Source organism: Shimia sp. R9_2, from assembly GCF_017743735.1.
In the GTDB taxonomy this organism is placed as follows: Bacteria; Pseudomonadota; Alphaproteobacteria; order Rhodobacterales; family Rhodobacteraceae; genus Shimia.
Window position 1 is genome coordinate 57,672 of record NZ_JAGHRO010000006.1, and the last position, 205,086, is coordinate 262,757.

A 205,086-nucleotide genomic window follows, 5' to 3' on the forward strand; every position below is an offset into this window, starting at 1 on the left:
AGGTGCGCACATCCGGATGGATCGTGTCTGGCAACGCGACCGCCAGCGGCAGTTCGGATTCAAACAGCCAGACATATGTGATCGCTCCGGCCAGTAGGTAAGTGGTCGCCGTGCCATGGGGCGCATCGTCGGAATAGAGCGCCTCAGACGGCATGCCTTCCAAAACGCCCCCATCCAGCAATTGTGCCATCACGCTGGCCACGGGGATCAGGTCAATCCGCACCTCAGGCCGCGCCGCGCGCAGCTGATCCACATAGTCTTCAAACCACGCATGATAGTCCCCGGTGTTGAACCGCTGATATTTGCGCAGCTGGCGCGCATTTGGCGGGAAGCGGCGCACCTGATTGCCCATATAGGCCCAGCCCTCATAAATCGCGTAGCGCACCGGCGCTGCATCGCCGAGCCGTTCCTGCAAATTGTCGATCACGTCCAGCGTCGCGGTGACCGGGGAGTAATTGTCCGGATTGTCGCCCTCATAAGGCTGCTCTGGTGTGCGATATTGAATGAAGTTTGCAGGCGTGATCAGCACACTGTCCCAGCCCACATCGGCAAAGTTGCGATAGGCGCGCGTCCAGCCGCGTTGCACCTCTTCAAATCGCCAATTGGCAGAGGGCCGGCCGCTTTGGGCAAAATCGCGCAAAAAGCCCCATTGGCCATCCAGTCGCAGGTCGGTTCCTGCGGCTTTGGCAAACACCGCCATCCAATGCGGCGCGGTGGTTTCATCGCTGTCGGTCAGGTGGTGCACCAGACTGTTGCCATAGACATAAACCGCCTGCGCGATCTTGCCGCCTGCCGTGTCCGCAGTCTGTGAGCTCGTCTGCGCAGCGGCAAACTGCACCGCGCTAAATGTGGCCAACACAGCAAGGCCGCGTCTGATCCACTGTGTCGTCTTGGTCATGCTCTCTCCCTGAGCGGCGTATTCTACAGCCCGGATGGTCATCCGTGGGGCCACTATGCTGTGATTCCCAAGGCGCATCAAAGCCGATCAGGCTTAACAGAGCGTGGCTTTGCGTCACCTTTCAAAAACTGGAACGCTTTTCTGGCCTTGCTCATTTTGATGGCATAGAGGCAGTGTGAGGCATGACAATGAGGAACAGCACCATGATCGGCACAGCGTTACCCCAAGACAGAGGGTTTGATGTCGGCCGCTTGGAGGTGCTCTCCGGCTGGATGGATCAGCTCGTTGCCGACCGCAAATATGCCGGTTGCGCCCTGCTGATCGCCAAAGAGGGCGATGTGGTGTTTGATCATGCCACCGGCCTGCGCAGCCTGTCGCATAACCTGCCGTTTGAGCGCGACACCGTTGCCCGCATCTATTCCATGACCAAACCGATCACCACGGTAGCGCTGATGATGCTGGTGGAGCGCGGCCTTGTTCATCTGGACGCCCCGGTTTCTGAGTTCATCCCCGGCTTTGCCGACAGCCATGCCCTGATCCCCGGCGCGACCTCGCTGGATCAGGTGGAACCCTGCGCCAGCCCGACCCTGCACCAGCTTGCCGTCCACACCAGCGGTCTGACCTATCCGTTCAATCCGGGTCTTGTTGCAGAAGCCATGGATGCCGAAGATCTGCTCTTCAAACCCACCCAAGGCAAACTCGAAGACGTTGTGAACAAAGTCGCCGCCCTGCCGCTGGCCTTCGCGCCGGGGCAGCGTTGGGAATATTCCGTGGGCATCGACATTCTGGGCCGCGTGATCGAGGTGGTCTCCGGCAAATCGCTGGAGCGGTTTTTCCGCGATGAAATCCTGGATCCGCTAGGCATGACCGAAACCGGCTTTTCAGTTGTGCCGGGAACGGAGTCGCGCTTCGCCGATCTTTACACCCCGCTTGAGGGGGACGCGATGGCGCTCAACGCGGCAAAGGTCGGTGCCAACACGCTGCGCGAAGTGGACAACGCAGAGCGGTCTCCTTTCCTGAAAGCGGAAACCTTCTCCGGTGGCGGCGGTCTTGTGGGCACCATGGACGACTACCTGCGCTTTGTTGAAATGCTCCGCTGCGGTGGCGCGCTGGGCGACACGCGCTTGCTCGCGCCACGCACCGTTCCCTTCATGATGGACAACCATCTCCCCGATGAGATCGCCGCCATGGGACCGCAGAGTTTTGCCGAGCAGCCGATGGAAGGCATGGGCTTTGGTCTTGGCGGTGCGGTGGTGCTTGATCCTGCCCGCGCCCGCTGTCCCGGCAGCTTTGGCGATTTCAGCTGGGGTGGGATGGCCTCAACCTTCTTCTGGATCGACCCGATGGAGTCGCTGTCGGTGGTCTTCTTCACCCAGCTCTCCCCGTCCAGCAGTTACCCAACCCGCGCGCAGCTCAAGGCACTGGTGCAGGCGGCGCTCACCTGAGCCTGTCCTAAGTGTTAACGCGGATGGTGACACTGAGATGCACACCTCCGCGATACAGCCGCAATACCGACGCGATACAGACGTCCGTGAAAATTGGTTAATTCTGCGCTGGGCGCAGCAGGCGGCCAAGCACTGTCATCACCAAAAACAGCGCGGCGGCGACGCAAACCACAGACGGTCCGGCAGGCGTATCCATCTGATAAGACAGTCCCAATCCGCCCACCGCAGCCGCCGCGCCGATGCCCGCAGCCCCAAAGGCCATGACTTCTGGCGAGCGTGCCACCGCACGTGCCCCTGCCGCCGGAATGATCAGCATCGCCACAATCAGCAAGGCCCCAACCACCTTGATCGCCACCGCCACCACAATGGCCAACGCAAATGTCATAAGCTGTTGTTCACGCTGCGGATTTAGCCCGCTGGCATAGGCAAGGTCCCGGTTCAATGTGGCCGTCAGTAGCGCCTGCCAGCGCCAGGCCATCAGCCCGACAACCAGCGCCGCGCCGCCCCAGATCACGATCAGATCGGTTTTGCTCACCGCCAGAATATCGCCAAACAGGTAGGACATCAGGTCCAGCCTTACCCCTTGTAGAAAAGACACCGCCACAAGACCGAACGCCAATGCCGAATGCGCCAACACCCCAAGCAGCGTGTCGACGCCAAAGCCTTTTTCCGAGAGGTTGGACACCGTCAGCGCCATGGCCAGCGCAATCGCCATCGCGCCTGCAAAGATCGAGACCCCGAGCGCCAAAGACAGCGCCACCCCAAGGATCGCCGCATGGGCCGTCGCATCGCCAAAATAGGCCATCCGCCGCCAGACCACAAAGCAGCCCAAAGGGGCTGCCGCAAGCGCCACACCAACGCCGGCAAAAATCGCGCGAATGAGAAAATCGTCAAACATATCAGTGAGATCCGTGATCGTGGTGGGCGTGATCACCGTCATGACTGTGGTCATGGTCATGGTCGTGATGATGGTGGTGATCATGCTCATGCCGGTAAAGCGCCAGCGCCCCATGGGTACCGGTGCCAAACAGCGCCCGATATTCCGGGGCAGAGGCGACAATTTCCGGCGTGCCATGGCAGCACACATGCCCATTGAGGCAGACCACACGGTCTGAGGCGCTCATCACCACATGCAGCTCGTGGCTGACCATCAACACAGCGGCTCCAGTGCTGCGCCGCACCTGCTCAATCTGGGTGTAAAGATCTGCAGAGCCGGGCTGATCAAGGCCCGTTGTCGGCTCATCCAAGATCAGCAGGTCGGGCTTATCCATCAAAGCCCGCGCCAGCAGAACGCGCTGGAATTGCCCGCCCGAAAGCCCCGCCATGGGCCGGTTTTGCAGGCCTTCCGCGCCAACCTGCGCCAATGCTTCCTCCACCTGCGCCTTGCTGCGTTTGGTGGGAAGCGACAGAAAACGGGCGGCGGTCAAAGGCATGGTGGCATCAATCGCCAACCGCTGCGGCACATAACCGATGCGCATGCCCGCCGCACGCAGAATGGTGCCCTGATCGGGTTTGAGCGCCCCAATAATGCAGCGCAGCAAAGTGGATTTGCCACTGCCATTAGGGCCAACAATGGTGACAATCTCACCTTTGTCGATGGCCAGATCCACGTTGCTCAGCGCCTGATGCGACCCGCGTTTCACCGACATTTTGCTGACGGTGACAAGTCTCATGCGGGTGTCTCCGCTGCGGGCGCGCAATCCGGGCAGAGCCCCTCCGCCTCGACCACCGTGCTTTCCACCACAAAGCCCATCGCCTTGGCCGCTGCGCCCAAGGTGGATTTCAACGACGCGGCGGTTTCGCCAACCGTGTTGCAGCCGCGGCAAATCAGGAAGATGGGTGTGTGGGTGTCACCGGGATGGGCACAGGCCACATAGGCATTGAGCTTCTGAACCTTATGCACAAACCCGTTGAGGACCAAAAAATCCAAAGCGCGATAGACGACCGGGGGCTGCGACGCATAGCCTTCCTCAGACAGAATGCCCAAAATATCATAGGCTCCCATCGCGCGGTGTTCCTGCAGCAGGATCTCCAGAACCCGCCGACGCCCCTTTGTCAGGCGCAGCCCTTTGGCCGCGCAGGTTTCTTCTGCGGCACGCAGCCCGCTGCCCACACAGGCGGCGTGGTCATGGCTTTGAAATCCCACGGTTTGCATGGAGCCTCCTGACGGTCCTCAAGATTTGATGCTTGATATAATATAACATTTCAACTAGAGCCAGCCCCTGTAGCAACAAAAGGAGCGCTGACGTGCGATTCATTCCTATGGTCTTTGCGGCGACCGTTCTGGCCGCGCCGGTGCGGGCGGAAGCGCCACGCGTTGTGACGGACATCCTACCAGTCCAGGCGCTGGTCGCCAAGGTCATGCAAGGTGTTGGCGAACCTCAGCAATTGCTGCCCGCCAACCAATCGCCACACAGCTATGCCCTGCGTCCGTCCGAGGCACGCGCGCTTCAAAACGCCGATCTCGTGGTCTGGATCGGCGCGGAGCTGTCTCCTGCATTGGACGAGGCCATCGACAGCCTTGTGAATGACGGAGAGGCGTTCTCCCTGCTGCACCTGAACGGCACAAGAGAGCTTGCCTATCGCGAAGATGAAACCTTCCTTGAGATTGCTCTGGGTGAGGGGGATGATCATCACGACGATCATGACCACGATGCGCATCATGACAACGATCATGAGGGTCGCGACGACCATGCACATGACGAAAAGCATGAAGACCATGATGATCACGGTCACGACGATCACGACCATGACGATCATGCGGATGATCACGGCCATGATGAGGGCCATGAAGAGCATGACGCGCATGATCACGACAAACATGCCGACCACGAAGGTCATGACGACCATGATGACCATGCGGATGAGGCCCATGCTGGCCATGAGGGGGAGCACCATCATGACCACGATGGCGTTGATCCACACGCCTGGCTTGACCCGCAAAATGCCAAGTTCTGGATGGGCGCGATTGCCGAAAAACTCGCCACCCTTGATCCGGCAAACGCTGTGACCTACCGGGCCAATGCCGCCGCCGGTCAGGCAGAGCTAGAGGCGCTGACAGCAGAGCTCGCCGCAGAGCTCGCCCCTCTGAAAGGGCACGGCTTTGTGGTGTTCCACGACGCTTACCAGTATTTTGAAACCCGCTTTGATCTGTCGGCCTCCGGAGCGATCCTCTCTGCAGACGGTGCAGCCCCAAGTGCCGCACGTCTGGATGCGGTGCGTGATGTCCTTCACAAAGAAGGCGTCACCTGCGTTTTCACCGAGCCACAGTTCAACCCCAAAGTTGTGAAGGCGATCAGCTCTGGTCTGGATCTGCACTCCGAAGAGCTGGACCCGCTTGGCGTCAATCTGGACAACCCGGATTATCTCGCCCTGATCCGCAACATGGCGGAACAGTTTGAGCACTGCCTTGAGGGTCACGATCACTAAGAGGGCGGCTTGCCCACTTTAGATCCAACGCAATTCCGCGGGGCGTATTTCAAAGGAAATATGATGCGCCCCGCCGAGCAGCCCCTCAACCGTATGGTTGGCCAAGGCGCGCCAGTAGGGCTGTAGGGTCACCGCATCTTCCTGCAAGATCCGTTCCCCCCGTTCCACAAGCGCCCGCCGTTTGTTCAGATCAAGCGTGCCAAGCGCCTCATCCAGAATGGCGTCAAATTCCGGATTGGCATAGCCGAACTCATTCCACGCCTCGCCGCTGCGATAGGCCAGCGCCCAGATCTGAACGCCGAGCGGGCGGTGGTTCCAATCCGTTGCACTGAATGGGAACTTGTCCCAGTTGTCCCAATAAATGCTGCCCGGAACAATGGTGGTTTTGGCCTGAAATCCCGCATCGCGCAGCTGCGCCACCACCGCATCCGTTGTGTTTTTGCGCCAGAGATCGTCGATGGTGTGCACTTCCATCTCAAATCCCTCCATGCCTGCCTCCTGCAGCAGCGCAAGTGCGCCGCGCGGATCATGGGGCGGCAGGCCGATGTCGGTATATTCCGGATGCGCAGGGCCGATATGGTGGTTCTCCGCGGTGCGGCCGTGACCGCCGTTGCCAAGCTCCAGCAGCACCTCATTGTCCACGGCCATCGCAATGGCCCGCCGCACACGCAGGTCGGCATAGGGCATCTGCCCGTCCACCTCGGCCAGCTGATTGGGGCGCACCACCACCGTCGACATGGAGATCACATCGTTTTTGACCCAACCTTCGGTGGCACCGATCAGATCGGCATATTCGCCGTCCACGGAATAGGTCATGTCAATTTCACCGGCCTTTGCCGCACGCGCCCACACCGCCGGATCGGTGCCAAAATCAATAAACTCGATGCGGTCCATCCAGGCGCCGTTGCCGTCGTTCCACCAACTGTGATCCTCATTGCGCATCAGCACACCGCGCGCGCCGACCTGCAAATCCACCGGCAGGTAAGGTCCTGTGCCTACGGGATTTTCCAGCATAGTGGCCGGATCAAAGCTCTCATGCACAATCGCGGCGGGATAATCCGCCATACCGGGTATCAGCGAAATATCCGCCTTGGGCAGGTTCAGACGCACCGTGTGGTCATCAACCACCTCAATCGCACCGTCAAGCGCGCGGTTGGTGGCCGGATCAATCAGCGTGGCAAACCGCCCCGCCATGGAGTTCCCCGCCAGATCCCGCGCGCACCAGCCTGTGATGTTGCGCGCCACATCTTGCGAGGTAAAGGCATCGCCATTGTTCCAGCGTACCCCTTGGCGCACATTCAGCGTATAGGTTTTGGCATCCTCGGAAATTTCCCAGCTCTCCAGCAGCGCGGGCTTAAACGTGCCATCGTTTTCATAGGTGACGAGATATTCCAGCCATCCGCGCGTGAAATTGGCAATCTGCGGCCAGTCAAACAGGCGCGGATCTTTGAGCGCCCGCACTTCTTGCTGAATGCGCACCACGCCCCCCGACGAGGACGCCGCCGTCTGTGCTGCCGCTGGCTTTGCGCTTCCGAGCAGCGCATAGGCGGTCGCGGAACTTGCCCCAAAAGCGCTGGCCAGCGTCAGAAATTCGCGTCGCGACATCTGGTCCGATCCAACATGGGCCACCTGATCAATCAGGCTTTGCGGCAATGGCGCTCCGGTGCGGTTTTGAAAGGACATCGGTGTCCTCCAGTTTGGCTGGGGTTGCGAAATTTCTGAATGCCACAATGTTTGGCTTCTATGAAAGAAATGTCAAAGGCCGGAAATCCCGACCGGTTTTCAAGATCATAGGGCAGTTGTGCCACACAGCAATTCACATTCCTTGGTGCCAACGCAGAGGTGTTCCTCGGAAGACTCAACCGATGAGGATTTCATGTGAAAGCCTGTCCCGTCAGGATCACTGTGCTATGCAAAGGCCATGACCACGGCACAAGACACGTCTTCATTGCGCATTCTCAGCGTCACTTCCGTGCGCAACGAAGCGCCGTACTTGCTGGAATGGATCGCGCACCACAAGGCTGCAGGCGTCACCGATTTCCTCATTTTTTCAAATGATTGCGACGATGGCACCGATGCATTGCTTCAGGCTTTGGACGCCGCAGGGATCATCACCCATGTGGACCACAAACCAACGTCAGGCAAAAGCATCCAGTGGCAGGCTTTAAGGCAGGCGTGGAAACACCCCCTGCGCAAAGCTGCGGACTGGATTTTGGTCACCGACGTGGATGAATTCATCAATATCCACGTGCCGGGGCATCGCATTTCCGATCTGCTCGCCAAGCTTGATGAGGCGACCGATGCGGTGCTGCTGCCCTGGCGCCTTTTTGGCAACAACAACAAAGTCGCGATCGAAGACAGTCCTGTGACCGCACAATTCACCCGTGCGATCCCGGCAGACGCGCAATATCCGGTGGCGGCCAGCCTGTTCAAAACCCTTTTCCGGGCCAAAGGGCCGTTCAATCAATTGGGCGTGCACCGCCCCAAGCAGAAAGACCCGGAAAAAGCGGGCCTGCCGAATATCCGCGATGGCTCCGGCAACCCCGTGCATCCTTTTCTGGCCGAGAATGCGTCGCGGCTGTCGCTCTATGGTCTTGGCGTGGCGCGCGATCTTGTGGAGCTTAATCACTATGCGGTGCGCTCCGCCGCCGCATTTGTGGTGAAGAACGAGCGCGGGCTACCCAATCGCGCCTCCAAGAAAGTCGATCTGAGCTATTGGGTGGAGCGGAACTTCAACACCGAAGAGAACACCTCCATCGCTCAAATGCGCCCGGCAACAGAGAGTGTTTTGGCGCAGCTTCTGGAGATTGACGGGGTCGCCGCGCTCCATGCCGCCGGTGTGGCGTGGCATCAGCAACGCTTCCTCACCCTTGTGACCCAGCCCGCCGGACAAGAGCTGATGTCCCAAATCCTCACGGCCGGTGGCAGTCAGGTGCCGCCACGACAATTGCAGCAGCAGTTGGTAAGATGGTATCAACAGGCAACAGATAAAATATCCTGACGCCATTGCGTGATCGGGAAGAAGAGAGAGCAGGGGCAAACCCATGGGGAAGGCCGCATTCCAACTGTGCGAGGTGACAACCGCTGATCTGGCCGGGGCGGCGCTTTTGTCTTGTGTGGCCGCTGAAAACAGCGACGGCACTGAAGCGCTGGCGTTTTTCAAAACCGGCGTCGATGCCGGTGCATTTTCGGCTGGGGCTGACACCGAGATTCTGGAACGGCGCAGCATCGGCGATGGCGCCATCCTGCGCTTGCGTTTCGCGGGCTCTGCGCCCCGGTTGGGGATCAAGGAGGCCCAGTCAGATGTTTCCGTTGCACAGCCTGACTCGGACGTGTTTGAGGGCCTGAATGCAGCCCTCGCGGTGCGCAACGGCGAAACTGCTTCCGCAACGCTCGCTTGGCTGCGCTATCATGCGGCGCATCACAATCTTCAGGGCGCGGTGATTGTGGATCGTGCGCAACCGGGTAAGGACACGGATTATCTGAGCGCGCTTGAGGCAGGTCTGCCGGATATCAAAGGGCTGAAGCAGGTCTTGGTTGTGCGGTTTGATGTGCCTCTGGGCCACGCCGATTTGCCGCCGGAGGCACACCCTTTCAACGCGCCAGACGCGCCGGGCAAAGACCGTATGGAAATCCCTGAGGCCTCTCCTTGGGATGCGCCCTTGGGCGAGGTGCAAATCTTTGAGCTGATCCGCCACCGCTGGCTGAACCGCGCCCGCGCCGTTGCGCTGCTGGATATTTCTGATCTGGTCAGTCAGACCAAAGGGGCAGGCACCAAGGGCCGCACCCTCTTTGATATGGCGGTCAAATCCGAAAGCGGTGCCATCACGCTTGTGGGGCAGCATTGCTACCCTTGGCGCGTGCGCAACGGGCAAGAGGCCAGCCACGGGGATCACATCTGCGTTCAGTTTGATGCCACCAAGATGCGCCGCCGCTGGGTGGTTGCCCCCAAGAAAGCGCCCCCCGATGTGGTCTGGCGGCTGATCCGCGTGGTGGGCGCGCGCACCAAGCCTGACGAATGGGTGAAGTTTTATCGCTGCATGGCGCTGCGCCATCCGGCCAAAAACGTCGGGCAAATCGTGCCCAAGACCTCGCTGATCGAAGAAGACGAGCTGCTGAAAATCGCGCGCAAGAAACTTGATCACAAGCCGCTCCGCATGCCGGAAATTCCAGCGCCCAAGGTGGATCCGGCGGACAATGACGTGGCCATCATCACCTGCATGAAAAACGAAGGCCCGTTCATTCTGGAATGGCTCGCCTATCACCGCGCCATCGGTGTGAAGAGCTTTCTGGTCTACACCAATGACTGCAATGACGGCACCGACAGCTTTTTGGATCTGCTGCAGGAAAAAGGCTTTGTGCAGCATCGCGACAACCCGTTCAAAGGCACCAACCTGAAGCCCCAGCACGCGGCCCTTCAGGCTGGCGAAAGTGAGCCAGTGATCCAGAATGCGGATTGGGTCATCTCGATGGATGTGGACGAATTCATCAACATCAAAACCGGAGACGGCACGCTGCCCGCGCTCTTTGAGGCGGTGGGAGATGCCAATCTGATCTCCTGCACATGGCGCCTCTTTGGCAACTCTGATGTGCATGGATACACCGACACGCCGCTGATGGCGCAGTTCACTCGCTGCGCGCGCGAGCAAACGCGCAAGCCGCATCAGGCCTGGGGCTTCAAGACGCTTTACCGCAACATCGGGCTCTTCAAAAAGCTCGGCGTTCACCGTCCCAAAGGCCTCAATCCCCAGCTTTGGTCTCACATCCACTGGGTGAATGGCTCGGGTCAGCCCCTGCCCAAAGACATGTATCGCAACGCATGGCGCTCAACTGCCACCACGGTGGGCTATGATCTGGTGCAGCTCAATCATTATGCCGTGCGCTCGGCAGAAAGCTTTCTGGTGAAGCGTGACCGGGGCCGCGTGAACCACGTCGATCGCGATCAGGGCATGGCCTATTGGTTCCGCATGAACAACAACACGGAAGAAGACACCTCCATCCAGCGCATGATCCCGGCCATGCAGGTAGAGATGGATCGGCTCCTGTCTGATCCGGAAATCGCAGAGGCCCATGCCTTCTCTGTGGATCGCCACCGCGCCAAGATCGACGCGCTGCGCCAGACCTCCAACTACGCCAAGTTCTACGAGGATCTCACCAGCGCCAGACAGGAGCGCCTTGCCAGATTGCATCCGCATTTTGGGGCCAATGTCTTTCTTGCCGGGCCGGAGGTGATCCCCGATTGGGTTGTGGAGCGTGATTTACCAGATGATTTCTTCTTTACAGTAGAGAAGCAAGACACAGCCCATTAATGGGAGCTGTAACGGATTTTCGGAGACAGGACCGGTGTTTCGGCCTAGACTGTTTCCAAATTAAGAACAAAGGGTTGGGGCAAAATGGCAAAGCTACCTGAGATCGCATCGCTGTGGATCGGCGGACGCCTGTCGTGGCTGGAACAACTGTGTCTCAAATCCTTTGCCGACGCGGGGCATCACATAACGCTTTACAGCTATGAGGAAATCCCCAATGTGCCCGAAGGGGTGCACACCGCCGACGCAGGCGAGATCTTTCCCGGCGAGCCGATGTATCGCCACGTGCGCACCGGCAGCCCGGCCATTCACGCCGACATCTGGCGGCTGAACCTGCTCAAAAAGACCGACAAGATCTGGGTGGATGCCGATATCTATTGCTACCGGCCCTTCAACTACACCCGTCAATCGATCTTTGGCTGGGAGAAAGAAGGCCTCTTGTGCAACGCGGTTCTGGGCCTGCCTAAGAGTTCCAGAGCGCTCAACGCCATGTTGGATTTCTTTGAGGATGAATATGCCATCGGCCCTTGGCTGAAGCCGTGGCAGCAACGCGAATTGCAGGCCGAAAAGGATGCCGGACGCCCGGTGCATATGACCGCGCAAAACTGGGGGTTCACCGGCCCTGCGGCGGTCACTTATTTCCTCAATCAGTCCGGGGAAATCAAATACGCTGAGCCGGAAGCGGCGTTTTATCCGGTGTCTTTCAAAGACCGGAACAAGATGATCCAAAGCCGGTTTGACATCAAAAAAGACTGGCTGACCGAAGACACCCGTGGCGTGCATTTCTGGGCGCGCCGGATGAAGCCCCGTCTGGAGGAAAAGGAAGACAACCGCCCCCGGCGCGGCTCTTTCATGCACGGTTTGCTCAAAAAGCACGACATTGATCCCGATGCGGCCTTAATCCTGCCAAAGAAGAAAGCCCCTGATGCCTCAGGCTCGGCGAGCAGCCCATCAGAAACCTCGGCATCTCTTCCGCAAGCAGAGCCAACCGCCAATGTGAGCCCCGTTCTGGAAAAGCCCAAAGCCGCCGCCCTTCCGGAGGCGCTAGATATCTCCAAAGTCGAGGCAAAACCTGCCGCACCAAGCCGGTCTGATTGGAAACGCAACCTGCAAGAAGTCGGTGCTGAGCAGGGCTTCTTTGAAGAATTGGGGGAGGAACACTCCGCGCTCTATATCGAGCAGGGCAAGACGTTGATTGTCACCTTCGAAAATCTGGATCACGTGTATGAGGATAGCGCGGAGCGGATGCCCTGGGGGCATAACTTTGTCACCTCGCGCGGCTGGTCGATGCTTGGCCTGATGGCGCACGGCTGGACATGGTACCGCGATGAGGCGGTTTTTGATTTCTTTGACCGTCTGCGCGACGAAGGCTTTTTTGAGCAGTTCGACAAGGTCGTGTTTTACGGCGCCTCAATGGGGGCCTATGCGGCAGCGGCCTTTTCCTCTGCAGCCCCTGGTGCCACTGTCATCTGCATCTCCCCGCAGGCCACGCTGGATCGTGAAACCGCAAGCTGGGAAACACGCTACCGCCGCGCATGGCACCGCGACTTTGGCGGGCGCTATGGCTATGCTCCCGATCTGATTTCAGAGGCCAAAGAGGTGAACCTCTTTTATGATCCACGCATGCCTGCCGATGCGATGCACGCAGCGCTCTTTCGAGGGGGCAACGTGCGCAAATATCGCTGCCGCTTCATGGGGCACCGGATTGCGTCGTTGTGGATCCTGATGGGGCTTCTGAAGCCGGTGATCGAGAAGTGTGTGGCGGGCGAAATGAATGCCAGCACGTTCTACGGGCTCATGCGGCAGCGCCGTGAAGTGCCGCGTTATCAGAAAGAGATGTTGCAGACGCTCAACAAAGATGGCCGTCCATGGATGATCGCCAGCTATTGCGCGGCGGTTCTGGCGCGGCGGCGTGGGCCACATTTCCGCAAAGCTCTGCGCGCGGCGCGCGCAAAGCTCTAATCTGATTTAAGTTGAACGGCTTGCAGCTTAGGCGTCGCGCAATGTGTCGCCAAAGCTGATCGTCGGGGCGAGGGTCACAGTTGTGTCCTTGTCTTTGCCCTCGGTGCGCGCGGCAATGATTTCAGCCGCCTTGATGCCGATTTCACGGCGGCAGGCATCCATGGTCGCCAACTGGCGCGGCAGACCTTGCAGCAGTTCCACACCGTTAAAGCCCGCAAGCCCGATCTGGCCGGGCACATCAATGCCCTTCTCCAGCAGGTAAAGCAGCCCGCCCGCGCCGATCATATCATTGCTGTAGTAGATGAAATCCACATCCGGGCTGCGCTCCAGCACCGCCTGCGTCATCTCGCGGCCCTTCGCGAGTGCTGAGCCGCCAGAGTAAAACTCGCGATCAACCACCTCGACGCCGGATTTGGCGAGCACTTCGGTAAAGCCCTCAAAGCGTTTGCGCGCCCGGTGGTCCAGCGGCATCTTGGTGCCAAGGAAGGCAATCTTCTTGTAGCCGGCCTTCAGAATCGCCGCCGCCATCTCGCGCCCGGCGCGGCGGTGCGAAATGCCCACCATAGCGTCCACAGGTTCGCCGTCGGTGTCCATGATTTCCACCACCGGAATGCCGCTCGCGTTCAGCATCGCGCGGGAGGCTTCGGTGTGCTCAAGCCCGGCAATGATCACGCCGGAAGGCCGCCAGGACAGCATCTCATAAAGGACTTTCTCTTCCTTTTCAGGAAGATAGTCGGTCACGCCCACAACGGGCTGCAGCTCGGTGTCTTCCAGCACCTGACTGATCCCGCTCAATACTTCCGGAAACACCATGTTGGACAAAGACGGGATGATCACCGCTACAAGGTTCACGCGCTGACTGGCCAACGCCCCGGCAATTTTGTTGGGAACGTAGCCGAGCTCTTTGGCTGCGGAGAGCACCTTTTCTCTTGTCGCCGGAGAAACATCACCACGGTTTCGAAGCACGCGGCTGACTGTCATTTCAGACACCCCCGAGGCTTCAGACACATCACGAAGGGTCAAAGAGCGATTTTGTTGAGTCACAGACAGTCATCCCCATAAGGTCATGGGAATGTTACCGCGATCATAAGCGCAGGTTCAAGCGTCTGCGGCTGTGAGACGTCGCGCAATTTAGCAATCCGCGAGCTTATCGGCGGAGACTGCGAAGCAGGAGACCGGCTCTTTCACGTTGCGCAGGGTGATATCGCCCAAGGGTTTGCGGTCCAGATCATGGCGCGCCACCTCATCGGACACAACAATCCGATGGCCAACTTTTTTCCCAAAATCCCCAAGCCGCGCAGCCACATTGGCGGGGCGGCCAATTACCGTGAAATCCAGACGCTCGCGCGATCCGACATTGCCATAGGTGACCCGTCCATAGGAGATGCCGATGGAGCAGTCACAACAGCGCGGCGGATCTTCATCCCGCAGCGCTTCGAGTTGCTGCACAATCTCACGTGCGGCCTGCAAGGCTTCTGCCCCGGCATCCGCGCCGTCCTCCGTGTCAGGGAAAACGGCCAGCACAGCGTCGCCGATGAACTTCAGGACTTCGCCGCCATGGGCCTCGACGATGGCCGATGTGGTCTCAAAGAAGGTGTTGAGCAGATCAATATAAGCGGCGCGGCCAAGCTCTTCTTCCATGCGGGTGGAATCGCGCAGGTCACAGAACATGATCGCCGCATCAATATCGTCCCCATCCCCGCGCCGGATTTCGCCTCCCAGCACGCGCGCGCCTGTGCGCGCACCAACATAGGTTTCCAGCAGCGATTGCGCGTTTTCTTTCTGCGTGAAGACTTCAAAGAACCGGCTGATCACACTTGAGACCTCAAAGATCAGCCCGAGGTTTGCCGTGGTGAACCCTTTGGGGTGATCACTGGTCAGGGTCAGCACGTTGATTTGCCCGTTGGAGAAGATCAGCGGCATTGCCACATAATCCGTCGCCCCCTCGGCCCGCAGCTCATCCATGATGGGGAATTTCATATCAAGGCCCGGCACGTCCAGCTTCTGGCGCACTCCGCCCAGCCCTTGAGAGACATGGTAGAGGGGGCTGTTTGTGTAGGCAGGGTGTTCATGCAGATCGTAGGATGGCGTGTAGGTGACGATTTCATCCGCATCCCGCGTCCAGATATAGTGACGCCCCGCGATCATCGGATGCAGCGACCAGATCATCGCGGACATCCGTTTGACGGCAATGCCGCTCTCTTCCATCTTCCGGCCCAAGGCACCGATGAAATCTTGCGGCGTTGTTTCAAACGCGGCGCCGCGCATCAGCCAATCCACCAGAGGGCCCGTGATATTGCCATCCGCAACCGGTTCCAGCTCGGCACCGCCAAAATCCACCTCAACACCCGCATTCGGCATAAAGCCGATGTGGCCGTTGATGGCACGGCTTTCGGGCATGGCGTCATCATAGGACCACACCCCATTGGGGATGGTTTCCCCATCCATCAGAATGTCGCGATAGCGCGCGGTGCCTTTGAAGGGGCAGAAGGTTTTCAGCTCGTTTTGGTCTGACAGCGCCACAAGGATGTCATCGCGCGGTATGTAAATCTGCGGCTCAAGGCGCGTCTCATACATGACCTTGGCGCGCGCGCTTTGCGCCAGCAAGACACCGCCGCGCAGCACTTTTACAGTTGCATCTATCGGTTTGATGTCGAGGCCGTAACCGGCGTTTGCCCCAAATCGTGAGCCTTCCATAGCAAGATCTCTCCCTGCCGCGCGTCGTCCGTCCCAATGTGGTGTGTGAACAAAGGGTAAACAAGTCCCCAGCGGCCGGTTTCAACAACTTTTGTACATCAAACAGGCTCATCGGCTGCGGCCGCAGGGCGCGGGCAGGGGGCTAGAAGGAGGGCTAGAGCACCTCGATCACATCCTTGTCGATCGACAGAACATAACCTTTGCGCGCGATGTTTTTCACCAAAAGCTGGCTCACCATCTGATTGCCCAAAGAATCCCGCAGCCGCTTGATCCGCGTCGCCCCTGCCGCCTCATCGCAATCCGCCGACGGTTTGCCAGAGATCACGCTTTCCAGCGCGATGCCTGAAAGCACCTCGTCATCCATCCGTGCCTCCGCCAGTACCGAAAGCGTTTCCATCGCCGCATCGGTCAGCTTGAAGCCCATCTCGTTGAGGTAAACGGTCTTTTCTTCGCGACTGACGATCAGTGAGGTGACCTGAATGCCGGCTCGCTCGATCTGCGCCATGCGCCGGTTCAGCATCATCAGCGCCACAAGGCACACAAGTGCTGCGATCATCATCGCGGTGGCAAACACCAGCAACACCAGGATCACCAGGCGATAGCTTGAAAGCGTGTCAGCAAAGGCCGTGCCCGATTGCGCAAGGATTTCCAGAAGCTTGATTTCCGCCTGCCCGGTGAGCGCGTCATTCTCCATGAACAACTGCTCCACCCGCGCGTTAAACGCGTTGGCATCCGGCAAGGTCAGAAGCAGGACAGCGGCGCAAATCAACAGGATCGAGACAACCGCCCCAACCCCGAAAATCACAACCCGCCCGCCGCTGCGCCGCGTTTCAATAACGGAGGTAGAATTGTCCTGCACTGTCTTTTTTCCCGGAGAGTTTTGAGGCGTCAAACACGGAAAGGACGTTTAGCAGCGTCCACCCGTCCTGCCCAATGCGCGCGGCAACTTCCCGCTTGGCAGAGGCTTTGTCACAGCTGCCCTGCAGCGCAACGACACCATAGTGCAGCCGCAACGGGCCGTCCTTTTTGGCTTTGTAATCGGCATAGCAATCCGCCGCGCTTGCCAGATTGGGCAGGGCGAGGGAGGCCGCAAGAGCTGCCGCACAAATCGGGTATCTGATCCTGTTTTTCATGGCGCAACACTGCTCCCTGGGCGTTTGATATTCAATAACCAATCCGCTTTTGTGATCGGATATAGGATAACATCACCCTGATATTGTACGATTTTCACATCCTGACGGAAACAGAAGATGTCTTCCGGTCAACGCACCGGTCTCATCGAACAAAAACCGCAGAGGATGTTGTTATGACTTCAAAAACTTTCATTGCCGCCGTGCTGAGTGCCGCGCTCGTGATCACCGGCCTGTCTGCTCCCCGCGCGCATGCCTTGGATGAAGACGCGATTGGTGCATTGCTGTTTGGCGGCTTGGCTCTGGCGGTCATCGGGGCGGCGGTGGCCGACCACAAGGACGATAAGAAAGAGAAGCCACGCTACACCTATCAGCCGAGCAAACCTGAACAGCCCAAGAAGCCGAAGAAAGCCAAAAAAGCCAAGCACAAGCATAAGTCCTGGCTGCCAAGTCATTGCTCCAAACGGTTTGAAACCCACCGCGGCAAAGTCATTCAGGCCTACGGTCAGCGGTGCCTGTTCCGCGCGGAATACCCTGCCTATCGGTTGCCCGAGAAATGCTATTTCCAGGCGCGTGGCAAGCACCGTACGATCTCCGGCTATCGCACGAATTGCCTTGATCGCAACGGCTACCAAGTGGTGTGGCGTTAATCGGTCCCATCGAGCAGGGAATGGCCGAGATAGGGCGGCCACTGGCTGGACGGCGCGAGGGGCTGTCCAGCCTTTTTTGTTGCGAAATGGGCGCGAAGATGATTGTCACAGTGGCCATGACAACACCTGATTTTTTGCTGGAAGAGGCCGCTCTCAAGGGCGGTGCAACACGTGTGGCAGGCGTGGATGAAGTGGGGCGAGGCCCATTGGCCGGGCCGGTGACGGCGGCGGCTGTGGTGCTTGATCCAAACAACATCCCCGAGGGACTGAACGACTCCAAGAAACTCACCGCCAAACGGCGCGATGCTCTGACTGAAGAGATCTTGAAAGTGGCCGATGTCTGTATCGCCCACGCCTCGGTCGAGGAGATCGACGAACACAACATCTTGCGTGCCAGTCATATCGCCATGGAGCGGGCTGTGGCCGGATTGGCCGTGGCTCCGGATCATCTGTTGATCGACGGCAACATGATCCCGCGCGGATTGACGCTGAAATCGGAGGCAATTGTCAAAGGCGACGCCAAATCTCTGTCCATCGCAGCGGCTTCTATTGTTGCCAAAACAGTGCGTGATCACATCATGATGGATTTGGCGCAACAGTTTCCGGGCTATGGGTGGGAAACCAACGCCGGATACCCGTCCAAAAGCCACAAAGCGGCTTTGCTGGAGCTGGGGATAACCCCACACCATAGACGTTCATTCAAACCTATCCACAACATGTTGTATCAAGCTAAAAACTAACGTCTTGATTCAAAAAAGAAATTGACGCCGAATCTCGTTTGACTCAAACTTATCCACATCAACGAGCGCACTAAAAAAACCGCGCCGTAATGAGGCAGAGAATGAAAACGATGACAAAAGCGAAGGGCGCATCCGCGCTCCCGATCAATAGTATATTGTCTGGTGACTGTATCGAGGTGATGAACAGTCTGCCGGAAAACTCTATCGACCTGATTTTTGCTGACCCGCCCTATAACCTTCAGTTGAAGGGCGATTTGCACCGTCCCGACAATTCCAAAGTCGACGCTGTCGATGATGAATGGGATCAGTTTTCCAGTTTCGCAGCGTATGACAAATTCACCCGCGAATGGCTGAAAGCGGCGCGTCGCCTGCTGAAGCCAAACGGCGCAATCTGGGTGATTGGCAGCTACCACAATGTGTTCCGCATGGGTGCTGAGCTGCAAAACCAGGGCTTCTGGATTTTGAACGATGTGGTTTGGCGCAAATCCAACCCGATGCCGAACTTCCGCGGCAAGCGTTTCACCAACGCCCATGAGACCATGATCTGGGCCTCCAAATCCGAAGGCGCCAAATACACCTTCAACTACGAGGCACTCAAGGCGCTCAACGAAGGTGTGCAGATGCGCTCTGACTGGGTGCTTCCGATCTGCACCGGCCATGAGCGTCTGAAAGACGAAAATGGCGACAAGGCGCATCCAACCCAGAAACCGGAGAGCCTGCTGCACCGCGTTCTGATTGGCGCGACCAACCCGGGTGACGTTGTGCTCGATCCGTTCTTCGGCACTGGCACCACCGGTGCTGTGGCCAAGATGTTGGGGCGCGAATTCATCGGCATCGAGCGTGAGGCGGCTTACCGCAAGGTGGCGCAGAAACGCATCGCCAATGTGCGCAAGTTTGACCGCGAGGCACTTCAGGTGACCACCTCCAAGCGCGCAGAGCCACGTGTTCCATTTGGCCAACTGGTCGAGCGCGGCATGCTGCGTCCGGGCGAAGAGCTTTATTCGCTCAATGGCCGCTACAAAGCCAAGGTCCGCGCGGATGGCACCCTGATTGGTGGCGACATCAAAGGCTCCATCCACCAGGTTGGCGCACATCTTGAAGGCGCGCCCAGCTGCAACGGCTGGACCTACTGGTCTTACAAGCGCGAAGGCAAAAAAGTGCCGATCGATCTTCTGCGTCAACAGATCCGCGCAGAGATGGCCACACGCCCGAACTAAGGGCAACACATTCAGAAGACAGGAAAAAACCGGTAGAATACCGCCGGTGCCTGTTGCCGAACTGACTGAACAGGCACCAAGACTTCCCCGCCGGAAACGGCGGGGTTTTTTGATCTTTAAAGCGTTTCGACATTAAACTGCGACACAAGTAGCGCCTATGACGTCGATACGTTCCTCGCGTTTCGGCTTTTTGTCAGATCTCAACACAAAATCGAAACGCTTTGGGGTGTGTAAGCATCTCGCCAATACCTATCTAAGAGGACGAGACGGAGGGCTCTGAAGATGACAGAGGGCGTAAGATCAGACCCCGGCGACGACATCGCACATGCAAGCGGTGGCGAGGCTGACCGCGAAGACCGCTACACCGAGGCTGTGCTGGAGCATCACAAACGCGAAGGTCTCGCGCTTGCGGTGAAGGCGCGCTGGTGGGCGATGGGTGTCGTGGCCGTCTTCCTGCTGTTTGTCGCCCCGTGGCCAGAAGTTCTCTATTACCACTTCATATTGATGGTGCTCTGCGCCAATGGCTGGCTCATCCAGCGTGTGGGCCGTGTCGGTCAATCGCGCACAGAGCTGTTGCTGATCTTTTTTGATCTCTTGATCATGACCATTGGCATCGTTGGTCCCAACCCGTTGGGAGAGCATGACTGGCCCTCTGCCATGCGCTTTCAATATGACAACTTCCAGTATTTCTATCTGATCCTTGCAGCGGGCACGCTGGCCTATTCCTGGCGCACGGTGATTGCGATTGGCACATGGACCGCGATGATCTGGTGCGCGGCGCTAGCGCTGTCATTCTTGTTCACCGAGCCGATGGAAGCGCTTAGCGAAGCGGTGATCACTGCGCTGCCAAATCATCCCGAGCTTGGACGGATGCTGGACCCGAACAGCTTCCACCTTGATCTGCGGCTTCAGGAAGCCTTTGTCTTCATTCTTGTGGCGCTCACGCTTGGCCTGACAGTGCGCCGGTTCAACACTTTGCTGCGCTCCAACGCGGCTCTGGAGCGCGAGCGCACCAATCTGTCACGCTATTTCTCGCCCAATGTGGTCGAGGAGCTGAGCCAGAATGACGAGCCGCTCAAACAGATCCGATCCCATGATATCGCCGTGCTGTTTGTCGATATCGTCGGCTTCACCGAGTTTGCCGCCGCGCGCAAACCTGAGGAAGTCATTGAGACCCTGCGCGAATTTCACGGCCTTATGGAAGGCGCTGTTTTTGCCCATGAAGGCACGCTCGACAAGTATCTGGGCGACGGGTTGATGGCGACCTTTGGCACCCCAAGCCCTTCTGAGCGGGATGCGCAAAACGCGCTGCGTTGCGCGCGCCAGATGATGCGCGATGTGGATGATTGGAACAACGCCCGCATCAGCAAGGGGCTCCCGCCGCTGCGTGTCGGGTTTGGCGCGCACTACGGGCCAGCGGTTCTGGCCGACATCGGCGCCAACCGTCTGGAGTTTGCCGTGGTGGGCAACACCGTCAACGTCGCCTCTCGCCTTGAGAGCATGACCCGCGGGCTCAACGCCCGCCTTGTGATCAGCGATGGGATGCGCGCCGAAGTGCTGCGCGAGGGCGGGGATGAGTGTCTGGACGGGCTGCAGAAATTCACTGATCAGGACATTCGCGGTGTTGCGGAAAAGCTCACCGTCTGGGCCTACGAGCGGCCGCGCGATCACGGCATCACAAGCTAACGGGGCATCGGGTTCTTGGCCTTGTTATAGGGCTGCCAATTGGTGATCTCGGGATAATACATCTCCCGCCATCTGCGCACGCGCGGGTTCATAACCTGCTTCCACACTGGCGGGATCATCGCCGCAACCGTCATGATAGGATAGCCAAAGGGCAGCTGCGGCGCCTCCGCATCGCTGTAGTTCTGCAGGAGCGGAAACCGCCTGTCCGGCTTGTAGTGGTGGTCGGAATGACGCTGCAAATTGATCAGCAGCCAGTTTGAGGCCTTATGGGCCGCATTCCAGCTGTGATGCGGGCGTACATGCTCATATTTGCCCTCTCCCAGATGTTTGCGGGTCAGCCCGTAGTGCTCCACATAGTTCACCAGCTCCAACTGCCAGATCGCGATATAGGCCTGCCAGATGAACAGCAAAACACCCAGCCAGCCGCCCACGATCCCGGCCAAGACCAACATCGCCCCCTGCATCGCCCAATAGCGGAAGAAAGGATTGGAGAGGTCGGTCCAAGGTAGATTTTTGCGCGCCAGCATCTCTTTTTCTGCGCGGAAGGCGGATTTCAGGCAGCCAATCAAAACACGTGGGAAGAAGCGGTGAAACCCTTCATTATAGCGCGCTGTGACCGGATCACGCGGCGTGCCGACATAGCGGTGATGCACCAGCAGGTGCTCGCTGCGGAAATGAGAATAGAGCACCATGGCGAGCAGAAAATCCCCCAGCCAGCGCTCATATTTGGGCTTCTGATGCATCAGCTCATGGCTGTAGTTGATCCCCACAGTGCCGGTCAGCACTCCCACGCCGAAAAACAGACCGATCAACGCGCCCGTGCTCAAATGGTCCGCGCGGGTGGCATACCAGATCATCCCAAAGATCGTGGCAAACTGCAGCCATGGCCAGATCATGGTCACCAGCCGATACCACTTCAGATCCGCCTCAGCGGTGTCGAGATCAGCGTTTTGCAGGTTGAGGCCTGTGACGGCGTCAAGCGCGGCAAACAGATACCAGGTGGTGATTGGCACAAGCAGCACCCACCAGCCGCCCAAACCCGCAGTGATCCACACCAGCGGGATCAGCAGCAGCGAACACCAAAACGGTAAGGCACTGGAGAAACGGGCCAATTGTGCGGAGGGGATCATGGCGCAAACCTCTTTCATCGTCGCAAAGACTATGCGGGCAAGCGCGTCTTATCGCAATGCGCTCAAGCGCCGCGATAGAGATCAAACGCCTTGCGCATCGCCGTTGGCAGATCCCCCGGGTCAAATTCCTCAGCGTCCACAAAATGCCCGGTGACCGGCTTGCGATCCATCGGCACCAGCGCGCTGCAGACCGTCAGGCGCAGATGGAAATGGGTAAACGTGTGCCGCGCTTCGGCGTTGAGCGTTTTCCATTCCGCTTTGATCGGGGCTTCATGGGCCGGGGCCGCCGTCTCCTGCCACTCAGATCCGGGCCAACCGAGCATCCCGCCCAGCAACCCGCTGTCGGGTCGGCGCTCGAGCAGGAAAGCCCCGTCCACCCGGCGCGCGATATAGACCACGCCATGGCGTATGGGTTTGGGCTTCTTCGGTGTTTTCTTTGGCAGCTCTGCCGCAGTACCCGCCTTTTGTGCTTGACAGGGGGCGCGCCACGGGCAGATGCCACAGGCGGGGTTGCGCGGGCTGCAAATTGTCGCGCCCAGATCCATCACCGCCTGCGCATAGTCGCCGGGGCGCTCCTGTGGTGTTAGACGCTCGGCCAGTTCCGTCAGCTCCGGTTTGGCGGCGGGCAGCGGGGTGTGCACATCAAACAGCCTGGCCATCACCCGCTCCACATTGCCGTCGACCACTGTGGCAGGTTGATCAAAGGCGATCGAGGCCACAGCCCCTGCGGTGTAAGGCCCGACACCGGGTAATTTCAAAAGCGCCTCGACCGTATCGGGGAACGCGCCACCCAATTCAGAGCTCACAAAGCGTGCGCATTTCAGCAGGTTGCGCGCGCGTGCGTAGTAGCCAAGCCCCGCCCATTCCGCCATGACGTCTTCATCCGCCGCCGCAGCCAGATCGTTGACCGTCGGCCAGCGCGCGGTAAACCGCTCAAAATAGTCCTTCACGGCGGCAACGGTTGTCTGTTGCAGCATAATTTCGGACATCCAGACACGATAGGGATCAGGTTTTATGCCCGTTTTGCGCTCTGCCGGGCCAATCCGCCACGGCATCTTGCGCGCATTGTGGTCATACCAAGCCAGGAGGTCGGAGCTTTGGGGCAAATCACGCAAGTTTTATCCTCGCCTAGAGTCGGTTTCGCTGGCACAGCTGGGTCGGGCCACTAAAATAGCTCTCGACCAGAGGATGCAAGATCAACATGCGCCGTACCACGACCAAAGGGTTCAAACGCACCTCCTCGCTCCTGCGGGATCGCATTCGCAAAGCCAGCGAAAGCAAGGGGTTTTCGGAGACCCGCGTGCTCACCCATTGGGCAGAGATCGTGGGGCAGGATATCGCGCGCATTTGTCGGCCCGTGGATGTGAAATACGGCCGCAAAGGCTTTGGCGCGACGCTCACGGTGCTCACCACCGGAGCCAATGCGCCCATGCTGGAAATGCAGAAAGAGACTTTGCGCAACCGCGTGAATGCCGCCTACGGCTACAACGCCATTGCCCATCTGCGCATCACCCAGACCGCCCCCACTGGCTTTGCCGAAGGTCAGGTGCAATTCTCGACCCCGCCCAAAAAAGAGGCGGCCAAACCCGATCCCGCCACCCAGCAAGAGGCCGCTCAGGTCGCAGCCCCGGTGCAGAACAATGAACTGCGGCAAGCGCTTGAACAGCTTGCCGGCAACGTGCTTATGAAAAATAAAAATGCTAAGAAAGGTTTCTAAATGAACCGTTTTGTTCCCCTTATCGCCGCTGCAGCCATGGCTGTTGCAGGCGGGGCCTACTGGATGACTGCGGGCCAGCCGACGACCACCGCCGTCTCCACCATTCTGCCTGCGGTGTCCAACATCCAGACGGTCTCCTCTGAAAATGCGGAGTCCTCTGAGATCGTGGAAATGGCGATTGGTGCCGAAGACGCCCCGATCACCATCATCGAATATGCATCCTTCACCTGCCCGCACTGTGCGAGCTTCCATGAGAACGTCTTCAAAGACCTCAAAGTGGACTACATCGACACCGGCAAGGTGAAGTTCATCTTCCGCGATGTCTACTTTGACCGCTACGGTCTCTGGGCATCCATGGTGGCACGCTGCGGTGGTCAGGAGCGTTTCTTCGGTATGACCGACATCCTGATGGAAACCCAGCGCGAATGGACAAGCTCCGGTGATCCGGTGGCCATCGCGGATGCGCTGCGCAAAACCGGTCGCCTTGCAGGGCTGGAAGACGACACGCTTCAGGCCTGCCTGCAGGACGAAGACAAAGCCAAGGCGCTTGTGGCTTGGTTCCAGGAAAATGCAGCGGCGGACAATGTTCAGGCAACGCCAACGCTCATCATTGATGGCGAACAGCATTCCAACATGAACTACGCAGACCTGCGCGAGATTCTGGACGGCAAGCTGGGCGAATAAGCCTTCTTGCTCAAGCCTGAGCGTTCTAGGATCGCTCAGGCACGCCAATCCGGGCCAAGAGTTTTTCAATCGGTTGCCAATCCGAAATGGCCAGTCGCACGGGCAATGTCAGCACCTGCGCCCGCATCTCCATTGGCAAACGCACCGCATCCTTTTCCGTCGTGACCAACTGCGCCCCAAGCGCGCGGGCCTCTGATGTGAGGCGGGTCAACAGCGACGGTGGCAGCGCCTGATGATCATCCAGCGCTTCCGTGCGCACCAGAGTCGCGCCAAGCCCTCGCAGAGTGTCAAAAAACTTCTCCGGATGCCCAATTCCGGCAAAGGCCAGAAACGGGGTTTCCCGCCAGTCCATGCCGGTCGGCAACGGCTCCAAAGCGCCTGTCAGGTGGGGGAGGGAGACCGCTTGTCCCCAGCGCGCTGCAAACTGTGCCTGCGCCTGCTCGGAGCCGATCGACAGCAGCACATCGGCCCGCGCCAGACCTGTCGCGATGGGTTCACGCAAGGGGCCTGCGGGAATACAGCGCCCGTTGCCAAAGCCGCGCGCCGCATCCACCACGATGATGCTGGCGTCTTTTTGCACTGTCGGGTTCTGAAAACCGTCATCCAGCAGGATCACATCAGCCCCCGCCGCCTCTGCAGCAGCCACGCCTTTGGCGCGATCCTTGGCCACCCAGGTTGGGGCAAAGGCCGCCAGCAAGAGCGGCTCATCGCCGGTCTGCGCAGCGCGGTGGGCGCGTTCATCAACCTGCACAGGCCCTTCCAGCGCGCCGCCGTATCCACGCGAGACCACATGCGGTGTGTTCCCGCGTGCCTGCAGATATTGCACCAAGGCGATGGCGGTGGGGGTCTTGCCCGTACCCCCGGCGTTGAGGTTGCCGACACAGATCACCGGCACATTGGCTTTATGGCCGTCAGAGCTTTGCCGGATGCGCTTTCGCGTCGCAGAGGCGTAAAGCGCGCCCAGAGGTGCGAGCAGATGCGCCTGCCAGCCGGGTTTGTCCGGAGCGTTGGACCAGAACTTTGGCTCTTTCATCAAACGGCCTCTTGCTGATCCAAAAGCGCATGTGCGTGCTCAATCACCATATCGGAAACCGCGGCACTGTCAGAAACAACCTGCCAGCCCGCATGGGCCATCGCCGCCGCCTGATCGGGCGCGGCCAGAAACATCAGCGCGGCGGTCAGGCTTTCAGCGTCTTTCACGATACGCGCCGCGCCCACGTTGGCCAGCCGTGTGTAGCTGTTCAGATAGCGCCGAACCGACGGTCCATAGAGGATTGCACTGCCCAGTGCCGCGGGTTCAAGCGGATCACGCCCGCCAGCTCCGGCAACCAGCGAAGAGCCCACCAGGCTGACTGGGGCAAGCCGGTACCAAAGGCCCAGCTCATCAGGCGTTTGAGCAAACAGCACCTGCGTATCTTCGCCGGGAAAATCCCCGGCCTCCCAATCGGCAACTCGCCACCCGTCTTCCTGAATGGTCCGGTGCATATCAGGGGCATCTTCTGCGTTGTCGGGGACAACCACCAGCAATGTGCGAAACGACAGCCGCAGCATCTGGCGATAGGCGTTGAGCACCAGCGGCAGCTCTTTGGGCTGCAGTCGCGCGGCCAGCCAGACCGGGCGGCCGGAAAGCGATGCGCGCAGCTCCTCCAGATCACTGTCCTGAACCGGCAAGGCCTGCGCCTCTTCCATCAGCTCACCACTCAGCGTGATCTCTGCCGTTTCTGGCAGCAGTTTCTTAAACCGGCTCCGCGCGTCTTTGCCTTGCGCGAAGATCTTGGTGAACCGCATCAGGGTCGCGCGGGTCGGCTCCGGCCCCCAGCGGCGTTTCTGGTCAATCTTGGTGCGGTTGGCCTCCAGCAGCACCGAAGGGATATTCCGCTCAAACACCGCATCAATCAGCGCGGGGCGCAGCTCCGGCCCCAGCCAAAGGCACAGATCAGGCTGCCAATGGGTCAGAAAAGCTTTGATATCGTTGGGGTTCTCTGAGGGGCAGCTTTGCCAGATCGCCTCGTCCGGCAACCCTTGGGGCGGCTTGCTCTGAGGTGTCGTGATCAGAAACGCGCTCGCCCCACGCTGCCGGGTCAGGCGCTGACCAAGCTTTGCGAGGGTCCGCACCCGTTTTGGATCCGCACAGTGCAGCCAAACCAGCTCACCCGCCGGTCGTGGCGTGGTGATGGCAGCCAGCTGTGGCGGTTGGCGGCGCGCAAACGCAAGATATGTCGTCAGACCAAGCGAGCGCGGCATGCCAGTTTTATCCGAGTTCTTCCGTGGAGGAGGCTTCGGCACCTTCATCACGCAGGCGGTGCAAATGGGCGATGAAATACCGCATATGCGCATTGTCTACGGTGCGCTGTGCTTCGGCTTTCCACGCGTCATAGGCGCTTTCATAGTTCGGAAAGATGCCCACAACGTGAATGTCGTCCACGTCTTTGAATGCGGTTTTTGTGGGGTCGATCAGCTCGCCGCCAAAGACGAGGTGCAGTCGTTGTGCCATGGGCCACTCCTTTGTGGTGCGGATTTGCGCGCAACCTAAGCCGCTTACGTCGCGGTCTCAAGAGGGCAGGTTATAGAGAAATAGGCGGAATTTTTCCCGTTTCCCAAAGGTTTTTGCGGTTTTGCCTATTGCGGCGCATGGGTTGGGGCCAGAGCCGCACAAATCTTGGGCTGCAGGGTGGCATTGCCCGCCACAACGCCGGCAAGCCGGGGATCGGGATTGTTGAACATCAGGGGATTTCCGTGCCGGTCAGAGCTCGCCGCACCGGCTTCACGCAAGATCAGATCGCCAGCGGCAATGTCCCATTCCCATGTCGGGCGCAGGGTCAGCATGGCGTCAAACCGGCCCTGTGCCACCAGCGCCATGCGATAGGCCAGCGAGGGGCGATAGCCGCGATTGAATTCCGGAGGCGCGTCTCTCCACAGCGCCGCCTCCATCGCGGGCCGGGCCGCCAGAACCTTGGCTCCGGCGAGCTCTCCGGTGGTGGCCGCTTGGATCGGTTCGCCGTTCAGTGTCGCACCTTGGCCCTTTTCCGCGACATAAAGCCGGTCCCGCCGCGGCAGATAGACCACCGCTGCGGTCACTTCGCCCTGTTCCGCAATCGCAAGCGAATGCGCCCAGGTGTTGGACCCTTCAATAAAGCTGCGCGTGCCATCAATCGGGTCGATGATAAAAACCCGCGCGTCCTGCACCCGGTTGCCTTCATCAAGTGACTCTTCGCTCAACCAGCCATAGTCGGGCCGCGCCCCGCGCAGCTCCCGCTCCAGCATGTCGTTCACCGCCAGATCGGCCTCGGTCACAGGGCCAGCGCCCTCCGGCTTATGCCAGGTCTTTGCGTTTTGCCCGTCATAGCGCTTGGCAATCTCACCTGCCTCCAGCGCCGCGTCGATCAGGAGCTGAAGATCAGGCGCCGGCAAGGGTCATCCCTTCCACCAGCAAGGAGGGCACCACACGCGACAGGTAGCCGCGCGCATCATTGGAAGGCACGATATGGCGCAGCATGTCATGCAGGTTCCCGGCGATGGTGCATTCATTCACCGCATAGGTGATCTCGCCGTTCTCAATCCAGAACCCAGCCGCCCCGCGTGAATAATCCCCGGTTGTCGGGTTGATGGTGGAGCCAATCAGCGATGTCACCAGCAGGCCGCGCCCCATGTCTTTGATCAGCGCCTCACGCGACTGCGCGCCTTGGGTCAGCGCCACATTCCAGCTGCTCGGGGAGGGCGGGCTTGAAACTCCGCGTGCGGCATTGCCGGTTGAGGCCATGCCCAGCTTGCGCGCATTGGCCAAATCAAGCGTCCAGCCGGTCAGCACGCCTTTGTCAACAATCGCACGTTTGGCGGTGGGCAGCCCTTCCGCATCAAACGGGCGCGAGCCAGAAACACGTGGGCGCAGCGGATCTTCGATCAGGGAAAGCGTTTCGGGCAGAACCTGCTGGCCTTGCTTTTCGCGCAGCCAGCTTGAGCCACGCGCCACCATGGCCCCGTTTGCTGCCGCCAGCAGATGCCCGACCAACGACGAGGAAATGCGCTCATCAAACAGCACGGGAAAAGCCCCGGTTTCAGGTTTGCGCGCGTTCAGGCGGGCGATGGCGCGCTGTCCGGCTTCGGTGCCGATTTCTGAAGCGGAACGCAGATCGCTCTGAAAGATGCGCGAATCTCCGTCGTAGTCACGCTCCATGGCCTCGCCGGTCCCGGCAATCGCAGTGGTGTAAACCGCGCGGCTGCTGCGGTCATATCCGCCGGAAAACCCGTTGCTCGCCGCCAAATGCACGGTTGTGTGGCTATATCCGCCAGTGGAGGATTGCACCTGCGTCACGCCTTCGACCGCCATAGCCGCCGCTTCGGCTGCCAATGCATCTGCCTGCAGCGCATCAGGCGCGGGCTCGGCAGTGGGGTCACACAGCTCAAGTGCAGCAATATCAGGGTCGCGTACAAGCTGGTCCGCCGCTGCCAAGCCCACATAGGGATCCTCAGGCGCTTCTTTGGCCATGGCCACGGCCCGTTCTGCCATGGTTGCGATGCTTTCAGGGCGCGTGTCGGAAATGGACACATTGGCCTGACGCTGCCCGATCAGCACACGCAGCCCGAGGTCCACCCCCTCAGAGCGCTCCGCCTGCTCAAGCTTGCCTTCGCGCACCTCGATGGACACCGACGTTCCAGAGACCACCATCGCATCCGCCGCTTCCGAACCGGCTTTCTGCGCGGCCTCCAGCATCATTCCTGCAAGCGTTTCCGGTGTCTGCGACATATCCTGTGCCCCTTTTTGAGTTTGTTATCAGGTAGTCGCCCTGACGCAGCGACGCAAGCGCGTTGGCTTGGCTCAGTTGCGCCGCAAAACCTGGAACGCGGCAGAGGCCAGCCATCCTGCGGCAATCGCAATAGCCAATGACATGATCCCGTAAATCAAGGGTTGATTGCGCGACAAATCATAAAGCCAACGTTCCAGCCCCACCTTGTTCACGTTGATCACCGTCTCAAACTGAGACACCACTTTGCCATCCCTCGTCAGGAAAATGCGCGTGGGATAGTCGCCCTCCGTCAGGTTGGCGGGCATCTGGATTGAGGTGCGAAACAGGGTCTGCTGCTCGATTTCCACGGTGTTTTCGCGCAGCTGATACAGGCCTTCATCGGTACGGATACGGATCACCGCTTCGCTGAAGCTTTGGGCGTCTTCTACTTCCATCGGCGCACCGACAGAGCGGATTGCACGCGGGATCGACACTTTGTGGCGCTGGTCTTCGACGTTTGAAATCGCTTCCGTGAACGGCGCTGAGGTGGCCACCGCATAAAAGCTTGGGGCGGCGTCAATCTCCACCGCATCGGTGTTCACCCAGATGCCAAACTTGCGCTCCTTGCGCCGCACGGTGAGTGGGCTGGATGGGCCGGACACGGCAATCACCACGTCCAGCGGCTCTTCCGGGATGGGGGCCTCGCGTTTCACCGCGCCAAACAGCAGGATCTCAGAGCCGTCAAAATTTGTGGTGATCGCCACCTGATCCTGGCTCAGGCCAAGCACCACTTCCTCAGCGCTCAACGTGCTGGCGGCAAGGGCAAAACAGAAAGAGAGTATCCGCAGCATCAGTGACCCTCCACCGCGCCAAGCGAAAAGAGCTCGCTGGGTTGCAGCAGCAGGTCCAGCGCCAGTTTGGCACAGACCATAATCACCAGAAGCGCCAGCAGAATGCGCAGCTGCTCTGCCTTCAGGTAGGTGCCAAGCCGCGTGCCAATCTGCGCGCCGATCACACCGCCCACCAGCAACAGAACCGCCAGCGCGATGTCCACGGTGAAGTTGGTGGTGGCGTGCAAAAGCGTGGTGAAGCCGGTGACAAAGATGATCTGAAACAGCGAGGTGCCCACAACCACTTTGGTCGGCATCCCCAGCAGATAGATCATCGCGGGCACCATGATGAACCCGCCGCCAACGCCCATGATGGCTGACAGGATGCCCACCAGCACGCCCACCATCATCGGCGGGATCACAGAGATGTAGAGACCGGACACACGAAAGCGCATCTTCAGCGGCAGACCATGCACCCAATTGTGTTTCTTGCGTTTGGGTGGTCCCGCGTTCTTGCGTGATTTGCGGATCGCATTGAGGCTCTCGATAAACATCAGAGAGCCGATCACGCCCAGAAAGACCACATAGCAAAGCCGCACCAGCAAATCGACCTGGCCCTGCGACTTCAGATAGTTGAACACCACCACCCCAAGCGCGGCCCCTATGAGACCCCCGGACAGCAGCACCGTGCCCATTTTGAGGTCCACGGTTTTTCGCTTCAGATGTGCCAGCACACCACTGAACGAGGAGGCCACAATCTGGTTCGCTTCCGTCGCAACCGCGACGGCCGGCGGGATGCCGATGAAAAACAAAAGCGGCGTCATCAGAAATCCGCCGCCAACCCCGAACATCCCCGAAAGAATGCCCACCATGCCGCCCAGTCCAAGCAGCAGGAATGCGTTGACGGAAACTTCGGCGATGGGGAGGTAAATCTGCATAATTTTTGATAGCGCTACAGGGCTCTCAAAAGCAACCTGCCAGCGTCGATAAAACGCTGGCAGGACAGATCATTGACCGAAAACTGGACTTATCGTCCGGTTGCGGATTTAGCGCTCTTTGACGTAGGGCTCGCCGCTGGCACGTGGCGGGATCGCCTTGCCGACAAAACCTGCGAGTATCACCACGGTCAGGATATAGGGCAGCGCACCCAACAGTTGCACCTGAACCTTGATGCCGGACACATTCTCGATGATGTCCGGACGCAGCTCCAGGGCCTGGAAAAGACCAAAGAGCAGACAGGCCCAAAGCGCATAGACCGGACGCCATTTGGCAAAGATCAGCGCCGCGAGCGCGATAAAGCCACGACCGGCGGTCATATCTTTCACAAAGCCCGCCTGCAGGGCGGAGGAGAGATAGGCTCCGGCCACACCGCACAGCACACCGCAGATCAGCACAGCCGCATAGCGCAGCCAGACCACGGACACACCTGCCGTATCCACCGCGGCCGGGTTTTCACCAACCGCGCGCAGGCGCAGGCCAAAGCGGGTGCGGAAGAGCAGCCACCAGGTGAAAGGCACAGTCAGCAGCGCCAGATAAACGAGGATCGAGTGGCCGGAGATCAGTTCGGAGTAGAACTGCTGCAGCGGACCTGCCTCGGCGATCAGCTGGCTCAGCGGGCGGCCTGCGGCCTCGGCATCAGTTGGGCCAATGGCAAACGGCAGCTCAATCGGGTTAAACCGTGCCGCGCCTTCCAGCGGCGGCGTGCGGCCCCCTTGGCGGAACCAGCTTTGCGCCGCCAAAACGGTCATGCCAGCCGCAAGGAAGTTGATCGCCACACCGGAAATCAGCTGGTTGCCACGGAAGGTGACGGATGCCAGCCCGTGGATCACCGCGAGAATGATCGACGCGCCAATCCCGGCCAGCAGGCCCACCCAGGCATTGCCGGAGTAGTAGGCGAATGCGGCGGCAAAGAACGCCGCTGCCAGCATTTTGCCCTCAAGCCCGATGTCGACCACGCCGGAGCGTTCCGAGTATAGGCCCGCGAGACAGGCCAGCAGCAGAGGTGTTGCCAGACGCACAGATGTGTCCAGCACCTGAAGCAGTGTCAGAAAGTCCATCAGGCGTTCCTCCGGCGCAGCGCGATAAAGAGTTTCTCAAGCGGGTGACGCACCATATTGTCCAGCGCACCGGTGAACAGGATCACCAGAGCTTGGATCACCACGATCAATTCACGTGGGATGCTGGTCCAGAGCGCCAGTTCCGCGCCGCCCTGATAGAGGAACCCAAACAGGATGGCTGCGAGGAACACGCCAAACGGATGGTTGCGTCCCATCAGCGCCACCGCGATGCCGATAAAGCCCGCGCCTTCGGTGCTGTTGAGGATCAGACGTTCGCTTTCCCCCATTGTGGTGTTCACGGACATCATCCCGGCCAGCGCACCGGAGATCAGCATGGCGATCACGGTGATGCGCACTGGGCTGATGCCGGCGTATTTGGCGGCCGTTTCCGATTGGCCAAAGGCGCGGATTTCGTAGCCAAGCCGGGTGCGCCAGATCAGCGCCCAGACCACAACACAGGCGATCAGCGCAAGGAAGAAGGTCACGTTTGCAGGGGCCCCGCGGAACATGGGTGTCTCTGCGGTGGAGAACATATCCTGGAAAGACGGTAGATGGGTTGCATCCGGGAACTTGGCCGAGGCCGGGTCCATCGCGCCCACAGGCCGCAGCATTTCCACCAGCACATAGTTCAACAGCGCCGCAGCGATGAAGTTGAACATGATGGTGGTGATCACGATGTGACTGCCACGCTTGGCCTGCAGATAGGCCGGGATCAGCGCCCATAGCGCGCCAAACAGCGCCGCACCCACAGAGGCACCGAGGATCGACAAAGACCAATGGGGCCAGGGGATATAGAGGCACACCAGCGCCACGCCGAGGCCCCCCAGCATCGCCTGGCCTTCGCCGCCGATGTTGAAAAGGCGCGCATGGAACGCGACCGAGACCGCAAGGCCTGTGAAGATGAAGTTGGTGGCGTAATAGAGCGTGTAGCCCCAGCCAGCCGAGCGCATCAGCGCCCCGTCGATCATCAGTTTCAACGCTTCAATCGGGTTTTCGCCAATGGCCAAAATCACCAATGCGGAGAAAAAAGCCGCCAATAGCAGCGAGATAAGGGGGATCAGGACGATGTCAGCCCATTTAGGCATCTTATCCATCGGCGTGGACCTCCTGTTCAGTGGTGTCATTGCCGCCGTTGCCTGCAACTGCGGAGGTGTCGGTGATTCCGGCCATCAACAGGCCCAGCTCTTTTTCGTTGGTCAGCGCCGGATCGCGCTCGCCCATGATGTGGCCGTCAAACATGACCGCAATCCTGTCAGAGAGGGACATGATCTCATCAAGTTCCACAGACACCAGCAGGATCGCTTTGCCTTGATCGCGTAGGTTCACGATCTGCTGGTGGATGAACTCGATTGCGCCGATGTCCACGCCGCGGGTTGGCTGACCAATCAGCAGAAGGTCCGGATTGCGCTCGATTTCGCGCGCCAGCACAATTTTCTGCTGGTTGCCGCCAGAGAAGTTCTTGGCCGCCAGTTTCGGATCGGGCGGGCGCACATCAAAGCGCTCCATCTTGGCTTCGGCATCCTCATAGATGGCTTTGTTGTCCATCAGAACGCCGTTCTGGATTTCCGGTTCTAGGTGATAGCCAAACACGGTGTTTTCCCAGGCGGAGAACTCCATGATCAGGCCTTCACGCTGCCGGTCTTCCGGCACGTGGCTCACCCCGGTCGCGCGGCGCGCTTGTCCGTCAGCACCATGTCCGCTCAGCGGGATCGGCTCACCATTGACCAGAATGGTGCCGGTGCCTTCAGCATAGCCGCCAAGCACTTCCAGCAGCTCGGATTGGCCGTTTCCGGCCACCCCTGCAATCCCGACAATCTCACCGGCGCGCACATTGAGGTCGATGCCTTTGACACGCTCAACGCCCGCGTCATCCACAACGCGCAAGCCCTGCACATCCAGAATGGTGACGCCCGGCTCCGCTGGTTTTTTGTCAACGCGCAGAAGCACTTTGCGTCCCACCATCAGCTCGGCGAGCTCTTCAGGTGAGGTCTCTTTGGTCTTCACCGTTGCGGTCATCTGACCACGCCGCATCACCGAAACCGTGTCGGTGTATTCCATGATCTCACGCAGTTTGTGTGTGATCAGGATGATGGTTTTGCCCTCTTCGCGCAGCCGGTCCAGAATGCGGAACAGCTGATCCGCTTCGGCTGGGGTCAACACGCCGGTCGGCTCATCCAGAATCAGGATTTCCGCCTTGCGATACAGCGCCTTGAGGATTTCCACGCGCTGCTGATGGCCCACAGAGAGGTTTTCAATCACCGCATCCGGATCCACGTTCAGGCCGTATTCATCCGCCAGATGCTTCAGCTCGCGACGCGCATTACCCAGAGAGGTGTTGAGCATCGCGCCGTCTTCGGCCCCCAGAATGATGTTCTCAAGAACCGTGAAGTTCTCCACCAGCTTGAAGTGCTGGAACACCATCCCGATGCCTGCGCTGATGGCGGCTTGGCTGTCCGGAATCGGGGTCTTTTGTCCCTTGATAAAGATCTCTCCGGCATCCGCTTTGTAAAAGCCGTACAGGATCGACATCAGCGTGGATTTCCCTGCGCCGTTTTCGCCGATGATGCCGTGAATGGTGCCAGGCTGCACCGAGATCGAGATATCCTTGTTGGCCTGAACAGGGCCAAAGGCTTTGGATATGCCTTTTAGTTCAATGGCAGGCGCCGTCATTCAGGCTCTCCCAGTCCTGCGAAGCCGACCATGCGCGTTGCGCGCCCGTCGGCGTCAAGTTCCACGAAATATTGGCCAAGCTGCTCTTTGCCGTCGGCCATACGAAAGGCAACGGTCACCCTGTGGTGGCCTTTGGTCTCGCTGGTTCTGACCACCTGCGCAGTCGCGCCGGGGGCATATTGCGTGAACATGCCGATATAGCTGCTCAGCGCGTCCAGATCGGAAATCGTCTCTGGGGCATTGGGATCGCAATAGGAGAAGTTTTCAGCCATGATGTCGGCAAGTGTGGCGCTGCGTGTGTCAGCGTCTGCCTCGGCCCAGGTGGCGAAGAAAGCGGTCACGTAGTCTGGCATGAACTTGTCCCCCTTTTACGTTTTAGGGGCCGCACCGCCATGGCACGGCCCCCTTAAAGAGCTCCGGGATGGATCCCGGGCGCCTGTTATTCCACTGGGCAGCTGTTGTCACTCATGTAATCGTGCACAGCCAGCTCACCGGAAGCAATTTTACCGCTTGCTGCATCTACTGCGGCAGCCATGTCCGCAGAAACCAGCTCAGCGTTGTATTCGTCCATCGCATAGCTAACGCCGCCGTTGGCCACGCCCATCACGTTGAAGCCGGTTTCCAGCGCGTCACCCGCTTTCATGGCTTCGTAAACCGCGTTGTCCACGCGCTTCATCATGGAGGTCAGGACTTTGCCTGGGTGCAGGTGGTTCTGGTTGCTGTCCACACCGATGGAGAGGATGCCCTCATCCGCTGCGGTCTGCAGAACGCCAACACCGGTGCCGCCTGCCGCTGCATAAACAACGTCCGCACCCTGGCTGATCTGCGCTTTGGTCAGCTCGGAGCCTTTTACCGGGTCATTCCATGCGGCAGGTGTTGTGCCGGTCATGTTCTGGATCACGGTTGCGTCCGGGTTCACCGCTTTCACGCCCTGAACGTAGCCACAGGCGAATTTACGGATCAGCGGGATGTCCATGCCACCGATGAAGCCCACGGTGCCGGATTTGGACGCCTGAGCCGCCATCATGCCGACGAGGTAGGAGCCTTCGTGCTCATTGAACACAACGGAGCGCACGTTTGGCGCGTCAACCACCATGTCGATGATGGCAAATTTGGTGTCAGGATAGTCGCCCGCCACTTCGCCCAGCACGTTGCCAAAAGCAAAGCCGGCCATCACGATTGGGTTGGCACCCGCTTCTGCAAAGCGGCGCAGAGCCTGCTCACGCTGTGCTTCAGACTGCAGTTCGATCTCGCGGAAGCTGCCGCCGGTTTCTTCTGCCCAGCGGGTTGCGCCGCCAAAGGCCGCTTCGTTGAAGGATTTGTCGAACTTGCCGCCGAGGTCAAAGATCAGCGCCGGTTCTGCCACGGCTGCACCCGCAGAAAGGGCCGCAGCTGCCGCAGCGCCAAGAAATTTGTGCATCAGGCTCATTTAAGTCTCCCAGTGTTGAGCGGGGCGGTCGTTTCGTCGCGAGTGCCGTCCCGTCTATTGTTCATGTCCCGCCGGACCATCATGTAACTAAGGCGATTGATACCGAAGCGGTCAACTTTAATTTGACCATTTGGCCAAAAAGGTGACATTCGAATCAGGCCCCCGATCAGTTTAGCGCCTTTTTTAGGAGGCATGCAGCGATTTGCTGCCCGTCTGTGCGTGTGTAGTAGCCGGGCCGCGTGCCATATATTTCGTAGCCGCAGCGCTCATAGAGCGCAAGCGCAGCTGCGTTGTCCTCCGCCACTTCCAGAAAGCTTGTGACCGCCCCGCGTGCGCTGGCTTCCGCCTCGTATTTTTCCAATAATAACAAGCCGAAACCACGCCGCCGGGCGTCAGGATGCACAGCCACTGTCAGGAGTTCGCATTCGTCTGCCACTGCACGGCCCAAAGCGAACCCAGCGTCAACCGAGACAAAAAACACCAGTCGTGACTGAAGCAGCCCGCTTATTTCTTTGGCATCCCAGGCGCGGCTGTCTGTGAAAGCGGCGCTGTGGATCGCGGCCATGGTCTCAGGCGTCATGGCGGATCACTGATCCAAAATGACCGGAGCAGGGTCCTTGGGTGGCGCCGCATCAGCGGGCTTGATGTAGAGTGGTGCCGGGGCAGGGGGGCTGCTTTGATAGCGTTTTGCTGTCAAACGCGCGATTTGCACGACAAGACTAACGGGTACTGGATTTGCGAGCGGGGCATCTTCCATGATATCGAGGAGCTCGTCCTGCGTCGCCAGATAGGGAGGTTTTCCTTTTGGAGCGAGGTATCCTTGGCCGCGAGGTCCGGGCACAACAGGTACGGCCACGCGGTCTAACCCGGCTTCAATCGCGTCAAAGCTGTTCACCCCCACCGCCGGAATACCCAGCCCCAGCGCGAGGCCGCGCGCGGCGGAGACAGATATGCGGATGCCGGTAAAATTGCCGGGGCCAACACCCACACCAATCGCATCCAGATTTTGCCAGCTTTTTCGGGCCTCTTTCAAAACCTCTTCCAGCATCGGCATCAGGCGCTCCGCCTGCCCGCGCTTCATCTCTTCGACTTTAAAGCCGATGATGTGCTCACCAGACAGCAAAGCGGCCGCGACATGCGCGGCCGATGTGTCAAAACTCAGGACCAGTGGGGCCGTCATGGGGAGAAATTACACCGCGACCGGACGCACTTCGGTCACTTCAGGAATGTAGTGACGCAGCAGGTTCTCGATGCCCATTTTCAGGGTCAGCGTAGAGGAGGGGCAGCCAGCGCAAGCGCCCTGCATGTGCAGATACACAACACCGCGGTCAAAGCCGTGGAAGGTGATGTCGCCGCCATCCTGAGCCACTGCCGGACGCACACGTGTGTCCAGAAGCTCTTTGATCTGGCCAACAATCTCGCCATCTTCGCCAGTGTGCTCTGCGTGACCGGAAGGGGCGGTCGCCTCACCTGCCATCACAGGCTGGCCAGACTGATAGTGCTCCATGATCGCGCCAAGGATCGACGGTTTGATGTGATCCCATTCAATGCCGTCCGCTTTGGTCACGGTCACAAAGTCATTGCCGAAGAACACGCCCGCCACGCCGTTTACCGCAAAGATGCGGGTCGCCAGAGGGGAGGCTGCCGCGCCATCCGCAGTCGGGAAATCGGCGGTGCCCATTTCCAACACAGTCTGCCCGGGCAGAAACTTCAGCGTTGCAGGGTTCGGGGTGGATTCCGTTTGAATGAACATTGGCAGACCTTTCCTATCAAGATTTGATATGCGCCTGCGGTTGTGATTAGTCAAGGTTTAGATTCATTCTAAACTGAGATGGGAGAGCGCTGCGTAAGTGATGGCAACGCTCTCCGAGCTTTATGGCGTCGGGCAGCCCAAAACGCGCAGCTGCGCGCGTGTTTCCGCGCTCAACACCGCATCGGGTTTCACGATGGTCCCGTCCACACCGCAAATGCGCACCTTGTCTTGGGTCATCACATCGCCGCGTTGCTCTGTGTAAGAGGACAGCCCACTGCCTGCGACAGTGTAGTGCCCGGTGACAGAGACCACCGAGAAATAGCCCTCCGCGAGCACCAGCGCTTTAGGGGCGTCAAACACGCCAAGACGCATATCGCGCACCTCAAGCCCGTCGCGCTGCGCCGTGCCATAGACCCGCAGGATCTGCCCCTCTGTGGCATGTTCCGGGCGCGGCCCGTTCATAGTCACGGCACCCAGTTTCCATGATGGGGTGTCCTCAGGGGCGGAGGCATAGCTACCCTGCACGCTGGCCTGCGCCTGCGGGGGCACCACCTCAATGGCGGTGGCGATCACTGTTTCGCGGTTCCAAAAACCACTCACGGCAATCCAATCGCCCACGGCCACCTCAGGCGCGCGCGCATCTTTCAGGATGCGTGCGCCCATCACCACAAGCGCATCTGGATGCACCTCGCTCACAGGGCCGACAATCGGATGCACCTGCGTGATCGCATCCGCGGCCCAATGATCGCCATCCCTCTGCACGGCCACGGCCACGGTCTGCCCGGGGCGCAACGCGCTGGCCGGTTTGGGGCCAGCCGCAGAGCTCACCTGCATATCGGGCGCAAAGGTGATGCGCTGCGTGTTCACGATGATGCTGCCCAGTTTGACAATTTCGCCGACAATACCCGTGCCGGTGAGACCGCCTTCACGCGCCTCCTTTTCTTCGCCAGCAGAGGTGGGCAGGGCGCTGCTGGCTATCACAAACGCGCATAATGCGCTCAGTTTCAGAAAACCGCTCATGTTTTGGTGTCTTCCTCGGAATTCTTCTCGGGGGTGGCCACGCCTTCTGGCGTGGAAGTATCGGTCGGATGTATCGGCGCAATGAAAGCACCGGTGACAAAACGGCCGTTTGCCAACTGCCCGGACGCATCGTCTTCGCTTTGCAAACGGTGCGCCATGGCGTTGAGCGTCTCAAGATAGCTTTGTGCCATCTTGCGCGCCTCTGCTTCCAGCGCGGCAACCGAGCTGGCAGAGAGGTGAGAGTAGCGCAGCACCTGATCAAACTGGCGCGGCGCACCGGGCGGGGAAAGCACGTTTTCCGTGGCAATCCGCAAATGATCCCCCACCGTCGCCTCAAAGGCATCAATCGCCGCATCACCGGATTGCGCCACAAAGGTCGCTGACAGCAATTCTAGCTGCCCATCCGGATGGCGTTTGATCAGATCCTGTCGTTCAAGCTCTGACAGGACGGTGGCCGCCGCAAGGTCGACCTTGCTGGCTTTGATCAGCTCGTCAAACCCGGGTGCATCGGGTTGGCCCTTGCGCGGCAGCAGGCGCGGCTGGCCTGCCGCATCGCAAAAAGGCGGCTCCTGAGACCAGGTTGTCAGCACCAAAGCGATTCCCCGTGTGGGAATCTTTTTCGTCTGCCCGCTCTCAATTTCAGCACGCAGCCGCTTAACATCTTTGCGGTGCACGCCGGTGCGCAAACTCACCTGACTGTCGGTGGCGCTCTCATCTGACAGCCCTTCTGTCACCAAAGCACGTTTCAGGGCTTCGGTGGCTGTTTGCACGTCCAAATTGTTTTTGATCAGCAGTTTAGACAGGGGTTTCAGCAAGGCTGAGAGCGCGCGTTCCATCCTGTCTGTCGTGGTGCTTCGTGTCGTATTTCCCATTCCAAGTCCCAAAAATCCCCGCAAACATATGCGCTTTTTTCCCCTGAGAAGAAAGGAAATTCACGAAAATGTGAGTTGTCGTGGGAAAAATTCCCATAAACATTTACGTGAGCATAGCGGAAGGACAGCAGAATGCACAACTTGGCCCAGAATTTTGAAAACGGGTTCTCCCTCTCTTTGACAAAAGACGGCGCGCCCCTCGCAGAAGAGACCCCAAACATCCCCGGCGATTGGTTCACCCGTTTCGGCTTTGGCCCGCAGGTCGCGCCGCGTTTTGCCTCTGTGCTGGCAGGCTTTGCGCATTACGCCGCGCTACAACCGGAGGCGGTTGCGCTGGAATGCGAAGGCGAGACCATGACCTATGGCGCGCTGGATGAGGCGTCTGACCGTCTGGCTCAAAAGCTGCGCGATCTCGGCATTGGCCATCAGGATGCGGTGGGCCTCTATCTGAAACGCTCCATTCCGATGGTTGTGGGCATTCTGGCCATCATGAAGCTTGGCGCGATCTATGTGCCCCAGCACCTTGGCGTCGCCACCGAGAGCGCGCTGCGCCATATCTCCACCGTCACGAATGCCAAGGTTGTCCTGACACTGGAGGCCCGGCAGGGCGAAGTCCCTCTGGAGGAGGGCCAGCACCTTCTGGCGATCGAGGAGGTGATGCGGGATGCCTCTTTGCCGCGCCTGAGCGAGATGGCGGATCTGCAAGGCGATGACATCTGTATGGTGCTCTTCACCTCTGGCACCACAGGGGTGCCCAATGGGGTGCAGGTCACCCACCAGAACCTCGCCAACATCCTTCTGACTGCGCCGGGTGATCTCGGCATGCGCCCCGGTCTGCGCGTCGGGCAAATCCTCTCCATCGCCTTTGACATGGCGGCTTGGGAAATTCTCGGCTGTCTTTCAAACGGCGCAACACTGGTGATCCGGGGCTGCGATATTCAGGCCACCGCAGAAACCGTGGACATTCTGATCGCCACCCCGTCTATCCTTGGCTCCCTTGACGCCACCGCCTGCCAGCAGGTCAAAGCCGCCGCCGTGGCGGGCGAACCCTGCCCGCGTCCCTTGGCAGACAAATGGGGCAGCTTTTGTGATTTCTACAACTCCTGCGGCCCAACCGAGACCACCATCATCAACACGGCCATGCGTCACCACCCTGAAAAGGCCGATCTGACCATCGGCAAGCCGACCCCCAACAACACGGTCTATATCCTTGATGAGGCGCTGAACCCGCTGCCATTTGGCGCGACCGGGGAAATGTGGGCCGGAGGAGATTGCGTCACGGCGGGTTACCTCGCCAATCCGGAGCTCAATGCACAGCGCTATCGCCTTGATCCGTTCCGCCCCGGCCATCTGATGTTCCGCACCCGCGATCTGGGCGCCTGGACCGAAACCGGAGAGCTGCTGCACTTCGGCCGTGTCGATGATCTGGTGAAAATCCGCGGCTTCCGCGTGGAACTCGATGGCGTCTCCCGCGCTTTGGAAGAGACCCCCTGCTGCGAACAGGCAGTGACCCTCAAATTTGATGACCGCACGCTGGTCTCCTTTGTCAGCCCCGCAGATGTCTGTCCAAAAGAGGCGCGCGCGCGGGTGGAAAACAAACTGCCTTACTACTGTGTGCCCAAAGTGGTGCTGCCCATGGCGGATCTGCCCAAAACTCCGCGCGGCAAACTCGACAAACGTCTGCTGTTGCAGCGTGCCGAAGAGGCGATCCGCCTCAGCGGTCAGGAGGCAGCGGAATGACCACGCAGACCACCAACATCAAGCCGACCCGCCGCTTCAACTTCCGAAACATCACGCGGCACCCCTCTCTGATCGAATACCGACGGCTGGCCGCCGTGGTCGCCATCGTGAACCTCTGGGTCTTTGTGCAGGGCATCACGGGCGGCGTTTGGCAGAGCGCATCAGGGTTTCACACCGCCGCGATTGCGCAGGTGGCGCTTCTGAACTTCACGCTGGCGATCCTGATCCGGCAACAGCGCGTGGTGAACCTGCTGTTCTGGCTCGCCACACGTATTCCCACCAGCTGGCCGCTCTGGATCCGCTGGGGCGCGGGCAAAGTCTTCCACTTTGGCGGGCTGCATTCCGGCGGCGCGGTCGCCGGTTCGATCTGGTTTGCCTTCCTGCTCTTTGCTCTTTTGTCAAACGCGCTGAACGGCACCGGCGGGGCCTCGCTGCAGACGCTGTGGCTGACCGGCATCATGGTGGGTCTCATGACCCTGATGATCCTCTCCGCAATTGGCCCCATCCGTCAGAAGTTCCACAACCGCTTTGAGCACATCCACCGCTTCGCGGGCTGGTCGCTGCTGGTACTGTTCTGGCTCCACAATGCCTCCATGCTGCGCGATGCGGGGCAGCCGATGACCGAAAGCCTCGCCTTCTGGCTACTCTGCGTGCTGACGCTGTCGATTGTCTCGCCGTGGCTGACTCTCAAGAAGGTGCCAATCGAGGTGGAAAAGCCCTCCAACCACGCGGTTGTGGTGCGCTTTAACTATGGTGACACCCCCTTTGCTGGCTCCTCCAACGCGCTCAGCCTCAGCCCGCTGCGCGAATGGCACTCCTTTGCCAACATCCCCACCCCCGGGGAGGCAGGCTACCGTCTGGTGATCAGCCGGGCAGGGGACTGGACCGGGCGCTTCATCGACACGCCCCCCAGCCACGTCTGGGTCAAAGGCATCACCACCTCGGGCGTGGCCCGCATCGAGGTGCTCTTCAAAAAGGTGGTCTATGTCGGCACCGGAAGCGGCATTGGCCCGATCCTGCCGCATCTTTTGGCCCATGAGGTGCCCAACAAGCTGATCTGGTCCACCCGGTCGCCACGCAAGACCTATGGGGATGCGCTGGTGGATGAGATCGAAAGCAACACCCATGATCCGCTGATCTGGGACACCGATGCCCGCGGCAAACCCAACCTTTCCGCCCTTGCGCTTGAGGCGGTGCGCCAGAGTGGGGCCGAGGCGGTGATTGTGATCTCCAACCAAAAGCTCACCCAACAGGTGATCTACGACATGGAACGCGAAGGCATCCCCGCTTTCGGTGCAATTTGGGACAGTTGATATGCGTGATGATGTCCAAGGTTATGAAACCATTCTGACAGAGAAGGTGGGGCGTGTTCTGACGATCACGCTCAACCGGCCCAAGGCGCTGAATGCGCTCAACTCTCGGGTTCTGGAGGAGGTGCTGGATTGCGCCTCCATCCATGACACCGACCCCGACATCGGCTGTATGGTGTTCACCGGCAACGCCCGCGCCTTTGCGGCGGGGGCCGATATCGCTGAACTCAATGTTCAGGACTATGGCTCCATGTATGAAACCGCCTTTTTTGCGGGCTGGGATCGCTTTGCATCCCTGCGCACGCCCAAGGTGGCGGCGGTCTCAGGCTATGCGCTGGGCGGCGGCTGTGAGCTGGCCATGATGTGTGATGTGATCCTCGCCTCAGAAACCGCGCGCTTTGGTCAGCCGGAGGTCAAGATCGGCTGCATCCCCGGCATCGGCGGCACACAGCGGCTTACCAAACTTGTGGGCCGTGCCTGCGCGATGGATATGATCCTCACCGGCCGCATGATTGACGCACCCGAGGCACAGGCCATCGGTCTGGTCAGCCGCGTGGTGCCTGAAGAGGCGCTGCACAGCACCGCTCAGGAGGTGGCTGCGACCATCGCAAGCTATCCCAAAGACATCGTCATGATGGCGCGCGCCTGTGTGAATGAGGCCGAAGAAGTGGGTCTCAACGCAGGCCTGCGCTTTGAGCGGCAGATGTATCACGCCCTCTACGGCCTTCCGGCACAGCGCGAGGGCATGACCGCGTTCCTTGAAAAACGTCCGCCCAAGTTCAGGTAGAAGGCGCTCAGACCCCTTTCCTGCAGGGGTAGAACGCACAAGGAGAGCAGCAATTCCCAAGGACAATCAGGCGCATTTGTGGTACATACTAAGAGGCGATTTGCCGTTTGAGGCACTTTGCGTTTTACCAGCTGCGTGCAGTCAGATTTTGGCATGCAGCCCTTGGGAAGAGCCGTGACCAAGGAGTTTCTACCAAACGCAGAGTGCTCTGAAACGCTTTTAGTGATTTTGATGTGCGTGAGGAGTGCCGTTTGGAAGGCCTCGTTAGTTCTTGTTCACAATGCGATACAGAGAACCCGGTTGGCGCCAATTTTTGCCAACACTGCGGGAACTCGCTGCGACTGGCGTGTTCAAACTGCGGCCACCAGACCACGCCGGGTGCGAAATTCTGCACCAATTGCGGCACTGCGCTGGGGGACGAGGCGCGCGAAGATCTGCTGAGCGCCACACCCGCACCTCAGGATGCGATCTTTAAGGTGCCCACAACCCCGCCACCTGAGGATGTGGCAGAGCGGCGGTTGCTCACGGTCTTGTTCAGCGACCTTGTTGGCTCCACCGCCTTGTCGGCCCAGCTCGATCCCGAAGACTACCGCGATCTGATCACCCGCTACCGCACGCTTGTGGAAACCGTGGTCGACAAATTTGGTGGCAAGGTTGCCAATTTTGCCGGGGATGGCGTTGTGGCGGTTTTTGGCTATCCGGTGGCCAAAGAGGGTAGCCACTATGCCGCCGCCGTCTGCGCGCTGGAAATCAACGACCGTGCCGCAGAGATCGCCAGCGCGCTGAGTGACAGCTCCGTCAGCACACAGGTGCGTCTCGGATTGCACACCGGCCCCGTGGTGGTCGGCGCCGCCAACAGCGCCTCTCTGGATGAGAAAATGTGGCTCTTCGGGGATACGCCAAATGTCGCCGCGCGGGTGCAATCCGCCGCCAAGGTTGGACAGGTGGTGGTGACGGAGGTGACACGCAGATTGATCGGCGACCGGCTGGAGTATGCCTCGCTTGGCAGCCCGGAACTCGCCGGTGTCGAAGCCCCGCTGGAGCTCTTTTCTGTGTCGATCAGCCACGGCGTCTTTCAGACCCCACGCAGGGAAGTCTTGCAAAGCGACACCCCGATCATTGGGCGCGGGGCAGAGATCGCTCTGGTGAAGTCGCGCTGGGATGACGCGCTGGAAGGTGACGGGCAGGTGCTGCTGCTCACCGGAGACGCAGGCGTTGGCAAAACCAAAATCGCCTTTGCGCTCAATCAGGATATCAGCAACGGCACCTTCAGCAGCCTCACCTTCTTTGGCTCGCCCATGCACCAAAGCAGCGCGTTTTTCCCCGTCAAAAACGCTCTGGCCTCCGTGATGAACCTCACCCCCGGCGCCGAGGCGTCTGAGAACCGGGCGCAGGCCATCGCCTTCATGCAAAAGCTCGGCCTTGATGTCACCATCAGCGGCGCGCCGGTTCTGCGTCTCATGGGCTTTGATGAGGAAACCGGCAGCTCGGCCCCGATGGCTCCAGAGCGTGAAAAAGCCGCCCTTGTCAGCGCGCTCTTGCAAATCTGCTGCGCGATGGAGGCGGAGCACCCGCTGCTCCTGCTTCTGGATGACGTGCATTGGATGGATGCCTCGACGCTGGATTTTGTCGATCAATGGATCGCCCGGCTTGCGGAGCGGCGTTGTCTGATCCTGATGACCGCACGCGGCGAATTTGACTCTCCCTGGCGCAACCAGCCCCATGTCACCACGCTGGAGCTCAACCGCCTTGGCCGCGCCGACACCTTCAAACTGGTGGAAAGCATCGCAGGCATGCGCCCGCCCTCCGCCATCCTCAACCAGCTTGCGGAGCGCACCGACGGTGTGCCGCTCTTTGTTGAGGAGCTGACCAAAATGGCGATGGAGACCGGCCTCTTTGAGGATCACTCCCAAAGCACCGCCGAGCTGTCCCTCGCGATCCCGGAATCCCTGCAGGACTCGCTGATGTCACGTCTGGATCGGCTCTCCGCCAGCCGCGAGGTGGTGCAGGTCGCCGCCGCAATCGGGCGCGTCTTTGGGCATGACATCCTGCGAGAGGTGCTCGACTGGGACGAGCTGGAAACCCGCGATGCACTGGATCAGCTCTTGGAGGCCGAACTGATCGTGCCCGCTGGCCTGCCGGGTGATGTGCAGTCGTACAAATTCCGCCACGCGCTGGTGCAGGATGCGGCCTATCAATCCATGCTGCGCGCCACAGCGGCCAAATGGCATGGTCGGATTGCCCGCGTGCTCGACACAGGTGACCCCAGAGAGCCGGGGGCAGAGCCGGAAATCCTTGGCTATCACTACCAAAAGGCAGGCAATTTTGCCAAAGCCGAAGGCTTTATGCTCTCCGCCGCACGGCGCGCCACCTTGCAGTCCGCCAATGTCGAGGCAATCTCTCATCTGCAGAACTCTCTGGAATGCCTGCGCGAGCTGCCACCGTCCCAAGAACGCGATCACCGCGAGATCGATCTGCAAATCCTGCTCGCCGTGCCTCTGGCCTTTGTGCGCGGCTATGCCCATGAAACCGTGATCACCGCCTATGCCCGCGCGCAGGAACTCTGCCGCCAATACGGTGAAATGGAGCGCCTCTTCAAAGTCATCTACGGCCAGTTCCGCTCCATGATGCTGGGGGGCGAATACGCCACCTCACAAAACAACGCAGACCGGTTGGTCTCTCTGGCCCGCGACCTTGGCAGCCCCATGACGCTGGCTGCGACCGAGCGCTCTATGGGCGCGTTGCAGACCTATCTGGGCCACCCGCACAAAGCCATTTCCTTTCTCGATGCCGGCATCGCCGTGGATCTGACATTGGAGGACCGCAAACGCGGGCTGGATTTTGATGTGGTCGATCTGTCTGTGGCGCTCAATGGCTACCTCGGCCTGTCGCGCTGGCTCGCAGGGGATGTGATCGGCGCCCGTGAGGCCAGCGAGCGCTGCCTTGTGCACGCCGAAGAAACCGCGCATCCCTTCAGCGTGTCTTTTGCCAATGCCTTTGCCGGATGGCTTGGGCAATTCAGCGGCGATGAGGCTCGCGTGGCCGAAACCTCCGCCCGCCTGATCACCCTGTCGGAAGAGTATTCCTTCCAGTTCTGGCGCGGCTGGGCGCGGGTGATGAACGGCTGGGCGCAACGCCACGACCCGCAGGTCAACGCATTGGCCGAAATCCGGCTTGGCTTGGATGAATGGCGCGAGACCGGTTGCCGCCTTGGCCTGAGCTATTTCCTCTATCTTTACGCCGACGTGGCGCTCTTGCGCGAGGAGTTCGATCTCGCCGAAGATCTTTTGGCGGAGGCCAATGATTTTGTCACCATAAGCGGGGAGAAGTTCTGGGTTGTCGGTCTCGCCGGGTTGCAGGGGCGGGTGGCGCTGGCCAAAGGTAACCGCACCGCCGCGATCACCCATCTGGAGCGGGCCATCGCGCTGGCGTTTGAGATGGGCCACCACGGGGCCTTGCCCTCAGCCGTGGCCGACCTCGCCGCCATCCCCTCGGCGGCAGACAGGCTGCGCGACGCAAGCGACAACATGAAAACCAAGCTTGGCAAGGCCAAGGCCAAAGACCCGGCCCTGACCCAGGCATGGAAAGCCTTGGCCAAACTGGCCACCTGAAACACGGACAAGACGGAGAGAAGAGCAAGCACATCGTCAGCCGTCAGAAAGGCGGCGCATAGGGAGGGACCAATGACAGACGACAGCCAGACTGAAAAACCGTGCAAACAGATCAATATCGCGGGCGTGATGCCCAAGCTGCCCAAAGAGTTTGACACCTTCCCCTTCTTCTACGCCTCCCTGCAATGCCAATGGATGTACTGGTACACCGATCCGAAAGTGGCCGAAGCTTTTGTGAAAGGCACTGGTCTTTGTGTCGCCAGATTTCCCGATGGAAAGGGCAACGAAAAAGCTGTCATTCTTCTGAATTTCCAACGCTACACCGCGCATTACGACAACTCGCTTGGCTTTGTGAATGAGGTGGAGTTCAACCTTCTCGCCTATCCGCAAAACCGTGTTCCTGGCGTGCCGCAAGTCTCGCTCTGGGAGTATCTGCACGGCCGCGATCAAACCAAAACCATTGGTCACTTGCGCGTGCATGTGGCCGCAGACAACGCGATGGCGGTGAAGGCCGGGCGGGAGGCCTTTGGCGAGCCGAAGTTTCTGGGCCACTTCAATTACAAAGTGCCTGCGCTCAATGCCAAGATGAAGGGAGAGCCGCCCCGGCAAAGCAAGAAATGGTGGATACAGCTGGTCAATCCCGACGACCCGGAAACCATCGTCTACGATCTGAGTGCCGATTTCGGTCTGCTGACCGGCGATCAATGGGCGATCACCAATTGCACGCCGATCCCCGAATTTGCCACCGGCTTGGGGCGCACGGTCTGGACCCGCTGGACCATCTCCGGCCTGTTTGAAACCGCCTTGCTGACCGATGAAGCAGGGCAGGAGATTGCCAAGACCTTCGAGCTCAAGCTGGGGGACAATGACTTTCCCATGGCGCGGGACATGCACACACTTTTCACCGATATGACGCCCGTCGCTATTCAGGTCTTTGAAAGCCCGCCCGCCTGTTTTGAGCCGCGTGGCTTTTACGTCGACGCCATTGACGGAGACCGCCATGACACAGTCTGATCCCGCCTTTGACGCCTTCCTCACCATCAGCTCTGTGCTGACCGGCTATTCCCCCGCCGAATTGCAAGGCACCGGCTGCGCCCCCGAATATTGGCATCAATTTCAGCAGGTCTTGTCAGAGGAGGTCCGCGAAAGCTTTCTCGCGGGCGCTGCCAAACTCGGGTGCAATGACCCGGATGCCGTCGTGCGTGACCACTTCCTTTCAGACAAATGCCACGGCCCCATCGCCCGCGCCCTGATCCAGCTTTGGTATCTCGGCCAATGGGCGCCGCTGCCTCAGGACTGGACCGATGCCTACGGCGCATCCCGCTTTGACACCGCGCGCATCCTCTCCAGCCGCGCCTATAAGGAAGGCCTCGTCTGGGATGCCATCGGCGCACACCCCATGGGCGCCAAACAACAGGGTTTTGGCGCTTGGGCGATGAAGCCTCCTGCGGGGAGGGCCGGATCATGAGCACAGATGTGTTTGAAGAAGACCGGTTTTATGATGTGGTCATTGTTGGTGCGGGCATTGCAGGTGGGATCGTCGCCAAAGAACTCGCCGCAGCTGGCCAGACCGTCCTTATTCTGGAGGCGGGCGCAGACCACGGCGAAACGTGGCAGACCTACCGCAGCTATCTTGACCAATATTACATGTCGATGGCCAAGACCCCCAACTCGCCTTATCCCAATCTGCCCACATTGCCCTCGCCCTCGGTTCTCGACATCACCGCCGTGCGCGGCACCCAGCCCGACACCAACGGCTATTTTGTGCAGAAAGGCCCGCTGCCCTTTGGCAGCAACTACCTGCGCGCCTATGGCGGCACCATGCTGCATTGGCTCGGCACCAGCCTGCGGATGATGCCTGCCGATTTTGAGATGCAGACCCGCTTTGGCAAAGGGGTGGACTGGCCGATCTCCTACCAGGATCTGCGCCCCTACTATGAGCGTGCTGAATGGGAGATTGGTGTTTCCGCCGATGTGAAAGAGCAAACGCCACAGGCGCTGGGCATAAATCCAACCCAGCCGGAGGACAACGAAGGCTATTTCGCCAAAGACTATGAATACCCGATGCATCCGATCCCCTCGTCTTACGTGGATGGGTTCTTTGCCAAGGCCGATGATATGCCGATCAACATCGGTCATGATGACGGCCCGGTACATCTGAAGGTTTCCAACACGCCGCAAGGGCGCAATTCGACCCCGCGCAGGCCCAAAGAAAAAGATGGAACTTTTCCTGTGGGCAATGAAGCGCGCGCGCCTTTTGTGCCGCGCGGCGCAACCGGCGCCTTTGCCTTCATGGGGCAGCGCTGTGAGGGCAATTCCAGCTGCATTCCGATCTGCCCGATTCAGGCCAAATACAACGCCATGAAGACGCTAGGCGATGCGATCCATTTGGGCAAAGACCGTCTGCGCAAGCTCACGCAGGCCGTGGTTTCCAAAGTCGAAGTGGGAGAGGACGGCAAAGTCTGTGGCATCATCTACAAGAAATACCCGTTCCCCGGTGTGGCACAGTTTGATCTGCGCCGTGTCCGCGCCCGCCAATATGTGCTGGCCGGTGGCGCGGTGGAGAATGTCACCTTGGCGCTGGCCTCAAACCTCTGCCGCAGCAGCGGCGAGCTGGGCCGCAACCTGATGGATCATCCTTACATGATGTGCTGGGGCGCGGCGCCGGAGCCTGTCGGTGCTTTCCGTGGCCCCGGCTCGACCTCTTCTTACGCCAACTTCCGGGATGGCAACTTCCGGGGCCGCAAAGGCGCGTTCCGTCTTGAAATCGGCAACTGGGGGTGGAACTTCGCGGCGGGTTCTCCAAATGCGGATGTGGCGCGGCTTGTGGAGCAGGACAACCTCTATGGCACCGCCCTGCGTGGCAAACTTTACCATGATGTGCAGCGGCAGGTCCGCCTTGGCGTCTTGGTCGAGCAGCTCCCCCGCGCCTCAAACCGCGTGACAATTGATCCGGCCTACCGCACCCCCATGGGCGATTTCCGACCGGTGATCGCCTATGATCTGGATGATTACTCCCGCGCCGGTCTCGCCGCCGCACGCGATGTCTGCAAACAGATCTTCCAGCGCCTCGGCGTGAAAGACCACACCGCCTATGATCCCAATTCTGCAGGCTATTTCACCTACAATGGCAAGGGTTACACCTTCTGGGGCGCAGGCCACCTTGTCGGCACCCACCGCATGGGCACGTCGCGCGACACCTCTGTCACCAACAGTGTGTCCCAGACGTGGGATCACGAGAACCTCTGGATGGTTGGCTGCGGCTCCATGCCCACCATTGCCACCTCCAATCCCACGCTGACCCTCGCCGCTCTGGCCTTCCGCGCAGCCGATGCGCTCAAAGCGGCGCTAAATCAGGAGGCCGTGGCATGACACAGGATCTCTCCGCCGCCCGCCACGAGCTCTGCACCCTTCTGCAACAGGCACTGATGCTGGAGCTCTCCACCATCCCGCCCTATGCCACGGCGCTCTATTCGATCCTGCAGGAGGGGCAATACAACCGCTCCGACCCGGAGCTGGTGAATGCCGAGCCGATTGAGGTCATCCGGCAGGTCATGGTGGAGGAAATGCTGCATATGGTGCTGGTCGCCAACGTGCTGAACGGCATCGGCGGCACGCCGCAGATGACCAATCCGGACCTCTTGCCAACCTACCCGCATGCGCTGCTCGGCGGGCGCGGCCCAACGGTGCATCTGCGCCGCTTCACGCCGGATCAGATCAAAACCTTCCGCCAGATCGAAACCGCACCCGAAAGCCCCTATCCGGGGGAGCACGGCGATTATCACACCATCGGGGGCTTCTACATTTTCATCAAAACGCGCCTCAAAGACATCTGTGACACCTTCGGCGCTGAGGCGATCTTCATCGGTGCCGAAGACCGCCAGATCAGCAACGATGACTACTACGGGGCAGGGGGGCATGTGATAGAAATCATCGGCTCTCCGGAAAAGCGCTACGCCGCCGCGATCGAGGCCATTGATGAAATCATTGAGGAAGGCGAGGGCGCCTGTCTCGGCCATCGCGCCGGTGACAATGACCCTATCCCCGGCCCAGCAGACCACGAAGACGTCGCGCATTACTTCAAGTTCAACGAAATCCTGCACAGCCGCTACTATCACCCCAACGATCCCGTCGACGGCCCGCCCACGGGCAAAGACCTGATCGTGGATTGGCGCGCGGTGTCTCCCATGCGCGATGACCCTGCGCAGGATCACATTGCGGGCCAGAAAGACATCGAAGCCATGTCGCATGCCTTCAATGTCACATGGTCCAAGCTGCTCAGAGGGCTGGAGCGCGCCTTTAACGGCGAGCGTGCGGCGCTGCGCCAATTGGTGCCGGTGATGTATGACCTCAAATCCGACGCCACCAAGCTGATGCGCACCCCGCTGCCGGACGGCTCCGGCGAAACGGTGGGGCCAACGTGGACCTATCTGCCAGATTGCGGCGCGTAGAGGCGCAGGCGCGCCATCCTCAGGCCGCTGTCACAAACCCTTGCGGATCGGTACGTCCTTGCGACGGCCCATAGCCTTCCAGCACCGCCCGATGGTTCTTCTGTAGGCGGCGGACCAGCTGTTGCTGCCGCGGGTTTTCGGGGATCACATAGGCGCTTTTGACGTCAAACGCGGCATCGCGGGTTTCCGGAAAGATTGCCTTGATCTCCGCAACCGCCTCACGGGACAGCGCGCATTCGGTCATCTTGCCAAACAGCAGGCTCTCGCTCGGACAGCCCTCGGCAAATATCACCTCATGCTGATCAAACAGCAGATGCACATAGTCCACCTCTGAGGTCGGGTGATGCAGGGAAATGCCGGGCAGACCGCACAGCCGGATGGCCGCCACAAGCGCTGTCTTCTGTCCGAACATGCGCTGACAGATCGGCGAATGCACGGCCATGCGGTGCTGACGGGAGACAAAGAGGTCACGCTCCGGCAGACCCTGACCCAGCGCACCAGCGGCGATTCTCACCGGATGCAGCTTCTCGTCCCGCGCCAGCTCTTCGGCTGTAAGCTGTCGGCGGCCAACCCAGCGCACGGGTTTGAGGCCGGTCTCAGTGCGCACCACATCCCCGATCTCGATGTCGCGGGCGGCCTTGGTGCCATTGGCCGTGGCAATCCGCGTGCCGCCTGCAAAACAGACCATCAGCGAAATATTGTCGACAATCGCGCCAAGGCTGTCGTTGGGGCCACGCTCGGTAAAGCGCAGCGTATAGGTGCCGCCTTTGGGGAAGGAAACCGGCAGTGAGAATTCCAACAGCTCATTGGCTGTCGGGCGCACTTCCATGGAGGCAATGACTTTGTCGTCTGCATCCAGAATTTCGACGTTGAAGCCTTCTTTGCCCGCGTTGCGATTCGAGGCGTTCCGCAGGGCAGAATCAAAGGTCAGCTCTGTGTCGGTGCCGTGAGACACCTCAAAACTCTGCTCAAGAACAGTGGTCAGCCCACGCCGACCATCCAGCTCGGACACCGCGTTTTGCGAGCCATTGTGCAGATACGCCGTCTCTCTGTGGTTTGCTTCAATATCACTGCCGCTCCATCCGGATGCACCCGCATCGAATGTGCCGTTAATGATTAAATTCTTTGGAGCCATGAAAATTACCCATCACCATAAGGAACCTACTAACACACGAAGTATTTGATTCAAGTTTGAACCAATTTAATTGGTTAACGCGTTCAAACGTGAAGTCTTAAATTTATTGGGTTGTGGCTGTCATTTTACGCCCCAAAGGTTAACAGAATCTGCCGGGGCGGTTTTGGCTGCCTGCGGGGCCTTGCGCAGGGGGCTGACCGCAAGAGATCAGCGGGCAACAAAAAAGGCCGCCCGAAACTCGGACGGCCTCTTAATTTTCTTAAGGCGGGGTCTATTACAGACCGGTGGACACGTCGATCGTGTTGCCTTCTTCCAGGGTCACGTAAGCCTTTTTCACGTCTTTACGCTTGCCGAGCTGGCCGCGGAAACGCTTGACTTTACCCTTGGTGATGGTGGTGTTGACCGCTTTGACCTTCACACCAAAGAGCGCTTCAACAGCTTCTTTGATCTGTGGTTTGTTGCTGTCGATCGCCACTTCGAAAACCACTGCGCCGTTCTCGGACGCCATGGTGGATTTCTCGGTGATGACCGGCTTGCGGATCACATCGTAGTGTTCTGCCTTCGCGCTCATTTCAGACGAGCCTCCAGTGCTTCGATCCCCGCTTTGGTGATCACCAGAGTGTCACGCTTGAGGATGTCATAGACGTTCGCGCCCATGGTCGGCAGGATGTCCAGACCGTCGATGTTGCGCGATGCTTTCAGGAAGCCTTCGTTCACGGATGCGCCGTCGATGACCAGAGCACGTTTCCAGCCCAGGTTTTTCACCTGCTTGGCCAGAGCTGCGGTCTTGCCTTCAGCTGCTGCATCTTCGATCACAACCAGCTCGCCTGCTTTCGCTTTGGCGGACAGGGCGTGCTTCAGGCCCAGCTTGCGGAACTTCTTAGGCAGATCGTGGCCGTGGCTGCGAACAACCGGACCTTTGTAGATACCACCACCACGGAAGATCGGCGCGTTGCGGTCACCATGGCGTGCGCCACCGGTGCCTTTTTGGCGATAGATCTTCTTTGTGGAGTAGGAAGTTTCCGAACGAGTCTTCACCTTGTGGGTGCCGGCCTGCGCGTTGTTGCGCTGCCAACGGACCACACGGTGCAGGATGTCCGCGCGTGGTTCCTGACCGAAGAGATCTTCGGACAGTTCAACTGAACCAGCTTTGGAGCCGTCGAGTTTGATCACGTCAAGTTTCATGCTTCACCACCTTCCGCAGGCGCTTCTGCTGCTTCGGTTGCTGCTGCCTTGATTGCCGCCGGGAATGGCAGACCTTCAGGCGCTTTCTTCTTCACGGCGTCCTTAACGGAAACCCAGCCACCTTTGGAGCCAGGCACAGCGCCTTTGATGAAGAGCAGACCACGCTCGGCGTCGGTTTTCACGACTTCGAGGTTTTGGGTGGTTACGCGAACCGCACCCATGTGACCGGCCATCTTCTTGCCTTTGAACACGCGGCCCGGGTCTTGACACTGACCGGTGGAACCGTGCGAACGGTGGCTGATCGAAACACCGTGTGTTGCGCGCAGACCGCCGAAGTTGTGGCGTTTCATGGCACCGGCAAAACCTTTACCGATCGAAGTGCCCGCAACGTCCACTTTCTGACCTTCAACGAAGTGCTCTGCGGAGATTTCCGCGCCCACTTCAATCAGGCCTTCAGCTGGAACGCGGAACTCAACCAGCTTGCGCTTTGGTTCCACTTTCGCTGCTGCGAAGTGGCCACGCATGGCTTGGGAGGTGCGTTTGGCCTTGGCGGAGCCAGCGCCGAGCTGAACGGCGGTGTAGCCGTCTTTCTCTTCGGTGCGCTGTGCAACAACCTGCAGGCCGTCGAGGTGGAGAACGGTCACAGGGATCTGCTTACCGTCTTCCATGAACAAGCGGGTCATGCCCACTTTCTTTGCGATAATACCGGAACGCATCAGATGTTCTCCTTAAACAGAGATCTGCACGTCCACGCCGGCCGCCAGGTCGAGCTTCATCAGCGCGTCTACGGTCTGCGGGGTCGGATCAACGATGTCGAGAAGACGCTTGTGCGTACGGATCTCGAACTGATCGCGGGATTTCTTGTCTACGTGAGGACCACGCAGAACGGTGAACTTCTCAATCTTGTTGGGAAGCGGGATCGGGCCACGAACCTGCGCGCCGGTGCGCTTTGCAGTGTTCACGATTTCCTGTGTGCTGGCATCCAGGACACGGTAATCAAAAGCCTTCAGCCGAATGCGAATGTTTTGACTTTGCATTTCGTCAGCCTTTTTTAGGCGTTGGAGTTGAGAGGAGGACCTGCGACCACCGCAAACCCTCATCGAACTCAAAAAGCGGGAATCACCCCGCCTTCCTATTCCCATAGGGAACCAGCGCCCTTTACAGCCGATTTGCCAAGCGGGCAAGGGGTATTTGCGTGAGCGCGCAATTGTAAGACAGGCACGACGCCTCTGTGCGTGTCTTACGTAATCGCCTCAAGCTCTTCTTTGGTCAGATCGCCGGGCACCACGGTGATCGGGATCGGCAGGCTGCCGGAGTTGCGCGACATCTGCGAAACCAGAGGGCCGGGGCCCTTGCGGTCGTTGCCTGCGCCAAGGACCAAAACGCCGATTTCAGGGTCTTCGCGGATTTCAGACAGGATCTCCGTCACCGCTTCGCCTTCACGGATCTTCAGCTCCGGATCGACGTTCTGGCGGTCCCGCATCCATTTCGCAAACACCTCATAATGCACCTCGATCCGCTCCCGCGCTTCTTCGCGCATCAGATCGCTCACACCAATCCAGTGATTGAACTCTTCCGGCGGAATGACCGACAGGATTTTCACACCGCCACCGGTGCTTGCCGCCCGCATCGCGGCAAAACGCATCGCATTGAGACATTCCCGGCTGTCATCCAGCACCACGAGGAACTTGCGCATCACATTTCTCCCTTTCGGAGATCATGCCGCTTAGGGTGGGGCGGCGCAACATCTGTTTGCGCCGAAATCCCCAACGTCTTAGGCCGGTTAGCGCCGATCACGCCGCGCTTGAGGCGGCCCAGTCCCAGTAAAGCTCGCGCACACGCCGTGTGATTGGTCCGGTCTGATACTGGCGGTCATCAAAGGCGCTTACAGGCGTCACTTTGTTCATATTGCCGGACATGAAGACCTCATCGGCCTCTTCAAAGTCCTGATAGCCAAGCACCGTTTCATGCACGGTCACACCATCTGCGCGCAGGTTTTCAATGTGACGCGCACGGGTGATGCCTGCGAGGAAGGTGCCGTTTGGCACCGGCGTGAACACTTCACCGTCGCGGACCATAAAGATATTGGCGGTCGCGGTTTCCGCCACATTGCCCATCGCGTCACAGGTCAGCGTGTTGGAAAAGCCCTTGGTGCGGGCCTCACGCAGCATGCGCGCGTTGTTTGGATAGAGACAGCCTGCCTTGGCATTGACCACCGCGCTTTCCAGCACAGGGCGGCGGAACCGGGTTTTGGTCAGGGTGGCGGCGGCCTCCGGTGCGGCCATCGGGATTTCCTCAAGGCAGAGGGCAAAGCCGGTCGTCTCTGCGCTTGGCACAATGGCTGTCGCATCGCCATCAATGCCCCAGTACATCGGGCGGATGTAAACCGCGGCGCCGGGCGCATAGGCTTTCAAGCCTTCTTTCGCGATCTCCACCATTTCCTCTGCGCTGACCGTTGGTGTCAGCAACAACGCTTCAGCGGAGCGGTTGGTGCGCGCGCAGTGTTTGTCCAGATCCGGGGTCAGGCCATTCACCATCCGCGCGCCGTCAAAAACAGAGGATCCCAGCCACGCGCCATGATCTGCGGCGCGCATAATCGGCGCGTCGCCGTCATGCCAGCTGCCGTTGAAATAGGTGCGAATGTTGCTGCCGGTTGCCATGGTATAACCCCTCTCAAGCTTGCTCGGACACTATGCCGCGCTTTACTCAACGTCCAGCCCGACAATGGCAAAAAAGCTGACCCATTCCTTTCGATGGTGCCCCCCCCAAAAAAAAGAAAAGCCCCACCGGGGTCGGTAGGGCTTTTCAGTGGTCTCGGGACCGCGCTTAGCGCAAGCGCTGACCATTGGCCATCACGTGGCCTTTCTCGTTGACCTCGATTTTGGAGGTCAGAGTGTCTTCACCTGCTCCCGGTTTGGTGAAGGTGCCCATCATGAAGCGTGCTGCCAGAGCCTGATCTTCAGGCAGTAACCCCATGCTAACCAATGTGTCCATCAGCCCGTTTACGCCTTTGATGGTCAGGTCTACCGCGCCTTCCGGACGTGGCAGCCCGTCAAAGGTTTCCAGATCGCTGTTGTCAAAGACAAAGTCGCCTGCGCCTTCCACACTCGCACCGGCCAGAGTCAGGCGCAGCTCGTTCAGGCTAAGGGTGTTCAGCTCGCCGGGCACCTCAGTGGTGTTCTCATCCAGCGTGAACAGATCGGTCAGAATGGTGCCCTTGCCGGCGATGTCCACAATCAGCGTTGCCGGATCACGCGGCAGCGCTTGGGTCGGGTCAAACATGCTCCACAGCAGCTCGGAGACCGAGAAGTCCTTGAGCGCAAGCTTCAGGCCAAAATCCTGCGCCTCATCAGAGGCGGACAGCGGCACATCAAACCCATAGGAAAATTCGCCAAAGGTAACATCCACCGGGATCGGCAGCTCGCCGCCTGCACCGCTGAAGTTCGTGTCGGTGGCGCTGCCTTCGTAAGAGACATGCTTGCTGTTCATATCGAGGGTGAGATCACCTTTGCCGCTGCTCAGCGCGAATTTGCCCGGCGCACGCCCGTCGTTATAGGTCAGATCGGCGGTCATGCCGTCATAGGTGTAGCCGCCGGTGATGCTGAACGTGTCGGTGAACAGGGCTGCCGCATCATCATCAAAATCAACATCCGGCAGTGTGCTTTCCGCCTGTGCTTTCAGGCCGCTCAGCGTCACAACCGCATCCAGCGCCTCATCGCCTTCCGGCTCGCGCGCCATCACATTCAATGTGAAGCTCTCGATCTCAGACGTGCCACGGTTGGTGGTGTCCTCCCCAAGGATCAGCTCTGACATGCCGGTCACACCCGCCAGCACCATGCCGATGTCGATCCCTTCGACCGCCTCATCGTCTACCACCAGCTCGGTGACGTCGATTGTCGCTTCGCTGGCTCCATAGGTGTAGGTCAGCGCCTCAGGCTTGCCGGAAACAACGGTGCTCAGATCGCCATTCAGCGTCAGCGTGATCGCAAAGGACTCCTCCGTGGTGTCAGAGCTTACCGACACCGCCTTGTTCTCCGGCAGCACAACCGACACGGTGCCATCACCGTTTTCCATCAGCGCCATATCGCCAAAGTCGACAACCGCCTCGGCCTCCTCTTCCGGGAAGGCCATCAGGATCTTCATGTCCGAAATCGACAAGGTGTTCCCGTCTTCGGCTTCGCTGGCCTCAATCGAATAGCCGGAGGCGGCCATATAGTCTTGCCAATGTTGCCAGACGTCGCGCGCGCTGACATCCGCCACTGCAGACTGGGCAAAAAGGACCGTCGCCAAAGCTGTGGTCGAAAAGACGCCAGAGGCTGAAATATGCATAACTTAGTCTACCTTTTCAAAGCATTTGGCCTAACCTCTGATGAAGATTAAGGAGGGTCAAGGCCCAAGCGCCTCCAAATCAATTTTCCGAGTGCCATAGGGCTGGACGGATCCGCACCAGCCCCTTACCAGTTGACCAAAGCGACACTAAAAGGAATGTTTTTATGAGTGATTTTTCCGGAAAAACTGTTGCGATCACCGGAGCGAGCCGTGGTATTGGCGCGTCTGCTGCGCGGCTTTTTGCCGAGGCGGGCGCAAATGTTGTGCTCCTGGCACGCAGCACCGGCGACATTGAGGCCATTGCGGCCGAGATTGGCGAGAAAGCCCGCGCCATCCAGTGTGACGTGGCGGATTATGCCGAGGTTGAGGCGGCCTTGAAATCCACAGTCGAAACCTTCGGCAGCCTGGACGTTCTGATCAACAACGCCGGTGTCGTGGAACCGATCTCTCATCTGGCGTCCTCAGATCCAGAGGACTGGGGCAAGGTCATCGATATCAATCTCAAAGGTGTCTACCACGGCATGCGCGCAGCTATGCCGATCATGGAGGCCGCTGGCGGCGGCACCATCCTGACCATTTCCTCCGGCGCGGCGCACGGCCCGGTTGAGGCTTGGAGCCATTATTGTGCCTCTAAGGCGGCGGTGAATATGCTGACCCGCTGTGTGGACAAAGAAGCGCGCCACAACGGCATCCGCGCCATTGGCCTCAGCCCCGGTACCGTGGCCACCCAGATGCAGCGCGAGATCAAGGCCAGCGGCATCAACCCGGTCAGCAAGCTGGACTGGTCTGACCACATCCCGCCAGAGTGGCCCGCGCGCTGCCTGATGTGGATGTGCGGGGCCGAGGCCGACGAATGGCTCGGCGATGAGATCTCCCTGCGCGCCGAAGACATCCGCCGCAAAGTTGGACTGATATGATTGAACTGACCAAAGAAGACTCCGGGCTGTGGATTGTCACCATCAACCGCCCGGACAAGGCCAATTCCCTGACCGAGGCGATGCTGACCGAGCTGGCGGAGATCGCCGAAGCCGCGCAAGAGGCGCGCGTGCTGATCCTGACCGGCGAAGGCCGCGTCTTCTCCGCCGGGGCTGATCTGGAGGAGGCCCGCGCCGGCCTCGCCACCAGCCCTGTGTGGGAACGTCTCTCCAGCGCCATTGCCGCGTTGCCGGGGCTGACCATCGCCGCCCTGAACGGCACGCTTGCGGGCGGGGCCAATGGCATGGCGCTGGCCTGCGACCTGCGTCTTGCTGTGCCCGCTGCCAAATTCTTCTACCCGGTGATGAAGCTGGGCTTTCTGCCGCAACCTTCTGATCCGGCTCGTCTGGCGGCGCTGGTGGGTCCGGCACGCGCCAAGCTCATCCTGATGGGCGGCGCCAAAATCACCGCGCCTGAGGCTTATCAGTTTGGTCTGGTCGATCAGCTGGTGGAAGACGGCGATGTGGTGGCTGCAGCGCGCATTCTGGCAACAGACACGCTGGCCGCCGATCCAAAGATCGCCGCAGGCATCAAGGCGTTGTGCGTCTGACACGTTTGAAGCGGGCAGGAGGGGCATCCGCTCTTGCCCGCGTAGCCAAGCCTTCCCGCAAAAGGGCCGCCGCATAGCCCCTTACCGCTTGCGCCGCCCGCCCGGGGTTTTGGAATGAAACGTCGGCGGGCGCTTTTCCACCCAGCGAATGAACTTTGCGAGCCGTGGATGCGCCTGCAGCGCGGCGATGGTGTGAAAGCTCTGCGCCAGCTCGGTTTCTGACAGGGTGGCGTGGATTTCATTGTGGCAAATCTGATGCAACAGCACCGTCTCCCCGCCCTTGCCACCACGCAATCTGGGGATCAGATGGTGCTTGCTCTGGCGCGCTTCAGGAGGGATCGGGCGGCCACACAGCGGACAGATCAGCATCCCGCCACTATCCGATGCGCCTTCTGCCATAATTTTCCCCCTCCGATCCGACGCGGTTTTTGATTGAGTTGCGTGCAACAGGCAGGCAAGAGGATAAGCCATGGAAATCACACAGCAAGCAGGCATCTCATGAACCAAGCGGAGATTCTGGACACAGCATTGCAAGAGGCCACGCGCCTTTGGGGCATCGCAGAAGGCTGGCTTCTCAGCCCCGCCGCCTGGTCGCAATTTGCGCTTCTGCTCATCGCCTATCTGGTCGCGCTTTACACCAGCCGCAAACTGCACGCGCTGCTGGGCCGCCTTCTGACCCCGCCTGAAGGGCAGGACAGCTATATCGCCCGCGCGCGCCGCTTTGTGGCGCTGTTTCTGCCGCTCCTGCTGCCTCTGCTCGCCTATGTCTTCACCGGTCTGGGGGAAAGCGTCACCCGCTCGCTCTTTGGCTCCGGCGCGGTGATCGCCTTTGGCAAACGGGTGTTTCTCTTCCTAGCCGTGCGCATTCTTGTGCGCGAGGTGATCTCTGATCCTGTGATGCAGGTGCTGGGCCGCTACATCCTTGTGCCTGTGGCCGCGCTCTATGCGCTAGGGCTGCTGGACCCTGCGATGGCCTATCTGGACGCCACGGTGGTGCCGCTGGGCAACCTGTCGTTCTCCGTGCTCTTTGCGATCCGCTTTGTGGTGGTCGCAGGCGCGATCTTCTGGCTCGGGCGCTGGTCCAACGACCAGTCCAGCCAGTTCATCAAGAAACAGGAAGAGATGCGCCCCGCCATGCGCGAGCTGATCGCCAAAACGATCGAGATCGCCATCTTCGGCGTCGCCTTCCTTCTGGTGATGAACATCATGGGCATCTCGCTCACCTCTCTGGCGGTGCTGACCGGTGTGATTGGTGTCGGCCTTGGCTTTGGCCTGCAAAAGATTGCCTCAAACTTCATCTCCGGCGTGATCCTGCTGCTTGAGGGGCAGGCCACCGTGGGCGACTATGTGGAGCTGGACGGCGGCGAGGCAGGCACCATCATCAAGATGACCGCCCGCGCCACCATTCTGGAAACCTACGATGGCCGCTGGATCGTGGTGCCCAACGAGGATTTCATCACCACCCGCGTGGTCAACTACTCAGACAGCGGTTCCGCCAACCGCTATGAGGCGCCGTTTTCCGTCAGCTACGACACTGACATCAACAAGGTCCCCGCCATCATCGAGGCCGCCGTGGCCAAACACCCCGGCGTGCTCACCACCCCGTTTCCGCCCGATTGCGAGCTGCGCGGCTTTGGCGACAGTGGCGTGGATTTTGCCGTCGAATTCTGGGTCGAAGGCATTGATGACGGCAAAAACAAATTCATGTCCGATGTGCTCTTTCTGATCTGGAATGCGCTGAAGGCCGAAGGCATCACCATTCCGTACCCGCACCGCGTGGTGGAGCTTAAAACACCCCTGCCGGAACAGACCGCATGAGCGACGCGCTGATCATCGGAGCAGGCCCTGCCGGGTTGATGGCCGCAGATATGCTCTCTGCCCAAGGCCACAGCGTGCTGGTTGCGGAGGCCAAACCCTCTGTGGCGCGCAAATTCCTGATGGCGGGGAAATCCGGTCTCAACCTCACCAAAGACGAGCCTTTCGCGCCTTTCCTTGCCAATTATGCAGAGGCCGCGCAGCCTCTCCTGCCGATGTTGAAGGCCTTTGGCCCGCAACAGGCCATTTCATGGGCAGAAGATCTGGGGCAGGAGATGTTCACCGGCTCCTCCGGCCGTGTCTTTCCCAAAGTTATGAAAGCCTCCCCCCTGCTGCGCGCTTGGCTGCACCGGCTCGCATCACAAGGGGTGGAGATCCGCACCCGCTGGCGCTGGACCGGTGGAGCCTTTGCCTTTGACACTCCGGATGGGCCGCAGAGCCTGTCGCCCAAAGTCTGCGTTCTGGCCTGCGGTGGCGCAAGCTGGGCGCGGCTTGGCTCTGACGGCGCTTGGGCTGATTGGCTGGACCTGCCTCTGGCCCCGTTTCAGCCCGCCAATATGGGGTTTGTGGTGCCGTGGTCTGCGCATATGAGCCGCCATTTTGGCACCCCGGTCAAAAACGTGATCCTGCGCGCCGGGGATCAGGCGCTGCGCGCGGAATTTGTGATTTCTGAACGCGGTCTGGAAGGCGGTGGCATCTATGCGCTCTCCCGCCCCATGCGCGACGGGGCACAGCTCACGCTGGATCTGCTGCCGGACATGTCCCTTGAGGACATCCGCACACGGCTCGCCAAACCCCGCGGCAAAGCCAGCCGGGCCAATCACCTGCGCAAGACCCTGAAACTCAGCCCCGAAAAGCAGGCGCTGCTGATGGAGTTTGGCCAGCCCCTGCCCGAGGACCTCGCCCCCCTGATCAAGGCGCTGCCGATCACCCATGCCGGCCCGCGCCCGATGGATGAAGCCATCAGCACCGCTGGCGGCCTGCGTTTTCAGGATCTTACTGCCGATCTGATGCTCAAAACCCGCTCGGGGGTCTTTGCGGCTGGTGAAATGCTGGATTGGGAGGCCCCCACAGGAGGCTATCTGCTGACTGCCTGCCTCGCCACAGGCCGCTGGGCAGGCCTCGCCGCGGCCGAATGGCTCGCTGCCTCCTAAGCGCTTCTCATTCGTCAAGTATCCCGGGGTGAATTGGCCCGTCAGGGCCAAGAGGGGCTGGCCCCTCAGCCTTTCTTTGGCAACAACCGCTGAAACGCCGCACGGGCGCGGGTGTGTTTGATGTAGGGCACCAGCTCCGCATTGTCGGTGCTGAACCCTTCAAATTTCGCCCAGGTCGCGCAATGGGTCAGGATGATGTCGGGGATCGTGATTTCCGCGCCCATCAGATAAGCCCCTTTGCGGCGCGCCATCACATTGTTGATGCCGCGGTTGTACTCCCAGATCAGCGTCTCTTTGATCTCAGGCACCCTGCGCGCCTTTGGCAGGATGAAGTTATGGCGGCTCGCGGTCCACAATCCCGCCTCCACCTCATCCAGAATTTGTTGGGTGAGACTGTCCTGATGCGCCCGCGCCACCGTGCCCTTGGGCGCGGTCAGCGCCCCGTGTTTGTCCGCCAGATAGGTCAGGATGGCGGTGCTGTCGGTGATCTTTTCCGCCCCTTCAATCAGGATCGGAATTTTCCCGCTCGGATTGTGGGATTTCACCAGCTCGGTCTGGGGCTGCTCCGGATGGAGCTTATAAGGCTGGCCCAGCTCCTCCAGCATCCACAGCACGCGAATGGCGCGGCTCGTCGGGCTCCCGATTACTTCATACATGGCTGCTCTCCCTCTCCACGCCAGAAGGCTGCCCGCCTCAGGGCAGGCAATCAAGCGCTGTGGCGGCAAACTGACGTGTGGTCGCGAAGGTTACCGCCGCGCCAGCATCGCAAGACGCAGGAACAGCCGCTCAACCAATGCCATCTCAGGGGCGCGGTGCCCGGCGGAGCGCAGCTGCAGGTCGGTGTCCGTCAGCCCGGTCAGAGCCTGCTCGAGCTTTGCCGCCCCCCAGCCTGAGGCCTGACGGGTCATCCGGTCACGGCGCGGGCCAAAGATCGGCGGGCGCATCTTGGCAATGCCTGCCGAGGCACCACCGGGGTCAGCGGCTGCGCTGTAAAGCGCGCGAAAATGGCGGGTCGCGGAGATGATCAACAAAACCGGGTTCACCCCCTGCGCCTCCAGCTTGCGCAACACCGGCCCCAGCTCCTGCGCGCGCCCTTCCGCCACGATGTTGAGAACATCATCCAGCGCCGCCTCAGTCGAAACCGGCGCGCAGGCCATCACATCTTCTGAGGTGACAGGGGTGTCATCTTTGAATTTGTAGAGCGCGAGCTTCTCGCAGGTCTGGCGGAAATCGCCCGGATCCAGCTCTTTGGCGAGGTTGGCCAGATCGGTCATCGCCTCCCCCTGAATGTCACGCAATCCGGCCGCCTTTAGATCAGCTTCAATCTCTTCGCGGCTGGGCGGATCATTATAGATCCCCACCGCATAGGCATTGTTGTGCCCCTCAAAGGCCTTGCGGATTTTGGAGCTCGCCTTGAGCTGCCCCGCGGTGATCACAATCTGCGCATCACCCGGCGCCCAGTCTTCCAACGCGGACAGGATGGCAGGGGCGGTGGCATCGGTGGCATCCTCCACAAAGGCCACGCGCGGGCCGGGAAAGAAGCTCACCTCTTTGATGGCATCATTCAGCCGCGCCTTGTCTTTGCGCAGCTCCGCGCCGGGAATGCGTGTCAGGCGCATTTCTTCTTCGCCCTGCGGGCCAATCAGCGCGGCAATCAGCTCCTGGCGCTTCAACGCCACGCGCATCGCATCAGGCCCGAAAATCAGCACACCGGTGCGATCCGGCTCCGGCTTGCCAAAATACCGGTTGGCCTCGCGCGCGCTCATTTTCATGTGGCTGCAGCCGCCTCAAACGCCTGAAGTTCCGCCACAATCCGGTCCGCCAGAATAACGCTCAGGCGCTCATAGGCATCCTGACGCGCCGCCAGTTCTGAAACGGTGCTGCCGCTGGCGGAATAGCTCACAAAAGAGGAGACCTTGCCTGAGGTGCGCACCTCTTTGCTGTCGATCCCGCGCAGGGCATAGGTGGCGGATCCGATCACATCAAAGCGGTCGGTTTCCTGCGCCACGGTACGCCCCACCGCGCGTTCTGACAGATCAAGCGCCAGCGACAGGCCGTATTCGGCATTCACACTGGGCTGACCCAGCCGGTCTTCCAGCTCTCGCACCAGAAGAAAGCTCTCATTGGCGTTGGGCTCATCCACCAACACATTGTTGAGCAGGTTCTGCCCGCCACCCCCCGGCCCATAGACCGGCGTGAAGCCACAGCCGCCCAAGGGGATGCCAAGGGCGGCGGCTGACAGGAGAAAAGAGCGGCGGTTAAACGACGACATTCACGATCCGACCGGGGACAACGATCAATTTCTTGGGCTGGGCCCCATCCAGCGCACGTGTCACAGCTTCATGGGCCAGCGCCAGTTTTTCAACCTCTTCTTTTGCGAGGTCTTTGGCCACGGTGATTTCGCCACGGCGTTTGCCGTTGATCTGGATCGGCAGGGTCACATTTGCCTCAACCAGCATCGCTTCATCGGCCACAGGCCAGGCCGCATCCACAACCATGCCTTCGCCGCCCAGCATCTGCCAGATGTCTTCAGACAGGTGCGGTGTCATCGGTGACATCAGCTGTGCCAGTGCCTTGGTGGCTTCACGTTTCGCGTCGCCCCCCGCTTTGGATTTCGCCAGCGTGTTGGTGAAGGCATAGAGTTTTGCGATGGAGGCGTTAAAGCCAAAGCTTTCCACACCCAATGTCACATCACGGATCGCCTTGTGCATCTCGCGCAGCAGGGTCTCATCGTCTTTGCCCGCGCCCGCAGGCATCTCTGCCACTTCGCTCGCAATACGGTGTACACGGCTCAGGTGCTTATAAGCCGCTTCCGCGCCAGACGCCGTCCATTCCACATCGCGCTCAGGCGGGCTGTCTGACAGCACAAACCAGCGGGCTGTATCGGCCCCAAAGGACGTGATGATGTCCACCGGATCCACCACGTTGTTTTTGGATTTGGACATCTTGGCAGAGGGGGTCACCTCCACCGCCTCACCGGTCTCTTTCACAAAGGTGCCGCCGTCGCGCTCTTCCACTTCCGCAGGGTAGTGGTAAATCGTGCGGCCATTGTCATCGGTGCGCTCGGCGTTCTTATAGATCGCGTGGGTCACCATGCCTTGGGTGAAGAGCGCATCAAACGGCTCTTTGGCGCTTTCGGGCAGGTGGCCACAGATGTGCATCGCCCGCGCAAAGAAGCGCGAATAAAGCAGGTGCAAAATCGCGTGCTCAATGCCGCCGATATACTGATCGACGTTCATCCAATAAGCCGCGTCCTCCATAGAAGTCGGCGTGTCCGCCTGTGGCGCGGTGAAGCGCGCAAAATACCAGGAGCTGTCCACAAAGGTGTCCATGGTGTCTGTTTCACGCTGCGCAGGCGCGCCACAATTCGGGCAGCTGCAGTTGCGCCAGCTTGGGTGACGGTCGAGCGGATTGCCGGGTACGGAGAAATCAATCGCCTTGCCGTCCTCATCATAAGGCAGGGCAATCGGCAGGTTCTCTTTCTTCTCAGGCACCACGCCACAGCTTTCGCAATGCACAACCGGGATCGGGCAGCCCCAATAGCGCTGACGGGACAGGCCCCAGTCGCGCAGGCGGAAGTTGGTCACACCTTTGCCCCAACCTGCGCTCTCGGCAAAGTCGATGGTGGTGTCGATGGCCTCTTGGCCGGTGGCCTCCTCCAGACCGGCAAAATGGTTCACCCATTTCACCTTTTCCTCTTTGCCGGGGACAAAAGCGGTGTTTTCCACCGGCACCTCGTTGCCAAGCGCAAAGAATGTGTCCGTGACCGGCAGGTCATACTTGCGGCAGAAATCAAGGTCGCGCTGGTCATGCGCCGGGCAGGCGAAAATCGCGCCGGTGCCGTAATCCATCAGGATGAAGTTCGCGATCCAGACTGGCAGCTCCCAATCCGGGTTCAGCGGGTGCTTCACGCGAATGCCGGTGTCATAGCCCAGCTTCTCTGCGGTTTCGATCGCCTCTTCCGTGGTCCCGCCCTTGCGGCACTCCGCCACAAATGCCGCAACCTCAGGGTTGGCGGCTTCAAGCTCTTTGGCAATCGGGTGATCCGGGGAAATGCCCACAAAAGACGCGCCCATCAGCGTGTCGGGGCGGGTGGTGTAAACGGTGATCGCCTCGCCGCCATCCACACGCTCAAAGCCAAATTCCAGCCCGCGCGACTTGCCGATCCAGTTTTCCTGCATCAGGCGCACTTTCGCAGGCCAGTTTTCCAGCCCGTCCAGCGCGGTCAGCAGCTCATCGGAATAGTCCGAAATCTTGAAGAACCACTGGGTCAGCTCGCGCCGTTCCACCAGCGCACCAGAGCGCCAGCCACGGCCGTTTTCCACCTGTTCATTGGCCAGAACGGTCATGTCGACCGGGTCCCAGTTCACCACCGCGTTCTTGCGGTAGACGAGGCCTTTTTCGAGGAAATCCAGGAACAGCGCCTGTTGCTGGCCGTAGTAATCCTCATCACAGGTTGCAAACATTCGCGACCAGTCCAGCGACAGGCCCAGCGGCTTCATCTGCTCCACCATCGTGTCGATGTTGGAATAGGTCCAGTCCTTGGGGTGACCGCCACTCGCCATCGCCGCGTTTTCCGCAGGCATACCAAAGGCGTCAAAGCCCATCGGATGCAGCACATTGTGCCCGGTGGAAATTTTGTAGCGCGCGATCACGTCACCCATGGTGTAGTTGCGCACATGCCCCATATGCAGCTTGCCCGACGGGTAGGGGAACATCTCAAGCACGTAATACTTGGGCTTGCTTTCATCCCGAACGGCTTTGAAAGTCTCGGTCTTGGCCCAGGCTTCCTGCCAGCGGGCTTCAATCTCGGCGGGGCTGTAGCGCGACATAGGGTGTCACCTTTTTGATTCTGGTCTCTGCCACCAAACACGTGGCGCGGGTTTTGGAAGGTGATAGGCCGCTCTGCGCCCTTGGTCCAGCAAGAAGCGGCGCATTTTAGGCGTCTGCTTGGCTTCTCAGCGCCGATTTCTACGTTATACAGTTCAAAACAGAAAATTTTGACAGGTACATTCGTTTGAAGATCCTTTTCATTCACCAGAATTTCCCTGGGCAGTTTAAGCATCTTGCACCAGAGCTGGCCGCGCGTGGCCATGACGTGCGCTGCATCACCCTACGTGTCACGGAGCCGGGAAATTGGAAGGGTGTTCAGATCTACCCTTACGGGATCAAGCGCAAACCCTCTCAGGGCTTGCATCCGTGGCTGGTGGATTTTGAAACCAAGGTGCTGCGGGCAGAGGCCTGTTTTGCTGCGGCGCGCAATCTACGTGATCAGGAAGGCTACGTGCCTGATGTGATTGTGGCGCACCCCGGCTGGGGCGAGCCGATGTTTCTGCGCGATCTCTGGCCAACCGCGCGCATCGGTCTCTATAGCGAGCTCTATTATTCGCTCAATGATCAGGATACCGACTTTGATCCGGAGTTTCCCAAGGCCAATGCAGACACGGATTCCATCCGCCTGCGCCTGAAGAACCTCAACAATATGATACATCGGCAATCTGTCGACCTCTGCATCAGCCCGACCCGCTTTCAGGCCTCGACCTTCCCGGAGGAGTACCAAGGGATCATCAGCGTGATCCACGATGGCATCGACACCGAGGTCGTGCGGCCCAATCCAGATGCGCAGCTCACCCTTCCGGACGGCAGCGTATTGTCCCGCGAGGAAGAGGTGATCACTTTTGTGAACCGCAATCTGGAGCCGTACCGCGGCTACCACGTCTTTATGCGCGCGCTGCCGGAGCTGCTGAAGCGCCGCCCCAACGCACGGGTCGTGATCGTTGGCGGGGATGAGGTGAGCTACGGCTCAGCTCCGCCGAAAGGTCAGACATGGAAGCAGATCTACATCGATGAAGTGCGTGGCCAAATCCCGACCCCCAATTGGGAGCGCGTGCATTTCCTTGGCAAAGTACCCTATGATCAGTTTCTTTCGATGCTGCAGATCAGCCGGGCACATGTCTATCTGACCTACCCCTTCGTGCTCAGCTGGTCGCTGCTGGAAGCCATGGCCATCGGCGCACCGATTGTGGCAAGTGACACCGCCCCTGTGGCCGAAGTCATCACCCATGGCGAAACCGGCCGGCTTTTCCCATTCTTTGAGAAGGAACAGATGGTGGATGAAATCTGCACCGTGCTTGAGGACCCCGAGATGCGCGCGCAGATGGGGAAGGCGTCCAGAGAGTTTGCCGTCACGCATTATGATCTGCAGACGCAATGCTTGCCCGAGCAACTGGCCTGGATCGACAAGCTGCACGCTATGGCCCCCGGGGCTTTGCGCAGCTAAGATCCGGGTTGTGCGCTGAGCGGTTACCAAGACCGGCGTGTCGCAAACAAAAAAGCCGCGGCGAAAGCTGCGGCTCTTGTTTTTCAGATCTCGCCTCGGGGTCAGATCTTCTTATCTTCAATCCGCAGCTGGCGCGCCCGTGTCAGAATCGCGTCTTCCACCGCACGCGCCGTGCTTTCAGGCACCGCACGACCGCCATTGGATTGCAGCGCCACATTCAGCGAACGCGCATCAAGCGCCGCATCGCGCACAAACACAGTGGCCCGGTAAGAGCGCCCACCACCCGGAGGCGTGCCATATCCGGTTGAAATCACACCGCTGAAGGGGTCAACCGTCTGCACCGGCAGGAAATCCAGAACCTCAAGCGATGCCGCCCAAATATACTTGTTCACGCGCACCGTCTGATCCGCATTGTCTGGTCCAAAGGCATCCCAGAGCGTATCTTCTTCCGCTGTAGTATCTGCGGGACGCACTTCTCCCAACAGGCCGGATCCATTATTGCGGTTTCCGCAAGCGGTCAGGGTGGTGGCCGCCACAAGAGCAACCAAAAGCACGGGACGACGTAGAAGTTCCATAAAACTGCCTCAAGACGTGGTTTGTAACCGTCCTAGCCAAGCTGTGCCTGTTGAGCAAGGCTCTTGGGGGTAAAGTGCCTGTTATGGTCTAGTATCTTGGTACGTTCCTGTGAAACTTGCCTTTGCGTAAGGGGCTTTTCAGCGGTGAGAAATAACGATGCGATATAGGAAGTATCGAGCGTTGTGGCAGGACTGTGGCATGTCTGCACCATGTCGGCTTACAATCTCTTAAAGCTTTGCGCTGTGCTTGCCAAAATACCCCCAAAAGAGCGAGAGACTACCACATACCCAATTACGGATTCTCCGGGTTGGGCGCATGAATTGGAAATCCGAGGGAAAAATCATGAAAAAGATTCTCTTCGCTTCTACTGCTCTGGTTGCAACCGCATCCGTTGCAGCAGCAGACGTAACTTTCGGCGGTGCAGGCCGCTTCGGTCTGGTTTACGACGAAGGTCTGGCAGACGAAACCATCCTGGATCACCGTATCCGTGTGAACATCACCGGTCTGACCGAAACCGATGGTGGCGTTAAGTTCGAAGGCCGTATCCGTCTTCAAGCACAAGAAGATGACGGCTTCGGCTCTAACGGTACTGGCCCTGGCGGCGTTGGCTTCGCAGTGTCCACCGGCGGCATCCGCGTTGACGTTGGTTCCGTATCCGACGTATTCGACTCCGGCGACGTCCTGAACTGGTCCGGCTTCGAAATCGGTTACACCGCGATCTCCGGTCAGACTTCCAACTTCTCCGGCTTCGACCGTAACGGTTTCGCAGGCTCCGGCGACGACGACAACCAGACCATCAAACTGCGTTACACCGCAGGTGACTTCACCGGTTCTGCTTCCTACTCCATGGAAACTGGTTCCAACGGTGCAGGCGCAGGTGACGCATACTGGCAGATCGGTGGCGGCTACAACTTCGGCGCACACAACGTTGGCGTAATGTTCGGCGACAGCGACGCAGACAACCAGCAGTGGGCAATCGGTGTTGACGGTTCCTTCGGCGACTTCGGTTACTCCGTACTGGTTGCTGACAACGACAACATGGACGACGTAGCATTCGGTGCTTCCGGTTCCTACACCATCTCCGCCGCAACTTCCGTGAACGCGCACATCTCCACCGGTGGTAACGACGCAAACGACACCGCATACGGTGTTGGCGTTTCCCACTCCCTGGGTGGCGGCGTTTCCCTGGGCGCAGGTGTTGCATCCAACGCTTCCGGCAACACCGTTGGCGACCTGGGTGTGGTCTTCAACTTCTAATAGTTGATAGACACCAAGTCTTTGGGGCGGGCTCGCAAGAGCCTGCCCCTTTCTTTTTGTGCCAAAGCATGATTTGTCGCGCCCCAATACCATTGATAGAGGCCGCCCATGTCGCTGACCGAAATTACTCAACGCATCGCCAAAGCTGAAACCTCCGCATGGCGGGCTTCTGGCGCCACCCAGCTGATCGCCGTGAGCAAACGCCAGCCGGACGAGCGCGTCGCCGAGGTGTTGGCCCAGGGCCACCGCCTTTTTGGAGAAAATCAGGTGCAGGAAGCGGCCGGCAAATGGCCCGCGTTTCGCGAGACCTACCCGGATGCCAAAGTGCATCTGCTTGGGCCTCTGCAAACCAACAAAGCGCGACAGGCGATGGGGCTTTTTGATGCCATCCACTCGCTCGACCGTCCCAAGCTGGCCAACACGCTGGCGCGGCTGACGCAGGAGGAGGGGCGCTGTTCTGATCTGTTTATTCAGGTCAACACCGGCGAAGAGCCTCAGAAATCCGGCATTCTGCCTGCCGACACGGACGCCTTCGTTGCCGAATGCCGCGCGTTGGACTTGCCCATCGTTGGTCTGATGTGCATCCCTCCGGTGGATGAAGAGCCCGCGCTGCATTTCGCGCTGCTCGCCAAATTGGCCAAGCGCAATGATCTGGCGGGCCTGTCCATGGGGATGAGCGGCGATTATGAGCGCGCGGTGGCGCTTGGGGCGACCCATGTGCGCGTGGGATCTGCCATCTTTGGCGCGCGGACCACATGAGGCACGACCGTCCGATGAGGTGGGATGCCTCCGGCGGGGATATTTCAGGAATGAGAATGCGTGTGCTTAGGGCACAATCACCCGCGTGCCAGGGAAAACCCGCGCGGCGATCCAGTGCAGATCGGCGCGGCTAAAGGCGATGCAGCCCTCTGTGGCATAGCCGGGGCGGCGCCATTGATGCAGGAAAATGGCTGAACCGCGCCCCGAAACGGCCTCTTGCCAGTTCCAGTCGGTGATCAGGATCAGATCATACAGCGGATCTGCGCGGCGCATTACCTCGTGGCTGGCGGCAAATGGCCCGCGCACCTGCTGGTTGTAGTCTGCGTGATCCGGTGCATCACACCACAGATCGTCTTTGCCAATCGGGAGCGCCCATGGGCGCGGTTCCGCAAGGCGATCCGCGCGATAGAGCATGCCGGCGATTTTGTGCACCCCGCGGGGCGTGGCCCCGTCACCCTCGCGCTTGGTGTCGCTGAGGCCGCCCTTGCCGATGCTGCAGGGGAAATACCGGCCTTTGAAACGCACCCCGCGCGGGGTCAGCACCAGATCATTTGGGGTCATAACATATGGCCGGATTTATGGGCTTTGGTGGCGAGATAGGCTTGGTTGTGGGCGTTTTGGCCCACTTTCAGCGCGACACGCTCGGCCACGGAAACACCGGCCTTTTCCATCATGTCGATCTTGCGCGGGTTGTTGGTCAGCAGGCGCACCTGGGCAAATCCCATCTCCTGCAGGATTTTTGCGCCAATGCGGAAATCGCGCTCATCATCCTCAAAGCCCAGGCGGTGGTTGGCCTCAACCGTGTCAAACCCCTGATCCTGAAGCGAATAGGCGCGCATCTTATTGGCGAGCCCGATGCCGCGCCCCTCTTGATTGAGGTAAAGCAGGACGCCTTCGCCCTCGATGCCCATCTGATCCAGCGCCGCGTGCAGCTGCGGGCCGCAGTCACATTTCAGGCTGCCCAGCACATCACCGGTGAAGCAGGCCGAATGCAGGCGGGCGAGCACAGGCTTGTCGCGGGCAGGGCGTCCGATCTCGATTGCGTAATGTTCTGCGCCACCATCTTCGGGGCGGAAAATATGCAGCCGCCCAGCCTCTGCCGCCGCCATGGGCAGGCGCGCATGCACCACCGGATGCAGCGGGCTAGTCGCTGCGAGATGTGGCGCAGCAAGGGGTGCCGGTATCACCGTGAGGCCATGATCGAGCGCGAATTGCGCCGCATCGGGCAAAGACACCGTGAGAGCTGCGGGCAGAAGCTGCGCGGATTTCACCAGTTTCACCGCGGCACGGTGCAGGTCGGCATCCCCGTCACGCGCTGTGGCCAGCGGCCCTTTCATCGGGCTTTTGAGGTCATCCTCAGGGGCGGCAATGCTCTGAACCCATTTCAGCCCTGCATCCTTTGGCAGCGAAATCCGCGCCACATCGCCGTCATAGGCCCGCGCCTTGAGGGTTTCGGCGCGCCGCGCGGTGATCACCAGATGCGGCTCTTCGGAAAGCCCGCGCACATCGTCAAGACGGGCATCGGTCAGGGTTTCTGCCGCCAGCACCAGCAAAGGCACAGCGCCTCCGGTCAAAACAATCGGTACCCCCATGCGCAGATCTGCACGCGCGCGGGCCAGTCGTTCGATGATGTCAGGTGCAAAACTCATGAGATTCTCAATTGGTTGGGCCACACATGTAGCGTCCCTTGCAGCAATATGAAACATTTGCCGCTGCTGAAACACGAGGGCGTGAGAGTTTTGCAGCAAATCTTGTTGTAAATGAATTGGTACCTCAAATCGTCTACCAAGCAATTCAAACGAGGAGGCGGCACATGGCGCAATTGAAAAAAATCCTGCTGGTAGACGATGATGACGATCTGCGCGAGGCGCTGTCTGAGCAGTTGGTGATGACCGAAGACTTTGACGTGTTTGAAGCGGCCAACGGCGCAGATGCCATGAGCCGTGTCAAAGAAGGCCTGTATGACATCATCATTCTGGATGTAGGCCTGCCGGACACCGACGGCCGCGAGCTCTGCCGCCTGATGCGCAAGCAGGGCGTGAAAAGCCCAATCCTGATGCTGACCGGTCATGACAGCGACGCAGACACCATTCTGGGCCTTGATTCGGGCGCAAATGACTATGTGACCAAGCCGTTTAAGTTCCCGGTGCTGCTTGCGCGGATTCGTGCGCAGCTGCGCCAGCATGAGCAATCTGAAGACGCGGTCTTCCAGCTTGGGCCATATACGTTCAAGCCGTCCATGAAGCTCTTGACCACCGAGGATGATCGCAAGATCCGACTGACCGAGAAAGAGACAAACATCCTGAAGTTCCTCTACCGGGCAACCGAAGGTGTTGTGGCACGCGACGTGCTGCTCCACGAGGTCTGGGGGTATAACGCGGGGGTCACCACCCACACGCTGGAAACCCACATTTACCGTCTGCGTCAGAAGATCGAGCCCGATCCCTCCAACGCACGGCTGCTGATCACCGAAAGCGGCGGTTACCGGCTGGTGGCATAAAACCGCCGATGGATTGCCGTGGGACTTTGCACAACCACGGCAGCCCCTAAATATGTTACAATGGTTCGGTGACAAATTTGAAACGCGCACCATTTGCAAAGACCAAACAGTTCCCGCCCATGTCCGGGTTATGACATGAACCTCCCTGTTGGACTGGCCCGGGCTCCGGCTCGGGCCTTTTTTTGTGTCTAGGGTCTGGACGCCTCTCTCTTGGCGCAGCTTTCGGATTGGCAGCACCCGCCCGCCCGCGTAGGGTCGCGTCAAACATCTGAGGGAGAGCTCCATGTCATTCACGCTTGCCACCTGGAACATCAACTCCGTGCGTCTGCGCGAGCCGATTGTGCAAAAGCTGATGCAGGAAGAAGCCCCCGACGTGCTCTGCCTTCAGGAATGCAAAAGCCCCGTGGACAAGATTCCGATGGAAGGCTTTGCCGCCCTTGGCTACACCCACATGGTCGCGCGCGGTCAGAAGGGCTACAACGGCGTGGCGATCTTCTCCAAGATCCCAATGGAGGAGGCGGGCAGTGAGGATTTTGCCGATCTCGGCCATGCCCGCCACATTGCCGGGCGATTGGAAAACGGCGTGACCGTCCACAATTTCTACGTACCCGCGGGCGGCGATGTGCCGGATCGGGAGCAAAACGAGAAATTTGGCCAGAAGCTCGACTACCTTGCCGACATGCGGGACTACTTCAAACGCGAAGATATGAGCAAATCCATCATGGTGGGCGATCTCAACATTGCGCCGCGCGAAGATGACGTCTGGGATCACAAGAAACTTCTGAAAGTGGTGAGCCACACCCCGATTGAGGTCGAAAAGCTTGCCGAAACCCAGGAGGCGGGCGGCTGGGTGGACATCACCCGGCAGGACATCCCTGAGGGCAAGCTCTACAGCTGGTGGTCCTATCGCGCGCGCGATTGGGACGCGGCGGATAAGGGCCGTAGGCTTGATCACATCTGGGCCACGCCAGATATTTCCAACGCCGCGCATTCAAGCCGCGTGCTGCGCGCGGCCCGTGGCTGGGAAAAGCCGTCAGACCACGCGCCGATCTTTGCCACCTTCGACCTATAGCCGTTTGCGTTTGACTTGAATCGCTTGTTCGCTGCCTCTCCCTTTCGGTCGAACGCGAAAAGCGATCCCTTTGCCTCACGTTAAACGCAAGCGGCATTATAAAACACCCGCGACTTTGCCCGCTTTTGCTGCGCGCCAAAACCAACTCCTCCCTTGGTTTCTGCGCCGCATCTCGCCATATAGGGGGCAAGGTCCAGACGGAGACAAAAGATGATGGATATTCTTGGCGGAGGCGCACAGACCGCGCCCGCAAATGGTGATCTGATCAAAGACGTATCTGAAGCCACTTTTATGGCCGATGTTGTGGATGCATCCATGACCGTGCCGGTGATCGTGGATTTCTGGGCGCCTTGGTGCGGACCCTGCAAAACCCTCGGCCCGGCGCTTGAGGCGGCTGTGACCGCAGCGGGCGGCGCGGTGAAAATGGCCAAGGTCAATGTGGATGAAAACCAGATGATTGCAGGCCAGATGCGCGTGCAATCCATCCCAACCGTCTATGCCTTCTGGCAAGGCCAGCCGGTTGACGGTTTTCAGGGCGCGCTGCCGCCCAGCGAGATCGACGCCTTTGTGGCGCGCGTGGTGGAGGCCGGTGGCGGCGCCATGCCGGATGGCGGCTTGGCCGATGCGCTGGCCGCAGCGGAAGAGATGCTGGGCGAGGGCGATGCCACCTCTGCGGCAGAAACCTTTGCCGCCATTGCCGAGCAAGACCCTGAAAACGCAGCCGCATTTGCGGGCATGGCGCGCGCCTATCTGGCGCTTGGCCAGACCGATCAGGCTGAGGCTGTGATCAACGGCGCGCCGGAGGCCATCTCTGATGCCGCTGAAATCGAAGCGGTGCGCGCCCAGATCGAACTGGCCCGTCAGGCAGAAAACGCTGGCCCCGTGGCAGAGCTGCGTGCGGCTGTGGAGGCGGATCCCGACAACCATCAGGCGCGCCTCGATCTGGCGCAGGCGCTGCATGCCGCCGATCAGGTTGAAGAGGCTGTGACCGAGCTGCTGGAGCTGTTCCGTCGGGATCGCGAATGGAACGACGGCGCAGCCAAGGCCCAGCTCTTCACCATCTTTGAGGCGCTTCCAGCCAATGACCCTGTGGTGCTCAATGGGCGTCGTAAACTGAGCTCGCTGATCTTTGCATGATCGCGCTTTGCGGATCAGGCGTTCCAGAGTAGGCTTCTGCCATGTTCAAAGCCGCTGACCTTCCGGAAACGCTGGCGGTGTTTCCTTTGCCCGGGGCGCTGATGTTGCCCCGCGCGCGCCTTCCGCTGCACATCTTTGAACCGCGCTATCTGGCGATGCTGGATGACGCGCTCAAAACCTCAGAGCGCCTGATCGGGATGATCCAGCCCAACGAGGTGCCGGGGCGGGACGGCTCCGGCCTGCACACCATCGGCTGCGCCGGGCGCATCACTCAGTTTTCAGAGACCGACGACAATCGCTATCTGATCACCCTCTCGGGCGTGTCACGCTTTCGGGTGCTGCAGGAGGTCGAAGGGTTTGCGCCTTACCGCCGCTGTCAGGTGCTATGGGACGGTTTTGAGCGCGATCTGGGCGGCACGGAAAATGATCCGGGCTTTCAGCGCCCGGCCTTCATGGATCTGCTCAAGCGGTATTTTGACCAACGCGAGCTGTCGACCGACTGGGACACGCTCAAAGATGCGGATGACGAGTTGCTGATCAACTCGCTTTCGATGCTTCTGGAGTTTGGCGCAGAGGACAAACAGGCGCTGCTGGAGGCGCCTTCGCTGACCACGCGCCGCGAAACCCTTGTGACACTTTTGGAATTTGCACTGCGCAGCGGTGACGGAGAGGACTTGATACAATGATGGATGCGCAAACCGAGCCGCAGCTTGACCCGAAATTTGACCGCCGGATGCTGGAAGCGCTGGTCTGCCCGCAGACCGGGCGGACTTTGGAATATGACGCTGAACAGCAGGAGCTGATCTCCCGCGCGGCTGGTCTCGCCTTCCCGATCCGCGCAGGCATCCCTGTGATGTTGATCGACGAAGCCCGCGTGATCGAGTGAACTCAAAGTTAAGCCATTGAAAGAAGGCTGAGGGGGCCAGCCCCCTCGCGCTTTGCGCTCACCCCCGGGATATTTGACGAATGAGAAGCGCTGGCGCGTCTACTGCATCAGCTTGGGCAATTCACCATTGAGGCCCGCGGCCTCGCGCATGAAGGTGCGGCGCAGGCCCGGCATTGCCCCCACAAGCCCCATGCCCACATCCCGCGCGGCGCGCAGCAGTGGGTTGTCGTTGGAAAAGAGCTTGTTGGTCAGATCAGTTGCGGCCACCAGCGTTGCGGTGTCAAAGCGGCGCCATTCCTGATAGCGCCCCAACACCAGCAGCGAGGCGATGTCTTCGCCGCGCTGCTGCGCCTCGGTCAAGATTTGTGCCAGCGCGGCCACATCGCGCAGACCGGCGTTGAGGCCCTGTCCGGCAATCGGGTGCATGCCATGGGCCGCATCCCCCACCAGCGCCACGCGCTCTGCGATGAAGCTGTTGGCCACCGACAGGCTCAGCGGATAGGTGAAGCGGTTGCCTGCCAATTCGATCTCTCCAAGGAAATCGCCAAAGCGCGGGCGCAGTACCGCCATGTAATCTTCGTCAGACAGCGCATGGATGGCGGCGGCAGCCTCGTCGGTTTCCGACCAGACAATGGAGCTCATATTGTTTGGCAGGGGCAGGATCGCCAGCGGGCCGGGGGGCATGAAGAACTGATGCGCCACGCCATTGTGGGGCTTTTCATGTTTGATCGCGCAGACCAGCGCGGTCTGCCCATAGCCCCAGCCGGTGCGTTTGATACGCGCGCGTTTGCCAACACCGGTCTGCCGCCCGTCACAGCCCACCAGCAGCCTAGCGCGTCGCGTCGTGTCATCACTCAGCGTGACCGTCACGCCGCTGACATCAACCGCTTGATCGGTAACCTCTGTGCCGGAAATCAGCGTGATCTTCGGCTCGGCTTCCATCGCCGTCAGGAAAGCGCGGTAAAGGAAGCGGTCCTCTAGCATGAACCCCATCGGGCCTTCTTCGATCTCGCGGTGGTCAAAATGCATGAAGAACGGTGCCGGCCCTTCGCCTGCGCGCCCGTCTGAGACCTTGATGTCGCGCATCGGCTCGGCCTGATCCGCCACCTGTTCCCAGACACCAATCGCGCTCAGCAGCCGCTTGGAGGCCAGCGCCAGCGCATAGCCGCGCCCGTCAAAGTTGCCTGCCGCCCGTGCGGGGGCAGGGCGCGCATCCACAACGGTCACATCAAAGCCCGCCTGCGCGAGCGCCAGCGCCAGGGCAGGGCCGTTCAGCCCGCCACCAGCGATCAGAATATCGGTGTCAAAACTCATGACGCCAATATGGGTGTCGGTTCGGGATTGTCCATGCGCGATTGCGCCGCTACCGTCGCGCTGATCAGAGGTTTGGAGAGCAAAATGTTGGAATGGCTGAAAATGGGCGTTGCGGATCTGGGGCGCGGGATCGAGGCCGGGGCAATAGATCCGGTGGCGCTGACCGAAACCTATCTGACCGCCATTGAAGGCCATACTCTGCGCGACCGCATCTATTCTGCGATCACCCGCGAGCGCGCGCTGGCAGAAGCCGCTGCCGCAGCCGAACGCGCCCGTCTGGGGCTGCGCCTGTCACCGCTCGATGGTGTGCCGATCAGCTGGAAAGACCTGTTTGACGGCGCCGGTGTGGTGACGGAAGCCGGGTCTGCCCTGCTCAAGGGCCGTGTGCCGCAGGAAGACGCTGAAGTGCTCGCCAATGCCACCGTCATGGGGCTGATCTGTCTTGGCAAAACCCATATGAGCGAGCTGGCGTTTTCAGGTCTTGGCCTCAACCCGATCACCGCCACACCGCCCTGCGTGAACGATCACGATGCGGTGCCCGGCGGCTCCTCGTCCGGGGCGGCCACCAGCGTGGCGTTTGACCTTGCGCCTGCGGGCATCGGCTCTGACACCGGCGGCTCGGTGCGCATCCCGGCGGCGTGGAATGATCTTGTTGGTCTGAAAACCACGCCGGGGCGGATTTCGTGCAAAGGCGTGGTGCCGCTGTGCCGCAGCTTTGACACCATCGGCCCGCTCACCCGCACAGTAGAGGACGCCGCGCTGCTCTTTGCCATGCTGGATGGCAGCGCGCCGGTCGATCTGCGCGGTGCATCGCTTGCTGGCAAAAGGTTCGCTGTGCTGGAAACCATCGCGCTTGAGGGCGTGCGCGAGGCCCCTATGGCGGGTTTTGAGCGCGCCATCCACCGCATCGAAGTCGCTGGCGCGTCGCTGGAGTTCATTCAGGCGCCGGAGATTGCCGAGGCCATGTCCCTCACCGCGCCGCTTTACACTGCGGAGGCTTATGGCGAGTGGAAGGACACCATCGAGGCGGCACCGGACAAGATGTTTGACCAGATCCTGGAGCGCTTCCGCGCCGGGGCCACCATCACCGGGCCGGATTACGTCGCCGCTTGGCAGCGCCTGCATGAATTGCGCGCCATCTGGGAGGCGCGCATTGCCAGCTATGACGCTGTTGTGCTGCCCACCGCCCCGATCCTGCCGCCCAATGTGGAACGCCTGATGACCGATCAGGAGTATTACATCACCGAAAACCTGCTCGCCCTGCGCAACACCCGCATCGGCAACCTCATGGGCAGCGCGGGCATCACCCTGCCCACGGATGTGCCCTCTTGTGGTGTGATGCTCTTGGTCAAAGGCGGCGATGAGGCGCGCCTGTTGCGCTTGGCCGCCGCCGTGGAGCCGCTTTTTCATTCAGACTACGCCTCGCGTCACCTGACAAAGCCCGCTAAAAGCGGCGCATGAAAAAATTTGAAATCTTTGTGGTGACCGCGCCGGGGCTGGAAAAGCCTCTGGCGGCGGAAATGGCGGATCTGGGCTTCAAAAAGCCCAAAATGATGCCCGGCGGCGTGCGTTTTCGCGGCAACTGGCAGGATGTCTGGCGCGCCAACCTCAGCCTGCGCGGCGCGGTGCGCGTGCTGGCGCGGATCGACAATTTTCAGGCCATGCACCTCAATCAGCTGGAGCGGCTGATCGCGGATATGCCATGGCGGCAATATCTGCGTACCGATGTGCCGTTGAAGGTGGATGTCGCCACGCAGAAATCCAAAATCTACCACGCTGGCGCCGCCAAAGAGCGCATCGAGCGGGGCTTGGCCACCGCCGTCGGCGCGCCCATTTCGGCTGAGGCCGACGTGGTGGTGAAGGCGCGGATCGACAACAATATGGTCACCCTCTCGCTCGACACCACGGGCGAAAGCCTGCACAAGCGCGGCCATAAATCCGCCGTCGCCAAGGCCCCCATGCGTGAAAACATGGCCGCCATGTTCCTGCGCCAGCTTGGCTTTGATGGCAGCCAGCCGGTCTATGACCCGATGTGCGGCTCCGGCACTTCTGTGATCGAAGCGGCCGAGATCGCCGCCGGGCTTCTGCCGGGGCGCTCCCGCAGCTTTGCCTTTCAGCAGCTCGCCAATTTTGACATCGAGGCGTTCCAAGCGCTGCGCAATGCCGAGGCAACTGCGCCCAAAGCACGCTTCTTTGGCTCCGACAAAGACGCCGGTGCGATCCGCATGGCAGGCGAAAACGCCAGCCGCGCAGAGGTGGCCGACTGGGCCAGCTTTGCCCAGAAAAGCGCAGGCGAGATCACGCCGCCAGATGGCCCGCCCGGTATCGTCGTGGTGAACCCGCCTTACGGCGCACGCATCGGCGACAAAAAGAGGCTGTTTGCGCTTTATGCAAGCTTCGGCAAAGCGCTCTCGCAGCATTTCTCCGGCTGGACCGTGGGCATTGTCACCACCGACACAGGGCTCGCCCGCGCCACCGGTCTGCCGCTGGAAACACCTTTTGCCACCGTGGCGCATGGCGGGTTGAAGGTGCAGCTCTACACTTGTGAGGTGCCTTAGGCGGCGTCTGCATTTAGACATGTCACCGGCGCGAGACGGATTTGGCTTCTGACAAGGCGTTCACACTGTAGCGATCTGGTTGATCGGAAGGTGTGAACAACGCATGCAGGGACCAAATCCGCCGCGTCGCAAAGCGATTTTGCCAAAAACTGCCCTTGCTGCGTTGTTTTCGCTTGAAAGGGAGCCACCCTTCCTGCGCGAAAGCGCCTTGCAAGCCCAGATTTTGGTCTGAAACCGGTGGCATGTATAAATGCAGACGCCGCCTAGGACAGGAGCCGCAAAGCGATGAGCCATCCACCTCTGCATCTCTGGGGCATCCATGCGCCGCTTGAAGAGCTCACGGGTGGCCATCGCAATACGGTCTGGCGCACGTGCGGCCTGTCCAACGATCTGGTGTTCAAATCCACCCAACGGTCAGAGGCGGCCATGGTCTGGCTTTCAGAGGTGCAGGCCATCGCCCGCAGCGCAGGACTGAATGTGCCGCACATGCGTCGCAGCCTGTCCGGCGCGTGGATCGCTGAGGGCTGGATATGTGAGGAGCTTGTCGAGGGGGCGGCGATACCGCCTGCCGTAGCCTCTGACCTCTCCGCCCCGCTCAACCGGTTTCACGAAATGAGCCGCGCAGTGTCTCAACGGCCCGGGTTTTGCGCCACCTTCGACCTGCTGACCCGCGCGGCGGGTGGTGACGTCGATCTCTCGCAGATGCCCGCCGATCTTGTAGCCCTGTGCCGGGCCGCTTGGAGTGCCGTGCAAACCGCGCCGCTCTGTGTGGTGCATGGCGACCTTGCGCCGGGCAATCTGCTGCGTGATCCGCTGGGGCATCTCTGGCTGATTGACTGGGATGAATGCCGCCGCGACCTGCCGCTTTTTGATCGGGTGATGCTTGAGCCGTTGGGGCCGGAGGCGCGTCGTGCCCATCTCGCATGGGAGGTGGCCTGCGGCTGGCAGCGGGAGCCGGAACACGCCCGTCAACTTGCTCGAGACCTGCGCGGATTTTGAGCTGTGAAATTCACGCAACGCGCGCTGGGGTAACCTTTTTTCGGACCGAAATTTCGCACCTACGCGATACAGCCGCAATACAGACGCGATACCGACGTTGTTTTTTATGGTTAACGCGGCTTTTGGCGCGCGCAACAAATGTGAAGATCGCGTGAAAAAGTGCTTTGAAATTTCACCAAACTGAGGCACCGTGAAATTCGAGGGAAAAATTTCACGACTGGATTCGCGCTATATGCTGCACGATGTGCCCCAAAACCCCCAGACGCTTGGCGCCGATCTGCGTGCGCTGCGCAAGGCGCGCGGCCTGACATTGACGGATATGGCAGAAGCGCTGGAACGGTCTGTGGGGTGGCTCAGTCAGGTCGAGCGCGACAAGTCCGAACCGACCATTTCCGATCTCCGTCAAATCGCACAAGTCCTTGAAGTTCCTATGTCTATGCTGTTCGGTCAGTCCTCTGCGCTGGCCCATGAACAGGGCTATATCGTCCGCGCAGGCGCCCGCCGTCCGATGGGTGGCAGCGAGGAAGGGCTGATCGAAGAGCTGCTTTCGCCGGATCTCACGGATGATTTTGAGATGGTGCATTCCACCTTCGCGCCCCGCTCCGAGATGCAAGTGCCCGCCACCCGACCGACGCAGGAAGTGGGCTATGTGGTTGAAGGCAAACTGAATTTACGGATCGGCACACAGGAATTTTCGGTCGGCCCGGGCGACAGCTTCCGCATCCGCGGCGAAGAATACCACTGGTCCAACCCGCACGACGACCCCTGTGTCGCGATCTGGGTGATCGCCCCGCCGGTCTATTGATGTTCTGACACACCAATCTGAGAAACGCTTTAAAAACAAGGGGGAAGGCCATGCTTGAGACATTCGCAAATATGGAAAGCGTCACGCTCTGGGCCTTCATGGCGGCCTCGTTGGTGATGTATCTGACCCCCGGCGCGGACATGATGTTCACCATCGCCTCTGGCATTGCGGGCGGACCCAAAGCCGGGTTTGCCGCCACCGTGGGCGTGACGCTGGGCTTGCTGATGCACATCACTCTGGCCGCCGCTGGCCTTGCCGTTGTGATCGCCGCATCCCCCACGGCCCTGCTGGTGATCCGTTATGCAGGAGCAGCTTATCTTGTTGTTTTAGCTTGGCAATCCTGGCGTGCCTTGCCACCTTCAGAGGAAGCTGACGGCCGCGCAAACGTCTCGCGCGCGCTGCGTCGCGGGTTCCTGACCAATATGATGAACCCCAAGATCATCCTCTTCATCCTCGCCTTCTTGCCCCAGTTCACCACACCTGAGGCCGGCCCCATTTGGCACCAGATCGCCATCTTGGGCCTCATGTTTTCCGCTGGTGGCTTTGTCGTGGTCTCCATGATCGGCCTCTCCGCAGGCTTGGTCGGAGCCAAGCTCAAGAAGGCCACCGGGGTTCTAAACAAATGCGCATCCATCATTTTTGGCGGCCTCGCTGCCAAACTGGTTTTTGACTAAGGGAGACCAACATGTCCGATTTTCCAACCAAGGCCCGCGTGGTCATCATCGGCGGTGGGGTCGTTGGCACCTCAAGCCTGTATCACCTTGCCAAGAAGGGCTGGACCGACTGTGTTCTGCTGGAAAAGAACGAGCTGACCGCCGGATCCACCTGGCACGCGGCCGGGAATGTGCCTACGTTTTCAAACTCTTGGGCCATCATGAACATGCAGCGCTACTCCACCGAGCTTTACGCCCGCTTGGGTGAAGAGGTGGATTACCCGATGAACTATCACCAGTCTGGCTCGATCCGACTGGCGCACACCAAAGAGCGTGTGCAAGAGTTTGAACGGGCCATGTCCATGGCGCGGTATCAGGGTATCCCAATGGAGATGTGGACCCCGGAGGAGGCCAAGGAGCGCTATCCTTTCCTTGAGACCCACGATCTCATGGGTGTGCTCTATGACCCCACCGATGGCGACATTGATCCGGCCCAGCTGACTCAGGCTTTGGCCAAAGGTGCGCGGGACATGGGCCAGAAAATCATCCGCTTCTGCCCAGCGACCGGCGTGACCCAGCGGGAAGACAAAAGCTGGATTGTGCACACCGACAAAGGCGACATCGCCTGTGATTATGTCGTGAATGCAGCGGGTTACTATGCCCAGCGCGTGGGCGAATGGTTCAAACCATATGGCGGTCGTTCCGTGCCGATGATGGTGATGAGCCACCAGTACCTGCTGACCGAAGAAATCCCCGAGGTGGAAGAATGGTCCAAAGCCAACGGTGGTGTGAAGCTGCCGCTGCTGCGCGACGTGGATATCTCTTACTACCTGCGTCAGGAGAAACACGGCTACAACCTCGGCCCTTACGAGCCCAACTGTAAGGCCCATTGGGACACAGACGCCGACCCGATGCCGGATGATTTCTCCTTCCAGCTCTGGTCTGACGATCTGGACCGGATCGAGGACATCGTGACCGACGCCATGGAGCGTGTACCGCTGATGGCAACCTCTGGCATCAGCCGCGTGATCAACGGCCCAATCCCCTACGCGCCGGACGGGCTGCCTCTGATCGGGCCCATGCCGGGCGTGGAAAATGCCTTTGAAAACTGTGTGTTCACCTTCGGCATCGCCCAGGGCGGCGGTGCTGGTAAGGTGCTCGCAGAGTGGATCGTGGATGGCCACACCGAGTGGGATATGTGGGCCGTCGATCCCCGCCGCTACACCGATTACACCGATCATGATTACTGCGTGAAGAAAGGCATGGAAGTCTACGGCAACGAATACGCCATGCATTTCCCGCATCACGAATGGCCCGCCGCGCGCGACAAGAAGCTCTCCCCCGTCCATGACCGGGTGGTTGCACAAGGCGGTGTTATGGGGGCCTACAACGGCTGGGAGCGCGCCAACTGGTTCGCCAAAGACGGCGATGACACCTCGCTTGAAGCCACCCACACCTGGGGACGCTCCGGCCCATGGGAGCAGCGCATCAAAGAAGAGTGCGAAGCGGTGCGCGATCACTGCGGTGTGCTTGATTTGCCAGGCTTTTCCCGCTTCATGGTCAAAGGTGAGGGGGCGGCCGAGGCCCTGCGCGGGTTTGTAACCGGTGGCCTTCCAAAGGTAGGCCGGATGAACCTTGTCTATGTCTCAGATGATCGGGGCCGCATCCTGACAGAGATGTCCTGCATCCGCTTGGGCGAGGATGAATTTGTGATGATCACGGCAGCGACCGCACAGTGGCATGACCGCGATCTGCTGACAAAGGTTATGCCAGCAGGTGTGACGGTTGAGGATGTCACCACCACCCGCGACACGCTGATTGTCACAGGGCCAAAGTCGCGAGAGATCCTGTCGGGCCTGACAGAGGCGGATCTGGAGAGCGGTTGGCTCACCCACCAGAGTGCGACCGTCGCAGGGCAACCTGCGCATCTGATCCGGGTGTCCTTTGCGGGCGAACTCGGTTGGGAAGTGCATGCGCTGAATGAGCATATGTCAGCTATCTACGACGCCATCATCGCCGCTGGTGCGTCGCCGTTCGGCATGTATGCGCTAAATTCCTTGCGCCTTGAGAAAGGCTACCGTGCGTGGAAAGGCGATCTCTCCACAGATTACTCTCTGCTCGAAGGGGGCCTTGGCCGTTTTGTGAAGCTTGACAAGCCACAGGCGTTCCCGGGCAAAGCCGCGATCCAGAACGAGCTGCAACAGGGTGTGAAAAAATCCTTTGTCACCTTAGTTGTAGAGGCCGGTGATGCTGACGCGCCTTACATGTCTTGTATCTGGCAGGGCGATCAGATTGTCGGGGAAACCACATCTGGCGGCTGGGGGCATCGGGTGAATGCTTCCATCGCGCTGGGCATGGTGCAGGCGGATCTGGCGAAACCCGGCACGGAGCTTGAGGTTGAGATCTACGGTGAGAAATACCGCGCCGTGGTGCAAGAGGATCAGCCGCTCTGGGATCCGGCCAACGAACGCCTGCGGGCATGACGCAGGTCATCTTGAAAGATGGTGGATCGGGTCAGGAGCTCCTGGCCCGGTCATCCATGCCGGCCCATCCGCTTTGGTCCACCAAGGTGATGATGGAAGAGCCGGAGATCGTGCAGTCGGTGCATGTGGATTTTATCCGGGCTGGTGCGCGTCTGATCACGCTCAACACCTATTCCGCCACTCCTGAGCGGCTCGCGCGGGAGGGAGTTGGCGATATGTTTGAAACCCTCCAGCAGCGTGCGCTTGATCTCGCCAATGCTGCACGGGATGAAGTTGAAGCGGACGGCGTCAAACTGGCCGCCTGCCTGCCGCCGCTGCACGGGTCATATCGCCCGGATATGTCACTCGGTCACGCTGATTTGCTGCCTGCCTATCAGGAGATAGTCGCAACGCAGGAAGCGGCTTGTGACGTCATCCTCTGCGAAACCTTGTCCAGCATTGCCGAGGCAACCGCTGCAGCTCAGGCTGGTGTCGAAACAGGCAAGCCAACATGGGTGTTTGTCACGCTCAAAGACGACAACAGCAAGACCTTGCGTTCCGGCGAGACGCTTGAGGCCGCGTTGGACGCGCTCAAGGACATCAAAGTCGCTGGCATTGGCCTGAATTGCTCCAAACCAGAAGTTGTGTCCGGTGGGCTTCCGGCCGTGTTGGAGACAGGTCGCACAACCGGTGCCTACGCCAATGCCTTCACGGGCATCGACCCGCTTGAAATCGGAGGCACCGTTGACGGGCTGCGCGCCCGCGATGATGTGACGCCCGCACGCTACGCGGACTTTGCCATGCAATGGGTCGCGGATGGCGCTCGCTTTGTTGGCGGCTGCTGCGAGGTTGGCCCTGGTCATATCGCTGAACTGGCAAACCGTTTGAAAGAGGCAGGTTATGACTTGGTCGGCGCCTGACTTCATCTTGCTGAAAATACGCCGGGTGTCCGAGGGCAGCGCCCTTGGCCGGCCTTGGGCCTAAGCCTGTGAAATACCTGAAAGGACATCGTAATGGCTGATCTTCCAAACAAAGCACGCGTTGTGATTATTGGCGGCGGTGTGGTGGGCTGTTCTGTGGCGTACCACCTGACCAAATTGGGCTGGAAAGATGTTGTGCTTTTGGAGCGCAAGCAGCTGACTTCGGGCACCACGTGGCATGCCGCAGGCCTGATCGCGCAGTTGCGCGCCACGGCAAATATGACCAAGCTCGCGAAATATTCCCAAGAGCTCTACGGCAACCTTGAAGCCGAAACGGGTGTGGCCACAGGCTTTAAGCGATGCGGCTCGATCACGGTGGCTTTGACCGAAGAGCGCAAGGAAGAGATCTACCGCCAAGCGGCCATGGCACGTGCCTTTGGGGTTGAGGTCGAAGAGATCTCCCCGGCTGAGGTGAAGGCGCGTTATGAGCATCTCAACATCGAGGATGTGAAAGCTGGCGTCTGGTTGCCGCTGGACGGTCAGGGAGACCCGGCCAATATTGCGTTGGCTTTGGCCAAAGGTGCGCGGCAGGGCGGTGCCATCGTCAAGGAGCGTATCAAAGTCACCAATATCGCCAAATCCGGTCGCAAGGTGACGGGCGTAGATTGGGTCTCTGATGACGGCAACGCCCAAGGCCACATTGCCTGCGATATGATTGTGAACTGCGCGGGTATGTGGGGCCATGAAGTGGGCCGCATGGCGGGCGTGAACGTGCCGCTGCACGCCTGTGAGCACTTCTATATCGTGACCGAAGGCATTCAGGGCCTCACACAGATGCCGGTGCTGCGCGTTCCCGATGAATGCGCCTACTACAAGGAAGACGCAGGAAAAATCTTGCTCGGCGCCTTTGAACCCAACGCCAAACCTTGGGGCATGAACGGCATTCCCGACAGCTTTGAGTTTGACCAGCTGCCGGAAGACTTTGACCACTTTGAGCCGATCCTGGAAGCGGCTTGTAACCGTCTTCCCATGCTGGCTGAGGCGGGTATTCACACCTTCTTCAACGGGCCGGAAAGCTTCACGCCTGATGATGCTTATCACCTTGGGCTGGCACCTGAGATGGACAATGTCTGGGTGGCTGCTGGCTTCAACTCGATTGGCATTCAGTCTGCAGGCGGCGCGGGCATGGCGCTGGCGCAATGGATGAATGATGGCGACAGGCCTTTTGATCTGGGGGATGTGGACATCAGCCGTATGCAGCCGTTTCAGGGCAACAAAACCTATCTGTTTGAGCGTTCCAAAGAGACGTTGGGGCTGCTTTATGCGGATCACTTCCCCTATCGCCAAAAGGCCACCGCGCGCGGCGTGAGGCGCACACCGTTCCATCATCACCTCAAAGAGCAAGGTGCGGTTTTTGGAGAGCTTGCAGGCTGGGAGCGGGCCAATTGGTTTGCGAATGAAGGCCAAGAGCGCGAATACCAGTATACTTGGAGACGCCAGAATTGGTTTGAGAACTCCGCCGCCGAGCACAAAGCGGTGCGCGAAAATGTCGGCATGTATGACATGTCGTCTTTTGGCAAAATCCGTGTGGAAGGGCCGGATGCCGAAGCCTTCATGAACTATGTGGGCGGCGGCGATTATTCGGTGCCAAATGGCAAGATCGTCTACACACAATTCCTCAACCGCAGTGGCGGGATTGAGGCGGATGTGACCGTGACACGGCTGACAGAAACCGCCTACCTAGTGGTCACCCCTGCTGCGACACGGCTTGCGGATCAGACATGGATGCAGCGCCACAAAGGCAATTTCAACGTGGTGATCACAGATGTCACCGCCGGTGAGGGTGTGCTGGCCATCATGGGGCCAAACGCGCGCAAACTGCTTGAGAAAGTGTCTCCGGCGGATTTCTCCAATGCGACCAACCCGTTTGGTACCGCGCAGGAGATAGAGCTGGGCATGGGCCTCGCGCGCGCGCATCGTGTGACCTATGTGGGGGAGCTTGGCTGGGAGATCTACGTGTCCTCAGATATGGCAGGGCATGCCTTTGAAACACTCTGGGACGCGGGTCAGGATATGGGGTTGAAGCTTTGCGGCATGCACATGATGGACAGCTGCCGGATCGAAAAGGGCTTCCGCCACTTTGGACATGACATCACCTGCGAAGATCACGTGGTGGACGCGGGTCTTGGGTTTGCCGTGAAGACGGACAAAGCAGATTTCATCGGCAAAGAGGCGGTGATCGCACGCAAAGAGAGCGGCCCCAAAAACCGGCTTTTGCAGTTCAAGCTCACGGAGGCCGAGCCTCTGCTGTTTCACAATGAGCCGATCCTGCGTGATGGCGAATATGTCGGGTACCTGAGCTCCGGGAACTACGGCCACACACTAGGCGCTGCCGTGGGGCTGGGCTATGTGCCGTGCGAAGGAGAAAAAGCCGCGGATGTATTGGCGTCGACTTACGAAATCGATGTGATGGGCACCAGAATCCGCGCCGAGGCCTCTTTGAAGCCCATGTATGATCCCAAGTCCGAGCGGGTCAAAGTCTGAGAGCGGCGGGGTCATCATCAAGATTGGTGATGGCCTCCCTCACAAAATCGGGCGTTTCCTTCCGAAGGGCCGGGCGGTATCAAGGCACGTCGCGGCTGAAGGAGACACCCATGGCGGCAACCAGCAACACACCCGAGAATGTGGATACGCCCAGAGGCTTTGCCTTTGCGATGGCGGCTTATCTGCTTTGGGGGTTCCTCCCGCTCTACATGAAGCTTCTCGCGCATATGCCGGCGCTTGAGGTTGTGGCGCATCGGGTCATTTGGTCTGTGCCGATTGCCGGGGCTGTTTTGATCATTCTGCGGCGCACAAGCGATTTGATCGCGGCGTTGCGCAATCCCCGCACGCTGGCCATGGGCTGCATCACAGCGGCGCTGATCACGATGAATTGGGGGATCTACGTATGGTCGATTGCCAACGACCGCGCGCTTGATGCGGCGCTGGGCTATTACATCAATCCGCTGTTCAGCATTGCCCTCGCAGCCTGTCTGCTGGGGGAGCGGCTCTCGCGTCTGCAATGGATTGCCGTGGCCCTGGCCGCTGGCGCTGTGGCCGTGCTTTGGGCAGATGCGGGCAAATTGCCCTGGCCAGCATTGGCTCTCACCGTGTCTTGGGGTTTCTACGCTTTCTTCAAGAAGTCGCTGCCGATTGGGCCCAACCAAGGGTTTTTGCTGGAAATTTTGATCCTGTCCGTGCCTGCAACGGGATATCTGGCGTGGCTGATATCAAGCGGGCAGGGGCATTTTATGCAGAACGCATACGATACCTGGCTGTTGCTGGGATGTGGCGTGGTCACGGCGGTGCCGCTGCTGTTTTATGCCAATGGTGCCAAGCTCATGCGGCTGTCGACCATTGGCATCATGCAGTACATTGCCCCGACAATGATCTTCCTCGTTGCGGTGTTTGTGTTTGATGAGCCCTTTGGGCAGGCAAGGATGATTGCATTCCCGATGATCTGGCTGGCACTGGTGGTCTATTCGATCCCGATGCTGAGAGATCTGCTGGGCAAGCGCGGCTGAGGATCAGCCAAGTCGCGCGCGAATGTGGTCTGCAAACAGCGATGCCCAGAGCGTGTAGGCCTCTTCGGAGGGATGATATCCGTCAGACGCCTGATAGCGGGTTTCAAAGGGCAGATCGATGGGCAGGTGGCTGAGTATCGGGTGTGTGGCCGCCAAACCTGCCAGTGCGTCGTCAAGGCGCGTGGCCTGTGCCCCCAGCACCCACCGCAAGGGTTGAGGTACCTGCGGGTAGGCGCCCATTGGCGGCAAGCCGGATGCCACGATGCACCGCGCACCAAACTTCGTGGACAGTAGATCCGCGAGCTCTGTCTGCCGCTTCACCCATTTGCGTCGGCTGCTGCCGCGGGTGACGTCGTTCACACCGAGGGCGGTGATCGCTAGATCAAAAGAGGCCGCTGGCAGGGCGCTTAGGCGTTTCAGCATACCCGTGGTGGTGATGCTGCTTTCACCAATCAGTTTCCAAGTCACCTGATGATCCTGCGCAAGGTTTTGCACCAATCGCCCGGACAGGGCTTTTTCCTGTGAGGTGGCGCCCACGCCAGCGGCGGAGCTGTCTCCGACGATCAGTAGTCTGAGCGACTTGTCGGAGCCGCTTTGCCCTTCGCGCGCGCCCGGCGGTTCACTCAGCGTGTTGGCCCGCTGTCGCACGCCCAGCCCCTGCGCCACCAAAACCGGGGTCAAAGGAATACGGGCAAGTTGATCAGCAGCGGGCAACATGAGTTAGCTTAAAGCCTCTTTGAATTTTAGGAAACGCGGGTCTGTCATGACACGCTTGTTCATCGCATCGCGCAGGGCACCAATGGTCTTATATGGGCGCATCACCACTTCGAAATGCTTAATGCCGCCCCGATCATCAAGGGTGATCAGATCAACACCCACACAGTCAAACTCACCCACTTTGCACTGAAACTCGAGCGCCCAGTCCTTGCCGTCTCCCATCACGCGGCGATAGCGAAAATCGGTGAAGACATTCCCCACATGCCCAAGCACCGCTGCCACCGGGTCCCGTCCGGTCCATGTGGCCCAGTAAGTGGGCGGTTGAAATGTTACATCTTCAGCCAGCAGCGATCTGATGTCGTCTTCGTTGCCCTTGGCGACAACTTCTTGCATGCGTGTGATTGTGGGGTGCATCTGTGGTCCTCCCTTACTCTCCCACGCGTAGCCTGCGCATCTATAGGGGCAACTCAAGCCTGACGTCGGGTTGCCCAACGTGCCGCAAAGCCCTATGTCCGGCTCCATGACTGAAATCACCCCCTATGATCCGCCCCAAGATCCACTGGTGATCTTGCATGAAGACAGCGACATTGTTGTGGTCGACAAGCCCTCCGGCCTGCTGTCGGTGCCAGGGCGGGGTGAGCATCTTTCTGATTGTCTGATCAGTCGCGTACAGGCGGCTTTTCCAACCGCTTTGTTGGTGCACCGATTGGATCGGGACACATCAGGTGTGATGGTGTTTGCCCTGGCCCCACACGCACAGCGAAACCTGTCGATGCAGTTTGAAAAGCGCAAAACCAAGAAGACTTATGTTGCGCGGGTCTGGGGAAAGATGGCGGAGAAGTCTGGCACGGTGGACCTGCCGCTGATTGTGGATTGGCCCAATCGGCCGCGCCAGATGGTGGATCATGAGAACGGCAAGCCGGCGATCACCGATTGGCGGGCGCTTAAGGTCAGTGATGGTGAGACGCGCGTGCGCCTGAGCCCCAAAACCGGCCGCAGCCACCAGCTGCGGGTGCATATGCTGGCGCTGGGACATGTGATTTTGGGAGATCCGCTTTATGCGGAAGAGGAGGCCTTGGCGTTCCCCCGCCTTATGCTGCACTCAGAGGAGCTGCGGATCAGCCATCCCGAGAGCGGGAAGGGCATGGCGTTTCGTGCCAAGGCGCCCTTCTAGAATTTAAGCGGCATTCTTGAACGCGGCTCCGAGAATGGCGGTGAGCTGATCGGCGTCTTCTTGGGTGAAAGCGTCGGGCTGGTTGCTGTCGATGTCAAACACGCCAAGCAGATCGCCATTGCCGTTCCAGACCGGCAAAACCAGCTCTGAGCGGGTGCTGCTGGCGCAAGCGATGTGGCCGGGGAAGGCATCTACGTCAGGGACGAGCTGTGTTTCACCGGTGCGCGCAGCTGCACCACAGACGCCGCGCGAGAAAGGGATCACCAGACAGCCGTGACCACCTTGATAGGGCCCGATTTTGAGCAATTCTGGCGCGACAACGCGGTAGAAGCCCGTCCAGTCAAAGCGGTCATCGGCGTGGTGCACTTCGCAAGTCACCGTGGCCATGAGAGCGACGGCGTCGGTTTCGCCTTCGGTGAGGGAGGCGATTGTGGCTGCAAGGGTGCTGTAGTCCAGAGACATGAGCGTACTCCAAAAAGAAACCGCGCCTCAGCGATGGGCCAAGGCGCGGTTGTGATGTGAGTTTAGATGCCAGCGTCGACGATGGCTTTGGCCAGAACCGGCACAGAATTCTTGTTCAGGCCTGCGATGTTCATGCGGCTGTCGCCAACCATATAGATGGCGTTGTCGACACGCAGTTTCTCGACCATCTCTGGCGTGGTGCCCAACTGACTGAACATGCCCCGGTGCTGCGCAAGGAAGCCAAAGCGATCCGAGCCGGACAGGCGCTGAAGTTCGCTGGCGAGCTGTTCACGCAGCGCGAGCATGCCGAGGCGGGTTTCTTCCAGTTCTGCCATCCAGTCTGCTTTGAGCTCCGCATCAGTCAGAATCGTGGTCACCACCCGTGCGCCATGGTCTGGCGGGAAGGAGAAGTTCTGGCGGTTGAGGTGGTTGAGATTGCCCTGGGCGATGGCGGTGTTCTCCGCTTTTTCGCTCATGGCGATCAGTAGACCCGTACGCTCGCGATAGATGCCAAAGTTCTTGGAACAGGAAGCCGCGATCAGCAGTTCTGGAACTGACTGGGCCACCAGGCGCGTTGCGGCGGCGTCTTCTTCCAGACCGTCGCCAAAGCCCTGATAGGCGATGTCGATCATCGGCGTACAGCCTTTGTCGGTGATCAGGTCGATCACGGTCTGCCACTGCGTCAGGTTCAGGTTGGCGCCGGTCGGATTGTGACAGCAGCCGTGCAGCAGAACCACGTCGTCGCGGGTCACGCCGGCAAGATCTTCCATCATGCCGTCAAAGTTCACGCCACGGGTCTCCGCGTCAAAATAGCGGTATTTCACCATTTCGATGCCAAGGTGGTTCAGAATGCTGACGTGGTTCGGCCAGGTTGGATCAGACACAAAGACACGGGCTTTTGGATTTGCTGTCTTGATCAGCTCAAAAGCCTGACGAATGGCACCGGTACCGCCCGGGGTGGCCACGGCAGCCAGACGGTCGCGTGCTACGGTGCCAGACAGCAGCATGTCGATCATGGCGTCCGCATAGGCCGGATCCCCCGCCAAGCCGGTATACGCCTTGGTGATCTGCTCCTCGACAATCTTCTGCTCCGCCGCTTTCACAGCACGCATGACCGGGGTCACACCTTCGGCGTTTTTGTAAACGCCAACACCCAAGTCCACCTTGGTGGCGCGAGGATCTTCGCGATACATGGCCATGAGGCCGAGGATCTTATCTTTGGGCTGCTCTTTCAGGTTGGTGAGCATCAGGCTTCTCCGGTTGCTACGGGCACAGTGGGGAACGCCCCCCATTCGGCCCATGATCCATCATAAAGGGAGTGATCGGTCTTTCCGAACCGTTCCATCGCAAGGCACAAAACAGCCGCAGTCACGCCGGAACCGCAAGTGGTGATGGTCGGTTTGCTCAGATCAACGCCTGCTCCTTCAAAGACGGCGCGCAGTTCCTCTGCGCTTTTCATCGTGCCATCTGAATTCAGCGTGTCTGTGAACGGTACGTTTTTGGAGCCGGGGATATGGCCTGAACGCAGACCTTCGCGGGGCTCGGGCGCGTCACCGCGGAAACGTGCTGCGGCGCGGGCATCAATGATTTCGTGATCCCCAAGTTTGGCCGCATGAGAAACCTGCGTCACGTCGCGCACCATGTGGTTCTGACGGCGCACGGTCATGTGGCGGTCGCGGATAATCGGCGGCAGATCCTCAACGGGGCGGCCTTCGGCGATCCATTTGGGAAGCCCACCGTCCAGCACTGCGATGTTGTTTTGGCCCATCAGTTTGAAGAGCCACCAAACCCGCGCTGCAGAAAACAGGCCAGCACTGTCATAGACCACCATCTGGTGGCCGTCTCCGACGCCCATCGCGCGCAGTCGTGACATGAATTTTTCGACCGGCGGCACCATGTGAGGGAGGTTGCTGCGCCCGTCTGAGATATCGTCGATATCAAAATAGCGCGCACCAGGGATGTGGCGCTCCAGATATTCAGCGCCCGCCGTGTTATCCATGCCAACGGGTGACATAGAGCCATCCAGAATGCGGAGGTCTGGGTCTTTCAGGTGGGCGGCCAGCCATTCAGTGGACACCAATGTCTTGGGATCGTCGCTCATCTTATCCCTTTCCAGTAACACTAGAAACACTGCCTACATCCCGCACCCGCAAGAGGCAAGTGGCGGGGTAGCGTAGGGCTATTCTGGCGTCCAAAAGTCGGGCGCAAATCTAATTTCGATGAGTGAACCACTTTTGGTTGAATGTCGTAATCTTCCTCGGTTCTATTTAGGAGCTGCATTTAAAGATGAGGGAGCAAATTGTGATGGCGGGAAAGGTCCTGATAATTGGCAGCGGTCCCAACGCACCGTTGGCCGCCGATTGGCCAAGGGAACAGTTTGACCACATCGTTGTCATTAACAACGCATGGCGCGTGCGCCCCGATTGGACACATGTGATCTTTCCTGAGGACTTTCCCAAAGATCGACACCCGTCTGAGATCAGCAACGCGCAGAGCGTGGTGCGGTATACGGAATATGTGCCGCAGAACAATGCATTTGGCGGCGTTTTGTTTGCGGGCGGCACTATGGCCTTTACGGCTGGGTATTGGGCGCTGGGAGCGCTGAAGCCTGACGTCATGGCGTTTATCGGATGTGATATGGTCTATCCCAAGCAGGGCAATACGCATTTTTATGGGACAGGTGCGGCGGACCCGCTGCGCGAAGATGTGTCGCTTCAGAACCTTGAAGGTAAGTCTGCGCGCCTCGCGCTGCTTGCGGCGCAGGAGGGCTGTGCCTGTGTGAATTTGTCTATTGAGGACAGTCGCATGGTATTTCCGCGCGCTGAGCTGAGCGACCTGCGGGACATCCAGCCCGAAGTTGTCGCAACACATGCAGAAGTTGCCGAGTTACGCCGTGCGGAAGCCGCGCTGGGCTATGAGGCACCAAGTGGACGCTATTGGGAGATTCTTGATCAGATTGATCCCAAAAAACTCGCCGAAATTGACGCAGAATGGCTTGCGCTGTTTAGGCAGGTTTAGTCGCCGTGACGCAGTAGGCGCTGCTTTTGGCGGCCCCAGTCGCGCTTGGCTTCCGTCGCACGTTTGTCGTGGTTTTTCTTACCTTTGGCGATGCCGATCTTCATTTTCACAAAGCCTTTGTGATTGAAGTACATCACCATGGGAACCAACGTCATGCCTTTGCGCTGGGTCGCACTCCACAGGTCAGAAAGCTGTTTCTTGCTGACCAGAAGCTTACGTTTGCGCCGCTCGAGGTGCGGGAACATCGCGCGCTCATATGGCGCGATATAGGAGTTCACCAACCACAGTTCGCCATCTTCCACAGCAGCATAGCTTTCTGCAATATTGCCGGACTTCTCGCGCAAAGACTTCACTTCTGATCCCGACAAAACAATGCCAACTTCGATGTCATCATCGATGGCATAGTCATACCGCGCCCGCCGGTTCTCGGCGATCACCTTATAATTCGGATCAGAGTTCTTTTGCTTCTTGGCCATAACCCGCGTGGCATAGCGCGCTCCTAAGGCAGTGTCCATCCTGAGCGTGCTTTAGGGTTTGTGTTGTGGTGGCGCGAAGGCCACAAGCTCAAATGTCCCCGGCATTTTAGTGGACGCAGACTCAGGCTTTGGATAGTTTGGGCACAAACGGGGCGCTATGATCCCGAACTTGAGGCAGTTGAATATGATTTTCCCCGAGCGGTTTTCGAACCTACCGGCTTATGCATTCCCGCGTCTGCGTGCGCTATTGGATCACCTGGAACCAGGTGGCCCAGTTGTCCATATGACCATTGGTGAGCCAAAGCATGCATTCCCTGACTGGGTGACAGACGAAATTGTTGCGCATTCCGCGACCTTTAATCGCTACCCTCCAAACGAGGGTGCGCCCGAACTGCTTGAGGCCATCGCAGGGTGGGTGGAGCGCCGGTATGGCGTCCCGGTAGATGCCGACACCGAAGTTATGGCGCTTAACGGTACACGTGAAGGGCTTTACAACGCCGCCATGGCGCTGTGCCCGGAAACCAAGAATGGCGAACAGCCGCTCATTCTGACTCCCAATCCGTTTTATCAGGTCTATGCGGTGGCGGCGATCTCCGTGGGTGCGGAAGCACTGTTTGTCCCCGCGACCGAAGCCAGCGGCCATCTGCCGGACTTTTCTGGCCTTTCTGAAGCGCAGCTCCGACGCACAGCAGTTGCCTATGTCTGCTCTCCTGCGAACCCGCAGGGTGCAGTGGCGGATCGCGCCTATTGGGAACAGCTGATCGGCTTGGCCGAAAAATATGATTTCAAGATTTTCGCGGATGAGTGCTACTCGGAAATCTACCGTGGCGAAGCACCTACCGGCGCCATTCAGGTGGCACGCGATATGGGGGCAGATCCTGAACGCTTGCTGATTTTCCATTCTCTGAGCAAGCGCAGCAACCTCGCTGGCCTGCGCTCCGGATTTGTTTGCGGCGGCCCGGAGAGCATTCGCCGGATCAAGCAATTGCGGTCCTACTCAGGTGCGCCTTTGCCGCTTCCTCTGCAAATGGCTGCAGTCAAGGTTTGGCAGGATGAAGAGCATGTGATTGAAAATCGCCGGCTCTACGCGGAAAAGTTTGAGCTCGCCGATGAGATATTTTCGGGCATTGAAGGATATCAGAGCCCCAACGCAGGGTTCTTTCTCTGGCTGCCCGTTGAAGACGGTGAGGCTGCAACGGTCAAACTTTGGACTGAAACCGGCGTGCGCGTGTTGCCGGGGGCCTATCTGAGCCGCGATGCAGACGGAGAAAACCCTGGAAAAGGGTTTATCAGGGCTGCACTGGTGGCTCCAAAAACCGAGGTGGCAGAGGCGCTGGTGAAGCTGCGCGACTGTCTCTACGGGCAAGAATAATAAAGAGGTGGAGTATGGCGTATCAAGCGAGAGGACGTGGGCCTTTGTTGGATAGCAACACACAGGCGGCAGTCGAAAAACGTGGTAAAGAGCTGATTGGTATCGTGCTGTTGGGCCTGGCGATTATGTCGGCCGCCATGATCCTGTCCTACTCCCCATCCGATCCCAGCTGGCTGTCCGTCACCGATGCACCGGTGCAGAATATGCTGGGGCGATTTGGGGCTTCGATCGCTGCACCACTGTTTATTATTGTCGGCTGGGGCAGTCTTGGTCTCGCTTTGATTTTTGGCGCGTGGGGGTTCCGCTTTGCCTTTCACGTTGGCGAAGAGCGTGTGCAGAGCCGTATTATCTTCGCGCCGATTATGCTGGCATTGGGTGCAATTTATGCCTCGACCCTGACGCCCGGGGCGGACTGGATTCACGCATTTGGACTTGGCGGCCTGTTTGGCGACACGGTCATGGGCGCCCTGCTGACCATTTTGCCGATCGGAGCCCAGTCGGGTGTGAAATTCATGTCGCTTCTGACCGGGATTGCCTTTGTGGCTGTCACGGGCTTCGTGCTTGGTTTCACCAAACTGGAACTCAGCCGTTTGGCGCAAGGGCTCGTTGTTGGCTTGGTGCTGGCTTATGACGCCTTGATGCGGTTGTTGGGGCGTGGAGCAACTGGCGCGGTGCAGGCTGCGAAGGCTGCACAAGAGCGTCGGAATGAGCGCCGTGAGCTTGCCGCACAGAGCGATCACATGGCTGCCGAGGCTGGATGGCAAGACGCTGTTCTTGAGGATGCCGACGAATTCCAAGACGCGGTGGTTGAGGCAAAACCAAAGCCTCGACTGCGCATTCCAGGGTTGATCAAGCGCGCAGAGCCGACGCCCGAGGATTTGCCTGAGCAGGAACTCGTCGAAAATCTCTTTGCCGAAGATTTTGGCGAGCGTCCGGAAGAGGCCCGTATCAGCGCCAAAATTGCCGATGTGATGCGTTCGCGCGCACGGCGCGGCGTTCCTGTGGCGCCACCGGAGTTGCACAAAGACAAACCGCTGACCAAGGGACGTGGCCGAGGCCCGGATCCGCTGTTGTTGGGCGACAATGAGCCGACATTGACCGCTGTGCCTGAGCCTGAGGTGGTTGCTGCACCCCTGGCCGGTCTGCGGGCAGAACCGCCGCTTTCCATGCATCAGTCTGCCCCTTACCCCCCAGAGCTAAGCGTTGCCGCACCTGAGCCACAGCTGGAAGAGGGCACCGTTGCGGGATTTGAGATTGTGTCTGACGCCCCAGCACCCACCCCAGCGCCGGTCGCACCAATCGCCCCAATTCCGGTTGCCGAACCGAAGAAAGTTGTGCAGCCGCGCCAGAACAAGGTGGTTCAACCCTCAACTCGGGCGCAGGCAGAAGCACAGCCTTCCTTGGCCTTTGAAGAGGAAAGCTCACATTACGAATTGCCGCCGCTTGGCCTTTTGGAGAATCCGCTCGACATCAAGCGCCATCATTTGAGTGATGAGGCGTTAGAAGAAAACGCGCGTATGCTGGAAACCGTTTTGGATGACTACGGTGTCAAAGGCGAGATCGTGAGCGTGCGCCCCGGGCCTGTTGTCACCATGTATGAACTTGAGCCGGCACCGGGTCTGAAGGCGAGCCGTGTGATTGGTCTGGCAGATGACATCGCGCGCTCGATGTCTGCGCTGTCTGCGCGTGTGTCGACTGTGCCGGGTCGCAGCGTGATTGGCATCGAATTGCCAAATGAAAACCGGGAAAAGGTGGTGCTGCGCGAGATCCTCGCTGCGCGTGACTTTGGCGACAGCAATATGAAGCTGCCGCTTGCGCTCGGCAAAGACATCGGCGGCGATCCCATTGTCGCCAATCTCGCGAAGATGCCTCACCTGCTGATTGCGGGGACTACTGGTTCGGGTAAGTCGGTTGCGATCAACACCATGATCTTGTCCCTGCTTTATCGCCTGACTCCGGAAGATTGTCGTTTGATCATGATCGACCCGAAGATGCTGGAACTGTCGGTGTATGACGGCATTCCGCATCTGCTGTCGCCTGTTGTGACCGACCCGAAGAAAGCCGTAGTGGCATTGAAGTGGGTCGTGGGCGAGATGGAAGATCGCTACCGCAAGATGTCCAAAATGGGTGTGCGCAACATTGATGGCTACAACAGCCGTGTGAATGATGCGCTCTCCAAGGGCGAGACGTTCAGTCGAACGGTGCAAACCGGGTTTGATGATGAGACCGGCGAACCCGTGTTTGAGACCGAAGAAATCGTACCGGAAAAGATGCCCTACATCGTGGTCATCGTCGACGAGATGGCGGACCTTATGATGGTGGCGGGCAAGGAGATCGAAGCCTGCATTCAACGTCTGGCACAGATGGCGCGTGCCTCGGGTATTCACCTGATCATGGCCACGCAGCGCCCATCGGTGGACGTGATCACCGGTACGATCAAGGCGAACTTCCCGACGCGGATTTCTTTCCAGGTGACGTCAAAAGTGGACAGCCGCACGATCCTCGGTGAGATGGGGGCTGAACAGCTCCTTGGCATGGGGGACATGCTCTACATGGCTGGTGGTGCGAAGATCACCCGCTGCCATGGGCCTTTCGTGAGCGACGAAGAGGTCGAAGAGATTGTGAACCATCTCAAGAGCTTTGGTCCGCCGGATTACATCGGTGGCGTTGTCGAGGGGCCGGAAGATGGCAAGGCTGACGATATCGATGCTGTGCTCGGGCTGAACACCGGTGGCAACACCAATGGCGAAGATGCGCTCTATGATTCTGCCGTTGCGATCGTCATTCAGGACCGCAAGTGCTCCACTTCCTATATCCAGCGTAAGCTGGCGATTGGCTATAACAAGGCCGCACGCCTTGTGGAACAGATGGAAGATGAAGGCCTTGTCAGCCCGGCCAATCATGTTGGCAAGCGTGAGATTCTGGTGCCGGAGCAGTGATTTTCCGCTGAGCGCACGAGAAAGTGTGCTCAGCCTCTGCGCAACCCGATAGGGCGCGCCTATATTGGGTTTATGAAAATGGTTAGATTGACACTTGCAGCCCTTCTCGCTGTGACCACCGCGGCACCTGCGTTTGCCGAAAAGCTCTCCCTGAATGCGTTGAGCACCTATCTGAACGGCTTGAAAACGGCTGAGGCCGCATTTGTTCAGACATCTGATGATGGTTCTGTCCAAACCGGACGTCTGTTCATTCAGCGGCCGGGCAAAATGCGTTTCGAATACGCGCCGCCGCAGAAGGCACTCGTTTTAGCGAGCAACAATGCCGTTGCGATTTTTGATGACCGCGCCAATGGTGCGCCTGAGACCTATCCGCTTCGCCGCACGCCGCTGTCATTGATCTTGGCGAGAAACGTCGATCTGGGGGCTGCCAATATGGTGGTCGGGCACAGCTTTGACGGCACGCATACTGTGGTGACAGCCCAAGACCCTAAGAGCCCGGAAAGTGGCCAGATTCAGCTCAAGTTTTCTGATTCGCCTGTCGCTCTACAAGAATGGGTGATTCTGGATGCCTATGGCTCGCAAACAACGGTACGGCTGGATGATGTCACAACCGATATGAGTTTTCCGCGCAGCTTGTTTGACATCGACACCGAGAGACGCAATCGAGGTCAATAAGTAGCGTGCCAATCAGGCAATGATGTCAGGCGTAAGCCGGTCTTCGATCCGTGCGATGATGTCCTTCAGGCGCAGTTTCTGCTTCTTGAAGCGCTGAATGGTCAGCTGGTCGCCAGTGCCACGGTCGACAAGTGCGTTGATCGCATCATCAAGATCGCGGTGTTCCTGTTTGAAAACTTCCAATTCGACTCGCAAAACATCGTCTGTCTTCATGGACAAATCGGTCGTGGCATTCATTTGGCTGTCCTCAATCTTGGCGAGAGTCATAGAATACTCTCTTTGTGCGCTGCTGAAAAGCGCAGCAACCACGCGGAATTTATGACAGTTGAGATAGTTGGTGACTTGCGGGATGCCAGAGCCTCCCCCATATTTGATAGGCAGTCGGTTGCCAGAAAGGGATCGGCGCGCAGACGGTCGCTTTGAAAAGGACGTGTCAATGACCAAACTTACTTTGGGGTCCTATCCCCATCTTCTGGGCTTTGAGCAGCTCGAGCGCCTCTTGGAGAGGACGGCAAAATCTGGTGGCGAAGGTTATCCTCCGTTCAATATTGAGCAGACCTCGGATTACTCCTATCGCATCACACTCGCGGTTGCAGGCTTCCGGGAACAGGATCTGAGCATCACCGTTGAGGACCGTCAGCTCGTAGTGCGCGGGCGGCAGGCAGAAGACAGCGGAGAGCGTGTTTTTCTGCATCGGGGTATCGCAGCGCGGCAGTTCCAGCGCAGCTTTGTACTCGCGGATGGCGTGGAGGTAGGTGAAGCCATTATGGAGAACGGTTTACTGCATGTAGACCTGACCCAGGCGCGTCCTGAGACGATTGTTCAAACCATCCAGATCAAGAAAGGATAAGATTATGCAGGCAGAATTTGACACCCAGTCACTGGATGATCGCGTTGTCTATGTTCGGGAGGTTTTGGTCGCGGAGTTGCCCGAAGAGGTTCAGGAGCAAGCTGAAGGCGCGGAAACGCTCTTTGCTGTGCACACCACCGACGGCGAACGGCTCGCGCTTGTGAAAGAGCGCAATCTCGCGTTTATCTTGGCGCGCCAGCACAATTACTCACCGGTAACCGTGCACTGACACAAACCATTCGCCATGAAATCGGCGCGCCTTCGGGCGCGCTTTTGTTTTATGGCAACTCGTAAGCTGTGGTCTGCTCGGCCCAGCCACCGACATTGTCCCTGGCGCGCAGGTAGACAGTGGTTGTTCCCTCAGGAATGGCCACAGAGCTGAGACTGCGGGTAAAGGGTTGCTCATTCACATGGGGATGGAGCAATTCACGGGTCCCTAAAATAGAGCCGTCAGAAAGCTCTACGCGCCAGCCATCTGCATAATCGTCCCAGCCGGTGTCAGGATGTAGAATTGTGACATCAAAGCGCCAGCCGTTGGTGCTCGAGTTTGCTTTGATATCGGTGATCTGCGGTGAATCTGCGAATGCGCCGCTCGCCAAAATAAAGCTTAAAAGTAAAATCAAGTGTCTCATGGGGACAAAGTACCATGAGCGCTCTGAACTGTCTTGCAAGTGAAAAGCCCGGGCGGCTGCCCGGGCTTCACGATTTCGTTTGTAGCGGCTTTGCTTAGCCTTTGGAGAAGTCCGGATAGGCTTCCATGCCCAGTTCAGACATGTCCAGACCGTTGATCTCGTCTTCTTCAGAGACCCGGATGCCCATCACGGCTTTCAGGATGACCCAGAGGATCAGGGAAGCTACGAAGGTGAACACACCGTAGGCAACGATACCGGTCAGCTGTGCGCCGATGGTTGCGGAGCCGGAGAAGGCCACTGCGATGGTGCCCCAGATGCCTGCAAAGAGGTGAACTGGGATCGCACCAACAACATCGTCTATCTTCAGTTTGTCCAGCAGCGGAACAGTGATCACCACGATCACGCCACCCACTGCGCCGATCACCAGTGAGCCTGCGAGCGAAGGTGCGAGAGGTTCTGCGGTGATGGAGACGAGGCCTGCCAGTGCGCCGTTCAGGATCATGGTAAGGTCTGGTTTCTTATAGAGGATCTGTGTCAGGATCAGTGCGGCAACTGCGCCAGCTGCTGCGGCCATGTTGGTGTTGGCAAAGATGCGCGATACGTCGGTGACATCACCCACAGTGCCCATTGCCAGCTGAGAGCCGCCGTTGAAGCCGAACCAGCCGAGCCACAGGATGAATGTGCCCAGAGTGGCCAGTGCAAGGTTGGAGCCCGGCATAGGAACGGTGCGGCCGTCTTTGTATTTGCCGATACGTGGGCCAAGTACGATGGCGCCGGCGAGAGCAGCCCAGCCGCCTACGGAGTGCACAATGGTGGAGCCTGCGAAGTCGGAGAAGCCGAGTTCAGACAACCAGCCGCCGCCCCACTGCCAGGAGCCGGAGATCGGATACAGGATGCCGGTCAGGACGACAACGAATGCGAGGAACGGCCACAGTTTGATACGTTCTGCCAGCGCACCGGAAACGATGGATGCGGTTGCAGCAACGAACATCAGCTGGAAGAAGAAGTCAGAGCCAACGGAAGCGTAGTCCAGTGCTGCGTCAGCGGCGTCGAGGCCAACTGGTTCCAGAGACGTTGGAACAAAGTTGAACGCGAAGTAGCCGTTGAAGTCACCAGGGTACATCAGGTTGAAGCCAACCAGCCAGTACATGATGGCGGCGATCGAAAAGAGCGCCATGTTTTTGGTCAACTGCATGGTCACGTTCTTGGAGCGAACGAGGCCCGCTTCCAGCATCGCAAAACCGGCTGCCATCCAGAAAACAAGGAAACCACCCACCAAGAACAGCAGAGTGGTCATGATGTATGGGCCAATTTCGTCAAAGCCCGGAGCCGCAGCGGCTTCCTGAGCAAAGCTCAGAGTCGGAAGCGCTGTCAGCGCACCGGTCAGAGCAATTTTCGTCAGAGTTTTCATGCGTGTATTCCTTCCTTGCGACGCCTTAGATGGCGTCTGCATCCGTTTCGCCGGTGCGCACGCGGATTGCTTGCTGCACGTCCAATACAAAGATTTTGCCGTCGCCAATTTTGCCGGTCTGGGCGGTCTTGGTGATGGTCTCGACAACTTGGTCTGCCATGTTGGCTGCAACCACGAGCTCGAGTTTGACTTTCGGCACAAAGTTCACAGCGTATTCAGCGCCGCGATAAATTTCAGTGTGTCCGGATTGGGAGCCGAAGCCCTTGATTTCAGTGACCATCATGCCGCGCACGCCGATGTCGGTCAGCGCCTCGCGGACCTCCTCCAGCTTGAACGGTTTGATCGTTGCGATAATCAGTTTCACCTTGTTCCCCTTTTGGCGATGCGGGGGGCGCCCCGCGAATTTTGCGTCTGCAGAAAACCGCAGCAGAGCGCCGAAAACGAAGGCTGAAGCCGCGTCAATTGGCTAATTTCGAAGGCACATGCTCAAAAAAGATGCTAAAAATAGCTGATGCACAAAAAATGAGCTTAATGATAACTGAATCCGACTGTACTTCGGCCTTACAAGTAGTCAGCAACGGGGTAAAATAGGCGAAAAGCGAACTGAGCAGCTGGGTATCCATGAGTGATTCAAGACGAAAAAAGCCTCCGTTGGTGGCAGAGAAGCGCTACGGTCGCACAGCGCCAAAGTCTGCTCGCAAGTCTGCGAAACCCAAAGCAAAGCCAGCAGCGACAAAAAAGAAACGCGCCACGGCTCGCAAGCCGGCGCGCAAGCAGAATCCGATTGTCGCGTTTTTCCGCCGGATCTTTGGATGGGTGCTGCGCCTTGTCTGGTCGCTGGTTTGGCGCACAAGCTTTGTAATTGCTCTGATCGTCTCATTTGCCGTGGGCTATGTGTACCTGACCCTGCCCGATGTTGATGAGCTGCTGGATGGACGTGCGCGAGGGTCTGTCACGCTTCTCGACCGTGACGACAGAGTCTTTGCGTGGCGTGGAGACCAATTTGGTGGTGTCGTGACCGCCGATACGGTTTCCAAGCACCTCAAAAACGCGGTGGTGGCGACAGAGGACAAAAGATTCTACCGCCATTTCGGGATCAGCCCGCGTGGTGTGGCGAGTGCCGTTCGGATCAACCTTCGCGAAGGACGTGGCCCGCTCTCAGGTCACGGTGGCTCCACACTCACTCAACAGACAGCAAAGCTTCTGTGCCTCGGTGTGGCCTACGATCCCGATGACTGGGAGAGCGAAGCAGCCTATGTGCGGGATTGTCGGCGAGGATCGCTGGGGCGGAAAGCCAAAGAAGCAATCTATGCTATGGCGATGGAGGTCAAATATACCAAAGATGAAATCCTGTCGGTCTACCTGAACCGCGCCTATATGGGCGGCGGTGCCTACGGTGCTGAGGCTGCAGCGCAGCGCTATTTCGGAAAGCCCGCTGCGAATTTGACGCCGGCAGAGGGGGCCATGCTTGCGGGTCTGCTGACTGCGCCGTCCTCTTTGGCGCCTACAGCCAATCTGCAGCGCTCTCAAGATCGCGCGGCGACTGTCCTGCGGCTTATGAACGAGCAGGATTATCTGTCGGAAAAAGATACGGCCTTTTATCAAGCGAACCCGGCGACATTGTCAGAGGCTGCCCAGGCGAATGCGGGTGGGTATTTCGCGGATTGGGTCATGGCGTCCGGGCCTGAATTCTTTACTCGTAACACCACGGAAGATGTGATCCTAAAAACCACGTTGGATCCGGATATTCAGGCTGCTGCTGAAAAAGGGCTCCGCTGGGTTTTTGAGAACAAGGTTCGCGAAGGCTCAAAAGCGCAAGCCGCCATTGTTGTTATGTCGGCTGATGGGGCGGTACGAGCTATGGTAGGTGGTCGCGAGACTCAGGTGTCAGGTGCCTTTAACCGTGCGACGCAAGCGAAGCGTCAAACTGGCAGTGCCTTCAAGCCATTTGTCTATGCCACCGCATTGGAGCGCGGCGCTCATTATGACGACAAGGTTCTGGATGAGCCTTATTGCCAGAATATCCCCGGATCAGGTCAGTGGTGTCCAAAGAACTACACCGGCAAATATTATGGAGATGTCTCACTGACCTTTGCTCTGCAGAACTCGTTGAACATTCCGGCGGTGAAAGTGTCAGAGCAGGCTGGGCGCGAAAATGTGCGTACCGTGGCAAGTATGTTTGGCATCGAAAGCGATCTGGCGGCGGGTCCCGCGCTCGCGCTCGGGGCGTCTGAAAGCAGCTTGCTAGAAATGACCGGGGCGTATGCCGGTATCCTCAATGGTGGCTCGTCTGTTACGCCTTACGGGCTGGTCGAGCTGCGGCTGCTTGGGGATGAAAGTTCTTTGATGGGCTCAGGTGGCGGCATTGGCGAGCGTGTGATCTCGGATGCTGCGGCGCGCGAACTTATCTGGATGATGGAGAAGGTGGTGAGCGAGGGCACGGGCGCGCGGGCGCAAATGCCAGGCTGGCAGGTGGCAGGTAAAACCGGCACCACGCAAGCCGCACGGGATGCGTGGTTCATTGGCTTTACCAACGAGTACGTTGCTGGGGTGTGGATGGGCTATGATGACAACACACCTTTGACTGGTGTGACAGGTGGTGGCTTACCAGCTGAAATCTGGCGCGAAGCCATGGTTCGCATTCACGAGGGCGTTGAGCCCAAACCTCTGCCTGCCTTTGCGCCCAAGCCGCAGCCCAAAAAGGTTTGGACACCCGACCGACCTAAGCGTTCCGGCATCGAAGATGTGGTGAATGGCATCCTGAGAGACATTTTCGGCGGCAATTGATATTGCCGCCGTCAAAGTTGCCTACATGTTAGGAAGCTGGGGTCAGCCAGCTTTGTTCAGATCGCGAATAAGGCCGTCGATGTTGCCATTGTTGCGGTCCAGCAATGCACCGATTTCCGACTTTTCCGACAGACGCAGGCTGATGCCTTCGATGATCATGTCAAAGAAGCGGTTTTGGCCTGATTTGTCAGACACCAGGAAGTTCACCTCAAAAGGCGCCTGACCGCGCAGGGTGACCTGGGTTTTCACTTCATAAAAGCTTTTCACCGGGCGACCGCTGACAACATCCACCTTGCCGCCGACAAACTCATTGAAGCGTTTGCCGTACTTGCGGGCGATATATCCTTGGAATGCCTTGGTGTAGGATTTCAGCTGGCTCTTGCTCGCGCTGCGCGCATCAGGGCCAAGTGCAGAGCGCGCCAGGATGTTCACATCCGCATACTTCACAAAGATCCGCTCGAAATCTTTGATCATCGCGTTCACGGGCTTACCCGAGGAAATCACCTTGTTGATGTCCGCGACGGCCTTCTCGATGAGTGCAGTCGCTTGTGCTTCGTTGGTTGCCAGAGCAGGCCCGGCTACGGCGCCTGCCACGAGGGACGCGCCAACAAAGGACATAAACGAACGGCGGGACAGCTTAGAAATCGGCATACGGATCCTCATAGGGGTCGAATTCTGGATCGACATAAGTGCTTGCATCACCGTTTCCAAGTTCGAAGCGGCGGTTCTGCAGGTAAAGAATACGTGCTTGGGCGTAACTGTCGGCACTCTCGTAGAGAATGGAATCGATGGTCTCGTCGTAGTCATAACGGTTGCCCATCACATTCACGACATAGGCGCCTGCACCGATGTAGCGTGTGGGCTCGCGTGTCACCACAAAGAAGGGATCCAAGATGATGTCGACAAGCAGGCCGTAGGCGTCGCGGGTTGTTGAAGGACCAAAGAATGGAAGCTCGGTATAGGCGCCTTCGCCTTTGCCCCAGACATGAAGCGTTTCGCCGAAGTCGGTGTCGTGCCGTTCCATACCGCCGGCGCTGGCGACATCGATAAACCCGAACAGACCAAACAATGTGTTCACGGTAAAGCGCGCAAGGTTGGTGGTTGCTTCGCCCACATTGCCTTGCAGGGAGTTGTTGATGAAGTCGTTTGGCAACGACAGGTGATCTGCGAAATTCGAGAAGCCTCTGCGCGCAACTGGCGGCACGATCGTGCCGTAGCCGGTAGCCGCAGGTGAAAGCAGGACTTTGTCTACCGATTTGTTGAAGCCGTGGATACGGCGGTTCGCAGCCTCATTTGGATCGTTGATCCCAGAAGGCGACTGGCTTGAGGTGCTTGCGCAGGCGCTGACGGTCAAGGCCAACAGGAGGCAAAGCAGATTGCGCTGTTTATTAAGCAAGAATTGTGGCAGGAGGGTCACGTCGTATTCTCTTCTACTCACCAACTATGGCACGTTCACATTTAGATATAGTCTACCTAAGCAGCATAAAGACGAATTGAAACCGCTGTTTTGGTTTCGGCCATATTGGTCGCTTAGATTGATTCTTTAGCGTTCCATATAGCAAACGAAGATGGACTGCGACCCAAGACTAAGTGACAAGAGTAAAGTTGATGGCATCACCTGCTGCAAAACAAGGCGAAGAAGAACTCAGAAGTGTCCGAAAGCGCAGCCGTGCTCTTTATTGGGCAGTTGGCTTATTCAGCTTCTTTGTGAACCTGCTGATGCTCACCGGCCCCCTGTATATGTTGCAGGTCTATGACCGGGTGCTGGGGAGCGGATCTGAAGAGACTTTGATTGCACTGTCGCTGTTGGTCGCATTTCTCTTCACACTGATGGGCGTGCTTGATTTTGTACGGGGGCGCGTGATGGCGCGCGTGGGCGCGCGGTTCCAAGAAGATTTGGATCAACGCGTTTTTGATGCCGCAATCCGCCGGTCGACAATCGAAAAGTCTCGTGAATCGCAAACCGCTTTGTCGGATCTGGAGTCCATTCAACGCCTTCTTACGTCGCCGGTGCTGACGGCCGTTTTCGATATTCCTTGGACGCCTGTGTTTCTGATTGGGATCACGCTTTTCCATCCCTGGCTTGGTATGCTGGCCGTTGTTGGTGGTGGCATCCTGATTATTGCGGCGGTGCTTAATCAGCTTGCCTCACGCAGACCTCTGCAGCGGGTGAATATGTCAACGCATGTGGCCAATCAGATGTCATCGCAGCTGCAAGCTGAGGCGGAGATGGTCAGTGCGCTGGGGATGCGCGAAGCCGCGTTTCGCCGTTGGCGCAAAGCGCGCAGCGAGTCGTTGCAAGCCACAGTTGCTGCTGCTGATGTCGGCGGCCTGTTTTCTACCAGTACCAAAACGTTCCGCCTTTTCCTGCAGTCTGCGATGCTCGGCCTTGGGGCCTATCTTGCGCTGAAGGGCCTTGTCACGCCGGGGGCCATGATCGCAGGGTCAATTCTCTTGGGGCGCGCACTGGCGCCAATTGAAATGGCCGTGAACCAATGGGCGGTTGTGCAGCGTGCCCGCAACGGTTGGCAAAACCTGTCTGTACTCCTCGGCGAAGTGCCGCCGGAAGCGCCTCGCACAAAGCTGCCTGTGCCTGCGGCGCGCCTCCGTCTACAGCAGGTGACTGTGGTGCCTCCGGGTGAGAGCCAGGCGTCCTTGCGTATGATCACATTTGACGTGGCTCCGGGGGAGGCCGTCGGGGTTATCGGGTCTTCTGGCGCGGGGAAGTCGACTTTGGCGAAAGCGATCACTGGGGTTTGGAAGACTGCCGGTGGTAAAGTGCGGCTGGATGGCGCGACGCTTGATCAATATGATCCAACGGACCTTGGGCGCTATATCGGTTATCTGCCGCAGCGGGTCGAGCTCTTTGACGGCACAATTGCCGACAACATCGCACGTCTCGCAGAAACGCCTGATCCGGAGAAGGTTGTAGAGGCCGCACAAAAAGCCGATGCGCATGAAATGATCCTGAAACTGCCGGAAGGTTACGACACGCAAGTGGCCTCTCATGGAGGTCGTCTTTCGGGCGGGCAAATTCAGCGGATCGGGCTTGCGCGCGCGATGTATGACAATCCGGTGCTCCTTGTTTTGGATGAGCCGAACTCCAATTTGGACAATGAAGGATCCAACGCGCTCAATACCGCGATTCGGAACATGAAAGCTTCAGGCAAGGCGGTCTTGATCATGGCGCACCGTCCTGCGGCTATTCAGGAATGCAACAAACTCTTGGTGTTGGAGCAAGGCGCACGACGGGCGTTTGGACCTCGTGATGAGGTGCTCAAAGAAGTTCTGCAGAACTACTCTGAGGTCAAAGGTGCAACCACTCCAGGAGGGGTACAATGAATACGAACAACCGTTGGACGGCACGTGCGCCCCTCATTTACGGCGGCATTGCACTTCTGATTTTGGTTGGCGGGTTTGGTGCCTGGGCTGTCGGGTCACAAATTGCGGGGGCGATTGTGGCCTCAGGCCGCGTTGAGGTGGATCGCAACCGGCAGGTGGTTCAGCACATCGACGGTGGTGTAATTACTGAAATCGGGGTCGACGAAGGTGATCAGGTGGAGCAAGGGCAATTGCTGCTTAGGCTTGATGAAGCGGATCTCATGTCTGAGCTGATTGTGACTGAGGGTGAGCTCTGGGAGATCATGGCGCGCCGAGGGCGATTGGAAGCGGAACGCGATGACGCCGAAGTTGTGGTGTTTGACGGGGAGCTGATCAAAGCAGGTTCTACAAACCCCGATGTGTCCGGGTTTATGGACGGCCAAGTGCGCTTGTTCATGGCGCGTTCGGAATCTTTGGATCGCAATACGGAACAGCTCGGAAAACGCATCGCGCAAATTCAGAGCCAAATCGAAGGCATCGACGCCCAAAGAAATGCGCTAAGCCAGCAGCTAGATCTGATCAGGGCTGAATTGGCGGACCAGCAACAGCTTTTGGAAAAAGGGTTGGCGCAGGCCACACGTGTTCTGGCGCTGCAGCGGGAAGAGGCGTCCCTCGCCGGGCAAGTCGGGGAACTGCTGGCGCAGCGCGCGCAGGCCGATGGTCGTATCACGGAAATTGAAATTGAACTGCTCAAACTGCAGACAACACGTCGGGAAGAAGCGATCGCGACGTTGCGCGATTTGAGATACCGGGAGCTTGAATTGGCCGAGCGTCGGCGTCAGCTGAGCCAGAAACTCGACCGTCTCGCCATCCGGGCACCGGTGTCCGGCGTGGTCTACGGGCTCAACGTGTTCACGCTCCAATCGGTGATCAGACCCGCAGACCCCTTGATGTTTATCGTGCCGCAGGATCGTCCGCTGGTGGCGGCTGTGCAGGTTCCCACCATTCACGTCGATCAGGTTTATCCGGGGCAAGAGGTTGCGTTGCGGTTCTCCGCGTTTGATCAGCGTACGACGCCAGAGCTTGAGGGCAATGTGGTGCGCATTTCACCGGATGCGTTTGAAGACGACCAAACGGGTGAGTCCTACTACGAGGCCGAGATTGAGCTGTCGGAAGGCGAAGTGGAAAAACTGCCGTCTGATGTGACGCTGATACCGGGCATGCCCGTAGATGCGTTCTTGCGCACAACCGATCGTACACCGCTTGCGTATCTGACGAAGCCGCTCACAGACTATTTCGTGAAAGCCTTCCGCGAAAGCTGACCGGAAAGCTGCTTTCCAAATCAGATTGTTGGGTCTAGCGTCGCGGCACCTTGGCTTTTGGGAGCAAATAAAATGAGCAAGATCGAAGCGAAACTGAGCGAGCTTGGTGTCAATTTGCCGGATGTGGCCGCACCGGCAGCAAACTATGTGCCTTATGTGGTCGTTGGGGACATGGTCTATGTTTCCGGCCAGATTTCCATGAATGAAGATGGGCTCATTCTGGGCAAAGTTGGTGCGGATTTGGATACGCAAGCTGGTGCAGATGCCGCCAAGACTTGTGCAATCAGTCTGCTGGCAGCGCTGAAAGCGGCTTGTGGTGGCGATATCGACCGGCTGGTGCGTGTTGTGAAGCTGGTGGGTTTTGTCAACTCTACACCTGATTTCACAGATCAGCCAAAGGTCATCAACGGAGCCTCCGATTTCCTTGTTGAAGCGCTGGGCGACAAAGGCCGCCATGCCCGTTCCGCGGTGTCCGCTGGTGCGCTTCCGCTGGGCGTTGCGGTGGAAATCGAAGCGATTTTCCAGATCGCGTAAACGGTTTGCTTTTTAAAGGCGCGGTGCATGGCAAATGCACTGCGCCTTTTTCTTGGTAGGCATTTCGGCGAGCACCACCAAAAAGTGACGTCCGGATGTCCCCTTATTGCGTATTGTGATCAAAGCTGGAACGGAGCGTTGCTCCGCACTAAGTGCTGAGTAGCCTTGGGCATTCGGAGAACGGGCATGGACGGCAAGCAAATTGAGATCGAAGTCCACAATACGCTGCGCGACATTCCCGCTGCCGAGTGGGACGCTTGTGCGGATGCTGACCGGCTGGCAGGTCAGAGGTGTGCCAATCCATTTGTTTCGCATCGGTTTTTATCAGCTCTTGAGGAAAGCGGCTCTGTGGGAGCCGGCACAGGTTGGTACCCGCGCTACCTGACTGTCCGCAGTTATGAGGGATTGGCCGCCGCAGCCCCGATGTATGTCAAAGAGCATTCACAGGGCGAGTATGTCTTTGATCACAATTGGGCGCATGCATATGAGCAGGCTGGCGGGCGCTACTATCCCAAGCTGCAGTCAGCGGTGCCGTTTACGCCGGTCACTGGCCCCCGGTTTCTAGGACGTAAAGACTGGCGGGGACGTGCTCAAGCGGCGCTCACGCAGGCCATGGTCCAGATCGCGGATGATCACGACCTCAGCAGCGCGCATATCACGTTTTGCACGCCTGAAGAGGCCGAGATCGGCAAACAGTTGGGCCTGTCCTATCGGACAGGTCAGCAGTTTCATTGGTTGAATGACGGCTATGAAAATTTCGATGATTTCCTTGCCAGGCTGTCATCGCGCAAGCGCAAGAACATCAAGAAAGAGCGTTCCAAGGCCCAGAAATTTGGCGGTGAAATTGTCGCCCTAACTGGTGCCGAAATCCAGCCAGAGCATTGGGATGCAATGTGGCGCTTTTATCAGGACACAGGCGCCCGCAAGTGGGGCTCGCCCTATCTGACCCGCACTTTCTTTGACATCATTCACGAAACCATGCGGGAGGATGTGCTTCTCGTGTTTGCCATGCGCGGGGGTCAAGCGGTCGCAGGGGCCATGAACTTCATCGGCCGCGACGCGCTTTTCGGCCGCTACTGGGGCTGCATTGAGGACCACCCCTGCCTGCATTTTGAGTTGTGTTATTATCAGGCGATGGACTGGGCCATTTCAAACGGCCTGTCTTCGGTTGAGGCGGGCGCGCAGGGGGAGCACAAACTGGCAAGAGGTTACTTGCCGGTCACAACTCACTCGCTGCATTGGATAAGAGATGCGGGATTTCGGGAGGCCGTTGACAAATTCCTGGAGGCTGAACGTCGGGCCGTCTCTCAAGACGTTGAAGTGCTTACGGCTTGGGGGCCGTTTAAGAAGACATCGGAGGAGGACCATCAATGACAGAGCGACTAAGCGAAGCTGCGAGAGACGCTGTATTAGAGCCGCTTCTCGAGAACGGCTGGACCCTGGATACGGAGCGGGATGCGCTCGAGAAATCATTCAAGTTCGACAATTTTGTCGAGGCATTTGGCTGGATGACACGCGCCGCAATTTGGGCGGAGAAATGGAACCACCACCCCGAGTGGTTCAACGTTTACAGCCGTGTGGAAGTGGTGCTCACGACCCACGATGTCGGTGGGATTTCGGCATTGGATGCCAAGCTCGCACGGAAGATGGATTCGCTCTAAAGTGTGGCGGCCCGATCTGAATTCCGGAAGGGCCGCCAGAACTGGTTGGCTTAGAGGGCCGACAGCATGGTTTCGCCAGCGCTGACCTCGCAAACACCTGGCGACTCTTCAACGTTCAGCACTTTCACCACGCCATCTTCCAGCAGTGCGGCGTAACGCTTTGAGCGGTTCACAAAGCCGATCTCTGGCACAGAGAACTCCAGCCCCATGGCTACGGTCAAAGCGCCGCTGGGATCGGCCAGCAATGTCACGCCTGCTTCGGCGGCCTGAGTGTTCTTGTCCCACGCGTCCATTACGAACGGGTCGTTCACCGACAAGCAGATCACTTCCTCAACGCCCTTTTCTTTGAACGCGTCCATGTTGCGCATGAAGCTTGGCAGATGAGCTGAAGAACAGGTGCCCGTAAAGGCGCCGGGCAGACCAAACAGAATAACTTTGCGCCCTTTGGTCAGGCTCTCAACGCTGACGGGTTCCGGGCCTTCTGCCCCAACCTTCATCAGTGTGCCCTCTGGGATGTTATCACCTACAGAAATTGTCATTGATTATACTCTTCGTTGCGTTTCCCTGAAATGCGGATATAGGCTCCGATGCGATTGACGCAATGGCCGCGAGGGGAGTGTAACGTGACGCACGTTGTTGTGATAGGCGCTGGTCAGGCCGGTGCGGCCTGTGTGGCGAAACTGCGCGCACTTGGTTTTGATGGGCAAATCACGCTTGTAGGGGCGGAAAATGTGCTTCCGTATCAGCGGCCTCCGCTTTCCAAAAAATATTTGCTCGGTGAAATGACGCTGGAGCGTTTGTTCCTGAGGCCTGAGAGCTTTTATGAAGAGCAGAACATCAATCTGCGTCTTGGTACCCGTGTAACGGCAATCGATACAGTTGCGCGAAAGGTTGTCACTGAGGCGGAAGAGCTGACCTACGACCATCTTGTCCTTGCGACGGGCGCTACGCCCAATAGATTGCCCGCCTCCATTGGTGGCGATCTCGGCGGTGTCTACGTCGTGCGGGATCTGGCAGATGTCGATGCGATGGCGCCGGAATTTGTCGAAGATCGCCGTGTTTTGATCGTTGGTGGTGGCTATATCGGCTTGGAGGCTGCAGCGGTGGCGGCGTCCAAGGGATTGAAAGTGACACTTGTTGAGATGTCAGAGCGCATTCTGCAACGTGTGGCAGCACCGGAAACGTCAGATTACTTCCGCGATCTGCATGCAGCTCATGGTGTTGAGGTTCTGGAAAACGTTGGCCTTAAAGGCTTGCAGGGCGAGGGGCGCGTCGTATCTGCTGAGCTGACGGATGGCACCCAGCTTGCGGTGGATTTTGTCATTGTCGGTGTCGGCGTGAAGCCCAACACTGCATTGGCGGAAGGCGCAGGTATCGCGCTCGATAACGGCATCAAGACAGACGCGCTGGGGCGCACGGATGTTGAGGCTGTGTGGTCAGCAGGGGATTGCGCCTCTTTCCCCTACAAAGCGGCGCAAATCCGCCTTGAGAGCGTTCCAAACGCCATTGATCAAGCTGAGGTGGTTGCGGAAAACATTATGGGCGCCGAGAAGCCTTATGTTGCGAAGCCTTGGTTCTGGTCAGATCAATACGATGTCAAACTTCAGATTGCGGGCCTGAATTCGGGCTACGACCGCGTCGTGACACGTGACAACGGCGATGGAGCTAAGTCCTTCTGGTACTATAAGGGTGAGACGCTTCTTGCCGTTGATGCGATGAATTCAGCACGCGACTATATGGTCGGCAAACGCCTGATCGAGGGCGGTAAGTCACCAAGTGCTGAGGTTGTTGCGGACATGACGATCGAGATCAAGGATTTGATGCGCCTGTGAGGATCATTGCCGGAACATGGCGCGGAACAGCGCTGGCTGCTGTGGGCAAAGGGGATGCGGGCAAGCACCTGCGCCCAACGACTGATCGCGTGCGTGAAAGTCTCTTCAACGTGCTTATGGGCGGCAAGTTTGGCGATCCTATAACTGGTGCACGTGTGCTGGATCTCTTTGCCGGTACAGGCGCGCTTGGCCTTGAGGCGATGTCTCGCGGGGCTGAGCATGTGACTTTTGTAGACGATGGGCGCGTCTCCGGGCAACTCATCAAAAGCAACATCCAAAGGCTCAACGCCAAGGCTAGCACGCGATTGTTGAAAATGGACGCGACCAGACTGCGCGCCAATGATGCTGATCCTTGTGATTTGGTGTTTCTGGACCCGCCATACGGAAAGTCGATTGGGCAAAGGGCGCTTGTTGAGGCGGTCAAACACGGTTGGCTGGCCGAAGATGCGCTCATTGTTTGGGAAGAGAATGCACCTCAGCTGGCGCCTGAGGGGTTCGAGATGATCGATGCCCGAAAGTACGGCGACACACATGTGACGATGCTGCGTCGGGCCGGTGGCTAAAGGCGCGGTAGCCGCCTTGGGTAGCAGGCGCTGGCGCAGTGTGCCAAACCCCAATAAATCTTGGCGCTGCTATAGACAGCCTTTCCGATCCCTGTTACATCGCGCCAGTCGTGTGGCCTCAGATTCGTTCTGGGGCTGCACCGTTTTTGAACCGGGGACCTTCGGGGCCCTATAAACTTGGCCACCTTCGGGGGGCTTTAACATAGCCGGACCAAAGACAAGAACCTAAGGTCTGGCGCGCTATACGGAAGACAGAAAGCATGGCACTCAAGTCGTACAAGCCGACGACGCCGGGCCAGCGTGGGCTGGTGCTGATCGACCGTTCGGAGCTTTGGAAAGGACGTCCTGTCAAAGCCCTCACTGAGGGTCTGACAAAATCGGGCGGCCGGAACAACACCGGACGGATCACCTCGCGTCGTCGTGGTGGTGGGGCGAAACGCCTTTACCGGATCGTTGACTTCAAACGGAACAAATTTGATGTAGCGGCAACCGTTGAGCGGATCGAATACGACCCGAACCGGACCGCATTCATCGCATTGGTCAAATATGACGACGGCGAGCAGGCATATATCCTCGCGCCTCAGCGTCTGGCAGTTGGCGATCAAGTGATCGCGTCTGCAAAGGCCGACATCAAGCCGGGCAACGCAATGCCGTTCTCGGGCATGCCGATCGGTACGATCGTTCACAACATCGAACTGAAACCAGGCAAAGGCGGCCAGATCGCCCGTGCAGCTGGTACCTACGCTCAGTTTGTTGGTCGTGACGGTGGTTACGCTCAGATCCGCCTGTCCTCTGGCGAACTGCGCCTCGTACGTCAGGAATGCATGGCCACCGTTGGTGCCGTGTCTAACCCTGACAACTCCAACCAGAACTTCGGTAAAGCCGGCCGTATGCGCCACAAAGGCAAGCGTCCGAGCGTTCGTGGTGTGGTCATGAACCCGATCGATCACCCTCACGGTGGTGGTGAAGGTCGTACCTCCGGTGGTCGTCACCCAGTGACACCATGGGGTAAGCCGACCAAGGGTGCGCGTACCCGCAACAAAAACAAAGCGTCGCAAAAGCTTATCATCCGCTCGCGTCACGCCAAGAAGAAGGGGCGTTAATAGATGTCTCGCTCTGTATGGAAAGGCCCTTTTGTGGATGCTTACGTGCTTAAGAAAGCCGAAGCAGTTCGCGAATCCGGTCGTAATGAAGTGATCAAGATTTGGTCCCGTCGTTCCACCATCCTGCCCCAGTTCGTGGGTCTGACTTTTGGTGTGTACAACGGTAAAAAGCACGTTCCTGTGCTGGTAACCGAAGACATGATCGGTCAGAAATTCGGTGAATATTCGCCTACCCGTACCTACTACGGGCACGCGGCCGACAAAAAAGCGAAACGGAAGTAAGTCATGGGCAAGGCAAAGAACCCCCGCCGCGTGGCTGAAAACGAAGCAATGGCGAAAACTCGCATGCTTCGCACCAGCCCGCAGAAACTGAACCTGGTGGCCGGCATGATCCGCGGCAAGAAAGTTGAGAAGGCTCTGACCGACCTGACTTTCTCCAACAAGCGTATCGCGCAGGACGTGAAGAAATGCCTTCAGTCCGCGATTGCCAACGCCGAAAACAACCACAACCTGGACGTCGACAGCCTGATCGTTGCCGAAGCCTATGTGGGCAAGAACCTGACCATGAAACGCGGTCGTCCGCGCGCCCGTGGTCGTTTCGGCAAGATCATCAAGCCGTTCTCTGAGCTCACCATCAAGGTGCGTCAAGTTGAGGAGCAAGCCTAATGGGTAACAAAGTCAATCCGATTGGCATGCGCCTTCAGGTGAACCGCACCTGGGACAGCCGCTGGTATGCTGACACCAAGGACTACGGTGATCTTCTTCTGGAAGACCTCAAGATCCGTGAGTTCATCAAGAAAGAGTGCAAGCAAGCTGGTGTTGCACGTGTGATCATCGAGCGTCCGCACAAGAAGTGCCGCGTGACCGTTCACACCGCACGTCCTGGCGTGATCATCGGTAAAAAAGGCGCAGACATCGAGACTCTTCGCAAGAAGATCGCGACGATGACTGACTCCGAGCTGCACCTCAACATCGTTGAAGTGCGTAAGCCGGAACTCGACGCTCAGCTGGTTGGCGAGTCCATCGCTCAGCAGCTGGAACGCCGTGTGTCTTTCCGTCGCGCGATGAAGCGTGCCGTTCAGAACGCAATGCGCATGGGCGCCCTGGGTATCCGGGTGAACGTCGCAGGTCGTCTGGGTGGTGCCGAAATCGCACGTACCGAATGGTACCGCGAAGGCCGTGTGCCTCTGCACACCCTGCGTGCTGACATCGATTACGCACATGTGGAAGCGACCACCGCTTACGGGATCATTGGTATCAAAACCTGGATCTTCAAAGGCGAGATCATGGAGCATGATCCACAGGCGCGTGACCGCCGTGCACAAGAAGTCCAGGATGGCCCTGCACCACGTGGTGCCGGTGGTCGTCGCTAAGGGAGACTGATCAATGCTTCAACCAAAGCGTACTAAATTCCGCAAGATGCACAAAGGCCGCATCAAAGGCGAAGCCAAGGGTGGCTCCACCCTGAACTTCGGCTCTTTCGGCCTGAAGGCAACCACACCGGAACGCGTGACCGCTCGCCAGATCGAGGCAGCACGTCGTGCAATGACCCGTCACATGAAACGTCAGGGCCGTGTTTGGATCCGTATCTTCCCAGACACCCCAGTGACCTCGAAGCCTACCGAAGTCCGTATGGGTAAAGGTAAAGGTTCCGTGGACTATTGGGCCTGCAAAGTGAAGCCGGGCCGCGTTATGTTCGAAATCGACGGTGTTGACGAAGACATCGCACGTGAGGCTCTGCGCCTTGCCGCGATGAAACTTCCTGTCAAAACCCGCGTCGTCGTTCGCGAAGACTGGTAAGAGGTTGGTGAGCGACGCTCACCATCTTCAGAGAATTGACCCCTCGCTGGAAACAGCGGGGGGTTTCTTTTTGAGGCATGAAAGATTTTGCGCGAGGTCTAACCGCAAAGTGGCTCGCAGTTTGTCTTAGAAAAACCGGCTCTGCATGTATTCATTCAGCTGTGCAAAGCGCCTTAAAGACAGGGCATCTTCTAGCGGAGCCGCCAATGGTGCGCTTCAAGCAAAAAGCCCCACATGAACTGCGGGGCTTTCTGATTTGTTCTGTCATTTATGGATCAGGCAGCGGCCCATTCTTCATCAAGCGCGTCTTCATCGCTCTCTTCAGTGGCTTGATCCTTGAGCTTAAAGCCGGAGATGGCCCGTACAAGGCTTTCAGCTTCCCCGAGCAGCACCTGCCCAGAGGCCGCTGTTTCCTCAAGCATTGCGGCGCTCTTCTGGCTGTCGTGGTCGAGGCTTTCCACCGCTGCGTTGACTTCCGCGAGGCCGGAGGATTGATCGGCGGCGTTTTCCGCGATCTCATTCACTTTGCCGACCACCTGTTCCACTGCCTGAAGGATTTCGCCGAGAGAGTCTCCGGTTTCATCCATCAACTCAACCCCGTTCACCACCTCAGCCTGCGAGCTGGAGATCAGTGTGTTGATCTCATGTGCCGCATCAGACGAGCGTTGTGCCAAAGCGCGCACTTCAGAGGCCACAACCGCAAAGCCACGTCCTGCGTCGCCTGCGCGGGCGGCTTCGACGCCGGCATTCAACGCCAGCAGGTTGGTCTGGAAGGCCACATCTTCAATCAGCCCGGAGATCTGCGAAATCGCATCAGAGCTTTCTTTGATACGCTGGATGGCCGCCACCGTTTGGTCGGCAACGGTACGCGTGGCTTCTGCCTTCTCTTGTGCGTTATTGACGTGTGTCCGTGCTTCTTGTGCGCTTTGTGCTGTGCTGTTCACAGTTTGTGCAACGGTTTGAAGTGAAGAGGATGTCTCCTCCAAGGAGGCCGCAGAAATTTCTCCTCGGCGCGAGGCATCATCCACCGAGGATGAGATTTCTTTCGATGTGCGATTGAGAACATTGGACGAAGAGGAAAGCTGGCGCACCATCCCGTCAAGACTGCCGACCAGATGATCCAGCGTATCAGAGATGTCTTTGAAAATACCCTTCTGTCCGGACGGCATATTTTGAGAAAGATCCCCTGTTCCCAGGATTTCGAGGGCTTCCTTTACGTCGCCGAGGCCTCTTTCGGTCACTTCACCAATTGCGTTCACCCCGCGTCCTAATTCCGCAAAGGCGCCGTCGGAATTACCGATGTCTATCCGACGGGAAAAATCGCCTTCGCCACAAGCATCAATGACTTTCGATATTTCCCGCGTAAGATGGATGCGTGTTTCTTCGGAATTCCGGAATACTGCCACAGCCTCTGAAATATCAGCCATCTCGCGAATGCGGGATTTCGGAAGGTCGCTAGAGAAGTCTTCCGCCATAACTTCTTTCAGGACAATATCAATTTTTCGAAGCGGCCGGGAGATGCCGCGTGCAAGCAGGATCGCCAGAATGGCAAAGAGCCCGCCGCCTATAATGGCAGCCCAACGGGAGCTCATTTGCGCCTGCTGGCTGAGGATTTCGCTTTCGTGCAGGATATTGTTGGCCGCGCCTTGAACCTCATTCAGCAGTTGATCCATGAGCGGTTCGGCATTTGCAAAATGGGCAGATGCATCGCTGCGTTGGCCGAGCTCAGTCAGAGTTTCCTGTACCAGGGCGGTGAATGAGGCCTGATACGCATCTAGATGGGGCAGGATGCCTTCTCGCTGTGCCGCGCTGTCATAAAAGAAGACAGGGAAGCCACGGAACTCTTCTATGCGTTTGGACACTTCGCCCAGCCAATGTGCGCTTGGGTCGAGGAGAAAGTCCTTCTCATGTTGGCGCATGGTCAGCACTTTGACCCGAAGAACCGGAATCGCTACGCCTTCGAGGCTTGTCTCCATGGCGGCCACGGCTTCGCTCAGTTCGCCTTTGAGACCGTCAGATTGCGTGAGGCCGAGGCGCTGATTGCTGGCCGCAATTTCTTGGAAACTCTCCTCATAGAGAGAGATATGCTCTTTCAACTGGGAAAGCGGTTCGGAAGCACTTTGGAGCTCTGGCAGTTCTGTCACAAGTGTCTCCAACTCCTCTATAAAACCGTTGAGGTCAGTCATCACCGCAGCGTGGCGATCGACATATTTTCTATCCAGTCGCAGAAGGAAATCCTTTTCCGCGCGCCGCGCCATAAGGAATTCGATCTTGATATTCTCAGCGGCAATCATTGCCTCTTCGATATTATGCACCCGATGCTGCATGTCATCGCGCATCTTATGGGAATAGAGCGAGATCCCCGCAAGACCTCCCATTACGGTGAGTGCCATAACGATGATTGTTAGGATCGCGAAATTGACTGTAACCTTGGATTTCATGCTCTCTTCCCCTCACTAGCAAATTGCTAATGGCCAATGTGACTAAAGAGGTAGCAACCACGGGTTAATTTAACGTAGCAGCGAATATGGTGGCGAATTGGCATTCTAATTGCCATTTTAAATCTAATGTTTTCAGAGCGGTAATTCCTTGTTTCACTCAGTGTCTCGCCATTGGTCGCGACGACCGCTAGGAAAGACTCATGTCTACAATCGAATCTCTTTTTGTGACGCGGCTCTATCGGGCGCGTCTGTCTGAACAAGGCCCTGCCGTGGATACCGCAGAGCTTGAAGCCTCTTGTTTCTCGATCGCTGAAGACGATGAAGCGGGGCAGGAATGGTGCGAGAACAATGCCTATCCGGGCTACACCTCTTATGCATCGCTCACCGATTTGCCTTGGCGGTTCCCAATCTTTGCGGATGTGGTCAAAGCACTGGACCTGCATGTGGCAGCTTTCGCAAAAGATCTGGAATTCAACCTCGATGGGCGTGCGCTGAAGCTGGAGGATATCTGGATCAACATTCTTCCAGAGGGCGGGATGCATGCGTCTCATATTCACCCGCACTCGGTGATCAGTGGCACCACTTATGTCTCCATGCCCGAAGGTGCGAGCGCGTTGAAACTGGAAGATCCACGGTCCGGGCGGATGATGGCAGCACCGGTGCGCCATAAGGATGCGCGGCGGGATTTGCAGCCGTTTGTCTATGTAAAACCAGAGGTTGGCGATGTCCTCCTGTGGGAAAGCTGGTTGCGCCATGAAGTGCCGATGAACATGTCGGAAGAAGAGCGTGTCAGCGTGAGCTTCAACTACGTTTGGGAGTAGTTGAAGGCGTAAAATCTACGTCTGTATCACGTCGGTATTGCAGCTGTATCGCGACTGTATCGCGGAGGTGCCTTTGTCGGTCTCCGCGATTTGCTTTTTGAGGCGCAATTCTAGGTGGACTCTAATTGCGGAATGGCAACAGGTCGTCTTGAGGTTCACTTATGGCGCCGCGTTAACTTGTTCGCCTGCGACGACCCCAATAGTTAAATTTTTACTCAAGCGGCTTGGGGCTTGAACCAGCCTTTGGGGTCATGGGGAATTAAGCTGGCAAGACGGACATGAACAAAAATATACAAATGGCGGTGGTTGTTCTTGCAACCGCGGCAGGGGCACCTTTGTACGCAGAGATCGCCACATTCGGCGAATTGGGCGCTGGCGTGGAGCTCTTTGACCAAGGCGGGAGTGCTCTCAATCAGTCGTCTTTTCCGGATGAGCCGGAAGACTTCCGTGCTGGTTTTCTGAATGGCCGATTTGGAGCCAGGTTGGACAACGGTTTGACGTTTGGGGTCGATGGGGGCTACCGCAATACGTCGCTTGAGGATTTTGTGACGCCCGGACAAGAAACCAATGAGGGCGTGGACACTGCCGCACAACTGACCGCGCAGTTTGGGCTATTGTCTGAAGGTCACTATGTTGGCGGTATCGCCGGGGTGGGGCAGGTCGACTTTCTGGGCGACAGCACGGATCAGGATGTGACCTATCGCTTGCTGGGGGCAGGGGCTGGCGTCGAACGGGGCAGCTGGGCCTATGGCGGCTCATTGCTGTTCATGGATGTGAATGCCGCCGAAGATCCTGAAACGCTGGATGAGGCTGTGATTGCAAAGCTGCAAGCGGAGTATGCGTTGGCCTCTGGAAACACATTCTTTGGAGCCTATGCGCTTTATGCTGATGGCAAGAATGATATCGACTCCGGCTTTGGCATTGATGTTGTGAACGGGCCGGGCGCGGGCCTGTACGTGCGCCATAAGATTGGGGCAATTGGCGAAGGGCGCGATGTGATGCTGAATGCCGGCCTCGATTACCTGTCTTTGACAGAGCAGTTCAACGGCAGCGATGTTACCATCGATTCGGTGAAGGCCTATGTCGGCGTTCAAATCACCTTTGGTGGTTCAAAGACACCACGTGCTCTGCGTGTGGCAGCGGCCCCTGACACGACGTTTGCGCAAATGCTTACGCCTATTGTTGACTGATCTGACAGCCCCTCGGATGCGCACCTCTGCGTTTGGTTGGAGGCAAGCGCAGAGGGGCTCAGAGATCACATGTCGAGCTGCGCATGGCGGGCGCTTAGCGCGAGAGCCGCGAAGAGCAACAAGCCGAGCAGCGTGTAGGCGCCGAAAATCACCTGCATCTCCGTATAAGGCAATTGTGCTCCACTTTCGGTTTGGGTGGCGGTAAAGCTGAGCATGAGGGCAAATAGGACGCGCCCAGCCAGACTTTGCACCGACAGATAGGTGGCGCGGATGTCGTTGCTCAGCAGCGGCTGAATGCGCGCACGTATGAATGGGTCTGATAGCGAGTCCGGCACCATACGAAAGAGCAGCAGGGCGATGACAAACAGGCTGTTGGAGATCGCCAAGGCTGCGGTGAGGGCGAGCTGTATGCCAAAGGCCAGAAGCAGCGTTCTTGCCAAACCCAAACGTGTGCGGAGTTTCAGCGCGACAAGCGCGGTCAGGACAGAAACCAGCATCATCGAGAAGGTCACGCCGCCGGAAATCAGCGGCGTTTGAGCGGCGAACCCACGTGCCTCCAAAGCCTCGCGGATAAAGGGTTGCCCGAGCACAAAGGGGATATGACCGAAGGCGTACATCGCGAGCGCGAGGCCGAGCAACCAAAGCAGCGTTGGATGCGATAAGCTGTTGGCCAGCGCGTGCAGACTTTCGCGGTGCGGCGGCGTGGTCAGATGTGGCGTCTCTTTGAACAGGCAGGTGATGCCAAATGTGCCGATGGCTGCACAGGCGGTCGTCACATAGCGGATGATCTCATCCCAGAGCGCAAAAATACCTCCGCTGAGGGCGGAGAGTGCAAGCGCCACGAAACTGAACCGCCATGCCTTAAGTTTATGATATTCAATATCCTTTTCGTGACCCTCTGCCTTTAGGCTTTCAAATAGAAGTGCGCTGTCAGTTCCAGAAGCAAAGGCCCAACCAGCGCCCAGCAATACGTTGGCGATTGCAAAGAGTGTGAAGCCGTCCCCGAACACCAGCAGAATGGTGGCTGAAACGTAACTTAGTGCTGCCGCAAGGAGTGTGCGTTTGCGGCCCAGTCGGTCGGACATGTAGCCGGAGGGGACTTCACACACGGTTGTGGCCAGATCGTAGACCACATAGAGCAAAATGGCCTCGGGGGCAGACAACCGGCTTTCGAAATAGAGAAACCAAGTGGCCTGCCAGAAGATCAGGGATTGGATAAATTTGTACCAAGGAAAAATCTGAATGTTGCGAGACATTCTGAATTGTTGACCCATGGGTTGAGAGTGGGCGAGAACTACTTCTGTTTTAGGCGCTAGTCTCTTTGCCAGTTTGCGGACTGAGACGAGAATGCGAAGCCGCGACTCAGCGAGGTTCTGGAGAATGCGTATGCAGAAATGTTAGGGCTCGCATCTGGGATGGCCCAGGACTGACACAGAGTCGTCGCTCTCCAATTGGTTAACAAAGAGCATGAATAAGGCTTGAGAGCGACGGTTCAATCGTCTGAAGGGTCGGTTTTTGAGGGTTGACGTTCCGTCGCTAAGAGAGGCTTAGGGCAGCATATCCAGAAAGGGGAGTTTCATGTCAGAACAAGAAACCGACTATGAGGTCGGTCAGGACAATGTGCAGGTATTGGGGTTGGATGTTCACAACCCCGTATTTGCCATTTCAGGTTTAACGATCGTTGCCTTCGTTTTTTTCTCATTGGTGTTTCATGAGCAAGCCTCAGCCTTCTTTGGCTGGTTGCGTCCGGCGCTGACCAGCAATTTTGACTGGGTCTTCATGATTGCCTGTAACCTGTTTGTTGTGTTTTCTCTGTTCTTGGTGGTTTCGCCTTACGGCAAGATCCGCCTCGGGGGCGATGATGCGAAGCCTGATTACAGCTACGCAGGCTGGATCGCGATGCTGTTTGCCGCAGGCATGGGCATTGGTCTGGTTTTCTGGGGTGTGGCTGAGCCAATCTCCCACTACGGATCTTCGTTTGGCGGTGTCGCCACTGACGAAAACGGCCTGCGCACCGACTGGGCGCCGCTTGGCGCAGCTGCGGGCGATATCGCGGCTTCCCGCGACCTCGCGATGGCGGCGACTGTGTTCCATTGGGGCCTGCACCCATGGGCGATTTATGCCGTTGTGGCGCTGGCGCTGGCATTCTTCAGCTTCAACCGCGGCCTGCCGCTGACCATGCGGTCGGTGTTCTATCCGCTGCTGGGTGAGCGCACATGGGGTCCGCTGGGGCATATCATCGATATCCTTGCGGTGTTCGCGACCATCTTTGGTCTGGCAACTTCGCTGGGTCTTGGTGCAAGCCAGGCACTGGCGGGTCTGAACTATCTGTTTGGCGTGCCCGTAAGCGACGGGATGAAAGTGGTTCTGATCATTGCGATCACCATCTTTGCTTTGATCTCGGTTGTGGCCGGTCTGGACAAAGGCGTGAAGCGTCTGTCCGAAGCCAACATGATCCTGGCCGCTGGCCTCTTGCTGTTGGTTCTTCTGGTGGGTCCAACTGTCGCCATCCTCACTGGTTTCTTCTCCGGTCTGGTTGACTACGTTGTGGCGCTGCCTGCGCTGTCCAACTGGGTTGGTCGTGAAGACACCAACTTCATGCAGGGCTGGACTGCCTTCTACTGGGCTTGGTGGATCTCCTGGTCACCTTTCGTGGGAATGTTCATCGCGCGCATCTCTCGCGGCCGGACCATTCGCGAGTTCATCGTGTGCGTTCTGATCATCCCAACTGTTGTTGGTGCGCTTTGGATGCACGTGTTTGGCGGTGCTGCGCTGGATCAAGTGACCTCCGGTGCCGGTCAGGCGCTGCAGGATGCGGCTCTGGAACTGAAGATGTTCAAGATGTTTGAAGCCTTCCCAATGACCGGGCTGCTGTCTTTCATCGGCATCATTCTGGTGGTGGTTTTCTTTGTGACCTCCTCGGACTCCGGTTCCTTGGTGATTGATACCATCACCGCTGGCGGCAAAACCGATGCACCAACCGCACAACGTGTGTTCTGGTGTGTGCTGGAAGGCGCAATCGCGATTGTGTTGCTGTTGGGTGGCGGCCTTGGTGCGCTCCAGGCGGCATCAATCGCCACGGGCTTCCCCTTCGCCATCGTTCTGATGCTGATGTGTGTGTCCGTGATGATCGGCCTCATCCGTGAGCGCCGTCGCTGAGCGACCATCCTATAAAGCAAAAAGAAAACGCCGCCCGGATGGGCGGCGTTTTTTGTCGGAGACAAGAGAGAAGCCTCGACAAGGAGCGACTGCTTATTCGGCAATGATCTCGCCGGAGGGGCGCGGAGTGGCCGCTGTTTCTGCCGGCAGCACCGGATAGGTGACTGGTGGCAGCGCGCCTGTGAGACTGTCGAGAAAGGCCACGATCTGCGAGGCATCTTCATCAGTCAGCTCTTCGCCGAGCTGGGATTCCGCCATGATCTGTACGGCCACTTTCAGATCCCAGACCTTGCCAGAGTGGAAGTATGGAGCCGTTTGGGCCACGTTGCGCAGTGGTGCTGCGCGGAACACGTATTCATCGTCCACTGTCGCAGTGACAGCAAAACGCCCCTTGTCCCCGACCGGCAAAACATCTGCACCGGGCTTCTCGATCAGGCCGAACGGATAGTATCCACTGCCGCCGACGTTGATGCCGGAGTGGCAGGCTGCACATCCCAGATCCATAAACTGGCTGAGGCCGGCGAGCTGCTCTGGTGTCATGGCGTCATCATCCCCGTTCAGCCACGCATCAAACGGGGCAGGGGTGATCAGAGTTGCTTCAAAGGCCTCGATGGCTTTGGCGAAGTTGTCGAAGGTGACAGGATCGTCTTCCCCTTCGAAGGCATCGCCAAACCGCTCCACATATTGCGGCATGGAGTTTAGGGTCGCGAGGAGGTTTTCCTGCGTGTTGGCCATTTCAACGCCAGCCTGCACCGGACCTTTGGCCTGCTCTGCAAGGTCTGCGGCGCGCCCATCCCAGAACTGCGCTTCGTTGAACACGGAGTTCAGGGCGGTTGGCGAGTTGCGCGGGCCGCGCTGCCAGCCGTGACCGATAGAGGTCTCAAGGTTGTCGTCCCCGCCGGTGGCGAGGTTGTGGCAGGAGTTGCATGAGAAAACACCAGATGCCGACATGCGCGGATCAAAGAACAGCGCTTTGCCAAGCGCGATTTTTTCAGGTGTGATCGGGTTGTCTTTTACCGCAGGCACCGTGGAGGGCAGCGGCAGGAAAGTATCAAGAGCTTCTTCGCGCAGCTCATTGGCCTGGGCAGAGGCGGCGACGAGGGCGATGGCTGTGGCTTGGATGAGGCTGGCTTTCAGTTTCATTGTTCGCTCCGTAAACTGGCTCTCTCCCTGAGACTCAATTTGCAGAAAGATAACAAGTGAAGCTTTGATTTAGATCAATTCTAATTCCAGAGTAGGGAAATACTTTGGGTGTGGCGATGGCAGGCGCGCGTCCAACATAGCGCGTTGCGATCGCGGCTATCAGTTCGTGGTGGATAAGGTCGCGCGGAGGCAGCGCCTAAGCGCCGCCTCACAAGGTATTACCGCTGCGCTGTGACGAGTTTGACAGCCAATGCTACGAACACCACGCTTGCTAGCCGATTGAGCCACGTCTGCGCCATTGGTGAGTTTTTTATCCAGTCACCCAGCCAGCCAGCAGCCAACGCCACAGAGCCGAAAACCAGCAGTGTCGCGATGATCATCAAAAACCCGAGCTGGTAAAATTGCCAGACCATCGGGCCGTTTGCTGGATCAACGAACTGCGGCAAGAAAGCGAGGAAGAAGATCGTCACCTTTGGGTTGGCGATGTTCATGATCAGGCCGCGGGTGTATTGCTTCGCAGATGTCTCTGGCGAGGGGGCGCCTTCTTCGAGGTTGGCCTTTGAGGCGGTAAAAGCCTTGTAGGCAAGATAGATCAGATAGGCGGCGCCAATATACTTCAGGATGGCAAAGGCGACCTGAGAGGTCTGAAAAATCACCGCGACACCAAGCGCGACCGCCGTGGTGTGAAAGATCAACCCGCTGGCAAGTCCGAGCGTAACGGAAAGGCCGGCGACGCGGCCGTGCAGAGCTGATTGGGTCAGCACAAAGATATTGTCCGGGCCTGGCACCAGCGCCAGCGCAATGGCTGCGCCCATGAACAGGATTGCTACGTCTACGGGTATCATGGTCACTCCTCCCAAAGTGTGGCGCGCGGGCGGCTCACCGGTGCGTTGGTTGGAGATGTGTAAGGGAGATGATCAGAGGAGGGAAGTAGGGTGTTGTGCAACCATTCTCCGCTGCTCTAGGAATCCCTTTGGGGGTAGGTGAGGGTAACGGGAGTAAGGGATGCTGCGCCTAAAGGTGATTTTGAGCATGGTGTTGATTGCAGTTGCGCAAACTGCATCGGCTATGGACAGACCATCTGCTGCAGTACGTTTGTTTGAGGACGTCTGTCTGCCGATTGTTTATGAAACACTTCCGCCTGTACTGAAAAAGATCAAAGGGCAAGAAGAGTTCTCTGAGGGCGTCCTCAAGTCCACAAAGTGGTATTGGCCGCACCTACCATCAGGCTTTTCTGTAGAAGTGACCGACTACCCCGACGGGCGAATTAAGTGTGAGATCACTGATAAAGGCCAAGTTTTGTCTCCGGCGGAGCGTCAGGCTTTTGAGACGCTAGTGGTAGGCTGGATGGGGAGCCGCATGCCAATGCTTGCGCAGGAAACGCCCGAACCCATTGAGAGCTTCGAGTATTTCAATACATGGATGACCCCGCAATTTGGTCGCAATGACCTGCGCCGATGGGGCGTTCTGCATTTGCGGTTTAGCGCAGAATTTGATCATTCGACTTCGCTGATATTGGCGTATCTGCGCAAGCGCCCAACCTCTTAGCCCAACTTTCCCTTGCCTTCACCCTTACACCCCCGTATAGAGCGCCATCTCGCGGATTCCGTGCTTACGGGATTCGTGTGTTTGTCATTTGTCCATCAGGCAAAAGGGTCACCCCGCACATACTCGGGAGCCCTCTGATGTATGAGAAAGGAAAAGGCGATGAACGCCAAAGAACTGCGTGATAAGACGCCGGATCAGCTGCGCGAGGAGCTGTCCAATCTTAAGAAAGAATCGTTCAACCTGCGTTTCCAACAGGCCACCGGCCAGCTGGAGAACTCCGCTCAGATCCGTGCCGCGCGTCGCAACGCAGCACGTGTGAAGACGATCCTGAACGAAAAAGCCAAGTCGGCAGCAGAGTAAGAGGAGCTAGATAGATGCCCAAACGTATCCTGACTGGCACCGTGACCTCCGATGCCAACGCACAAACCATTACCGTGTCTGTAGAGCGCCGCTTCACACACCCGGTTCTGAAGAAGACCATTCGTAAGTCCAAAAAATACCGGGCTCACGATGAGAACAACGCCTACAAAGTAGGTGACTCTGTTCGCATTATCGAATGCGCACCGCGTTCGAAAACCAAACGCTGGGAAGTTCTGGAAGCCTAAGAGTCTCTCTTTGAGACTCCTGGCGACTAGACTTAACAGTTAGTCGAAACCCTGGGGGATACCAGCACGCATCGCTGCCCCATAGGTCGGGAGAAACCACATGATCCAGATGCAAACCAATCTGGATGTTGCTGACAACTCCGGCGCACGCCGAGTTCAGTGCATCAAGGTTCTGGGTGGCTCCAAGCGTAAATACGCATCCGTAGGCGACATCATTGTTGTCTCGGTTAAGGAAGCCATTCCACGTGGTCGCGTTAAAAAAGGTGACGTCCGTAAGGCCGTTGTCGTGCGCACCGCTAAAGAAGTCCGTCGTGAAGATGGCACCGCGATCCGTTTTGATCGCAACGCAGCTGTTATTCTGAACAACAACAACGAGCCAGTGGGTACACGTATCTTTGGCCCAGTTGTTCGTGAGCTGCGCGCCAAGAACTTCATGAAGATCATCTCGCTCGCGCCGGAGGTGCTGTAAGATGGCTGCTAAGCTGAAAAAAGGCGACAAGGTCGTCGTTCTGGCCGGTAAGGACAAAGGCAAAGAGGGCACTATCTCCTCTGTTGACCCCAAAGCCGGTAAAGCCGTCGTGGAAGGCATCAACATCGCCATCCGCCACACCAAACAGAGCCAAACCGCACAGGGCGGCCGCATCCCTCAGGCGATGCCGATCGAACTGTCCAACCTGGCATTCCTGGACGCAAATGGCAAAGCAACCCGCGTTGGCTTCCGCATGGAAGGCGACAAGAAGGTGCGTTTCGCCAAATCCACAGGGGACGTGATCGATGCTTGATTCCGCAGACTACACCCCACGTCTGAAGTCGCTCTATAAGGATTCTATCCGCGCCGCTCTGAAAGAAGAGTTCGGCTACAAGAACGACATGCAGATCCCGAAGCTGGAAAAAATCGTGCTGAACATCGGCTGTGGCCGTGCAGCCGTTAAGGACAGCAAAAAAGCCAAGTCGGCACAGGCAGATCTGACTGCAATCGCAGGCCAGAAAGCTCTGACCACCGTGGCAAAGAACTCTATCGCTGGCTTCCGTGTTCGTGAAGGCATGCCGATGGGTGCCAAGGTGACCCTGCGTGGCGACCGTATGTACGAATTCCTCGATCGTCTGATCACCGTTGCGATGCCACGCATCCGCGACTTCCGTGGTGTGAAGCCGAGCTTTGACGGCCGTGGCAACTTCGCCACCGGTCTGAAAGAGCACATCGTGTTCCCAGAAATCGACTTTGATAAAGTCGACGAAAACTGGGGCATGGATATCGTCATCGCCACCAATGCTGAAACCGACGCCGAAGCGCAGAGCCTGTTGAAGCATTTCAACATGCCGTTCATCGCGTAAGGCTGAGAGGATTACGACATGGCTAAAAAAGCAATGATCGAGCGCGAAAAGAAGCGCGAGCGTCTGGTGGCAAAATACGCCGCTAAGCGCGCCGAGCTCAAAGAGATCGCAAACGATGAGTCCAAGCCAATGGAAGAGCGTTTCAAAGCGCGTCTGAAACTGGCGAAACTGCCGCGCAACAGCTCGGCGACCCGTCTTCACAACCGTTGCCAGCTCACCGGCCGTCCTCACGCTTACTACCGTAAGCTGAAGGTTAGCCGTATTGCGCTGCGCGAGCTGGGTTCTGCTGGTCAGATCCCCGGCATGGTCAAATCCAGCTGGTAAGGAGAGAACGATATGAACGATCCTATCGGTGATATGCTGACCCGTATCCGTAACGGCCAGATGCGTGGCAAGTCCGTGGTGTCCACCCCGGCGTCCAAGCTGCGTGGCTGGGTTCTGGATGTGCTGGCTGATGAAGGCTACATCCGCGGTTACGAAGCATCTGAAGAGAACGGCCACCCGGCGTTCGAAATCAGCCTGAAGTACTACGAAGGCACTCCTGTTATCCGTGAGCTGAAGCGTGTTTCCACGCCAGGCCGTCGCGTTTACATGAGCGTCAATGACATCCCAACCGTCCGTCAGGGCCTGGGTGTGTCGATTGTCTCCACCTCCAAAGGTGTGATGTCGGATGCAAGCGCACGCTCCAACAATGTTGGCGGCGAAGTGCTCTGCACGGTCTTCTAAGGAGAACGCAATGTCTCGTATTGGTAAAAAACCGGTCGAGCTGCCCAGCGGCGTAACTGCCACTGTCTCCGGCCAGACCATCGAAATCAAAGGTCCGAAGGACACCCAGTCTTTCACTGCAACTGACGATGTCACCCTTGCAGTTGAAGACAACGCTGTGAAAGTGACTCCGCGCGGCATGTCTAAGCGTGCACGTCAGCAGTGGGGCATGTCCCGTACCGTGATCGCCAACATGGTGACCGGTGTGACCACTGGCTTCAAAAAAGAACTCGAAATCAACGGTGTTGGTTATCGTGCGCAGATGCAGGGCACTGTCCTGAAGCTGTCTCTCGGTCTCTCTCACGAAGTGAACTTCGAAGTTCCAGCGGGCATCACCGTGACCGCGCCGAAGCCGACACAAATCATCGTTGAAGGTACTGACAGCCAGCTGGTTGGCCAGGTTGCGGCGAACATCCGCGAATGGCGTAAGCCGGAGCCTTACAAAGGCAAGGGCATCAAGTACAAAGACGAATATATCTTCCGCAAGGAAGGTAAGAAGAAGTAAGGACCAGACAGATGGCAAACAGCAAACGGGAACTGTTCCTCAAGCGCCGCCTGCGCGTCCGGAACAAACTTCGCAAGGTCAATGGCGACAGCAAACTGCGTCTGTCCGTTCACCGCAGCAACAAGAACATCAGCGTTCAGCTGATCGACGACCGTGCTGGCGTGACTGTGGCATCCGCATCCAGCCTGGAAAAAGATCTGGGCCTGGTTGGCAAAAACAACATCGAAGCAGCCACCAAGGTTGGTTCTTTGATTGCCGAGCGCGCTGTCAAAGCTGGCGTGACCGAAGCTTATTTCGATCGCGGCGGTTTCCTCTTCCACGGCAAAGTGAAGGCTCTGGCCGAAGCTGCGCGTGAAGGCGGCCTGAAAGTATAAGAACTTGTGGGGGACGTTCGCGTCCCCCCGATGATCCGGGAGGCCAGGCACTTGTGTCAGGTTTCACTGGGATCGGAGTTAACAGGCGCCTCGCGCCAGTAGATAAAGGAATGCCAAATGGCAGAACGTGAAAACCGCCGGGGCCGCGGTCGCAACCGTGAAGAAGAAACCCCGGAATTCGCAGATCGTCTGGTTGCGATCAACCGCGTGTCCAAAACCACCAAAGGCGGTAAGAACTTTGGCTTCGCTGCTCTGGTAGTTGTTGGCGACCAAAAAGGCCGCGTTGGTTTCGGCAAAGGTAAAGCGAAAGAGGTCCCTGAGGCCATCCGCAAAGCCACCGAGCAAGCCAAGCGTCAAATGATCCGCGTGCCTCTGCGCGAAGGTCGTACTCTGCACCACGACATGGAAGGCCGTCACGGCGCCGGTAAAGTGGTTATGCGTACCGCACCTGAAGGTACTGGTATCATCGCCGGTGGTCCAATGCGTGCCGTTTTCGAAATGCTCGGCGTCAAAGACGTTGTTTCGAAATCTATCGGTTCGCAGAACCCATACAACATGATCCGCGCCACCATCGACGGGCTGAAAAAAGAAGCCAGCCCACGTCAGGTTGCGGCACGTCGTGGCAAGAAAGTTGCTGACATCCTGCGCAAGGATGAAGCACCTGCCGAAGCCGCAGACGCGTAAGGAGTAACGAGACATGGCAAAAACCATCGTTGTAAAGCAGGTCGGTTCGCCGATCCGTCGCCCTCAAGATCAGCGCGCTACGCTGATCGGTCTGGGTCTGAACAAGATGAACCGCACACGTGAGCTGGAAGATACTCCCTCTGTGCGCGGCATGATCCGCAAGGTTTCCCACATGGTGGAAATCATCGAAGAGCGCGACTAAGCTCTTTTTGATCTGAAAATTGAAAGCGCCCTCGGCTCACGCCGGGGGCGTTTTTCGTTAAACTTTGTTTTTCTGATCTATCGCGCACTCGGCAAGATCTGTGATCTGCCGATACTGTCTCAAGATATTGTGGCAGGTGTCTTCGCCGGCACTGAATAACCATTCTCGAAACTGAATGGTTAACATCTCATTGATCGATATTCGTAAACTGCATATCTGAAATGCTATCTTGGGCCTACCTCGATTAAATTATGAGCTCTATGTGAAGCGCGTACTTAAACAGAAACGCGCAATGGCCGAAGTGGCGCACCGGCAGTCAAAGGATAAGTTCCATGCAACATGCACCATCCCTGCATATTGAAGCTGTTGATTTCGTTGGCCGTTTCGCCCGTATGGTCGAATCTTGGCGCCTGAACCAGAAGCGTGCGGCGTCTTACAAAAAGACCGTCAAAGAGCTGAACAAGCTGACGGCCCGTGAGCTTGCAGACGTTGGCCTGACCCGCGGCGATATCGAATATGTCGCCCGCCGTGGCGCCGCGACTCTCTAAGCAGATACGCTTCCCCGTGAGACTGGCCTCGGACCAAACGTCCGGGGCCTTTGTCGTTTTAACACGTCTTAACACCTCGGTAATGCGCCATGCCAAAGGTGCATATCGGCCAGATCAAACCGTCAATTGTTAGCGTTACCGCCGCGATCTATATCGCAGGCACAACCAAAGAAACCAAAACAGCCCGCCGAAAAATACGTTTCGGCATAGATCAAAAGGAGCCACCTTCATGGCAAACGCGAACATTACTCTGACCTCTGGTTCTTCCTTCACTGCGCGCATTCAAGCGGCCGTTGAAGCTTTCAAAGAGGCCCGCATTTTGCGCCAGAAATACCACGCGACTGTACGCGAGCTTTCCGGCATGACCGATCGTGACCTCGCCGATATCGGCATCCTTCGCCACGACATCGCTGAGTTGGCCGAAAAACACGTCTACGGCTAAGGACGGAAAGTCTATCAGATGACGCCCTCGCAATTTGCGGGGGCGTTTTGTTTTTTACGATCACACAAACGCACCATCTGTGACTCAGAAGGCCGGGCGAACAAGTTGGCGTCTTCAATCTTGTGCGTGGTTGGTACACCAAGTTCCTTACGGTCTTGCTCTGTGTGTTTAACCGGCAAATGCGCAAGTACCGCGCCAAGGCGGTGCAAGACTTGCATTGCCGAGATGCAGCGTCTATAGCCGCCCGGTGGCGTATTGCGCGTCATAGAATCAAAACCAAGAAAAGCCGTGTTTGGCCCGATACGCTTCGTGGGTCAGTTCCGGCAAGGAGAAGCGATATGAAACTGCACGAACTGCGCGACAATCCTGGCGCAACTAAGAAACGCATGCGCGTTGGCCGTGGCCCCGGTTCTGGTAAAGGTAAAATGGGTGGCCGTGGTATCAAAGGTCAGAAATCCCGTTCGGGTGTGGCGATCAACGGTTACGAAGGCGGTCAGATGCCATTGTACCAGCGTCTGCCTAAGCGCGGCTTCAACAAGCCAAACCGCAAGGCATTTGCTGTTGTAAACCTGGGCCTGATCCAGAAATTCGTAGACGCCAAGAAACTGGACGCATCTGCAGCGATCACCGAAGACGCGCTGATCGAATCCGGTCTGGTACGTCGTAAGCTGGACGGCATCCGCGTTCTGGCAAAAGGCGAAGTGACCGCCAAGCTGAACATCGAAGTGACCGGCGCTTCCAAAGCAGCCGTTGAAGCTGTCGAAAAAGCAGGCGGCTCCCTGACGGTCAAAACCGCGCCAGCGGCTGAATAAGAGGTTGTGAGCGGGGCATTACCCGCTTACATAATCTTCCAAGTTTTCCTAACGCCGCCAAACCGGAGAACGGTTCTGGCGGCGTTTCCAGTCTAAGAGAGAGCCTAAATGGTATCTGCAGCAGAGCAAATGGCGGCCAACACGAGCTGGGCCGCGCTTGGAAAAGCGACCGATCTGCGCAATCGCATCCTGTTCACGCTGGCATTGCTGATTGTCTATCGTCTTGGCACCTGGATTCCGGTTCCCGGCATCGACGGTGTGGCGCTTCGTGAATTCATGGAGAGCGCAGGCGCAGGGATCGGCGGTATCCTGTCAATGTTCACCGGTGGCGCATTGGGCCGCATGGGGATCTTTGCTCTGGGCATTATGCCTTACATCTCGGCCTCTATCATCGTGCAGCTTCTGGGCTCCATGGTGCCTGCGCTTGAGCAACTCAAGAAAGAGGGCGAGCAGGGCCGTAAGAAGATGAACCAATATACCCGCTACGGCACGGTGGCATTGGCAACTTTGCAAGCCTACGGCCTCGCGGTCAGCCTTGAGGCAGGTGATCTGGCGACCGATCCGGGCCTGTTCTTCCGCTTCAGCTGTCTGATCACGCTGGTGGGCGGCACCATGTTCCTGATGTGGCTGGGTGAGCAAATCACCGCACGCGGCATCGGCAACGGTATCTCTTTGATCATCTTTGTAGGCATCGTGGCAGAGCTGCCAGCCGCGCTGGCGCAGTTCTTTGTGTCCGGCCGCACCGGCGCCATCAGCGAAGCTGTGATCGTGGGCGTGATTGTGATGGTCATTGCGACGATTGCTTTCGTGGTCTTCATGGAGCGAGCTCTTCGTAAGATCCACATTCAGTATCCGCGCCGTCAGGTGGGCATGAAAGTCTATGACGGTGGCTCCAGCCACCTGCCTGTCAAGGTGAACCCAGCGGGCGTGATCCCGGCGATCTTTGCAAGCTCTCTGCTGCTGCTGCCGACCACGATCTCGACATTCTCCGGCAGCCAGACCGGCCCGATCATGTCCACGCTCCTGGCCTACTTCGGCCCTGGACAGCCGCTCTATCTGCTGTTCTTCGTCGGTATGATCGTGTTCTTTGCGTATTTCTATACCTTCAATGTCAGCTTCAAACCCGATGATGTGGCCGACAACCTGAAGAATCAGAACGGCTTTGTTCCCGGTATCCGCCCCGGCAAACGCACCGCGGAATATCTGGAATATGTTGTGAACCGTATTTTGGTGCTCGGATCGGCGTATCTTGCGGCAGTTTGTCTCCTTCCTGAGATTCTGCGTGGCCAGTTTGCGATCCCCTTCTATTTTGGCGGCACTTCGGTTCTGATCGTGGTTTCCGTGACCATGGACACCATTCAACAAGTTCAGAACCATCTGCTGGCCCATCAGTATGAAGGGCTGATCGAAAAATCGCAGCTGCGCGGAAAAGGTAAAAAGCGCGGCGCACGTAAGGGAGCTGCTCGTCGATGAACATTATTTTGCTTGGCCCGCCAGGCGCGGGTAAGGGGACACAAGCAAGTCGTCTCGTAGAGAGCCGCGGCATGATCCAACTGTCCACTGGGGATATGCTGCGCGCAGCAAAGACCTCCGGAACTGAAATGGGCAAGATCGTTTCTGAGGTGATGGACCGCGGCGAACTCGTGACCGACGAGATCGTTATCGGCCTGATCCGTGAGCAGCTGGAAGGCGACAAAAAGGGTGGTTTCATTTTTGACGGCTTCCCACGCACACTGGCGCAGGCTGACGCTCTCGCGGAGCTGCTGGCGGAAGTTGGCGAGAAGCTCGATGCAGTGATCGAAATGCAGGTGGATGATGAGGTGCTGGTACATCGTATCGTCAACCGTGCGAAGGAAGCTGTCGCTGCTGGCGGCACTGCCCGCGCGGACGACAACGAAGACAGCCTGCGCATCCGTCTGATGGAATACTACAAAAAGACCAGCCCGCTGATCGGCTACTACCACGCCAAAGGTGACCTGAGCTCGATTGATGGCTTGGCATCCATGGATGAAGTCGAAGCATCGATTGTGAAAGTGCTGGGCTAAAATCTAAGTTCCAGAATGTTGAAGGCCCCCATGCTCATTGGGGGCCTTTTCTTTTTTTGAAATTTTTTCTGAATAGTTTTCCGTCCTCAAGCGTTGACCTTAGGAATGGGCGATTTTGCCCGGCTTGGAGGAACCGATGAAAGCACTTTTGAAAACCGCAGCTGTTGTGATGGCATTTGCAGGACCGGCCTTTGCCGGTGGCCATGAAACCTGGAAAACCGTGGGCGACGAGAGCCTGATTGCCTTTGGCTCGATCAAGAAAAATACGGTTGGCGAGGTCCACACCTTTGATGGCTTGTCGGGATCGGTGAATGAGAAGGGTGCTGTCTCTTTGGCAATCGAACTCTCCTCCGTTGAAACCAACATCGATATCCGCAACGAGCGCATGATCGAGCACGTCTTCAAGGCGGCGGATGCTGTTGCCGAGCTGAAGGGTGAAATCGATTTTGACGAGGTCCATGATCTCGAAATTGGCGCGACAACCGTTGTGGACTTTGAGGGCACGCTAGGTCTCGCCGGAGTGTCAGCGGATGTTGAGGCGGAGCTGTTTGTTGCGCGTCTGTCAGAAGATCGCGTACTCGTTACCACTTCTGACATGATTATGCTGTCCACTGCAGATCTGGGGATCGATGCTGGCGTGGACAAGCTGATGGAGCTTGCCAGCTTGCCGGGCATCACCCGCGTAACACCTGTGTCTGTGCGCATGGTGTTTGAGAAGTGATCACAATAGCCAGAGATGTGGGGTGTGCCCCACATCTCCAGCAGGGAGATGGAAATGCGCAATATAGCGGTACTGGCGACGGCACTCGCACTCTTGGCCACCACCACATTGGCGGACGGGGATGTCAAAAAAGGGAAAAAGGTTTTCAAGAAATGTAAGGCCTGTCACAGCCTAAAACCCGAGGACAACCGCGTTGGCCCGACGTTATATGGGGTCTTTGGGGCGACCTCTGGATCGGTGGAAGGGTTTCGCTATTCTGGCCCGATGACACAAGCTGGCATCGTCTGGGACACGGAGACCCTCGCGGCGTTTCTGGCCAAGCCCAAAGACGTGGTGCCGGGCACTACCATGGCCTTCCCTGGCCTGAAAAAGCCAGAGCAGATTGACGATCTGTTGGCCTATTTGCAGAGTGAGCTGACGGAGGAATGATGGCTGAAACTGCGAATAGCGCCCCATGCTGAGCCGTTGGAGAAAACAAAGCGCTGAAGAAGAGGTGGAGGCGGGCCTTCCTGAGGTCTTCCCCCGCATCTGGCGCTATGCGTTTTCGCTGACCGGCTCCAGGGACGGTGCGGATGATCTGGCGCAGGCGGCCTGTCTGCGTGCGATGGAGCAGGCCAGCAAGTTCAGGTCTGGAACACATCTGGATCGCTGGCTGTTTCGTATCACGCATAACCTCTGGATCAGTGAGATCCGCAAAGAGCGCGTGCGCAAGAAAGGCGGGATGCCGATGGTGGATGCCGCCGATATCCCGGACCCAAAGCAGGACCCGGAGCGCGACTATGATCGCCAGGAGGTTTTGAAATCTGTGTTGGATCTGCCGGAGGCACAACGCGTGACCGTGTTTTTGGTGTATATTGAGGGCTACTCCTATAAGGCCGCAGCGGAGATCCTGGACATTCCGCTGGCTACAGTGATGAGCCGCCTTGCCACAGCGCGTGCCAATTTGGGGCGCAAATTCAGAGATCAGAAGGACGTGAGCCGTGCAAGATAGACGTTTCTCAGATGAGGAGCTTGTCGCCTATCTCGATGGCGAAAGTGAGTTCGCTGCGGTCGACCAGATCGAGGCAGCGCTTCAGGATGATGCGGCGCTCAACAAGCGGCTGGATGCTCTGCGGATTGATCTTGGCGCGCTGCAAGACAGCTTTGAGATTCTGCAGCCCTCCCAAGAGGCCATTGCAGCATTGCCTGTGGGGGCAAAAGCGCCTGTAAAGCGGCCTGTCTTTGCTGTTGGCATGGCGGCATGTATTGCGCTGGCCGTTGGTTTTGGTCTGGGAAGCTGGAGCACCAATCAGAGCCCCTCGGGGTGGGTGGAATATGTGGCCGCCTACCAAGCGCTCTACACCCATGCAACGCTCGATCACATCTCCCAAAGCCCTGAGCAGCTGCGCGAGGAGTTGGGGCGGGTTTCGGCCGCGGTGGGCAAAGACATAGCCCTAGAACAGCTCACGGCCTTGCCTGATGTCGAATACAAGCGCGGGCAGGTTCTCAGCTTTGAGGGGCGGCCGTTGATCCAACTGGCATTTGCAACGCCCAGCGGTGTGCCGATTGCCCTCTGCATCATCCGTAGTGAAGATGTCGCCAAAACCGAAGAGGCGATGGCGACCATGCGGCTTGAAGGATTGAGTTCGGCTGTGTGGTCAGATGGGGTGCATGACTACGTGCTGATCGGTGGCAAAGAAGATGGTCTTGTGCGGCGTATGGGGCAGGCCTTGCAGTCGATGCAGATTTGAAGGAGAAACGCTGGGACGCAAGGAATTTCCACGCCCCAGCGCCTTTGCTCTGATCCGCTATTGACCGCGGGTCTTTTCCCCCCTATGTCACCTCATCTCTTAACCGAGAATCAATTCTTTGCTTTTGGGTCGCACCCAATATGCAAGATCACCTGATCAGCTGAGGCCCGGCCGCTTATCGCGTCGGGCTTACGTTGTGAAAAAAGGTTCTGGAACCACGGAACCGCAACGAAAAAGGAAAGTGACACGTGGCACGTATCGCCGGCGTTAACATCCCGACCCACAAACGGGTCCCGATCGCCCTGACTTATATCACTGGCATTGGCCCAGCATCCGCCAAAGAAATCTGCGAATCCGTAAACATCGACGTAACCCGTCGTGTGAACGAACTGTCTGACGCAGAAGTTCTGGCAATCCGTGAGCACATCGATGCGACCTACACCGTTGAAGGTGACCTGCGTCGTGAAGTGCAGATGAACATCAAGCGTCTGATGGACCTGGGCTGCTATCGCGGTCTGCGCCATCGTCGTAACCTCCCGGTTCGCGGTCAGCGTACCCACACCAACGCACGCACCCGTAAAGGTCCTGCGAAGCCGATCGCCGGCAAGAAGAAGTAAGGGAGGGTTTGATCAATGGCACGCGATAAGACTCGTACGAAGAAAAAAGAGCGTAAGAACATCGCCTCCGGCGTTGCGCACGTGAACAGCTCTTTCAACAACACCAAGATCCTGATCTCCGACGTTCAGGGCAACGCGATCTCCTGGTCCTCTGCCGGAACCATGGGCTTCAAGGGCTCCCGTAAGTCCACGCCTTATGCTGCTCAGATGGCTGCAGAAGATGCGGGCAAAAAAGCTCAAGAGCACGGCGTTAAGACGCTGGAAGTGGAAGTTCAGGGCCCAGGTTCTGGCCGTGAATCCGCTCTGCGCGCTCTGGCCGCAATCGGCTTCAACATCACCTCTATCCGTGATGTGACCCCGATCGCTCACAACGGCTGCCGCCCACCAAAGCGTCGCCGCGTCTAAGCGACAGTGAATTACCTTGGGGCCGCGTGTTTCCGCACGGCCCCATTCGTCATTTTTAAACCTCGGGCGTCTGGTTCTTTTTGGAACATGGGAGCTAGACAAGAATGGAGGGACGCATGATCCACAAGAATTGGGCAGAATTGATCAAGCCTACCCAGCTTGAAGTAAAGCCGGGCAACGACCCTGCGCGCCAGGCCACTGTTGTGGCAGAGCCGCTGGAGCGTGGTTTTGGTCTGACACTGGGCAACGCGCTGCGCCGCGTTCTGATGAGCAGCCTGCAAGGCGCCGCCATCACCAGCGTACAGATCGACAATGTTCTGCATGAATTCTCCAGCGTTGCCGGTGTGCGTGAAGACGTGACCGACATCATCCTGAACCTGAAGGGCGTGTCCCTGCGCATGGAAGTGGAAGGCCCTAAGCGTCTGTCCATCAATGCAAAAGGCCCAGGTGTTGTAACGGCTGGCGACATCAGCGACAGCGCTGGCATCGAAGTTCTGAACAAAGACCACGTGATCTGCCACCTCGATGATGGTGCAGACCTCTACGTGGAACTGACTGTAAACACTGGCAAAGGCTATGTGTCTGCGGACAAAAACAAGCCGGAAGATGCGCCAATTGGTCTGATGCCAATCGACGCGATCTACTCTCCGGTCAAGAAAGTGTCCTACGACGTTCAGCCAACCCGTGAAGGTCAGGTTCTGGACTATGACAAGCTGACCATGAAGATCGACACCGATGGTTCGATCACTCCGGAAGATGCCGTGGCATTTGCTGCGCGTATCCTTCAGGACCAGCTGTCCATCTTCGTGAACTTTGATGAGCCTGAATCTGCTGGCCGTCAGGAAGAAGATGATGGTCTGGAGTTCAACCCACTTCTGCTGAAGAAAGTGGACGAGCTGGAACTGTCCGTACGTTCGGCAAACTGCCTGAAGAACGACAACATCGTTTACATCGGCGATCTGATCCAGAAGACCGAAGCAGAGATGCTGCGCACGCCGAACTTCGGCCGCAAATCTTTGAACGAGATCAAAGAAGTGCTGTCCGGCATGGGCCTGCACCTCGGCATGGACGTCGAGGATTGGCCACCAGACAACATCGAAGATCTGGCCAAGAAGTTCGAAGACAACTTCTAAGGTTTTGGGCGGGGGCGACCCCGCCCGTCTTACAAATGCCCGGACCTGCCGGGGAAAGCTGGGCCAAAGGCCCCAAGGTGAACCGGTGACACGCATCACTGGTCTGACAAAGCAAAACGCGAATTAGGAGAAATCAAATGCGTCATGCTCGTGGCTATCGCCGCCTGAACCGTACTCACGAACACCGTAAAGCTCTGTTTGCCAACATGGCGGGCTCTTTGATCGAACACGAACAGATCAAAACCACGCTGCCAAAGGCAAAAGAACTGCGCCCGATCGTTGAAAAACTGATCACGCTTGCAAAGCGCGGTGACCTGCACGCGCGTCGTCAGGCAGCTGCTCGTCTGAAAGAAGACCAGTACGTTGCAAAACTGTTCGACGTTCTGGGCCCACGCTACGCAGAGCGTAAAGGTGGTTACATCCGTATCATGAAAGCCGGCTTCCGCTATGGCGACATGGCACCGATGGCGATCATCGAATTCGTGGATCGTGACGTTGATGCAAAAGGCGCAGCCGACAAGGCTCGCGTGGCAGCTGAAGAAGCCGCCGAAGAATAAAACCCATTCGGAACAACCGAATGACTGGACCCCCGCCATTTTGGTGGGGGTCTTTTTTTGTCCGTTTGCGGCCGCCCAAGAATTTGAATTATGCGATGGTCTTCCGCTGCCTGTGGCGGCATGGTGCGCCAAAGATTGAGTGATCGGATGGAACGATCAGGGCACAGGAAGGGGCGGCGGGATGAGCGCAGATGTGATTGTGGTTGGCGCAGGCCTTTGGGGCAGTGCATGTGCGCGTCATCTGAGTGAAATGGGTCTTGCCACCGTCCTTGTTGGGCCGGATGAGCCGCAGGACGCTTCAAGCCACAACGGCGTCTTTGCCAGCCACTATGATGAGGCACGGATCACCCGCCGTCTGGCGAGTGATGCGGATTGGTCCCGATTGGCGCAGGCCTCAATGGCGCGTTATGCAGACATGGAGGCGCGCAGCGGGCATCGGTTTCACGCCCCTGTTGGGGCGCTTATGGTTGGTGCGAGCAGCGGTTTTGGATCGGAGTTCATGACAAAAACGCTGGAGGTGGCACAGAGCGAAGGGTTTGCTTTTCAGGGCTTCTCCGGCGAGACTCTCGCGGAAAGATTTCCCTTCTTGTCTTTTCCGGAAGGGACCTCCGCGCTTTATGAGGAGGATGGCGGCGGCTGGATCAATCCGCGCCAACACGTCTTGGCAGAAATCGCGCTTGCAACGCAAAGTGGCGCGCAGCTGATACGCAGTGAAGCTGAGCGTATTTCCGAAAGTGCTGATGCGGTCACCGTTCACTGCGCGGATGGTACGGAAGTCACGGGGCAGAAAGTTGTGGTGGCCTGTGGCGCATTTTCCAAGGCAGCGGACCTGCTGCCAGACCCGGTGCCGCTGCGGGTCTATGCGCGTACAGTTGCCTTTCTTGAACTCGAGGCTGCAGAAACACAGCGGCTGCAGGATATGCCGTCTTTTGTCTACGTCCCGCCTGGTACGGACCGCGACACGTATGTTTTGCCACCGGTGCGCTATCCCGATGGCAAAACCTATCTCAAAATTGGGGGAGACCCTGAGGACCACGAACTCCACACTGTTGACGACATGAAGGCGTGGTTCCGCAGCGGTGGAGATGCAGAGGTTGCAGCGCTGCTTGCCGATCAGCTGCGCGATTTGATGCCGGGCTTGCGGGTTGAAAACGTTTCACACGGCAGCTGTGTGACTTGCTTCACGCCAAAGGGGGCTCCGTTGATCTATCCGCAAACAGATCGCGTGTTTGCCCTGACTGGCGGCAACGGTGCGGGGGCGAAATGTGCGGATGAGGTTGGGCGCTTGGGTGCTTTGCTGGTGTCCGGTCAGGGGCTACCAGCAGGGCAATTTCAAAGCGATTTTCGCCCTTAGAAACGCGGAGTTTCGTGGGCGTAAGCGCTCACAAAGACAGCGGCCTTCCTGCCTTGCATTTTCAAGAGGCGCTGGCCATATCTTGGGCACATTACAAACAAAGGAAGACGCATGATCCGCGCTGCTTTGATCGCGCTTGCAGTTGGTCTCTCAACCACCGCAGTCGCCGAAACGAAAATTCCGCAAACGCAGAGTGACATCGCCTTCGGATTTGCACCTTTGGTGAAGCAGGCGGCACCGGCCGTCGTGAATATTTTTGCCAAACGGGTCGTGCAGGCGCGGCAAAGTCCGTTTTCGGGCGACCCGTTTTTTGATCAGTTTTTCCGCAACTTCAGCAGCCCCCAGCCGCGCGTGGAGAACTCGCTTGGCTCCGGTGTGATCCTCTCAGAAGACGGCATTGTGGTGTCCAACTATCACGTGGTGGGCATGTCCACGGATATTCGCGTGCAACTCAATGACCGCAGCGAATACACCGCAGAGGTGTTGCTTGCGGATGAGGAGAGTGACCTGGCGATCCTGAAGCTGAACGACGCTGAAGGCCTGCCGTTCCTGCGCCTGAGAGACAGCGACAACGTAGACGTCGGCGAGCTTGTCATGGCGATTGGCAACCCCTTTGGTGTCGGGCAGACCGTGACCAGCGGGATTGTGTCGGGCCTTGCGCGCTCTGGCGTGGCAACCGGAAATGCGCGCGGATATTTCATTCAGACCGATGCAGCCATCAACCCGGGCAACTCCGGGGGCGCGTTGGTTGATGTGAATGGCGACCTGATTGGCATCAACACCTCCATTCTGACACGTTCTGGCGGATCCAATGGCATTGGCTTTGCAATTCCCGCGCGCCTAGTGGCGCAGTTTGTGGATCAGGCCCGCGAAGGGTTTCAAAGCTTTCAGCGCCCCTGGGCTGGCATGTTTGGCCAGCCTGTTGACGCGGATATGGCCGAAGGGCTTGGTCTGGACCGCGCCGGCGGTATCGTGATCACCGACCTGCATGCCGTCAGCCCGTTTCTGCAGGCAGAGTTTGAACCAGGGGACGTAATCTTGGAGCTGGATGGCCAGCCCGTGAATACGCCTGCGGAAATGATCTTCCGCATGTCGGTCGCTGGATTGGGCAGTGAAGTTGATGTTTTGATGGTGCGCGAAGGGGCCGAGCAGACCCGCAAGGTCAAAATGGCAATCGCTCCTGAAACCCCGCCGCGCGATCAACTGACCACAGGCCGTCGGGCTGCGATCCCGGATCTGGTGATTTCCAATATCAATCCGGCGGTTCTTAGCAGCTTTGGTTTGCCGTTGAGCGCGGAGGGGGTGATCGTCGAAAGCCCCGGCGAGATTGGCGCTCGTCTGGGCCTGCGCGCGGGTGATGTTCTGCGGGTGATTGACGGCAAAGACATTCTCACCACTTCAGATGCCGACAAGGCTTTGCGCGCCGTGCGCAATAGGCTTACGTTGGAAGTTCAACGCGGCACCCAGCGGTTGGTGATGCGGTTCCGACTCTAAAGGCGCAAGGGCATCTGATGGCCGATCTTTTTGACACTCCAGCGGCGGACATTCCCGCCGCACCTGTTGCTGACGCGCCCCGGCCTTTGGCGGACCGGTTGCGTCCGCAAGCGCTCTCAGAGGTGATCGGGCAGGCGCAGGTTTTGGGGGCAGAGGCGCCATTGGGCGTGATGTTGTCCTCTGGCTCTTTGTCATCGCTGGTGTTCTGGGGGCCGCCAGGTGTCGGAAAGACCACGATCGCGCGGCTTCTTGCGGATGAGACGGACCTGCATTTTGTGCAGATCAGCGCGATTTTCACGGGTGTTCCGGAGCTGCGTAAAGTCTTTGAGGCCGCCAAGATCCGTCGCCAAAACGGGCAGGGTACGCTGCTGTTTGTTGATGAGATCCATCGCTTCAACAAAGCTCAGCAGGACAGTTTTTTGCCGCATATGGAAGACGGCACAATCCTACTGGTCGGCGCGACCACGGAAAACCCGTCTTTTGAGCTCAATGCCGCGCTTTTGAGCCGCTCGCAGGTGCTGGTGCTGGAGCGTCTGAGCCTTGCGGATCTGGAGCGGCTGGCACAAAGAGCGGAACAAGAGCTCGGCAAAGCACTGCCTCTGGACGGGCTGGCACGTGAAGCGCTGCTTGAGATGGCCGATGGCGACGGACGCGCGCTTCTCAATCTGGTTGAACAAGTGGCGGCTTGGTCCGTGAATGGTAAGCTGGACAGCGAGGTTTTGGCGACGCGGCTGATGCGGCGCGCTGCAAAGTACGACAAGTCCGGTGACGAGCATTACAACCTCATATCCGCGCTGCATAAATCGGTGCGGGGATCTGATCCTGATGCCGCGCTTTATTGGTTTGCGCGGATGCTGGAGGGGGGCGAAGATCCTCGGTTTCTCGCCCGGCGCATCACACGCATGGCATGCGAAGACATCGCTTTGGCGGATCCACAGGCACAGGGTCTCTGCTTGAATGCCTGGGAGACTTATGAACGTTTGGGCAGCCCCGAGGGGGAGCTGGCGCTGGCGCAGGCCGTGATCTATCTGGCGCTCGCGCCCAAAACCAACGCGGGGTATGCGGCCTACAAAGCAGCGCGGGCCTTGGCGAAACAGACGGGCTCTGAGCCGCCGCCCAAGCACATTCTAAACGCGCCCACATCGCTGATGGCCGATCAGGGCTATGGAGCGGGCTACCAGTATGATCATGATGCTGAAGACGGTTTCTCGGGGCAGAACTACTTCCCGGAAGGGCTGAAGCGGCCGGTGCTTTATACGCCGGTGGAGCGCGGGTATGAGCGCGAGTTAAAAAGGCGTCTCGATTACTTTGCGAAACTGCGCAGCCAGCGAGGCAGCTGAGGCACCATTTGAGTCTGGGATATTTCACGCGGGAAAAAGGCTTGTTTTCTTGACATTGGGCGTGGAAGGGCAGAGAGACGCCGGATGATTTTGAACCTCACATATGTGGCTGTCGGTGGCGCGATTGGTGCCGCCCTGCGCTATCTGGTCGGGCTGGGCGTTGTGCGCCTGGTCGGGCAGGGGTTTTGGAATGGCTTTCCGCTGGCGATTATCACGGTAAACGTCATTGGCTCCTTTTTGATGGGTGCTTTTGTGGTGGTGGTGGCGCAGCGTGGCCTGACGCATTATTCGCCTCTGGTGATGACGGGGCTGCTGGGCGGTTTCACCACGTTTTCGGCGTTCTCGCTTGAGACAGTGACGCTGGCGGAACGCGGGGACTATGGCGCGGCTGCAATCTATGTGGCGGTTTCGGTGATCGGCGCGGTGGGCGCGTTGATGCTGGGTATGATTTTGACGAGAGGGCTTTTGGCATGAGCCGGGTGCAGACTGTGACCGTGGAAGCGGGCGAAGGGGATCAACGGCTGGACCGCTGGTTCAAGCGCAAGTTTGCCCATGTTGGGCAGGGGCAGATCGAAAAGATGTGCCGCAAAGGTGAGATCCGCGTGGATGGGGGGCGTGTGAAGGCCAATACCCGTCTGGAAGAGGGGCAGTCTGTGCGCGTGCCGCCGCTGCCAGCTCCGGGGGAGAAACCTGCAGCACCCGCAAAAACGCGCGTGTCACCTGCTGACGAGAAACTGATCCAGAGCTGTATCATTTACCGTGATGATCAGATCATCGCGCTGAACAAACCGCCAGGGCTGCCCACACAGGGCGGCAGCAAGCAGACCCGCCATGTGGATGGCCTGTCCGAGGCGCTGAAGTTCGGCTTTGAGGAAAAACCACGGCTGGTGCATCGGCTGGACAAAGACACCTCCGGCGTCTTGCTGTTGGCGCGTACACGGCAAGTGGCGCAGGCTCTGACAGAGGCGATGCGACACAAGCAGACGCGCAAAATCTACTGGGCGGTCGTCGCGGGGGTGCCAACGCCGTATCTCGGTGAAATCAAATATGGTTTGGTCAAAGCCGGTGGTCATGGCGCACGTGGCGAAGGCGAGAAAATGATCGCAGTGCACCCGCGCGAAGTCGAGCGCACCCCGGGTGCCAAACGCGCAATCACCCAATACGCCACTTTGTATCGTGTGGCGGGCCGTGCCGCTTGGGTTGCGATGGAGCCCATCACAGGGCGGACACACCAGTTACGTGCCCATATGGCGGAGATCGGACATCCCATTGTTGGCGATGGGAAATATGGCGGCTCCGGTCAGGAAAACCTCGGCGATGGCTGGGGCGCGAAGCTTGGCGGGATCATCTCAAACAAACTGCATCTGCATGCGCGCAGCATGACGTTTGAGCATCCTGTGACCCGCAAGCAGGTCACCGTCACGGCTGAGTTGCCGGAGCATATGGCCCACACATGGGACACCTTTGGCTGGTCTGAGGACCTTGCCGCGGATGATCCGTTTGAAAGCCTGCGCTAAGGCGGTTTCATCCTCTCTTTGATATGATGCGTATCAGCTGACATGGCATGCTTGAGGCATTCCATGACGTTTTTGATACGCATCTATTTGAAAGGAGAGGCCTATGCCGGCTGTATCGTTTTCCCATATTGGCATCACTGTGCCCGATCTTAACCGCGCCGTTGAGTTTTACACCAAGGCCTTTGATCTCTATCTGCTGATGCCACCCAGCGAGGTGCTGCAGGATAGCAGCGCGATTGGTGAGATGTGTGATGATGTGTTCGGCCCCGGTTGGGGCCGCTTTCGTATCGCGCATTTGTCGACCGGTGATGGCGTCGGAATCGAGTTGTTTGAATTCCCCAAGACCGACGATACGCCCCCGCCTTTTGACTATTGGAAACCAGGGATATTTCACTTCTGCCTGCAGGACAGCGATTTGGAAGAGCGGGTGAAACGGATCGAGGCGCTTGGCGGCAAGCAACGCATGCAGCAGGTGCGGTACTATTATCCCGACCAGAAGCCTTACCGCATGGTCTATTGCGAGGATCCGTTTGGCAATTTGGTTGAGCTCTACAGCCACTCTTACGAGCTGACCTATTCCTCCGGTGCCTATGCGGAGGATGCTTGACCTTCTGCATGGTCCATGGTGAAGCAAAGGCACCAAGGCAGGAGGCTCAGAGCGCTTGAAACTTGTGATTTTTGACGTGGATGGGACGCTGGTGGACAGCCAGGGGCTCATAGTGACTTCGATGTGCCAAGCCTTTGCGGAGGAGGGGCTGCAAGCACCCGCACGCGAGGCCATACTGGGCATCGTTGGGCTGTCATTGGATGTTGCGGTGTTTAAGCTGTTGCCGGAGTGTGCGCTTGAGCAGCGTTCACGGCTGGTCGATGGCTATAAGGCGGCTTATATGCACTTACGGGCCAGCCAGGGAGCGGCGCAGTCATCGCCTTTCTATCCCGGGGCTTATGAGGCTCTGACACGACTGCGCGCCCGCGATGATGTTCTTCTGGGGGTGGCCACCGGGAAATCCCGCAGAGGTCTCGACAAGCTCATCGCTGGCCATGGTTTGGAAGGATATTTCGTAACCACGCAGGTTGCCGATGATCATCCGTCAAAACCGCATCCCTCCATGATCGAGACGGCCATGCTGGAAACAGGTGTGGCAGCCGCGGAAACGGTGATGATTGGCGATACCAGCTTTGACATGGATATGGCCGCTGCTGCGGGGGTGACAGGTCTTGGCGTGCGTTGGGGTTACCACGATGTGGCTCGGCTTGGCGCAGCACGACAGCTGATCGAGGATTTTGGCGCCTTGGATGGCGCCTTGGAAGAGGTTTGGGAGCTTCAGTCATGAGCGGATGGGCAAAAAAGCGGTTTTGGAAAGAAACAACTGTTGCGGCAGTCGAGGGCGGCTTCCGGGTGTTTTTGGACGGGCGCGCCGTCAAAACGCCTGCGAAAGCTGCTTTGGTGGTGCCAACGGAGGCGATGGCACAGGCGATGGCTGCCGAATGGGACGCGCAAGACGGCGAGATTGATCCCAACACCATGCCGGTGACACGTTCGGCCAATGCAGCGATTGACAAAGTGGTCATTCAGCATTCGGAAGTCGCTGATATGTTGGCAGAATATGGCGGGAGTGACCTTCTGTGCTACCGGGCCACGTCGCCTGAGGAATTGATCGCTCGGCAGGCAAAGGCGTGGGACCCGCTGCTTGATTGGGCGGCAGAGATTTTCGGAGCACGCCTGAAGCCTGTGGCAGGGGTCATGTTTGAAGCGCAGGATCCGGCAGCGCTTGCCGCTTTGTCGCAGGAGGTCCATCGCTTTGACAACTTTGAGCTGGCGGCATTCCACGATCTGGTTGGCATCTCTGGATCGCTGATTATCGGATTCGCCGCGACCCGCGATCTGCAGGAAATCGAAGCGCTTTGGAAACTCTCCAGAATCGATGAAATCTGGCAGGAAGAACAATGGGGCCGAGATGTAGACGCAGCCCTGGAAGCAGAGAAGAAATTTCAAGCATTTGAAAATGCTTACCGCTTCTTCAAACTGAGTAATTCCTAGTCAGAAACCTCGGCAAACAGGGCGGAAATAACATTCACGCAAGCATTGATTGTAATGCGTGATGGACCTCTTGACGTTTGGCGATGAATGCGACCACACTAACCCCAGATGTGAGGGGGGTGTTGTCTCAACACATCATTCTAGGCCGGGAGTGGCCAAAACCACCTGTGAAAGGGTGGGTAAACAGGAAGAGGTAAAAATGAAAAAATCCGTAGTTTTTGGTGCGCTGACTGTCGCTGGCCTGGCGGCCGGTGCTGCAGCTGCTGGCACGCTTGACGATGTGAAAGCGCGCGGCAAGCTGAACTGTGGCGTTACCACTGGTCTGGTTGGCTTTGCTGCACCAGATGCAAACGGTGAGTGGAAGGGCTTTGACGTAGGCGTATGCCGTGCGGTTGCTGGTGCTGTTCTGGGCGACCCGACCGCGGTTGAATTCGTACCAACCACCGGTAAGACCCGTTTCACCGCTCTGGCGTCCGGCGAGATCGACATGCTGGCGCGTAACACCACCTGGACTTTCAGCCGCGACGTCGACCTGAAGTTCACCTTCGTAGGTGTGAACTATTATGACGGTCAGGGCTTCATGGTTCCGAAAGAGCTGGGCGTTTCCTCTGCGAAGGAATTGGACGGCGCAACCGTTTGTATCCAAACCGGCACCACCACCGAGCTGAACCTGGCGGACTTCTTCCGTTCCAACAACATCAGCTACGAGCCGGTTCCAATCGAAACCAACGCAGAAGCGCAGCAGCAGTATCTGGCTGGCGCATGTGACGTGTACACCACCGATGCATCCGGCCTCGCGGCGACACGTGCAACTTTTGAAGACCCATCTGCGCACGTTCTGCTGCCAGAAATCATCTCCAAAGAGCCTCTCGGCCCGCTGGTTCGTCACGGCGACGACAACTGGGGTGACGTGGTTCGCTGGTCCCTGAACGCTCTGATCACTGCAGAAGAGCTGGGCGTGACCTCCGCAAACATCGCAGAGATGGCGGCAGGCACCAACAACCCTGAAGTGAACCGTCTGCTGGGTACCGAAGGTACTCTCGGCGAAATGCTGGGTCTGGACGCTGCATGGGCCAAGAACGCCATCATGGCGGGCGGTAACTACGGTGAGCTGTTTGAATCCAACATCGGCGAAGCGACTCCGATCGGTCTGGCCCGCGGCCTGAACGCTCAGTGGACCGATGGCGGCCTGATCTACTCCCCGCCATTCCGGTAAGATACCGAACACAGGGGGCGCGGGAGGAATTCCGCGCCCTCCTCACATTATGTGAACCACAACAATAATCGGCCACGGCGCATAGCGACGCCACCTTATAATCGGCCGAGGAACGGGAAGATCCCATATGACCACTTTGACCGACCCTCCCAAGGAGTCGTTCCGGCTGTCGATGTTGATCTACGACACCCGGTATCGCTCTTTGACGATCCAGGCTGTCGCGATGATTGGCTTCATGCTTTTGGCAGCATGGCTGATCAACAACACCATGGTGAACCTGAATACTCTGGGTAAACAGCCCGAGTTCGGTTTCCTCATGGAACCAGCCAGCTACGACATCAACCAACGCCTGCTGGAATATTCCAGCCGCGACACCCATTTGCGCGCATCCTTTCTGGGCCTGCTGAACACGCTACTGGTGGCGCTGCTTGGCTGTATCACAGCCACGATCATCGGTGTTTTTGTCGGGGTGTTGCGCCTCTCCAAAAACTGGATCGTTGCCAAAATCATGACCGTCTATGTGGAGATGTTCCGCAACGTGCCGGTTCTGCTTTGGATCGTGCTGGCGATGGCCATCCTGATTGAGAGCCTGCCTGCACCACGCGCTTTCCGCGGCGAGACTCCCTCGGCCACAATGAACCTGTTTGACACCGTTGCTGTGACAAACCGGGGCGTTTATGTGCCGGAGCCGCTGTTCTCCAATTCGCTGGGCAACATCCATCTGTTTGGCACCTCCTCGATGCGCTTTGACATCTCGCTGGATCTGATGCTGATTTTGGCGGTCGTTGTGGCCTCTATCTTTGGCATTCGGGCTGTGAATGCGCAGGCCAAGCGTATTCAGGAATCCACCGGTGACCGTCCAAATACGCTTTGGAAAAACCTCGCCATCTTCTTCGTGCCGCTCATTGTCGTGCTTTATGCGCTTGGGTTTCACCTTGGCTATCCTGCGCTGAAGGGCTTCAACTTCCAGGGGGGCACCCACCTTCGTAACTCTCTGATTGCTCTGTGGCTGGCGCTAAGCCTTTATACCGCAGCCTTTATCGCAGAGATCGTGCGTGGTGGTATCATGGCGATCAGCCATGGTCAGACCGAGGCAGCCAACGCGTTGGGTCTGCGCCCCGGTAAGACGATGCGTCTAGTGATCCTGCCGCAAGCCCTGCGTGTGATCATTCCGCCAATGATTTCCAACTACCTGAACCTCACCAAGAACTCCTCTCTGGCGATTGCGGTGGGTTACATGGACATCACCGGCACGCTGGGTGGCATCACTATGAACCAGACCGGCCGCGAGCTGGAATGTGTTCTGATGCTGATGGCCTGTTACCTCATCATCTCGCTGAGCATTTCCGCCGTGATGAACTGGTACAACAACCGCGTGAAATTGGTGGAGAGATAAAATGAGTGACATGTCTTTTGTCCGCACCGAAATGCTCCCGGAAAAAGAGCCTCCAGCAAACTCTGTTGGGGTCATTGGATGGGCACGTGCGAACCTTTTTGACGGTGTCGTCAACAGCGCCCTGACGCTGCTGTCGCTGGCGTTCATTTACTACGTGCTGTCCGGGCTACTGCCGTGGGTATTCCAATCCGTTTGGAATGCTTCCTCGCTGACCGAATGCCGTGAGATCATGGAAGCCACCTGGGCGTCGACCCACGGGCATGCCTGCTGGGCGGTGATCAATGACCGCTGGCTCCAGCTGCTGTATGGTTTCTACCCGCCTTATCCGGCGACACCGGATGTGGTGTTTGGCGCCACAGAAGGGGCACTGCCAGCATACTTCCGTCCAAACCTTGCGTTTGTGCTGTTGCTTCTGGCGATTGCGCCTGTGCTGTTCACCAAAGTTCCGCGCCAGCTGTTGATCGTGACAGCAGCTTATCCCTTCCTGATGCCTTGGCTGATGTGGGGCGGCTCGATCTGGGGGCCTTTGATGGCCGCAGCCGGTTTCGGTATTGGCTATCTGGCCTACCGTATCCTCGCGCCAATTGCGGGTGAGCTGGTGGCGATCATCGCGGCGATTGCTGTGCCGGTGATCTGGTGGCTGTTCCTGGCTGGCAGCGTTGCGGCAGGTCTGGAATCTGTGATTTCGATTTCCATCCCGGAAGTGGAAAGCCGTAAGTTTGGTGGCTTCATGCTGTCGATTCTGATCGGTGTTGTGGCAATTGGTGCCTCGCTGCCAATTGGTATCTTCCTGGCGCTGGGGCGGCAGTCTGACCTGATGATCCTGAAGGCGCTCTGTGTGGGCTTCATCGAGTTCATCCGTGGCGTTCCGCTGATCACTCTGCTGTTTGTGGCCTCTGTGTTGCTCAACATCTTCCTGCCGCCGGGCACGGAGTTTGACATCATCCTTCGGGTGCTGATCATGGTGACCTTGTTTGCCGCGGCTTATATGGCTGAGGTGATCCGTGGGGGCCTTGCGGCATTGCCGAAGGGTCAATACGAAGGCGCCGACTCTTTGGGGCTGAACTATTGGCAGGCGCAGCGTCTGATCATCATGCCTCAGGCACTGAAGATCTCGATCCCAGGTATTGTGAGCACCTTCATTGGTATCTTCAAAGATACCACGCTGGTGTCCATCATCGGCCTGCTTGATCCATTGGGGCTGTCCAACGCCATTCGTGCCGACTCTGCGTGGAACGGTATCTATTGGGAGCTCTTTGCTTTCATTGCATTCCTGTTCTTCATCTTCTGCTTCGGCATGTCCCGCTATTCCATGTATCTGGAGCGTAAGCTTCATACTGGGCACAAATAAGGAGTTCACCCATGTCTGAACTTATGACCGACCGCGCGATCGACCGCTCCAAGATGCATGTGAGTGATCAGGTTGCGATTCAAATCTCCAACATGAACAAGTGGTACGGCAGTTTCCACGTGTTGCGGGACATCAACCTGACCGTCAACGAAGGTGAGCGGATCGTGATTGCGGGGCCTTCAGGCTCTGGTAAATCGACCCTGATCCGCTGTATCAACCGCCTGGAAGAGCACCAGTCGGGCGACATCGTCGTGGATGGGATCGAGCTGACCAACGATCTGAAAAATATCGACAAAATCCGCTCGGAAGTTGGCATGTGCTTTCAGCACTTCAACCTGTTCCCGCATCTGACCATTCTGGAGAACTGCACGCTGGCGCCAATCTGGGTTCGCAAGACACCCAAGAAAGAAGCCGAAGAGATCGCGATGCACTTCCTTGAGAAGGTGAAGATTCCGGATCAGGCGCTGAAGTATCCGGGCCAGCTGTCCGGTGGTCAGCAGCAGCGTGTGGCGATTGCCCGCTCGCTCTGCATGAAGCCGCGCATCATGCTGTTTGACGAACCGACCTCAGCGCTTGACCCTGAGATGATCAAAGAAGTGCTCGACACCATGATCGAGCTCGCGGAAGAAGGCATGACCATGCTCTGTGTGACCCACGAGATGGGCTTTGCCCGTCAGGTGGCGAACCGCGTGATCTTCATGGACCAGGGTCAGATCGTGGAACAGAACGAGCCGGAAGAGTTCTTCAACAACCCGAAGAGCGAACGGACCAAACTGTTCCTGAGCCAGATTCTCGGCCACTGATTTCTGAGCAAACGACACATTGGAAAGGCGGGGTCATCCCCGCCTTTTTCTATGCCTAAAGGTCTGAATCGCGGGCCATCAGTTCGCGGGGAATGACGAAGTCCACAACATCCCCAGTCCCGTATTGCGCGTCTTTCCAGTCCTTTAGGTCAAAATGAAAGATCGTAGTCGCCGCCGTAGGATAGTCATGGAAGCGGGGATGGTCCGGATCTCTTGCTGCAAGCTGATCTGCAAAATAGGCGATGCCCGGATTGTGGCCGATCATAAGCACCGCAGGCTGACTGGCGGCGCGCAGGCTGTGCAGCATGGTGTCAGCGGGTGCGTGATAAAGCGCATCCAGATAGCTGACTTTCGGATTGTTCGGCAGTGTGAGGCGATCCAGCGTTTCGCGGGTGCGCTCTGAACTGGAGCAGAGAACTTCCTGAGGCAGCAGGGCCTGCAGGGCCAACCATTTCCCCAGAGCATGGGCTGAGGCGCGCCCGCGCTTGTTGAGGGGGCGTGCGTGATCGGGCTGATTGAAGTCATCCCAGCTTGATTTGGCGTGGCGCATCAGGATCAGGGTACGGCTCATGGGTGAAACGCTTTCATATGAAGGGCCGATTGGGCGTCTGTGCGAGAGGCTCCGGCGGAGACCGGGCAGGCGCGGCGGGCGTGACAGCCTTGTGACATGCAGCTCTGGCCCTCTGGGGTGTCGAGGTAGGCGTGGCAGGCAGTGACGTCGTAGGAGGCCCCAGCGGAGAGCGCACCCACAGGGCAGGCGGTGGTGCAAGGAGCGGCGCAAGCCGTGCAGGGGGAGGCAAGATCGGCGCTGGGGATCACAGGCTCTGTGTCAAAGAGCAGCGCGCCGCGAATGGAGATCATCAAGCCAACCGTGTCATGCACCATCATGCCTACGGGGCTGAGGAAAAATCGGTTTGTCTTCAAGGCCCATGAAATGAAGGGCGGGTAGGGCGGCCCATCTGACGGATAGGCGGTTGCGGCATCAAACTGATCCGCGAGCGTTCCGACGATGCGCTTGGACCATCGGTCGACAGGGTGTGCCTTGCCATCCAGACCTTCGCGAGAGGTGGCGAAGATGGGCCAGAACTCCGCGCCCGTGCCCAAGAGCACCACAGTTGCCGGATCACTGGCTGCGCCCGTCAGATTTCGGACATGCGCTGCGCCCATTGTGAGCAGGCCAGCCTTTTTCGCGGCTTTTTCAATCGCGCGGTAGCTCATGTGGCGGCGGGATTGGTGCGAGAGATGTTCAGCTTGTGCATGACAATACCACAGGTTCGCGGCCGTTGCGCGGCTTTGCGCAAGGCGTTCGCTTCTGCTCAGAATGCACAGGCTGTCTGGTTGGCTCAAGCGGAGAAATGGGGCGCGGTCATTTGCGCCCCAATCGGGTTTAATCCGCGCGGATAATGGAGCCTGCACCATGTTCGGTGAACAGCTCCAGCAGGCAAGCGTTGGGGGCGCGGCCATCCAGAATGACCGCAGCGCGCACGCCCAGATCAATGGCGGCCAGCGCTGTTTCGGTCTTGGGGATCATGCCGCCCGCGATCACGCCTTCAGCGATAAGGTCGCGAATTTGTTGGGCTTTCAGCTCTGTCAGCACCTCGCCTTCGCCGTTTTTGACGCCTGCCACATCGGTGAGGAGCAGGAGGCGGTCTGCGGCGAGCGCGCCGGCGATGGCACCGGCGGCGGTGTCGCCGTTGACATTGAAAGTTTCGCCCTGACGTCCCACGCCCAGCGGCGCAATCACCGGGATGGTGTCATTGGCAAAAAGTTCGTGCAAAATCGCGGGGTTCATCTCTGCCGGGGTGCCGACAAAGCCGAGATCCGCGTTGGTCTGATCGCAGATCATCAGGTTGGCGTCCTTGCCGGAAAGACCCACGGCCTTGCCGCCCTGACGGTTGATCGCAGAGACGATGCGTTTGTTCACCACACCGGAGAGGACCATCTCCACCACCTCGACGGTGGCGACATCTGTGACCCGTTTGCCGTTCACAAATTCCGATTTGATTTCAAGCCGTTCCAGCATCGCATTGATCATCGGGCCGCCGCCGTGGACGACCACCGGATTGATGCCGACCTGACGCATCAGAACCACGTCGCGGGCAAAGTCATCCATGGCCTCATCAGAGCCCATGGCGTGGCCGCCGAGCTTGATCACAACCGTCGCCCCAGCATAGCGCTGAAGGTAAGGCAGAGCCTGGGAGAGTGTGCGGGCGGTGGCGATCCAATCGCGGTTCATATCTCGTGTCTTCATCTTCGCTGACCTCTTTGAAACAGCCTGTTAACGGCTATGAGCAAGGGTGCCAAGGCGAAATGGACGAGTTGGGTTCCGAATTGGCTAGAAAGTGCAAAATTAACCCGATTTGGCGCGTCGGTATTGCGTCTGTATCGCGGCTGTATTGCGGAGGTGCCCGTTTCGGAAGGGGGCAAAGCTTAACGCGCCCACAAATGCAGGGATCAGCCGGTAACCAGCACCGGTGTGCTGTCGCTGTTGGCAACGGGAATCAGTTCCTTGACCAGTAGCTCTGAAACAATGCCGCGCAGCGTGACAAACGCGCGGTCGGCCTCTTCGCTGTTGATGTAGGCCTGATAGCATTCCCGGTTGGCCCAGACCTGATGCACGTGAAAATAATTCGGATCGTCTTTGCCCTGAAACACCGCATAGCGCAGCGCGCCGGGCATGCGTTGCACCTGATTGGCCAGCACAGAAATGGTCTCGCGGAAGTGGGAGGTGTCGTCGGTTGTGACAACAAAGGTGAGGAGGATTGTGACAGACATCGTGGCGACGGATCGTTTCGTTGGCATTTGGTTCTGAGCCAGCGGAAGGTGCATCCGAAACATTAACGCTTCCCCAAAGGGAAAGGCTTTTTGATGCTGAAGCGCGTCAAAGTCGAACGTGTTTTAACGATTTCAGACAGGCTGTGTGGCAGGTCTCTGTCAGGCGCTTACCTGATGTGTCCTGTGACACGGGCAAGGGAGGGCAGGGGCTTATGTCTGCGGGCGCGGCTTGGCTGGAGCGTGCAGCTTGCGCAACGCCCATTTGAGATCGGCCTGCAGCGCCAGCATGTCACGCGCAGCGGTCTCGTCTTTGCGGCCGATCAGAACGTAATCCCAGCCGGGTTTGCCAAAAGCTGGCAGCACCGCGCGGGCGACTTCGCGCATCCGGCGCTTGGCGCGGTTGCGGGCAACCGCATTGCCGACTTTTTTGGAGCAGGTGTAGCCGACGCGGATCACCGCCGGATCAGCGTCTTCCGACTCGCGGCGCTTGCGGGCCTGAATCATCATCGCCTTGGTGCCCTGTTTGCGGGCGCGGGCGGCGGCGAGAAACTCGCTTCGTTTTTTTAGAACCAGCAAGGCTTCCTGCGCGCAAAGAGAAACCGCCGGAGACGTCATCCCGTGGTTGGCAGGGCCTTCCGTGGGGGTCTCCGGCGGTGTCATTTTGTTTGAACGATCCGTATAAACGGTGTCGGTGAGCTTATGCGCTCAGCGACTTACGACCGCGTGCGCGGCGTGCGTTCAGGATTTTGCGGCCAGCTTTGGTGGCCATGCGCGCACGGAAGCCGTGGCGGCGTTTACGAACCAGGTTCGAAGGTTGGTAGGTGCGTTTCATCGCTCCGTCTCCGTTACAAAGTGTGGAGGCGCCGGCAAGTCGATCAAGCGATAGATTCGCGGAGCCTGTCTATTCGAAGCCCGGTCTTTAGACGGGCCTGCGAGATAAGTCAAACGCCTGATCGCGGATTTGCTACAAAAACACAAGCCCCGAAGGCCGATATGCGCACAGAATGTTTCAGAACTGCGGAAAGGGGCGGATTTCATCACGAAACCGTGCGACTGTGATCAACCCGCCGTGAACCCTCTGTTGTTTAGAAGGGGACTGTCTCATTTTGAGGAAAAGAGACAGACTGTGACCAAGGGTAACGACCAAAAGATGGCAGATCTAACGGATGGCGCGGGCCAGACCGAACGCGCTGAGGCAAAATCAAAGTGGGCACGGCTGGTGCCTTTGGCGGTGATCCTCTGTGTCGCAGTGGGCGGCGCTTATGCATTGGGGGACTACCTGAGCTTTGAAACCCTGCGCGACAATCGCGAGACGCTGATTGCCTACCGGGATCAGCATTACTGGGCGGCTGTGGCGGTGTTCATGATCCTTTATGTGATCATCGCGGGCTTTTCCCTGCCTGGCGCAACGATTGCCACGCTCACAGGCGGCTTTCTGTTTGGCACTTTTCCGGGTGTGCTGTTCAACGTGGGCGCGGCCACCATGGGGGCGACGGTTGTGTTTCTGGCAGCCAAGTTTGGCCTCGGGGAGCGCCTGTCGGCCAAGATGGACAGCTCTGAGGGGCGGATCAAAGCCCTGAAAGACGGGATTGATGAGAATCAGTGGACCATGCTGTTTCTGATCCGTCTGGTGCCGGTGGTGCCTTTCTTTGTGGCAAATCTGATCCCTGCGTTGGTGGGTGTGCCGCTGTGGCGTTACGTCGTCTCCACTTTCATTGGCATCATCCCCGGTGGTCTGGTCTATACCTCGGTGGGGGCGGGCCTTGGCGAGGTCTTTGCCCGCGGTGAGACACCCAATCTTGGCATCATCTTTGAGCCGCATGTGCTCTTGCCGATGCTGGGGCTGGCGGCACTGTCGTTGCTGCCTGCGGTGATCAAGCGTATTCGGGGCCGGGAGACAGTATAATGCAAGACATCAAGACGGATGTGCTGGTCATTGGCGCCGGCTCTGGAGGGCTGTCTGTGGCAGCCGGGGCGGCGCAGATGGGCGCGGATGTGACCCTGCTTGAGGGGCACGAAATGGGCGGGGACTGCCTGAACTTTGGCTGTGTTCCCAGCAAGGCGCTGATTGCCAGCGGTAAGGCGGCTCACGGGCAGGCGCACAGCAGCATCTATGGCGTGGCTGATCAGGTGCCGCAGGTGGATTACGCCGCGGCTAAAGCCCATGTGAAAGATGTGATTGCCCAGATTGCGCCGGTGGACAGTCAGGAACGCTTTGAAGGCTTTGGGGTGCGGGTGATCCGCGAATATGGCCGCTTTGTCAGCCCGAAGGTGGTTGAGGCCGGAGATCACCGCATCACCGCGCGCCGCGTCGTGATTGCCACCGGATCCAGCCCGCTGGTGCCGCCGATCCCGGGGCTGGATTCTGTGCCTTACCTGACCAATGAGACGCTGTTTGACCTGACCGAAACGCCGGAGCATCTGCTGATCATTGGCGGGGGCCCCATCGGCATGGAGATGGCGCAGGCGCATCAGCGGCTCGGCATCAAGGTGACGGTGATTGAGGGCGCCAAGGCGTTGGGTCGGGATGATCCGGAGATGGCAGCGATAGTCTTGGATAACCTGCGCAGCGAAGGGCTTGAGATCGCCGAAGACGCCATGGCCAAGCAGATCAGCGGACAGGCGGGTGCCATCACCGTGGAAACTCAGGACGGGCGCAGCTTTACCGGCTCGCATCTTCTGGTGGCCGTGGGGCGCAAGGCCAATGTCGACAAGCTGAACCTCGCGACGGCGGGGATTGAGACCACCAAGACCGGCATCAAGGTGGACGACAGCATGAAAACCACCAACCGCAAGGTCTATGCGATTGGCGATGTGGCGGGTGGCGCGCAGTTCACCCATGTGGCGGGCTATCATGCGGGTGTCATCATTCGCTCCGCGCTGTTCGGGCTGCCAGCGAAGGCGCGCACGGATCACATCCCTTATGCGACCTACACCGACCCGGAACTGGCGCAGATCGGCCCCACCGAGGCGGAGGCGCGCAAGATTTATGGCGACAAGCTGACCGTGGCGCGGTTCGAGATTGAGCACAACGACCGGCTGATTGCGGAGCGCAAGGCCAAGGGGCTGATAAAAGCGATGGTCGTGAAAGGCCGCCCCGTGGGGGTGTCGATTGCAGGCCCGCAGGCGGGCGAGCTTATCAACCTATGGGCGCTGGTGATCGCCAATAAGCTCAAGATGAGCGCCGTTGCGGGCATGGTTGCGCCCTATCCAACGGTGGGAGAAATCAACAAGCGTGTCGCAGGGGCCTATTTCTCTCCGCAACTGTTTGATAATCCTAAGGTCAAACGGGTGGTCGGCTTCGTACAGCGCTGGCTGCCATAACAAAGGGCGGACGCGCATGCTCAATTCGCTTTCAGGTCGGTTCCTGATCCTCACGGTCATCTTTGTGATGCTGGCCGAGGTCTTGATCTTTGTCCCTTCGGTTGCGCGGTATCGCGAGGATTACCTGCTGCTGCGTCTGGAGCGGGCACAGATTGCCTCGCTCGCGCTGCTGGCGGATGACATGATCGATATGGATCTGGAAGACGAGCTGCTCAAAAACGCCGGCGTCTACAACGTGGTGCTGCGGCGCGATGAGATGCGGCAGCTGATTCTCAGCTCTCCTATCCCTGAACCGATCAACGACACCTATGACATGCGCGGCGCCTCGGCCGGGGTTCTGATCAAAGACGCGATGATGCAGCTTCTGGACCGCAGCGAGCGGGTGATCCGTGTGATCGGCGCGCCGGTGCAGGATGCGGGGCTGCTGATTGAGGTTACCATGGGCACGCAGGACCTGCGCGCTTCGATGATTGACTACGGGCTGCGGGTTCTGGCGCTTTCGGCGGTGATCTCGATCATGACGGCGTTTCTGCTCTTCCTTGCGGTGCGCGCGATTCTGGTGCGCCCGATCGAAGGTGTGGTGCGCTATATGCAGACCTATGCCGCAGCGCCGGAAGATGCGCGCAGCGTGATCACGCCCAAGTCCGGCGTCACCGAGCTGCGCGAAGCCGAAGAAGCGCTGCACACGCTGCAGACCGAGCTGACCTCTGCCCTGCGCCAGAAAGAGCGTCTGGCCCAGCTGGGCGGTGCGGTGGCCAAGGTGAGCCACGATTTGCGCAATATCCTGACCTCCGCCCAGCTCTTCACCGACCGGATTGAAAGCAGCGAAGACCCGCTGGTGGCGCGGATGGCCCCCAAGCTGGTGAACTCCATCACCCGCGCGGTGCACCTGTGTGAAAGCACGCTGGCCTTTGGCAAGGCGGAAGAACCCGCGCCGACGCTGACCCGGTTTTCCCCCAGCGAGCTGGTGGCCGATGTGATTGCCAGCGAGCGGCTTGCGGTGGGCGAGTTTGATCTGAGCTTTGCCGAGGACATTCCCGCGGGGCTGATGATGCGCGCGGATCCCGAACAGCTCTTTCGCGTGATTTCCAACCTCGTGCGCAACGCCCGTCAGGCGATTGTGGCCAGTGGCCAGCCCGGGGAGATCGCGATCTCGGCTTGGGAAACCGATGAGGCCTGGATGATTTCGGTGCGCGACACCGGGCCGGGCCTGCCCGCCAAAGCGCAGGAGCATCTGTTCACGCCGTTTCAGGGCGGGATTCGCAAAGGCGGCACCGGGCTTGGGCTGGCAATTTCAGCTGAGCTGATCCGCGGGCATGGCGGACAGCTGCAATTGGCGGCCACCGGAGACACCGGAACCACCTTTGGCATCACCCTTCCGAAAGGAGATTTGGGGGCGAGCTGACTTTTTTGGCTTTTTACCCTTGCGCTCCCGCGCGCAAGGTTCTAACTCCCCCACACCGCGCTCTGGTAGCTCAGCTGGATAGAGTACTTGACTACGAATCAAGGGGTCGGGGGTTCGAATCCTCCCCAGAGCGCCATTTTTCAAATGTGTGAGGCGACACATAGTTCTGCCATTTGCGACAGAACCTTTCCATTCTCATTGCTCGATGTTGAACCCCACACGACTTTGACCTTTGCGTCATAAACTGACGCAACATCTCCATTTTGCTCCCGCAGGCTGTTTCGATTGATCTGACTTCCCTTTTCGGAAAATCAGGGCTGATTTGCAGGTTCAGTCGGCGAAGCCGCCTGGTCCTGCTGATCTGCCACGTGGCGAACGCGGATGGGGGCGAGGCAATGCTATTCGACAAAAGTGGTGCGGCCCGCAGCGCAGAGCGCGAGGACACGGTTTTGTCTAATAGGGTTGCCCGAGGGGGAAGGCAGCGTCTTCCCCCTGGCGGCCAGGGGCGTTTGGCTCGTCCAAATCCCGCTGGCCCAACAAACAAGAGCGGCGGGGCCATAAGCCCCGACTCCATAGCGGGCATTCGATTTTAAAGATTGAAATCACAGGAGGCGGGATTTTCCGATCATTCTCCGCAGTTGCAAAAGACGCAAAAAATCGACCGTCTCAGTCCCGAAGGGCGGAAACCGGAAGTTCGCTGCAGGTCCGAGTTGAGACGTGGTACTAGCTGAAAGCAGACCTTCTCCAATTGAGAGAACTTTAGGTCCAATCCAGGAAACTTTGCGAAGTACTAAAAGGTCATGGTTTGTAGGTGTGATTTTTCTAATTGCTAAGATGGGCAGCTCTTGTTCTCCAAATGTTCTCTCGCTAAAATTCTGTATGGCGTCCAAGTGACATTCGAGCAGAGTTGGATTCGCATTGCCAATTTTTGAACCAAAAAAAGATGAGTTAGCGCAGCTAGACGACAGCCAGCTGGAGGAACTCGTTGCTAGACTGTGCGAAGCGGAGCTATCAGCGCGCGGTGGCTTCTTGCGTGATGTGAGATGGTCAGGATCGTTGAAAGCGCCCGATGGAGGGGTGGATGTCAGGGTTACGGTAACTCGAGAGGGCTTCTACGGAGATTTTATCCCAAGAGCCGACAACGTGTTTCAGGCCAAGGCCAAAAGCATGGCGCGTGCCGAGATACTTGACGAAATGCTCTCGGAAGGGACGCCGAAACCCATCATTCATGAACTCGTTGAAAACAGTGGCTCTTACATCATTGCTTCGACTGAGGACTGCTCTCCGCCGATGTATCAGCGTCGTATCGATGCCATGAACGAGGCCTTAGCTAGTCTTGATAATCCCGATGCGATCCATGTGGACTACTACGATTGTTCTCGCCTCCACCTATGGCTACGCCAGCACCCTACAGTTCAGATTTGGGTTCGTGAGGTTGTCGGCAGACCTCTTGCTGGCTGGCGTCCGTTTGGGAGATGGAGCACCACTCCGGTGGACGCCAACGACGACCTAATATTGGACGATGGCGTTAGAGTGGTCGTTCCCTCAAGCTCCCAACAGCCATTACAGCTTGGCGAGGCCATAGCCAGTGTTCGGAGGCTAATAGACGCTTCACGAAAATCAATCAGGATCACCGGCCTTTCAGGTGTTGGTAAGTCTCGCTTCGTGCAGGCGCTTTTTGAGGACGGGGTTGGCGACACTCCTTTGGACCGTACCTCAGTGATCTACGCGGATATCGGTGACGAACCGGAACCATCTGCTCGCGCCCTAGTCGACGCAATGATAGCGCAGGGAGTTTCCGCCACTGTCGTCTTAGACAATTGCGCCTCTGATCTACACAATTCCCTAGCGTCGAGGCTCTCCAAGCAAGAGAATTCCCTCCGGCTGATTACTGTCGAGTATGACATCCGTGAGGATAAGCCGCAGACTACAGAAGTGGTACAACTGGAGGCCTACGGGCCGCAAATTGCGGAGAAGTTGCTCCTTAGAAGGTACCCCGAACTGGGCAATGTGAACGCAGCAAAGATTGCAGAATTTTCAGAGGGAAACGCTCGGCTCGCAATCGCGATCGCTGATGCCGCACCAATTGATGAGACGCTTGGTCGGTTGTCGGATGAAGAACTCTTCAATCGTCTATTTTATCAAAGACACGACCTCGACTCTGGTCTCAAAGAGCAAGCCGAGGCTCTGTCGTTGGTATACTCTTTCTCAATAGAAAGTGACGAAGAAGGCGTAGATGAGCTAGCGCTTCTGGGCGCGTTGTGTGAGCAGACAAGGCTCCGAATGCATCGCGCAGCCCAAACTCTCGTTGATCGGCAAGTTGCGCAGAAGAGGTCGCGCTGGCGAGCCGTTCTGCCACATGCGGTTGCCAACCGGTTAGCTTCCGAGGCCCTGAGCAATATTCCACTTGATCAACTCACAGACACCTTCGAGCGAAAGGCAAGCGCGCGCCTTTTGAAGTCCTTTGGCCGCCGCCTCGGCTTCCTGCACGAGCACCCTATTGCGGTCGAAATCGTAGACGGATGGGTATCCGAGGGAGGCCTCCTGTCAGACTTGTCAGCTTTGAACGAGCACGGTCGAGAACTCCTGATGCACATTGCACCCGTTTCTCCGGCTCGCGTACTCGAGTTGGTAGAGGCTTCATTTGCAAACCCTGAAACCTTGGCATCCTTTGAGCCACGAGACTCATTTAGGTCGGTCGCGCTTAGCATATTGGTGGGACTTGCATATTACCCTGAGTTCTTTGAACGCGCTGTTGCTGCATTACTTGTAGTGGCGGACCATGAAGACCCGGACAACAACTATGATAGCGTAAGAGGCAAGCTAAAGGGTTTGTTCCAAGCGTACCTATCTGGAACTCATGCAACTACTGCCCAAAGGGCTGAAATCGTTCGAGCTGCGCTGCACTCCGGCAACGAGACGCGAGTTCAGATTGGCGCCGAACTCTTAGACTCGGCGCTTGAGGCCAGCCGTTGGTCAAGCACTAACTCGTTCGAGTTTGGGGCTCGACCACGAGACTATGGGCACAACCCAAGCTTCGAGGAGCGGCTTGAATGGTTTAGGACTTTCATCGGCATCGCCTGTGACGCCTCCCAATCCGACTCTGAGACAATTTCTAAATCGTGCAGAAGGCTCCTCGCCGCGAACTTTCGTGGGCTTTGGCGCTACCCCGACCTTCGCGCTGAAATCATCGACGTTTCTAAAGCCATTAATGACAAGCTGCCTTGGGTGGAAGGTTGGCAGGCCGTGCGATCCGTGTTGTATTTTGACTTTCGGCGGGTCGCAGAAGAGAAACGAGATGAAGACGGAGCGGCGCTCTTTGCCTCGTTGGGAGAGAAGCTCGCTCCACAAGACTTGCTTTCTGAAATCGAAGCTCTTGTCATTGATCCGGGCAACGATATGTGGTCGCTGGACGGGGACTTCGATCCTGAGGAGCCTTCAAAATTTGAAGCATCTCGCAAGCGATTGAGTGAAAAGGCGCGGATCTTGGGTTGCCGCTGTCGCCAGTCTGAAGGGATGCTTGAGGAGCAAGCCCATCACTTGTTCAACCCGGGTTGGTCTCCCTATTTATTACCATTTGGAGAAGGCCTGATACGGTGCTCTTCGGATTGTCGATCTACATGGGAAACACTCGTCGGCGGCCTCAAGTCGCTCGATACAAAGCACTTTAACTATGGTGTTCTTTGTGGTGCGTTGAATGAGATTTCGAGCACAGATGAAGCCTTAACCGCTATGCTGCTAGATGAAGCAGCCTCTGACGAGTTGCTCCGTCCAATCATCGTGATGCTCCATCCGCAAGGGAGCTTCTCTGATCAAGACTTCGAACGCTGCTTGGCAGCGCTCCGTGGCACGGACAATCCCCAAGGGTTTGAGGATCTGCTTTGGCGGGAGGAGTATCAAGACTCAGGGTCGGCGAGAGCGGAGCAGCTCGCAAGAGTACTTGTGACGAAGGAAGGTGGCGAGCGAGCCCTTTTGGAAGGGCTCTCTATGAGACTTCATGACAAAGAGGACACTGAGGAGTTGCTCGGAACAGGCTTGCGCAGCGTAGCTCTTCGGGCGGTCGCAAAGCACTTGCTTGAACATGACGACGATCCGGGCGGGAGTGGTGACTATCGACTGACCAAAGTCCTGGGGCACTGCCTCAGATACGATTGTGAAGATGCTGCGATTGGAGAGCTGCTTGACAGTCTGTTCGACCCGGAAGACGGGGCCGCAATGCGCTACTATCAGTTCGACTCTGCCGTCGCCACTATAGTCAAGTTCTTGTACGACCCGTTCCTGACACGTGCTCTTCTCCAGGGTGAGATCAAGGATTACAAGCGTTTTCGTGCCTTTGAAGGAAGCTCACACTTCGAGAACCCACTTTCGCAAATTGAACCAACTGAACTTACTGCTTGGTGCGCAAACGCGGGCGAAGCCTCTGCTTGGAGTTTGGTTGCCCGAGCCATTTCGCCATTTGGAAGTAGTGGTGATCGGGGAATTGATGACCTAACGGAACAAGGCTTGGCGCTGATTACGGCCTCGCCGAACCCGGTCGAAGTGCTCTCGGTGTTTGTTGAACACATAGCTCCAATGAGCTGGTCTGGCAGTCGCGCAAACATCGTTGGCCAGCGGATAACGGCGCTTGAAGCAATCTCCGAAGCGGCAATTCCAGGAGTGGCGGAATACCTTGCAGAGGTGGTGCCAAAGCTAAGAAAGGTGGAACAGGAAGAGCGCGACCGCGAGGCAAAAAGAGACAGAGATGACGAGCAAAGGTTCGAGTGATGTTGAGAGGCCCAGGCTTTCTCGATGCCTCCAATAGCGACAGGGCGGAAACCTGTGTGTTGCAGGTGCTCAACCTGCCGTATTCAGCGCTTGTTCGCCCCGCGTCCCCGACTTCAAAGTGCTAGCGGATGTTGGCCTCGCAGCGAATGGCGGCTCTGACGGGCCGCACCGTAGCATCTTGACCCATTGGCCAACGGCAGGTTTGGGCCGCTGGCAAAGCCACCATCGGTCTAGACTCAGACTATCGCATCCACCAGAAGGTCAAAGCCGCTAGTCCAGTAAGCACTAAGAAGATAAGCCGTTTCCATCGTCGGCGCCGAGCTTCATTGCGGGCTGAAATAACTTCTGCACGCAATGCTTCAGTTTTGGCCCTAGCCGTAGAGACCATTTCCGTTGATGGGCCAAGTTCAATGTTCCTTCGCTGTAAGAATTCCAACGCCGATGCCTTACCAGCTGCCAACAAAAAGTCTTTCTCAGTTTTAGACAACTTGAAGTCGACCGTTCCAATCGGGTTGGTATCAATAATGACCACGTCTCTGGTATGGTTGTCTACCAGCTCTCTTTCCTCGCCGTCGACGACTATGTCCAGCAGGCTAGAAACCACATTCATCTGGTTACTGTTGTCCGGTCTGCCCAAATAGATTGCGATGAACGGCGCATCTTTGAAGCTGTCGAGAAAGCGTTTCAGTGGAAAATTGTTGCGTAAGCCACCGTCAAAAACCAATCTTCCATCAACCTTCACCGGTTGAAAGAAGAACGGGATCGACATGCTGCAACGTACCGCAAAAGAAGCAACCGTTTCACGTCTCGGGCCACAAGAGTCGTATGTCAAAGCTCCTTGACCAGCTCTCGCTGCATAAATTATCGCCCCGTCAAGATGTTCCATCCTAACCTCTGATTGCAGTCCAAGCTTCGAGGTTAAAAGCTCTGCAATCCAATGCCTGAAGTGTTCTCCAGGGTAGAGTCCCTTTCTAAAAACCAGATTGAATGGGAGGGCCCACCAGCGAGCGTCAAGGAAGTCTTTGAAGTCCTTCTGCTCCAGTATCTTCTGAAGCTCAGCTGGTTTGAAATTGGCGGCAAGCAAAGCGGCTGCTATCGAGCCCGCTGAAGTTCCCACGTGCCGGTTGAAAGAAAAATACTTTCCCAGTTCCACCAATGCGCTTGCAAAGGCGAGGCCTTTTATTCCGCCTCCCTTTAACACCAAAGAATATGGGTAGTCGCCACTTACAAAAAGCCTCATTGCTTCCAGCGATAATCGTTCGCGATCCGTCAATCGATGAACACTGCTCCCTTCCGGCGGATTGTCCATTGCAGAACGGCAAACATCACAAATATTGCCACTATTCATCGACAGAGCGATTTGGCGCTTATCCATTTTTTTGTTGAAGTAGCAGTCAGCTCGTTCGTCATCGTCGTGAACCTTGACAAGCCAATTCACAAAAGACATTGCGTACCGCACCATGTAGTATCGACAGTAACGCTCGTCTTCTTTGACATACTGCGATGAGTCCGAGTTCGTTACTATTGCCAATCCATCTTTGCCTCTGTGCGACCCAAAGAGGTTGCTAAGGCGTTCAGAGGCCAAAGGTCTCGACACGAACGCAATTATGAATTGCCTAGGGGCACCATACTTTCTCTGCTCGGACAGGAATTCCCAGACTTCCTCAGTAAAGTACTCATCTCGACGAAAGCTCAGCCCGGCTTCTCGTTGAGATACTTGGGTGACCTCAAATCGAAATTGGTCTTGAACGCCATTTAAGCCAGCGGCTGCTCTTTCCAATAGTGCATACTGGTCTGTCCCAAGGCATGTAACTTCTATATTGTACGGCATCTATCTGGCTATCGCTAAAACGATTAGTTCGGGATCTTCGTCACCAAGCTCTTCTTCTTCATCGACGTCCTCAAGCCGAACTCCGTACTTGTAATGGCCTGGTTTGTCGGCCGTAATAGTAGTAGAAACACCGACATGTTGCCCGTCAGGACTGGATAATGTCTCGTTGGCAAACTCAAGTCGTCCAATTATGTCAGCTGTGGCATCACGAGAAAACCTGAAGGGGTTACCCGTTTCGAAGTAAACAGTCCAACGCAGGTGCTTGGCTGAAACCGAGTCAGCCTTGAAGCGCCATTGAACTAAAGTTCCCGAGTGTACTTCCACTGGATCGGGTGAAATCCGCCAGTCATTGTCTTTGAACTCAACCCATATTTCCAAGGTCTCTTACCATAGCTAACTAAACAATGGTTTTGATCGTATGCATTGGGTGCTTCAAGGCAAGAGACAACTCGCATCGGCTGTGATTTGACCAAGCAGCGCATTCTCGCGATTGCAGCGAACGTCGGCAATGTAGGCTGCAATCGCCGCATTCAAATGCCTTGTCAAAGGTCGGCTATGGGCCGTACACGCAGCAGCAAGAACTTGCCAATCACCTAACTTCTTTTCTCCCTTAGCAACCGAGGCGTTGCACACGTGTGAAGACAACCGTTCACGCCGAAAAACAACCAAATGTATAACCCAATTTCACAAGCTGGTAGGCACCGCTAAACGAGCTGCGTAGGTCAAAGTCGAAAAATTCTCGTTGGAGGCGTTCATAATACATGTACTCGCCGGCAGCTTCACTAAAAACAAGGCTCCAGCCTATGCTTAGGCCTCTCCTAATTCCAACGTCTGTCAAATCATATCCAGATTGCAGGGCAATATTCTGAGCGGTGCTACACCAAGTCGCGTTTGAAATGGAATGACCATCAATGTAACCACCGACCACTCCAAATCCGAAATCCAAGGGTAGGGCAAGGATAGCGAGCAGCATTCCAGTCAGTTCACCAAACGAAATCCAAGGCAGCTCGTCCACCCACTCAAAACCAAAAGCTGAAAATGCGAATTTAGCTAAACTGTATACTGCCCAAAGGGGAAGCAACGTTATCAGTCGCATAATGGCTATCTCTTTGTGCTCATTAACGTACATGAAGAATATCCATTGCGCTAAGAAAGTAAGTGCTAGGATAACCAGTAAAACAAGCCAGTCGACGAATGAAAGTACAAGCCACGGTGCGCTCAGTAGCCAAGGCAACACATCGCCGAATGCTAAAAGAACTGGGGCAATGAGCAACAAAGCGAAAACGACGACTAAGACACCCAAAACATTCTCGCCCATCAAAAATCACCTCAACCAAAGCTTCTTTGAAATATAATACATCTACGCAATATCGCTGTACGCATAACCTCATGTGTCTGTACCAGAACATTACAAAACCATTTTCAGTCAAACCATTGGAAAGAGCCAAGTTTCGTCAGACCGATTTCTTCTGAGAGCGACCAGTGAGTGGGCGATGTGGCAACTTCCGTTTGTCTAAACAAATGATGGGTAGTCACAATTCTTCAATGTCTCCTTCGGGGAAGCTGCACTGCGGCGTCGAAGCGGTCAACTAACGTCCGGATTGGGCCGGTTGGGGACACTCAGGTAGATGCTTCCTTCTGCACCCCTAAAGATTAGCCAGCTTATCAAGGTGCATGAGCCTGAGTGCGCCAGCTCTTGGCTGAACGCCAATGTAAAACCTCAAGTTCTTCGGCGGATTTTGATCGCAAGAAATTTGTTTCGAAGACGACCGTAGCACGGCTGACAAACTGATCTTTGTGCACATTTGCTCTGGCTTCCGCAACAAATGGATGTTCGGAGACCAGGCAGTCTTGCACCCTCTTGGAAACGATGTAGCCCTGCAGATCCATATCGATCGTCTGAAATTGCAGCGTTTGGCCAGTTTGACTGGTGAATGCAAAATTGGCTGGGATGGCCATGCCAAGCTCACAAAGTCTTCTTGCACCATGAGGTGTTGAACTGCCGTGCAAATCTAGATTTACAATTTCTAGCAGATCTTCTGGGGTCACTGTTTGCGGGAAAGCGGAACTCCAAGTGTTTTCGGCGATCTGCGATACCTACAAGCTTCGTGACGAAAAGCAAACTTTTTGGATGCTTCGGAGGTCAATTCGAAAATCAAGTAGCAATCGGCTTTCCCATGATAGCTCCCTCGGGAGGTATTTGCCTCCTATAGCGTGGTATTTTCGCCTGAATCAGGCCTGATTCCAGAAGTATGTTTCGTGCTGTATTTCTTGCGATGCCGAGCTTTCTGGCAACTCCGATGATCGTTTCGGTATCTCGCCAAATCTGGATTAGTTTCCTTGGAGTTACCCTTGGCCTGCGTACTCCGCGCTGCACTCTCAGTTTTTGCTCACGGAACAGACGTAGCAATGTCGACAATTTCAAACCGTTGTCTTGGGCCACCTGAAAGCATGTCGCCCCTTTCTTGTATTGCCTGTGAAGGTGCACAACATAGTTAAATCGAGCGAGTTCCAGTAGTCTGCGCCCAACGAGCGGAGAAATCCCGAGCCGCTTGGCGAAGGTCCGCAGACAATCTGATGCCTTTAATAAGGCGATTAAACACTCGCGCGCATAGACTTTGGCACCTGTGTTCGAAGCGATCACGGAGTAGAATTCTTCGGTCCCAATTTTTACTTTGCTGACTTTTCGCACCTGAGTTCTCGGTTTGTAGGGGAATGTTTTCTGTCGCGATGTTGCTTTATTTCAATCGGTTAGCACGAACGGTACAAGATTGGATTTCGTTTTTTCAGGGCATCAATATGTAAGTCATTGAAATAAAACAAAAATAATGACTCAAGATGTGGTGTGCTGTAGAACGGCATGTACTTATTGTTGGAGTTAGACTGAGGACTTAGCTTGGTGAGCGTATTGATCGTGGATTTGGCCAGACATGAACGTATCAAGTGCGATCTACGTTTGTTGGGCACGAGTTTGGCGCAGATAAGTAGAGAACTTGGGGTTTCCATCAGTTCCGTTTCAACTGTCTCGCAAGGCTATCGGCGATCGAAACGTATCCAGAAAGCCATTGCCGTGCAGCTCGGAACATCGCCTGAAGTTCTGTGGCCGGAAAGATATCAAACAGATGGAGGCAAGGCTAAATGACCTAATTTGTAAGATCACACCTAGAAGGAATTAATGAAAGAGGCCTCGCAAGCCCTTACACCGCGAGACCCCTTTTTCTGCGTCGATTAGATAACCGATGCTCCTTCTTCCCCTGATAGCACCGCAAAGTCAACTCTTTCATCGGCTCGTATAGCCGATGAGGCGGTTGGGCTTTGCTCGATAAACACCGAAGAAAAGGGTGGTTGGCCTCCGGCTTGTATAGCTGGCGTGCCCGCCAATTTGAGCATGAAGAAGCAACAAACGATAATCACGGGCACTAAGTCGCCCGAACCAAGCCGTGCAACTCGCACTATACCAAGGCGTTCAACTGCTAGTTCTCGGGGATGTTTTCCCGTTCAATTGCCTGGGTGGGAGCATCCAAGGATCGTTCAATATGAAAGCAAATTGGAAGAGAGAGTGTACTTCCTCTATCTGGCTAACCACGACGTTAGGGACATTTGGGAACAGCCGACGGCTGTTAGATACATAGATGCTGCAGGTAGATCTCAAGTACATTTCCCGGATTGTCTGCTCAAACTGGGCAATGGACGCCGATTGTTACTGGCCATAAAACCTTGGAAGAAAGTCATAGAAAGCGGTTTTCTTTGCGAGTTAAGACAAATTCGCGCCGCCCTCCGCAAAGACTTCGCCGACGATCTAGTTCTTGTCACTGATAGAGACTTTACCCGCGACGAAGCGTTAAACGCACAACGTTATCTCGAGTTTTCGCGCTCAAGAAACGCCGCCCATCAGAATAAACTGCTGAGTATCGTCGAGAGTCTATGCTCTCCCATAACGTTGGGGTCTCTGTCTCAAATGTTGGATCTTGAGGGAGATGGCTTCAGAGCAATTGTCATTGCCATCTATGAAAAGGTTTTGATCGCAGACAAAACGCAACTGCTTGGCACCGAGAGTATTGTTGCAAGGGGGGGCATGATATGAACCTCCCGTTAAGATTGAGTTCGTTCGCATTGCTGAAAGTGAATGCGCGAAAGTATGCCTTCAATCAGCGAACCGAAAACGGTTACATTTTCGAGGATGTTGAGGATAGGGAACGAGAGCTGTTCCTTACCTTTGGCGAACTACATGATCTCTTACAGAGATCGGATGTAACATTAGACCCGTTCTACTTTAAGCCGGGACGAAGGGATTTACGCGCGAGCACAGGTATCGATGCGCTAGAGAGCTACTCTGATGAGACTAAGTCAAAAGTTGTTTGGCGCTTGGCGTGGGTAAATGGTTTCCTTCAATATGAGCGTGACAACGAAGCCAAGCGTACGGATGCGTCGATAGAGAGGGTCATCCCTGCAATTGAAGCGCACGTAAACGCCCAAGAGCGGGCTGCTCAAAGTAACTGGAAACAGCCGCGAGCGGGGAAGAAAAACAACTATCGGGCTCCGCCAAGTTCGCGGACCTTAAGGACATGGCTGAAGCGTTATGAAGATGCCGGGTGCTCGCCGCTTGGCTTGATCCCAAGAACACATCTTTCCGGAAACCGCACTGCTCGGTTTTGCCTGGAGGCATCCAAACTGATCGGAAAGAGCGTTGAAGCTTATTTGACCCGCCAAAGACTGTCTAAGAGAAATGTCGCTGATCTGTGCCGGGACCTATTCAAAAAAGTTAATAGGTCGAGAGCGGCGGAGGGTAAGCCCAAACTGACAGTCCCTTCAAAGCGTAAGGTTGAGCGCGAGCTATCGAAGCTCGATCCTTACTTCACATGCGTGCAGCGGCATGGAGTCGACTATGCAAATCGCAATTTTGCTATCTACGAAGAAGGCGTCACTGCGGGCTATCCGATGGAGAGAATAGAGATTGATGAGTGGTGCGTGGATCTGGTTTCGCTTCTCGCTGCGCGCGGTGCTTTGGATCAATTAACTGCGGAGGAATTAGCTAAGGTAAAACGAGGTCGCCGATGGCTGTATCTCGCAATCGACTGCGCCACACGGTGTGTTGTGGGTATGAGACTCGCCGCGAAACCAAATCGCGAGGATGCGATCGCGCTTCTTTCTGATGTGACGCGCGATAAAACTGATATTGCGCGCGCGGCCGGGTGTGCATCAGATTGGCATCACCATGGAGGTTTGAGTTCGGTGGTGACAGATCTTGGTGTCGCTTTTGTAGATGATACCTTTCGATTTGCGGTTTGCGAAGCTTTTGGGATCGTAGAAACGCCGCGTGGCGGTCTCCCGCACCTCAGGGGGCGAGTTGAGCGTATATTTGGTGCATTTGGGGCGCTTCTGATGCCCTACTTGTCCGGGCGAACTTTCTTCAATCCCCAACAAAGAGGCGATTATCCTTCTGAAGAAATGGCAATATTCTCGGATGATGCTCTTATGGAAGTCTTGGTCCGATACGTCGTCGATATCTACCACAATTTGCCGCATCGTGGCTTGAACGGGGAAACGCCCAACAATTGCTGGAAACGGCTTTCCAAGGCACGAGGTGTTGTAACTCATTTGGCAGAGACGACCCGCCGTATTGCCTTTGGTGTCAAATATCGCCGGAGGGTTACCGGAAGGGGCGTTCGTCTTTTTGGGATCGACTATAGCTGCGCAGAGCTAAGACGTTTTTTTCTGCACGATCATAGAACTCACGTTGACCTGAAAGTGCACCTTAATGATCTCGGTTGAATCATGGTGCAAATCGGCAAAAACTGGGTAGTGGCGCATGCACTGCAAAAAACGTTTGAAGGCGTTTCTTACGAACAATGGGAAGCCGCAGCACGTGAATTGCGATTAAAATATCAAGCTGAGGCAGTCCTGCAAGAACAGGTCGTGTCTGACGCTTTGGCCGACATCATCCAACGAGATCGCGATGAACGTGAGCGCTTCGGCGTTGTTCTAAAGCGACAAACCCCTGCCGGGTTGGAGCGCGCTAAAGCAGACCTCTTCCTCGGGCTGAGTATTGACGTCGACGAAGCGGAGATCTTTGACCTTACGCCTGAACCAGACCTTTTTGGGCATGTAGTTCCTTTGCAGAATGAGCCAGACAATGCGGGTTCAGAAGTTCTGGCCAAGGAGCAAAACTCTGGGGATACCTTGCTTCCAGCTCCGGGTTGGAGGTTTGAAGATGACGAATGATTCAAGGCCACAACCGGAAGCGGTGGATATCCAGATTGCTCGTTTACGAGATTTGTTTGTAGCGCATCATGCTTCAGATGAACTCAGGCTTTCCTTTGACCGTCGGCTTCGTGAGCGGCGCGCGGCTACCCAATTGGGTAGCCGCATTAAGGCACGGGGACTCGCTCTTGTTGGCGCTTCTGGGAGCGGAAAGACAACGGCAATGGATCGACTATTTGATACTCATCCTGATCTGATTTTAGCCGAGGAGGGACGCGAGACCGCTGAAGTCCTACGGCTTCAAGTTCCATCGCCTGCCTCCCTAAAAAACGTAGGGACGGAACTTCTGCATGGATTGGGATATCCACTTTCGCGTGACAAGTCAGCTGCAATCATTTGGACACAGGTACGTCAGTTTTTGCGCGCGCGCAAAACGCTCTTTTTGCATCTCGACGAAGCGCAAGATCTCTATGTCAGTAAAGGAGTTAAGGCCCGAAACGATGTAGTCAACACCCTTAAATCTCTCATGAATGACAGAGATTGGCCCGTGGGTTTGGTGTTGTCAGGCACACATGATTTGCTTGAAATGATAAACTCTGATGCGCAGCTAAGAAGACGGCTGCACGTCATACACTTGAATCCGGTGAGTTGGGCCTCGCACGGAGCTGATGTTTCCCAAATCCTTGCAGGGCTGATTGCCAAGGCAGGTTTGCGACCCACTGAACAGGTGCAGCTCGATGAGTTCCTCAAACGGCTGATACATGCGGGCGGAAATGAGTTCGGTCTCATCATTGAAATGAGTTTGGGTGGGATAGAGGAGGCGCTCTATTCAAAAGATCTTCAGCTTACGGTCGAGCATTTTGCGGCCTCATTTCGGAGAAAGACGGGCTGTATTCCTGCATTCAATCCCTTCCTCGCTGAAGACTTCCAAAGAATAGATGTGCGTAAAATTATAGGTTGGGATGCCTCCCTGGACCCGAGTCTGCCGGAGGGTCATCAATGACTGACCAACTTGCTCTCAGCTCAAACCTTGTGTTCTTAGAAACGCCGGCTTCTTTCGTGTCTAGGGTCGCTAGGATCAACTTCAGTGTCCCAAGAGAGTGGAGCTCTGATCTTGGGCTCCGGTGGGCGAAAATATGCTCGGCATATCCGGATCAGTTGCGACGCTTGTCGAGACTTACTGGAGTGTCACTAGAGCAACTCCAATTTAATGCACCAGCGCAAATAGGCCCCTGTAGATATCGTGTGGGACATTCCAGTGCGACCAACGGTACGATGCTTCGTGCGATCACTCGGATCTGCCCGCAGTGCGTTCTAGAGGCTCTTGAGCAGGCTGGGTCACATGGGGGCTTTCAACGGCTTGATTGGTTGGTGTTGCCAATTGGAACCTGTGCCAAACATGGGGTGCCGCTACTAAAGTTACCCAATGCTCTGAACACTCATCTTACATATGATGTTGTTCAACAATTGTCTGTTCATAGGGATATAATAACGCAAGCGGCTCAGTCCGCTTGTGTTTTAGGGCGTTCATCATTCGAAAATTACCTTAGCCACCGAATTGAGTTCGGCAAACACGCTGATTGGCTTGACACTCTCGACCTTACGCACCTGCATCAGGCATCCCTTACGCTTGGCATGCAATTAGGCTTTGGATCTCAGTTGAAGCGTTCCGATCTGAGTTGGGAGCAGGAGCGCACAGCGATGTCTTTAGGCTTTAGCGTGCTTGAGAAGGGAGGCGATGCGCTAGCCAGCGCCTTGGAGCAAACGCGGCAACGGCGGCCCTCTGAAGAGAGGTCATATTTTACTTCAGATCTGCGCGAATTTTATGCGTGGCTGAAAAGCACCGAAGATGACCTTGCAACAGCTTCGCTGAGAGGATGTGTGCGTGACTTCATCAAGCAAAACTACCCATTGCAGGGCGGAGCGAAGATACTTGGTGCCGAGATAAGGGCACCAGAGTTCGTAACGCTGGAGCGCGTGCGAGAGGAACATGGTGTGGGCAAAGTTAGGGTTCGAGGCATACTTGCGCATCTTCGTGGCGCTGCCGTAGAGGAATTGTCTGATCTTCAAGATATTCGATACGAAGATCTCGACAAAGTTCTCCAATTTTGGGCGAACCTTCAGAACATTAAGCAGACAGCAGCACAGTTGCACATCCACCCAGTTCAGGTGAAAGCTCTTATTCGAAGCAAGACGCTGGAGGCTCATCGCTTTGGAACCTCCCTGCAATACGTGACAAAGTCTTCGGTTAGCGCACTTATGACACGTCTTGAAAATTTGCCCGCCGCCGCCGCCAGCAAAGAGAATTTACCCTTAAAAGATTTCTGCAGACGGAGCCAGATTCCGTCCGCCCGGGTGATCTCAGATTGGGTTGGCGGAAAGCGGGAGGGATTATCGCGAGATCCTGACGCCTCGGGTTTGGCCGCTATTTTGGTCTGCGATGGCAAAGTGTTTCCGCGTCGTTCACGCCGATTTGCGGGGGACCTGGCTTTGCTGGATGCCGCGGCCCACTTACGAATGAACGTAGCATCGGTAAGGCACCTTAGGGATGGGGGATACCTCACGCAATACAAAGTTCGGAATCCCGAAACACAACATTACCGATGCTACATAACCGAAAGCAGTATTCGAGACTTTGAAGAGAGATTTATTACACTTGGTCAATTGGCAGAGCAATTGGACGTGGCAGCAATCCACCTAGCACGCGCGCTGGACAAAAAAGAGATTGAGACAATACCTTGCGACGCTGGGTTTGTTCGCGCTTACCCAAAATCAGAAACCGAAGTGTTCCAGAAGCTCACCTAAGCAAGCAAAAACTATGAATAACCAAAAGGGAAGGCACCGGCGCCTAAAGCCAAGCATTCACCCCTAAGATCAAGTGACGCAGTCGTAAATGGTGACCTTGTTCATAAAAGAACCACTGAAATTCTCCGTCCGCTGCAACGTCTTTGTACGCGTACTAGCACTCCTGAAGAGCTTGCTGCGGACTTTGTTCAAAAGCGTATCTAGATGAGATTTTGAGCTAGCGCTGAAGGCGATGGTAGTACTTAGGCGTGGCTGAACGGCTCAAAATCGCTGGAGCCGGATTTTGGGGGCTGCTGACGTCTCATGCTACCCCCCCCCAGCGCCTAAGTGCATTCAGGTGTCATGCGAAACTGATGTCGCCCAAGCCGAGCGTTCAGCGTTTATGCTGTGGATATGATCCTTTTGGCCAGACGGAGCTACGTAAGAAGATAGCACCAATTGATTTGGCGCGACCGCTAGTTCGTGCGAATGTTCTGCTAACAAACTGTGGTGCAATGTTGGTCCGCGTGTACGGCAAGCGATCGGTTGATTGGGAGTGATTTGGCATGAGTGATAAAGAAGGGGAAGCTAAACTGGAACTCGCTCGAGCAGCTCATCAAAGCGGGTCATCAGACCCATCAGACAGTAGCTATGAGGAGCTATTGGCCAAAATGCAGGAGCTTCAAAAAAAGGTTCAGTTGATGGGGCCGATAGATCCAGGCTTTGACATGAAAAGCTTTTCTGATGAGTTAGAAGGCAGGTTGTCGGACTAGGTTTTGAGCCCAGTCCCTTTGTTGCTCTCCTCGCTTTGCTCCAGTGATCTACGCAAGGCGGCTAACAAGATTTTTCTCTCTCGAATGGGCGTCTCTTCGATCCCCCAGGCTCTTCTTGGATCTGGCCATAGCTTTTCAAAAAGGTCTTCGGACATGACGACGTAGGAGACACGCCCGTTCCGACGGAGGAAAGTTGGCCCCTCATTCGCTTGTTTCGTAAGGTCGGCGATGTCGCCGTGTAGTGTCTCGATGTCGAAGCGTTTGCCTTGGATCTGGGGGAGGTCTGTTCTTTTCATCTGTTTCCCTTCTTCTCGCGCAACTCAAAAGCCACGGAGAGGTCCGTGCTGAATGCAAAAAGGGTGGAGAAAATCAGATCATGAACTCTGTTATCACAGCTACGCTGTGCTGTCGTCATGATTTGCATTTATGGTAGCGTGCCTTTTGAAGCTAGTGTCGCTAACAGCTGGAATGCGGACATTGTCGACCTTCGATTTTGGGGCTTGGCTGGCGCAGCATGTGTTCGCACGAGCGGCACTGACTTTGTTGCAGTGCAATACCGCCGTCAGAGCGGCCATTCATAGGCGTCAGTTTCGACCATGCCCAAACCACTCTTTCGTCGTCAGTTCGTCAGCCAAGCGGGACGCCGGACAAACCCGCCATGGATCAAGATGAGTAAGGTTCGAAAGATTGCTTTGATATTTGCTCCTAGCCCGCTAAAATGATCAAGATTTGAGGCGTAGGCGCCACCGCATATTCAATCGCGACGCGTCTGTCACACCTATTTATGTGTAGCACTGGGTGGAAGTTATGCACGTGTCGATAAACTTGTTTGTTCGAATTTGTATTATTTGGTTACTTGGACTTTCGACGATCGGCGCGGCGGATGCTGGGTCATTTTCGGAAAGAAAAAAAAAGCAATCGAAGCTGCAGAAAATTTCCTGTCGGAGAGCAGTTCATTAGCAACTGCACCGGACACTAAACTTTCAAATCATATGACCGCGCGCCATAAGTTGCGGATGGCGCTCTTTGAAGGTGTCTTGTCGGATGATGCGGGACGAAACAGAAAAACTTTTCGTTTCTTGCTAGAATCCAGCACGTCGAGAGGCGAGGTATGGGTTGCCAATGCCATTCTTGCCAACGACACTTATTTTTCCGAGGTTCTGCCCACCGAGTTGGCTTTGCTTGAAGTCGTGAGAGGCAACTTGGCCAGCGCAGTTGAACTTGCGCCATCGGATGGCAAAACCCTTAGGATACTTACTCCGGTTGTTGCAATACACATTGGCATGGATGAAGCTCTTGCTTTGGAAAGCAGAATTAACTGGGGTCGTGCAAGCTCAAGAGACGGCAGACCTATTGTAACGCGTGACGATCTGCTAGCGCGGATGCGATTACTTGGTGTCGTCGCGCGTACTGAACAGAATCCAGATGCTAGAAGACTTGCACTTGAATTAATTTCGGATCTTGCAAGTGGGGTTGAGCCAGCCCGAGGAACATTTTCTAGAGGGAGTAGTGATGGTTATGTTCGTACGATTTCGGAGATTATCGCGTTTTTGTATAGAGTTGGTCTCTCAGATGCATCGAATGCGCTGACACAAAGAACGTTGCCCGGCCCAGATGCATCGGAACTGCTGCCTCTCCGCTGGAATATCGCGGTCCTAAGATCGCGAAATTTGTCGCTCTCGGATGGATTGTCAGTTATTGGTGACGACATCAGAGGTTTGCAAATACTCCATCGGAGTCTACTAAATTCTGACACCATGAGGGATGCCGAGATTGTCCGCCGGAAAGCTGTTCAGACAATCCTTACCGGTATCAAAGCAGACGTGAAATGGTGGGGGCAACATGCCCAGGTTGCATATTTCTTAGCAGTTTCTCTCAATTGCTCTGAACTCGCAAGCTTTCTCCGGAAATATGGAAGATACGTTGATGACCGCGAAAATTTTTATCGTCTCGCGATCGCGTCGGCCGCGCGCAAAGGGGCTGAAGATGCCGTTCTGTGTGGATTGGCTCTGGATGGTAAAAAAATCGGCGACAGCGCTAATAGAAGGCAAATAGATTTCTTGAACCTCCGAAAAGATTGGATTCTTGCGGCAGCCGTTGAGTTTGCCAAAGTCGGTGATTCTGCTCGCACGTCCGCCTTTGTTGATGGAGTACGCAGACAGGGGCCCAGTGACTTAGAGGCACTAGAAATTGGCCTATTAAATGCTACCCTGATGATTGTTGGCAATGACTTGGACACAGCCATTTCGCTATTGGAGGCGACTGACATCCGTGGCGATAAACGTTTGTCCAATTGGAAAACCGGATTACTTTTGGAGGCTTATGGTCGCCTTCGAAAGAAAGGCAACTCTCGGTTGGAAGCTCGGATAGAAACCGAATTAGATGATATCGAAATTAGCGAGCGTCTGGTTCGAAATCTCGTGCCGCCAAAATGGTGTTGGTTGGATCGTGAGAGCTACCAAGGTTCAATGGTCACTGCCGCATCGGTGATCCGTTTTGATCGCGCAGTGCGTGCATCGAAAGATGGGCGTGACGACGAATACTATTCTATCGTTAATTCAACCGAAGATGCGTTTTCCAATATGGAGAAACTATGCATTCAACTTGGTTTGGGAAATACCAGTGCTGCTATAGAAATTTTTTTGGACTCTGCCGCGACCGAGCAAAACGAAACCGCATGGAACAAAATGTCCGCAGTTCTAGCGTCAAGGATCTAATATTGGCCGGTTGTTAGAAGGTGGGGTTAAATTAGAAGGTGAAAATTCATGAGATTTCAGCGCGTTGCGGTTGTACTGTCGGTGTTCTTAATTTCAGGTTGCTCTGGTAACTTAAACATCTCAGTCCAGGAACGCTGGAACAAAAGCATTCGGAACTTCGGCCTAACTTCCATCTATCCAATGCGGGAAGATGTGTATATTGGGACAGTTCGGCTAATTTTGAACGAAGAAAATCCGTTTGGTATAAATTCAAGAAACTACGGATACATCGATATGGTCCGCGCACTGAATGCGGTTTATAGCAATTTGCCCACCCATGCGGAGCTCAACGATGGTGTCCGCAACACGATTGCGAACAACGCGAACAAGCAGTCGGTCGCGGTTTGGGATCAGCCGAACGGTCCCGCAGGTGGGAGCGTGGGGGGCGCAGGTTCAAACCGACCTCGTCTTGCATCGTTGCCTGGCGTGTCGCTTGTTCGAGTATCAGCGGCGGATTTCCAGCGCCCCGGTCTCTTATCGGCCCTAACAGGCGCGTTCCGCCGAGAAGCCAACTTGGACATATCATTGGGCGCAATCGAAAGTGTAGAAATCGACGATGTTACTGCACTTCGGGTGTTTGGGAACGCCCTTGCTGACAGGTTTGTAAGGGATCCGGTTTTTCGCAACGCAATATGCGTGTCGTTTCGAAGTATGGGAGGCGGTCAATTCGACAAGCTATCTTTAGAGATGGTCACGCGAGTTTTCTATGCGCGTTCGATAAACTATTCCTACGGCAACGATGTGTCTGCCGGGCTGGATAGAGCGAAAACCGCACCATCTGACCCTGCAAGTGTGGTGGCGACTCCGACCCCCGATGGGCAAAACGCCACTGCGGCGGCGGCGGATGCGTCCGAGCAAGTAGGCACGGCGGGTCCTGTGACAGCAAGCATATCTGGGGCGTCCAACGATGCTTTGGAGCGTGATGAGGTGTTCGAGCGACCTTTGGCGTTTGGAGTGACAACCCTCGGCTTCAAGGTCGCTGACCTTGGCTTGACTTGTGACCAGGGTATTGCGTCAGTTCGTGCCGAGAGCCCGATCGCGAAATGGCAGTCCGACGCGTGTGGCTCTACTCCTGTCGAAGCGTGCCGGCTTTCAGGTTTGTCGACTTGGCCCACTTCTGGAACGATGCTAGTTACGCCACCTCCAAACATCGGCGGAGCGGCCAACGATGAAGATTTAGTGTCGGGTCTTGGAGGCTTTGATGATGAGTAGTCTCCGAGGTCACTCAGCCAGACTGTTTTTGCTCATTATTTTGATTCCAGGATTGGCGCAAGCACAGTCACTTGACTTTGGTGGATCTAGTTTCAGCCCAGGAGGCTCGGTGAACTTAGGTGGGACCGGAGCCTCCTCAGTCAGTTCTGGAAGCGCTGGCCCCAGCTTCGGAACCAATGGGTCTGGTTTCAATCCTGGAGGGTCGGTGAACTTGGGTGGGACTGGATTCCCTTTGCTTGGTCCTAGAAGTACTTACCAAGGTCTCGGATTCAATGAGTTAGGCTTCGGCTCTCCAATGGGAAGTACCAATTTCAATCCTAGCTTGCACGATGGTGATAAACCCCTTGGTCAAGAAGGGATTGGCTCCATTTTTGATGAAAACAATCTCACTGGCCAATTTGGTCAAAGTGCTTTTGGTCTCGAGATTTACCGAGGCGGCGCGGCAGTATCCGGAAATGATGGTGCAGCGATGAGTAGCCCTCAAATCTTCGTCACTGATACTGGAGCGTTGATAACCACCCGCCAATTTGAAGAAATGAGCGATTTGATAAACGATCAATCATTTGACACGGGCTTCAGGTCGTACCAAGGGCTTCTGTCGGTCGCCGGTGTAGAAGGCCTAACGGAGCTACCCGCAAATATTCAGGAAGAGTTTATTCTGAGAAACATGGAAATACTCCCAAGCGACATCCCTGCCTTTCAATTTGACGAAAGTGACTTCTTGAAAAGTGTACGCCCTGGTGTCCCAGGAGATGGGGGAGGAGCTGGCATATGTTCAGGCTCTGGCTGTGGTACCGCAACACCGACAACTTACGGAAGCATTGGCGAAGGCACCGGGTTGGAGTGCCCACCAGCACTTTGCCCGCGCAATACAAACTCAGATAATGATGGGAATGAAAACGAGAATAGCCATAACTCAAGCCAGCCTATCTTGGTTGGCTGTTTGGGCAAGTTATGCGGCTTTCCAGATCGACAGCCATTGCCGACCCGAAGCGATGGCAGATCTGAAGTCAGCTACGTTTCAGACGAGCACGCGGATGCAGTTCTGGTGATGCTGCAAAGAGGCGAAGATCAAGCTTTCTGCTCTGGTGTGCTAGTTGCACCAACTGTCGCGCTTACAGCGCTTCATTGTATGAGTGGCAGTAAGAACGCCTTGTTCGGGCGCTTCAAAAGCCGACCGGACGCTGTCACAGGGTGGATGCGATTAACTCTAAAGAACGACGAAGACTTCGCAGTTTTTCTATATTCGGATGTTCTGAAAAAGTCTTTTACGATGGCGAGTTTCTCAATTCCGTATGCTACTAAGAATGACTTGAATGAATACAGAAACAAAACTGGCTTTCTTCCCAAAAGGGATATTGCCGTCATCCATTTGAATGGTGGTGGGCTTGATGAGCCAGATGGTTTTTTCCCATTTTTGAACTTTAAATATACAAGCCAATCTGATTTGTCGGAATCGATTTCATTTGCCGGGTTTGGAATTACAAATGTTGATTTTCCGGAAGGTACGCCGATCCAAGGTCGAAAGCTAGTTACATTCAATTTCCATGACGGGGTCGCAGCCCGGACAGATCGAAGCCATAGCTTGTTGACTTGGCGCAATGGCGATCCGATCGGAACTGGCGGACCCTGCAAGGCTGACAGTGGCGGACCGGTCTACGCCGGGTTTAATCGCGGGTACTGGGACGACCCTCGACAGTTAATTGGTATAGTTTCGGCCATGGAGGGGAAGATTGCAGATTTCACGGGGTGCCTAGACCCGGATGCCATCGGGCTGGCAGAGGAATTAGCCCCTTACCGTGATGGTATCTGCAATTTGGGGTCAACAATACCGAGGGGGTGTTAGTGCATTCGAAGCGGGAGAGTCTTATCGGGAGGTGTACTGTGACCAAGAGGTTTTGCAAGTGTGCTCAAGATGAAGTTGCTTTCTCGTCGATGAATCGATGTCTTCGCATGGTGTCGATGTTTCTGGGTATTTGTGTCATTGGGTTTGAGGCGCATGCTCAAACTATGTCTTGCGCAGACGCGGGGATCAAAGACATCGACGAAGCTCTAATTGAAGCAGCGGCGAGCGGCGTTCATCGCGAGGTACTAGCAAACCTTGAAGCTGGTGCGGACCCCAATATCCGCGATGATACTTGCCACACAGCAACACTTTGGGCTGCCAGAGCGGGCCACAGCGCAGTTCTCCTAGATTTGGTGGAATACGGCGGCGATCTTACGGTTTCGCTACCCGCCCCTGATGGTAGAAACGGTGGAGATTTCGTGGACCGCCACACAATTCCCGACATTGAAGGAAAGTTGGAGGAAGCGCGTAGGGCTTTCAGTGGCCGAAACTTCGTACTATTTTCTGAGCGGGGCGAACACCGGCGTGCAATTGCAATGATACAAGCTAATGAGGTGGAACTTGGTCGCTCATTGGGATTTGTTGATCAAACCCCTTTGTCTTTTCTGCTAAAGACACGGTCCAACACCGACATATCCGACAGGGACGCTATCTTTGAAATTCCGAACCCAGAAAATGCAAAAGGTTGGGGTGATGCGGTGTCTATGGCTGTACAATCTTCAGATTGGCAACTGTTGGAATTTGCATTGCCGTTTGTCGATAGTTGGGTCATTGCCCGCCAATTCAAAGAACTTCTAATGGAGAACAACGTCAGTGTTGCGCGGCGCATGATTGCTCCTGGGCTCGTCGGTTTTGACGAACGTATCCGTTCGCTTCCTGGGGCATTGGTCAGCTTTCAACCCAACGGATCAATTTCAGAAGATGTTCGCAAACTTGTGCGTGAGGTTTTCGATGCTAAGAGCTATGGGCAATGGGAAGAATGGGCTAGAATAGCAGTGATCTTTGGGGACGAAGATATACTGCGAAAGGCTGCACCAAATGTTTGCACGTCGAGCTATTCCTGCGAAGATCTAAAGTCGGCCCTCGCGTTAAGTTGGACGGCTGATACAAAAGGAGAATTCACACAGATAATCCTCAGCCAGGAGCATTTTTTTATTGGCCCGGAAGATGTGAGCGGAATGTTCAAGAGTTTGGGGCACGATCGAGCAATTGAAGTGGTACAGCAACTAGGATCCAAAGTCAGTGGTCAGGATTTGGAACCAGTACTGGAAGAGCAATTCACGCTGCTTGCGAATGGTAGCGTGGGGGCCTTATCTGTCATCGAGCTTCTGATCCGGGAATTCGATGCTCCTGTTGCGCCAAAAAATATCGACAGAATCACCCAGTCGAGCTCGATTGCCGACCCTGAGCTTCTTGCTTTGTCGATTGTTTTTGAGACGGGGGCTTGGAAGAATTGGGACTGCGATTATTCGTCCCGACGATCGCTTACGATGGCCAAAGGCTGCGGAGATAGATACTATTCGGCCAGTCTTCATTGCGAATCGGATTGGTACGAAAAAGTACTTGACCAGACTCTTGGGTACCTTGCTCGGACTGAAGATCTCTCCTCAACGGTCTCAGTTATCGGTGGTCTTGCTCAACTTTGCGAGTACGAAGGTGAAGACGATGTAGACTTAATAGTAAGTCTTTTTTCGGCGATCCTTTCCTACGATGAAGCTCGTGTTCTCGCAGGCCTCGTTGACACCGAGCAACGTTTCAACGGAGATACGTTTGATCGCGTTTGCGCCCCGTTGTTGGATCTACTCACCCGAGTTCCTGGGCAGGAAGTCTCAGGCGAAGATATCATGTTGTTTATTCAGAGTTTCACGCCATCTGGATATTCGGCGCAGCCCAATTTTTCATCGGTTAAAAACTGTGGTCGGCTGATCGGCCGCGGGGTTCCCGGTACGTCGGACATACGTGTGAAATTTTTCGAAGCCATGGGCTTAACTGGAATTCCGATGGAGGACATCGCTATTGATGAGCTTCGTCGTCTGAATCGCTTTGGCGGAGATGTTGGAACTGCGTTGGCCGCTTTACGGTTTTCGGATCCCGGATTAGTGGCGCGATCAACGATATTCAGTGAACACTTGGAGTTTGTGGCTGCTAATCCAAAAAATCGAAGGACAGATTTGCTTGTGGAATTGTTTGATGCGGATTCGAATGGGCGGGCTGCTCGTTGGGCTTTAAACACTAGATTTGTGGCTGACGGACAAAGCATAGATTTGCCAGAACCGCTTAGAAAGGAAATTGACCTTCGTGTGGACAATGTTGGCCAGTATCTGGCTTGTGATGCAAGAGTTGCCTTTTCAACAGAACTCCTTGCGTCCAGACGAAACTGTCCCGAGGGAGGCGAATGCAGTCACTTTCCTAAAGTCGCGCCGATTCTGAACAACATCGTGGCAGTAAATGATAACCCAATTCAATCAACGTGCGCCAAGGAAATGCTAGACAGGACCCTCAACGCCAAGCCTTCGGAAAGTTATGCGCTTGCCGTTTCTGGGCTTCTTACAGCTGGAGTTACGACAGACGCTCAGACGATCGAAGACATCGCAGACAACTGGGACTTAAGGAAGGCCGCAGAGGGTGCGGAGGTCATGGGCCTAATCCTTGAACGCCATGGCGATGGCGGTTTGGATGACGTGATCCTCAGAAATTCGTCGAGATTGTGCGATGCCAGTCCTGAGATGCGCTCGGTCATCGAAACATATCTTGAAAACAGAGCGGTCGCTTGCAACTAACCTTCGCGTCTAAACCTTCACTGCACGATGAATGAATAGCAGGTCTCAGCGCCGCCACATGGCGACAATATCTGATAAGGTGTCGAGTTTTTGTGCTGCGTGCACATGCAGCATGAAATAGAAATGTACGCCTTGGGCTCTTTTAGGACTTTCTCCGCACTTGAGAGTAAAGTCGGCTGTCTGTCTACTGCGATGTGATGGAAAACCTTTGAGTCGTAAAAGGCAAAAATAGTGCGGTTTGGCGAAAACTGTAGACACAAATTCAATGCCTTAGCGGCAGGGCAATGGCAAAGCTATGTGTCGCCTCACAAAATGTTGCACGTCACATGAACCTGACCTAACCGTCATAGTTGAACCAGATCTACATCGAATGTTCGGCTCTGTAACGCGCACGATGAAGTGCGCGTCTATCAACAAACACAGATCCTGAACTGTAAATCAGTTGCTGGAACTAAAAATGAGTTCCAATTTTTCTTAGGGTCGGGAGTGGTTCGCCGTGACTTTCGGCCCCTTGCTGCCTTTGAACGGTGAGATCGATTGCTGCATTTGCAGCCCACATTGCGGACGTTCACTGTAGAAGCGAGATTTCGTGAAAGGTGAACGCTCAGACTACGGACCGTTTCGCGTGACCTGCTCCCCCGAGAGTCCGCGTTTATAGGTTAGCTCTGTTCAGGGTTTGGTCCTCTCTTGACCGTTGGTGATACTCCCCCGGGGTGAGCCCGTCGAGGCTCGAATGCGGGCGGTGGTGATTGTAGTCGGCGCGCCATGCCGCAATCATGCGGCAGGCATGGCGCAGAGACGGGAACAGGTGTTCGTTGAGGCATTCCTCACGCATTCGCCCATTGAAGCTCTCGACCAGGCCGTTCTGCATCGGTTTTCCGGGTGCGATGTAGTGCCAGTCGACCTTGCGATCCTCTTGCCGTTTGAGCAACGCGTTCGAGGTCAGCTCCGTCCCGTTGTCGCTGACCACGAGGCAGGGATACCCGCGCAGCTGGGCGATCCGATCCAGCTCACGGGCTACACGCGCACCGCCGATAGATGTGTCCACGACCGCGGCCAAGCATTCCCGACTGAAGTCGTCGATGACATTCAGCACGCGGAACCTGCGCCCGTCTTCCAGCGCGTCCGACATGAAGTCGAGCGACCATCTCTGGTTTGGTCCCTGCGGGATCACCATGGGCGTCCTGGTGCCGACCGCGCGCTTGCGTCCGCCCCGCTTACGAACGGTTAACCCTTCTTCGCGGTAGAGCCGATACAGCTTCTTCCAGTTGACCTCCCCGCCTTCGCGCTTCAGCAAGATGTGCAGACGACGATAGCCGAACCGCCGCCGCTCGGACGCCAGTTCCTTCATCCTTGTCCGCAGCTCCGTATCGGCTGGGCGCTTCGACCGACGCCGATACACACGCGGATCAATCCCGGCCAGCGCACAGGCACGGCGCTGATTATGACCCTTGGTCTTCATGGCCCAGTTCACAGCATTCCTCCTCGAACCGGGCCTCAGAAGTTTTTTCCGAGCATCTCTTTCAGCGTCGCCACGTCCATCATCTGTTCGGCCAACATCTTCTTCAGCTTGGCGTTCTCAGATTCCAGCGTCTTGAGCCGACGCGCATCGGACACTTCCATCCCGCCATACTTCGAGCGCCACTTGTAGAAGGTCGCATCGCTAATCCCGTGCTTTCGACACAGCTCCTTTGCGCCAAGCCCAGCCTGGTGCTCTTTCAAAATGCCAATGATCTGTTCTTCGCTGAAACGGCTTCTTTTCCTCGTCTGTCTCCTCAGTTGGAGAACAGGCTAACCAAAATTTCAGGACATTTCAGGGGAGCAGGTCACACCAAACGACCGCATAGTGCTCTGGGCTACCGCCCTCCGGCTCCCGAAACCATCATCCAGATGGACCAAAAGCCGGTCATGCACTAACAATCAAGTTGGACCACTTAGGTGGGGCTGATCGGATGCACGTTGTGACACTGAAAGAGATGCTTGGAAAAATGCATGGTCCGCCCCGCGGTCGCAAGCTTTGTCCCTACGTCAACAACCTGACATAGCCCCTCCGTCAACTACCAAAAACAGTCGAGCATCACGGGATCATTGTCTGGATCATTGTCGTTGCAAGGTGAAAGCACACCAGCTCCTCCAAGTATTCCTGCAACAATCAAAGCGCCCATCGCAAAACGCCCCTCACGAGAATGCCACGCAGAAATCCGATCCTCTCTTTCCCGAAGAGCTTTCGCGAAATCTGATCGAATTTCATTTTGAACATTAATCGCATCCTGTGCAAATTCTCTCAAAGACTGTAGATTTTGATATTCAAAAACATACTCTCCATTCGAGAGTCTGGCGTAAATTTTTGTTACGGCAGGCGCTGTATGGAGCATCTCTCCCTCTAGCCCCAGATGTAACACAAACTCTACAGAAGTTGGCCAGGAACCGCATTGACTGGCAAGCAGACGAAATAGTGCTAAGCTTTCCACCTCAAACTTTCCAAACTTTTGCTCAGGGGGGATAGCGATCCACTTTTGGTTTGATTCGCGAGCTAAGGCCACTTGTTTGTCAATTTCTGAGATCATTGCTCTGTCCATGGGGGTCTCAGTCAATGGCGATCTTGAGTAACTTAGAACTTGAGTAGCCACAGACATCAATCCGATTTTGACGTGTTTCCCGCAAGCTTCACCTATTAGCCAAGGCGCCTCCTCACCATAAGCAAGCGCATAAACGTTCGGAACAACATCTGCCTGACCGTGTGTGCAGTCGAAAGTGAGGGCCGGAGGCTCATAGAAAGATGCAAGGTTTTTCCCGAGTCTTGGCGTAATTATGCGGGACCAAGGGTAACCACTTGTCAAAAATTTGTTGTACTCAATTGAAGGTAGAAATTTGCGATAACCACGCATGTGAATACTATACCCAGAATCTGCGTAGGTCCGGTCGACTTCTGGTCGACAAATATTAGAGGACTGAGCCAAGGCAGAAAACGATGACCCAAAAACGCAAAGTAGGGAGATTATAAAAATGGGCCCAAACTTTCTCATATATACCTCTCAAACGATTTGTACGGATATTGTGTATGTGGCAATAGAATTGAGATTAGAAGCTGAACTATTGATGGATCGAATGATTGCCGTCATGTCGTCACCTGAATTAGTTTCATAACACTGATTGACTTGAGCAAATTGGTACTGCTGCCAAATTAACGTAGGATTCAGCAGTTTTTTCTGGTTGTTTGGACGCGCCTTCATATGCAATCACGCAATACCTGTCTTCAATAAGTCTCGGGCTTATAATAGTGTTTTTGAGCCGTTGGGACAGCTACATAAATTCAAATCTCATTTAGTATCCACTCTCTGGTTTAAACCCTCCGACTTCCAGTCGGACCCGCTTCAGCGCGAGAGAATCGTGTTATGATCTTATCCTCAGGAAAAATGAGCCATAGCCTCGCCGGCGGCTCATTTTTCCTGAGGATAAGATCATGCAATATGACACCGGCAAGCACTGCGTTTTCTACCACCGCTATCACATCGTTGGTCGACCAAGTATCGCTATAAAGTGCTCACCGACGATGTGCGTCTGCGGGTGCGTGACATTTGCCGTCAGGTCTGTCGGGAGAACGCAGTCGACATCTTGCGCGGCGTTTTGTCGAGCGATCACGTCCATATGTTCCTCTCGGTTCCGCCAAAGCTCGCGATCAGTGATTTGGTGCGCAAGATGAATGGGCGTTCGTCTCACAAGGTGCAACGCGAGTTTCCCGCGTTGCGCAGGCGCTGTTGGGGGCGCCGGTTTTGGGGGCGCGGGTATTTTTCAACCACCAACGGCGCCATCTCGGAAGACATTGTACTTCAGTACCTGGAAAACCATATCGCAGATCCTACCGACGCCAGTCGGTAGTCGTTCAGTATACATCTATTTTTATGTCATTATCCTTTGGGTGAACGTTTATATCAGTAGGAGCGGATTTTGCATCAAAACAATCGAAGTTGCCGCTAATGTTCTCTATTGTGTAATTTGAGATAGGGATAGTGAAAAAAACACCTCCTGAAAGCTTCGCTAAACAGACATTGTTAAAACGAAAATCTGTTGGTTCTAAATAGCTTTTCACGAAAATCGGGTCGTACCAAGTATCGTCTCTAGGTAACCGTCGTTGAAATGCAATCCCATAACGTTCCTTCGGCGATGTACTACCTACGACAGATTTGCAACCATCTGGGGGTACTTCGAACCAGCTATTGTAGCCGACGTTCATACGGTTTTGGTACTGGAAAATTCCTTTTTGATATCCGCGGATAAGGGTTTCCCCATTGTTGCAAACTGTAATTGACCCATACCCAGATAGAGAACCACGCTGGCTCACATTAAGCTGAACTGGTTTTGTAGGTAGTTCGGCATTCGCAAGAAATTCTTCGGCTGTCAGAACATCATAGGAGAAAATTGGATCAGAGCATGGCCCCAATGCACGCGCTGTGTCTGTAAGCTCCACCGTCGTAGAAGCGCCAGAAGAGTCTGCAATTCGTACTGACGCTCCATTTTTTAAGTCTGACATCAAAGCAAGAAAAACTTTCTTTGATACTTCATTGTCTATGATATTGCGTTCGCTTGGCCATGAGTAGATTGGCCCTTCATCTACTTGAATAGTTGTAACACTTTGACTTTCATTGCCCGCAGCCTCAAGGGTGAACACATTATAGGGTTTGGATCCTTCGCCGTGGAAACGACATTCTACGCCAAAGCCGCTACCCCCCAGCACTTTCGCTTTAACGGATGCCAAACCTTCTTCTTGGTCGACAGATATTTTCCAAGTTAAATCGCCATGCGTATTTTGAGCACCTTCCCAATTGAGTACAGTTAGGTGTAGATCATGCACTGGGTAGGTAAGAATCTTTCGCGTAATTTCCAATACTTTCCTAGGATGAAGATCCCTTGAAAATAGTGGCCGATAATTGAGAAAATCTCTCATCCAAATTTGCGTTTCCTCATTCATTATCCCGTCTACTGGGCCATCGTAGCGTGGCATGAATTTGAAATCGTGCGAGCGACCATCGAAAAATGTAATCAGCTCCTGCAGTTCTCTGACTTCATCTGCAGATAAGGCTTCATTCTGATAGCTGCCTGATCCCCCCTGAGCATGTAGAGAGCTGATATAACAAGAAGAAACTAGAAGTAGTGCTATTCCAAAAAAAACCTTCAATTTTTAAATCCTCGCTCCTCGATATGAAATTGGAAATTAAATAGTCGTGGTGCGCGTGTTTAGGCGCCAATATCATTGCGTAAAACGTAACGTTGCACCATGGTAAAGCGGACAAAATATACACCCAATCAGTTTTGATCAACGGGACAAGTCCAATCTATGTAAATCATAACTTGACACGCAGCCAACTTAAAGGACTTAAATCGCTCTGTTACTGCTAGAGGTCCAAAGTGATGAATATCGGTAATTCCCAAACGATCCTAGCGAGCACGCTAATCGTATTTACTATCGTTTGTAGTCCTGTACCCACCTTGGCTTATACCATGTGGGACTACCTGAATTTTAGTCAATCGCACTGTTCAAGTACTGGTGGGGATTGGGACGGGTTGGCCTGCTCGGGAGCAGGCGATATGGGAATTCAAAGGGCTATAGATGCCGAACGAGAGCGCCAAGCTGCAGCAGCTTGGCAAAAAGCTGATGCATTCGAGAACGACTTTGTTTCTTGGTTAGAAAGCTTTGACCCAACAGAGATCTTTGCCAATGAATCTAACCCCAGTATTTCGTTTGAAGCGTATTCCAACCCAGAACTGGCAAAATCCTATATCTGCCTGCACGGTAGCTTGCTGTTTTTAGCGATGGCTGATAGCAGACCTGACTTGTTTAACCGAGCAAGCCGTTTTTTTGATAATCGTTCGGTTGCGCCGCGGGGGTTTGCTAGACTTCACCTGGAGACCGCGTATTTTCATTTGTCTCTTATTTTAAGGGAAAGATACGATCCTTCATTTGTTCTTAGAATCGAAAGTGAAGAGCAACAGAAAATTGTTAAAGCTATGATTAGAAACGAGGTGGGAAATTCCTTAGTGGGCGCTACGTTTCGTTTGTCTAAGTTCAAACAAACTGAGCGGGGAGGAAATCGTCATCTGGACGCGTTCTTACGGCATTTCGGATTTCATACCGCCGGTGTCGACGGATACAACAGCGTTTTTACTTCAATGAACTGTCGCCCGAATTTGCGTGTATACGACTATCAATCGTCTCGAACCACGGCTTTCATTACGAATGTTTTTTCCGATTCAATTGAGAGTTTTTCAATTTATGATTTAATGCCACCTGCAAACACCAATGAATTATCTTATGCTGACGATGCAGATATGATGATCGCTCTTCTTAAATCGTCTAAAGAACGAAAATCCCTGAGACTTCATCAAATACCGTGGCAAACCCCTGTCATGCGCGAGTTTGTAGAACGTGGTATTTCCCCTAAACTGAAGTTCGTAGAGCGTCATCCGCACGACCACGTCCCCGAATATGCTGACTTATTTGAATATGGTTATCCGGTGGGTCAAACAATTTTTGTTGATAGTCTAGAAGGTCTTCCATATCAATCAGATAATACAATCCTTCGCCTAATTCATGGAGGGTTTAGCATATCTTCCCATACAATCCCGATTTACATTTCACGGTTTAAAACGATGCGGTCTGAATTTGATCAAGCACTCGTTCGTGAAGTAGAGAGAATATGTAAAAGCCGTTGCTCTTAAAAGTTTATTTCCCAAAATGGGCTTCATTGCGCAAATCATGCAGGGGGATTGACTGTATGAGAATCTAGCAACTGTATCTCTCAGATGTTCTGTGAAGACCATTTCTGTCCTGATTTGATGAGAGCGTTGACGATGGTCGCGAGTTTTCTGGCAACAGCGGTGATGACGACTTTGTGCGGTTTCCCTGCGTCACGCAAACGATCCGCGAAAGTTTTCAAGGCCGGATTGTGGTGACTTGCAACCATAGCTGCCTGGAACATCACGTGCCTGAGCTGATCGGCCCCACCTAAGTGGTCCAGTTTGAATGTTAGTGCATGATTGGCCTTGTTTCCATTGGGACGATGTTTTCCGGGGCCGGTGGGCGATAGCCCAAGGCACTATGTGGTCGTTTGGTGTTGTAGTGCTTCCTCCATTGTTCGATCAGGATTTGGGCCTCCTTTAAGCTGTAGAAGACTTCACCATTTAGCAGCTCGTCGCGGAACCGGGCGTTGAAGCTTTCACAGTATCCATTCTCCCAAGGTGACCCCGGCTCGATGTAAGCGGTCTTGGCTCCGACCGCGCCTATCCAATCCCGAACAACCTGAGCTATGAACTCTGGGCCGTTGTCTGATCTGATGTAGGCCGGAACACCGCGCAGGATGAACAAATCCGTCAATGCGTCGATCACCTCGGCTGAATTCAGCTTCCGTTTCACTCGGATCGCTAAGCATTCCCGGCTGTGCTCATCAAGGATATTCAATGTTCTGAACGCCCTTCCATCATCCGTTCGATGATGAACGAAGTCGTACGACCAGACATGGTTGGGATACTCTGCACGCAGTCGAATACACGAGCCATCGTTGAGCCAGAGCCGTCCTTTCTTGGGCTGCTTCATCGGCACCTTGAGCCCCTCACGCCGCCACAGGCGTTCAACACGCTTGTCGTTCACCCGCCATCCCGCATCTCTCAGCAAAGCTGCGATGCGGCGATAACCGTATCGGCCATACTGGCGAGCCAGTTCGATCATGTCGGCAACCAAGCGATCTTCATCGGCGCGACCTTTTGGGGCTTTACGCTGTGTTGACCGTAACCGGTGTTTCCCCCCCCCCACACTTACAGCATGACGCGTGACCTGCGATTCAGAGGCTTCTTTGATTTGATGGGAGTTTCTATATGGGAGCTACAAGCGAGTTTCTGGCAAGGGTGCCGCGGCGTGCGGATGGAAAGCGGGATTGGCCGCCTGAGTTGAAGGCTCGGATCGTGGCGGAGACGTTGATCGAAGGCGATACGGTCAACGCGGTTGCCAAGCGGTATGAGTTAATCCCCAGCACTGTGTCTGACTGGCGGCGGATGGCGCGACAGGGCAAGTTGGTTCTGCCAAATTTGGAGGGCATGGACTTCGTTCCTGTTGAAATGGAGACGCCTGCGCCTGTCGTCCAGCCTCGGTCCACCACACTCTCAGGCACAGTTGATGTGATCAAAGGCGATGTCACCGTTCGTCTTGATGCCGAGACGCCCGCGGTGCGGATCGCCGAGGTTGCGCGGGCTTTAGCGACGTGATCACACCATCCCATAAGGTCCGGATCTTTGTGGCCAGTGATCAAGTGGACTTCCGCAAGGGCCATGATGGCCTGGCAGCTCTGGTGCAGGGCCACCTGCGCCAAAGACCTTTCGATGGCTCCGTCTATGTGTTCCGCGCCAAGCGCGCAGATCGGCTTAAGCTGATCTATTGGGACGGCAGCGGGCTGGTGATGGCTTACAAACGGCTCGAAGATAACAGCTTCACATGGCCCGCGATCAAGAACGGGGTGATGCGCCTGGAACCGGCCCAGTTTGAGGCGTTGTTCGCGGGGTTGGATTGGCGGCGGGTGCAGCCTCTGGAGGTGGCGGCTCCGGCTGCGGCGGAGTGACTCACGGTGCCCTTTACACGGGCCAGTCTGTCCTTGTTTTGTTATTGGAACAGGCATGACTGAGCCTGACAAATTGCCCGATGACATTGCCGAATTGAAGGCAATTATCCGCGCGCAGCAGGATCAGAATGCGCGGCTTGAGGCCTTGGTTGCCTCCTTCAAGAAAGCGCTCTTTGGGGCCAAATCCGAGAAGATTGATCCGGCCCAATATGAGTTGGAACTCGAAGATATCGAGACGGCCATCGAGCAGGTGGAAGCCGAGATTGACGCCGACGAACGCACCGCGCCGGAGCGGCCATCAAAACCACGCCAGACCAATCGTGGGTCATTGCCCAAGCATTTAGAGCGGGTGGAAGTGGTCATTGAGCCCGAGCGCTCTTGCGCCTGCGGAGCCGCGCGTCATGTAATCGGCGAGGATGTCAGTGAACGGCTGGATATCATTCCGGCCCAGTTCCGCGTGATCGTCACCCGTCGTCCGAAATACGCCTGCCGATCTTGCGAGACTGGCATTACCCAAGCCTCGGCACCCGCCCACCTTATCGCAGGTGGCATGCCAACCGAGGCAACGCTGGCCCATGTGCTTGTCTGCAAATACGCCGATCACTTGCCGCTCTATCGGCAGGCCCAGATCTACAGCCGTCAGGGCATTGATCTGGATCGCTCGACCTTGGCCGCTTGGGTTGGTAAATCTGCCTTCGAACTGACCCCGGTGTATGACGCGTTACTGGTTGACCTAAAGCATTCCACCAAGCTCTTCATGGATGAAACCCCTGCCCCCGTTCTGGCACCGGGACGAAAGCGGACCAAGACGGGTTACTTCTGGGCGCTGGCCCGCGATGACAGGCCGTGGGGTGGTGAGGATCCGCCCGGCGTGGCCTTCACCTATGCGCCGGGACGATCTGGCCAGCATGCGGACAACATTTTGAAAGGCTTCAGCGGCACGTTGCAGGTCGATGGGTACGCTGGCTACAACCGCTTGCTCAAACGGCCCGCACAGGAGGTGACACTGGCCTATTGCTGGGCGCATGCCCGCCGCAAATTGCATGATGTTACCCAATCTGGGGCGGCGCCGGTCGCGCAGGAAGGCCTGGCTCAAATCCAGGCACTCTATCGCATCGAAAAAGACTTGCGCGGTCAGACTGTTGAGCAACGTCGTACCGCGCGGCAAGAGCGCTCAAAGCCCGTCATCGATGCCTTTGAGATCTGGCTTGCCCAAAACCGCGCCCGTGTCTCGGCCAAATCCCCGACCGGAGAAGCCCTGAAATACATTGCCAAATACTGGGATGGGCTGATCCTGTTCCTCAGTGACGGGCGCATCGAACTCGACAACAGTCCCGTCGAACGCACCATCCGCCCCATCGCCCTGAATCGCAAAAACGCACTCTTTGCCGGACATGATACTGGCGCGCAAAACTGGGCAATCATCGCGTCGCTGATCGAAACTTGCAAACTCAACGGGATTGAGCCCCATGGCTATCTGTCTGGCGTCTTGACGGCCATCGCCCAGGGGCACAAACAAACCGCCATCAACGAGCTGATGCCTTGGAACTACGTGAAAACCGTGTGATCGGCCCACCGCTTACTGTTGACCGGTGCTGATGCAACACTCTGCAAGCCCGACGCTCTGTGCTGCTTAACTGCAAATCCACCGCGTAATGGGCACACATCAATTTCGTCGAAACTCTCTTTGCCCCGTATCGCAAAGGACCTTATTCACGTGAATTGGGGGTACACTCTGAGCAATCTTGCGTGCCAAGAAAGCTCTCTCAGCGTTCGTTAAAGGCGTTGCTAAGTGTTTCGTCCACAGGCTTCAGCATATAAGCAAGCAAGTTTTTTTGGCCTGTCGTCATCTCGGCGACAACAGTCATCCCTGCCTGCAACGGGCTCTCAAATGCGCCCCGCCCAATCGTTTCGCCATCCAATTGGATAGACGCGCGGAAATAGGTTTCTCCTGTCTGTTCATCAACAAGCGGCACCGGGCTGAGTGCCACGACATGGCCGTCTACCTTACCAAACCGGCGTACATCATAGGTGTCGATAGCAAGCTTTACATTTTGGTCTACCCCAACGTGGCCAATTTCGCGGTTGGGAATGCGCGCCTCTACCATCAGATCAAGTCGCGTGGGCAAGAGTTCAAAGATCGTTTCGCCCGGCGCAATAACCTCACCGATATTTGGAAAGGCGACGGATTGGACGATGCCTTGATTGGGTGACACGATTTTGAGGTCTGCGAGCTTACGTTCCACGACATGCAAGGAGACCTCCAACTCGCTGCGCAGGTCGCTCAGCTCTTCCGCCTCATTCAACAGCCTTTCGCGCAGGGACAAGCCTTGTTCTGCCATTTCTGCCTGCGTCAGCGTGAGCGCGCTGCGGGCTTGGGCAAGGCGCACCTCACCGTCTGAGGCAGCTTTGCGCAGCGCGTCCAATTGGTCCGCTTCACGCGCAAGATCGCGCTGTGTTGTTAGACCCTGAGCATTCAGCTGGCGCGCACGCTCCAACTCTTCTTTTTTGCGTTCAATACGCTCTAATGTGAAACTCTGCGATTCCTTAAGGATCTCAAGCGTTTCTTCTTGCTGCGCGATTGAAACAGCTTTAACCCTTTGGCTTTCCGTGAAAATTTCAAGTGTTGCCGCAGCGCGAAATTGCTTGCCCAGACGAAGTTTGGCCAGTGCATCCTCCGTAGCAAGCTCTCCTCTTTCGAGGAAGCCCAGGGCCGTTTGAGCGTTTGCAAGCTTGCGCTCAATCGTTGAGATTTGTTCCTGCAGTCTCAGCTGTTCTTTGTTCAGATCTGGGTGGCGCAGCTCTAAAAGGATGTCGCCCGCTTCGACGCGATCCCCATCGTGAACATAAACACGATCGACAACGCCGCCATCCAACACCTCGATTTGTGTGTAGTCCCCCACCGGCACAATTGTGCCCGGCGCTCGCGTGATCTGAGGTACTTCCGTACGGCCTGACAGGATCACCAACGCGACCACCATACCTGAAAATATAGTGGCAATAAGGCTCGCCACACGTGCCTTAGAATTCTCATCTTTGTGTTTGGCCTTTGCAATCGGGCCTTCTTTGTGTCGCTTCATTGCTGAATTCCGCATCATTGAGTTCCCATTGCTTTCATGACAGCTTCCACTTTCTTGCGCGCCGCTGCCCCGGTGTCGTTGACGATCACACGACCACCATTCAGATAAATCAAACGATCTGCCATTTGCAGGAAGGACGTGTCAGCGGTGGCGACGAGAATGGTCTTGTGACCTCGCTCGCGCTGCATCCAGTCTTTAAGTTTCAATCGCCGTTCGTCGGTCAACCCATCGGTCGGTTCTGAGAAGAGATAAATTGAAGACTGTCGCGCGATACTGCGCGCGAGCGCTAAGGATTTGAGCCGCGCCTCGGCGACCCCGGCAAGCACCTGCGCGTTCAGGCGGGTTTCACACCCTTCGGGCAATCGTTCGACCTTGTCGCGAATGCCCATATCTTCCAAGGCTTCGTCGATTTGGATTTGCGACAATGCGGGGGATGCCAGACGGAAATTTTGGCTCACCGTCCCGTAGAACAATTGGGGGCTATAAGTTGCGTAGGTCACGGATTTGCGTAGTTCATCGCGTGCGATCTGGCGGATGTCGATGCCGTCATGTTCAATCACCCCACCCGTCGGCGTATGAAGACCGCTGACGAGATCCAAAACAGCCGCACGACCGGCAATGTCTGGCCCCAAGAGCACAACCAATTCGCCTGGCGCGCAGGTGAAATCAACAGATGTCAAGATTGGTGGGCTGATGGGGTCCGGTCGATAGCTCACGCCACTGAGTGATATTTCGCCTCGTAGAGTTTTTTGGTGCGATTGGCTGAGGCCCAGCTCCATTTCTTCATTTAGGGCAAGAACCTGATCTGCTTGTTGCTGGCTCTTTCGGAAGCCCGCAATTTGGCCGAGAGATGTCTGGAATGCCTGAATGGGGGCCAGCACCTTGGACACCAAAGCAATGGACGCTATCAGCGCGCCAAAGCTCATCGTGCCCGCAACGGCACCATGCGCGCTTATGACAATTGCGCCAAGAGTCCCCAACGAAACAAGGCTTTGCGAAAGCGTGTGTACAAGATTGCGGAGTTGGCGCGCCTTCGCGGTTGCAACCTCTGCCGCATCTGCCAGCGGCATGCAACGTTCCAACCAACGGTCCCGCATGCCGAGATTTGCGAGGGTCTGCTGATGTCTTACGGCGTCTTGGATGACCATCGAGCTCGCCCGCTGCGCCTCTGCGGCGGCTTGATCTCGTCGCTCTTGGAAGGGCTGCATAAGCACCTCCATCGTCAGCATGACGATGGCCAACCCAAATGTGAGGAAGCCGACGTAGGGGGACAAATATGTCAACACGGCCAGGAACATCAGGGCAAACGGCAAATCAATCACGTTTGTGACAACCGATCCTGTGAAAAGCTCGCGCAAGGACTCAAACTGCCGAAAGCGCGCAATCTGTTGGCTTACACTGGATCTCTGAAGTTGCCCCAATGGCAGGCGCATCAGCTTTCGAAATAGCGCAATTGTCAAAGTGCGCTCACCCTTTTGACCGACATAAGCTAGTGCGCGGGTACGGACACTGCGGAACAAAAAATCGGAGGCTGTAAGTATTGCGACGCCAAGGGCAAGCGCGACCAAAAGATCCGTGGAGCCGGAGGGAATGACCTGATCGTAAATGGCCATAATCAACAAAGGCACGAACAAGCCAAGCGAATTGATCAGGAACGCCGCAAACAAGAGACCCGGGACCATCTGGCGTGTCGCCTTGAAGGTTTCCCAGACCGTCAATTTGGTTTGCCGCGCCGGCTGGAAGCTGAACTGCTCAATGCGAATGACAGCGCATCTGCTCCGTTCAGGTGCGCGTTTGGCAGGCCGCCCCCCCTCTAGATCGGCGACCAGCAGCATGCCATCAGCCAAGTCCAGCAAAATGTAGCAGTCGCCATTGGTAGGAAACACCAGCGCCGGGCACTCTTCTCGCGTAATCTGGGTCTCCAAGCATTTTGTGGAGACATAGGGCACTTCGAGATTGTCCAGCGTATGGAGCAGGTCCCCAAGCTCAAGTGTCTGACTATGGTGCGGGAGAGCCTCTGCGATGGCATCCGGGTTGTTTTGCCATCCGCCGACAAGCAGCAACTCTTGCAGCAGGTCGCTAGCGTGCTTTGCGTTCACGAGAGTCATGCCACGTCCCTCCTGTGGGAATGGATCGTTGCTTCTGCCGGTGCATCAACTTGCCAGTCGATAGGCACGGCACTCCCGCTCTCCAAATCGCACTCAATATCTGCGAGACGTTTCATATGCGGATCCGGGCTATCCATCAGAATGGTTGTTTTGGACTTCATCTCCGCGAGATGGGCCGAGAGTGCCTCACGCTCAGGTGTGTCCAAGGCAGCGGTGGGTTCACTCATTACAAGAATACGTGGCTGGAGCGCCAAAACACGCACCAATGCAATCAACTGGCGATTTGCCGGATCAGTTTCAAAAACGCCGCCTCCATCGCCCATCTGTGTGTTGTAGCCTGTCGGCAAACGGTTGATGCGTCGCTCTAGACCCAGCTTGGCGGCGATTTCCTTGGCTCGAGCGATCTGCGTCTCATCGCCAAATGCACTGAGGTTTTCGAGCAAAGTGCCTGACAAAATCGCCGGATCATTTTCCAAAACCACAATGGCGTTGTGCCCACGCTCCCGCGCACGTGACTGCGATGGCAAATGATCTATCAACACCCTTGATCCAGAGGGCACGTTTCGACCTAGGATCGCATCATAGAAGGCTTGGAGTTGCCAGCGGGCGGCGCCTGTCATCAAAATCGTTTGCCCAGGAGATATGGCGAGCCTTTTAAGGACCGCCGGGTCTGTGGCTCCGGACTTATGTTGCAGTCTGAGATTGTCGATCGTGATGCGGCCCTCAATCGCGCTTGAACGAGCTACTGGCGGGTCGGGCACTTCCAGTGCATCAATCTCATGAAGCTTGCGCCAGGACGCTGCCACGCTCTCTGACTGGACCCAAAGCGTCATGAGCTTGGTCAACGGCTGCACAATCCTGCCATTCAACAGCATACAGGCCGCCATTTCAGCCATACCAATCTGCTGCTGTATCACCAAGTAAGCACCGAACAGCCCCATGGCCGCGATTGAGATCTGGCCAAAGGCTGCGCCAAAGTTCTGCGCCAATCCCGAAAATTGGATAAGCCTGTGGCTCAAATCCACAGTTTGATTTTCCAACTTTTCAAAACGCCGAGCCATCTGGCGTTCCATCCTGTTGGCTTTGACGGTTTGACTGCCAGACAGAACTTCGGACAGAAAAGCATATCTTCGATTGTCGAGTGTTTTGCGCGTGTCAAACAGAGACCATTGGGCACGCTTCATGATCAAAGAAAACATGAGGACAATACCAAACCCTAAGAGGGGCACAGCGACCAGCCAGCCGCCGATCAGACCAATCATGACAGCAAAGAGCAAAGTGAACGGCAAATCGATCAGCACCGCATGGTTTTGCCCGGAACTGTAGTCTCTCAGTTGCGCAATGGCGCCGAACCGATCCAAGTAGGTTGATGGTTCATCCAAAGCGAAGCGGTCAGTTTCTGCATGCAAAACACGATGGGCAAAGCGACGGTAGTTGGAAACCGCCGCGCGTTCTGAGGTTATGTTCAGCAAGCTGAGGCGACACCACCGCAGCGCAAACTCTATCCCAACGCTGACCACCAAGATCAACGTGAGCATGCGCAGTGTATCGAGAGATTGAAATGGAATGACACGATCAAAAATGAGCAGAATCACGATCGGCATGGCGAGCGCGACAATGTTCAACGACAGTGATGCCATCCAAATCGGCATATTCAAAAAGAAAGAGCTGTCTCGCTCTTTGAAACGGTCTTGTTCCATATCGGATCCACACAAAGCACTCTCCCTATGAGTGCCCTCAAACACCTTTCATGTAGGTGAATGCGCGAAGGGTCTTCGCTTAAAACACGTATCAAATGCCGATCATATTGAAGGCGGCGCCTTAACTATTGTGCGATAGCCTCAGACTTCATGCTGGAACATGGCGGTGTATGATGGTCGATGATTTTGGATCAGAGAAGATTGAGACTGACGGTCCCATTGAGGGGCAGCAAGAGAAAGATGCGATCGCGGATGCCATCGCGCGCGGTGCGCAAACCGCTCCTGAAGACCAGAGCCGCAGCACACTTCATACTGGTGAACTGCAAGAGGGCGCAGTTTTAAACAAGCCCGGGCAGAGAGGCGCAGCGCATTTTTCTGAGGAGCCACTCCGCTTAGAAGCCCAAGAGGTAATAGCTCAAACCCGTCGCGACCCGAATATCATTGAGACCGATGCCGCACCTTCTGAAGAGCAGACCGCCCCTGTTTCGGCTCCTCTTCCGCAAAATGACCGAGGGGCGATAGCTCCGCAAAACACAGTTTATCCCGCTCGAAACGAAAGCGGCCAGGCAGACCGGTTTGAAGATGTTAGCCCTGCCAATTTCCGCGCCGCGCCGGTGACCGCTCCTTCCGAGATCACATCAAACCTCGCCGAAGACACACGCAACACACCTGAAGATGATAACGAAACAAACCATGCTCCAGATGGCCTAACCCTATCGGATACAACGGTTTCAGAGCAACAAGCGGGTGCAGTTATCGGCAGACTGACAGTCCAAGATCTCAACCAAAACGACACCCACAGCTATACCGTCTCAGACGACCGTTTTGAGGTGGTCGACGGCGCACTCAAGCTGAAGGACGGCATCGCGCTGGATCATGAGGCGGCGGCGCAGGTCGATGTGGAGGTGACCGTCACAGACGCGGCGGGCAGCGCCTATACTGAGAGCTTCATGATCAACGTGACGGACACAAATGACGCCGTCACAGGTCTCACGCTGGAGACGCAGACCGTTGCGGAAAACGCCCGCGGGGCGGTGGTTGGCCAGTTGACGGTTGCGGATCAGGATGTGGCGGACACCCACAGCTACACCGTCTCAGACGACCGTTTTGAGGTGGTCGATGGTGCATTGAAGCTGAAGGACGGCATCGCGCTGGATCATGAGGCGGCGGCGCAGGTCGATGTGGAGGTGACCGTCACAGACGCGGCGGGCAGCGCCTATACTGAGAGCTTCATGATCAACGTGACGGACACAAATGACGCCGTCACAGGTCTCACGCTGGAGACGCAGACCGTTGCGGAAAACGCCCGCGGGGCGGTGGTTGGCCAGTTGACGGTTGCGGATCAGGATGTGGCGGACACCCACAGCTA

200 protein-coding genes, 1 tRNA gene and 2 pseudogenes (1 of these 203 cut by a window edge) are annotated in these 205,086 nt (G+C 57.1%); 122 read left to right on the top strand and 81 right to left on the bottom strand.

Annotated elements, in window-relative coordinates; all coding sequences use genetic code 11:
• Positions 1–898, bottom strand: partial view of a calcium-binding protein gene (locus J7400_RS14665; RefSeq protein WP_247738825.1) — the beginning only. 2,084 nt of this gene lie to the left of the window's left edge; 898 of the gene's 2,982 nt are visible here — the first part of the coding sequence; its start codon is at positions 896–898; its stop codon lies beyond the left edge, outside the window.
• Positions 899–1,170: 272 nt separating this feature from the next.
• On the opposite strand from J7400_RS14665, the gene J7400_RS14670 reads away from it, so the two are divergent.
• Positions 1,171–2,343 (top strand): serine hydrolase domain-containing protein, encoded by a 1,173-nt coding sequence (locus J7400_RS14670; protein ID WP_209064981.1) that lies wholly within the window; start codon positions 1,171–1,173, stop codon positions 2,341–2,343.
• A 97-nt stretch (positions 2,344–2,440) separates the two neighbouring features.
• Here the strand turns inward: J7400_RS14670 and J7400_RS14675 are convergent, their stop codons facing one another.
• The 3 genes from J7400_RS14675 to J7400_RS14685 are packed head-to-tail and all read right to left on the bottom strand — an operon-like array spanning position 2,441 to position 4,498.
• A complete protein-coding gene (locus J7400_RS14675) occupies positions 2,441–3,241 on the bottom strand; it encodes a metal ABC transporter permease (protein WP_209064982.1) in 801 nt (266 codons plus the stop codon).
• Between the two features lies 1 nt (position 3,242).
• Complete coding sequence (locus tag J7400_RS14680; protein ID WP_209064614.1) at positions 3,243–4,016, bottom strand: metal ABC transporter ATP-binding protein; 774 nt, start codon at positions 4,014–4,016, stop codon at positions 3,243–3,245.
• On the bottom strand, positions 4,013–4,498 hold the full coding sequence (locus tag J7400_RS14685) for a transcriptional repressor (RefSeq protein WP_209064616.1): 486 nt from the start codon (positions 4,496–4,498) through the stop codon (positions 4,013–4,015). The genes J7400_RS14680 and J7400_RS14685 overlap by 4 nt, the downstream gene beginning before the upstream one ends.
• Positions 4,499–4,590: 92 nt before the next feature.
• On the opposite strand from J7400_RS14685, the gene J7400_RS14690 reads away from it, so the two are divergent.
• Entirely contained in the window at positions 4,591–5,772 is a 1,182-nt protein-coding gene (locus tag J7400_RS14690; protein ID WP_348540180.1) for a zinc ABC transporter substrate-binding protein, read from the top strand.
• Between the two features lie 18 nt (positions 5,773–5,790).
• Here J7400_RS14690 and J7400_RS14695 read toward each other — a convergent pair whose 3' ends face one another.
• Entirely contained in the window at positions 5,791–7,455 is a 1,665-nt protein-coding gene (locus tag J7400_RS14695; protein WP_209064617.1) for an ABC transporter substrate-binding protein, read from the bottom strand.
• Between the two features lie 238 nt (positions 7,456–7,693).
• Between J7400_RS14695 and J7400_RS14700 the strand changes: the two genes are divergently transcribed.
• The 3 genes from J7400_RS14700 to J7400_RS14710 all read left to right on the top strand — a co-directional run bounded on the left by J7400_RS14700 (position 7,694) and on the right by J7400_RS14710 (position 13,040).
• Positions 7,694–8,773, top strand: a complete 1,080-nt coding sequence (locus J7400_RS14700) for a glycosyltransferase family 2 protein (protein WP_209064619.1) — start codon at positions 7,694–7,696, stop codon at positions 8,771–8,773.
• A gap of 43 nt (positions 8,774–8,816) precedes the next feature.
• The gene (locus J7400_RS14705) at positions 8,817–11,081 is read left to right on the top strand and encodes a glycosyltransferase family 2 protein (protein WP_209064621.1); all 2,265 of its coding nucleotides are present in this window, start codon (positions 8,817–8,819) and stop codon (positions 11,079–11,081) included.
• 84 nt (positions 11,082–11,165) lie between these two features.
• Entirely contained in the window at positions 11,166–13,040 is a 1,875-nt protein-coding gene (locus J7400_RS14710) for a hypothetical protein (protein WP_209064623.1), read from the top strand.
• A 27-nt stretch (positions 13,041–13,067) separates the two neighbouring features.
• Here J7400_RS14710 and J7400_RS14715 read toward each other — a convergent pair whose 3' ends face one another.
• The 4 genes from J7400_RS14715 to J7400_RS14730 all read right to left on the bottom strand — a co-directional run bounded on the left by J7400_RS14715 (position 13,068) and on the right by J7400_RS14730 (position 16,870).
• Positions 13,068–14,084, bottom strand: coding sequence for a LacI family DNA-binding transcriptional regulator (locus J7400_RS14715; RefSeq protein ID WP_348539434.1), 1,017 nt, complete (start codon positions 14,082–14,084; stop codon positions 13,068–13,070).
• Positions 14,085–14,171: 87 nt separating this feature from the next.
• Entirely contained in the window at positions 14,172–15,737 is a 1,566-nt protein-coding gene (locus J7400_RS14720) for a DUF427 domain-containing protein (protein WP_209064627.1), read from the bottom strand.
• A gap of 154 nt (positions 15,738–15,891) precedes the next feature.
• A complete protein-coding gene (locus J7400_RS14725) occupies positions 15,892–16,596 on the bottom strand; it encodes a hypothetical protein (protein ID WP_209064629.1) in 705 nt (234 codons plus the stop codon).
• Positions 16,568–16,870 carry a hypothetical protein gene (locus J7400_RS14730; RefSeq protein ID WP_209064631.1) on the bottom strand — a complete coding sequence of 101 codons (303 nt, stop codon included), beginning with the start codon at positions 16,868–16,870 and terminating at the stop codon, positions 16,568–16,570. Before J7400_RS14730 ends, J7400_RS14725 begins: the two co-directional genes overlap by 29 nt.
• Before the next feature lie 173 nt (positions 16,871–17,043).
• Between J7400_RS14730 and J7400_RS14735 the strand changes: the two genes are divergently transcribed.
• The 4 genes from J7400_RS14735 (at position 17,044) to J7400_RS14750 (ending at position 21,160) form a co-directional block, all read left to right on the top strand.
• A complete protein-coding gene (locus J7400_RS14735; protein ID WP_209064633.1) occupies positions 17,044–17,517 on the top strand; it encodes a hypothetical protein in 474 nt (157 codons plus the stop codon).
• A 116-nt stretch (positions 17,518–17,633) separates the two neighbouring features.
• Complete coding sequence (locus J7400_RS14740) at positions 17,634–18,257, top strand: ribonuclease HII (RefSeq protein ID WP_209064994.1); 624 nt, start codon at positions 17,634–17,636, stop codon at positions 18,255–18,257.
• Between the two features lie 101 nt (positions 18,258–18,358).
• A complete protein-coding gene (locus J7400_RS14745; protein ID WP_209064635.1) occupies positions 18,359–19,474 on the top strand; it encodes a site-specific DNA-methyltransferase in 1,116 nt (371 codons plus the stop codon).
• Between the two features lie 282 nt (positions 19,475–19,756).
• The gene (locus tag J7400_RS14750; RefSeq protein ID WP_209064637.1) at positions 19,757–21,160 is read left to right on the top strand and encodes an adenylate/guanylate cyclase domain-containing protein; all 1,404 of its coding nucleotides are present in this window, start codon (positions 19,757–19,759) and stop codon (positions 21,158–21,160) included.
• Here J7400_RS14750 and J7400_RS14755 read toward each other — a convergent pair.
• Positions 21,157–22,290: an alkane 1-monooxygenase gene (locus J7400_RS14755; RefSeq protein WP_209064639.1), complete on the bottom strand. Its 1,134-nt coding sequence runs from the start codon at positions 22,288–22,290 to the stop codon at positions 21,157–21,159. The genes J7400_RS14750 and J7400_RS14755 overlap by 4 nt on opposite strands.
• A 62-nt stretch (positions 22,291–22,352) precedes the next feature.
• A complete protein-coding gene (mutY, locus tag J7400_RS14760; protein WP_209064641.1) occupies positions 22,353–23,405 on the bottom strand; it encodes an A/G-specific adenine glycosylase in 1,053 nt (350 codons plus the stop codon).
• Positions 23,406–23,485: 80 nt separating this feature from the next.
• Here mutY and J7400_RS14765 point away from each other — a divergent pair, with 80 nt between their 5' ends.
• On the top strand, positions 23,486–24,007 hold the full coding sequence (locus J7400_RS14765; RefSeq protein WP_209064996.1) for a DciA family protein: 522 nt from the start codon (positions 23,486–23,488) through the stop codon (positions 24,005–24,007).
• Positions 24,008–24,691, top strand: coding sequence for a DsbA family protein (locus J7400_RS14770; RefSeq protein WP_209064643.1), 684 nt, complete (start codon positions 24,008–24,010; stop codon positions 24,689–24,691).
• Positions 24,692–24,716: 25 nt separating this feature from the next.
• Here J7400_RS14770 and lpxK read toward each other — a convergent pair whose 3' ends face one another.
• From lpxK to J7400_RS14855, 17 genes are all read right to left on the bottom strand, one after another.
• A complete protein-coding gene (gene lpxK, locus J7400_RS14775; protein ID WP_209064645.1) occupies positions 24,717–25,724 on the bottom strand; it encodes a tetraacyldisaccharide 4'-kinase in 1,008 nt (335 codons plus the stop codon).
• Positions 25,724–26,935, bottom strand: a complete 1,212-nt coding sequence (locus J7400_RS14780) for a glycosyltransferase N-terminal domain-containing protein (RefSeq protein WP_209064647.1) — start codon at positions 26,933–26,935, stop codon at positions 25,724–25,726. Before J7400_RS14780 ends, lpxK begins: the two co-directional genes overlap by 1 nt.
• A gap of 7 nt (positions 26,936–26,942) precedes the next feature.
• Complete coding sequence (locus tag J7400_RS14785) at positions 26,943–27,185, bottom strand: DUF4170 domain-containing protein (protein WP_209064649.1); 243 nt, start codon at positions 27,183–27,185, stop codon at positions 26,943–26,945.
• Positions 27,186–27,310: 125 nt separating this feature from the next.
• Positions 27,311–28,102, bottom strand: a complete 792-nt coding sequence (locus tag J7400_RS14790; RefSeq protein ID WP_209064652.1) for a 3'(2'),5'-bisphosphate nucleotidase CysQ — start codon at positions 28,100–28,102, stop codon at positions 27,311–27,313.
• Entirely contained in the window at positions 28,089–29,435 is a 1,347-nt protein-coding gene (locus J7400_RS14795; protein ID WP_209064654.1) for a TldD/PmbA family protein, read from the bottom strand. Before J7400_RS14795 ends, J7400_RS14790 begins: the two co-directional genes overlap by 14 nt.
• Positions 29,436–29,507: 72 nt before the next feature.
• Positions 29,508–30,266 (bottom strand): TIGR02186 family protein, encoded by a 759-nt coding sequence (locus J7400_RS14800; protein ID WP_209064656.1) that lies wholly within the window; start codon positions 30,264–30,266, stop codon positions 29,508–29,510.
• Positions 30,266–31,183 carry a sulfite exporter TauE/SafE family protein gene (locus J7400_RS14805; RefSeq protein ID WP_209064658.1) on the bottom strand — a complete coding sequence of 306 codons (918 nt, stop codon included), beginning with the start codon at positions 31,181–31,183 and terminating at the stop codon, positions 30,266–30,268. The genes J7400_RS14800 and J7400_RS14805 overlap by 1 nt, the downstream gene beginning before the upstream one ends.
• A gap of 108 nt (positions 31,184–31,291) precedes the next feature.
• Positions 31,292–32,302, bottom strand: coding sequence for an ABC transporter permease (locus J7400_RS14810; RefSeq protein ID WP_209064660.1), 1,011 nt, complete (start codon positions 32,300–32,302; stop codon positions 31,292–31,294).
• Positions 32,302–33,396 carry an ABC transporter permease gene (locus J7400_RS14815; RefSeq protein WP_209064662.1) on the bottom strand — a complete coding sequence of 365 codons (1,095 nt, stop codon included), beginning with the start codon at positions 33,394–33,396 and terminating at the stop codon, positions 32,302–32,304. Before J7400_RS14815 ends, J7400_RS14810 begins: the two co-directional genes overlap by 1 nt.
• Entirely contained in the window at positions 33,389–34,972 is a 1,584-nt protein-coding gene (locus tag J7400_RS14820; protein ID WP_209064664.1) for an ABC transporter ATP-binding protein, read from the bottom strand. Before J7400_RS14820 ends, J7400_RS14815 begins: the two co-directional genes overlap by 8 nt.
• Positions 34,969–35,325 (bottom strand): molecular chaperone GroEL, encoded by a 357-nt coding sequence (locus tag J7400_RS14825; protein ID WP_209064666.1) that lies wholly within the window; start codon positions 35,323–35,325, stop codon positions 34,969–34,971. Before J7400_RS14825 ends, J7400_RS14820 begins: the two co-directional genes overlap by 4 nt.
• 86 nt (positions 35,326–35,411) lie before the next feature.
• Entirely contained in the window at positions 35,412–36,401 is a 990-nt protein-coding gene (locus tag J7400_RS14830) for a BMP family ABC transporter substrate-binding protein (RefSeq protein WP_209064669.1), read from the bottom strand.
• A 166-nt stretch (positions 36,402–36,567) separates the two neighbouring features.
• On the bottom strand, positions 36,568–36,981 hold the full coding sequence (locus J7400_RS14835) for a GNAT family N-acetyltransferase (protein WP_247738827.1): 414 nt from the start codon (positions 36,979–36,981) through the stop codon (positions 36,568–36,570).
• Between the two features lie 6 nt (positions 36,982–36,987).
• Positions 36,988–37,581, bottom strand: coding sequence for a tRNA (adenosine(37)-N6)-threonylcarbamoyltransferase complex dimerization subunit type 1 TsaB (gene tsaB / locus J7400_RS14840; RefSeq protein ID WP_209064671.1), 594 nt, complete (start codon positions 37,579–37,581; stop codon positions 36,988–36,990).
• Between the two features lie 9 nt (positions 37,582–37,590).
• A complete protein-coding gene (locus J7400_RS14845) occupies positions 37,591–38,154 on the bottom strand; it encodes a NifU family protein (protein WP_209064673.1) in 564 nt (187 codons plus the stop codon).
• 120 nt (positions 38,155–38,274) lie between these two features.
• Complete coding sequence (locus J7400_RS14850) at positions 38,275–39,174, bottom strand: DUF5666 domain-containing protein (protein ID WP_209064675.1); 900 nt, start codon at positions 39,172–39,174, stop codon at positions 38,275–38,277.
• Positions 39,171–40,010, bottom strand: coding sequence for a DUF6502 family protein (locus J7400_RS14855; RefSeq protein ID WP_209064677.1), 840 nt, complete (start codon positions 40,008–40,010; stop codon positions 39,171–39,173). Before J7400_RS14855 ends, J7400_RS14850 begins: the two co-directional genes overlap by 4 nt.
• A 168-nt stretch (positions 40,011–40,178) precedes the next feature.
• On the opposite strand from J7400_RS14855, the gene J7400_RS14860 reads away from it, so the two are divergent.
• From J7400_RS14860 to J7400_RS14895, 8 genes are all read left to right on the top strand, one after another.
• The gene (locus J7400_RS14860; protein WP_209064679.1) at positions 40,179–41,786 is read left to right on the top strand and encodes an AMP-binding protein; all 1,608 of its coding nucleotides are present in this window, start codon (positions 40,179–40,181) and stop codon (positions 41,784–41,786) included.
• Positions 41,783–43,099, top strand: coding sequence for a hypothetical protein (locus J7400_RS14865; protein WP_209064681.1), 1,317 nt, complete (start codon positions 41,783–41,785; stop codon positions 43,097–43,099). Before J7400_RS14860 ends, J7400_RS14865 begins: the two co-directional genes overlap by 4 nt.
• Before the next feature lies 1 nt (position 43,100).
• Positions 43,101–43,883, top strand: coding sequence for an enoyl-CoA hydratase-related protein (locus tag J7400_RS14870; protein ID WP_209064683.1), 783 nt, complete (start codon positions 43,101–43,103; stop codon positions 43,881–43,883).
• Positions 43,884–44,134: 251 nt separating this feature from the next.
• A complete protein-coding gene (locus J7400_RS14875; protein ID WP_209064685.1) occupies positions 44,135–47,494 on the top strand; it encodes an adenylate/guanylate cyclase domain-containing protein in 3,360 nt (1,119 codons plus the stop codon).
• A gap of 72 nt (positions 47,495–47,566) precedes the next feature.
• Complete coding sequence (locus tag J7400_RS14880) at positions 47,567–48,508, top strand: hypothetical protein (protein ID WP_209064687.1); 942 nt, start codon at positions 47,567–47,569, stop codon at positions 48,506–48,508.
• Complete coding sequence (locus tag J7400_RS14885) at positions 48,495–48,962, top strand: hypothetical protein (protein ID WP_209064689.1); 468 nt, start codon at positions 48,495–48,497, stop codon at positions 48,960–48,962. The genes J7400_RS14880 and J7400_RS14885 overlap by 14 nt, the downstream gene beginning before the upstream one ends.
• The gene (locus J7400_RS14890) at positions 48,959–50,866 is read left to right on the top strand and encodes a GMC family oxidoreductase (protein ID WP_209064691.1); all 1,908 of its coding nucleotides are present in this window, start codon (positions 48,959–48,961) and stop codon (positions 50,864–50,866) included. The genes J7400_RS14885 and J7400_RS14890 overlap by 4 nt, the downstream gene beginning before the upstream one ends.
• Positions 50,863–51,945, top strand: a complete 1,083-nt coding sequence (locus J7400_RS14895) for a ferritin-like protein (protein ID WP_209064693.1) — start codon at positions 50,863–50,865, stop codon at positions 51,943–51,945. Before J7400_RS14890 ends, J7400_RS14895 begins: the two co-directional genes overlap by 4 nt.
• Positions 51,946–51,964: 19 nt before the next feature.
• Here the strand turns inward: J7400_RS14895 and J7400_RS14900 are convergent, their stop codons facing one another.
• The 8 genes from J7400_RS14900 to J7400_RS14935 form a co-directional block, all read right to left on the bottom strand.
• On the bottom strand, positions 51,965–53,080 hold the full coding sequence (locus J7400_RS14900; protein ID WP_209064695.1) for a Hint domain-containing protein: 1,116 nt from the start codon (positions 53,078–53,080) through the stop codon (positions 51,965–51,967).
• 274 nt (positions 53,081–53,354) lie between these two features.
• Positions 53,355–53,651 (bottom strand): 50S ribosomal protein L23, encoded by a 297-nt coding sequence (locus J7400_RS14905; RefSeq protein ID WP_058238271.1) that lies wholly within the window; start codon positions 53,649–53,651, stop codon positions 53,355–53,357.
• Entirely contained in the window at positions 53,648–54,265 is a 618-nt protein-coding gene (rplD, locus tag J7400_RS14910; protein ID WP_209064698.1) for a 50S ribosomal protein L4, read from the bottom strand. The genes J7400_RS14905 and rplD overlap by 4 nt, the downstream gene beginning before the upstream one ends.
• Positions 54,262–54,981 carry a 50S ribosomal protein L3 gene (rplC, locus tag J7400_RS14915; protein ID WP_209064700.1) on the bottom strand — a complete coding sequence of 240 codons (720 nt, stop codon included), beginning with the start codon at positions 54,979–54,981 and terminating at the stop codon, positions 54,262–54,264. Before rplC ends, rplD begins: the two co-directional genes overlap by 4 nt.
• 12 nt (positions 54,982–54,993) lie before the next feature.
• On the bottom strand, positions 54,994–55,302 hold the full coding sequence (gene rpsJ, locus J7400_RS14920) for a 30S ribosomal protein S10 (RefSeq protein ID WP_044028221.1): 309 nt from the start codon (positions 55,300–55,302) through the stop codon (positions 54,994–54,996).
• Positions 55,303–55,505: 203 nt separating this feature from the next.
• On the bottom strand, positions 55,506–55,961 hold the full coding sequence (locus tag J7400_RS14925; RefSeq protein ID WP_209064702.1) for a universal stress protein: 456 nt from the start codon (positions 55,959–55,961) through the stop codon (positions 55,506–55,508).
• A gap of 97 nt (positions 55,962–56,058) precedes the next feature.
• Positions 56,059–56,925, bottom strand: coding sequence for a branched-chain amino acid aminotransferase (locus tag J7400_RS14930; RefSeq protein WP_209064704.1), 867 nt, complete (start codon positions 56,923–56,925; stop codon positions 56,059–56,061).
• A 166-nt stretch (positions 56,926–57,091) separates the two neighbouring features.
• A complete protein-coding gene (locus J7400_RS14935; protein WP_209064707.1) occupies positions 57,092–58,594 on the bottom strand; it encodes a DUF2125 domain-containing protein in 1,503 nt (500 codons plus the stop codon).
• 164 nt (positions 58,595–58,758) lie between these two features.
• Here J7400_RS14935 and J7400_RS14940 point away from each other — a divergent pair, with 164 nt between their 5' ends.
• Together J7400_RS14940 and J7400_RS14945 are read left to right on the top strand one after the other, a co-directional pair.
• A complete protein-coding gene (locus J7400_RS14940; RefSeq protein ID WP_209064710.1) occupies positions 58,759–59,511 on the top strand; it encodes an SDR family oxidoreductase in 753 nt (250 codons plus the stop codon).
• Positions 59,508–60,119, top strand: a complete 612-nt coding sequence (locus tag J7400_RS14945) for an enoyl-CoA hydratase/isomerase family protein (protein WP_209064712.1) — start codon at positions 59,508–59,510, stop codon at positions 60,117–60,119. The genes J7400_RS14940 and J7400_RS14945 overlap by 4 nt, the downstream gene beginning before the upstream one ends.
• Positions 60,120–60,200: 81 nt before the next feature.
• On the opposite strand, the gene J7400_RS14950 is transcribed toward J7400_RS14945, so the two are convergent.
• Positions 60,201–60,518 (bottom strand): HNH endonuclease, encoded by a 318-nt coding sequence (locus J7400_RS14950; protein ID WP_247738828.1) that lies wholly within the window; start codon positions 60,516–60,518, stop codon positions 60,201–60,203.
• 99 nt (positions 60,519–60,617) lie between these two features.
• Here J7400_RS14950 and J7400_RS14955 point away from each other — a divergent pair, with 99 nt between their 5' ends.
• Both J7400_RS14955 and J7400_RS14960 read left to right on the top strand, forming a co-directional pair.
• Entirely contained in the window at positions 60,618–61,937 is a 1,320-nt protein-coding gene (locus J7400_RS14955; protein ID WP_209064714.1) for a mechanosensitive ion channel domain-containing protein, read from the top strand.
• Complete coding sequence (locus J7400_RS14960) at positions 61,934–63,088, top strand: TIGR03862 family flavoprotein (RefSeq protein ID WP_209064716.1); 1,155 nt, start codon at positions 61,934–61,936, stop codon at positions 63,086–63,088. Before J7400_RS14955 ends, J7400_RS14960 begins: the two co-directional genes overlap by 4 nt.
• A gap of 65 nt (positions 63,089–63,153) precedes the next feature.
• Here the strand turns inward: J7400_RS14960 and J7400_RS14965 are convergent, their stop codons facing one another.
• The 4 genes from J7400_RS14965 to leuS form a co-directional block, all read right to left on the bottom strand.
• Positions 63,154–63,744: a glutathione S-transferase family protein gene (locus J7400_RS14965; RefSeq protein ID WP_209064718.1), complete on the bottom strand. Its 591-nt coding sequence runs from the start codon at positions 63,742–63,744 to the stop codon at positions 63,154–63,156.
• 90 nt (positions 63,745–63,834) lie between these two features.
• The gene (gene holA, locus J7400_RS14970; protein WP_209064720.1) at positions 63,835–64,860 is read right to left on the bottom strand and encodes a DNA polymerase III subunit delta; all 1,026 of its coding nucleotides are present in this window, start codon (positions 64,858–64,860) and stop codon (positions 63,835–63,837) included.
• Positions 64,857–65,360, bottom strand: a complete 504-nt coding sequence (gene lptE, locus J7400_RS14975; RefSeq protein WP_247738829.1) for an LPS assembly lipoprotein LptE — start codon at positions 65,358–65,360, stop codon at positions 64,857–64,859. The genes holA and lptE overlap by 4 nt, the downstream gene beginning before the upstream one ends.
• Positions 65,347–67,920: a leucine--tRNA ligase gene (gene leuS / locus J7400_RS14980; protein WP_209064722.1), complete on the bottom strand. Its 2,574-nt coding sequence runs from the start codon at positions 67,918–67,920 to the stop codon at positions 65,347–65,349. The genes lptE and leuS overlap by 14 nt, the downstream gene beginning before the upstream one ends.
• Positions 67,921–68,105: 185 nt before the next feature.
• Here leuS and J7400_RS14985 point away from each other — a divergent pair, with 185 nt between their 5' ends.
• On the top strand, positions 68,106–69,368 hold the full coding sequence (locus J7400_RS14985) for a glycosyltransferase family 4 protein (RefSeq protein WP_209064725.1): 1,263 nt from the start codon (positions 68,106–68,108) through the stop codon (positions 69,366–69,368).
• A 101-nt stretch (positions 69,369–69,469) separates the two neighbouring features.
• On the opposite strand, the gene J7400_RS14990 is transcribed toward J7400_RS14985, so the two are convergent.
• Positions 69,470–69,943, bottom strand: coding sequence for a DUF3576 domain-containing protein (locus J7400_RS14990; protein WP_209064727.1), 474 nt, complete (start codon positions 69,941–69,943; stop codon positions 69,470–69,472).
• Between the two features lie 343 nt (positions 69,944–70,286).
• Here J7400_RS14990 and J7400_RS14995 point away from each other — a divergent pair, with 343 nt between their 5' ends.
• Both J7400_RS14995 and J7400_RS15000 read left to right on the top strand, forming a co-directional pair.
• Complete coding sequence (locus J7400_RS14995; RefSeq protein WP_209064729.1) at positions 70,287–71,201, top strand: porin; 915 nt, start codon at positions 70,287–70,289, stop codon at positions 71,199–71,201.
• Positions 71,202–71,309: 108 nt separating this feature from the next.
• Positions 71,310–71,960 (top strand): YggS family pyridoxal phosphate-dependent enzyme, encoded by a 651-nt coding sequence (locus J7400_RS15000; RefSeq protein ID WP_209064731.1) that lies wholly within the window; start codon positions 71,310–71,312, stop codon positions 71,958–71,960.
• 66 nt (positions 71,961–72,026) lie between these two features.
• Here the strand turns inward: J7400_RS15000 and J7400_RS15005 are convergent, their stop codons facing one another.
• Positions 72,027–72,521, bottom strand: coding sequence for a L,D-transpeptidase family protein (locus J7400_RS15005; RefSeq protein WP_209064733.1), 495 nt, complete (start codon positions 72,519–72,521; stop codon positions 72,027–72,029).
• The gene (gene ribA, locus J7400_RS15010) at positions 72,518–73,609 is read right to left on the bottom strand and encodes a GTP cyclohydrolase II (RefSeq protein ID WP_209064735.1); all 1,092 of its coding nucleotides are present in this window, start codon (positions 73,607–73,609) and stop codon (positions 72,518–72,520) included. Before ribA ends, J7400_RS15005 begins: the two co-directional genes overlap by 4 nt.
• A 164-nt stretch (positions 73,610–73,773) precedes the next feature.
• Between ribA and J7400_RS15015 the strand changes: the two genes are divergently transcribed.
• The 5 genes from J7400_RS15015 (at position 73,774) to J7400_RS15035 (ending at position 77,555) form a co-directional block, all read left to right on the top strand.
• Entirely contained in the window at positions 73,774–74,460 is a 687-nt protein-coding gene (locus tag J7400_RS15015) for a response regulator transcription factor (protein WP_209064738.1), read from the top strand.
• 283 nt (positions 74,461–74,743) lie between these two features.
• Positions 74,744–75,532, top strand: coding sequence for an exodeoxyribonuclease III (gene xth, locus J7400_RS15020; protein ID WP_209064740.1), 789 nt, complete (start codon positions 74,744–74,746; stop codon positions 75,530–75,532).
• A 210-nt stretch (positions 75,533–75,742) separates the two neighbouring features.
• Positions 75,743–76,669, top strand: a complete 927-nt coding sequence (locus J7400_RS15025; protein WP_209064742.1) for a co-chaperone YbbN — start codon at positions 75,743–75,745, stop codon at positions 76,667–76,669.
• Positions 76,670–76,710: 41 nt separating this feature from the next.
• Entirely contained in the window at positions 76,711–77,355 is a 645-nt protein-coding gene (locus tag J7400_RS15030) for an LON peptidase substrate-binding domain-containing protein (RefSeq protein ID WP_209064744.1), read from the top strand.
• Positions 77,355–77,555: a Trm112 family protein gene (locus J7400_RS15035; RefSeq protein WP_209065005.1), complete on the top strand. Its 201-nt coding sequence runs from the start codon at positions 77,355–77,357 to the stop codon at positions 77,553–77,555. Before J7400_RS15030 ends, J7400_RS15035 begins: the two co-directional genes overlap by 1 nt.
• A gap of 99 nt (positions 77,556–77,654) precedes the next feature.
• On the opposite strand, the gene J7400_RS15040 is transcribed toward J7400_RS15035, so the two are convergent.
• A complete protein-coding gene (locus J7400_RS15040) occupies positions 77,655–78,869 on the bottom strand; it encodes an FAD-dependent monooxygenase (protein ID WP_209064746.1) in 1,215 nt (404 codons plus the stop codon).
• Positions 78,870–78,953: 84 nt separating this feature from the next.
• Between J7400_RS15040 and J7400_RS15045 the strand changes: the two genes are divergently transcribed.
• The 9 genes from J7400_RS15045 to rarD all read left to right on the top strand — a co-directional run bounded on the left by J7400_RS15045 (position 78,954) and on the right by rarD (position 90,829).
• Entirely contained in the window at positions 78,954–80,330 is a 1,377-nt protein-coding gene (locus J7400_RS15045; RefSeq protein WP_209064749.1) for an amidase family protein, read from the top strand.
• Positions 80,327–81,427 (top strand): class I SAM-dependent RNA methyltransferase, encoded by a 1,101-nt coding sequence (locus J7400_RS15050; protein WP_209064751.1) that lies wholly within the window; start codon positions 80,327–80,329, stop codon positions 81,425–81,427. The genes J7400_RS15045 and J7400_RS15050 overlap by 4 nt, the downstream gene beginning before the upstream one ends.
• 285 nt (positions 81,428–81,712) lie before the next feature.
• Positions 81,713–82,426, top strand: coding sequence for a phosphotransferase (locus J7400_RS15055; protein ID WP_209064753.1), 714 nt, complete (start codon positions 81,713–81,715; stop codon positions 82,424–82,426).
• A 232-nt stretch (positions 82,427–82,658) separates the two neighbouring features.
• Positions 82,659–83,231 carry an XRE family transcriptional regulator gene (locus J7400_RS15060; RefSeq protein WP_209064755.1) on the top strand — a complete coding sequence of 191 codons (573 nt, stop codon included), beginning with the start codon at positions 82,659–82,661 and terminating at the stop codon, positions 83,229–83,231.
• Positions 83,232–83,281: 50 nt separating this feature from the next.
• A complete protein-coding gene (locus J7400_RS15065; protein ID WP_209064757.1) occupies positions 83,282–83,905 on the top strand; it encodes a LysE family translocator in 624 nt (207 codons plus the stop codon).
• Positions 83,906–83,916: 11 nt separating this feature from the next.
• On the top strand, positions 83,917–86,367 hold the full coding sequence (locus J7400_RS15070) for an FAD-dependent oxidoreductase (RefSeq protein WP_209064759.1): 2,451 nt from the start codon (positions 83,917–83,919) through the stop codon (positions 86,365–86,367).
• Positions 86,364–87,266, top strand: coding sequence for a homocysteine S-methyltransferase family protein (locus J7400_RS15075; protein WP_209064761.1), 903 nt, complete (start codon positions 86,364–86,366; stop codon positions 87,264–87,266). Before J7400_RS15070 ends, J7400_RS15075 begins: the two co-directional genes overlap by 4 nt.
• A 93-nt stretch (positions 87,267–87,359) precedes the next feature.
• Positions 87,360–89,810: an FAD-dependent oxidoreductase gene (locus J7400_RS15080; protein WP_209064763.1), complete on the top strand. Its 2,451-nt coding sequence runs from the start codon at positions 87,360–87,362 to the stop codon at positions 89,808–89,810.
• A gap of 110 nt (positions 89,811–89,920) precedes the next feature.
• Complete coding sequence (gene rarD, locus J7400_RS15085; RefSeq protein WP_209064765.1) at positions 89,921–90,829, top strand: EamA family transporter RarD; 909 nt, start codon at positions 89,921–89,923, stop codon at positions 90,827–90,829.
• Positions 90,830–90,832: 3 nt separating this feature from the next.
• On the opposite strand, the gene J7400_RS15090 is transcribed toward rarD, so the two are convergent.
• Positions 90,833–91,546: an SGNH/GDSL hydrolase family protein gene (locus J7400_RS15090; protein ID WP_209064768.1), complete on the bottom strand. Its 714-nt coding sequence runs from the start codon at positions 91,544–91,546 to the stop codon at positions 90,833–90,835.
• 3 nt (positions 91,547–91,549) lie between these two features.
• The gene (locus J7400_RS15095) at positions 91,550–91,960 is read right to left on the bottom strand and encodes a nuclear transport factor 2 family protein (RefSeq protein ID WP_209064770.1); all 411 of its coding nucleotides are present in this window, start codon (positions 91,958–91,960) and stop codon (positions 91,550–91,552) included.
• 106 nt (positions 91,961–92,066) lie between these two features.
• Between J7400_RS15095 and J7400_RS15100 the strand changes: the two genes are divergently transcribed.
• Positions 92,067–92,720, top strand: coding sequence for an RluA family pseudouridine synthase (locus J7400_RS15100; protein ID WP_209064772.1), 654 nt, complete (start codon positions 92,067–92,069; stop codon positions 92,718–92,720).
• Positions 92,721–92,723: 3 nt separating this feature from the next.
• On the opposite strand, the gene J7400_RS15105 is transcribed toward J7400_RS15100, so the two are convergent.
• From J7400_RS15105 to sseA, 3 genes are all read right to left on the bottom strand, one after another.
• Entirely contained in the window at positions 92,724–93,182 is a 459-nt protein-coding gene (locus J7400_RS15105; RefSeq protein WP_209064774.1) for a GAF domain-containing protein, read from the bottom strand.
• A 62-nt stretch (positions 93,183–93,244) separates the two neighbouring features.
• Positions 93,245–94,429 (bottom strand): amino acid aminotransferase, encoded by a 1,185-nt coding sequence (locus tag J7400_RS15110; RefSeq protein WP_209064776.1) that lies wholly within the window; start codon positions 94,427–94,429, stop codon positions 93,245–93,247.
• A complete protein-coding gene (gene sseA / locus J7400_RS15115) occupies positions 94,429–95,283 on the bottom strand; it encodes a 3-mercaptopyruvate sulfurtransferase (RefSeq protein WP_209064778.1) in 855 nt (284 codons plus the stop codon). Before sseA ends, J7400_RS15110 begins: the two co-directional genes overlap by 1 nt.
• Positions 95,284–95,468: 185 nt before the next feature.
• On the opposite strand from sseA, the gene J7400_RS15120 reads away from it, so the two are divergent.
• Positions 95,469–96,200 (top strand): hypothetical protein, encoded by a 732-nt coding sequence (locus J7400_RS15120; RefSeq protein WP_247738830.1) that lies wholly within the window; start codon positions 95,469–95,471, stop codon positions 96,198–96,200.
• Here the strand turns inward: J7400_RS15120 and smpB are convergent.
• Entirely contained in the window at positions 96,197–96,676 is a 480-nt protein-coding gene (gene smpB, locus J7400_RS15125; protein WP_209065009.1) for an SsrA-binding protein SmpB, read from the bottom strand. The genes J7400_RS15120 and smpB overlap by 4 nt on opposite strands.
• A gap of 184 nt (positions 96,677–96,860) precedes the next feature.
• On the opposite strand from smpB, the gene J7400_RS15130 reads away from it, so the two are divergent.
• The 3 genes from J7400_RS15130 (at position 96,861) to J7400_RS15140 (ending at position 101,662) form a co-directional block, all read left to right on the top strand.
• Positions 96,861–98,048 carry an aminotransferase class I/II-fold pyridoxal phosphate-dependent enzyme gene (locus J7400_RS15130; RefSeq protein WP_209064780.1) on the top strand — a complete coding sequence of 396 codons (1,188 nt, stop codon included), beginning with the start codon at positions 96,861–96,863 and terminating at the stop codon, positions 98,046–98,048.
• A 14-nt stretch (positions 98,049–98,062) separates the two neighbouring features.
• A complete protein-coding gene (locus J7400_RS15135; RefSeq protein WP_209064782.1) occupies positions 98,063–100,987 on the top strand; it encodes a DNA translocase FtsK in 2,925 nt (974 codons plus the stop codon).
• Between the two features lie 78 nt (positions 100,988–101,065).
• A complete protein-coding gene (locus tag J7400_RS15140) occupies positions 101,066–101,662 on the top strand; it encodes an outer membrane lipoprotein carrier protein LolA (RefSeq protein WP_209064784.1) in 597 nt (198 codons plus the stop codon).
• Positions 101,663–101,674: 12 nt separating this feature from the next.
• On the opposite strand, the gene J7400_RS15145 is transcribed toward J7400_RS15140, so the two are convergent.
• Positions 101,675–101,899, bottom strand: a complete 225-nt coding sequence (locus J7400_RS15145) for a DUF465 domain-containing protein (protein ID WP_209065011.1) — start codon at positions 101,897–101,899, stop codon at positions 101,675–101,677.
• A 199-nt stretch (positions 101,900–102,098) separates the two neighbouring features.
• Between J7400_RS15145 and J7400_RS15150 the strand changes: the two genes are divergently transcribed.
• Entirely contained in the window at positions 102,099–102,512 is a 414-nt protein-coding gene (locus J7400_RS15150; RefSeq protein ID WP_209064786.1) for an Hsp20 family protein, read from the top strand.
• Positions 102,513–102,516: 4 nt separating this feature from the next.
• Positions 102,517–102,741 carry a DUF1150 family protein gene (locus J7400_RS15155; protein ID WP_209064788.1) on the top strand — a complete coding sequence of 75 codons (225 nt, stop codon included), beginning with the start codon at positions 102,517–102,519 and terminating at the stop codon, positions 102,739–102,741.
• A gap of 49 nt (positions 102,742–102,790) precedes the next feature.
• Here the strand turns inward: J7400_RS15155 and J7400_RS15160 are convergent, their stop codons facing one another.
• The 3 genes from J7400_RS15160 to J7400_RS15170 form a co-directional block, all read right to left on the bottom strand.
• On the bottom strand, positions 102,791–103,144 hold the full coding sequence (locus tag J7400_RS15160; protein WP_209064790.1) for a hypothetical protein: 354 nt from the start codon (positions 103,142–103,144) through the stop codon (positions 102,791–102,793).
• Between the two features lie 94 nt (positions 103,145–103,238).
• Positions 103,239–104,555: an ammonium transporter gene (gene amt, locus J7400_RS15165; protein WP_209064792.1), complete on the bottom strand. Its 1,317-nt coding sequence runs from the start codon at positions 104,553–104,555 to the stop codon at positions 103,239–103,241.
• A 25-nt stretch (positions 104,556–104,580) separates the two neighbouring features.
• On the bottom strand, positions 104,581–104,919 hold the full coding sequence (locus J7400_RS15170; protein WP_058238401.1) for a P-II family nitrogen regulator: 339 nt from the start codon (positions 104,917–104,919) through the stop codon (positions 104,581–104,583).
• A 257-nt stretch (positions 104,920–105,176) separates the two neighbouring features.
• On the opposite strand from J7400_RS15170, the gene J7400_RS15175 reads away from it, so the two are divergent.
• Positions 105,177–107,342, top strand: coding sequence for a transglycosylase domain-containing protein (locus J7400_RS15175; RefSeq protein ID WP_209064794.1), 2,166 nt, complete (start codon positions 105,177–105,179; stop codon positions 107,340–107,342).
• Between the two features lie 42 nt (positions 107,343–107,384).
• Here J7400_RS15175 and J7400_RS15180 read toward each other — a convergent pair whose 3' ends face one another.
• Entirely contained in the window at positions 107,385–107,993 is a 609-nt protein-coding gene (locus J7400_RS15180; protein ID WP_209064796.1) for an ABC transporter substrate-binding protein, read from the bottom strand.
• On the bottom strand, positions 107,980–108,759 hold the full coding sequence (locus tag J7400_RS15185) for a VacJ family lipoprotein (RefSeq protein ID WP_348540181.1): 780 nt from the start codon (positions 108,757–108,759) through the stop codon (positions 107,980–107,982). Before J7400_RS15185 ends, J7400_RS15180 begins: the two co-directional genes overlap by 14 nt.
• Before the next feature lie 191 nt (positions 108,760–108,950).
• Here J7400_RS15185 and J7400_RS15190 point away from each other — a divergent pair, with 191 nt between their 5' ends.
• The 5 genes from J7400_RS15190 (at position 108,951) to J7400_RS15210 (ending at position 114,180) form a co-directional block, all read left to right on the top strand.
• Positions 108,951–110,684 (top strand): type I secretion system permease/ATPase, encoded by a 1,734-nt coding sequence (locus J7400_RS15190; RefSeq protein ID WP_209064798.1) that lies wholly within the window; start codon positions 108,951–108,953, stop codon positions 110,682–110,684.
• Entirely contained in the window at positions 110,681–111,985 is a 1,305-nt protein-coding gene (locus J7400_RS15195; RefSeq protein WP_209064799.1) for an HlyD family type I secretion periplasmic adaptor subunit, read from the top strand. Before J7400_RS15190 ends, J7400_RS15195 begins: the two co-directional genes overlap by 4 nt.
• A 72-nt stretch (positions 111,986–112,057) precedes the next feature.
• Entirely contained in the window at positions 112,058–112,519 is a 462-nt protein-coding gene (locus J7400_RS15200; RefSeq protein ID WP_209064801.1) for a RidA family protein, read from the top strand.
• A 186-nt stretch (positions 112,520–112,705) separates the two neighbouring features.
• The gene (locus J7400_RS15205; RefSeq protein ID WP_209064803.1) at positions 112,706–113,893 is read left to right on the top strand and encodes a GNAT family N-acetyltransferase; all 1,188 of its coding nucleotides are present in this window, start codon (positions 112,706–112,708) and stop codon (positions 113,891–113,893) included.
• Positions 113,890–114,180 (top strand): 4a-hydroxytetrahydrobiopterin dehydratase, encoded by a 291-nt coding sequence (locus J7400_RS15210; protein WP_209064805.1) that lies wholly within the window; start codon positions 113,890–113,892, stop codon positions 114,178–114,180. Before J7400_RS15205 ends, J7400_RS15210 begins: the two co-directional genes overlap by 4 nt.
• A gap of 50 nt (positions 114,181–114,230) precedes the next feature.
• Here the strand turns inward: J7400_RS15210 and J7400_RS15215 are convergent, their stop codons facing one another.
• Positions 114,231–114,719 carry a peroxiredoxin gene (locus J7400_RS15215; RefSeq protein WP_209064807.1) on the bottom strand — a complete coding sequence of 163 codons (489 nt, stop codon included), beginning with the start codon at positions 114,717–114,719 and terminating at the stop codon, positions 114,231–114,233.
• 84 nt (positions 114,720–114,803) lie between these two features.
• Between J7400_RS15215 and J7400_RS15220 the strand changes: the two genes are divergently transcribed.
• From J7400_RS15220 to rplP, 7 genes are all read left to right on the top strand, one after another.
• Complete coding sequence (locus J7400_RS15220) at positions 114,804–116,012, top strand: FAD-dependent oxidoreductase (protein WP_209064809.1); 1,209 nt, start codon at positions 114,804–114,806, stop codon at positions 116,010–116,012.
• A complete protein-coding gene (gene rsmD, locus J7400_RS15225) occupies positions 116,009–116,575 on the top strand; it encodes a 16S rRNA (guanine(966)-N(2))-methyltransferase RsmD (protein ID WP_209064811.1) in 567 nt (188 codons plus the stop codon). The genes J7400_RS15220 and rsmD overlap by 4 nt, the downstream gene beginning before the upstream one ends.
• 260 nt (positions 116,576–116,835) lie before the next feature.
• The gene (gene rplB / locus J7400_RS15230; RefSeq protein WP_132862190.1) at positions 116,836–117,678 is read left to right on the top strand and encodes a 50S ribosomal protein L2; all 843 of its coding nucleotides are present in this window, start codon (positions 116,836–116,838) and stop codon (positions 117,676–117,678) included.
• Positions 117,679–117,681: 3 nt separating this feature from the next.
• On the top strand, positions 117,682–117,960 hold the full coding sequence (gene rpsS, locus J7400_RS15235) for a 30S ribosomal protein S19 (RefSeq protein ID WP_209064814.1): 279 nt from the start codon (positions 117,682–117,684) through the stop codon (positions 117,958–117,960).
• A 3-nt stretch (positions 117,961–117,963) separates the two neighbouring features.
• Positions 117,964–118,344 carry a 50S ribosomal protein L22 gene (gene rplV, locus J7400_RS15240; RefSeq protein ID WP_209064816.1) on the top strand — a complete coding sequence of 127 codons (381 nt, stop codon included), beginning with the start codon at positions 117,964–117,966 and terminating at the stop codon, positions 118,342–118,344.
• Positions 118,344–119,051, top strand: coding sequence for a 30S ribosomal protein S3 (rpsC, locus tag J7400_RS15245; protein ID WP_209064818.1), 708 nt, complete (start codon positions 118,344–118,346; stop codon positions 119,049–119,051). Before rplV ends, rpsC begins: the two co-directional genes overlap by 1 nt.
• 13 nt (positions 119,052–119,064) lie before the next feature.
• Entirely contained in the window at positions 119,065–119,478 is a 414-nt protein-coding gene (rplP, locus tag J7400_RS15250; RefSeq protein ID WP_209064820.1) for a 50S ribosomal protein L16, read from the top strand.
• A gap of 275 nt (positions 119,479–119,753) precedes the next feature.
• On the opposite strand, the gene J7400_RS15255 is transcribed toward rplP, so the two are convergent.
• Positions 119,754–121,919 (bottom strand): methyl-accepting chemotaxis protein, encoded by a 2,166-nt coding sequence (locus J7400_RS15255; protein WP_209064822.1) that lies wholly within the window; start codon positions 121,917–121,919, stop codon positions 119,754–119,756.
• A 200-nt stretch (positions 121,920–122,119) separates the two neighbouring features.
• Between J7400_RS15255 and J7400_RS15260 the strand changes: the two genes are divergently transcribed.
• The gene (locus J7400_RS15260; RefSeq protein ID WP_209064824.1) at positions 122,120–122,740 is read left to right on the top strand and encodes a 2OG-Fe(II) oxygenase family protein; all 621 of its coding nucleotides are present in this window, start codon (positions 122,120–122,122) and stop codon (positions 122,738–122,740) included.
• 278 nt (positions 122,741–123,018) lie between these two features.
• On the top strand, positions 123,019–123,930 hold the full coding sequence (locus tag J7400_RS15265; protein ID WP_209064826.1) for a hypothetical protein: 912 nt from the start codon (positions 123,019–123,021) through the stop codon (positions 123,928–123,930).
• A 65-nt stretch (positions 123,931–123,995) separates the two neighbouring features.
• Here J7400_RS15265 and J7400_RS15270 read toward each other — a convergent pair whose 3' ends face one another.
• A complete protein-coding gene (locus tag J7400_RS15270) occupies positions 123,996–125,186 on the bottom strand; it encodes an MFS transporter (protein WP_209064828.1) in 1,191 nt (396 codons plus the stop codon).
• A 322-nt stretch (positions 125,187–125,508) separates the two neighbouring features.
• Between J7400_RS15270 and J7400_RS15275 the strand changes: the two genes are divergently transcribed.
• Positions 125,509–127,089, top strand: coding sequence for a BCCT family transporter (locus J7400_RS15275; RefSeq protein ID WP_209064831.1), 1,581 nt, complete (start codon positions 125,509–125,511; stop codon positions 127,087–127,089).
• Positions 127,090–127,182: 93 nt separating this feature from the next.
• Here J7400_RS15275 and J7400_RS15280 read toward each other — a convergent pair whose 3' ends face one another.
• The gene (locus tag J7400_RS15280) at positions 127,183–128,232 is read right to left on the bottom strand and encodes a cytochrome-c peroxidase (RefSeq protein WP_209064833.1); all 1,050 of its coding nucleotides are present in this window, start codon (positions 128,230–128,232) and stop codon (positions 127,183–127,185) included.
• A 218-nt stretch (positions 128,233–128,450) separates the two neighbouring features.
• Positions 128,451–129,077, bottom strand: a complete 627-nt coding sequence (locus J7400_RS15285) for a LysE family translocator (protein ID WP_209064835.1) — start codon at positions 129,075–129,077, stop codon at positions 128,451–128,453.
• 160 nt (positions 129,078–129,237) lie between these two features.
• Here J7400_RS15285 and J7400_RS15290 point away from each other — a divergent pair, with 160 nt between their 5' ends.
• From J7400_RS15290 to J7400_RS15470, 37 genes are all read left to right on the top strand, one after another.
• Complete coding sequence (locus J7400_RS15290; protein WP_209064837.1) at positions 129,238–129,780, top strand: hypothetical protein; 543 nt, start codon at positions 129,238–129,240, stop codon at positions 129,778–129,780.
• A gap of 159 nt (positions 129,781–129,939) precedes the next feature.
• Complete coding sequence (rpmC, locus tag J7400_RS15295; protein WP_209064839.1) at positions 129,940–130,140, top strand: 50S ribosomal protein L29; 201 nt, start codon at positions 129,940–129,942, stop codon at positions 130,138–130,140.
• Between the two features lie 14 nt (positions 130,141–130,154).
• Positions 130,155–130,385, top strand: coding sequence for a 30S ribosomal protein S17 (gene rpsQ, locus J7400_RS15300; RefSeq protein WP_209064841.1), 231 nt, complete (start codon positions 130,155–130,157; stop codon positions 130,383–130,385).
• 100 nt (positions 130,386–130,485) lie between these two features.
• Positions 130,486–130,854, top strand: coding sequence for a 50S ribosomal protein L14 (gene rplN, locus J7400_RS15305; RefSeq protein ID WP_005621870.1), 369 nt, complete (start codon positions 130,486–130,488; stop codon positions 130,852–130,854).
• Position 130,855: 1 nt separating this feature from the next.
• Positions 130,856–131,167 carry a 50S ribosomal protein L24 gene (gene rplX, locus J7400_RS15310; protein ID WP_209064843.1) on the top strand — a complete coding sequence of 104 codons (312 nt, stop codon included), beginning with the start codon at positions 130,856–130,858 and terminating at the stop codon, positions 131,165–131,167.
• Positions 131,160–131,720, top strand: coding sequence for a 50S ribosomal protein L5 (gene rplE / locus J7400_RS15315; protein ID WP_209064845.1), 561 nt, complete (start codon positions 131,160–131,162; stop codon positions 131,718–131,720). The genes rplX and rplE overlap by 8 nt, the downstream gene beginning before the upstream one ends.
• Before the next feature lie 18 nt (positions 131,721–131,738).
• A complete protein-coding gene (rpsN, locus tag J7400_RS15320) occupies positions 131,739–132,044 on the top strand; it encodes a 30S ribosomal protein S14 (protein ID WP_010437098.1) in 306 nt (101 codons plus the stop codon).
• 12 nt (positions 132,045–132,056) lie between these two features.
• Complete coding sequence (rpsH, locus tag J7400_RS15325) at positions 132,057–132,446, top strand: 30S ribosomal protein S8 (protein WP_209064847.1); 390 nt, start codon at positions 132,057–132,059, stop codon at positions 132,444–132,446.
• A 10-nt stretch (positions 132,447–132,456) separates the two neighbouring features.
• Positions 132,457–132,990: a 50S ribosomal protein L6 gene (gene rplF, locus J7400_RS15330; RefSeq protein ID WP_209064849.1), complete on the top strand. Its 534-nt coding sequence runs from the start codon at positions 132,457–132,459 to the stop codon at positions 132,988–132,990.
• 11 nt (positions 132,991–133,001) lie between these two features.
• A complete protein-coding gene (rplR, locus tag J7400_RS15335) occupies positions 133,002–133,364 on the top strand; it encodes a 50S ribosomal protein L18 (RefSeq protein WP_209064851.1) in 363 nt (120 codons plus the stop codon).
• 117 nt (positions 133,365–133,481) lie between these two features.
• Positions 133,482–134,048 (top strand): 30S ribosomal protein S5, encoded by a 567-nt coding sequence (gene rpsE / locus J7400_RS15340; protein ID WP_209064853.1) that lies wholly within the window; start codon positions 133,482–133,484, stop codon positions 134,046–134,048.
• 13 nt (positions 134,049–134,061) lie between these two features.
• Complete coding sequence (gene rpmD / locus J7400_RS15345) at positions 134,062–134,250, top strand: 50S ribosomal protein L30 (RefSeq protein WP_209064855.1); 189 nt, start codon at positions 134,062–134,064, stop codon at positions 134,248–134,250.
• Between the two features lie 332 nt (positions 134,251–134,582).
• Positions 134,583–134,798, top strand: coding sequence for a DUF1127 domain-containing protein (locus tag J7400_RS15350; protein WP_247738831.1), 216 nt, complete (start codon positions 134,583–134,585; stop codon positions 134,796–134,798).
• 229 nt (positions 134,799–135,027) lie between these two features.
• On the top strand, positions 135,028–135,240 hold the full coding sequence (locus J7400_RS15355; protein ID WP_209064857.1) for a DUF1127 domain-containing protein: 213 nt from the start codon (positions 135,028–135,030) through the stop codon (positions 135,238–135,240).
• 338 nt (positions 135,241–135,578) lie between these two features.
• Positions 135,579–136,052, top strand: a complete 474-nt coding sequence (gene rplO, locus J7400_RS15360) for a 50S ribosomal protein L15 (RefSeq protein WP_209064859.1) — start codon at positions 135,579–135,581, stop codon at positions 136,050–136,052.
• Positions 136,053–136,160: 108 nt separating this feature from the next.
• The gene (secY, locus tag J7400_RS15365) at positions 136,161–137,525 is read left to right on the top strand and encodes a preprotein translocase subunit SecY (RefSeq protein ID WP_209064861.1); all 1,365 of its coding nucleotides are present in this window, start codon (positions 136,161–136,163) and stop codon (positions 137,523–137,525) included.
• Positions 137,522–138,097 (top strand): adenylate kinase, encoded by a 576-nt coding sequence (locus J7400_RS15370; protein WP_209064863.1) that lies wholly within the window; start codon positions 137,522–137,524, stop codon positions 138,095–138,097. Before secY ends, J7400_RS15370 begins: the two co-directional genes overlap by 4 nt.
• A 136-nt stretch (positions 138,098–138,233) precedes the next feature.
• The gene (locus J7400_RS15375) at positions 138,234–138,818 is read left to right on the top strand and encodes a YceI family protein (protein WP_209064865.1); all 585 of its coding nucleotides are present in this window, start codon (positions 138,234–138,236) and stop codon (positions 138,816–138,818) included.
• Between the two features lie 54 nt (positions 138,819–138,872).
• Entirely contained in the window at positions 138,873–139,247 is a 375-nt protein-coding gene (locus J7400_RS15380; RefSeq protein WP_209064867.1) for a c-type cytochrome, read from the top strand.
• A gap of 25 nt (positions 139,248–139,272) precedes the next feature.
• Entirely contained in the window at positions 139,273–139,809 is a 537-nt protein-coding gene (locus J7400_RS15385) for an RNA polymerase sigma factor (protein WP_209064869.1), read from the top strand.
• The gene (locus tag J7400_RS15390) at positions 139,799–140,548 is read left to right on the top strand and encodes a hypothetical protein (RefSeq protein WP_209064871.1); all 750 of its coding nucleotides are present in this window, start codon (positions 139,799–139,801) and stop codon (positions 140,546–140,548) included. The genes J7400_RS15385 and J7400_RS15390 overlap by 11 nt, the downstream gene beginning before the upstream one ends.
• A gap of 248 nt (positions 140,549–140,796) precedes the next feature.
• Positions 140,797–141,165 carry a 30S ribosomal protein S13 gene (gene rpsM / locus J7400_RS15395; RefSeq protein ID WP_209064873.1) on the top strand — a complete coding sequence of 123 codons (369 nt, stop codon included), beginning with the start codon at positions 140,797–140,799 and terminating at the stop codon, positions 141,163–141,165.
• A gap of 15 nt (positions 141,166–141,180) precedes the next feature.
• Entirely contained in the window at positions 141,181–141,570 is a 390-nt protein-coding gene (rpsK, locus tag J7400_RS15400) for a 30S ribosomal protein S11 (RefSeq protein WP_209064875.1), read from the top strand.
• A 116-nt stretch (positions 141,571–141,686) separates the two neighbouring features.
• A complete protein-coding gene (locus tag J7400_RS15405) occupies positions 141,687–142,703 on the top strand; it encodes a DNA-directed RNA polymerase subunit alpha (RefSeq protein WP_209064878.1) in 1,017 nt (338 codons plus the stop codon).
• A gap of 137 nt (positions 142,704–142,840) precedes the next feature.
• Positions 142,841–143,260 (top strand): 50S ribosomal protein L17, encoded by a 420-nt coding sequence (gene rplQ / locus J7400_RS15410; RefSeq protein ID WP_209064880.1) that lies wholly within the window; start codon positions 142,841–142,843, stop codon positions 143,258–143,260.
• A gap of 181 nt (positions 143,261–143,441) precedes the next feature.
• Positions 143,442–144,614: an FAD-dependent oxidoreductase gene (locus J7400_RS15415; RefSeq protein ID WP_209064882.1), complete on the top strand. Its 1,173-nt coding sequence runs from the start codon at positions 143,442–143,444 to the stop codon at positions 144,612–144,614.
• A 111-nt stretch (positions 144,615–144,725) separates the two neighbouring features.
• Complete coding sequence (locus J7400_RS15420) at positions 144,726–146,108, top strand: trypsin-like peptidase domain-containing protein (RefSeq protein ID WP_209064884.1); 1,383 nt, start codon at positions 144,726–144,728, stop codon at positions 146,106–146,108.
• Positions 146,109–146,125: 17 nt separating this feature from the next.
• A complete protein-coding gene (locus J7400_RS15425; RefSeq protein WP_209064886.1) occupies positions 146,126–147,448 on the top strand; it encodes a replication-associated recombination protein A in 1,323 nt (440 codons plus the stop codon).
• A gap of 84 nt (positions 147,449–147,532) precedes the next feature.
• Positions 147,533–147,922 carry a fluoride efflux transporter CrcB gene (gene crcB, locus J7400_RS15430; RefSeq protein ID WP_209064887.1) on the top strand — a complete coding sequence of 130 codons (390 nt, stop codon included), beginning with the start codon at positions 147,533–147,535 and terminating at the stop codon, positions 147,920–147,922.
• Positions 147,919–148,965 carry an RluA family pseudouridine synthase gene (locus J7400_RS15435; protein ID WP_209064889.1) on the top strand — a complete coding sequence of 349 codons (1,047 nt, stop codon included), beginning with the start codon at positions 147,919–147,921 and terminating at the stop codon, positions 148,963–148,965. The genes crcB and J7400_RS15435 overlap by 4 nt, the downstream gene beginning before the upstream one ends.
• A gap of 103 nt (positions 148,966–149,068) precedes the next feature.
• Complete coding sequence (locus tag J7400_RS15440) at positions 149,069–149,572, top strand: lactoylglutathione lyase family protein (RefSeq protein ID WP_209064891.1); 504 nt, start codon at positions 149,069–149,071, stop codon at positions 149,570–149,572.
• 55 nt (positions 149,573–149,627) lie between these two features.
• A complete protein-coding gene (locus J7400_RS15445) occupies positions 149,628–150,299 on the top strand; it encodes an HAD-IA family hydrolase (protein WP_209064892.1) in 672 nt (223 codons plus the stop codon).
• A complete protein-coding gene (locus J7400_RS15450) occupies positions 150,296–151,006 on the top strand; it encodes an ATP12 family protein (RefSeq protein WP_209064894.1) in 711 nt (236 codons plus the stop codon). The genes J7400_RS15445 and J7400_RS15450 overlap by 4 nt, the downstream gene beginning before the upstream one ends.
• A 199-nt stretch (positions 151,007–151,205) precedes the next feature.
• Positions 151,206–152,222 carry an amino acid ABC transporter substrate-binding protein gene (locus tag J7400_RS15455; protein ID WP_209064896.1) on the top strand — a complete coding sequence of 339 codons (1,017 nt, stop codon included), beginning with the start codon at positions 151,206–151,208 and terminating at the stop codon, positions 152,220–152,222.
• Between the two features lie 127 nt (positions 152,223–152,349).
• The gene (locus tag J7400_RS15460; protein ID WP_209064898.1) at positions 152,350–153,618 is read left to right on the top strand and encodes an ABC transporter permease subunit; all 1,269 of its coding nucleotides are present in this window, start codon (positions 152,350–152,352) and stop codon (positions 153,616–153,618) included.
• A gap of 1 nt (position 153,619) precedes the next feature.
• Positions 153,620–154,969: an amino acid ABC transporter permease gene (locus J7400_RS15465; RefSeq protein WP_209064900.1), complete on the top strand. Its 1,350-nt coding sequence runs from the start codon at positions 153,620–153,622 to the stop codon at positions 154,967–154,969.
• Positions 154,970–154,980: 11 nt separating this feature from the next.
• Positions 154,981–155,772 (top strand): amino acid ABC transporter ATP-binding protein, encoded by a 792-nt coding sequence (locus J7400_RS15470; RefSeq protein WP_280637730.1) that lies wholly within the window; start codon positions 154,981–154,983, stop codon positions 155,770–155,772.
• A gap of 55 nt (positions 155,773–155,827) precedes the next feature.
• Here J7400_RS15470 and J7400_RS15475 read toward each other — a convergent pair whose 3' ends face one another.
• The 6 genes from J7400_RS15475 to rpmH form a co-directional block, all read right to left on the bottom strand.
• On the bottom strand, positions 155,828–156,343 hold the full coding sequence (locus J7400_RS15475) for a histidine phosphatase family protein (RefSeq protein ID WP_209064902.1): 516 nt from the start codon (positions 156,341–156,343) through the stop codon (positions 155,828–155,830).
• Entirely contained in the window at positions 156,340–156,990 is a 651-nt protein-coding gene (locus tag J7400_RS15480; RefSeq protein ID WP_209064904.1) for a ferredoxin, read from the bottom strand. Before J7400_RS15480 ends, J7400_RS15475 begins: the two co-directional genes overlap by 4 nt.
• Before the next feature lie 169 nt (positions 156,991–157,159).
• The gene (argB, locus tag J7400_RS15485; protein ID WP_209064906.1) at positions 157,160–158,023 is read right to left on the bottom strand and encodes an acetylglutamate kinase; all 864 of its coding nucleotides are present in this window, start codon (positions 158,021–158,023) and stop codon (positions 157,160–157,162) included.
• 203 nt (positions 158,024–158,226) lie between these two features.
• The gene (locus J7400_RS15490) at positions 158,227–158,574 is read right to left on the bottom strand and encodes an antibiotic biosynthesis monooxygenase (protein WP_209064908.1); all 348 of its coding nucleotides are present in this window, start codon (positions 158,572–158,574) and stop codon (positions 158,227–158,229) included.
• Between the two features lie 183 nt (positions 158,575–158,757).
• The gene (gene rnpA / locus J7400_RS15495) at positions 158,758–159,207 is read right to left on the bottom strand and encodes a ribonuclease P protein component (protein ID WP_209064910.1); all 450 of its coding nucleotides are present in this window, start codon (positions 159,205–159,207) and stop codon (positions 158,758–158,760) included.
• Positions 159,208–159,244: 37 nt separating this feature from the next.
• Entirely contained in the window at positions 159,245–159,379 is a 135-nt protein-coding gene (gene rpmH / locus J7400_RS15500) for a 50S ribosomal protein L34 (RefSeq protein WP_005980833.1), read from the bottom strand.
• A gap of 318 nt (positions 159,380–159,697) precedes the next feature.
• On the opposite strand from rpmH, the gene J7400_RS15505 reads away from it, so the two are divergent.
• From J7400_RS15505 to J7400_RS15525, 5 genes are all read left to right on the top strand, one after another.
• Entirely contained in the window at positions 159,698–160,453 is a 756-nt protein-coding gene (locus J7400_RS15505) for a TVP38/TMEM64 family protein (protein WP_209065019.1), read from the top strand.
• On the top strand, positions 160,453–161,871 hold the full coding sequence (locus tag J7400_RS15510) for an FAD-dependent oxidoreductase (RefSeq protein ID WP_209064912.1): 1,419 nt from the start codon (positions 160,453–160,455) through the stop codon (positions 161,869–161,871). Before J7400_RS15505 ends, J7400_RS15510 begins: the two co-directional genes overlap by 1 nt.
• A 16-nt stretch (positions 161,872–161,887) precedes the next feature.
• Positions 161,888–163,276, top strand: a complete 1,389-nt coding sequence (locus tag J7400_RS15515; protein ID WP_209064914.1) for a HAMP domain-containing sensor histidine kinase — start codon at positions 161,888–161,890, stop codon at positions 163,274–163,276.
• Positions 163,277–163,335: 59 nt separating this feature from the next.
• Positions 163,336–163,412: transfer RNA gene (locus tag J7400_RS15520), tRNA-Arg, on the top strand.
• A gap of 782 nt (positions 163,413–164,194) precedes the next feature.
• On the top strand, positions 164,195–168,040 hold the full coding sequence (locus tag J7400_RS15525) for a hypothetical protein (RefSeq protein WP_209064916.1): 3,846 nt from the start codon (positions 164,195–164,197) through the stop codon (positions 168,038–168,040).
• Between the two features lie 241 nt (positions 168,041–168,281).
• Here J7400_RS15525 and J7400_RS15530 read toward each other — a convergent pair whose 3' ends face one another.
• The 4 genes from J7400_RS15530 to J7400_RS15545 all read right to left on the bottom strand — a co-directional run bounded on the left by J7400_RS15530 (position 168,282) and on the right by J7400_RS15545 (position 171,830).
• The gene (locus tag J7400_RS15530) at positions 168,282–169,487 is read right to left on the bottom strand and encodes a patatin-like phospholipase family protein (protein WP_209064918.1); all 1,206 of its coding nucleotides are present in this window, start codon (positions 169,485–169,487) and stop codon (positions 168,282–168,284) included.
• 384 nt (positions 169,488–169,871) lie between these two features.
• Positions 169,872–170,249, bottom strand: a complete 378-nt coding sequence (locus tag J7400_RS15535) for a hypothetical protein (RefSeq protein ID WP_209064920.1) — start codon at positions 170,247–170,249, stop codon at positions 169,872–169,874.
• Between the two features lie 271 nt (positions 170,250–170,520).
• On the bottom strand, positions 170,521–171,189 hold the full coding sequence (locus tag J7400_RS15540; protein WP_209064923.1) for a hypothetical protein: 669 nt from the start codon (positions 171,187–171,189) through the stop codon (positions 170,521–170,523).
• A gap of 347 nt (positions 171,190–171,536) precedes the next feature.
• The gene (locus J7400_RS15545; RefSeq protein ID WP_209064925.1) at positions 171,537–171,830 is read right to left on the bottom strand and encodes a hypothetical protein; all 294 of its coding nucleotides are present in this window, start codon (positions 171,828–171,830) and stop codon (positions 171,537–171,539) included.
• 940 nt (positions 171,831–172,770) lie between these two features.
• Between J7400_RS15545 and J7400_RS15550 the strand changes: the two genes are divergently transcribed.
• From J7400_RS15550 to J7400_RS15580, 7 genes are all read left to right on the top strand, one after another.
• On the top strand, positions 172,771–173,013 hold the full coding sequence (locus tag J7400_RS15550) for a helix-turn-helix domain-containing protein (RefSeq protein ID WP_348540182.1): 243 nt from the start codon (positions 172,771–172,773) through the stop codon (positions 173,011–173,013).
• A 417-nt stretch (positions 173,014–173,430) separates the two neighbouring features.
• Positions 173,431–173,955 (top strand): TnsA endonuclease N-terminal domain-containing protein, encoded by a 525-nt coding sequence (locus J7400_RS15555; protein WP_209064929.1) that lies wholly within the window; start codon positions 173,431–173,433, stop codon positions 173,953–173,955.
• The gene (locus tag J7400_RS15560) at positions 173,952–175,643 is read left to right on the top strand and encodes a hypothetical protein (RefSeq protein WP_209064931.1); all 1,692 of its coding nucleotides are present in this window, start codon (positions 173,952–173,954) and stop codon (positions 175,641–175,643) included. Before J7400_RS15555 ends, J7400_RS15560 begins: the two co-directional genes overlap by 4 nt.
• A gap of 3 nt (positions 175,644–175,646) precedes the next feature.
• Positions 175,647–176,093, top strand: a complete 447-nt coding sequence (locus J7400_RS15565; RefSeq protein WP_209064933.1) for a hypothetical protein — start codon at positions 175,647–175,649, stop codon at positions 176,091–176,093.
• A complete protein-coding gene (locus tag J7400_RS15570; protein ID WP_209064935.1) occupies positions 176,083–177,075 on the top strand; it encodes a TniB family NTP-binding protein in 993 nt (330 codons plus the stop codon). The genes J7400_RS15565 and J7400_RS15570 overlap by 11 nt, the downstream gene beginning before the upstream one ends.
• Before the next feature lie 698 nt (positions 177,076–177,773).
• The gene (locus J7400_RS21205) at positions 177,774–178,877 is read left to right on the top strand and encodes a hypothetical protein (protein WP_247738832.1); all 1,104 of its coding nucleotides are present in this window, start codon (positions 177,774–177,776) and stop codon (positions 178,875–178,877) included.
• A gap of 545 nt (positions 178,878–179,422) precedes the next feature.
• Positions 179,423–179,629 (top strand): hypothetical protein, encoded by a 207-nt coding sequence (locus tag J7400_RS15580; RefSeq protein WP_209064939.1) that lies wholly within the window; start codon positions 179,423–179,425, stop codon positions 179,627–179,629.
• Here J7400_RS15580 and J7400_RS15585 read toward each other — a convergent pair.
• The gene (locus tag J7400_RS15585; RefSeq protein WP_209064941.1) at positions 179,626–179,925 is read right to left on the bottom strand and encodes a hypothetical protein; all 300 of its coding nucleotides are present in this window, start codon (positions 179,923–179,925) and stop codon (positions 179,626–179,628) included. The genes J7400_RS15580 and J7400_RS15585 overlap by 4 nt on opposite strands.
• 552 nt (positions 179,926–180,477) lie before the next feature.
• On the opposite strand from J7400_RS15585, the gene J7400_RS15590 reads away from it, so the two are divergent.
• From J7400_RS15590 to J7400_RS15605, 4 genes are read left to right on the top strand one after another with little or no spacing between them, the layout of a single operon-like run.
• Entirely contained in the window at positions 180,478–182,346 is a 1,869-nt protein-coding gene (locus J7400_RS15590; protein WP_209064943.1) for a hypothetical protein, read from the top strand.
• Positions 182,347–182,394: 48 nt separating this feature from the next.
• Positions 182,395–183,597 carry a hypothetical protein gene (locus tag J7400_RS15595; protein WP_209064945.1) on the top strand — a complete coding sequence of 401 codons (1,203 nt, stop codon included), beginning with the start codon at positions 182,395–182,397 and terminating at the stop codon, positions 183,595–183,597.
• Positions 183,587–185,443 (top strand): trypsin-like serine protease, encoded by a 1,857-nt coding sequence (locus J7400_RS15600; protein WP_209064947.1) that lies wholly within the window; start codon positions 183,587–183,589, stop codon positions 185,441–185,443. The genes J7400_RS15595 and J7400_RS15600 overlap by 11 nt, the downstream gene beginning before the upstream one ends.
• 38 nt (positions 185,444–185,481) lie before the next feature.
• A complete protein-coding gene (locus J7400_RS15605) occupies positions 185,482–188,223 on the top strand; it encodes an ankyrin repeat domain-containing protein (RefSeq protein ID WP_209064949.1) in 2,742 nt (913 codons plus the stop codon).
• 652 nt (positions 188,224–188,875) lie between these two features.
• Here J7400_RS15605 and J7400_RS15610 read toward each other — a convergent pair.
• Positions 188,876–190,002, bottom strand: a protein-coding gene (locus J7400_RS15610) for an IS3 family transposase (RefSeq protein ID WP_209065021.1) whose coding sequence is annotated in 2 segments (ribosomal slippage) — positions 188,876–189,732 and positions 189,732–190,002 — 1,128 coding nt in all. Because the reading frame shifts where the segments join, the coding sequence is not laid out codon by codon here.
• A gap of 278 nt (positions 190,003–190,280) precedes the next feature.
• A complete protein-coding gene (locus J7400_RS15615) occupies positions 190,281–190,790 on the bottom strand; it encodes a hypothetical protein (protein WP_209064951.1) in 510 nt (169 codons plus the stop codon).
• Positions 190,791–191,686: 896 nt separating this feature from the next.
• On the opposite strand from J7400_RS15615, the pseudogene tnpA reads away from it, so the two are divergent.
• Positions 191,687–192,102: pseudogene (gene tnpA, locus J7400_RS15620) on the top strand (IS200/IS605 family transposase).
• Between the two features lie 4 nt (positions 192,103–192,106).
• On the opposite strand, the gene J7400_RS15625 reads toward tnpA, so the two are convergent.
• Positions 192,107–193,399 (bottom strand): hypothetical protein, encoded by a 1,293-nt coding sequence (locus J7400_RS15625; protein ID WP_209064953.1) that lies wholly within the window; start codon positions 193,397–193,399, stop codon positions 192,107–192,109.
• A 233-nt stretch (positions 193,400–193,632) separates the two neighbouring features.
• Between J7400_RS15625 and J7400_RS15630 the strand changes: the two genes are divergently transcribed.
• Positions 193,633–194,940: a hypothetical protein gene (locus J7400_RS15630; protein WP_209064955.1), complete on the top strand. Its 1,308-nt coding sequence runs from the start codon at positions 193,633–193,635 to the stop codon at positions 194,938–194,940.
• A gap of 80 nt (positions 194,941–195,020) precedes the next feature.
• Here J7400_RS15630 and J7400_RS15635 read toward each other — a convergent pair whose 3' ends face one another.
• Together J7400_RS15635 and J7400_RS15640 are read right to left on the bottom strand one after the other, a co-directional pair.
• Positions 195,021–195,200: a hypothetical protein gene (locus tag J7400_RS15635; RefSeq protein WP_209064957.1), complete on the bottom strand. Its 180-nt coding sequence runs from the start codon at positions 195,198–195,200 to the stop codon at positions 195,021–195,023.
• Positions 195,201–195,247: 47 nt separating this feature from the next.
• A pseudogene (locus tag J7400_RS15640) lies at positions 195,248–196,021 on the bottom strand (IS3 family transposase); the annotation flags it as partial.
• A 71-nt stretch (positions 196,022–196,092) separates the two neighbouring features.
• Here J7400_RS15640 and J7400_RS15645 point away from each other — a divergent pair.
• Genes J7400_RS15645 through J7400_RS15655 form a run of 3 tightly spaced genes read left to right on the top strand, consistent with a single transcriptional unit; the run spans position 196,093 to position 198,396 of the window.
• Complete coding sequence (locus J7400_RS15645; protein ID WP_209064959.1) at positions 196,093–196,479, top strand: transposase; 387 nt, start codon at positions 196,093–196,095, stop codon at positions 196,477–196,479.
• Positions 196,476–196,829, top strand: a complete 354-nt coding sequence (tnpB, locus tag J7400_RS15650; RefSeq protein WP_209064961.1) for an IS66 family insertion sequence element accessory protein TnpB — start codon at positions 196,476–196,478, stop codon at positions 196,827–196,829. The genes J7400_RS15645 and tnpB overlap by 4 nt, the downstream gene beginning before the upstream one ends.
• A 55-nt stretch (positions 196,830–196,884) precedes the next feature.
• On the top strand, positions 196,885–198,396 hold the full coding sequence (locus tag J7400_RS15655; RefSeq protein WP_209064963.1) for an IS66 family transposase: 1,512 nt from the start codon (positions 196,885–196,887) through the stop codon (positions 198,394–198,396).
• 199 nt (positions 198,397–198,595) lie between these two features.
• On the opposite strand, the gene J7400_RS15660 is transcribed toward J7400_RS15655, so the two are convergent.
• The 3 genes from J7400_RS15660 to J7400_RS15670 are packed head-to-tail and all read right to left on the bottom strand — an operon-like array spanning position 198,596 to position 203,717.
• The gene (locus J7400_RS15660) at positions 198,596–199,927 is read right to left on the bottom strand and encodes an HlyD family type I secretion periplasmic adaptor subunit (protein ID WP_348540183.1); all 1,332 of its coding nucleotides are present in this window, start codon (positions 199,925–199,927) and stop codon (positions 198,596–198,598) included.
• Positions 199,924–202,017 (bottom strand): ABC transporter transmembrane domain-containing protein, encoded by a 2,094-nt coding sequence (locus tag J7400_RS15665; RefSeq protein ID WP_209064967.1) that lies wholly within the window; start codon positions 202,015–202,017, stop codon positions 199,924–199,926. Before J7400_RS15665 ends, J7400_RS15660 begins: the two co-directional genes overlap by 4 nt.
• Entirely contained in the window at positions 202,014–203,717 is a 1,704-nt protein-coding gene (locus J7400_RS15670) for an ABC transporter transmembrane domain-containing protein (protein ID WP_209064969.1), read from the bottom strand. Before J7400_RS15670 ends, J7400_RS15665 begins: the two co-directional genes overlap by 4 nt.
• Before the next feature lie 173 nt (positions 203,718–203,890).
• Here J7400_RS15670 and J7400_RS15675 point away from each other — a divergent pair.
• Positions 203,891–205,086 (top strand): cadherin repeat domain-containing protein (locus tag J7400_RS15675; protein WP_209064971.1); only part of this gene is annotated, 1,196 nt, incomplete at its 3' end.

Bases quoted from the DNA above. Each gene is read 5' to 3' on its own strand.
- J7400_RS14900 (WP_209064695.1), bottom strand. From the start codon at position 53,080: ATGGCTCCAAAGAATTTAATCATTAACGGCACATTCGATGCGGGTGCA.
- J7400_RS14885 (WP_209064689.1), top strand. From the start codon at position 48,495: ATGACACAGTCTGATCCCGCCTTTGACGCCTTCCTCACCATCAGCTCT.
- ribA (WP_209064735.1), bottom strand. From the start codon at position 73,609: ATGAGTTTTGCACCTGACATCATCGAACGACTGGCCCGCGCGCGTGCA.
- J7400_RS15035 (WP_209065005.1), top strand. From the start codon at position 77,355: ATGGATGCGCAAACCGAGCCGCAGCTTGACCCGAAATTTGACCGCCGG.
- J7400_RS14950 (WP_247738828.1), bottom strand. From the start codon at position 60,518: ATGGCAGAAGGCGCATCGGATAGTGGCGGGATGCTGATCTGTCCGCTG.
- rplC (WP_209064700.1), bottom strand. From the start codon at position 54,981: ATGCGTTCCGGTATTATCGCAAAGAAAGTGGGCATGACCCGCTTGTTC.
- J7400_RS15140 (WP_209064784.1), top strand. From the start codon at position 101,066: ATGGTTAGATTGACACTTGCAGCCCTTCTCGCTGTGACCACCGCGGCA.
- J7400_RS14960 (WP_209064716.1), top strand. From the start codon at position 61,934: ATGAGCGACGCGCTGATCATCGGAGCAGGCCCTGCCGGGTTGATGGCC.
- J7400_RS15630 (WP_209064955.1), top strand. From the start codon at position 193,633: ATGAATATCGGTAATTCCCAAACGATCCTAGCGAGCACGCTAATCGTA.
- lptE (WP_247738829.1), bottom strand. From the start codon at position 65,360: ATGTCGTCGTTTAACCGCCGCTCTTTTCTCCTGTCAGCCGCCGCCCTT.
- J7400_RS14820 (WP_209064664.1), bottom strand. From the start codon at position 34,972: ATGACGGCGCCTGCCATTGAACTAAAAGGCATATCCAAAGCCTTTGGC.
- rplO (WP_209064859.1), top strand. From the start codon at position 135,579: ATGAAACTGCACGAACTGCGCGACAATCCTGGCGCAACTAAGAAACGC.
- J7400_RS15460 (WP_209064898.1), top strand. From the start codon at position 152,350: ATGACCACTTTGACCGACCCTCCCAAGGAGTCGTTCCGGCTGTCGATG.
- J7400_RS15380 (WP_209064867.1), top strand. From the start codon at position 138,873: ATGCGCAATATAGCGGTACTGGCGACGGCACTCGCACTCTTGGCCACC.
- J7400_RS15065 (WP_209064757.1), top strand. From the start codon at position 83,282: ATGCTTGAGACATTCGCAAATATGGAAAGCGTCACGCTCTGGGCCTTC.
- J7400_RS15595 (WP_209064945.1), top strand. From the start codon at position 182,395: ATGAGATTTCAGCGCGTTGCGGTTGTACTGTCGGTGTTCTTAATTTCA.
- J7400_RS15200 (WP_209064801.1), top strand. From the start codon at position 112,058: ATGAGCAAGATCGAAGCGAAACTGAGCGAGCTTGGTGTCAATTTGCCG.
- holA (WP_209064720.1), bottom strand. From the start codon at position 64,860: ATGAAAATGAGCGCGCGCGAGGCCAACCGGTATTTTGGCAAGCCGGAG.
- J7400_RS14860 (WP_209064679.1), top strand. From the start codon at position 40,179: ATGCACAACTTGGCCCAGAATTTTGAAAACGGGTTCTCCCTCTCTTTG.
- J7400_RS14730 (WP_209064631.1), bottom strand. From the start codon at position 16,870: ATGAAAAACAGGATCAGATACCCGATTTGTGCGGCAGCTCTTGCGGCC.
- J7400_RS15670 (WP_209064969.1), bottom strand. From the start codon at position 203,717: ATGGAACAAGACCGTTTCAAAGAGCGAGACAGCTCTTTCTTTTTGAAT.
- J7400_RS15075 (WP_209064761.1), top strand. From the start codon at position 86,364: ATGACGCAGGTCATCTTGAAAGATGGTGGATCGGGTCAGGAGCTCCTG.
- J7400_RS15355 (WP_209064857.1), top strand. From the start codon at position 135,028: ATGGCAAACGCGAACATTACTCTGACCTCTGGTTCTTCCTTCACTGCG.
- J7400_RS14695 (WP_209064617.1), bottom strand. From the start codon at position 7,455: ATGTCCTTTCAAAACCGCACCGGAGCGCCATTGCCGCAAAGCCTGATT.
- J7400_RS14675 (WP_209064982.1), bottom strand. From the start codon at position 3,241: ATGTTTGACGATTTTCTCATTCGCGCGATTTTTGCCGGCGTTGGTGTG.
- J7400_RS14755 (WP_209064639.1), bottom strand. From the start codon at position 22,290: ATGATCCCCTCCGCACAATTGGCCCGTTTCTCCAGTGCCTTACCGTTT.
- lpxK (WP_209064645.1), bottom strand. From the start codon at position 25,724: ATGAAAGAGCCAAAGTTCTGGTCCAACGCTCCGGACAAACCCGGCTGG.
- J7400_RS15055 (WP_209064753.1), top strand. From the start codon at position 81,713: ATGAGCCATCCACCTCTGCATCTCTGGGGCATCCATGCGCCGCTTGAA.
- J7400_RS15105 (WP_209064774.1), bottom strand. From the start codon at position 93,182: ATGTCTCTGGACTACAGCACCCTTGCAGCCACAATCGCCTCCCTCACC.
- rpsS (WP_209064814.1), top strand. From the start codon at position 117,682: ATGTCTCGCTCTGTATGGAAAGGCCCTTTTGTGGATGCTTACGTGCTT.
- J7400_RS14785 (WP_209064649.1), bottom strand. From the start codon at position 27,185: ATGGCACAACGACTGCACCTCGTCTTTGGCGGCGAGCTGATCGACCCC.
- J7400_RS15465 (WP_209064900.1), top strand. From the start codon at position 153,620: ATGAGTGACATGTCTTTTGTCCGCACCGAAATGCTCCCGGAAAAAGAG.
- J7400_RS15000 (WP_209064731.1), top strand. From the start codon at position 71,310: ATGTCGCTGACCGAAATTACTCAACGCATCGCCAAAGCTGAAACCTCC.
- J7400_RS15280 (WP_209064833.1), bottom strand. From the start codon at position 128,232: ATGAAACTGAAAGCCAGCCTCATCCAAGCCACAGCCATCGCCCTCGTC.
- J7400_RS14940 (WP_209064710.1), top strand. From the start codon at position 58,759: ATGAGTGATTTTTCCGGAAAAACTGTTGCGATCACCGGAGCGAGCCGT.
- J7400_RS14805 (WP_209064658.1), bottom strand. From the start codon at position 31,183: ATGCAGATTTACCTCCCCATCGCCGAAGTTTCCGTCAACGCATTCCTG.
- J7400_RS15435 (WP_209064889.1), top strand. From the start codon at position 147,919: ATGAGCCGGGTGCAGACTGTGACCGTGGAAGCGGGCGAAGGGGATCAA.
- J7400_RS14835 (WP_247738827.1), bottom strand. From the start codon at position 36,981: ATGACGCCTGAGACCATGGCCGCGATCCACAGCGCCGCTTTCACAGAC.
- J7400_RS14680 (WP_209064614.1), bottom strand. From the start codon at position 4,016: ATGAGACTTGTCACCGTCAGCAAAATGTCGGTGAAACGCGGGTCGCAT.
- rplE (WP_209064845.1), top strand. From the start codon at position 131,160: ATGCTTGATTCCGCAGACTACACCCCACGTCTGAAGTCGCTCTATAAG.
- J7400_RS15585 (WP_209064941.1), bottom strand. From the start codon at position 179,925: ATGAAAAGAACAGACCTCCCCCAGATCCAAGGCAAACGCTTCGACATC.
- rpsN (WP_010437098.1), top strand. From the start codon at position 131,739: ATGGCTAAAAAAGCAATGATCGAGCGCGAAAAGAAGCGCGAGCGTCTG.
- J7400_RS15155 (WP_209064788.1), top strand. From the start codon at position 102,517: ATGCAGGCAGAATTTGACACCCAGTCACTGGATGATCGCGTTGTCTAT.
- amt (WP_209064792.1), bottom strand. From the start codon at position 104,555: ATGAAAACTCTGACGAAAATTGCTCTGACCGGTGCGCTGACAGCGCTT.
- J7400_RS15265 (WP_209064826.1), top strand. From the start codon at position 123,019: ATGAACAAAAATATACAAATGGCGGTGGTTGTTCTTGCAACCGCGGCA.
- J7400_RS15490 (WP_209064908.1), bottom strand. From the start codon at position 158,574: ATGCCAACGAAACGATCCGTCGCCACGATGTCTGTCACAATCCTCCTC.
- J7400_RS14770 (WP_209064643.1), top strand. From the start codon at position 24,008: ATGAACCGTTTTGTTCCCCTTATCGCCGCTGCAGCCATGGCTGTTGCA.
- J7400_RS15090 (WP_209064768.1), bottom strand. From the start codon at position 91,546: ATGTTGCCCGCTGCTGATCAACTTGCCCGTATTCCTTTGACCCCGGTT.
- J7400_RS14850 (WP_209064675.1), bottom strand. From the start codon at position 39,174: ATGAGCGGTTTTCTGAAACTGAGCGCATTATGCGCGTTTGTGATAGCC.
- rplR (WP_209064851.1), top strand. From the start codon at position 133,002: ATGGCAAACAGCAAACGGGAACTGTTCCTCAAGCGCCGCCTGCGCGTC.
- J7400_RS14845 (WP_209064673.1), bottom strand. From the start codon at position 38,154: ATGTTCATTCAAACGGAATCCACCCCGAACCCTGCAACGCTGAAGTTT.
- rpmH (WP_005980833.1), bottom strand. From the start codon at position 159,379: ATGAAACGCACCTACCAACCTTCGAACCTGGTTCGTAAACGCCGCCAC.
- J7400_RS14880 (WP_209064687.1), top strand. From the start codon at position 47,567: ATGACAGACGACAGCCAGACTGAAAAACCGTGCAAACAGATCAATATC.
- J7400_RS15160 (WP_209064790.1), bottom strand. From the start codon at position 103,144: ATGAGACACTTGATTTTACTTTTAAGCTTTATTTTGGCGAGCGGCGCA.
- J7400_RS15375 (WP_209064865.1), top strand. From the start codon at position 138,234: ATGAAAGCACTTTTGAAAACCGCAGCTGTTGTGATGGCATTTGCAGGA.
- J7400_RS15195 (WP_209064799.1), top strand. From the start codon at position 110,681: ATGAATACGAACAACCGTTGGACGGCACGTGCGCCCCTCATTTACGGC.
- J7400_RS14965 (WP_209064718.1), bottom strand. From the start codon at position 63,744: ATGTATGAAGTAATCGGGAGCCCGACGAGCCGCGCCATTCGCGTGCTG.
- rplQ (WP_209064880.1), top strand. From the start codon at position 142,841: ATGCGTCATGCTCGTGGCTATCGCCGCCTGAACCGTACTCACGAACAC.
- J7400_RS15190 (WP_209064798.1), top strand. From the start codon at position 108,951: ATGGCATCACCTGCTGCAAAACAAGGCGAAGAAGAACTCAGAAGTGTC.
- J7400_RS14890 (WP_209064691.1), top strand. From the start codon at position 48,959: ATGAGCACAGATGTGTTTGAAGAAGACCGGTTTTATGATGTGGTCATT.
- rplX (WP_209064843.1), top strand. From the start codon at position 130,856: ATGGCTGCTAAGCTGAAAAAAGGCGACAAGGTCGTCGTTCTGGCCGGT.
- rpsK (WP_209064875.1), top strand. From the start codon at position 141,181: ATGGCACGCGATAAGACTCGTACGAAGAAAAAAGAGCGTAAGAACATC.
- J7400_RS14750 (WP_209064637.1), top strand. From the start codon at position 19,757: ATGACAGAGGGCGTAAGATCAGACCCCGGCGACGACATCGCACATGCA.
- J7400_RS14990 (WP_209064727.1), bottom strand. From the start codon at position 69,943: ATGGAACTTCTACGTCGTCCCGTGCTTTTGGTTGCTCTTGTGGCGGCC.
- J7400_RS14955 (WP_209064714.1), top strand. From the start codon at position 60,618: ATGAACCAAGCGGAGATTCTGGACACAGCATTGCAAGAGGCCACGCGC.
- J7400_RS15210 (WP_209064805.1), top strand. From the start codon at position 113,890: ATGACAGAGCGACTAAGCGAAGCTGCGAGAGACGCTGTATTAGAGCCG.
- J7400_RS14855 (WP_209064677.1), bottom strand. From the start codon at position 40,010: ATGGAACGCGCGCTCTCAGCCTTGCTGAAACCCCTGTCTAAACTGCTG.
- J7400_RS15215 (WP_209064807.1), bottom strand. From the start codon at position 114,719: ATGACAATTTCTGTAGGTGATAACATCCCAGAGGGCACACTGATGAAG.
- rpsC (WP_209064818.1), top strand. From the start codon at position 118,344: ATGGGTAACAAAGTCAATCCGATTGGCATGCGCCTTCAGGTGAACCGC.
- J7400_RS15415 (WP_209064882.1), top strand. From the start codon at position 143,442: ATGAGCGCAGATGTGATTGTGGTTGGCGCAGGCCTTTGGGGCAGTGCA.
- J7400_RS14830 (WP_209064669.1), bottom strand. From the start codon at position 36,401: ATGAGCCTGATGCACAAATTTCTTGGCGCTGCGGCAGCTGCGGCCCTT.
- J7400_RS15540 (WP_209064923.1), bottom strand. From the start codon at position 171,189: ATGGGCGAGAATGTTTTGGGTGTCTTAGTCGTCGTTTTCGCTTTGTTG.
- J7400_RS15025 (WP_209064742.1), top strand. From the start codon at position 75,743: ATGATGGATATTCTTGGCGGAGGCGCACAGACCGCGCCCGCAAATGGT.
- J7400_RS15290 (WP_209064837.1), top strand. From the start codon at position 129,238: ATGCTGCGCCTAAAGGTGATTTTGAGCATGGTGTTGATTGCAGTTGCG.
- J7400_RS15005 (WP_209064733.1), bottom strand. From the start codon at position 72,521: ATGACCCCAAATGATCTGGTGCTGACCCCGCGCGGGGTGCGTTTCAAA.
- J7400_RS15275 (WP_209064831.1), top strand. From the start codon at position 125,509: ATGTCAGAACAAGAAACCGACTATGAGGTCGGTCAGGACAATGTGCAG.
- J7400_RS14720 (WP_209064627.1), bottom strand. From the start codon at position 15,737: ATGGAAGGCTCACGATTTGGGGCAAACGCCGGTTACGGCCTCGACATC.
- J7400_RS15080 (WP_209064763.1), top strand. From the start codon at position 87,360: ATGGCTGATCTTCCAAACAAAGCACGCGTTGTGATTATTGGCGGCGGT.
- J7400_RS15255 (WP_209064822.1), bottom strand. From the start codon at position 121,919: ATGAAATCCAAGGTTACAGTCAATTTCGCGATCCTAACAATCATCGTT.
- rpmC (WP_209064839.1), top strand. From the start codon at position 129,940: ATGAACGCCAAAGAACTGCGTGATAAGACGCCGGATCAGCTGCGCGAG.
- J7400_RS15660 (WP_348540183.1), bottom strand. From the start codon at position 199,927: ATGATGCGGAATTCAGCAATGAAGCGACACAAAGAAGGCCCGATTGCA.
- J7400_RS14710 (WP_209064623.1), top strand. From the start codon at position 11,166: ATGGCAAAGCTACCTGAGATCGCATCGCTGTGGATCGGCGGACGCCTG.
- J7400_RS15030 (WP_209064744.1), top strand. From the start codon at position 76,711: ATGTTCAAAGCCGCTGACCTTCCGGAAACGCTGGCGGTGTTTCCTTTG.
- J7400_RS14895 (WP_209064693.1), top strand. From the start codon at position 50,863: ATGACACAGGATCTCTCCGCCGCCCGCCACGAGCTCTGCACCCTTCTG.
- J7400_RS15285 (WP_209064835.1), bottom strand. From the start codon at position 129,077: ATGATACCCGTAGACGTAGCAATCCTGTTCATGGGCGCAGCCATTGCG.
- J7400_RS15515 (WP_209064914.1), top strand. From the start codon at position 161,888: ATGCTCAATTCGCTTTCAGGTCGGTTCCTGATCCTCACGGTCATCTTT.
- J7400_RS15665 (WP_209064967.1), bottom strand. From the start codon at position 202,017: ATGACTCTCGTGAACGCAAAGCACGCTAGCGACCTGCTGCAAGAGTTG.
- J7400_RS14795 (WP_209064654.1), bottom strand. From the start codon at position 29,435: ATGTCGCAGACACCGGAAACGCTTGCAGGAATGATGCTGGAGGCCGCG.
- tsaB (WP_209064671.1), bottom strand. From the start codon at position 37,581: ATGACGGCCCCACTGGTCCTGAGTTTTGACACATCGGCCGCGCATGTC.
- rplP (WP_209064820.1), top strand. From the start codon at position 119,065: ATGCTTCAACCAAAGCGTACTAAATTCCGCAAGATGCACAAAGGCCGC.
- J7400_RS15635 (WP_209064957.1), bottom strand. From the start codon at position 195,200: ATGTTCCAGGCAGCTATGGTTGCAAGTCACCACAATCCGGCCTTGAAA.
- J7400_RS14825 (WP_209064666.1), bottom strand. From the start codon at position 35,325: ATGCCAGACTACGTGACCGCTTTCTTCGCCACCTGGGCCGAGGCAGAC.
- J7400_RS15405 (WP_209064878.1), top strand. From the start codon at position 141,687: ATGATCCACAAGAATTGGGCAGAATTGATCAAGCCTACCCAGCTTGAA.
- J7400_RS15455 (WP_209064896.1), top strand. From the start codon at position 151,206: ATGAAAAAATCCGTAGTTTTTGGTGCGCTGACTGTCGCTGGCCTGGCG.
- J7400_RS15145 (WP_209065011.1), bottom strand. From the start codon at position 101,899: ATGAATGCCACGACCGATTTGTCCATGAAGACAGACGATGTTTTGCGA.
- J7400_RS15505 (WP_209065019.1), top strand. From the start codon at position 159,698: ATGGCAGATCTAACGGATGGCGCGGGCCAGACCGAACGCGCTGAGGCA.
- J7400_RS14925 (WP_209064702.1), bottom strand. From the start codon at position 55,961: ATGCGCAAGTTCCTCGTGGTGCTGGATGACAGCCGGGAATGTCTCAAT.
- rplV (WP_209064816.1), top strand. From the start codon at position 117,964: ATGGGCAAGGCAAAGAACCCCCGCCGCGTGGCTGAAAACGAAGCAATG.
- J7400_RS14800 (WP_209064656.1), bottom strand. From the start codon at position 30,266: ATGCTGCGGATACTCTCTTTCTGTTTTGCCCTTGCCGCCAGCACGTTG.
- crcB (WP_209064887.1), top strand. From the start codon at position 147,533: ATGATTTTGAACCTCACATATGTGGCTGTCGGTGGCGCGATTGGTGCC.
- J7400_RS15565 (WP_209064933.1), top strand. From the start codon at position 175,647: ATGGTGCAAATCGGCAAAAACTGGGTAGTGGCGCATGCACTGCAAAAA.
- J7400_RS15095 (WP_209064770.1), bottom strand. From the start codon at position 91,960: ATGCACCCCACAATCACACGCATGCAAGAAGTTGTCGCCAAGGGCAAC.
- J7400_RS14745 (WP_209064635.1), top strand. From the start codon at position 18,359: ATGAAAACGATGACAAAAGCGAAGGGCGCATCCGCGCTCCCGATCAAT.
- J7400_RS15480 (WP_209064904.1), bottom strand. From the start codon at position 156,990: ATGAGCTACCGCGCGATTGAAAAAGCCGCGAAAAAGGCTGGCCTGCTC.
- J7400_RS15175 (WP_209064794.1), top strand. From the start codon at position 105,177: ATGAGTGATTCAAGACGAAAAAAGCCTCCGTTGGTGGCAGAGAAGCGC.
- J7400_RS15450 (WP_209064894.1), top strand. From the start codon at position 150,296: ATGAGCGGATGGGCAAAAAAGCGGTTTTGGAAAGAAACAACTGTTGCG.
- rpsH (WP_209064847.1), top strand. From the start codon at position 132,057: ATGAACGATCCTATCGGTGATATGCTGACCCGTATCCGTAACGGCCAG.
- rpsE (WP_209064853.1), top strand. From the start codon at position 133,482: ATGGCAGAACGTGAAAACCGCCGGGGCCGCGGTCGCAACCGTGAAGAA.
- J7400_RS15645 (WP_209064959.1), top strand. From the start codon at position 196,093: ATGGGAGCTACAAGCGAGTTTCTGGCAAGGGTGCCGCGGCGTGCGGAT.
- J7400_RS14780 (WP_209064647.1), bottom strand. From the start codon at position 26,935: ATGCCGCGCTCGCTTGGTCTGACGACATATCTTGCGTTTGCGCGCCGC.
- rpmD (WP_209064855.1), top strand. From the start codon at position 134,062: ATGGCAAAAACCATCGTTGTAAAGCAGGTCGGTTCGCCGATCCGTCGC.
- J7400_RS15350 (WP_247738831.1), top strand. From the start codon at position 134,583: ATGCAACATGCACCATCCCTGCATATTGAAGCTGTTGATTTCGTTGGC.
- J7400_RS15510 (WP_209064912.1), top strand. From the start codon at position 160,453: ATGCAAGACATCAAGACGGATGTGCTGGTCATTGGCGCCGGCTCTGGA.
- J7400_RS15135 (WP_209064782.1), top strand. From the start codon at position 98,063: ATGGCGTATCAAGCGAGAGGACGTGGGCCTTTGTTGGATAGCAACACA.
- J7400_RS14905 (WP_058238271.1), bottom strand. From the start codon at position 53,651: ATGAGCGCGAAGGCAGAACACTACGATGTGATCCGCAAGCCGGTCATC.
- rnpA (WP_209064910.1), bottom strand. From the start codon at position 159,207: ATGACACCGCCGGAGACCCCCACGGAAGGCCCTGCCAACCACGGGATG.
- J7400_RS15205 (WP_209064803.1), top strand. From the start codon at position 112,706: ATGGACGGCAAGCAAATTGAGATCGAAGTCCACAATACGCTGCGCGAC.
- J7400_RS15420 (WP_209064884.1), top strand. From the start codon at position 144,726: ATGATCCGCGCTGCTTTGATCGCGCTTGCAGTTGGTCTCTCAACCACC.
- J7400_RS15615 (WP_209064951.1), bottom strand. From the start codon at position 190,790: ATGATCTCAGAAATTGACAAACAAGTGGCCTTAGCTCGCGAATCAAAC.
- J7400_RS15045 (WP_209064749.1), top strand. From the start codon at position 78,954: ATGTTGGAATGGCTGAAAATGGGCGTTGCGGATCTGGGGCGCGGGATC.
- J7400_RS14735 (WP_209064633.1), top strand. From the start codon at position 17,044: ATGACTTCAAAAACTTTCATTGCCGCCGTGCTGAGTGCCGCGCTCGTG.
- J7400_RS15120 (WP_247738830.1), top strand. From the start codon at position 95,469: ATGAGGGAGCAAATTGTGATGGCGGGAAAGGTCCTGATAATTGGCAGC.
- J7400_RS15440 (WP_209064891.1), top strand. From the start codon at position 149,069: ATGCCGGCTGTATCGTTTTCCCATATTGGCATCACTGTGCCCGATCTT.
- J7400_RS15470 (WP_280637730.1), top strand. From the start codon at position 154,981: ATGTCTGAACTTATGACCGACCGCGCGATCGACCGCTCCAAGATGCAT.
- J7400_RS15150 (WP_209064786.1), top strand. From the start codon at position 102,099: ATGACCAAACTTACTTTGGGGTCCTATCCCCATCTTCTGGGCTTTGAG.
- J7400_RS15570 (WP_209064935.1), top strand. From the start codon at position 176,083: ATGACGAATGATTCAAGGCCACAACCGGAAGCGGTGGATATCCAGATT.
- J7400_RS15370 (WP_209064863.1), top strand. From the start codon at position 137,522: ATGAACATTATTTTGCTTGGCCCGCCAGGCGCGGGTAAGGGGACACAA.
- J7400_RS14670 (WP_209064981.1), top strand. From the start codon at position 1,171: ATGGATCAGCTCGTTGCCGACCGCAAATATGCCGGTTGCGCCCTGCTG.
- rpsQ (WP_209064841.1), top strand. From the start codon at position 130,155: ATGCCCAAACGTATCCTGACTGGCACCGTGACCTCCGATGCCAACGCA.
- leuS (WP_209064722.1), bottom strand. From the start codon at position 67,920: ATGTCGCGCTACAGCCCCGCCGAGATTGAAGCCCGCTGGCAGGAAGCC.
- rpsJ (WP_044028221.1), bottom strand. From the start codon at position 55,302: ATGCAAAGTCAAAACATTCGCATTCGGCTGAAGGCTTTTGATTACCGT.
- J7400_RS15600 (WP_209064947.1), top strand. From the start codon at position 183,587: ATGATGAGTAGTCTCCGAGGTCACTCAGCCAGACTGTTTTTGCTCATT.
- J7400_RS15580 (WP_209064939.1), top strand. From the start codon at position 179,423: ATGAGTGATAAAGAAGGGGAAGCTAAACTGGAACTCGCTCGAGCAGCT.
- J7400_RS15560 (WP_209064931.1), top strand. From the start codon at position 173,952: ATGAACCTCCCGTTAAGATTGAGTTCGTTCGCATTGCTGAAAGTGAAT.
- J7400_RS15655 (WP_209064963.1), top strand. From the start codon at position 196,885: ATGACTGAGCCTGACAAATTGCCCGATGACATTGCCGAATTGAAGGCA.
- J7400_RS15425 (WP_209064886.1), top strand. From the start codon at position 146,126: ATGGCCGATCTTTTTGACACTCCAGCGGCGGACATTCCCGCCGCACCT.
- J7400_RS15475 (WP_209064902.1), bottom strand. From the start codon at position 156,343: ATGAGCCGTACCCTGATCCTGATGCGCCACGCCAAATCAAGCTGGGAT.
- J7400_RS15060 (WP_209064755.1), top strand. From the start codon at position 82,659: ATGCTGCACGATGTGCCCCAAAACCCCCAGACGCTTGGCGCCGATCTG.
- J7400_RS21205 (WP_247738832.1), top strand. From the start codon at position 177,774: ATGTCTTTAGGCTTTAGCGTGCTTGAGAAGGGAGGCGATGCGCTAGCC.
- J7400_RS14705 (WP_209064621.1), top strand. From the start codon at position 8,817: ATGGGGAAGGCCGCATTCCAACTGTGCGAGGTGACAACCGCTGATCTG.
- rplN (WP_005621870.1), top strand. From the start codon at position 130,486: ATGATCCAGATGCAAACCAATCTGGATGTTGCTGACAACTCCGGCGCA.
- J7400_RS14995 (WP_209064729.1), top strand. From the start codon at position 70,287: ATGAAAAAGATTCTCTTCGCTTCTACTGCTCTGGTTGCAACCGCATCC.
- J7400_RS15050 (WP_209064751.1), top strand. From the start codon at position 80,327: ATGAAAAAATTTGAAATCTTTGTGGTGACCGCGCCGGGGCTGGAAAAG.
- J7400_RS14740 (WP_209064994.1), top strand. From the start codon at position 17,634: ATGACAACACCTGATTTTTTGCTGGAAGAGGCCGCTCTCAAGGGCGGT.
- smpB (WP_209065009.1), bottom strand. From the start codon at position 96,676: ATGGCCAAGAAGCAAAAGAACTCTGATCCGAATTATAAGGTGATCGCC.
- J7400_RS15385 (WP_209064869.1), top strand. From the start codon at position 139,273: ATGCTGAGCCGTTGGAGAAAACAAAGCGCTGAAGAAGAGGTGGAGGCG.
- secY (WP_209064861.1), top strand. From the start codon at position 136,161: ATGGTATCTGCAGCAGAGCAAATGGCGGCCAACACGAGCTGGGCCGCG.
- J7400_RS14815 (WP_209064662.1), bottom strand. From the start codon at position 33,396: ATGGATAAGATGCCTAAATGGGCTGACATCGTCCTGATCCCCCTTATC.
- J7400_RS15545 (WP_209064925.1), bottom strand. From the start codon at position 171,830: ATGGCCATCCCAGCCAATTTTGCATTCACCAGTCAAACTGGCCAAACG.
- J7400_RS15040 (WP_209064746.1), bottom strand. From the start codon at position 78,869: ATGAGTTTTGACACCGATATTCTGATCGCTGGTGGCGGGCTGAACGGC.
- J7400_RS15070 (WP_209064759.1), top strand. From the start codon at position 83,917: ATGTCCGATTTTCCAACCAAGGCCCGCGTGGTCATCATCGGCGGTGGG.
- J7400_RS15110 (WP_209064776.1), bottom strand. From the start codon at position 94,429: ATGCTCACCAACCTGAAAGAGCAGCCCAAAGATAAGATCCTCGGCCTC.
- rplD (WP_209064698.1), bottom strand. From the start codon at position 54,265: ATGAAACTTGACGTGATCAAACTCGACGGCTCCAAAGCTGGTTCAGTT.
- J7400_RS14865 (WP_209064681.1), top strand. From the start codon at position 41,783: ATGACCACGCAGACCACCAACATCAAGCCGACCCGCCGCTTCAACTTC.
- J7400_RS14935 (WP_209064707.1), bottom strand. From the start codon at position 58,594: ATGCATATTTCAGCCTCTGGCGTCTTTTCGACCACAGCTTTGGCGACG.
- J7400_RS15260 (WP_209064824.1), top strand. From the start codon at position 122,120: ATGTCTACAATCGAATCTCTTTTTGTGACGCGGCTCTATCGGGCGCGT.
- J7400_RS15015 (WP_209064738.1), top strand. From the start codon at position 73,774: ATGGCGCAATTGAAAAAAATCCTGCTGGTAGACGATGATGACGATCTG.
- J7400_RS14700 (WP_209064619.1), top strand. From the start codon at position 7,694: ATGACCACGGCACAAGACACGTCTTCATTGCGCATTCTCAGCGTCACT.
- rplF (WP_209064849.1), top strand. From the start codon at position 132,457: ATGTCTCGTATTGGTAAAAAACCGGTCGAGCTGCCCAGCGGCGTAACT.
- J7400_RS14810 (WP_209064660.1), bottom strand. From the start codon at position 32,302: ATGGACTTTCTGACACTGCTTCAGGTGCTGGACACATCTGTGCGTCTG.
- J7400_RS15270 (WP_209064828.1), bottom strand. From the start codon at position 125,186: ATGTCTCGCAACATTCAGATTTTTCCTTGGTACAAATTTATCCAATCC.
- J7400_RS14685 (WP_209064616.1), bottom strand. From the start codon at position 4,498: ATGCAAACCGTGGGATTTCAAAGCCATGACCACGCCGCCTGTGTGGGC.
- J7400_RS14945 (WP_209064712.1), top strand. From the start codon at position 59,508: ATGATTGAACTGACCAAAGAAGACTCCGGGCTGTGGATTGTCACCATC.
- J7400_RS15180 (WP_209064796.1), bottom strand. From the start codon at position 107,993: ATGCCGATTTCTAAGCTGTCCCGCCGTTCGTTTATGTCCTTTGTTGGC.
- J7400_RS15130 (WP_209064780.1), top strand. From the start codon at position 96,861: ATGATTTTCCCCGAGCGGTTTTCGAACCTACCGGCTTATGCATTCCCG.
- J7400_RS14930 (WP_209064704.1), bottom strand. From the start codon at position 56,925: ATGGCAACCGGCAGCAACATTCGCACCTATTTCAACGGCAGCTGGCAT.
- argB (WP_209064906.1), bottom strand. From the start codon at position 158,023: ATGAAGACACGAGATATGAACCGCGATTGGATCGCCACCGCCCGCACA.
- rarD (WP_209064765.1), top strand. From the start codon at position 89,921: ATGGCGGCAACCAGCAACACACCCGAGAATGTGGATACGCCCAGAGGC.
- J7400_RS15530 (WP_209064918.1), bottom strand. From the start codon at position 169,487: ATGTCTTTTGTGAATTGGCTTGTCAAGGTTCACGACGATGACGAACGA.
- J7400_RS14870 (WP_209064683.1), top strand. From the start codon at position 43,101: ATGCGTGATGATGTCCAAGGTTATGAAACCATTCTGACAGAGAAGGTG.
- J7400_RS15100 (WP_209064772.1), top strand. From the start codon at position 92,067: ATGACTGAAATCACCCCCTATGATCCGCCCCAAGATCCACTGGTGATC.
- rplB (WP_132862190.1), top strand. From the start codon at position 116,836: ATGGCACTCAAGTCGTACAAGCCGACGACGCCGGGCCAGCGTGGGCTG.
- sseA (WP_209064778.1), bottom strand. From the start codon at position 95,283: ATGAGCGACGATCCCAAGACATTGGTGTCCACTGAATGGCTGGCCGCC.
- xth (WP_209064740.1), top strand. From the start codon at position 74,744: ATGTCATTCACGCTTGCCACCTGGAACATCAACTCCGTGCGTCTGCGC.